Source organism: Deinococcus radiotolerans (genome assembly GCF_014647435.1).
GTDB lineage: Bacteria > Deinococcota > Deinococci > Deinococcales > Deinococcaceae > Deinococcus > Deinococcus radiotolerans.
In genome coordinates this window covers 1-226,268 of the sequence record NZ_BMPE01000002.1, presented here as the reverse complement: position 1 = coordinate 226,268, position 226,268 = coordinate 1, and the positions used below count along the sequence as shown (strand labels likewise).

Annotated in this window: 210 protein-coding genes and 2 tRNA genes; 108 read left to right on the top strand and 104 right to left on the bottom strand. The window is 67.2% G+C overall.

Going from position 1 to position 226,268, the window contains the following annotated elements; translation table 11 throughout:
• Positions 1 to 90: 90 nt before the first annotated feature.
• The 4 genes from lysS to IEY63_RS06975 form a co-directional block, all read right to left on the bottom strand.
• Positions 91 to 1,653 carry a lysine--tRNA ligase gene (gene lysS, locus IEY63_RS06990; RefSeq protein WP_189068282.1) on the bottom strand — a complete coding sequence of 521 codons (1,563 nt, stop codon included), beginning with the start codon at positions 1,651 to 1,653 and terminating at the stop codon, positions 91 to 93.
• A 229-nt stretch (positions 1,654 to 1,882) separates the two neighbouring features.
• A complete protein-coding gene (locus tag IEY63_RS06985; protein ID WP_062159305.1) occupies positions 1,883 to 2,371 on the bottom strand; it encodes a GreA/GreB family elongation factor in 489 nt (162 codons plus the stop codon).
• A gap of 146 nt (positions 2,372 to 2,517) precedes the next feature.
• Positions 2,518 to 3,669, bottom strand: coding sequence for an MFS transporter (locus IEY63_RS06980; RefSeq protein ID WP_229784541.1), 1,152 nt, complete (start codon positions 3,667 to 3,669; stop codon positions 2,518 to 2,520).
• A 67-nt stretch (positions 3,670 to 3,736) separates the two neighbouring features.
• Positions 3,737 to 6,031 carry an endonuclease MutS2 gene (locus IEY63_RS06975; RefSeq protein ID WP_189068281.1) on the bottom strand — a complete coding sequence of 765 codons (2,295 nt, stop codon included), beginning with the start codon at positions 6,029 to 6,031 and terminating at the stop codon, positions 3,737 to 3,739.
• A 112-nt stretch (positions 6,032 to 6,143) separates the two neighbouring features.
• Here IEY63_RS06975 and IEY63_RS06970 point away from each other — a divergent pair, with 112 nt between their 5' ends.
• Positions 6,144 to 6,602, top strand: coding sequence for a DIP1984 family protein (locus IEY63_RS06970; protein ID WP_189068280.1), 459 nt, complete (start codon positions 6,144 to 6,146; stop codon positions 6,600 to 6,602).
• 307 nt (positions 6,603 to 6,909) lie between these two features.
• A complete protein-coding gene (locus IEY63_RS06965) occupies positions 6,910 to 7,362 on the top strand; it encodes a hypothetical protein (RefSeq protein ID WP_189068279.1) in 453 nt (150 codons plus the stop codon).
• Here IEY63_RS06965 and IEY63_RS06960 read toward each other — a convergent pair.
• Together IEY63_RS06960 and IEY63_RS06955 are read right to left on the bottom strand one after the other, a co-directional pair.
• Entirely contained in the window at positions 7,337 to 8,317 is a 981-nt protein-coding gene (locus IEY63_RS06960) for a hypothetical protein (protein ID WP_189068278.1), read from the bottom strand. The two genes, IEY63_RS06965 and IEY63_RS06960, sit on opposite strands and share 26 nt — an antisense overlap.
• An 83-nt stretch (positions 8,318 to 8,400) precedes the next feature.
• Positions 8,401 to 9,687, bottom strand: coding sequence for a replication-associated recombination protein A (locus IEY63_RS06955; RefSeq protein WP_189068277.1), 1,287 nt, complete (start codon positions 9,685 to 9,687; stop codon positions 8,401 to 8,403).
• Between the two features lie 91 nt (positions 9,688 to 9,778).
• On the opposite strand from IEY63_RS06955, the gene IEY63_RS06950 reads away from it, so the two are divergent.
• Positions 9,779 to 10,048, top strand: coding sequence for a hypothetical protein (locus tag IEY63_RS06950; RefSeq protein ID WP_189068276.1), 270 nt, complete (start codon positions 9,779 to 9,781; stop codon positions 10,046 to 10,048).
• Positions 10,049 to 10,057: 9 nt separating this feature from the next.
• On the opposite strand, the gene IEY63_RS06945 is transcribed toward IEY63_RS06950, so the two are convergent.
• Positions 10,058 to 11,317, bottom strand: coding sequence for an MFS transporter (locus IEY63_RS06945; protein WP_229784540.1), 1,260 nt, complete (start codon positions 11,315 to 11,317; stop codon positions 10,058 to 10,060).
• A gap of 50 nt (positions 11,318 to 11,367) precedes the next feature.
• On the opposite strand from IEY63_RS06945, the gene IEY63_RS06940 reads away from it, so the two are divergent.
• From IEY63_RS06940 to IEY63_RS06930, 3 genes are all read left to right on the top strand, one after another.
• On the top strand, positions 11,368 to 12,270 hold the full coding sequence (locus IEY63_RS06940) for an MBL fold metallo-hydrolase (protein ID WP_189068275.1): 903 nt from the start codon (positions 11,368 to 11,370) through the stop codon (positions 12,268 to 12,270).
• 48 nt (positions 12,271 to 12,318) lie between these two features.
• On the top strand, positions 12,319 to 12,936 hold the full coding sequence (locus IEY63_RS06935) for a Dps family protein (RefSeq protein ID WP_189068274.1): 618 nt from the start codon (positions 12,319 to 12,321) through the stop codon (positions 12,934 to 12,936).
• Between the two features lie 95 nt (positions 12,937 to 13,031).
• Positions 13,032 to 13,523 (top strand): DUF4385 domain-containing protein, encoded by a 492-nt coding sequence (locus IEY63_RS06930; protein ID WP_189068273.1) that lies wholly within the window; start codon positions 13,032 to 13,034, stop codon positions 13,521 to 13,523.
• Between the two features lie 6 nt (positions 13,524 to 13,529).
• Here IEY63_RS06930 and mobA read toward each other — a convergent pair whose 3' ends face one another.
• Both mobA and IEY63_RS06920 read right to left on the bottom strand, forming a co-directional pair.
• Positions 13,530 to 14,102, bottom strand: coding sequence for a molybdenum cofactor guanylyltransferase (gene mobA, locus IEY63_RS06925; protein ID WP_189068272.1), 573 nt, complete (start codon positions 14,100 to 14,102; stop codon positions 13,530 to 13,532).
• A complete protein-coding gene (locus IEY63_RS06920) occupies positions 14,099 to 15,544 on the bottom strand; it encodes an aldehyde dehydrogenase family protein (RefSeq protein WP_189068271.1) in 1,446 nt (481 codons plus the stop codon). Before IEY63_RS06920 ends, mobA begins: the two co-directional genes overlap by 4 nt.
• Positions 15,545 to 15,715: 171 nt before the next feature.
• On the opposite strand from IEY63_RS06920, the gene IEY63_RS06915 reads away from it, so the two are divergent.
• Complete coding sequence (locus IEY63_RS06915) at positions 15,716 to 16,153, top strand: superoxide dismutase (RefSeq protein ID WP_189068270.1); 438 nt, start codon at positions 15,716 to 15,718, stop codon at positions 16,151 to 16,153.
• A 94-nt stretch (positions 16,154 to 16,247) separates the two neighbouring features.
• Here the strand turns inward: IEY63_RS06915 and IEY63_RS06910 are convergent, their stop codons facing one another.
• From IEY63_RS06910 to IEY63_RS06895, 4 genes are all read right to left on the bottom strand, one after another.
• A complete protein-coding gene (locus IEY63_RS06910; protein ID WP_189068269.1) occupies positions 16,248 to 17,399 on the bottom strand; it encodes a prepilin peptidase in 1,152 nt (383 codons plus the stop codon).
• 77 nt (positions 17,400 to 17,476) lie between these two features.
• On the bottom strand, positions 17,477 to 17,974 hold the full coding sequence (locus tag IEY63_RS06905; RefSeq protein ID WP_189068268.1) for a hypothetical protein: 498 nt from the start codon (positions 17,972 to 17,974) through the stop codon (positions 17,477 to 17,479).
• Positions 17,975 to 18,066: 92 nt separating this feature from the next.
• Positions 18,067 to 19,557: a 30S ribosomal protein S12 methylthiotransferase RimO gene (rimO, locus tag IEY63_RS06900; protein ID WP_062159878.1), complete on the bottom strand. Its 1,491-nt coding sequence runs from the start codon at positions 19,555 to 19,557 to the stop codon at positions 18,067 to 18,069.
• Positions 19,558 to 19,665: 108 nt separating this feature from the next.
• Positions 19,666 to 21,540, bottom strand: coding sequence for an alpha/beta hydrolase (locus tag IEY63_RS06895; RefSeq protein ID WP_189068267.1), 1,875 nt, complete (start codon positions 21,538 to 21,540; stop codon positions 19,666 to 19,668).
• Positions 21,541 to 21,755: 215 nt separating this feature from the next.
• On the opposite strand from IEY63_RS06895, the gene minD reads away from it, so the two are divergent.
• From minD to IEY63_RS06870, 5 genes are all read left to right on the top strand, one after another.
• Positions 21,756 to 22,556, top strand: a complete 801-nt coding sequence (gene minD / locus IEY63_RS06890; protein ID WP_189068266.1) for a septum site-determining protein MinD — start codon at positions 21,756 to 21,758, stop codon at positions 22,554 to 22,556.
• Position 22,557: 1 nt separating this feature from the next.
• Positions 22,558 to 22,812, top strand: a complete 255-nt coding sequence (gene minE / locus IEY63_RS06885; protein ID WP_189068265.1) for a cell division topological specificity factor MinE — start codon at positions 22,558 to 22,560, stop codon at positions 22,810 to 22,812.
• Positions 22,813 to 23,426: 614 nt separating this feature from the next.
• Positions 23,427 to 24,494, top strand: a complete 1,068-nt coding sequence (locus tag IEY63_RS06880; protein ID WP_189068264.1) for an FtsW/RodA/SpoVE family cell cycle protein — start codon at positions 23,427 to 23,429, stop codon at positions 24,492 to 24,494.
• A gap of 286 nt (positions 24,495 to 24,780) precedes the next feature.
• Entirely contained in the window at positions 24,781 to 25,812 is a 1,032-nt protein-coding gene (locus tag IEY63_RS06875) for a GGDEF domain-containing protein (RefSeq protein ID WP_189068263.1), read from the top strand.
• A gap of 142 nt (positions 25,813 to 25,954) precedes the next feature.
• Positions 25,955 to 26,899 carry an aldo/keto reductase family protein gene (locus tag IEY63_RS06870; RefSeq protein ID WP_189068262.1) on the top strand — a complete coding sequence of 315 codons (945 nt, stop codon included), beginning with the start codon at positions 25,955 to 25,957 and terminating at the stop codon, positions 26,897 to 26,899.
• A 70-nt stretch (positions 26,900 to 26,969) separates the two neighbouring features.
• Here the strand turns inward: IEY63_RS06870 and IEY63_RS06865 are convergent, their stop codons facing one another.
• The 4 genes from IEY63_RS06865 to IEY63_RS06850 form a co-directional block, all read right to left on the bottom strand.
• Positions 26,970 to 28,139, bottom strand: a complete 1,170-nt coding sequence (locus IEY63_RS06865) for a hypothetical protein (RefSeq protein ID WP_189068261.1) — start codon at positions 28,137 to 28,139, stop codon at positions 26,970 to 26,972.
• Positions 28,140 to 28,265: 126 nt separating this feature from the next.
• Complete coding sequence (locus IEY63_RS06860) at positions 28,266 to 29,588, bottom strand: S41 family peptidase (protein ID WP_189068260.1); 1,323 nt, start codon at positions 29,586 to 29,588, stop codon at positions 28,266 to 28,268.
• A gap of 123 nt (positions 29,589 to 29,711) precedes the next feature.
• Complete coding sequence (locus IEY63_RS06855) at positions 29,712 to 30,797, bottom strand: M20/M25/M40 family metallo-hydrolase (protein WP_189068259.1); 1,086 nt, start codon at positions 30,795 to 30,797, stop codon at positions 29,712 to 29,714.
• A 110-nt stretch (positions 30,798 to 30,907) separates the two neighbouring features.
• A complete protein-coding gene (locus tag IEY63_RS06850) occupies positions 30,908 to 31,333 on the bottom strand; it encodes a hypothetical protein (RefSeq protein ID WP_189068258.1) in 426 nt (141 codons plus the stop codon).
• Between the two features lie 103 nt (positions 31,334 to 31,436).
• Between IEY63_RS06850 and IEY63_RS06845 the strand changes: the two genes are divergently transcribed.
• The 6 genes from IEY63_RS06845 (at position 31,437) to purL (ending at position 37,750) form a co-directional block, all read left to right on the top strand.
• Complete coding sequence (locus tag IEY63_RS06845; RefSeq protein WP_268239649.1) at positions 31,437 to 32,900, top strand: CbiX/SirB N-terminal domain-containing protein; 1,464 nt, start codon at positions 31,437 to 31,439, stop codon at positions 32,898 to 32,900.
• A gap of 319 nt (positions 32,901 to 33,219) precedes the next feature.
• Entirely contained in the window at positions 33,220 to 33,939 is a 720-nt protein-coding gene (gene purC, locus IEY63_RS06840) for a phosphoribosylaminoimidazolesuccinocarboxamide synthase (RefSeq protein WP_189068256.1), read from the top strand.
• A 92-nt stretch (positions 33,940 to 34,031) separates the two neighbouring features.
• Entirely contained in the window at positions 34,032 to 34,295 is a 264-nt protein-coding gene (gene purS, locus IEY63_RS06835; RefSeq protein ID WP_046843969.1) for a phosphoribosylformylglycinamidine synthase subunit PurS, read from the top strand.
• Entirely contained in the window at positions 34,292 to 34,963 is a 672-nt protein-coding gene (gene purQ / locus IEY63_RS06830) for a phosphoribosylformylglycinamidine synthase subunit PurQ (protein WP_189068255.1), read from the top strand. Before purS ends, purQ begins: the two co-directional genes overlap by 4 nt.
• Positions 34,960 to 35,451 carry a DinB family protein gene (locus IEY63_RS06825; protein ID WP_189068254.1) on the top strand — a complete coding sequence of 164 codons (492 nt, stop codon included), beginning with the start codon at positions 34,960 to 34,962 and terminating at the stop codon, positions 35,449 to 35,451. The genes purQ and IEY63_RS06825 overlap by 4 nt, the downstream gene beginning before the upstream one ends.
• A 70-nt stretch (positions 35,452 to 35,521) precedes the next feature.
• Entirely contained in the window at positions 35,522 to 37,750 is a 2,229-nt protein-coding gene (gene purL, locus IEY63_RS06820) for a phosphoribosylformylglycinamidine synthase subunit PurL (RefSeq protein WP_189068253.1), read from the top strand.
• 65 nt (positions 37,751 to 37,815) lie between these two features.
• On the opposite strand, the gene IEY63_RS06815 is transcribed toward purL, so the two are convergent.
• Positions 37,816 to 38,172, bottom strand: coding sequence for an endonuclease domain-containing protein (locus tag IEY63_RS06815; protein ID WP_189068252.1), 357 nt, complete (start codon positions 38,170 to 38,172; stop codon positions 37,816 to 37,818).
• An 82-nt stretch (positions 38,173 to 38,254) separates the two neighbouring features.
• On the opposite strand from IEY63_RS06815, the gene purF reads away from it, so the two are divergent.
• A complete protein-coding gene (gene purF, locus IEY63_RS06810; RefSeq protein WP_189068251.1) occupies positions 38,255 to 39,673 on the top strand; it encodes an amidophosphoribosyltransferase in 1,419 nt (472 codons plus the stop codon).
• Between the two features lie 338 nt (positions 39,674 to 40,011).
• The gene (locus IEY63_RS06805; RefSeq protein WP_189068250.1) at positions 40,012 to 40,218 is read left to right on the top strand and encodes a YwbE family protein; all 207 of its coding nucleotides are present in this window, start codon (positions 40,012 to 40,014) and stop codon (positions 40,216 to 40,218) included.
• Here IEY63_RS06805 and IEY63_RS06800 read toward each other — a convergent pair.
• Positions 40,215 to 40,991 (bottom strand): SDR family oxidoreductase, encoded by a 777-nt coding sequence (locus tag IEY63_RS06800; RefSeq protein WP_229784538.1) that lies wholly within the window; start codon positions 40,989 to 40,991, stop codon positions 40,215 to 40,217. The genes IEY63_RS06805 and IEY63_RS06800 overlap by 4 nt on opposite strands.
• Positions 40,992 to 41,306: 315 nt before the next feature.
• Between IEY63_RS06800 and IEY63_RS06795 the strand changes: the two genes are divergently transcribed.
• From IEY63_RS06795 to IEY63_RS06785, 3 genes are all read left to right on the top strand, one after another.
• A complete protein-coding gene (locus IEY63_RS06795) occupies positions 41,307 to 41,498 on the top strand; it encodes a hypothetical protein (protein WP_189068248.1) in 192 nt (63 codons plus the stop codon).
• Positions 41,499 to 41,698: 200 nt separating this feature from the next.
• Positions 41,699 to 42,859, top strand: a complete 1,161-nt coding sequence (locus tag IEY63_RS06790) for a M48 family metalloprotease (protein WP_229784537.1) — start codon at positions 41,699 to 41,701, stop codon at positions 42,857 to 42,859.
• Between the two features lie 100 nt (positions 42,860 to 42,959).
• Positions 42,960 to 43,253: an addiction module toxin RelE gene (locus IEY63_RS06785; protein WP_189068247.1), complete on the top strand. Its 294-nt coding sequence runs from the start codon at positions 42,960 to 42,962 to the stop codon at positions 43,251 to 43,253.
• 7 nt (positions 43,254 to 43,260) lie between these two features.
• Here the strand turns inward: IEY63_RS06785 and IEY63_RS06780 are convergent, their stop codons facing one another.
• The 4 genes from IEY63_RS06780 to IEY63_RS06765 form a co-directional block, all read right to left on the bottom strand.
• On the bottom strand, positions 43,261 to 44,649 hold the full coding sequence (locus IEY63_RS06780; RefSeq protein WP_189068246.1) for a serine hydrolase: 1,389 nt from the start codon (positions 44,647 to 44,649) through the stop codon (positions 43,261 to 43,263).
• 99 nt (positions 44,650 to 44,748) lie between these two features.
• Positions 44,749 to 45,969, bottom strand: a complete 1,221-nt coding sequence (locus IEY63_RS06775) for a hypothetical protein (RefSeq protein WP_189068245.1) — start codon at positions 45,967 to 45,969, stop codon at positions 44,749 to 44,751.
• Positions 45,970 to 46,211: 242 nt separating this feature from the next.
• Positions 46,212 to 46,463, bottom strand: a complete 252-nt coding sequence (locus tag IEY63_RS06770) for a hypothetical protein (protein WP_189068244.1) — start codon at positions 46,461 to 46,463, stop codon at positions 46,212 to 46,214.
• A 76-nt stretch (positions 46,464 to 46,539) separates the two neighbouring features.
• Positions 46,540 to 47,427, bottom strand: a complete 888-nt coding sequence (locus IEY63_RS06765; RefSeq protein ID WP_189068243.1) for an SMP-30/gluconolactonase/LRE family protein — start codon at positions 47,425 to 47,427, stop codon at positions 46,540 to 46,542.
• Positions 47,428 to 47,600: 173 nt separating this feature from the next.
• Between IEY63_RS06765 and IEY63_RS06760 the strand changes: the two genes are divergently transcribed.
• The 3 genes from IEY63_RS06760 to IEY63_RS06750 all read left to right on the top strand — a co-directional run bounded on the left by IEY63_RS06760 (position 47,601) and on the right by IEY63_RS06750 (position 52,479).
• A complete protein-coding gene (locus IEY63_RS06760) occupies positions 47,601 to 50,447 on the top strand; it encodes a 2-oxoglutarate dehydrogenase E1 component (RefSeq protein ID WP_189068242.1) in 2,847 nt (948 codons plus the stop codon).
• A gap of 140 nt (positions 50,448 to 50,587) precedes the next feature.
• Entirely contained in the window at positions 50,588 to 51,847 is a 1,260-nt protein-coding gene (gene odhB, locus IEY63_RS06755; RefSeq protein WP_189068241.1) for a 2-oxoglutarate dehydrogenase complex dihydrolipoyllysine-residue succinyltransferase, read from the top strand.
• Between the two features lie 128 nt (positions 51,848 to 51,975).
• Positions 51,976 to 52,479 (top strand): hypothetical protein, encoded by a 504-nt coding sequence (locus IEY63_RS06750; RefSeq protein ID WP_189068240.1) that lies wholly within the window; start codon positions 51,976 to 51,978, stop codon positions 52,477 to 52,479.
• Positions 52,480 to 52,553: 74 nt separating this feature from the next.
• Here the strand turns inward: IEY63_RS06750 and IEY63_RS06745 are convergent, their stop codons facing one another.
• The 4 genes from IEY63_RS06745 to IEY63_RS06730 form a co-directional block, all read right to left on the bottom strand.
• Positions 52,554 to 53,387 carry an ATP-binding cassette domain-containing protein gene (locus IEY63_RS06745; protein WP_189068239.1) on the bottom strand — a complete coding sequence of 278 codons (834 nt, stop codon included), beginning with the start codon at positions 53,385 to 53,387 and terminating at the stop codon, positions 52,554 to 52,556.
• Positions 53,384 to 54,361, bottom strand: coding sequence for an ABC transporter permease (locus IEY63_RS06740; protein WP_189068238.1), 978 nt, complete (start codon positions 54,359 to 54,361; stop codon positions 53,384 to 53,386). Before IEY63_RS06740 ends, IEY63_RS06745 begins: the two co-directional genes overlap by 4 nt.
• A 116-nt stretch (positions 54,362 to 54,477) precedes the next feature.
• On the bottom strand, positions 54,478 to 55,485 hold the full coding sequence (locus IEY63_RS06735; RefSeq protein ID WP_189068237.1) for a sugar ABC transporter substrate-binding protein: 1,008 nt from the start codon (positions 55,483 to 55,485) through the stop codon (positions 54,478 to 54,480).
• Positions 55,486 to 55,567: 82 nt separating this feature from the next.
• A complete protein-coding gene (locus tag IEY63_RS06730) occupies positions 55,568 to 56,593 on the bottom strand; it encodes a LacI family DNA-binding transcriptional regulator (RefSeq protein ID WP_189068236.1) in 1,026 nt (341 codons plus the stop codon).
• Between the two features lie 310 nt (positions 56,594 to 56,903).
• Between IEY63_RS06730 and IEY63_RS06725 the strand changes: the two genes are divergently transcribed.
• Positions 56,904 to 58,517 (top strand): C1 family peptidase, encoded by a 1,614-nt coding sequence (locus IEY63_RS06725; RefSeq protein ID WP_189068235.1) that lies wholly within the window; start codon positions 56,904 to 56,906, stop codon positions 58,515 to 58,517.
• A 61-nt stretch (positions 58,518 to 58,578) separates the two neighbouring features.
• Here the strand turns inward: IEY63_RS06725 and glmS are convergent, their stop codons facing one another.
• Entirely contained in the window at positions 58,579 to 60,399 is a 1,821-nt protein-coding gene (glmS, locus tag IEY63_RS06720) for a glutamine--fructose-6-phosphate transaminase (isomerizing) (RefSeq protein ID WP_189068234.1), read from the bottom strand.
• A gap of 491 nt (positions 60,400 to 60,890) precedes the next feature.
• Here glmS and IEY63_RS22155 point away from each other — a divergent pair, with 491 nt between their 5' ends.
• From IEY63_RS22155 to IEY63_RS06660, 13 genes are all read left to right on the top strand, one after another.
• Positions 60,891 to 61,082 (top strand): FmdB family zinc ribbon protein, encoded by a 192-nt coding sequence (locus IEY63_RS22155; RefSeq protein WP_229784536.1) that lies wholly within the window; start codon positions 60,891 to 60,893, stop codon positions 61,080 to 61,082.
• Positions 61,079 to 62,179, top strand: coding sequence for a S1C family serine protease (locus IEY63_RS06715; protein WP_229784535.1), 1,101 nt, complete (start codon positions 61,079 to 61,081; stop codon positions 62,177 to 62,179). The genes IEY63_RS22155 and IEY63_RS06715 overlap by 4 nt, the downstream gene beginning before the upstream one ends.
• A gap of 152 nt (positions 62,180 to 62,331) precedes the next feature.
• Positions 62,332 to 63,243, top strand: coding sequence for an SPFH domain-containing protein (locus IEY63_RS06710; protein ID WP_189068232.1), 912 nt, complete (start codon positions 62,332 to 62,334; stop codon positions 63,241 to 63,243).
• A gap of 4 nt (positions 63,244 to 63,247) precedes the next feature.
• Positions 63,248 to 63,421 (top strand): type II toxin-antitoxin system antitoxin, encoded by a 174-nt coding sequence (locus IEY63_RS06705; RefSeq protein ID WP_189068231.1) that lies wholly within the window; start codon positions 63,248 to 63,250, stop codon positions 63,419 to 63,421.
• 94 nt (positions 63,422 to 63,515) lie between these two features.
• Complete coding sequence (locus tag IEY63_RS06700) at positions 63,516 to 64,127, top strand: deoxynucleoside kinase (RefSeq protein ID WP_189068230.1); 612 nt, start codon at positions 63,516 to 63,518, stop codon at positions 64,125 to 64,127.
• On the top strand, positions 64,127 to 64,750 hold the full coding sequence (locus IEY63_RS06695; RefSeq protein ID WP_189068229.1) for a deoxynucleoside kinase: 624 nt from the start codon (positions 64,127 to 64,129) through the stop codon (positions 64,748 to 64,750). Before IEY63_RS06700 ends, IEY63_RS06695 begins: the two co-directional genes overlap by 1 nt.
• Positions 64,751 to 64,820: 70 nt before the next feature.
• A complete protein-coding gene (locus IEY63_RS06690; RefSeq protein ID WP_189068228.1) occupies positions 64,821 to 65,459 on the top strand; it encodes a hypothetical protein in 639 nt (212 codons plus the stop codon).
• A 32-nt stretch (positions 65,460 to 65,491) separates the two neighbouring features.
• Positions 65,492 to 66,961 carry a UDP-N-acetylmuramoyl-L-alanyl-D-glutamate--2,6-diaminopimelate ligase gene (locus tag IEY63_RS06685; protein WP_189068227.1) on the top strand — a complete coding sequence of 490 codons (1,470 nt, stop codon included), beginning with the start codon at positions 65,492 to 65,494 and terminating at the stop codon, positions 66,959 to 66,961.
• 32 nt (positions 66,962 to 66,993) lie between these two features.
• Positions 66,994 to 69,039 carry a DUF3160 domain-containing protein gene (locus IEY63_RS06680; protein WP_189068226.1) on the top strand — a complete coding sequence of 682 codons (2,046 nt, stop codon included), beginning with the start codon at positions 66,994 to 66,996 and terminating at the stop codon, positions 69,037 to 69,039.
• Complete coding sequence (locus IEY63_RS06675; protein ID WP_189068225.1) at positions 69,036 to 69,929, top strand: CapA family protein; 894 nt, start codon at positions 69,036 to 69,038, stop codon at positions 69,927 to 69,929. The genes IEY63_RS06680 and IEY63_RS06675 overlap by 4 nt, the downstream gene beginning before the upstream one ends.
• Entirely contained in the window at positions 69,926 to 70,504 is a 579-nt protein-coding gene (locus tag IEY63_RS06670; protein WP_189068224.1) for a hypothetical protein, read from the top strand. Before IEY63_RS06675 ends, IEY63_RS06670 begins: the two co-directional genes overlap by 4 nt.
• A gap of 24 nt (positions 70,505 to 70,528) precedes the next feature.
• Positions 70,529 to 71,200 (top strand): hypothetical protein, encoded by a 672-nt coding sequence (locus IEY63_RS06665; RefSeq protein WP_189068223.1) that lies wholly within the window; start codon positions 70,529 to 70,531, stop codon positions 71,198 to 71,200.
• A 219-nt stretch (positions 71,201 to 71,419) separates the two neighbouring features.
• Complete coding sequence (locus IEY63_RS06660; protein WP_189068222.1) at positions 71,420 to 72,823, top strand: RtcB family protein; 1,404 nt, start codon at positions 71,420 to 71,422, stop codon at positions 72,821 to 72,823.
• Between the two features lie 564 nt (positions 72,824 to 73,387).
• Here IEY63_RS06660 and IEY63_RS06655 read toward each other — a convergent pair.
• On the bottom strand, positions 73,388 to 74,038 hold the full coding sequence (locus IEY63_RS06655; protein WP_189068221.1) for an HAD family hydrolase: 651 nt from the start codon (positions 74,036 to 74,038) through the stop codon (positions 73,388 to 73,390).
• Positions 74,039 to 74,133: 95 nt separating this feature from the next.
• Between IEY63_RS06655 and IEY63_RS06650 the strand changes: the two genes are divergently transcribed.
• Entirely contained in the window at positions 74,134 to 74,748 is a 615-nt protein-coding gene (locus IEY63_RS06650; RefSeq protein ID WP_189068220.1) for a DedA family protein, read from the top strand.
• Between the two features lie 77 nt (positions 74,749 to 74,825).
• On the opposite strand, the gene IEY63_RS06645 is transcribed toward IEY63_RS06650, so the two are convergent.
• Entirely contained in the window at positions 74,826 to 77,048 is a 2,223-nt protein-coding gene (locus IEY63_RS06645; RefSeq protein WP_189068219.1) for an MMPL family transporter, read from the bottom strand.
• 146 nt (positions 77,049 to 77,194) lie between these two features.
• On the opposite strand from IEY63_RS06645, the gene IEY63_RS06640 reads away from it, so the two are divergent.
• Positions 77,195 to 77,584 (top strand): helix-turn-helix domain-containing protein, encoded by a 390-nt coding sequence (locus IEY63_RS06640; RefSeq protein ID WP_189068218.1) that lies wholly within the window; start codon positions 77,195 to 77,197, stop codon positions 77,582 to 77,584.
• A gap of 36 nt (positions 77,585 to 77,620) precedes the next feature.
• Here IEY63_RS06640 and IEY63_RS06635 read toward each other — a convergent pair whose 3' ends face one another.
• Entirely contained in the window at positions 77,621 to 78,406 is a 786-nt protein-coding gene (locus IEY63_RS06635) for an APH(3') family aminoglycoside O-phosphotransferase (RefSeq protein ID WP_229784534.1), read from the bottom strand.
• A gap of 82 nt (positions 78,407 to 78,488) precedes the next feature.
• On the opposite strand from IEY63_RS06635, the gene IEY63_RS06630 reads away from it, so the two are divergent.
• From IEY63_RS06630 to IEY63_RS06620, 3 genes are read left to right on the top strand one after another with little or no spacing between them, the layout of a single operon-like run.
• Positions 78,489 to 79,193: a YqhA family protein gene (locus tag IEY63_RS06630; RefSeq protein ID WP_189068216.1), complete on the top strand. Its 705-nt coding sequence runs from the start codon at positions 78,489 to 78,491 to the stop codon at positions 79,191 to 79,193.
• A gap of 59 nt (positions 79,194 to 79,252) precedes the next feature.
• The gene (locus tag IEY63_RS06625) at positions 79,253 to 80,149 is read left to right on the top strand and encodes a hypothetical protein (protein ID WP_189068215.1); all 897 of its coding nucleotides are present in this window, start codon (positions 79,253 to 79,255) and stop codon (positions 80,147 to 80,149) included.
• Complete coding sequence (locus IEY63_RS06620; protein WP_189068214.1) at positions 80,146 to 80,505, top strand: hypothetical protein; 360 nt, start codon at positions 80,146 to 80,148, stop codon at positions 80,503 to 80,505. The genes IEY63_RS06625 and IEY63_RS06620 overlap by 4 nt, the downstream gene beginning before the upstream one ends.
• Positions 80,506 to 80,613: 108 nt before the next feature.
• Here the strand turns inward: IEY63_RS06620 and IEY63_RS06615 are convergent, their stop codons facing one another.
• A complete protein-coding gene (locus IEY63_RS06615; protein ID WP_189068475.1) occupies positions 80,614 to 81,288 on the bottom strand; it encodes a DUF2270 domain-containing protein in 675 nt (224 codons plus the stop codon).
• Positions 81,289 to 81,521: 233 nt separating this feature from the next.
• Between IEY63_RS06615 and IEY63_RS06610 the strand changes: the two genes are divergently transcribed.
• Positions 81,522 to 82,850, top strand: coding sequence for a S8 family peptidase (locus IEY63_RS06610; protein WP_189068213.1), 1,329 nt, complete (start codon positions 81,522 to 81,524; stop codon positions 82,848 to 82,850).
• 49 nt (positions 82,851 to 82,899) lie between these two features.
• Here the strand turns inward: IEY63_RS06610 and IEY63_RS06605 are convergent, their stop codons facing one another.
• The 6 genes from IEY63_RS06605 to IEY63_RS06580 are packed head-to-tail and all read right to left on the bottom strand — an operon-like array spanning position 82,900 to position 87,827.
• Complete coding sequence (locus IEY63_RS06605) at positions 82,900 to 83,544, bottom strand: MBL fold metallo-hydrolase (protein WP_189068212.1); 645 nt, start codon at positions 83,542 to 83,544, stop codon at positions 82,900 to 82,902.
• 33 nt (positions 83,545 to 83,577) lie between these two features.
• Positions 83,578 to 84,513: a DNA polymerase III delta subunit-related protein gene (locus tag IEY63_RS06600; protein ID WP_189068211.1), complete on the bottom strand. Its 936-nt coding sequence runs from the start codon at positions 84,511 to 84,513 to the stop codon at positions 83,578 to 83,580.
• 6 nt (positions 84,514 to 84,519) lie between these two features.
• Complete coding sequence (locus IEY63_RS06595) at positions 84,520 to 85,281, bottom strand: metallophosphoesterase family protein (RefSeq protein ID WP_189068474.1); 762 nt, start codon at positions 85,279 to 85,281, stop codon at positions 84,520 to 84,522.
• A gap of 43 nt (positions 85,282 to 85,324) precedes the next feature.
• Positions 85,325 to 86,377: a S66 family peptidase gene (locus IEY63_RS06590; protein ID WP_189068210.1), complete on the bottom strand. Its 1,053-nt coding sequence runs from the start codon at positions 86,375 to 86,377 to the stop codon at positions 85,325 to 85,327.
• Positions 86,371 to 86,871, bottom strand: coding sequence for a GNAT family N-acetyltransferase (locus IEY63_RS06585; protein ID WP_229784571.1), 501 nt, complete (start codon positions 86,869 to 86,871; stop codon positions 86,371 to 86,373). Before IEY63_RS06585 ends, IEY63_RS06590 begins: the two co-directional genes overlap by 7 nt.
• 5 nt (positions 86,872 to 86,876) lie before the next feature.
• Entirely contained in the window at positions 86,877 to 87,827 is a 951-nt protein-coding gene (locus IEY63_RS06580) for a carbon-nitrogen hydrolase family protein (protein ID WP_189068208.1), read from the bottom strand.
• A gap of 111 nt (positions 87,828 to 87,938) precedes the next feature.
• Here IEY63_RS06580 and IEY63_RS06575 point away from each other — a divergent pair, with 111 nt between their 5' ends.
• Genes IEY63_RS06575 through IEY63_RS06565 form a run of 3 tightly spaced genes read left to right on the top strand, consistent with a single transcriptional unit; the run spans position 87,939 to position 90,253 of the window.
• Positions 87,939 to 88,526, top strand: coding sequence for a 5-formyltetrahydrofolate cyclo-ligase (locus tag IEY63_RS06575; protein ID WP_189068207.1), 588 nt, complete (start codon positions 87,939 to 87,941; stop codon positions 88,524 to 88,526).
• Positions 88,527 to 88,543: 17 nt separating this feature from the next.
• Positions 88,544 to 89,149: a DinB family protein gene (locus tag IEY63_RS06570; protein ID WP_189068206.1), complete on the top strand. Its 606-nt coding sequence runs from the start codon at positions 88,544 to 88,546 to the stop codon at positions 89,147 to 89,149.
• 27 nt (positions 89,150 to 89,176) lie between these two features.
• The gene (locus tag IEY63_RS06565; RefSeq protein WP_189068205.1) at positions 89,177 to 90,253 is read left to right on the top strand and encodes a PilT/PilU family type 4a pilus ATPase; all 1,077 of its coding nucleotides are present in this window, start codon (positions 89,177 to 89,179) and stop codon (positions 90,251 to 90,253) included.
• Positions 90,254 to 90,330: 77 nt separating this feature from the next.
• Here the strand turns inward: IEY63_RS06565 and dnaE are convergent, their stop codons facing one another.
• Positions 90,331 to 94,332 carry a DNA polymerase III subunit alpha gene (gene dnaE, locus IEY63_RS06560; protein WP_189068204.1) on the bottom strand — a complete coding sequence of 1,334 codons (4,002 nt, stop codon included), beginning with the start codon at positions 94,330 to 94,332 and terminating at the stop codon, positions 90,331 to 90,333.
• 380 nt (positions 94,333 to 94,712) lie between these two features.
• Here dnaE and IEY63_RS06555 point away from each other — a divergent pair, with 380 nt between their 5' ends.
• Positions 94,713 to 95,303 carry a PAS domain S-box protein gene (locus IEY63_RS06555; RefSeq protein WP_189068203.1) on the top strand — a complete coding sequence of 197 codons (591 nt, stop codon included), beginning with the start codon at positions 94,713 to 94,715 and terminating at the stop codon, positions 95,301 to 95,303.
• Between the two features lie 14 nt (positions 95,304 to 95,317).
• On the opposite strand, the gene panB is transcribed toward IEY63_RS06555, so the two are convergent.
• The 3 genes from panB to IEY63_RS06540 form a co-directional block, all read right to left on the bottom strand.
• Positions 95,318 to 96,139: a 3-methyl-2-oxobutanoate hydroxymethyltransferase gene (gene panB, locus IEY63_RS06550; RefSeq protein WP_189068202.1), complete on the bottom strand. Its 822-nt coding sequence runs from the start codon at positions 96,137 to 96,139 to the stop codon at positions 95,318 to 95,320.
• Between the two features lie 59 nt (positions 96,140 to 96,198).
• Positions 96,199 to 97,440 carry an MFS transporter gene (locus tag IEY63_RS06545; protein WP_229784532.1) on the bottom strand — a complete coding sequence of 414 codons (1,242 nt, stop codon included), beginning with the start codon at positions 97,438 to 97,440 and terminating at the stop codon, positions 96,199 to 96,201.
• A gap of 100 nt (positions 97,441 to 97,540) precedes the next feature.
• Positions 97,541 to 98,020 (bottom strand): DUF420 domain-containing protein, encoded by a 480-nt coding sequence (locus tag IEY63_RS06540; RefSeq protein WP_189068201.1) that lies wholly within the window; start codon positions 98,018 to 98,020, stop codon positions 97,541 to 97,543.
• 175 nt (positions 98,021 to 98,195) lie between these two features.
• Here IEY63_RS06540 and IEY63_RS06535 point away from each other — a divergent pair, with 175 nt between their 5' ends.
• The 8 genes from IEY63_RS06535 (at position 98,196) to IEY63_RS06500 (ending at position 106,857) form a co-directional block, all read left to right on the top strand.
• The gene (locus tag IEY63_RS06535) at positions 98,196 to 99,191 is read left to right on the top strand and encodes a COX15/CtaA family protein (RefSeq protein ID WP_189068200.1); all 996 of its coding nucleotides are present in this window, start codon (positions 98,196 to 98,198) and stop codon (positions 99,189 to 99,191) included.
• Positions 99,188 to 100,120 (top strand): heme o synthase, encoded by a 933-nt coding sequence (locus tag IEY63_RS06530; RefSeq protein ID WP_189068199.1) that lies wholly within the window; start codon positions 99,188 to 99,190, stop codon positions 100,118 to 100,120. Before IEY63_RS06535 ends, IEY63_RS06530 begins: the two co-directional genes overlap by 4 nt.
• 264 nt (positions 100,121 to 100,384) lie before the next feature.
• Positions 100,385 to 101,608 carry a cytochrome c oxidase subunit II gene (gene coxB / locus IEY63_RS06525; protein ID WP_373290896.1) on the top strand — a complete coding sequence of 408 codons (1,224 nt, stop codon included), beginning with the start codon at positions 100,385 to 100,387 and terminating at the stop codon, positions 101,606 to 101,608.
• Complete coding sequence (locus IEY63_RS06520) at positions 101,605 to 104,061, top strand: cbb3-type cytochrome c oxidase subunit I (protein WP_189068197.1); 2,457 nt, start codon at positions 101,605 to 101,607, stop codon at positions 104,059 to 104,061. Before coxB ends, IEY63_RS06520 begins: the two co-directional genes overlap by 4 nt.
• A 169-nt stretch (positions 104,062 to 104,230) precedes the next feature.
• Positions 104,231 to 104,935, top strand: a complete 705-nt coding sequence (locus tag IEY63_RS06515) for an SCO family protein (protein WP_189068196.1) — start codon at positions 104,231 to 104,233, stop codon at positions 104,933 to 104,935.
• Positions 104,936 to 105,005: 70 nt separating this feature from the next.
• Complete coding sequence (ruvB, locus tag IEY63_RS06510; protein WP_189068195.1) at positions 105,006 to 105,998, top strand: Holliday junction branch migration DNA helicase RuvB; 993 nt, start codon at positions 105,006 to 105,008, stop codon at positions 105,996 to 105,998.
• A gap of 89 nt (positions 105,999 to 106,087) precedes the next feature.
• Positions 106,088 to 106,450: an ArsC/Spx/MgsR family protein gene (locus tag IEY63_RS06505; RefSeq protein ID WP_189068194.1), complete on the top strand. Its 363-nt coding sequence runs from the start codon at positions 106,088 to 106,090 to the stop codon at positions 106,448 to 106,450.
• On the top strand, positions 106,447 to 106,857 hold the full coding sequence (locus tag IEY63_RS06500; RefSeq protein ID WP_189068193.1) for a DUF1801 domain-containing protein: 411 nt from the start codon (positions 106,447 to 106,449) through the stop codon (positions 106,855 to 106,857). The genes IEY63_RS06505 and IEY63_RS06500 overlap by 4 nt, the downstream gene beginning before the upstream one ends.
• A gap of 95 nt (positions 106,858 to 106,952) precedes the next feature.
• Here IEY63_RS06500 and IEY63_RS06495 read toward each other — a convergent pair whose 3' ends face one another.
• The 5 genes from IEY63_RS06495 to IEY63_RS06475 all read right to left on the bottom strand — a co-directional run bounded on the left by IEY63_RS06495 (position 106,953) and on the right by IEY63_RS06475 (position 112,551).
• Complete coding sequence (locus tag IEY63_RS06495) at positions 106,953 to 107,495, bottom strand: VUT family protein (RefSeq protein ID WP_189068192.1); 543 nt, start codon at positions 107,493 to 107,495, stop codon at positions 106,953 to 106,955.
• 684 nt (positions 107,496 to 108,179) lie between these two features.
• A complete protein-coding gene (locus IEY63_RS06490) occupies positions 108,180 to 108,923 on the bottom strand; it encodes an SDR family oxidoreductase (protein ID WP_189068191.1) in 744 nt (247 codons plus the stop codon).
• Positions 108,920 to 109,453 carry a dihydrofolate reductase family protein gene (locus IEY63_RS06485; RefSeq protein WP_189068190.1) on the bottom strand — a complete coding sequence of 178 codons (534 nt, stop codon included), beginning with the start codon at positions 109,451 to 109,453 and terminating at the stop codon, positions 108,920 to 108,922. Before IEY63_RS06485 ends, IEY63_RS06490 begins: the two co-directional genes overlap by 4 nt.
• A gap of 9 nt (positions 109,454 to 109,462) precedes the next feature.
• Positions 109,463 to 111,511: a molybdopterin oxidoreductase family protein gene (locus IEY63_RS06480; RefSeq protein WP_189068189.1), complete on the bottom strand. Its 2,049-nt coding sequence runs from the start codon at positions 111,509 to 111,511 to the stop codon at positions 109,463 to 109,465.
• Positions 111,512 to 111,555: 44 nt separating this feature from the next.
• Positions 111,556 to 112,551 (bottom strand): phosphotransferase enzyme family protein, encoded by a 996-nt coding sequence (locus tag IEY63_RS06475; protein WP_189068188.1) that lies wholly within the window; start codon positions 112,549 to 112,551, stop codon positions 111,556 to 111,558.
• A gap of 126 nt (positions 112,552 to 112,677) precedes the next feature.
• Between IEY63_RS06475 and IEY63_RS06470 the strand changes: the two genes are divergently transcribed.
• Together IEY63_RS06470 and IEY63_RS06465 are read left to right on the top strand one after the other, a co-directional pair.
• Positions 112,678 to 114,072 (top strand): TldD/PmbA family protein, encoded by a 1,395-nt coding sequence (locus IEY63_RS06470; protein WP_189068187.1) that lies wholly within the window; start codon positions 112,678 to 112,680, stop codon positions 114,070 to 114,072.
• Entirely contained in the window at positions 114,069 to 115,442 is a 1,374-nt protein-coding gene (locus tag IEY63_RS06465; RefSeq protein WP_229784531.1) for a TldD/PmbA family protein, read from the top strand. Before IEY63_RS06470 ends, IEY63_RS06465 begins: the two co-directional genes overlap by 4 nt.
• Before the next feature lie 24 nt (positions 115,443 to 115,466).
• On the opposite strand, the gene IEY63_RS06460 is transcribed toward IEY63_RS06465, so the two are convergent.
• The 11 genes from IEY63_RS06460 to IEY63_RS06410 all read right to left on the bottom strand — a co-directional run bounded on the left by IEY63_RS06460 (position 115,467) and on the right by IEY63_RS06410 (position 122,574).
• A complete protein-coding gene (locus IEY63_RS06460; protein ID WP_189068186.1) occupies positions 115,467 to 116,132 on the bottom strand; it encodes a Type 1 glutamine amidotransferase-like domain-containing protein in 666 nt (221 codons plus the stop codon).
• On the bottom strand, positions 116,129 to 116,332 hold the full coding sequence (locus IEY63_RS06455) for a helix-hairpin-helix domain-containing protein (RefSeq protein WP_189068185.1): 204 nt from the start codon (positions 116,330 to 116,332) through the stop codon (positions 116,129 to 116,131). Before IEY63_RS06455 ends, IEY63_RS06460 begins: the two co-directional genes overlap by 4 nt.
• A complete protein-coding gene (locus tag IEY63_RS06450; protein ID WP_189068184.1) occupies positions 116,329 to 116,958 on the bottom strand; it encodes a dihydrofolate reductase family protein in 630 nt (209 codons plus the stop codon). The genes IEY63_RS06455 and IEY63_RS06450 overlap by 4 nt, the downstream gene beginning before the upstream one ends.
• A 15-nt stretch (positions 116,959 to 116,973) precedes the next feature.
• Entirely contained in the window at positions 116,974 to 117,384 is a 411-nt protein-coding gene (locus IEY63_RS06445) for a VOC family protein (RefSeq protein ID WP_189068183.1), read from the bottom strand.
• Entirely contained in the window at positions 117,381 to 117,755 is a 375-nt protein-coding gene (locus tag IEY63_RS06440) for a VOC family protein (protein ID WP_189068182.1), read from the bottom strand. The genes IEY63_RS06445 and IEY63_RS06440 overlap by 4 nt, the downstream gene beginning before the upstream one ends.
• The gene (locus IEY63_RS06435) at positions 117,755 to 118,165 is read right to left on the bottom strand and encodes a VOC family protein (protein WP_189068181.1); all 411 of its coding nucleotides are present in this window, start codon (positions 118,163 to 118,165) and stop codon (positions 117,755 to 117,757) included. The genes IEY63_RS06440 and IEY63_RS06435 overlap by 1 nt, the downstream gene beginning before the upstream one ends.
• Positions 118,166 to 118,182: 17 nt before the next feature.
• Positions 118,183 to 118,629, bottom strand: coding sequence for a YdeI/OmpD-associated family protein (locus tag IEY63_RS06430; RefSeq protein WP_189068180.1), 447 nt, complete (start codon positions 118,627 to 118,629; stop codon positions 118,183 to 118,185).
• A gap of 32 nt (positions 118,630 to 118,661) precedes the next feature.
• Positions 118,662 to 120,074, bottom strand: a complete 1,413-nt coding sequence (locus IEY63_RS06425; RefSeq protein WP_189068179.1) for an MDR family MFS transporter — start codon at positions 120,072 to 120,074, stop codon at positions 118,662 to 118,664.
• 279 nt (positions 120,075 to 120,353) lie between these two features.
• Entirely contained in the window at positions 120,354 to 121,424 is a 1,071-nt protein-coding gene (locus IEY63_RS06420; RefSeq protein ID WP_189068178.1) for a M36 family metallopeptidase, read from the bottom strand.
• A 95-nt stretch (positions 121,425 to 121,519) separates the two neighbouring features.
• Positions 121,520 to 122,329 (bottom strand): 2,5-didehydrogluconate reductase DkgB, encoded by an 810-nt coding sequence (dkgB, locus tag IEY63_RS06415; RefSeq protein WP_189068177.1) that lies wholly within the window; start codon positions 122,327 to 122,329, stop codon positions 121,520 to 121,522.
• A gap of 50 nt (positions 122,330 to 122,379) precedes the next feature.
• Complete coding sequence (locus IEY63_RS06410) at positions 122,380 to 122,574, bottom strand: hypothetical protein (protein WP_189068176.1); 195 nt, start codon at positions 122,572 to 122,574, stop codon at positions 122,380 to 122,382.
• 80 nt (positions 122,575 to 122,654) lie between these two features.
• Between IEY63_RS06410 and pnp the strand changes: the two genes are divergently transcribed.
• Complete coding sequence (pnp, locus tag IEY63_RS06405; protein ID WP_189068175.1) at positions 122,655 to 124,826, top strand: polyribonucleotide nucleotidyltransferase; 2,172 nt, start codon at positions 122,655 to 122,657, stop codon at positions 124,824 to 124,826.
• A 94-nt stretch (positions 124,827 to 124,920) separates the two neighbouring features.
• On the opposite strand, the gene IEY63_RS06400 is transcribed toward pnp, so the two are convergent.
• The 3 genes from IEY63_RS06400 to IEY63_RS06390 form a co-directional block, all read right to left on the bottom strand.
• Complete coding sequence (locus IEY63_RS06400) at positions 124,921 to 125,160, bottom strand: hypothetical protein (RefSeq protein WP_189068174.1); 240 nt, start codon at positions 125,158 to 125,160, stop codon at positions 124,921 to 124,923.
• 76 nt (positions 125,161 to 125,236) lie between these two features.
• Positions 125,237 to 127,642, bottom strand: a complete 2,406-nt coding sequence (locus tag IEY63_RS06395; protein ID WP_189068173.1) for a transglycosylase domain-containing protein — start codon at positions 127,640 to 127,642, stop codon at positions 125,237 to 125,239.
• 154 nt (positions 127,643 to 127,796) lie between these two features.
• A complete protein-coding gene (locus tag IEY63_RS06390) occupies positions 127,797 to 128,183 on the bottom strand; it encodes a hypothetical protein (protein WP_189068172.1) in 387 nt (128 codons plus the stop codon).
• Positions 128,184 to 128,307: 124 nt separating this feature from the next.
• Between IEY63_RS06390 and ttcA the strand changes: the two genes are divergently transcribed.
• Together ttcA and IEY63_RS06380 are read left to right on the top strand one after the other, a co-directional pair.
• Entirely contained in the window at positions 128,308 to 129,207 is a 900-nt protein-coding gene (ttcA, locus tag IEY63_RS06385; protein ID WP_189068171.1) for a tRNA 2-thiocytidine(32) synthetase TtcA, read from the top strand.
• 37 nt (positions 129,208 to 129,244) lie between these two features.
• The gene (locus IEY63_RS06380) at positions 129,245 to 129,964 is read left to right on the top strand and encodes an HAD family hydrolase (RefSeq protein ID WP_189068170.1); all 720 of its coding nucleotides are present in this window, start codon (positions 129,245 to 129,247) and stop codon (positions 129,962 to 129,964) included.
• Here the strand turns inward: IEY63_RS06380 and IEY63_RS06375 are convergent.
• The 5 genes from IEY63_RS06375 to IEY63_RS06355 are packed head-to-tail and all read right to left on the bottom strand — an operon-like array spanning position 129,959 to position 137,924.
• The gene (locus IEY63_RS06375; RefSeq protein ID WP_189068169.1) at positions 129,959 to 130,594 is read right to left on the bottom strand and encodes a LysE family translocator; all 636 of its coding nucleotides are present in this window, start codon (positions 130,592 to 130,594) and stop codon (positions 129,959 to 129,961) included. The two genes, IEY63_RS06380 and IEY63_RS06375, sit on opposite strands and share 6 nt — an antisense overlap.
• 38 nt (positions 130,595 to 130,632) lie before the next feature.
• Positions 130,633 to 132,699: a prolyl oligopeptidase family serine peptidase gene (locus IEY63_RS06370; protein WP_229784530.1), complete on the bottom strand. Its 2,067-nt coding sequence runs from the start codon at positions 132,697 to 132,699 to the stop codon at positions 130,633 to 130,635.
• A 37-nt stretch (positions 132,700 to 132,736) separates the two neighbouring features.
• Positions 132,737 to 134,677: an ATP-binding protein gene (locus IEY63_RS06365; RefSeq protein WP_189068168.1), complete on the bottom strand. Its 1,941-nt coding sequence runs from the start codon at positions 134,675 to 134,677 to the stop codon at positions 132,737 to 132,739.
• Positions 134,678 to 134,685: 8 nt separating this feature from the next.
• On the bottom strand, positions 134,686 to 136,656 hold the full coding sequence (locus tag IEY63_RS06360; protein WP_189068167.1) for an ATP-binding protein: 1,971 nt from the start codon (positions 136,654 to 136,656) through the stop codon (positions 134,686 to 134,688).
• Positions 136,657 to 136,694: 38 nt separating this feature from the next.
• On the bottom strand, positions 136,695 to 137,924 hold the full coding sequence (locus IEY63_RS06355; RefSeq protein WP_189068166.1) for an MFS transporter: 1,230 nt from the start codon (positions 137,922 to 137,924) through the stop codon (positions 136,695 to 136,697).
• Between the two features lie 45 nt (positions 137,925 to 137,969).
• Here IEY63_RS06355 and IEY63_RS06350 point away from each other — a divergent pair, with 45 nt between their 5' ends.
• Entirely contained in the window at positions 137,970 to 138,671 is a 702-nt protein-coding gene (locus IEY63_RS06350) for a helix-turn-helix domain-containing protein (protein ID WP_229784529.1), read from the top strand.
• 101 nt (positions 138,672 to 138,772) lie between these two features.
• Here the strand turns inward: IEY63_RS06350 and IEY63_RS06345 are convergent, their stop codons facing one another.
• Entirely contained in the window at positions 138,773 to 138,970 is a 198-nt protein-coding gene (locus IEY63_RS06345) for a hypothetical protein (protein ID WP_189068165.1), read from the bottom strand.
• Positions 138,971 to 139,113: 143 nt separating this feature from the next.
• Here IEY63_RS06345 and IEY63_RS06340 point away from each other — a divergent pair, with 143 nt between their 5' ends.
• Both IEY63_RS06340 and IEY63_RS06335 read left to right on the top strand, forming a co-directional pair.
• Complete coding sequence (locus IEY63_RS06340; RefSeq protein WP_189068164.1) at positions 139,114 to 139,881, top strand: peptidase associated/transthyretin-like domain-containing protein; 768 nt, start codon at positions 139,114 to 139,116, stop codon at positions 139,879 to 139,881.
• Between the two features lie 49 nt (positions 139,882 to 139,930).
• Positions 139,931 to 140,803 carry a hypothetical protein gene (locus IEY63_RS06335; protein WP_189068163.1) on the top strand — a complete coding sequence of 291 codons (873 nt, stop codon included), beginning with the start codon at positions 139,931 to 139,933 and terminating at the stop codon, positions 140,801 to 140,803.
• Positions 140,804 to 140,965: 162 nt separating this feature from the next.
• On the opposite strand, the gene IEY63_RS06330 is transcribed toward IEY63_RS06335, so the two are convergent.
• The 3 genes from IEY63_RS06330 to IEY63_RS06320 form a co-directional block, all read right to left on the bottom strand.
• On the bottom strand, positions 140,966 to 141,919 hold the full coding sequence (locus tag IEY63_RS06330; RefSeq protein WP_189068162.1) for an acetyl-CoA carboxylase carboxyltransferase subunit alpha: 954 nt from the start codon (positions 141,917 to 141,919) through the stop codon (positions 140,966 to 140,968).
• Positions 141,916 to 142,770: an acetyl-CoA carboxylase, carboxyltransferase subunit beta gene (gene accD, locus IEY63_RS06325; protein WP_189068161.1), complete on the bottom strand. Its 855-nt coding sequence runs from the start codon at positions 142,768 to 142,770 to the stop codon at positions 141,916 to 141,918. Before accD ends, IEY63_RS06330 begins: the two co-directional genes overlap by 4 nt.
• 95 nt (positions 142,771 to 142,865) lie before the next feature.
• A complete protein-coding gene (locus IEY63_RS06320; RefSeq protein ID WP_189068160.1) occupies positions 142,866 to 143,309 on the bottom strand; it encodes a LapA family protein in 444 nt (147 codons plus the stop codon).
• Between the two features lie 141 nt (positions 143,310 to 143,450).
• Here IEY63_RS06320 and cutA point away from each other — a divergent pair, with 141 nt between their 5' ends.
• A complete protein-coding gene (cutA, locus tag IEY63_RS06315) occupies positions 143,451 to 143,771 on the top strand; it encodes a divalent-cation tolerance protein CutA (protein WP_189068159.1) in 321 nt (106 codons plus the stop codon).
• A gap of 45 nt (positions 143,772 to 143,816) precedes the next feature.
• On the opposite strand, the gene IEY63_RS06310 is transcribed toward cutA, so the two are convergent.
• Positions 143,817 to 144,452, bottom strand: coding sequence for a hypothetical protein (locus IEY63_RS06310; protein ID WP_189068158.1), 636 nt, complete (start codon positions 144,450 to 144,452; stop codon positions 143,817 to 143,819).
• 798 nt (positions 144,453 to 145,250) lie between these two features.
• Here IEY63_RS06310 and IEY63_RS06305 point away from each other — a divergent pair.
• The 5 genes from IEY63_RS06305 to IEY63_RS06285 all read left to right on the top strand — a co-directional run bounded on the left by IEY63_RS06305 (position 145,251) and on the right by IEY63_RS06285 (position 153,462).
• Positions 145,251 to 146,015 carry an HD domain-containing protein gene (locus IEY63_RS06305; protein ID WP_189068157.1) on the top strand — a complete coding sequence of 255 codons (765 nt, stop codon included), beginning with the start codon at positions 145,251 to 145,253 and terminating at the stop codon, positions 146,013 to 146,015.
• An 807-nt stretch (positions 146,016 to 146,822) separates the two neighbouring features.
• Positions 146,823 to 147,014, top strand: coding sequence for a helix-turn-helix domain-containing protein (locus IEY63_RS06300; protein ID WP_229784528.1), 192 nt, complete (start codon positions 146,823 to 146,825; stop codon positions 147,012 to 147,014).
• A 68-nt stretch (positions 147,015 to 147,082) separates the two neighbouring features.
• Entirely contained in the window at positions 147,083 to 150,310 is a 3,228-nt protein-coding gene (gene hsdR, locus IEY63_RS06295) for a type I restriction-modification system endonuclease (RefSeq protein ID WP_189068155.1), read from the top strand.
• Positions 150,311 to 150,347: 37 nt separating this feature from the next.
• A complete protein-coding gene (locus IEY63_RS06290) occupies positions 150,348 to 152,639 on the top strand; it encodes a dynamin family protein (RefSeq protein WP_189068154.1) in 2,292 nt (763 codons plus the stop codon).
• A 46-nt stretch (positions 152,640 to 152,685) separates the two neighbouring features.
• Positions 152,686 to 153,462, top strand: coding sequence for a hypothetical protein (locus IEY63_RS06285; protein WP_189068153.1), 777 nt, complete (start codon positions 152,686 to 152,688; stop codon positions 153,460 to 153,462).
• Positions 153,463 to 153,488: 26 nt separating this feature from the next.
• Here the strand turns inward: IEY63_RS06285 and IEY63_RS06280 are convergent, their stop codons facing one another.
• Complete coding sequence (locus IEY63_RS06280; protein ID WP_189068152.1) at positions 153,489 to 154,151, bottom strand: hypothetical protein; 663 nt, start codon at positions 154,149 to 154,151, stop codon at positions 153,489 to 153,491.
• A gap of 97 nt (positions 154,152 to 154,248) precedes the next feature.
• On the opposite strand from IEY63_RS06280, the gene IEY63_RS06275 reads away from it, so the two are divergent.
• The 9 genes from IEY63_RS06275 (at position 154,249) to IEY63_RS06235 (ending at position 163,936) form a co-directional block, all read left to right on the top strand.
• Positions 154,249 to 155,742, top strand: coding sequence for a class I SAM-dependent DNA methyltransferase (locus IEY63_RS06275; protein ID WP_189068151.1), 1,494 nt, complete (start codon positions 154,249 to 154,251; stop codon positions 155,740 to 155,742).
• A 119-nt stretch (positions 155,743 to 155,861) separates the two neighbouring features.
• The gene (locus tag IEY63_RS06270) at positions 155,862 to 157,433 is read left to right on the top strand and encodes a restriction endonuclease subunit S (protein WP_189068150.1); all 1,572 of its coding nucleotides are present in this window, start codon (positions 155,862 to 155,864) and stop codon (positions 157,431 to 157,433) included.
• Between the two features lie 200 nt (positions 157,434 to 157,633).
• A complete protein-coding gene (locus IEY63_RS06265) occupies positions 157,634 to 157,873 on the top strand; it encodes a hypothetical protein (RefSeq protein ID WP_189068149.1) in 240 nt (79 codons plus the stop codon).
• The gene (locus IEY63_RS06260) at positions 157,857 to 158,285 is read left to right on the top strand and encodes a hypothetical protein (RefSeq protein ID WP_189068148.1); all 429 of its coding nucleotides are present in this window, start codon (positions 157,857 to 157,859) and stop codon (positions 158,283 to 158,285) included. The genes IEY63_RS06265 and IEY63_RS06260 overlap by 17 nt, the downstream gene beginning before the upstream one ends.
• Before the next feature lie 77 nt (positions 158,286 to 158,362).
• On the top strand, positions 158,363 to 160,993 hold the full coding sequence (locus IEY63_RS06255) for an eCIS core domain-containing protein (protein WP_189068147.1): 2,631 nt from the start codon (positions 158,363 to 158,365) through the stop codon (positions 160,991 to 160,993).
• A 56-nt stretch (positions 160,994 to 161,049) separates the two neighbouring features.
• Positions 161,050 to 161,625 carry a hypothetical protein gene (locus IEY63_RS06250; RefSeq protein WP_189068146.1) on the top strand — a complete coding sequence of 192 codons (576 nt, stop codon included), beginning with the start codon at positions 161,050 to 161,052 and terminating at the stop codon, positions 161,623 to 161,625.
• A 217-nt stretch (positions 161,626 to 161,842) separates the two neighbouring features.
• A complete protein-coding gene (locus tag IEY63_RS06245) occupies positions 161,843 to 162,388 on the top strand; it encodes a hypothetical protein (protein ID WP_189068145.1) in 546 nt (181 codons plus the stop codon).
• A 130-nt stretch (positions 162,389 to 162,518) separates the two neighbouring features.
• Positions 162,519 to 163,286 (top strand): HD domain-containing protein, encoded by a 768-nt coding sequence (locus tag IEY63_RS06240; RefSeq protein WP_189068144.1) that lies wholly within the window; start codon positions 162,519 to 162,521, stop codon positions 163,284 to 163,286.
• Between the two features lie 434 nt (positions 163,287 to 163,720).
• Positions 163,721 to 163,936: a helix-turn-helix domain-containing protein gene (locus tag IEY63_RS06235; protein ID WP_189068143.1), complete on the top strand. Its 216-nt coding sequence runs from the start codon at positions 163,721 to 163,723 to the stop codon at positions 163,934 to 163,936.
• A gap of 746 nt (positions 163,937 to 164,682) precedes the next feature.
• Here IEY63_RS06235 and IEY63_RS22150 read toward each other — a convergent pair.
• Positions 164,683 to 164,892, bottom strand: coding sequence for a hypothetical protein (locus IEY63_RS22150; RefSeq protein ID WP_229784526.1), 210 nt, complete (start codon positions 164,890 to 164,892; stop codon positions 164,683 to 164,685).
• A 527-nt stretch (positions 164,893 to 165,419) separates the two neighbouring features.
• Between IEY63_RS22150 and IEY63_RS06225 the strand changes: the two genes are divergently transcribed.
• The 4 genes from IEY63_RS06225 to IEY63_RS06210 are packed head-to-tail and all read left to right on the top strand — an operon-like array spanning position 165,420 to position 168,427.
• Positions 165,420 to 166,490, top strand: coding sequence for an AAA family ATPase (locus IEY63_RS06225; protein WP_268239646.1), 1,071 nt, complete (start codon positions 165,420 to 165,422; stop codon positions 166,488 to 166,490).
• On the top strand, positions 166,484 to 166,864 hold the full coding sequence (locus IEY63_RS06220) for a TubC N-terminal docking domain-related protein (protein WP_189068140.1): 381 nt from the start codon (positions 166,484 to 166,486) through the stop codon (positions 166,862 to 166,864). The genes IEY63_RS06225 and IEY63_RS06220 overlap by 7 nt, the downstream gene beginning before the upstream one ends.
• Positions 166,865 to 166,919: 55 nt before the next feature.
• Positions 166,920 to 167,132, top strand: coding sequence for a helix-turn-helix domain-containing protein (locus IEY63_RS06215; RefSeq protein ID WP_229784525.1), 213 nt, complete (start codon positions 166,920 to 166,922; stop codon positions 167,130 to 167,132).
• Positions 167,129 to 168,427 (top strand): tyrosine-type recombinase/integrase, encoded by a 1,299-nt coding sequence (locus IEY63_RS06210; RefSeq protein ID WP_189068139.1) that lies wholly within the window; start codon positions 167,129 to 167,131, stop codon positions 168,425 to 168,427. The genes IEY63_RS06215 and IEY63_RS06210 overlap by 4 nt, the downstream gene beginning before the upstream one ends.
• Before the next feature lie 96 nt (positions 168,428 to 168,523).
• Here IEY63_RS06210 and IEY63_RS06205 read toward each other — a convergent pair.
• Positions 168,524 to 168,599: transfer RNA gene (locus tag IEY63_RS06205), tRNA-Trp, on the bottom strand.
• 82 nt (positions 168,600 to 168,681) lie between these two features.
• On the bottom strand, positions 168,682 to 168,903 hold the full coding sequence (locus IEY63_RS06200) for a hypothetical protein (RefSeq protein ID WP_189068138.1): 222 nt from the start codon (positions 168,901 to 168,903) through the stop codon (positions 168,682 to 168,684).
• An 87-nt stretch (positions 168,904 to 168,990) separates the two neighbouring features.
• Here IEY63_RS06200 and nth point away from each other — a divergent pair, with 87 nt between their 5' ends.
• The 3 genes from nth to IEY63_RS06185 all read left to right on the top strand — a co-directional run bounded on the left by nth (position 168,991) and on the right by IEY63_RS06185 (position 171,706).
• Positions 168,991 to 169,659, top strand: coding sequence for an endonuclease III (gene nth / locus IEY63_RS06195; protein ID WP_189068137.1), 669 nt, complete (start codon positions 168,991 to 168,993; stop codon positions 169,657 to 169,659).
• On the top strand, positions 169,656 to 170,912 hold the full coding sequence (locus IEY63_RS06190; RefSeq protein WP_229784524.1) for an MFS transporter: 1,257 nt from the start codon (positions 169,656 to 169,658) through the stop codon (positions 170,910 to 170,912). Before nth ends, IEY63_RS06190 begins: the two co-directional genes overlap by 4 nt.
• A gap of 71 nt (positions 170,913 to 170,983) precedes the next feature.
• Positions 170,984 to 171,706, top strand: a complete 723-nt coding sequence (locus IEY63_RS06185) for a zinc ribbon domain-containing protein (protein ID WP_189068136.1) — start codon at positions 170,984 to 170,986, stop codon at positions 171,704 to 171,706.
• A 62-nt stretch (positions 171,707 to 171,768) separates the two neighbouring features.
• On the opposite strand, the gene IEY63_RS06180 is transcribed toward IEY63_RS06185, so the two are convergent.
• The 3 genes from IEY63_RS06180 to hemC all read right to left on the bottom strand — a co-directional run bounded on the left by IEY63_RS06180 (position 171,769) and on the right by hemC (position 174,065).
• Positions 171,769 to 172,755, bottom strand: coding sequence for an asparaginase (locus IEY63_RS06180; RefSeq protein ID WP_189068135.1), 987 nt, complete (start codon positions 172,753 to 172,755; stop codon positions 171,769 to 171,771).
• Positions 172,756 to 172,950: 195 nt separating this feature from the next.
• The gene (locus IEY63_RS06175; protein WP_189068134.1) at positions 172,951 to 173,133 is read right to left on the bottom strand and encodes a hypothetical protein; all 183 of its coding nucleotides are present in this window, start codon (positions 173,131 to 173,133) and stop codon (positions 172,951 to 172,953) included.
• A 2-nt stretch (positions 173,134 to 173,135) separates the two neighbouring features.
• On the bottom strand, positions 173,136 to 174,065 hold the full coding sequence (hemC, locus tag IEY63_RS06170; RefSeq protein ID WP_189068133.1) for a hydroxymethylbilane synthase: 930 nt from the start codon (positions 174,063 to 174,065) through the stop codon (positions 173,136 to 173,138).
• Between the two features lie 212 nt (positions 174,066 to 174,277).
• Here hemC and IEY63_RS06165 point away from each other — a divergent pair, with 212 nt between their 5' ends.
• The 4 genes from IEY63_RS06165 to IEY63_RS06150 all read left to right on the top strand — a co-directional run bounded on the left by IEY63_RS06165 (position 174,278) and on the right by IEY63_RS06150 (position 179,898).
• Entirely contained in the window at positions 174,278 to 175,597 is a 1,320-nt protein-coding gene (locus tag IEY63_RS06165) for a GH1 family beta-glucosidase (protein WP_189068132.1), read from the top strand.
• A 104-nt stretch (positions 175,598 to 175,701) separates the two neighbouring features.
• Positions 175,702 to 177,504 carry an ABC transporter ATP-binding protein gene (locus IEY63_RS06160; RefSeq protein ID WP_189068131.1) on the top strand — a complete coding sequence of 601 codons (1,803 nt, stop codon included), beginning with the start codon at positions 175,702 to 175,704 and terminating at the stop codon, positions 177,502 to 177,504.
• Positions 177,501 to 179,312, top strand: coding sequence for an ATP-binding cassette domain-containing protein (locus IEY63_RS06155; RefSeq protein ID WP_189068130.1), 1,812 nt, complete (start codon positions 177,501 to 177,503; stop codon positions 179,310 to 179,312). Before IEY63_RS06160 ends, IEY63_RS06155 begins: the two co-directional genes overlap by 4 nt.
• A 34-nt stretch (positions 179,313 to 179,346) precedes the next feature.
• A complete protein-coding gene (locus IEY63_RS06150) occupies positions 179,347 to 179,898 on the top strand; it encodes a hypothetical protein (RefSeq protein ID WP_189068129.1) in 552 nt (183 codons plus the stop codon).
• A 44-nt stretch (positions 179,899 to 179,942) separates the two neighbouring features.
• Here IEY63_RS06150 and IEY63_RS06145 read toward each other — a convergent pair whose 3' ends face one another.
• Genes IEY63_RS06145 through IEY63_RS06135 form a run of 3 tightly spaced genes read right to left on the bottom strand, consistent with a single transcriptional unit; the run spans position 179,943 to position 182,394 of the window.
• On the bottom strand, positions 179,943 to 181,019 hold the full coding sequence (locus tag IEY63_RS06145; protein WP_229784523.1) for a ComEC/Rec2 family competence protein: 1,077 nt from the start codon (positions 181,017 to 181,019) through the stop codon (positions 179,943 to 179,945).
• On the bottom strand, positions 181,016 to 181,342 hold the full coding sequence (locus IEY63_RS06140; RefSeq protein WP_189068128.1) for a DUF3006 domain-containing protein: 327 nt from the start codon (positions 181,340 to 181,342) through the stop codon (positions 181,016 to 181,018). Before IEY63_RS06140 ends, IEY63_RS06145 begins: the two co-directional genes overlap by 4 nt.
• A gap of 41 nt (positions 181,343 to 181,383) precedes the next feature.
• On the bottom strand, positions 181,384 to 182,394 hold the full coding sequence (locus IEY63_RS06135; protein WP_189068127.1) for a GGDEF domain-containing protein: 1,011 nt from the start codon (positions 182,392 to 182,394) through the stop codon (positions 181,384 to 181,386).
• Positions 182,395 to 182,527: 133 nt separating this feature from the next.
• Here IEY63_RS06135 and mqnE point away from each other — a divergent pair, with 133 nt between their 5' ends.
• From mqnE to IEY63_RS06105, 6 genes are all read left to right on the top strand, one after another.
• Positions 182,528 to 183,670 (top strand): aminofutalosine synthase MqnE, encoded by a 1,143-nt coding sequence (mqnE, locus tag IEY63_RS06130; RefSeq protein ID WP_189068126.1) that lies wholly within the window; start codon positions 182,528 to 182,530, stop codon positions 183,668 to 183,670.
• A 1-nt stretch (position 183,671) separates the two neighbouring features.
• Positions 183,672 to 184,007 (top strand): nuclear transport factor 2 family protein, encoded by a 336-nt coding sequence (locus IEY63_RS06125; RefSeq protein ID WP_189068125.1) that lies wholly within the window; start codon positions 183,672 to 183,674, stop codon positions 184,005 to 184,007.
• Positions 184,004 to 184,474 carry a hypothetical protein gene (locus IEY63_RS06120; RefSeq protein ID WP_189068124.1) on the top strand — a complete coding sequence of 157 codons (471 nt, stop codon included), beginning with the start codon at positions 184,004 to 184,006 and terminating at the stop codon, positions 184,472 to 184,474. Before IEY63_RS06125 ends, IEY63_RS06120 begins: the two co-directional genes overlap by 4 nt.
• A 3-nt stretch (positions 184,475 to 184,477) precedes the next feature.
• Positions 184,478 to 185,344, top strand: a complete 867-nt coding sequence (locus IEY63_RS06115) for a menaquinone biosynthetic enzyme MqnA/MqnD family protein (RefSeq protein WP_189068123.1) — start codon at positions 184,478 to 184,480, stop codon at positions 185,342 to 185,344.
• A 391-nt stretch (positions 185,345 to 185,735) separates the two neighbouring features.
• Complete coding sequence (locus IEY63_RS06110) at positions 185,736 to 186,866, top strand: PfkB family carbohydrate kinase (RefSeq protein ID WP_189068122.1); 1,131 nt, start codon at positions 185,736 to 185,738, stop codon at positions 186,864 to 186,866.
• 73 nt (positions 186,867 to 186,939) lie between these two features.
• A complete protein-coding gene (locus tag IEY63_RS06105; protein WP_189068121.1) occupies positions 186,940 to 187,878 on the top strand; it encodes a pseudouridine-5'-phosphate glycosidase in 939 nt (312 codons plus the stop codon).
• A gap of 75 nt (positions 187,879 to 187,953) precedes the next feature.
• Here IEY63_RS06105 and IEY63_RS06100 read toward each other — a convergent pair whose 3' ends face one another.
• A complete protein-coding gene (locus IEY63_RS06100; protein ID WP_189068120.1) occupies positions 187,954 to 188,802 on the bottom strand; it encodes a DUF2167 domain-containing protein in 849 nt (282 codons plus the stop codon).
• Positions 188,803 to 188,944: 142 nt separating this feature from the next.
• Positions 188,945 to 190,273, bottom strand: a complete 1,329-nt coding sequence (locus tag IEY63_RS06095; protein ID WP_189068119.1) for a dicarboxylate/amino acid:cation symporter — start codon at positions 190,271 to 190,273, stop codon at positions 188,945 to 188,947.
• A 294-nt stretch (positions 190,274 to 190,567) separates the two neighbouring features.
• Between IEY63_RS06095 and IEY63_RS06090 the strand changes: the two genes are divergently transcribed.
• The 4 genes from IEY63_RS06090 to IEY63_RS06075 all read left to right on the top strand — a co-directional run bounded on the left by IEY63_RS06090 (position 190,568) and on the right by IEY63_RS06075 (position 194,621).
• Positions 190,568 to 192,187, top strand: coding sequence for an ATP-binding protein (locus IEY63_RS06090; RefSeq protein ID WP_229784522.1), 1,620 nt, complete (start codon positions 190,568 to 190,570; stop codon positions 192,185 to 192,187).
• Between the two features lie 5 nt (positions 192,188 to 192,192).
• Positions 192,193 to 192,858 carry a response regulator gene (locus IEY63_RS06085; RefSeq protein ID WP_229784521.1) on the top strand — a complete coding sequence of 222 codons (666 nt, stop codon included), beginning with the start codon at positions 192,193 to 192,195 and terminating at the stop codon, positions 192,856 to 192,858.
• A 97-nt stretch (positions 192,859 to 192,955) separates the two neighbouring features.
• The gene (gene lpdA, locus IEY63_RS06080) at positions 192,956 to 194,362 is read left to right on the top strand and encodes a dihydrolipoyl dehydrogenase (RefSeq protein ID WP_189068117.1); all 1,407 of its coding nucleotides are present in this window, start codon (positions 192,956 to 192,958) and stop codon (positions 194,360 to 194,362) included.
• A 184-nt stretch (positions 194,363 to 194,546) separates the two neighbouring features.
• Positions 194,547 to 194,621: transfer RNA gene (locus IEY63_RS06075), tRNA-Glu, on the top strand.
• Between the two features lie 118 nt (positions 194,622 to 194,739).
• Here IEY63_RS06075 and IEY63_RS06070 read toward each other — a convergent pair.
• Positions 194,740 to 196,164: a phosphoglucomutase/phosphomannomutase family protein gene (locus tag IEY63_RS06070; RefSeq protein WP_189068116.1), complete on the bottom strand. Its 1,425-nt coding sequence runs from the start codon at positions 196,162 to 196,164 to the stop codon at positions 194,740 to 194,742.
• Positions 196,165 to 196,426: 262 nt separating this feature from the next.
• On the opposite strand from IEY63_RS06070, the gene IEY63_RS06065 reads away from it, so the two are divergent.
• The gene (locus tag IEY63_RS06065; RefSeq protein ID WP_189068115.1) at positions 196,427 to 197,581 is read left to right on the top strand and encodes an O-antigen ligase family protein; all 1,155 of its coding nucleotides are present in this window, start codon (positions 196,427 to 196,429) and stop codon (positions 197,579 to 197,581) included.
• Here IEY63_RS06065 and IEY63_RS06060 read toward each other — a convergent pair.
• Genes IEY63_RS06060 through IEY63_RS05995 form a run of 14 tightly spaced genes read right to left on the bottom strand, consistent with a single transcriptional unit; the run spans position 197,491 to position 212,305 of the window.
• Complete coding sequence (locus IEY63_RS06060) at positions 197,491 to 198,375, bottom strand: hypothetical protein (protein WP_189068114.1); 885 nt, start codon at positions 198,373 to 198,375, stop codon at positions 197,491 to 197,493. The genes IEY63_RS06065 and IEY63_RS06060 overlap by 91 nt on opposite strands.
• A 13-nt stretch (positions 198,376 to 198,388) precedes the next feature.
• Positions 198,389 to 199,117: an SDR family oxidoreductase gene (locus IEY63_RS06055; RefSeq protein WP_189068113.1), complete on the bottom strand. Its 729-nt coding sequence runs from the start codon at positions 199,115 to 199,117 to the stop codon at positions 198,389 to 198,391.
• On the bottom strand, positions 199,114 to 199,662 hold the full coding sequence (locus IEY63_RS06050) for a dTDP-4-dehydrorhamnose 3,5-epimerase family protein (RefSeq protein ID WP_189068112.1): 549 nt from the start codon (positions 199,660 to 199,662) through the stop codon (positions 199,114 to 199,116). Before IEY63_RS06050 ends, IEY63_RS06055 begins: the two co-directional genes overlap by 4 nt.
• Positions 199,655 to 200,554, bottom strand: coding sequence for a glucose-1-phosphate thymidylyltransferase RfbA (gene rfbA / locus IEY63_RS06045; protein ID WP_189068111.1), 900 nt, complete (start codon positions 200,552 to 200,554; stop codon positions 199,655 to 199,657). The genes IEY63_RS06050 and rfbA overlap by 8 nt, the downstream gene beginning before the upstream one ends.
• The gene (gene rfbB / locus IEY63_RS06040) at positions 200,551 to 201,579 is read right to left on the bottom strand and encodes a dTDP-glucose 4,6-dehydratase (protein WP_189068465.1); all 1,029 of its coding nucleotides are present in this window, start codon (positions 201,577 to 201,579) and stop codon (positions 200,551 to 200,553) included. Before rfbB ends, rfbA begins: the two co-directional genes overlap by 4 nt.
• Positions 201,579 to 202,511 carry a glycosyltransferase family 2 protein gene (locus tag IEY63_RS06035; protein ID WP_189068110.1) on the bottom strand — a complete coding sequence of 311 codons (933 nt, stop codon included), beginning with the start codon at positions 202,509 to 202,511 and terminating at the stop codon, positions 201,579 to 201,581. Before IEY63_RS06035 ends, rfbB begins: the two co-directional genes overlap by 1 nt.
• On the bottom strand, positions 202,504 to 203,559 hold the full coding sequence (locus tag IEY63_RS06030) for a glycosyltransferase family 4 protein (RefSeq protein ID WP_189068109.1): 1,056 nt from the start codon (positions 203,557 to 203,559) through the stop codon (positions 202,504 to 202,506). The genes IEY63_RS06035 and IEY63_RS06030 overlap by 8 nt, the downstream gene beginning before the upstream one ends.
• Positions 203,552 to 204,805 carry an O-antigen ligase family protein gene (locus IEY63_RS06025; protein ID WP_189068108.1) on the bottom strand — a complete coding sequence of 418 codons (1,254 nt, stop codon included), beginning with the start codon at positions 204,803 to 204,805 and terminating at the stop codon, positions 203,552 to 203,554. Before IEY63_RS06025 ends, IEY63_RS06030 begins: the two co-directional genes overlap by 8 nt.
• Positions 204,802 to 205,833 (bottom strand): glycosyltransferase family 4 protein, encoded by a 1,032-nt coding sequence (locus tag IEY63_RS06020; protein ID WP_189068107.1) that lies wholly within the window; start codon positions 205,831 to 205,833, stop codon positions 204,802 to 204,804. The genes IEY63_RS06025 and IEY63_RS06020 overlap by 4 nt, the downstream gene beginning before the upstream one ends.
• Before the next feature lie 10 nt (positions 205,834 to 205,843).
• Positions 205,844 to 206,653, bottom strand: coding sequence for a glycosyltransferase family 2 protein (locus IEY63_RS06015; protein WP_189068106.1), 810 nt, complete (start codon positions 206,651 to 206,653; stop codon positions 205,844 to 205,846).
• The gene (locus tag IEY63_RS06010) at positions 206,650 to 208,074 is read right to left on the bottom strand and encodes an oligosaccharide flippase family protein (protein ID WP_189068105.1); all 1,425 of its coding nucleotides are present in this window, start codon (positions 208,072 to 208,074) and stop codon (positions 206,650 to 206,652) included. Before IEY63_RS06010 ends, IEY63_RS06015 begins: the two co-directional genes overlap by 4 nt.
• Before the next feature lie 23 nt (positions 208,075 to 208,097).
• On the bottom strand, positions 208,098 to 209,489 hold the full coding sequence (gene wbaP / locus IEY63_RS06005; protein WP_229784520.1) for an undecaprenyl-phosphate galactose phosphotransferase WbaP: 1,392 nt from the start codon (positions 209,487 to 209,489) through the stop codon (positions 208,098 to 208,100).
• A 48-nt stretch (positions 209,490 to 209,537) separates the two neighbouring features.
• Positions 209,538 to 211,211, bottom strand: a complete 1,674-nt coding sequence (locus tag IEY63_RS06000; protein ID WP_189068103.1) for a tyrosine-protein kinase family protein — start codon at positions 211,209 to 211,211, stop codon at positions 209,538 to 209,540.
• Positions 211,208 to 212,305, bottom strand: a complete 1,098-nt coding sequence (locus IEY63_RS05995) for a mannose-1-phosphate guanylyltransferase (RefSeq protein ID WP_189068102.1) — start codon at positions 212,303 to 212,305, stop codon at positions 211,208 to 211,210. Before IEY63_RS05995 ends, IEY63_RS06000 begins: the two co-directional genes overlap by 4 nt.
• A gap of 185 nt (positions 212,306 to 212,490) precedes the next feature.
• Here IEY63_RS05995 and IEY63_RS05990 point away from each other — a divergent pair, with 185 nt between their 5' ends.
• From IEY63_RS05990 to IEY63_RS05975, 4 genes are all read left to right on the top strand, one after another.
• Complete coding sequence (locus IEY63_RS05990; RefSeq protein WP_189068101.1) at positions 212,491 to 213,549, top strand: glucose-1-phosphate thymidylyltransferase; 1,059 nt, start codon at positions 212,491 to 212,493, stop codon at positions 213,547 to 213,549.
• Positions 213,550 to 213,630: 81 nt separating this feature from the next.
• Positions 213,631 to 214,236 (top strand): DUF177 domain-containing protein, encoded by a 606-nt coding sequence (locus IEY63_RS05985; RefSeq protein WP_189068100.1) that lies wholly within the window; start codon positions 213,631 to 213,633, stop codon positions 214,234 to 214,236.
• Between the two features lies 1 nt (position 214,237).
• On the top strand, positions 214,238 to 214,738 hold the full coding sequence (moaC, locus tag IEY63_RS05980; RefSeq protein ID WP_268239645.1) for a cyclic pyranopterin monophosphate synthase MoaC: 501 nt from the start codon (positions 214,238 to 214,240) through the stop codon (positions 214,736 to 214,738).
• 15 nt (positions 214,739 to 214,753) lie between these two features.
• Positions 214,754 to 216,448, top strand: a complete 1,695-nt coding sequence (locus tag IEY63_RS05975; RefSeq protein ID WP_189068099.1) for a polymer-forming cytoskeletal protein — start codon at positions 214,754 to 214,756, stop codon at positions 216,446 to 216,448.
• 58 nt (positions 216,449 to 216,506) lie between these two features.
• Here IEY63_RS05975 and IEY63_RS05970 read toward each other — a convergent pair whose 3' ends face one another.
• Positions 216,507 to 216,896: a helix-turn-helix domain-containing protein gene (locus tag IEY63_RS05970; protein WP_189068098.1), complete on the bottom strand. Its 390-nt coding sequence runs from the start codon at positions 216,894 to 216,896 to the stop codon at positions 216,507 to 216,509.
• Positions 216,897 to 217,194: 298 nt separating this feature from the next.
• Here IEY63_RS05970 and IEY63_RS05965 point away from each other — a divergent pair, with 298 nt between their 5' ends.
• Positions 217,195 to 217,446: a hypothetical protein gene (locus IEY63_RS05965; RefSeq protein WP_046843587.1), complete on the top strand. Its 252-nt coding sequence runs from the start codon at positions 217,195 to 217,197 to the stop codon at positions 217,444 to 217,446.
• A 59-nt stretch (positions 217,447 to 217,505) separates the two neighbouring features.
• Here IEY63_RS05965 and IEY63_RS05960 read toward each other — a convergent pair whose 3' ends face one another.
• The 5 genes from IEY63_RS05960 to tgt all read right to left on the bottom strand — a co-directional run bounded on the left by IEY63_RS05960 (position 217,506) and on the right by tgt (position 226,075).
• Entirely contained in the window at positions 217,506 to 218,990 is a 1,485-nt protein-coding gene (locus IEY63_RS05960) for a carboxypeptidase M32 (RefSeq protein ID WP_189068097.1), read from the bottom strand.
• A 60-nt stretch (positions 218,991 to 219,050) separates the two neighbouring features.
• Entirely contained in the window at positions 219,051 to 220,319 is a 1,269-nt protein-coding gene (locus IEY63_RS05955) for a bifunctional folylpolyglutamate synthase/dihydrofolate synthase (protein WP_229784518.1), read from the bottom strand.
• Between the two features lie 80 nt (positions 220,320 to 220,399).
• Positions 220,400 to 221,344, bottom strand: coding sequence for a manganese-dependent inorganic pyrophosphatase (locus IEY63_RS05950; RefSeq protein WP_189068096.1), 945 nt, complete (start codon positions 221,342 to 221,344; stop codon positions 220,400 to 220,402).
• 105 nt (positions 221,345 to 221,449) lie between these two features.
• Positions 221,450 to 224,599, bottom strand: coding sequence for an S-layer homology domain-containing protein (locus IEY63_RS05945; protein WP_189068095.1), 3,150 nt, complete (start codon positions 224,597 to 224,599; stop codon positions 221,450 to 221,452).
• A gap of 327 nt (positions 224,600 to 224,926) precedes the next feature.
• A complete protein-coding gene (gene tgt / locus IEY63_RS05940) occupies positions 224,927 to 226,075 on the bottom strand; it encodes a tRNA guanosine(34) transglycosylase Tgt (RefSeq protein WP_189068094.1) in 1,149 nt (382 codons plus the stop codon).
• Positions 226,076 to 226,268: the final 193 nt, after the last annotated feature.

The window sequence follows — 226,268 nt, the reverse complement described above, 5'->3', positions numbered from 1 at the left end:
TCCTGTGAATATCTGTACAAGTGATCTAAATCGTGGCTCAAGGCCAGGGCCCGGATATCTCATACCCGGGCCCTGGCCTTCATGCAGCACTCAACTGACGGTGTCGGCCGCCTCAACCTCTGGGGCGTTCCCAGCGCCTTCCGGACGCAGCAACGGGAACAGCAGCACGTCCCGGATGGAGTCCCGGTCGGTCATCAGCATCGCCAGACGGTCCATGCCCATGCCCATCCCGGCGGTGGGCGGCATACCGTACTCCAGCGCCAGCAGGAAGTCCTCGTCCTGCTCGTGCGCCTCGTCGTCCCCGGCATCCCGGCGGGCCGTCTGCGCCTCGAACCGCTCCCGCTGGTCCAGCGCGTCGTTCAGTTCCGAGTAGATGGGCGCCAGCTCAAAACCCGCCACGTACAGGTCGGCGCGCTCGGCCAGCCCCTCGCGGTCACGGTGCACCTTCACCAGCGGACTGATCGCCAGCGGCATATCCGTTAGGAAGGTCGGGTTCTGCAGCAGTGGCTCGACGTACTCGCCGCCCAGCTTGTCCAGCAGCTTGTAGTCCGGGGTCTTGCGGTGCTCCGGGTGGTGCACGTCACTCCACGCGCGCAGCTTCACGAGATCCAGCGGGTCGAAGTCCAGCCCCGCCTGCTCCTTGAGGGCCGTCACGAAGTCCAGGCGTTTGAACGGCAGCGAGAAGTCCAGTTCGCGCCCCTGGTACGTCAGTTTCGGCTCGCCCTTCAGGTCCACGACCAGGTCGTGAAGCAGCGTCTCCACGAGCACCATCATGTCGTTGTAGTCGCCGTACGCGAAGTACGCTTCCAGCATCGTGAATTCCGGGTTGTGCGTCCGGTCGATGCCCTCGTTGCGGTAGTTGCGGCCGATCTCGTACACCCGCTCGAAGCCGCCCACCAGCAGCCGTTTGAGGTACAGCTCCAGGCTGATGCGCATGCTGAACTCGTGCCCCAGCGCGTTGTGGAACGTCTTGAAGGGCTTCGCCTCGGTCCCGCCGGGGACGACCTGCAACGTGGGGCCCTCGACCTCCATGAAGTCGCGGCTGTCGAGGAAGTTCCGGATGAAGCGCAGCATCCGCGAGCGCGTGCGGTACACCTCGCGGCTCTCGGGGTTGATCATCAGGTCCACGTAGCGGCGCCGCGCGCGGAGTTCCTCGTCCTGCAGGCCGTGGAACTTGCTGGGCAGCGGGTGCAGGCTCTTGACCAGCGGCTGCCAGGACGTCACGCGCAGCGTCAGCTGCCCGGTCTTCGTGACGAACGGGAAGCCCCGCACGCCGATGATGTCGCCCAGGTCGATCTTCTTCGTCGGATCGAAGTTCTCGGTGTCCTGCTTGGAGAAGTGCAGCTGGATCTTGCCATGCTCGTCACTCAGGTCCGCGAAGGCCGCCTTACCCATGTGCCGCATCAGGGTCACGCGCCCAGCCAGCGCGAACGAGGCTTCGGGCCACTCCTGCCCAGGCTCCCACTTCGGCGCGCCGTCCTCACCGTGCGTGTCAGCCGGGTGGGCGGCCAGCACGTCACGGGCGTGATGCGTGCGCGGGTACGTGTACGGGTGCGCCTCGAAACCCGCGGCCACCTGCGCGTCCAGGTTGTTCAGGCGGCTGACGGTCTGCTCGTGCAGACCCTCGCGGCGGTTGGGGGAACCATCAGACATAACCGCCAGTATAGGCCGCGCCCCACACGCCGCGCCCGCCCGACGTCCAGTTCACAGCCTGCCAGAGAACGGGCCGGAGGCAGACCGCACGCGGCGACCTGCCTCCTCAGTGCTGGCTTCCGCCGCTCCGCAGACAGATCGGAACACCACCGATCTGACCACGCCACTCCCGGAGCCCATACTGCTCCCACTCGCTCCGCTCGGGTCCACAGGTGGACCGGAGGTGGGCTCAGTACTCGATGCTCTTGACCTTGTACTTCATCTGCTTGCCGTTGTCGAGGTTGACCACGAAGGTCTCCCCTTTCTTGCGGCCCATGAGTTCCTTCCCGACCGGGCTGTCCTCGCTGACGCGGGGCAGGCTGCCGCCGGTGACGGTCGCCTCGGCGGCGCTGACGACCTGCACCTTCATGTCCTTCTTGGTGGTCTCGTTGGCGAGCACGACGATCGCTCCCAGTTCCACGCGGCCCTCGTTCTCGTGGTCCTCGATGATCGTGGCGCGCGCCAGGGTGTCCTCGAGTTCCTCGATGCGCGCCTCAATGTTCATCTTCTCGCGCTTGGCGTCCTCCAACCCGGTGTCTTCCGTGTCCGAGTTGGTTTCCATCTGCTCCTGCAGGATGCGGGTCGCTTCCGCTAGGCGGTTCATTTCCTGATCGAGCGTCTTCTGGAGCCGTTCAAAGCCTTCCCGCGTGAGCTTCACCTGTCTGGTCGCCTGTGCCACTCTAGAGCCTCCGTTGCGCCGCCGGCCTGGAACCGGCGAGGACTTGAATCGTGGGTTGCTGAGAATTCGCCGCGCATTCTGCCACACACCCCCCCAGCTGACAACGAGGTTTGCTAGAACCCCCCCTCACACGCCCCCGGCGCGCCTCACGCGACCCGGCGCGCCCCCCGCCGGGCCAGGGCCGTGAACGCCACCATCAGGGCCGCCAGCAGCGCCAGCGTCACCGGAATGGCCGCCGCGCCCGAGCGGGCGAACACCTGCCCCAGCAGCCACGGGGACAGCACCCCGCCCAGCGAGCCCGCCACGAGCAGCAGCGGCACCAGCCGCGCGCTCAGCACCTGCGACAGCCACGCCAGGGTCGTGCCGAACACCGGCGCGAGCGTCAGGCCCGCCAGGACCACGGCCGCCGGGGCCAGCGCGGGCACCCTCATCGCCAGCGCCAGCACGATCAGCGCCCCGGCGCAGCCCAGCACCACCCGCTGCGGCGCCAGACGCCCCGCGAACAGCCCGGTCAGCACCCGCCCGACCGTCAGCGCACCCCAGAAGGCACTCAAGGTCAGCGCCGCGCCCGGCAGGCTCAGCTCGCTCAGGTACCGCGCCGCCCACGCACCGAACCCAGCCTCCAGACCGACGTAACACACGATCAGCCCCGCGAACAGGGCCGCCTGCACCGCCGGGCGCGCCGGGACGGGCGCGTCGGCAGCCCGCGCAGGCGCGTGAATGCCCGGCACGCCCCACACGCGCCCCACCGCGAACGTCACCCCGCACAGCGCCGCGACCGTCAGGAACGGCCCGGCCAGGCCGCCCGACGTGCCGTCCGCGCGGCCCAGGCCCACCACCAGCAGCGGCGCGAGCATGCTCCCCATCCCGAACACGGCATTCACGAGATTCACCGCGCGCGCCCCCACGCTCGCGTACGCGGCGTTCAGGCAGGCGCTCACGCCGCCCAGCCCGAACCCACCCAGGAACGCCGACGCGACCGCCAGCGGCCACAGCGGCGCCAGCACCACGCCCGTCACGCCCAGCGCCAGCAGCAGCAGACTCCAGGACACCCCAGCGCGCACACTCACCCGCCGCAGCAGCAGCGCCAGCAGCGGCGGCGCGACCGCCGACCCCAGGAAGTGCGCGCTGGCAATCAGACCCACCGACGCCGTGCTAACCCCGAACCGCGCCTGGAACAGCCCGAACGCCGGGCCGTACATCGCCTGAATCACGCCCAGCGTGAAAAACGCCGCCACGCCCACCGCCAGCAGCGTCCACGAGAGCGGCGGCGGTGGGGCGGCGGTGCGGGCAGTCACGCCGGGAAGGTAGCACCCGGCGGGCCGGGCCGGGCGGCCCCCTGTCCATCCGGCCGGGCTCGTGCGCTCAGCGGCGGATGTTCACGATGGTCACGCCGTGCCCGCCCTGGTTGGGTTCGGCGTCGTGGAAAGACTCGACTTTCTTGTCGTTCTTCAGGTACTCGCGCAGCAGGCGCCTCAGGACGCCCTGCCCCTTGCCGTGCACAACGCGCAACGGGGTTTCCTTCAGCGCGTGCGCTTCAAGGATGGCGGTACGGAGTTCCTCCACGGCCTCCTCGACGCCCAGGCCGCGCAGCTGGAGTTCCTTCAGGGACGCGGTGGGGGCCGTGCCGGTGAAACGCGGGCCGCGCGTCTTGGGGGCGCTGACCTTGGGTTCCTGCTTGAGGCGCACGTCGCGGCGCTTCACGCCGACCTTCATGACGCCCAGCTGCACGACCAGATCGTCGCCGCGCAGTTCGAGCACCTGCCCGCTGGCGTTGTACGCGGGGACGTCCACGCTGCTGCCCACCCGGATGGGATCGCCGCGGTCCTCACGTGGGGCGGGGGCGGGGCGGGTCTTCTGGGCGGCAACACGCAGTTCACGCAGTTCCTGCATGACGCGCGGGCGGGCGCTGTCCTCCTGCGCGCGGGCCCGCAGCGTGCGGACGCGCTCGACGGCGTCGGCGTATAGCGACTCGGCCTTCTGGCTGGCCTCGGCGAGCATCTCATTGCGGCGGGCTTCGAGGGTCTCGCGCTCAACGCGGACGCGGCCCAGTTCGGCCTCGGCGTCGCGCCGGGCGGCGGCGGTGGCGTCGAGCTGGGCGCGCAGGTCGGCCCGTTCGCGTTCCAGGCCCTCCAGCATGCGTTCCATCAGGCCCGCGTCGGGGCCCAGCAGCTCCTCGGCGCGGCCCAGCACGTCCGCCGGGAGCCCCATGCGCTGCGCGATGGCCAGCGCGAACGAGCGGCCCGGCTGCCCCACCTGCAGGGCGTACGTGGGGGCCAGGGTGTCCACGTCGAAGCCCATGCTGGCGTTCTTCAGCCCCGGCGTTTCCAGCGCGAACAGCTTCAGCGGCGAGAGGTGCGAGGTGATCACGCCGCGCGCATCCTGCGTGAGCAGGCACTCGATCAGCGCCTGGGCCAGTGCGGCGCCCTCGTTCGGGTCGGTGCCGCTGCCCAGCTCGTCCACGAGGACCAGCGTGTCCGGAGCGGCGTGGCGCAGCACGTACCGCAGGTGCTTGAGGTGAGACGCGAAGGTGGACAGGCTCGCCTCGATGCTCTGCTCGTCCCCGATGTCCACCAGCACGTCCCGCACGACCGGCAGGCGGGCACTGGCGGCCGCGACGTACATCCCGCACTGGTGCATCAGCACCGCGAGGCCCAGCGTCTTGATCGTCGCGGTCTTGCCGCCCATGTTCGGCCCGGTGATGAGCAGCAGTTTCGTCTCACCCAGCGCGAGGTCGTTCGCCACCGGATTCTCGATCAGGGGGTGGCGCACCTCGCGCAGGTCGTACGAGCCGCCTTCCACCTGCTCTGGGCGGTTCAGGCGCCAGTCGCGGGCCAGCCGCGCCTTCGCGGCGATCAGGTCCAGCTCGCCGATCACCGCCAGCGTCATGGGCACCGCCGAGTCAGAGGCGAGCAGGCCCGACAGTTCCGTCAGGATGCGCCGCACCTCGGCCTCCTCGTCGAGGATCAGGCGGGTCAGTTCGTTGTTCAGCTGCGTGACCGCCGCCGGTTCCACGAAGTACGTCTGCCCGGTCGCGGACGCGTCCACGATGATGCCCTGCACCTGCCCCACGCGGCTGGCCTGCACCGGCAGCACGTAGCGGTCGCGGCGGATCGTGACGATGTGTTCCTGCAGCACGTCCGCCCACTTGTCCAGCGTGGCCGCCAGCCGCTCGCGGATGCGCCCACGCAGCGGCTCGATGCGCTTGCGCAGGTCCCGCAGGCGCGGACTGGCGTCGTCGCGCACGCCGCCGTCGCGGTCCAGGGCGGACAGCACCCGCCGCACCAGTTCACTGTGGTCACCCAGGTCCACCGCGAGTTCCCGCAGCGGCCCGCGTGAATTCGCGTTGATGGCGCGCTTGACGGTCATCGCGCCGTCCAGCGAGTACGCGGCGTTCAGCAGTTCCTGCCCGGCCAGCACGCGACCCTCGCCCGCGCGGGCGTGCAGGTCACGGATGTCCTGAATGCCGCCCAGGCTGAGGCTCACGCCGAACAGCGCGTCCTCGACCTCGTCCAGTTCCCGCGCGATCCGCCCCGCGTCATCCGACGGGCGCAGGGCCCGCGCACGCTCGGCGCCCAGCGTCGTGGCACTCCGCTCCGCCAGGGCAGACAGGACGCGAGGAAAATCAAGGGCGGACAGGGCGCGGGCATCGAACGACATCTCAATGAGGAGCATAGCGGCCCCCGCACGGAATGACCGTGCGCCGAGTGGCTTAGAAAGCCTTATCCCAATTCCCTCTGCACCTCTCCCCATCTACCCTTACCCTGCCCGTATGAAACTCGCTGAGGCCCTGATCACCCGCGCCGACCTCCAGAAACGCGCCGCGCAGCTTGAGGAACGGCTCGTGAAGAACCTCCTCGTGCAGGAGGGCGAGGCGCCCGCCGAGGACCCCCAGGCGCTGCTGCGCGAATTCATGGACGTCACCGCGCAGCTGGAGGCCCTCCTGCCACGCATTCACCGCGCGAACCTCAGCGCCACGCTGCCCGGCGGAGAGACCATCACGGACGCCCTGACCCGCCGCGACCTGCTCGACCTGCGCCTGAAGGTCCTGCGCCGCGCCGCCGCCACCGCCAGCGAACGCCCTACCCGCTACAGCAACAGCGAGGTCCGCATCCTCTCCGCGCTGCCCGCCCGCGACCTGCAGGCGCAGGTGGACACCCTCGCCAAGGCGCGGCGCGAACTGGACACGCAGCTGCAACAGGCCAACTGGTTGACGGACCTGCCCGGGTAGGCCCACACTGCCGCTCGGGGACGGCCGCGCGGGCGGAGACCTACCCCGCAGCGGGGAAAAGGCTGCACCCCTGACGACGCCGGGGCGGCGTCCCCGGATCCATCCGGGCCGCACCACGCATGCCCAGCACGCATCACCGGGCACCCGGCACCGCGCACCCCTCACGACCACGGCCTCGACGCCGGCCCGCCCCCACCCCCCGCCGACCTCCGCACCCCGGAACGGCGGGGAGCTTCTGCTGCCTTCATATCTGCGCGGGAACCCGGCCACTGTCGGCGCGTACCTGGGACAGCCAACAGGAGGCTTCATGACCCAGCGACCCGATCCCACGCCCGTCCGCATCCGCCTGCCCCGCCCGCTCGGGGCGCTGCTGGCTCGCCTGATCGCTGCGCGTACCGTCCAGCCGGGCGCGGTGGTGCCGCCGCCCGCCGCGCTGAACGTCACGCGCCGCACGCTGCTGTCCTTCAAGACCGAGGCCTGCGTGGCGTGCGACACGCTGGACGTGTTCCTGGGGCAGCTGGCCCATGCGCACGGGCTGGACCTGCGCGTGATCGACGCTCGGCGCGGCAACCTGCCACCACACGCCTACGGGGAGGCGCTGCACCTTGACACGGACGGCAGCCTGCGCCGCCCGTACCGCGTGCACGCCTTCCCCACCCTGATCCTGACCGGGCCGGACGGGCGGATTGAGGCGGTCGTGACCAGCGTGCCCGAGCAGGACGCGCAGGCCAGCGTCACGCGGGGGCTGGGGCTGGTCTGATCTCAGCACGCGCGGCGTCCAGCACCGACGTGAGGCCACCCGGGTCATCGACATGCAGACGCACGGCCACCACCTGCGCCGGCGTGCCACCCACACCCAGCAGGGTCGCGGGGCGGCGCAGGACCACGGTCACGTTCGGCTGGACGTTCACGCAGGCGCGCGCGCCCTCATCGTCCGGGCGGGTCGCGCGGCCCTGCGCAATGTCCGCCAGAGGCACCCGGGCGTTCCAGAACAACCCGCAGCGGACCAGCAGGGCGTCCGCCGTGACGGTCGTCACCCGCTCCCGGCACGCGCGCACCTGCCCCACCACCCACAGCAGACCCAGGGCAGTCCCGCACAGGTGCAGGGCCGCCAGCGCCCCCGACCGGCCCGCAAGCAGGAAGTGCACAGGCACAGCTTCCAGGGTGATCAGCGCCCCGATCAGCAGAAACGGGCCGTCCGCGCCGGACGTGGACGGAAACGTCTGCCCAGACGGCAGCGCCCGTCGGCGCAGCGCGCACCCCAGCGTCATGACTTCAAACGCGGCGGCACGCCACCACGGCAGGTGCGGCGCGAACCGCGTCACGCGCGCCAGCTGGGCCTCCAGATCATCCGCAACCGCCGCAATGGGCACCGTCCGCGCCGAGTGCCACAGCGCCCACGCCAGCACGGGCACAAGCAGCAGCCACGCCGGGGACCGCAGCCACGGCCACAGCAGCAGCGCCACCAGCGCACCCCGCACGACCGGCCACACCCAGCGCGCCGCGTGCCCTGAATCCCCACGCGGCCGCGTCTGCCACGCCATCACGCCCGCGCCCACCGTCAGATCGAACGCGGCCAGCCCCACCAGCCAGGGCCGCACCTCGGGCGGCACGCGACCCGCCAGCAGGAACGCCAGCGCCACCGTCACGCCCGGCAGCACCCACGCCGCATTCAGCTGGAACCACGCCCGCCCCACCGCCGGAACTGCCAGCATCACGACCCCCCGGAACCGGGCGCCCACACGCACCTGAAGTACGGCCACCGTACCCGGCACGCGGAGCCGGATTGTCCCGGCGGTCAGTCTGGTACGGCGTCCCCCTCTCCGTGGGCGTCCCTGAGTTTGCGCCAGCGTTCGGCGACGCGGGCTTCCCAGCCTTCACCGGTGGGCTCGTAGAGGCCCAGGTGTACGCCGTCGGGGAGGTAGTTCTGCTGGAAGCTGCCTTCGGGGTCGTCGAAGTAGTACACGTACCCCTTGCCGTAGCCCTGCTGGCGCATGAGGGCGGTGGGGGCGTTGCGCAGGTGCAGCGGGATGGGGAGGCTTTCTCCCTCGCGCACGGCGTTCAGGGCGTTTTTCCAGGCGACGTACACGCTGTTGCTCTTGGGGGCCAGGGCGAGGTACACGACCGCCTGCGCCAGCGCCAGGTCGCCTTCCGGACTGCCGAGGAACTCGACGGTGTCCCGCGCGGCGATGCACAGCCTGAGAGCCTGTGGGTCGGCCAGGCCGATGTCCTCGGCGGCCATGCGGACCACGCGCCGCGCGACGTACAGGGGGTCGGCGCCACCCTCGATCATGCGCGCCAGCCAGTACAGCGCGCCGTCCACGTGGCTGCCGCGCACGCTCTTGTGCAGCGCGCTGATGAGGTTGTAGAAGTCCTCGCCGTTCTTGTCCATCTGCGGCAGGTGCCGCCCGAACGCCTCGGTGATCGCGTCGGGGGTGATGGGGTTGGCCAGCGTGCTGGCGACTTCCAGGGTGCTGAGGGCCCGGCGGGCGTCCCCTTCCGCGAGGCGCGCGAGGAGGTCCAGGGCCTCTGGTTCGGCAGTCACGCCGGTCAGACCGCGGTCGTCCGCGAGGGCGCGGTCCAGCAGCCCACGCACCTCCTCGGGCGTGAGGGCCTCGAGGACCAGCGTGCGGGCGCGGCTGCGCAGGGCGGGGTTCACCTCGAAGCTGGGGTTCTCGGTGGTCGCGCCGATCAGGGTCAGCAGGCCCGACTCGACGTGCGGGAGCAGCGCGTCCTGCTGCGCCTTGTTAAATCGGTGAATCTCGTCGAGGAAGAGGATGGTCTTCTGCCCGCGTCCGCGCAGGCGCTCGGCTTCCGTGACCGCTTCCCGCACGTCCTTGACGCCCGCCGTGACGGCCGAGAGCGGGATGAAGTGCGCGCCCACCTCGCCGGCCAGCAGCCGCGCGAGGGTGGTCTTGCCCACGCCGGGCGGACCCCACAGGATCAGGCTGCCCAGCCGGCCCGACTGGAGAACGCGCGTGAGCGGTTTGCCTGGGCCGAGCAGGTGCGTCTGGCCCACGACCTCCGCGACGGTGCGGGGCCGCAGGCGTTCAGCGAGCGGGGCGGGCGGGTCGAACAGCGTCACGCGTGCAGGATACGGGCGGGCCGCCGCAGGAATTGGGAGGCGGGGCGCGGTCCGGCGGGCCTCATGGCGTCCCCTCCGGCACAATGACCGCATGGACGACACGCTGCGCCACCAGATTGACCTCGCCGCCTTCCCCGCTGACGTGCAGGTCACGCACGTGCCCGGTCCGGGGGTCGTGCTGCGCGCCACGCGGGAGGGCCGGGGGCTGGAGCTTCAGGTGACGGCGGACGCGGAACGCATCTACGGTGAGGGACCGGCCCTGTCTGCCGCGCTCGCGCAGCTCAAGCAGGCCGCTGCGCAGGGCCTGCCCGAAGCGCATGCGGACGGCAGCTTCGAGCGGCTGGTGTTCATCGGGGACTGACCGCCGGGTTCAGGCGAGGTCGTCCAGTGGCGCGCGGTCCAGGCCGCGCAGCGCCCAGCGCAGGCCCAGCGCCGTCAGCACGCCGATGGCGGCCAGGGTGAACCACGGCAGGGCCGGGAAGCCCACCTGGACGCCCGTGTCTACCAGCGCGCCGCCCAGGACGCTGCCCACCGCGCCGCCCACGCCCAGGCTGATCGCGGAAAAGCCGAAGTAACTGCCGATCAGGGCGGGCGGCGCGAAGCGGGCGGTCAGGGTCTGCTGGGTGGGGTACACGGTCATGGTGCCCAGCGAGTACAGCGCCACGCACGCCAGCAGCGCCGGGAAGGTGGTCGCGACGCTCATCAGGCCCAGGCTCAGGCCCACCAGGGCCACCGCCGCCACCAGCGCCGTGCGGGTCGGCAGGTACCGCTCCACGGCGCGCAGCAGAGGGTACTGGAGGATCACCGCCATGCCCGCCGACAGACCGTACAGCGGGCCCGTCGCGCCATTCCCGGCCAGCGCGATGGCTTTCAGGGTCACCGCCACGTTGATCTGCGTGCTCAGGATGAAGTACCCGATCAGGACCAGCGTGAACCGCCGGAACCGCGTGTCGAGCGCTGCGACGCGCAGACCGTCCAGGCTGCGGCCCACGCCGCGCTCGGGGCGCAGGTGCGGCAGCGTCACCGCCATGACCAGCGCCGCGAGCAGGTACACGCTGGCCGCCGCCAGGGCCGCTGAGCGGAAGCCCAGGCCCAGCAGCGCCGCGCCGATCAGCGGGCCGGTCACCATCCCGGCGTTCCCGGACAGGCTGGTCAGGCTGAACATCCGCGTGCGGTGCTCCTCACGCGTCACCTGCGTGATCGCGGCACTCTTGGGCGCGTCGAACAGCCCGCCGCCCACCCCGGCCAGCACCGCCGCCGCGAGCAGCACGCCCAGCGAGTCCGCGAACCCCATCCACGCGAAGCCCGCCGTGCGCAGCAGGCACCCCGCCAGGATGAGCGGTTTCGGGCCCAGCCGGTCCGACCACGCGCCGCCGAACACGGTCAGGCCCTGCTGCGTCAGCTGCCGCAACCCCAGGACCAGCCCCACGCTCGCGGCACTCCAGCCCAGCCCACCCCCTGCCACCGACCCACTGAAGTGCACGGTGACCAGCGGAATCACGGCGAAGAACCCGCCCCACATCAGGAAGTTCGATGCGATCAATCCCGCCTGCGCTGCTGACACGCGGAACGGCACCGGCTCCGGCACGGGCGGCGGCGCAGGCGGGGTCACGGACACGGGCGCACTCACGCCGCGCAGGCTACACCCGCCCTGCGCGGGCCGGGGGTACGCTGTCCCGCATGAGCAGCCTGTCCCTGTTGGCTCCCGGTGTTCACTTTCTGCCGGGCGCGGTGAATTCGCTGGTGCTGGAGGACGGCCGGGGTGGGGCGCTGCTGGTGGATACCGGGCTGGACGACGGGCACGCACGGAAACTGCTGCGCGGCCTGACCGAGCTGAGCCTGACGCCGACCGGAATCCTGAACACGCACAGTCACGCGGATCATCACGGGGGGAACGCGTTCATCCTGAAGAGGTTCCCGGAGGTGAAGGTGTTCGCGCCGCCGCTGGAGGACGCGATCATCACGCACCCGATCCTTGAGCCTATTGGGCTGTTCGGCGCGCGCCCACCGAAGGAATTGCAGAGCAAGTTCCTGCTCGCGCCGCCCAGTCCGGCGCGGCTGGCTCCAGAACCGGGCCTGACGCGGATCGGCGGGGTGAGCCTGGAACTGATTGAGGTGGCGGGGCACGCGAGCCTGATGTACGCGGTGCGGGTGGGCGGCGTGCTGTACGCGGCCGACGCGCTGTTCGGGCCGGAGGCGCTGGCGAAGCATCCGCTGGTGTTCTGCCAGGATTCGGCGTTGCAGAAGGAGGCGGCGGCGCGGCTGGGAACGCTGGAGGGCGTGCAGGTGACCCTGCCGGGCCATGGCGACCCGGCGGAGGATCTGGCGGGTCTGGTCGCGGTGAACCTGGCGGCCCTGGAGCGCGTGACAGACGCCGTGCGTGCGGCCGTGCGCGCGGGCGAGGCGGGGGTGGATGATCTGCTGGCCCGCGTGTGCAGCGCGCTGGGCGTGCAGATGTCGAATGCAGGCGCGGTGGTGCTGAACCGCGCGGTGGTGAGTGCCCACCTGACTGAACTGCTGGAGGCGGGTGAGGTCGGGATGCACGTAAGTGACAACCGGCTGGTGTTCGCCGCTCAACCGTAAAGGTTTCCCGTATGGGCGGGCGTGGGGGCACGGGGGTACGGTGACCGCATGACCAAGAAGAGCAAGGCCGCCCCGAAGAAAGCTGACAGCAAGGCCACCAGTGACGGCAAGGCGTCGTCCGGGAAGGCCAGCGGCGCGGCGAAGGCGGACGCGGCGCACCTGAGCACCACGAACAACGCGCTGGTGGACCACGCCTACCTCTCCGAATCCGAGTTTGGGACGGTGGCGGAGACGCTGCAGCGCAACCTTGCCACGACGATCAGCCTGTACCTGAAGTTCAAGAAGTACCACTGGGACATTCGTGGGCGGTTCTTCCGGGACCTGCACCTCGCGTACGACGAGTTCATTGAGGAGATCTTCCCCGGCATTGACGAGCAGGCCGAGCGTCTGGTCGCGCTGGGGGGCAGCCCCATCGCCGCGCCGAGCGACATCGAGCGCTTCAGCATCGTGAAGGTGCCCACGGAGACGGTCCGCGACGCCCGCACGCAGGTGGCGGATCTGGTGGCGGACCTGAGCCGCGTGGGCAAGGGCTACCGCGACGACAGCCAGACGGTGGACGACGCGAACGACCCGGCCACGAGCGACATGTACAACGGCTACGCGCAGACCATCGACAAGATCCGCTGGATGCTTCAAGCGATGATGGACGACGACCGCATGAACTGACGCCCGCCCGTCAGGGCCGAGCGGAGCGAGCAGCACAGGGGGCCACCGGGCTGATCCGGTGGCCCTTCCCCCATCCCGCATCAGGAGGAGCGCAGGTGCCGAAGTTCGATTACTCACTGAACTACGCCGAGCTGGATCTGCGCGCTCAGCCGGAACTGTACCGGGTGGGCGTGGGGGAGCAGGGCGTGCTGCTGGTGCAGCCGTACAAGTCAGAGATCCTGCCGCACTGGCGTTTTGCCACCCCGGACGCCGCGCGCGAAAGCAGCGAGCACATCTACGGGATGTTCCTGGCGTACCTGGAGGCCGGGGATATCGTGGGGGCGGACATGGCCCGCAAGTTCCTGCAGATGGGCTTCACTCGCGCGCGGCGGTACGCGAACCACAAGGGTGGCAAGAAGTACGAGGGGCCCGTCCCGGAGGGTAAGAAGGGGCAGAGTGGCGCGCATGGCCGCGCCGAGCGGCCGCGTGATCCGGAGGATCCGGTGAAGGCGGAATCCGCGCGGATCTTCAAGGCGAAGTGGAAGGAGGCGGAGGCCAACGAGGTGTACGCCCGCCTGAAGCGGGAGCACAAGAAGCAGTTCGGGTAGCGCGTCTCAGCGCGGGCCGGGCAGGTCAGCGGGGGTGTTGACGTTCCGCAGGCAGTCCGGGTCGGTCACCGGGACGTGCCGGACCCGTGCGGTAGGTGCGGCGAGCCGCAGGCGGCGTTCGCCCTGGTCGAGCAGCCCGGTCAGGTGGGCGCGCAGGCCCGTGTGGTAGAGCGCCGCCAGGGGCTGGGGGCGGTTCAGGTCATCGAGCGCCTGCACGCTGAGGAGTCCGGGCGTCCGCGCGGCGAGCAGCGCCTCCCAGTAGGTGCGGGTCAGGCCGGGAAGGTCCACGCCCGTGAAGGCCACCCAGCCGTCCGGAGCGGCGTTCAGCGCGGCTTCCAGCGCGGCCAGGGGGCCCTCGCCGGGGCGGGTGTCGGGCGTGACGGTCCAGCCGGGCACGTGGTAACGGCCGGCCGGGGCGATCAGCAGCCGGGTGGGGGCCAGGGCCAGGGGGGCGCAGGCGTGCTCCAGCAGCGTGCGGCCCTCCCAGACGGCCAGGGCCTTGTCGCTCCCGAAGCGGCTGGAGCGCCCGCCGGCGGTCACGACGCCGGTCACGTCGGCCCAGGGGCCCGTGGGGGTCATTCGCGCGGGCCGCTCTGCCGCTCCAGCAGGCGCAGCGCCCACGCGACCAGCCGCGGCCCGGGGCGGCCGTAGGGGGGGTACGTGAACCGCACAGGGCTGCGGGTGGGTTCGGTCAGGACGGCGCGTTCGTGGCTGAACGCGCGGAAGCCGTGCTCGCCGTGGTAGCTGCCCATGCCGCTGGGGCCCACGCCACCGAACGGCAGGTGCGGGTTGCTGAGGTGCACGACGGTGCCGTTCACGACCATGCCGCCGCTGGTGGTTTCGCGCTGCACGCGCCGGGTGACCCCGTCGTCGCCGCTGAACAGGTACAGGGCCAGCGGGGCGTCCAGGCGGCGGATGAGGTCCAGGGCGTCGTCCAGCGAGCGGTAGGTCAGGATGGGCAGGACCGGGCCGAACAGTTCCTCCTGCATCAGCGGCATGTCGGGGGTGACGTCGGTCACGACGGTCGGTGAGATGAAGCGCTCGGCGGGACTGAACTCGCCGCCCAGCACGACCCGCGCACCCTGTTCGACGCTCTGGCGGGTCAGGCGTTCCAGGCGCTGCACGCTGGCGGCGTCCACCAGGCGGCCGTAGTCGGGCCCGGCGCGCAGCCAAGCGCGGTCCCCGTAGCGGCGGGCGATGACCTCGTCCAGGCGCAGGACCAGCGCGTCCCGCTGCGCTTCAGGGACGAGCACGTAGTCGGGGGCGACGCAGGTCTGCCCGGCGTTGAGCAGTTTGCCCCACGCCAGGCGCTCGGCGCTCAGGTCGAGGTCGGCGCTGCGGTCGATCAGGGCGGGACTCTTGCCACCCAGTTCCAGCGTGACGCTGGTCAGGTTGGCGCTGGCGGCGCGCATCACGTGGCGGCCCACGGCGGTGCTGCCCGTGAAGAAGATGTGATCGAAGGGCAGGTCGGTCAGCTGCCGGGCGGTGTCCGCGTCGCCCTCGACCACGGCGACCAGGGCCGGGTCGAATGTCGCCTCCAGCAGGTCGCGCAGCGCGCGGGCCACGTTCGGGGCCTTCTCGCTGGGTTTCAGGATCACGGTGTTTCCCGCCGCGAGGCTCGCAACCAGGGGGGCCAGGGCAAGGTTCACGGGGTAGTTCCAGGGGCTGAGAATCAGGGTCACGCCACGCGCCTGCGGGTGCACTTCACTGCGGGCGCCGACCAGCACGGCGGGGGTGTCCACGCGGCGGGGCGCCATCCAGCGGGGCAGGCGGCGGATGGCGTGCTGGATCTCCTCCAGGACGGGGTGCAGTTCGGTGATTTCGGCCTCGGCGCGGCTCTTGCCCAGGTCGGTGCGCAGCGCGTCCGCCAGCGCCACACGGCGGGCACGGATCGCGTCGTGCAGGCGGCGCAGGATCGCCTGCCGCTGCGCCGGGGTGCTCTGGGCGGCCGTCCAGCGGTGGGCGCGCTGACGCCCGAACAGGGCCTGAAGGTCGGTGGAGAGCGGCTGAGTCTGCGTCATGGTCACACCTCAGGAACAGCGGAATGGGCTGGGATTTGAACCCAGTATAAGTCTGCACCGACCCTTCAGGCGCCCTTCAGGCAGCCGTCACAAAGGGAGAACCCTGACACTCTGCGCGCCCGACCCGGGCACAGACTGCCCCGTTCACATCAGTTCCACGGAGGTCACACCATGAAAAAGGTCCTGTTGCTGCCCGCCCTGTCCCTCGCCCTCGGCTCCTGCGCCATGATGTACGCCCCCATGACGTACTCCCTCGCCAAACAGCCCGCAGGCGGCGCGCTGAACTCCAGCGGGAACGTCACCGTGAAGCGCGACGGCATGACCGTCATGACCAGCGCCATGGTCAGTGGCCTCGCCCCGAACACGTACTACGTCGCGCACTACCACAATCAGGGCACCGCCAGCACCGACCCGTGCAGCAGCGGCGGCGCGCCCATCATGAGCAGCAAGATCGTCGGCCAGAGCGACGCCATGGGCATGCTGACCCTCTCGGGCAGCGTCGCCGCCAGTGACGTCATGAGCGCCACGTACTTCAACATCCACACCGCCAGTGACGCCGCCGGCACCCCCGCGGACGCCGGCGTGAGCTGCACCAGCGTCAAGATGTAAATCAGAACAGGGGGGGGCCAGCGGAATCAATGCCGCTGGCCCCCCTGCTCTGGTACCGACCCGCCCCGGGTGAGAGCCTGAGCGGCTCCCGCGCTTACAGGCCCAGCATCTCGCGGTAACTGCTGATCAGCGTGCCGCCCCACAGCAGGGCGACCACGGCGCCCAGCGCCAGGAATGGCCCGAACTTCACGCGGTTCTCGCTGCGCGCCGCGAGCTGCACCACCCCGAAGACCGCCCCGGCGAACACGGCGACCACCAGCGCCAGCAGCAGCCGCTCCCAGCCCAGGAACGCGCCGATCACGGCGGCGAGCTTCACGTCCCCGAACCCCATCGCGCTGGCGTCCACCTGCGTGTCGTCCGCAGCGCCGTCGTCCTCGCGGTGGCGGCGCCAGTGCAGCCACCAGTACATGCCGCACACCAGCGACACGGCCCCGGCGGCCGCCAGGGCGCCCTGCACCATCAGGATCATGCCCGGCCCGTACCCGGCACTGCCCAGCACCACGCTGACCAGCAGTCCCCCCAGCGTCAGGAGTTCCGGTACGCGGATCACGCGGCGGGTCACGGCGTTCAGCAGCGCGGACAGCAGGCCCACGCCCGCCCCCCACCAGGGCCCCAGCCACGCGCCGGCCAGGAGCGCCAGACTGATCTGCTGGTACCCAATCGGGAATTCCGGCCAGGAGCGCTCCCGGAAGCGGCGCAGCACCCACGATCCGAACTGGTTGATTGCCACGACCACCCCGGCGCCCAGCAGCGCGCCCTGCACCGCGCCCGCGAAGTCCGGCAGGCCCTCCACGCCCGCCCGGCCATTCAGGAAGCCGAACAGGGCGCCCAGGGCCACGCCGGGCAGCGTCAGCTCGTCCGGAATGGTGTAGGTGTCCAGGTCAATGGCGCTGCCGACCAGCAGGATCGTGAACAGCACCATCAGGCCCAGGGCGCCCCAGCCGACCGTGAGTGGTGGGAACAGCGCCGCGATGGCCGCGTAGCCAATCCCGGTCAGGAGTTCCACGACCGGGTAGCGCGCCTTGATGGGCGCTTTGCAGTAGCGGCACTTGCCGCCCAGGCTCAGCCAGGAGAAGACCGGCACGAGGTCCTGCACGCCCAGGCGGTGATCGCAGTTCGGGCAGTGGCTGGGCGGGAACGCGATGTTCTCCCCGCGCGGCAGCCGCCAGATCAGCACATTTGAGAACGAGCCCACCAGCAGGCCCAGCAGCCCGGCGAAGATCACGAAAAGGACGTCAGGGGTCACCCCGGCAGTTTAGGAAACATTCATCACATGCGTCTTGCGTCCGGCTCTGGCAGGCCAGCCCACGCCCGGCCGCCCGGTCATACCCCCAGCGTGTGCAGCGCGTCCAGCCACGCCCGCATCGGCAGCGGCACCCAGCTCACCCCGTCCGGCAGCGGGGCCTGCGCGTGCGGGACCCCCAGGCGGACCACCTCGGCTTCCAGGGCGCGCAGGGCCGCGGCGACATCCACGTAGCCCTTCTCCCCTGGCGGAATCAGGGTGGTGCGGGTCACCGCCTGGGCGCGTTCCAGATCAGCCCAGTTCAGGCGGTACACGTCCTCGTAGATGAACGACCGCTGTGGGTCGCCCGGCACGGCGGCCGTGAAGCGCACCGGGGGACGGCAGTCACCGTCCGTGATGCTGACGCGGGCGCCGCAGCTGGAGCACGTGAAGCTGCCCACGTACCCGTAGCGGCTGCCCACGTACCGGAGCGCCTCGTGCGGCACGAAACCGCAGTTCGGGCAGACCGTGAAGATCGGGACGTCCAGCAGCCACGTGGTGGGCTGCCGCCCCGTGCGGTTGAAGTGCAGGCGAAACATACCCGGAGTCTCCCCCATCCCGACGTGAGCTGAGGCCCGGAAACGGTGAAGGGGCGGGCCACCTGAGCAGCCCACCCCCCTGTTCACTGGTTTCAGTGCTTGCCGAAGTGACCCAGTTGCGGCACGTTGGGGCGCCACTCGGGGGTCTCGACGACCTCGCCGTACAGGTCGTACTCGTCGCTGTCCTCGATGCGCACGCGGACGATATCCCCGATCTTCACGGCTCCGGCGAAGTCAGCGGCGTACACGTACACCTGCCCGTCAATGCCGGGCGCGTCGCCCTTCGTGCGGCCGATCAGCTTCGTGCCGGGCTGGTCGTCCTCGTCGTCATTGAACTCGTCGATGATCACGTCCATCACGGTGCCGACCTTCTCGGCGAGCTTCTCGGCACTGATGCGCTGGGCGACCTCCATGAAGCGCGCGAGGCGCTCTTCCTTGACCTCCTGCGGCACCGCGCCGGGCAGCGCGTTCGCGTCCGCTTCCTCGACATCGCTGTACGCGAAGGCCCCCACGCGGTCCAGGCGGGCGTCCTCCAGGAACGTCAGCAGCTCCTGGAAGTCCTCTTCGGTCTCGCCGGGGAAGCCCACGATGAACGTCGAGCGGATCACCAGTTCCGGGCAGATCTCGCGCCAGCGGCGGATGGTGTCCAGCTGCTTACCCGCGCCGGGGCGGCGCATGGCGCGCAGCACCTTCGGACTGGCGTGCTGCAGCGGCACGTCCAGGTACGGGAGGATCTTGCCCTGGGCCATGAGTTCCACGATCTTCTCGACGTGCGGGTAGGGGTACACGTAGTGCATGCGCACCCACGCGCCCATCTCACCCAGCTTCACGGCGAGGTCGGTCAGGTGCGCGCGGACCTGCTCCCCCTGGAATTCGGACTCGCGGTAACGGACGTCCACGCCGTACGCGCTGGTGTCCTGACTGATGATCATGAGTTCCTTCGTGCCGCCCGCGATCAATCGGAATGCCTCGTACAGCACCGCGCCCGCATCGCGCGACACCTGCAGGCCGCGCAGCTTCGGGATGATGCAGAACGAGCAGGTGTGGTTGCAGCCCTCGGCGATCTTCACGTACGCGTAGTGCCGCGGCGTGAGCTTCACGCTGGGCGCGAACACATCCCCGTGGCGGGTGTCCTCACGGGCGGGCTGTTCCGCCCCGGCGCGCGTGCCGGGCGCCGCGACCGGCAGCAAGCCCGTGAAGGCGTCCGTCTCGATGGGCAGCAGGGTCCGCACGTGGCCCATCACGTCATCCACGGCTTCACTGCCAGTGATGGCCGCGACCTTCGGGTGGCGCTCCATGATCTTCTCCGGGCGTTCGCCCAGGCAGCCGGTCACGATGACCTTCCCCGTCGCGTCCAGCGCCTCGCCGATCGCGTTCAGGGATTCCTCCACGGCGGGCGTGATGAACCCGCAGGTGTTCACAATCACGGCGTCGGCGTCCTCGTAACTGGGCGCGACCTCGTAGCCTTCCACGCGCAGCTGCGTCAGGATCCGCTCGCTGTCCACCAGCGCCTTCGGGCACCCCAGGCTGATGAACCCCACCTTTCTTGCGCCCGCGGTGGCGGGCTTCACTGCTTCCGTCATGCTCACTCCTCGCCACGCCACACCCGCTCGGGCGGGGGCACAGCACTTCAGCCCGCCACTCTACCGTGACGGGCCGCAGGGGGTTGGAACTGGATTACAAGCGGACGGTTACTGGCAGCTCTGCACGGTCAGCTTCGCGCGCAGTTCCGGGCTCAGCGCCAGGGTCTTCGGCAGGAAGCGGCCCGCGTTCTGCGTGATGATGTGCCGGGTTTCGTTCCGGGCCGCAATCAGGCGCTGTTCACCCAGGGTCTGGCTGCTGAGAACAGGCTGGGCGATGCAGAGCCCCCCGTTCCTGACGGTCAGCGTCTTGACCGGCACGGCCTTTTCCTCATCCCAGAGCGGCAGAGCCGTGCACGTGCTCAGCTTGTCGCTCGGCAGCTTCCCGGTCAGGAAGTACTCGGTGATGGGGCCGTCCACGCAGGTGGTGCCGTACGGGAACGCGGCGTGCTGGGGCTCATCGTCGATCAGGATCATCTTCGCGCTGGGCGTGCTGTTCAGGGCTTCCAGCGCACCTTCCTGCGGCGTGGCAGGGTCCAGTTCGTTCTGAAGCATCAGGATGGGCGGCATGTTTTTGGGCAGCGCGGGCTGCTTGACGCTGGGGCCACCCTTCCACTGGTAGCAGGGATTGGCGGCGTCGTACCCGCCGATCAGGGGGTACTTCTCGGCGTCCTGCCGACCCTTGGCGCGGGCCTGCTCCAGGGTGCTGGTCCAGGGGGTGTCGTTACAGGTGATGGCCGTGAAGGTCGAGGACGAGGCGTCCAGCTCGACCGGGAAGGGCGCCGGGTTCAGCTGCGACTCGCGGATCATCAGCAGGAACTGAGCGTTCTGCGCGGCGACGGCATTCATCTCAGGATCGTCGAAGTAGGTGGCCTGGGCCGCCAGACTCATCAGTTCGTCCGGGGTGGCGTCCGGGTGGGCCTTGATCAGCGCGTCGAGGACAACGGTGGTCTTGAGCAGTTCGCCTGCGAAGGGGTACGCGTCACGCTGGTAGAGGAACTGCGCGATGATGTTGCCCATGACGCTGCGCAGCGGCTCAGCCAGCCTGTTCTGCGCGGCGTACACCTCGGCGCCCGTGCCGCCCAGCCCGAAGGTGGCGTTCTGACGGGCGAGGTAGGGAGCCAGTGCGTCGCGGAAGTCGCGTTCGAACGCGGCGGGTTGCAGACCGAAGGCGTGCTCCATGGTCGTGTTCCAGGACATGTTGCCGTCCAGGAGCATGCGGCCGGTCTGCTGCGGGAACAGCTTGGCGTACCACGAGCCCAGCCACGTGCCGTACGAGTACCCGATGTAGTTCAGTTTCGCGTCGCCCATCAGCTGCCGCGCGAGGTTCAGGTCGCGGGCGGTGGCGTCGGTGTTGATCAGGGGGGTCAGGGGGTTTTTCTGGCAGGCCAGGGCCAGCAGGCGGCCCTGACGTTTCATGGCCTCGAAGTTCGCGTCGCTCTGGTCGGTGGTGGGCGGGTTGATGGGAGCGGCGAACTCGTTGGTGCCGCAGTTCAGTCGACTGCTGGCGCCCACGCCGCGTGGGGAGAAGCCGATCAGGTCGTACTGCTCGGTCATGGCCTTGAGCTGCTTGGCGTTCTTGGACGGGTTCCATTCACTGGCCCACTGATAGGCGAACAGCGGGGCGAAGATCAGGCCGTCGCCGCCGGGGCCACCAGGGTTGAAGAAGATGGCGCCCTGCCGCTGCTTGGTGTCGCTGGCGGCCACGCGGATCAGGGCGAAGCTGGCGGTTCCAGCAGCGGGGTTGCTCCAGTTGGCGGGCACGCGGACGTCGGCGCAGGTGAGGCGGTCCGCGATGCTGGGGTCGTTCAGGATGCCCTGCACGTCCGGGCTCTGGCTGTCCAAACCCAGGATGGTGGGGTCGCAGGTCGTCCAGTTCAGTTTCTGGCTGGTGAAGGGAGCCAGGGCGTTGTCGGGCGTGGGGGTAGGTTTGCAGGCGACCAGGGTGGTGGTCAGGGTCAGCAGGGCGAGGGCTACTTTCTTCATGGTGGTTCCTCCAGAGCGGCGGGCAGGGTCTTCATGAAACGCAGAGGCGACGCTCACGCTTCATCCCGCGTGGAGCGTAGCAGCCACCCCCGGTCAGGTGCGTCCCGAACTGACTTGACTTTCAGCTGGCCCTGTGGTTCCACCGTGCAGCGGCTCAGCAGGACGTCGGAGGGCAACCCACACCCCCTCATGCACTCGCGCTACACTGCCGGAACATGAATGCCAAGGTGATTGTCGTCACGTCCGGGAAGGGGGGCGTGGGGAAAACCACGACCACCGCGAATATTGGAGCGGCCCTCGCGAAACTCGGCGAGAAGGTTGCTGTCATCGACGTGGACGTGGGTCTGCGCAACCTCGACGTGGTGATGGGCCTGGAATCCCGCGTGGTGTTCGACCTGGTGGACGTGCTGGAAGGCAAGTGCCGCATGAGTCAGGCGCTGATCCGCGACAAGCGCGTGGAGAACCTGTTCCTGCTGCCGGCCAGTCAGACGCGCGACAAGGACGCGCTGGATCCCGAGGTGTTCAAGACGGTCGTGCGCGACCTCGTGGAAAACGAGGGGTTCACGCGGATCCTGATCGACTCCCCGGCGGGGATCGAGTCGGGCTTCAAGACGGCCGCCGCGCCCGCCGAGGGGGCGCTGGTCGTGGTGAACCCCGAGGTGTCGAGCGTGCGTGACGCGGACCGCATCATCGGGCTGCTGGAGGCGCAGCAGGTCAGTGAGATCCGGCTGGTGATCAACCGCCTGCGCCCGAAGATGGTCGCCAGTGGGAACATGCTGTCCGAGGCGGACATTCTGGACATTCTGGGTGTGAAGCCGATCGGGATCATCCCGGAGGACGAGGGGATCATCGTGAGCACGAACGTCGGTGAGCCGGCCGTACTGGGCAAGACGAAGGCGGGAGAGGCGTTCATGGCGACCGCGCGCCGCCTGAAGGGCGAGGACGTGCCGTACCCGAAGTTCGAGGAGGACCGGGGTTTCCTGGCGGCGCTGCGCCGACTGTTCGGGGGGGCGTGACGTGTTCTCCTGGATGAAGCGTGGGCGGACGAAGGAGACGCTGAAAGACCGCCTGGAGCTGGTTCTGGCGTACGACCGGGCGCAGATTCCGCCCGGGAAGGTGGACGCGCTGCGCAACGATCTGCTGGAGGTCGTCAAGCGGTACTTCCCGGCCGGCAACAGCAGCGTGGAGGTTGAGCAGCGGGGCGATATGGTCGTGCTGATGGCGAACATTCCGCTGGATGAGCCGCCCGTCGGTGGTGGCCGAGCCCGCTGAGCGGCGGTTGAGGAAGGGGCAGGTGTCCGCGGGCGCGGCGCCTGCCTTTTGCGCCGTCTGAACGCACCGTTCAGTTGAACCCGAACCTGAAAACTGCCTGCTGGCTTATTTCGTAATTGAGCGGATTCGCTGACGTGAGTGTTCTGCACTGGGCCCGGTGGGTTCCGTGAACTGGCATCTGCGGCGTGCCTCTTCCCCACCCTGCGTGGGCAGGAACCCAACAGGACATGGCGTCGTTCGCACTGCACGCCCGGGGCAGGTGCGTCCTGCTGGCTGAACGTGGCGTCCAGCCCGATTCATCCAGGGCTAGCTGCGTCAGGCGACGCATGAACACGGATCTCAGCGGGAAGATGAGGCTCGTGATTGGCACAAGCCGGGGCGCGGCGCAGGATCCACAGCAGGGGGCGCCACGCTGGTCCTCACCGAACGCACCTGGAGCAGTCGAGTGCCGAGTCGCCGCAGTGCCTGAGGTCGCCCCAGCCGGCACGCGCCGGAAGCTCCTTTCTCGTGCATCCCCTGGTCTGCCGCTGGATGAGGGACGGGCGCGGGATTCTTAGGATTTTCTGGTCACTTGCGCCTACGCTGGAGGGCGTGACCTGCGCCCGGAGTTCTGCATGAAGTACGACCTGCGTTTCCCCATCATTATCGCGCTGCTCCTCGTGGCTGGCCTGATGACCGTGAGTACGGCGGCCCTGTCGCCCCGCGCCTCGGAGGGCATCTTCGTGAAGCAGGTGCTGGGCGTGGTGCTGGCTGCCGTGCCGCTGGGCGTGCTGTGGTGGGCGGGCCGCGACCGCATCTACCGGTTCGCGCCGCACCTGTTCGGGCTGGCGCTGCTGCTTCAGGCGAGCACGTTCGTGATCGGGAAGGAAGTGAACGGGCAGAAGAACTGGATCATGCTGGGCCCGGTGCAGTTTCAGCCGCTGGAACTGATGAAATTGGCCCTGATCCTGATGCTGGCGGTGGTGTTGCGGGAGGGATTCCGGGGTTGGTCCACGTACGCGCGGGCGCTGGCGGTGTTCGCGCCGGCGGCGGCGCTGGTGATCGTGAACGATTTCGGTGGGGCGATGGTGCTGAGCGTGATGTTCGGCGTGATGCTTCTCGCGGCGCGCATGCCGTGGTGGCACGCGGCGCTGGCGATGCTGGCGGTGAGTGTGGCGGTCCCGACCGTGCTGTTCCCGCATCTGGAACCGTACCAGCAGAAGCGGCTGACGATCTTCGTGAATCCGTACGAGGATCCGCGTGGCGCGGGGTATCAGGTGATTCAGAGTGTCATCGCGGTCGGGTCGGGCGGCGTGGAGGGCAAGGGGTACAAGCAGGGCAGCCAGTCGCACAACGGCTTCCTGCCCGAGGCGCACACGGACTTTGCGTTCAGCACCTGGGCGGAGGAGCAGGGGCTGGTGGGCGCGCTGGGTGTGCTGGTGCTGTATGGGGCTCTGTTCTGGGGGCTGGCGGGTATGGCGGCGCAGTCGCCCCGACTTCAGGATCAGGTGCTGTTCGCGGGCATTCTGGGTCAGATCGGCTTTCAGGTGGTGGAGAACATCGGTGCGGCCCTGAGCGTGCTGCCGCTGACTGGGATCACGCTGCCGCTGATCAGTTACGGGCTGAGCAGTCTGGTGTCGACGCTGACGACGCTGGGCGTGGCGTACGTGGTGTACCGCGACCGGTTCGACGGCCAGATCTGACCGGATGAGGCTCGCGCGGCCATCCCTTTGTCCAGCGCGTGAGCCCGCCGGGGTGACGGCCATCGGCCCGGGTCAGGGTGCCGCTTCGCCTTGAAAAGTTGGGGGTATGCCTCCCCCACGGTCCGGCCTGGGGGTGCGGCCCGAACGGCCTCGGGGCGCGCTGCGTGGGCCTTCTTCTGAGTAGCGGGTACCGGTCGCCTGAGTGGCCCGTGGGCGCGCTGGCGTGCGGTCCGTCATGCTGCTGTGAGAGCGCCGGAGGCCCAATGGCAGCATGAGGCCGCAGCCTGTGCCGAATCGTCTGGCGCCGCACCGCGACGCGGTGAAGTTCTGGGTGCTGCTGATGTTCTTTACGGGCGGACTGGTGCTGTCCGTTGTGGGCCTGCTGCTCCCGGCGGGGACCGGGTTCGCTCCGGCGGCCGGGTGGGCGCTGCTGCTGGGGAACGCGGCCGGGAGCGTGCTGGCGCTGGGTCTGCTGGGCGCCAGTCGGCGCGGGCTGCCGCTGAGCCGGGTGGATCTGGTGTTCCTGCTGCTGGCGCAGGCGTGCAGTCTGGGCGGGACGCTTGGGGAGACGTGGCGGTTCGGCACGCAGTTTTCCAGCATGACGCAGCTGTGGGTGACGGTATTCGCCGCGGGGTTCCTGCCCAGACGCCTGGTGTGGGTGCAGCAGGTCGTGGGCGTCGTGTGCATCACGCTGGTGGTCCGGGCGGGCGCGCAATACAGCGGGCACGCGCCGTACCTGTGGCTGGTGGAGGTCCTGGTCACGGTCCTGCCGGTGCTGCTGACCGGGGTGGCCGTGGCGTACTTCCGGGGGGTGGCGGAGCGGGAGGCGCAGGCGCTGGTGCTGGCGGGCCGGACTGATCCCCTGACGGGGCTGGGGAACCGCCGCGCCCTGTTTGATCTGTTCGGCGCGCCGCGTCCGCTTGAGGCCGGGTTCACGGGGCTGGTGATGCTAGACCTGGATCACTTCAAGGCGGTGAATGACCGGTACGGGCACGCGGGAGGCGACCGGGTGCTGCAGGTGCTGGCAGAGGTCCTGCGGGCACAGGCGGCGCCGGGTGATCTGCTGACCCGGCACGGTGGGGAGGAGTTCGTGTGGGTGACGGCCGCACCAGATGAGCAGACGCTGCTGGCGCGGGTAGATGCAGCGCGGCAGGCATTTTCCCGGCGGCCTGATGCGCTGGGGGTGACGGTCAGTGCTGGGGTGGCGCTGGCGTCGTCGCGGGCGCCTGATCCGCTGCCGACGCTGCTGCGCCGCGCAGATGAGGCCCTGTACGCCGCGAAGTCCGCGGGCCGTGACCAGACGCGGCTGGCCTCCTGAATGGGACTGCGGCAGCCTCTGATGACCTCTGGAGGCGTGCCGGGCGCAGGGTTTTCACATCCCAGAGGCACTGTGATGAGGCTTCCTTTATGAAATGTCCATCTGACTTGCCGCGAATGCTTTAAGAGATAAAGTGTCGCGCATGGAATACCGGAACCTCGGCAGGAGTGGTCTGAAGGTCAGCGAAGTCGCCCTGGGCGGCTGGGAGACCTACGGCATCAACCAGGACGCCTCGGCCATGGTGCGCGAGATTGTCACCGCCGCGTACGACGGCGGCGTGAACTTCTTCGATCAGGCGGACATCTACGCCAAGGGCCGCAGCGAAGAACTCATGGGCGCCGCCCTGAAGGAATTCCCGCGCCACACGCTGGTCATCAGCTCCAAGGTCTACTGGCCCATGAGTGACGACGTGAACGACCGTGGCCTGAGCCGCAAGCACGTCCTGCACAGCATTGATGGGAGCCTCAAGCGCCTGGGCACCGATCACCTCGACATCTACTTCGCGCACCGCTACGACCCGGACGTCCCCATGGAGGAAATCGTCATGGCCTTCGATCAGGTCATCCGGGACGGCAAGGCCCTGTACTGGGGCACGAGCATGTGGCCCGCGGCGCGCATCGCGCAGGCGGTCGAGTTCGCCAGGGCCAACGGCCTGCACGCCCCGGTCACCGAGCAGCCCGAGTACTCCATGATCCGCCGCGACCGCGTGGAGCAGGAGATCCTGCCCTACACCGAGAGCGCAGGCGTGGGCCTGGTCGTCTGGAGTCCCCTGGCGATGGGCCTCCTGACCGGCAAGTACGACGCGGGCAAACCCGAAGGCGCGCGCCTGACTGAGAAGGAGAACTGGGGCAAGAACTTCCTGACCGAGGAGAACATCCAGAAGGTCCGTGACCTCAAACCCATCGCGGACGAGCTGGGCATCACCCGCGCGCAGCTGGCCCTGGCGTGGCTTCTGCGTCAGAAGGGCGTGAGCAGCGTCATCACGGGCGCCACGAAAGTGCAGCAGATCGAGGACACCGTCAAGGCGGCGGGCGTGCGCCTGAGCAGCGACGCCGTGGAGCAGATCGAGACCATCCTCAAGCGCTGAATCCGGCCAGGGCGCGGGAGAGGCCACCGCCTCTCCCGCGCCCTGTTGTCTGTTCGGTTGTCTGTTCGCTTCAGGCGCGCAGCTGGCCCGGCGTGACCGGTTCGCGTAGCAGCCGGGCGTAGGCGTCGGCGCCGCCCCGCTCAAGTTCCGCTTCCACGAGGTCCCCGCCGACCGCGTACGTGAAGATGTACGCCCGGAAGTTCGGGTTCTGAATGAACCGCAGGGACTGCGCGGCGCGGGCCTCGCTGGCCAGGGCGTAGGTGCGCAGGAAGTCCAGCACCTCGGCTTCGGGGGCGTGGTCGGCGTGCAGGCGCATGGCGGCCTCGCCGCTCACGCCGGACAGGGCCTTCTTGATGCGGCTGGCGGCCAGGAACGTGCGGATGTCGTCCGGGTCGATGCCGGCCAGCTGGGCGAGGTCCCCGGTGAGCCAGGTTTCCAGTTCCGCTCGGGTCATGACGGCGCGCAGGGCGTTCACGGCGATCCCCTCGGAGACGACGCATTCGGGCGCGTTGATGAGCTGGATGCTGTGCTCCTGCCAGCCGCGGCCGCGCACCAGCCCCGCTTCCTTGGTGGCGTGCTCGGTGTGGTGCCCGGGGTAGCCCTCATGCGCCATCAGGTCGGGCAGGGCGGGCAGCAGGACCGGGAGGTCCGTGTTGATGTCAATGCGGCTCCGGAGGTTGCCCAGCGGCCAGTTGTATCCGCTCCAGGGCTTGTCGGTGACCAGTTCGATGCTGAAATCCTCGCCGTCCGGCAGGCCGAAACGCCCGGCCACGCGCCCCCGCAGTTCACTCAGGATCGGCTGGGCCACGCGCAGGATGTCCTCACGCGGCACGGCCAGCCGGGCGCGCAGGGCCTCCTCCCGCTCGGGCAGCGTGCCGGTGCCGGGCAGCGCGGCGTCCAGTTCGGCCAGCGCGGCGTCCAGGGCCCTCAGGTCGGCGCGGCGCGGCTCGATGTCGTACAGGCCCCGCACCTCCTCGGCGTACGGGAGGGTCTCGCCGGACAGCAGGCGGGTCATGGTGTGCATGGCGCGCACCTGCACGTCCAGCCACGCGCGCCGTTCCGGTTCGGGTACGCCCGCCACGTCGTTCAGGAGGACCTGCGCCTCCTCGCGCAGCGCCTGCGGGTCGCGCTGCTCACGCGCGGCCCACGCCTGCGGGCCGCCGTACCCGTCAATGAAGCCTTCCGAGTGCGCGTCAATGGCGTGGGCCAGCCGCACGTAGCGTTCTGCAATGTCGCTCATGCCCCGGAGGATAGGCCCTGCGCGGGGTCCGGGTGGCGGGGCGCGTCCGGCATCGCGGGGCAGCAGGCCGTGCCCTCAGGGCAACGCGGCCCCGCCGCACCCGGTGGGCCGCGCTGAGCGGACAGGTCAGGGCCGCCCGAAGGGATTCAGGCCCAGGGTGGGCGCGCTGTCCAGGGCCTCGACGCCCGCGCTGAGCAGGTTGTCCTGGCCGCGGATCAGGTCGCGGGTGGCCGCCTCGCCCTGCGCGCGCACGACGTCCGGCGTGACACTCACGGGGTACGGCGTGCCGTCGGGCTTGGCGTAGTTCAGGATCGTCAGTTGCAGCGCGCCCTCGCCCAGCGGGAAGACGCGGGTGGCGGTGTTGCCCACCCCGGCCGTCTGCTCGCCCAGCACCGGGCCACGCCGGGCGTACTGGATCTCGAACGCGAAGAACTCGCTGCACGACGCGCTGCCCTCGTCCACCAGCACCGCGACCGGCCCGGTCCACAGGTTCGGCTGACGGACGCTGCCCGCGATGCGGCCGTCTTCCAGGCGGGTGCCGCGGCTGACGACCGTGCGGGCGTTCCCGTCGGGACTGCGGGCCAGGCGGGTCAGGCTGGGGACGAAGGCACTGACCGAACTGTCGCACTCGGCGAGGCTGCCGCCCGTGTTGCCGCGCAGGTCCACGATCACGCCGCGCGCCCCGCGGTCCTGCGCCTGCCCGACCAGGTCATGCACGCGCTGCGCGACCCCGCCGCCGGACAGGAAGGTGGGGATGCGGATCACGGCGGCCTCGCCGGACGCGGCGGGGACGAAGCTCAGGCGCGGCAGGTCCACGGTGCTGCTCTCCCGCGCGGTGATGGTGAGGGTCAGGGGCTGCTCGAGGCGCGTGGCGCCCAGCGTGATCGTGCGGCCCTGTTCGCGCGCGGCGCGCAGGTTCTCGTAGGTGTAGGGCTGCCCGTCAATGCTGAGCAGCACGTCCCCGCGCCGCAGGCCCGCGTCCTCGGCGGCGCTGCCGGGCACGACCTCGCTGACCACGCGGTTCTGGCCGTCCAGCGCGCTGAGTTTCACGCCGAATTGCAGTCGGCTGCCGCCGGTGGCGCTGGCGCGGAAGTCCCGGTAGTCCTCGGGCGTCTGGAAGAAGGAGTGCTCGTCGCCCAGCGCGGTCAGTTCCGCTTCCAGCACCGGGTACGCCTTCGCCTCGGCGCAGGTGTCCGGGGTGGGCGCGCACACGTTGTCAAGCCGGGTCTGGTACTCGCGGGTCAGGCCGGGGCGGTCCACGCTGGACAGCCCCCCGTACTCGTTCTGGATGAGCTGGTTGGCGCGGTTGAACAGGTCCTGCGCGGGCGACACGACGCCCTGCGCCAGGGCGGGCGCGAACCCGGCGCCCAGCAGCAGCGCCGTGAGGCCCGCCGTGCGCGCGGCGCGAAGGAAGGACAGGGCCGGCAGCGGGCGGTGTTGGGCGTTCATTGGTGCCCTCATTGTGCGCCGCGCGCATGGGAATTTGGTGGGCCGTGATTGCGACAGAAGTCACAGGATTCGCCCGCCAGGACGGCCAAATCCGCGCCCAAGACGCCAGGACTGTGCGGCGGGTCAGCGGACCGGGCGGCGCTGGTAGAGTTCCACGACCCGCCGCAGGAACTTCAGGCCCGGCACGAGGCTGCTGGCCTGCACCCACTCGTCGGTGCGGTGCGCGTTCCCGCCGCGGTACACCCCGGCGGCCAGGGCGGGCAGGCCATGCGGGACGGCGGCGTTCGCGTCGGTGCTGCTGCTCGCCATCCGCAGGTCAATGCGGCCCTCGCGGCTGGCGTCCCGCACGATCTCCAGCAGCGCGTCCCCGTGCAGGTCCCCGCCAGGTCGGTCCCCAACGCGTTCCAGGTGCAGTTTCACGCCCGCCTCGCGCGCCGCCGCGTGCAGGGCGGCCACGGCGCGGCGGTCCAGGTCGGCCAGGACCTCGCCGTCCAGGGACCGCAGGTCAAGGAGCAGGTCGGCCGTCCCGGCAATCGAGTTCACGCTGGTCCCGCCCGTGGCCACGCCGACATTCAGGGTGGTGCGCGGACTGGTGGGCAGGTGCAGCGCGTACAGGGCGCTGATCGCGCGGCCCAGAGCGTGCAGCGCGCTGGGTGCCTGATCCCCCCAGGAGTGCCCGCCCGGCCCGATGAACACCGCGCGGTAACGGCGCACGCCCACCGCGCGGGTCACGGCGATGCCCAGGTACCCGTCCACGGCCAGGAACGCGCCCAGCTGCGCGCGGTGCTGCCCCAGCAGGTGCTTGGCGCCGCGCAGGTCTCCCAGGCCCTCCTCGCCGACGTTCGCGGCGATCCAGAGGGGTCGGCGCAGGGCCAGGGGCCGCTCGCGCAGGTCGCGCAGCAGCGCCGTCATCACGGCCAGGCTGGCGCTGTTGTCCCCCACGCCGGGCCCGACCAGACGGCCGCCCTCCTCGCGGACGGTGACGTCCGTACCCTCGTCGAACACGGTATCCAGGTGCGAGGCGAGCAGCAGCGCCGGGAGGCCCTCGGTGTCGGGGGTGGCGAGGCGCGTCAGGACGTTGCCCACCTCGTCCCGCTCGACCGGGTAGCCCAGGCCAGTCCACAGGTCCGCGATCAGGTCCGCGCGCCGACCCTCATGGAAGGTCGGGGCGGGCGTCTGGGCGATCCGTTTGAGGTACGTCAGGGGCATTGCGCGCCATTGTACGTGCGCGCGCGCGGCCATGCAGCGCAGCCGCGCGCGCACAGCAGACGCCCCCACCGGTGCAGGCGGGGGCGCAGGGCACAGCTGGAGCGCGTGGGTCAGCGGCGCAGCATGCGGCTGCCGATCATGCCGGCCAGGCCCACCAGGCCCGCCTTGACCAGGGGGCTGCTGAGCATCCCGCCAGGCGCGAACGCCGCTTCCAGGGGACTCTTGCCGTCCTGCGCGGGGGCCTGCGCGGTGCGGGTGTAGGCGTCCACGAGGTCGTTGTCGTCGTCGTGACGCACCTGGGTGACGGGGTTGGCGGGGCTGCGCACAATCGCGTCGCCCATCTCGCGGCGCTGGTCGGGGCTCATGCCACCCACGTAATCCCGCAGGATCTGGTTGCGTTCGTCGGGGCTGGCCTGCTGCAGGTAATCCTGAATGTACGCGGCGGCTTCCTGGGGGCTGACCTGCCCGTCGCCGTTCGTGTCGCGCGGGTCGAGTCGGGCCATCTGCTCGTGACGGTCTTTCTGCTGGAAGAACATACGGGGACCTCCGGTTCAGGTGAGGGGCTTGGGGTTGTCGTCCGCCACGCTACGCCCCGCGCCGCCGGGCGGGCGTGAGTGGGGCCTTCAGCGCCGTTCATGGGTGGCCGGGCAGCGCGGGCGCTACAGTTGCAGGGGTATGCGGTCACTGGTCCTCATTGGTCACGGCTCTCACCTGAACAGCGACTCGGCGCGCGCCGTGTTCCGGTACGCGGACCTGCTGCGCGGCGCGGGCCTGTTCGACGAGGTGATCGAGGGCTACTGGAAAGAAGAGCCGTCCCTGCGGCAGGTGCTGCGCACGACCGCCAGCACCGACGTCACCGTGATCCCCATGTTCATCAGCGAGGGGTACTTCACCGAAACCGTGATCCCGCGTGAACTGGGCCTGGGGCACCAGGGCCCCGTGCCGCCCGAGGGGATCGCCCGCGTGATCGGGGGCCGCACAGTGCGGTACACCCTGCCATACGGGGTGCACCCGGCCATGACGGACGTGATCGTGGCCCGCGCCCGCGAGGTGCTCCCCGAACTCGGCGCGGACGGCCCGGCCGACGGCATCGAGACCGCGCTGATCGTGCTGGGGCACGGCACGACCCGTAACGAGAACAGCAGCCGGGTCATTCACGAGAACGCCGCGCGCTTGGCCGGTACGGGCCTGTTCAGCGAGGTGCACGCCCTGTTCCTGGATGAGGAGCCGCGCGTGAACGGCTGGCCGGACCGGGTGCGCGCCCCGCGCGTGGTGATCGTGCCGTTCTTCGCCTCGGAGGGCTGGCACACCCTAGAGACCATCCCGCAGGACCTGGGCCTGACCGGCCAGGTCACGGACTTCCCGGGCAACCCGCACGGGCCGCAGCAGGTGCTCTACGCGCGGCCCGTCGGGACGCACGCGGCCATCGCGGACGTGATCGTGCACCTGGCGGAGGAAGCGCGCGGCACGCTCGGACCCGGCGGGGACGCCGAGCGGGGCCACGAAGCCGCCTGGCAGGCGTTCCTGAGCCGCGCCCGCGCCGGCACCCGCATCGGGGAACTGCTGATCACGCCGGAACTGGGCGTGTTCGAGGTCCGCCACCAGCTGGATGAAGGCCGCCCCGGCGGGGACCTGATGACGCTGGTCACGCCGGAGGGCGTGCGGGACCAGGTGCGCGTCACGGACGGCGGCGAGCACCGACCGGTGCATACGCTGCGTAGCGTGCCGCGCGGCTGGCGGGCCGTGCTGAACGAGGCGGACCTGCGGCGCGCCGTGCACTACGCGTACCCGGCGATGGTCGAGGAAACGTACGCGCACAGCTGCCACGCGCTGCGCCCCACGCCCTGGGCGACCACCGCGCGGCGGCAGACGGGCATCTACGCGAAGGTGCAGCGCGCCGTGCCCGAACAGGTCGAGCGGGTCGCGACCCGCGTGTGCGGCGCCTGCCTGCGCACGCGCCTGTGGGCCGGGGAGCGGCTGACGCACTCGTTCCTGGACGGCGTGCCCGGCGGGATGCCCTGCGCGGAAGCCTGCACGTTCCTGGTGGCCGAGGTGCGCGAGGAAGTCGCGCGGAAGAAGGCGGCCGCTGCCAGCGACGACTGAGCCGCGCCCCGCCCTCCCCCGGTCCGGCCCGCTCGTCCAAGTCCTCTGAACACCTCCGCGTGCAGCTCATGCGGGGGTGTTACGCTGCGCAGCGGTGACCGCTTTCTCGCCCGGTCGGGCGCGGGGCGGGCATACATCTTTTCTTCCACCCGCGTCCCGTGAGACGCCCCGCACCCCCGCACCGGGAGCGGTAAGCCCGTCCGAGAGACGGCGATGGAGGCCTGCACATGCTCAGTTCTGCGACATTTCAGCGTCGCCCCGCCTGCCGGGGGACGCGTTTCCTACATTCCGGGGAGCGCGCGCTCCCCACGGAGGGCGTATGACCGGTAAAGGCGAACTGAAGTACGAGGGGAAAGCCAAGCGCGTCTACGCCACCCCCGACGCGAACGAGTACGTGGTGGAGTACAAGGACGACGCGACCGCCTTCAACGGCGTCAAGAAAGCCCAGATCGGCGGCAAGGGCGCGATCAACAACGCGATCACCGCGCACCTCTTCCCGAAGCTGGAAACGGCGGGCGTGCCCACCCACTTCATCCGGCAGCTGTCGGACACCGAGCAGCTCGTGCGGGCCGTGACGATCATCCCGGTGGAGGTCATCGTGCGCAACGTGGCCGCCGGGTCGTTCAGCAAACGCCTAGGCGTTGAGGAAGGCACCGAACTGTCCCGCCCGGTCGTGGAGTACTGCTACAAGAGCGACGCGCTGGGTGACCCCCTGATCAACACGGACACTGCCGTCGCGCTCGGCTGGGCCACCCCCGAGCAGCTGACGCGCATCCGTGAACTGGCGCTGAACGTGCAGTCGTTCCTCGTGCCGTACTTCGCCGCGCGCGGCGTGCGCCTCATTGACTTCAAGCTGGAATTCGGCACCCTCGCGGACGGCACGGTCGTCCTGGCCGACGAGATCAGCCCCGACACCTGCCGCTTCTGGGACGCCCAGACGAACGAGAAGATGGACAAGGACCGCTTCCGCCGCGACCTCGGCGGCGTGGAAGACGCCTATGCCGAGATGCTCCGGCGCGTGACCGCGCCTGCCCGTTGATGGTCGACAGTTGACAGGTCGCAACGCCGATCCGTCCGCCCTTCCTCTCAACCATCACCCATTAACCACCTGCCCTCCGAAGGAGCCCCACCATGTCCACCTTTAAAGCGAAAGTGTTCGTGACCCTGAAGCCCAGCATTCTCGACCCGCAGGGCCGCACCGTGGAGCGGGCGCTGTCGCACCTCGATCACGGGAACGTGAGTGGCGTGCGCGTCGGGAAGTACATCGAACTGACCCTCTCGGGCAGCCGCGCGGAAGTGGAGGCGCAGCTGAAGGACATCACGGAGAACGTGCTCTCGAACCCCGTGATGGAGGACGCCCGCTGGGAACTGAGCGAGGAGCTGGTCGGGGCGTGAAGACGGCCGTCATCCAGTTTCCCGGCAGCAACTGCGACGGCGACGCGCTGCACGCCGCGCAGCTGCTCCTTGATGAGCGCGCGCAGTTCGTGTGGCACACCGAGGCGGGGCTGCCGCAGGGGACGGAGCTGGTGTTCCTGCCCGGCGGCTTCAGTTACGGCGATCACCTGCGCAGCGGCGCGATTGCCGCGCGCAGCCCGATCATGCAGGCCGTCAAGGCGCACGCCGAACGCGGCGGGTTCGTGCTGGGCGTCTGCAACGGCTTCCAGGTGCTGACCGAGTCCGGCCTGCTGCCCGGCGCGCTGAGTCGCAACCGCGACCTGCACTTCCTGTGCCGCCCCGTTCACCTGCGCGTGGAGAACACCGGCACGGCGTTCACCGGCGCGTACACGAAGGGGCAGGTCATCGAGGTGCCCATCGCGCACGGTGAGGGCAACTACTACGCCGACCCCGAGACGGTCGCGCGGCTGGAGGGCGAGGGGCAGGTCGTGTTCCGCTACGTGGACAACCCCAACGGCAGCCTGAACGACATCGCCGGGATCGTCAGCGAACGCGGGAACGTGCTGGGCATGATGCCCCACCCCGAGCGTGCCGTGGAGGCCCTGCTGGGCAGCGAGGACGGCCGCGGTCTGTTCGACAGCCTGAAGGGCGCGCTGGTGTCCCGGTGACCCCCCCATCGCCCGGCGCGGTGACGGCCTACCTGGCCGAGCAGTTCTGCAGCGAACTGGAGCTGTTCCGCGCCGCGCTGGAGCAGGCGCCGGGCGACGCCTTCCACACGCCCCGGATGGGCCACAGCCCCGCGTGGCACGCCCTGCACATCGCCGAGTGGCTGCGCCTGATGGTCCTGGACGACCGCACGCCGAACTACCACCACCTCGGGTGGGAGGACAACGCCCGCGTGCAGGCGCTGGGCACCCAGCCCGCGCCCGTCGGCGAGAGCGACCCTAAGGGGCGCATCCTGGCCGCGCTGGATGACACCGGCACGCAGGTCGTCGCGTGGCTGGAACAGGCCGACGACAGCGCTCTGGACGGCGAGGTCTTCAGCGCCGCCACGCCCAGCGGCACCCGCCCCCGCCGCCTCGCCCTCGGCATGCAGCTGCGCCACGTCGGCTACCACCGCGGCCAGCTGAACCTGCTCCTCAAACCGCAGGGCTGACCCGCACCTCCTCTTCCCCACTCCCGATCCATCCCCGCCCGGGCCGCGCCCGGGTTTGCAAGGAGCTTCAATGACGCAAGCCGCCACCCTCCGCGACCGTGCGGGCACGTTTGGCCTGTCCACCGAAGAATTCGACCTGCTCGTCACGCGTATCGGCCGCGAGCCGAACTCGCTGGAGGCCGCCATCGTGGGCGCCATGTGGAGCGAGCACTGCGGGTACAAGAACTCGCGCCCGCTGTTCCGTCACTTCCCCACGACCGGGCCGCAGGTGCTTCAGGGTCCCGGTGAGAACGCGGGCGTGGTGGATATCGGGGACGGGTGGGGCGTGGCGTTCAAGATGGAAAGCCACAACCACCCCAGTGCGGTGGAGCCGGTGCAGGGCGCGGCGACGGGCGTGGGCGGCATCCTGCGCGACATCTTCGCGATGGGCGCGCGGCCCTTCGCGGTGCTGGACAGCCTGCGCTTCGGGAACCCGGACAGCCCCCGCACGCGCTTCCTGCTGAATGGCGTGGTGGAGGGCATCGCGCACTACGGCAACGCGATCGGCGTGCCGACGGTGGGCGGCGAGGTGACCTTCCACCCCAGCTACCAGGAGAACCCGCTGGTGAACGTGATGGCGCTGGGTCTGCTGCGTCACGAGGATCTGGCGAAGGGGACAATGGGTGAGGTCGGGAACACCATCGTGTACGTCGGGTCGAAGACCGGCCGGGACGGGCTGGGCGGCGCGGTGTTCGCGTCCGCCGACCTCAGCAACGCGTCTCAGGCTGACCGCCCGGCGGTGCAGGTGGGCGACCCGTTCATGGAGAAACTGCTGCTGGAGGCGACGCTGGAGGCCATCCAGGCCGGCGTCGTGGCAGGCGTGCAGGACATGGGCGCGGCCGGGCTGGTGAGCAGCACCTGCGAGATGGCGTACCGCGCCGGGCTGGGCATCACCATGGACCTGGACCTGGTCCCCACTCGCGAGGAAGGCATGGTGCCCATGGAACTGTGCCTGAGCGAGTCGCAGGAGCGCATGATCCTCGTGCCGGTGCCCGGCAAGGAGCAGGACCTGCTGGACCTGCTTGCCAAGTGGGAACTGGACGTCGTGACCATCGGGCAGGTGGAGGGGCACACGAACTACCGCCTGACGTGGCGCGGCGAAGTCGTCTGCGACCTGCCGGTGGACCTGCTGAACGAGGCGCCCAAGTACACCCGAGAGGGCATCGAATCCGACGAGATCAGGGCCAAGCGCGAGCGTGACCTGAGCGGCGTGCCCGTCCCCGGCGACCTGGGCGCGGTCCTGACCGACCTGCTCAGCCACCCGACGATTGCCAGCAAGCGCCCCATCTACCAGCGCTTCGACCATCAGGTCATGACGAACACCGTTGTCGTGCCCGGCGCGGCCGACGCCGCCGTGATGCGCGTCAAGGGCAGCCCCATGGGTGTGGCCGCGACCAGCGACTGCAACCCACGCTTCGTGTACCTCGACCCGTACGCGGGCGCCGCCGCCGCCGTCGCCGAGGCCGCCCGCAACCTCGCCTGCGTGGGCGCGACGCCACTGGCGATCACGGACAACCTCAACTTCGGCAACCCCCACCGCCCCGAGGTGTACTACCAGCTGGAACGCGCCGTGCACGGCATCGCCGACGCCTGCCGCGCCCTGAACACCCCCGTCACCGGCGGGAACGTCAGCCTGTACAACCAGTACACCGAAGGGGACGAACGCGTCGCCATCCACCCCACCCCCACCATCGGAATGGTCGGCGTGCTGCCCGACGTCACCAAACGCGCCACCATGGACCTCAAGGCCGAAGGCCACACCCTCTACCTGATCGGCGAGCACGCCGACACCATCGGCGCGAGCCAGTACCTCGAAACCGTCCACGGTCTCGAAGCCGGACACGTTCCCACCCTGGACCTGACCCGCGAACAGGCCGTCATCGACGCTGCGCTGCACCTCATCCGCGCGGGCCTGACCGACACCGCGCACGACTGCGCCGAAGGCGGCCTCGCCGTCGCCCTCGCCGAGATGGCCATCGCCGGGAACACCGGTCTGACCGTCACCCTCGACGCGCCCACCACCACCCGCGCCGACGCCCTCCTGTACGGCGAAGCGCACGCCCGCATCCTCATCGCCACCCCCGACGACGCCGGCACCGAAGCGGCTCTCCAGGCCCAGGGGGTCCCCTTTACGCGCCTCGGCACCACCGGCGGGGACACCGTCACCATTGCCCTCCCCACCCACCACATACACTTGAGCGTGACCCTCAGCGCCCTCACCCACGCGTTCACCACCCCCCTCGCGGAGATCCTGGGATGAACAGCGGCGGGAGCGGTGGTCACGCGGCCACCCCCCTCCCAACCTCCCCCACAAGGGGGGAGGAGTTACATCACGCCTGCCAGATGCTCCGCGACGCGCGCCAGCACACCGTCCAGGTTGCCCCGCACTTCGTGGTTCCAGAAGCGCAGCACCGTGAACCCGTCCGCCGTGAGCTTCGCGTCCCGCAGTCGGTCCGACTCGCTGCCCGCATGCTGGCTGCCGTCCAGTTCCACCACCAGCCGCGCCGGATAACACACGAAATCCACCACAAACGGCCCGATCACCTCCTGCCGCCGGAAACTCACGCCCAGCCCTGCCCCGCGCAGCCGCGACCACAGCAGCCGTTCCTCCGGCGTCATGTCATGCCGCAACCGCCGCGCCACCTCGGTACTGACGCTTTCCCTCTGTCGCCTACGCTGCATCCCGCCGATCTTTTCACCCCTCCCCCCTCGTGGGGGAGGCTGGGAGGGGGAGCCAAGCGTGCCCCCGCCTCTGGAGCCTTGCATGATCTTTGATCCGATTCTTGATAAGCCGCAGGATGAATGCGGTGTGTTTGGCATGTTCTCGCCGGAGCCGCAGGACCTGGCGTGGTTCACGTATCTGGGCCTGTTTGCGCTACAGCACCGTGGGCAGGAGGCGGCGGGAATGTGCGTGTCGGACGGGGAGAAGTTCCACGTGGAGAAGGATCTGGGTCTGGTGACGCAGGTGTTCGACGAGCGGCGCCTGGATAGCGTGCGGCTGGCGAACGCGCGGGTGAGTATCGGGCACGTGCGGTACAGCACGACGGGGTCGAACCTGCGCTTCAATGCGCAGCCGCTGACGACCCGAACGAACAAGGGCATCCTGGGGCTCGCGCACAACGGGAACTTCGTGAACGCCCGCGAGGTCCGCAACGACATGCTGATGCAGGGGGCGCTGTTCCAGACGACGAACGACAGCGAGGTCATGCTGAACCTCATTGCCCGCGAGAGCCACATGGACCTCGTGGAGGCCACCGCCGCCGCCATGAAACGCCTGAAAGGCGGGTTCGCGTGCGTGCTGATGAGCCGCACGCAGCTGCTGGGCTTCCGCGACCCGAACGGCGTGCGGCCCTTGGTGATCGGGCAGCGGGACGACCACGCGTACGTGATTGCCAGCGAGCCGTGCGCGCTGTACGCGGTGGGCGCCCGCCTGATCCGTGACGTGCAGCCCGGCGAACTCGTGTGGATTGACCGCACCGGTCTGCACTCCCTGATGGTCGCCCCGAAAAAACCCACCCCCTGCGCGTTCGAGTGGATCTACTTCGCCCGCAGCGACAGCCAGCTCGACGGTGTCGACGCCCATGAAAGCCGCATCCGCATGGGGCACCAGCTCGCAAGGGAACATCCTATTGACGCTGACATCGTCGTGCCCGTTCCGGACAGCGGGATCGGCGCGGCCATCGGGTACGCCCGCGAGAGCGGCATCCCCTTCGACTACGGCCTGTACAAGAACCCCTACGCGGGCCGCACATTCATCGCGCCCACGCAGGAAGCGCGCGAGTTGAAGGTCAAGATGAAACTCTCCCCCACCAGCGCCGTGCGCGGCAAACGCGTCGTACTGGTGGACGACAGCATCGTGCGCGGCACCACCAGCCGCCAGATCGTCAACCTCCTGCGCGAAGCGGGCGCCACCGAAGTGCACTTCCGGGTCAGCAGCCCGCCCATCAAGCACCCGTGCTTCTACGGCATTGACACCGCCGCCCGCAAGGAACTGGTCGCCAGCACGCACAGCATCGAGGAGATCCGCGACCTGATCGGGGCGGACACCCTGACGTTCATCAGCGAGCAGGGCATCCGCGAAGCCGTCAGCGGCCCCGGCCTGTGCCTCGCGTGCTTCAACGGCGAGTACCCCGCCGGAACGCCGCTGCTAAATGACGTGGACAAGCTGGCGCTGGAAGTCTGACCCCAGCCAGCAAGGAGCATCGGCCCCATCTGGAGGCCGATGCTTTTTTGGTGGAGAAGACGGGATTCGAACCCGCATGAATGACGCTGGAACTTTTCAGGAAACGCGCTTCCCTTGCTGCTTTCAACCCACCCCTTGCGGGGCCGCTATAGGTGCATCCGCAACCCGTCCCGGCCTTTCAGTCTGCGCCCAAGACTTCCGCCTTTCCGGCCACTCAACGTTTTTGCCGGTGCCCTTCCTCTTGAGACCACTCCCCCAGGCCCACACAGCATACCCACCCTTGCTGCTGGCCCCATCCGTCAGACGACCTACGCAGAGGTGTGCCGTACCCTGTCCTCATGCCTCCTGTCCGTTCTCAGATTCAGCCCGGCGTGACCGTGGATATCGTTCAGAAGCAGGACCAGCCGACCGGGCGGCTGACGCGGGGAGTGGTGGCGGCGCTCCTGACGCGTTCCCCTTCGCACCCGCATGGGATCAAGGTTCGCCTGACCAGTGGGGAAGTTGGGCGGGTGCAGGCGGTCATCTCTGTACAGCCAAGCATCTAGCGCAGCAGGGACGCGCCGCCGTCCACGTACAGTTCGGTGCCGGACACGTGTCGGCCCAGGTCGGACGCGAGGAACAGGCAGGCGTCGGCGACGTCCACCGGTTCGCCTTCCCCGCCGTGCAGGGCGGGGTTGCCGTCGGGCAGTTCGACCTTGATGCCGATCTGGTCGGTGTGGCGCTGGTTGGTGCGCTCTTGGATGTTCGTGTGGATCAGGCCGGGGCAGATGGCGTTGCAGCGGATGTTGTGCCGGCCGAGTTCCAGCGCGATCATTTTCGTTAAGGCCACCTGTCCGGCTTTGGAGGCGCTGTAGGCGCTGGCGCCCGCGCTGGAGAAGGTGCGGTTGCCGTTGACGCTGCTGGTGATCAGGATGCTGCCGCCGCCCGCGCGTTTCAGGTGCGGCACGGCGTAGTGCACGGTGAGGTACGTGCCGCGCAGGTTGATGTTCAGGGTCCTGTCCCACTCGTCAGGGTGCAGTTCGTCGATGGGGGCCCACACGCCGTTGATGCCGGCATTGGCGAACACGATGTCAAGTCGCCCGTACGCGGCGACGGTTGCCTCGATGGCGTCCCGGACGGACTGCTCGTCACTGACGTCGCAGGGCACGTACAGGGCTTCCCCACCCGCCTGGGTGATCTCGTCACGGACCTTCTCGCCCTCTTCGGGTTGCACGTCGGCCAGCGCGACCCGCGCGCCTTCCTGCGCGAAGCGCCGCGCGGTACCGGCGCCGATCCCGCTGGCGCCCTCGGTGATGAAGGCGACCTTGCCTGTCAGCATGCCCATCTGAACCTCCCTGAGTCGCTCTCCCTGGTCCGCCAGTGGTTGGCTGGACCCTGCCCTCCCGCGTTCAGTCACGTGTGCAGCCCGGGACCGACTGAACCGCACTTCACCGTCCGGCCATGGGGTGGGTGTGAGGGCACGGTTGAGGCTGACTTCAGGGGCACTTGAGGTTCAGATCAGAGGGTCCGAACCCGTACCATCTCGCGCGGCGCGCTGCGGTGAAGTGTGGAGGTCGGTGACCGGGACGGATGCGTTCCGAGTTGGGGTGCGCCGCACGAGTGGCGCGTGGTCTTTCTGCTGGCGGAGGGTTCTATGAAACTGCACAACATCCTGTACCTGGCTGGGTTCGCGTCCGTTCTGCTCAGCGCGTCGCAGTACTTCCAGAATGATTCCTCAGACAAGGAACGGGATGGACTGTTCGTGGGGCACTGGGCGCCCACGTTCTTCATTCTGGGCAAGATTGCCGAGGACAAGGCCCGCCTGAACCGCAGCCTGACCGAGTAACGCCCTGGTAGTCGGCACGGCCCTCCCGGATACGCCCTCCCTGTGGATGAAGCGTCCGGGAGTTCGTTTTGCGTCGCAATCTGCACTGACCTGGGTTGCCCTGTCATGTCTCCTCTGTTTCCTGACCCGTGTGCCCCCGCCGGGGAGTACCCAATGTGCGGCATTCCGCGCCGGGGCAGCGACCTATGTTGGGCTGGTCTATGACGACTCAAGGGGGGCAGGGAGCGCTGGGGCGCGTGTGGCAGGGTGTGGTGACGCGCGAGTCCGCGCGGGTGCGGGACGCGTTCCTGGCGTCGGAATCGCCGCCCGCGTCGGCGCGGGCCGTGTGGGGCCTGGTGGCCGCGTGGCTGGTGGTCCTGGCGTTCGCCGCGTCGGTCCTGTTGGGGGCGTGGTGGCTGCTGATTGCGCTGGGTGTGGGCGGCGCTCCGGACATCACGCGTGGCGTGGTGGGCTTCTTGGGCGTGATGATCCTGCTGTTCGCGTGGCTGGCGTTCCCACGCCCGTACCAGCCGGAGGGCCTGGAGGTGAGCGCGCAGGACGCGCCGGAACTGCACGCGCTGGTGGCGCGCGTCGCGGCGGAGTTGAGCGTACCTGGCCCGGTTCGGGTGGTGCTGGACGGGCAGGTGAACGCGTCCATGGGTCTGGCTGGGTGGCGGCGCGAGCCGGTGCTGGCGCTGGGGGTGCCGCTGTGGTGGTCGCTGTCCCCGCAGGGTCAGGTGGGCCTGATCGCGCACGAACTGGCGCACCTGCGCAACGGTGATCCGGCGCGGGGTGGGGTGGTAGCGCTGGCGTTCTCGGTGCTGGAGCGCCTGGCGCACTCGCTGCTGCCGGACCTAATCAGCCGCTCCAAGGAAGGCCTGATGCCCATGATCACGAACGCCCTGATGACCCTGCTGGCCCTGTTGCCCATGGGTGCGGCGCGCCTGCTGGCGTGGTTGATCGGCGCGGACAGTCAGGCGGCAGAGTTCCGTGCAGACCTGATGGCAGCGCGCGTGGCGGGGTCAGACGCGGTGGCGGTGATGCTGGACCGTATGCACATGGCGCACCTGCTGGACAGTGCGCTGCACAAGCAGCGGCACATGCCAGAGCGGCCACATGTCTTCGCGGAATACGCTCACATGCTCGATACCGTCCCGGAGGAGCAGTGGGCGGCGCAGCGGGCCGCGCTGGGCCGCACCAGCCTGGACGACTCGCACCCCGCAACCATGGACCGCGTTCAGGTGGTGCTGGCGCGCCCGCAGCCCGGCACGGTGCACCTCACGCCGAAAACAGCGGAGTGGATCCGGCTGGAGTTGACGCCGGTTGTGCGGCCCATCGAGGCGAAGGCCCAAGAGTGGCGGCAGTACCTCCTGAACCACTGAGCGCCGCCTCCATACCCGGCCTCTCATGACGCGAGCTTGAGGGCCTTTTCACCGCTGCTCTGCCCGGACCCTCCTAGGCTCGGCGTCTCAGGAGGTGCGTATGCCCAGAGCGTGGAGCGGCAAGGACGAGCGGCAGTACGAGCACGTGAAGGACAGTGAACTGGCGCGCGGTGAGTCCCCCGACCGTGCCGAGGAGATCGCGGCGCGCACGGTGAACAAGCACCGCCGTGAGGAGGGCCGCACACCGAACCGGCGCACGCAGGGCACCGGGAATCCGGACGCGGCGCTGGGCGACCTGACGCGGGATGAACTGTACAACCGGGCCCGCGAGCAGGACGTTGCGGGCTGCAGCCGCATGAGTAAGGCGCAGCTGGTGCAGGCGCTGGGCGGGTAGGTCGGCGTTACGGGGCGCTGCTGGCGAGGCGTTTGGCGTTGTCGAGCACGTACCGGGCAATGTCGGGGAGTTGCTTTTCGATGAGCAGGCTCTCGATGGTGTCCGAACCGTTGTTGAAGTAGGCGTACACGAAGGTCTGCCCGGTGTTCAGGCTGAGCAGGCCGCTGATGGTGACGTTCCGCCAGCCGCTGCCGGCCTTGGAACCCCAGTACGTGACGGTGGGGTCCTTGGTGCGGCAGCATCCTTTGGCCAGGGTGTCGCGCAGGAAGGCGCGGTTGCTGGCGCTGAGGCTGGGGTCGAGGTACATGCGGGTGATCAGCGTGGCCCACTCGCGGGGGGTGCTGCGGTTCTGGATCTGCACCTCGGTCTGCGGGTGGTAGGCGGGGCTGAAGAAGTACCGGTCCAGGTTGTCCAGAACGCGGTCGGCGTTCAGGGTCTGCGCCTGCGTGACGGCGCGGGCGCGCAGCGCGGCTTCCTGGGCTGAAGGGAGGGCGAAGGCCTGCGCCGCGCCGCTGATCAGGTCGGGGCCGTATACGCCGGGAAGCAGGCCCGCCTGCGCCGCCCACCACGCCTTGGTGGTGGTGTTGACGCGGGTGTTGCACGCCCCCTGCGCGGTCACGAGCGCCTGGAGGCGGTCCGGGCCGTAGCGCAGGTGCAGGACGTCGCTGGCGGTGTTCTCGCTGGCCGCGATGGCCTGCGTGGCGAGGTTCTGTACGGTGCGCGTGCCGGGCTGGTAGAACTCGATGCTGCGGTTGGCTTCGGTGACGGTCAGGCGGGTGTTCAGGGTCAGGCGTCCGGCCTGCACGTCGCGCAGGGTGCCCCACAGGACGATCTGCTTGAACGTGCTGGCCAGGGGGTAGAGGCTGTCGGGGTCGTGCGTGATGACGCGCAGCGGCTGGCCGGTCCGGGGGTCAATCTGCGCCAGGTAGAAGCCGAGGGGGCCGCTGGCGAAGCGGGGCGGCTGGTACGGCAGTTCCGGGACCGGGGCGGGCGCGCGGCAGGGCGTGACCGGAACGGGTTCGTAGTCCGTCCAGGCTTCCTCGGGGTACACGTCGATGGCGGTGAAGCGGGCTGGACCTTCCACGCCGGCGCGGACGGGCATCAGGTTCACGCGCAGGGGGCGACCCTGGGTACTGCGGACCTGCACGGTGTGGCCGGTCACGCTGATCTGCAGCTGGTCCTGCGCGGCGGGGACGATGCGGGTCAGCGTGGGCAGCGTGGCGGCGAAGCGCACGTCCGCGCCGGTGCCGTCGGGCGTCCAGCTGATCGTGCCGTCGCGGGCGCTGAGTCCGGTCAGGGTCAGGCGGTAGAACGCGCCGTGCCACGCGCCCTGCACGGTGGGGGCAGCGTGGGCGGTCGTGACGAGCAGCGCGGCGATCAGGGGACGCAGGTTCATGGGTGCGCGCGCATGATGGCACGCGGGGCCCCCCTGGGTACGGCAGAGGCGGCGCCCCTCTGAAATTCAGGGGGCGCCGCCGGGGTGATGCGTCAGGCGTTACTTGCCATTCCCATTGCCAGGAGGCGTACCGGTGGGGCAGCCTTCGGCGGGCGCGGGAATGATGTCGCCGTGACCGGAGTGCGCGTCCAGGGCGTTACGGCTGACCGTGATCAGGTTGTAGGGATTGCTGTCACTGCCGGTCTTATGGCAGATGCCAACCTTGTCGTTGCCGTCACCGGGGGGGGTGGGTTCAGGCTGGCCGGGGGCCGGGGCGGGCTGCACCGGGGCGGGACTGGGTTGCGTGGTGTCCCCGGCCGTGGTGGGGCAACCGACTTCCGGAGCGGGAATGATGTCGCCGTGGCCGGAGTGCGCGTCCAGGGCGTTGCGGCTGACCGAGATCAGGTTGTATGGGTTGGTGTCGCTGGCAGTGCGGTGGCAGATGTTGATCTTGTCGTTGCCGTCGCCCGGGGGGGTGGGTTCCGGTTGACCGGGCGCGGGCTGCACCGGAGCGGGGCTGGGCTGCGTGGTGTCCCCGGCGGTGGTGGGGCAACCCTCGGCAGGGGCCGGGATGATGTCCCCATGGCCGGCGTGGGCGTCCAGGGCGCTACGGCTGACCGTGATCAGGTTGTACGGGTTGGTGTCGCTGCCCGTCCGGTGGCAGATGCTGATGGGGTCCTCCGGAGCGGGGGTGGGTTCAGGCTGCACGGGGGCCGGGGCGGGCTGCACTGGGGCCGGCTGAACGGGCCCGGGTTGAACTGGGGCAGGCTGGACCGGCGCGGGGGCCGGCTGCACGATGGGCGTGGGCTGCACGATCGGGACGGGGGTCACGGGCGCGGGCGCTGGGGTGACGGGCGCGGCGATGGGCCGGGGGGCGGGCTGCGGCGCCTGGATGGGCAGCAGCACGACCGGCGCGACCGGCAGCAGGCGAATGTCACGCACGGGGGTCACGATGCCGGGGCGGACAGGGCTCAGCAGGGTGTAGCGGCGCTGGGTGCCGCCGGTGGTGGCGACGACGGAGGTGGCGGGTTCGCTGCCGATGGCGGTCACGGTCGGGCCGCTGACAGTGCCGGCGATGACGTTGCGGCCGGTAACGAGCGTCAGGGTGGTACCGGCGCGTTGCAGGTCGGACAGCACGGCAGGCGTGGTCATGGGGGCGGCGGCGGTGGCGCCGAAGGGATTGACCGTGGTACCGGCGGGGCGGGCGACACTGGGGCCGCCACCGGCGAGGGCGGCGGAGGCGATCAGGAGGGCAAGGGTGCAGGCGATAGGTGTTTTCATGTGGAGCTCCTTGAGTGGGGCAACTCTCTTTTGAAGTTCCATCAGCGTACGTGATCATTCAGAGATGGTTCTTTAAACAATGGTTACTTTTTATGGAAATCGTGGTTATTCCAGATTTTCTCAAATTACTTTTCATAAATGAGGTTTTCTACATTATCAAGGTCATTTAAATTTTCGAAGTTGTGCAGAAGAAGGATCCCCTGTCAGACGCAGACCGGGGATCATGTGCAGCAGGGCGAATTTCAGTGGGGGTTGGGGGTGCGGGGCAGGCGTTTGGGCATGCCCAGGCCCAGGCCGGTCAGGAAGCCGCCCACGGCAGTCAGGACGGCGGTGATCAGCACGGTGTTCAGGGGGCTGGGGAAGTTGGTGCTGCGATTGGCGTTCGCCACGGCGTGCAGCTGGTTGATGTCGATGACGTCCTTGCCGAGCAGCAGCGCAGCGGCGATCAGGATGATCACGCCAAACGTCAGGGTCACGCGCGACAAGATCTGCATGACCCCAGTGTACGGAGGGCTGCCCCGGCGTTCGGGCGGGCGGCCCTTATGACGTTCTTGGCGAAACGCGCTTCTCTTACAGGTGCAGGGCGCGGGTGGTGGTCGGGACGCGCCAGAAGCCGCTGCTGGCCGTCACGAACAGGGTGGTGCCGTCGGGACCGCCGAAGCAGAGGTTGCTGACCGTCTGCGGGAACAGGATGCGGCCCAGCTCCTGCCCGTCCGGGGTCAGGACGTGCACGCCGTCGGCGGCGCTGCTCCAGATGCGGCCCTGTTCGTCCAGGCGCAGGCCGTCGGTCTTGCCGGGCGTCACGGTGAAGTGCAGGCCATCCAGCGTCGCCTCGCCCTGGGGGGTCACGTGGTAGCGGTACGTGCCGGGGTGCTCGCCCGTGTCGGCCAGCAGCAGCGTGTCCGCACTCGCGAAGGCCAGCCCGTTGGGTTTGTGCCGCTCGCGGATGGGGGCGCTCAGGGTGCCGTCCGGCGCGAGGCGGTACACCCAGCGGCCCGGCACCTCCATCGGCTCGCCGCGCCCACCCTCCTCAGGCTTGTCGAGGCCGTAGGTGGGGTCGGTGAACCACAGGCTCCCGTCGGGGTGCAGGGCCACGTCGTTCGGGGAGTTCAGGCGGCCGCCCTCGAAGCGGTCAGCCAGGGTCGTCCAGGTGCCGTCCTCCTCCTGGCGCAGCAGCGCCCGCCGCCCCTGCGAGCAGGCGATCAGGCGGCCCTGCGCGTCCACGGTGTGGCCGTTCTGGTAGTCGCTGGGGTGCAGTTCCTCGATCAGCTGATCGTCGTCGGTGTAGGCCCAGGTGCGGTTCTGGCGCAGGTCGCTGAAGATCACGCGCCGCCGCGCCGCGACGTAGGTGGGTCCCTCCGTCCAGGCATAGCCGCTGCCCAGCTGCTCGGGCGCCGCGCCGGCCGGGAAGAGGGCGTGGAAGTCCACGTGCGTGACCTGAAAGGCGGGGTGCGTCATGCCTTCATGGTGACGGGTCACGGGCGGGCGCGGGTGGGGGTGGTGTAAGCGGGTGCCCCGGCCCCCCCGGGGCGGGCGCTGGCCGGGGTGGGGGGGTGGTTACGCACGCGGGAACAAATTCCGGGGGGCGCGGATGCCAATGCGCCGCGCGGGGGGCGGTATGCTGAGGCGTTATGACGCAGTCGCAGACGATCATGTCCGGCGGGAACGCGGCCTTCATCGAGGGCTTGTACGAGGCGTACCTGGCGGACCCCCAGAGTGTCGATCCGCAGTGGCGGGCCTACTTCGACGAGTTGCGCGGCGGCGCGCACGAGACGCCGCACTCGAAGGTTCAGGAGGCGTTCTACCAGCTGGGCACGCAGCGCCGCGGCGGGGCCGTGGTGCCCGCGCCGCAGGGCGTGAGCGGCGCGCAGCAGGCGGCGGGCGCGCTGATCACGGCGTTCCGGGTGTACGGGCACATCAGCGCCCACACCAACCCCCTGAAGATGCGCGGCCTGCCCGTGGTGCCCGAGCTGACGCCCGAGTACTACGGCCTGTCGGCGGCGGACCTGAACGAGCAGGTGCAGGACGGCCCGTTCAGCGGGCCGCTGCGGGACGTGATCGCGCAGCTGCACGACACGTACTGCGGCCCGATCGGCTTCGAGTTCAACTACCTGCCCGCCAATGAGCGCGCGTGGTTCCAGGAGCGCGTGGAGGCCCACCGGGGCCGGGGCGTGTTCAGCCGTGACGAGCGGCGCCGCCTGATGAGCAAACTGAACGCCGCCGAGGGCCTGGAACTGTACCTGAAGAACAAGTACCCGGGCGTGAAGCGCTTCGGTCTGGAGGGCGGCGAGTCCTTCATTCCGCTGCTCGACCGGATCATCCAGCAGGCCGGGGCGGTCGGCGTGAAGGAGGTCGTGCTGGGCATGGCCCACCGTGGCCGCCTGAACACCCTGGTGAACATCTTCGGCAAGCCCAGCAGCGTGCTGTTCGACGAGTTCGACGGCAAGAAGAAGCTCAGCGACAACCCGGACGTGGCGGGCGACGTGAAGTACCACATGGGGTACTCCAGTGACGTGCGCACGCCCGGCGGACCGATGCACCTCGCGCTGGCGTTCAACCCCAGCCACCTGGAGATCGTCTCCCCCGTCGTGCACGGCAGCGTCCGCGCCCGTCAGGACCGCCGCGGCGACGAGAGCCGCCGCAGCGTGCTGCCCATCACCGTGCACGGCGACGCCGCCGTGAGCGGGCAGGGCGTGGTCATGGAGACCCTGAACCTGTCGCGCCTGCGTGGCTTCGCGACCGGCGGGGCCGTGCGCATCGTGATCAACAACCAGGTGGGCTTCACGATCAGCGACCCGCGCGACACCCGCTCCAGCCGCTACTGCACGGACGTGGCGAAGATCGCCAACGCGCCCGTGCTGCACGTGAACGGTGACGATCCCGAGGCGGTGGCGTTCTGCGGGGATCTGGCGCTGGCGTACCGGCAGGAGTTCGGCAAGGACGTGTTCATCGACCTGATCTGCTTCCGCCGCAACGGGCACAACGAGGGCGACGAGCCGCGCATGACCCAGCCGATCATGTACCGCGAGATCGACCAGCACCCCGGCACCCGCGCGCTGTACGCGAAGCGGCTGGAGGCCGAGGGCATCCTGGCCGCCGGTGAGGGTGACGCGCTCGTCAACCGCTTCCGTGATCAGCTGGATGCCGGTGAGGCCGTGGTCGAGGAGATGGAGAACGCCGCGCAGAGCAAACTGGCCGTGGACTGGAGCGAGTACACCGGCACCCACTGGCGCGACGAGGTGAGTACCGCCGTCCCGCAGGAGAAACTCACCGCGCTGGGCCTGCAACTCACCGAGGTGCCCGACGGCTTCAAGGTGCACCGCACCATCGAACGCACCGTCATCAAGCCCCGTCAGGCCATGGCCAAGGGCGAGCAGCCGCTCGACTGGGGCATGGGCGAGATGCTCGCGTACGCCAGCCTGCTCGACGAGGGCTTCGGCGTGCGACTGGTCGGCCAGGACTCCGGGCGCGGCACCTTCGTGCACCGCCACGCCGTGCTGCACGACCAGAACGCGCAGGACCCCCTGAACGAGGAGTACATGGCCCTGGCGCACCTGCGCGACGGGCAGGGCCGCGTGGAGGTCATCGACTCCACCCTGTCCGAGGAGGCCGTCATGGCCTTCGAGTACGGGTACTCCACGAGTGAACCCAAGGCTCTGATCGCCTGGGAAGCGCAGTTCGGCGACTTCGCCAACGGCGCGCAGGCCGTCATCGACCAGTTCCTGAGCGCCGGCGAGAGCAAGTGGCAGCGCCTGTCGGGCCTGACCCTGCTCCTCCCCCACGGGTACGAGGGCGCGGGCCCCGAGCACTCCAGCGCCCGCCTGGAACGCTACCTGCAGCTGTGCGCGCAGAAGAACATGCAGGTCGTGGTGCCTAGTAGCGCCGCGCAGATCTTCCACCTGCTGCGCCGTCAGGTGCTGCGCCCCTACCGCAAGCCCCTGATCGTCATGACGCCCAAGAGCCTGCTGCGCAACAAGGCCGCCATGAGCCCCCTGTCCGACCTGACCGACGGACGCTTCTGCGAGGTCATCGGGGACCCCGAGGTCACGGGCGCCCGCCGCGTGGTCATCAGCAGCGGCAAACTGCACTGGGAACTCGTGGACGCCCGCAACGCCGACCGGGACGGGTACGCCGGCACCGCATTGATCCGCCTGGAGCAGCTGTACCCCTTCCCCGCCGAGGCGCTGGCCTCTGAGCTCGCCAAGCACCCCGGCGCGCAGGTCGTGTGGGCGCAGGAAGAACCCGAGAACCAGGGCGCATGGCTGATGATCTGGGAGGACCTGGAGCAGGTCCTGGCCCCCGGGCAGACCCTCAAGAGCTCCACCCGGCCGCGCAGCGCCAGCACCGCCGCCGGGTACGCCAGCGTGCACGCCAAGGAGCAGGCCAAGGTCATCGCCGACGCGCTGGGCGAGAAGATCAGCGGCGAGGTCGTCGCCGAGCAGAAGGAACTCGCCCAGACCGCCAAGCAGCAGGGCTGAGACCGCTCCTGTGGAAGGCCGCCCCCATAACCTGTGGGGGCGGCCTTCACGCAGCGCCGCCGGCCGTCCAGCTTTTCGTGTGTTGTGTTCGGGCGTCCCCGGCGCAGTCACAGTGCCGGGGGGGTATAACTGAGGGCGTTATGGCGGACATCAAAGTTCCTGTTTTTTCCGAGTCGGTGAGCGAGGGTACCTTGCTGGCGTGGCATAAGAAACCCGGCGACGCCGTCAAGCGCGGCGAGGTCCTGGCCGAGATCGAGACGGACAAGGTGGTGCTGGAAGTCACGGCCCTGCAGGACGGCGTGCTGGTCAGCACCGCGAAGAACGAGGGGGACACGGTGCTCAGCGAGGAAGTGCTGGGCGTCGTGGGTGACGCGGGCAGCGCGCCCGCCCCGGCCGCCACGCAGGAGGCCGTCAGCGGTCCGATCGCGAACGAGGCCAGCGCGGGCGGCACCGCCACGCAGCCCGACAGCGCCGGTGCAGGTGCGGGCAACGAGGCGACCCGCCGTGACGACCTCTCCCCCGCCGTGCGCAAGGTGGTCGTGGAGAACGGCCTGAACCCCGCGCAGATTCCCGCGACGGGTCCCAAGGGCAACATCACGAAGGCCGACGCGCTGGGCGCCGTGGGGCAGCAGGCCGCGCCCGCCCAGACTCAGGCTCCGGCGCAGCCCGTGACGCCCGCCGCCGTGATCCCCGCCGGGGCGCGCCCCGAGCAGCGCGTGCCCATGACCCGCATCCGTCAGCGCATCAGCGAGCGCCTGAAGGAGGTGCAGAACACGGCGGCCCTGCTGACCACCTTCAACGAGGTGAACATGCAGCCCGCCATGGACCTGCGCAAGAAGTACCAGGATCAGTTCGTGGCGAAGCACGGCGTGAAACTGGGCTTCATGAGTCTGTTCGTGCGCGCCGCGACCGAAGCGCTGAAGGCCTTCCCGGTCGTCAACGCCAGCGTCGAGGGCAAGGACATCATCTACCACGGCTTCTACGACATCGGCATCGCGGTCGCCAGTGAGCGCGGCCTGGTCGTGCCGATCCTGCGCGACACCGACCAGATGAGCCTCGCCGGGATCGAGAAGGCCATCGGCGGCTACGCCCAGAAGGCCAAGGCCGGCAAGCTGACGCTGGAAGACATGAGCGGCGGCACGTTCAGCATCACGAACGGCGGCACGTTCGGCAGCATGATGAGCACCCCGATCATCAACGCCCCGCAAAGCGCCATCCTGGGCATGCACAACATCATCGAGCGCCCGATCGCGCAGAACGGGCAGGTCGTGATCGCCCCCATGATGTACATCGCCCTGAGCTACGACCACCGCATCATCGACGGAAAGGAAGCCGTGCAGTTCCTCGTCATGATCAAGAACCTGCTGGAAGACCCGGCGCGCATGCTGCTGGAACTGTAAACAGCGTCCATGGTTGAAAGTTGATGGTTGATGGAAGGGAGGCCCCCTCTATCAACCATCAACTTTCAACTGTTCACGCCTCTTCCCAGTGAGGCTTCTGCCAGAGTGCGTCCGCTACGCTGGGCGGCATGACGGGAGTAGCTCAGCAGGAGGCCCTGACGGGCCGGTTCGGTGGCGTGTCGGACGGCGTGAACCTGCACGCCACCTGGGACGGGGAGCGCCTGAGCGCCCGCGTGGGGGGCTTCACGGACGGCACCGACGTGCACGTGTGGCTGGAGGGCGGCGAACTCGTGGGCCGCGTGGGGGGCTTCACGAACGGAATGGACATCCGGGCGGGCATCGCGGCGGGCGTCATGACGGTCCGGCTGGGCGGCTTCACGCAGGGGGTGGACGCGCGGCTGGACTTCACGCCGGATCAGGTGACGGGCCGCTACGGCAGCTTCACGGACGGCCTGGACGTCTCCCTGCGCCACTACGCGGGCGAAGTCCGGGGTCGCGTGGGCAGCTTCACGCGCGGCGTGAACGTCCAGCTGGATCTGGGCGCTGTACCGTTCCCGCTGGGGGCGCTGCTGCTCGTGTGCGGCCTGAATCTCTGGCTCACGCAGGGGCGCGCCCTGACGCCCAGCCGGTAAGGGCAGCAGGACATGGAGGCGTGTGGCTTCGTTGCCCCCGCCTCCATGTCCTGGAGATCACACCCTGAGTGCGTTCAGTGCGCCAGGACGTCCGCGCTGAGTTCCTCGGGTTTGATGGCGCCGGTCATGACGGACACGGTGTCGGCCATGCTGATCTTCTGCGGGTTCAGCAGTGCGGCGCGGCGGCCCATGCGGTGCACGTGGATGCGGTCGGCAATCTCGAACACGTGGGGCATGTTGTGGCTGATCAGGATGACCGGCAGGCCTCGGTCGCGCACCTTGCGGATCAGGTCGAGGACCATGTTGCCCTCGCGCACGCCCAGGGCGGCGGTGGGTTCGTCCATGATGACCACGTGCTGCGCGAACGCGGCGGCGCGGGCCACGGCAACCCCCTGCCGCTGACCGCCGCTCAGCGTCTCGACCGGCTGGTTCATGCTCTTGATGGCAAACTGCAGGCCCTTCATGTGCTCGGTCGCTTCGGTCAGCATGCGGGAGCGGTCGATGAGTTTCAGGGCGCGGCCCAGTGCGCCGCCCCGGTACAGTTCGCGGCCCAGGAACAGGTTCTCCGCGATGGTCATGGCTGGGGCGACGGCGAGGTCCTGGTACACGGTCTCGATCCCGGCGCGGCGGGCGTCGCTGGGCGTGCGGAAGTGCACGGCCTGCCCGTCCAGGAGGATCTCGCCCTCGTCGGGGACGAGCGCGCCGGACAGCGCCTTGATGAGGCTGCTCTTGCCCGCGCCGTTGTCGCCGATGACGGCCATGATCTCGCCGGGACGCAGTTCGAAGTCTGCGCCGCCGATGGCGGTGACGTGCCCGTAGCGCTTGACGAGGCCGCGCGCTTCCATGATCAGGGGCCGGGCGGGCTGCGGGGTGGGCGGGGTGACGGGCAGGGGCGCGGCGGCGGTCATGCTTTCCTCCGGGAGAACTGGTCGGTGGCGACGGCCAGGATGATCAGGATGCCGGTGATCAGGTTCTGGTACACGCTGTCCAGGCCCATGAACGTCAGGCCGGAGCGGAATACGCCGACGATCAGCACGCCGATCAGGGTGCCCAGCACGTTGCCGCGCCCGCCGAAGAGGCTGGTGCCGCCGATCACGACGGCGGTGATGCTCTCGAGGTTCTCGGTGGTGCCCGCCTCGGGGGACGCGCCGCCGATGCGTTCCAGCAGCAGCAGGGCGGCCACGCCGTACAGCATCCCGGCGAAGGTGTACACGCTGAGCAGCAGGCGGCTGGTGTTGATGCCGCTCAGGCGCACCGCTTCCGGGTTGTTGCCCAGGGCGTAGATGTGCCGGCCCGGAGCGGTGTAGTTCAGGAACAGCCACGTCAGGATGAACAGCGCGACCATCAGCAGGCTGCCGTATGTGAAGGGCGTGCCGAACACCGTGAAGCGCTGCGCGAGGAAGGTCAGGCCGTCGGCGGGCATGGGCACGCTGGTCGCCTTGGAGTAGATCTTCACGGCGGCGAACACGATGGAGTACATGCCGAGCGTCACGATGAACGGCGGGAGTTTCCAGCGGGTGATCAGCTGACCGTTCAGCCAGCCGACGAACGCGCCGACCGCGAAGCCCGCCAGGATCGCCAGTGGGACGGGCACGCCCTGCTCCACGGCGAGTTTGCCGATGACCATGCTGGCCAGCGCCATGATCATCCCGCAGCTCAGGTCAATGCCGGCGGTCAGGATGATCAGCGTCTGCGCGATGGCGATGACGCCCACGAACGACGCCTGCTGCAGGATCAGGCTGAAGGTCCCCAGGGTCAGGAACCGGTCGGACTGGAAGGTGAAGAACAGGCAGGCGATCAGCAGGGCGATCAGGGGGCCCAGGGTGCTGAGGTTCGGCAGCTGGAAGCGCCGCCCGGGCGTGGTGGTGGTGGGTTGCGTCATGCTCATGGGTCTCCCCGGTGAAGTGGGTGTTGCCACGGCGCGCGGCGCGGGCCGTGGCAACTTGGAGGTGAGGGTCAGGGGCGGGCCGGGTCAGCCGCGCCGCTCATGGCCTGGGCTTACTGGCCCCAGCAGTTGGCGAGGCCGAACTTGCCGTTCTGGCTCTTGACGCCGCTCATGGCCTTGTTGGTGATGAGGGTGACGCCGGTGTCGGTGTAGCCGCTGACCTTCTTGCCGGTCTTGGCGTAGGTCACGCCCGCCGCGACGCCCATGGCGGCCATCTTCAGGGGGTACTGCTGGCTGGTGGCGCCGATCACGCCGCCCTCGACGTTGCGCACGCCGGCGCAGCCGCCGTCGACGGAGACGATCAGGACGTTCTTTTCCTTCCCGGCGGCTTTCAGCGCCTGGTACGCGCCGGCAGCGGCGGGTTCATTGATGGTGTACACGATGTTGATGTCCGGGTTCTTCTGGAGGCAGTTTTCCATGGCGGTCTGGCCCTTGGTCTGGTCCCCGAAGGAGTCCTGCGCGCAGGCGACGCCGGTGTTCACAAGGGCGGTCGTGCTGGCGGTGATGCCCTTGGTGCCGAAGCCGGCCAGGAAGCCGTTGTGGCGGGCGATGCCGACGGGGTGGCCGGGGAACAGGTCCAGGGTGGCGATGACGGGTTTCTTGCTGCCCATGGCTTTCTTGGCCCACTGGCCGATCAAGATGCCGGCCTGGTAGTTGTTCGTGGCGAACAGGGCGTCCACGGCGCTGGCGGGTTCGGTGGGGCTGTCCAGGGCGATGACCATGACGCCAGCGGCGCGGGCCTTGGCGATGGCAGGCACAATGGCTTTGGAGTCGCTGGGCGTGATCAGGATGGTCCTGGCGCCCGCGGCGACCATGTTCTCGATGGCGGCGACCTGCCCGGCGTTGTCCCCGTCGGCTTTCCCGGCGGCGGTCAGGAGTTTGGCGCCCAGGCGGGTGGCTTCCTTCTGCGCACCTTCTTTCATCTTCACGAAGAAGGGGTTGGTGTCGGTCTTGGTGATCAGACCAATGATCGGCTGGGCGCTGCTCTGGGCCTGCACGACTCCCAGGCTGAGGCTGGCGGCGAGGGCGGTCAGGGCGGCACTGGTCATCACTTTACGCATGGTGGTTCCTCCGGGGGCGCCGCTGGTGATGCTGATCAACCGGGCGGGCGAATGGGGCTGGGCAGGGGGCTGGAGCGGCGGGTCAGTGGTGGGTGAGGGCGGGCGTGCGGGGCGGGCTGGTGGAGTGCCGGACGATCAGGGTGGTGGACAGCTGGATGTGCAGCGGGGGCCCGTCGCGGGGGCGGCGCAGTTGCTGGATGAGTTGCTCAGCGGCCTGGGTGCCCAGGTCGTAGGTGGGCTGCGCGACGACCGTCAGGGGCGGGGTCATGGTCTGGGCCCAGCGGCTGTCGTCGAAGCCGACGATGCTGAGGTCCGTGGGGATGCTGAGGTTCAGGGCGCGGGCGGCCAGGACGGCGCCGACGGTCATCTCGTTGTTGCCGATGAACAGCGCGGTGGGGCGGCGGCCCTCGGGCAGGGTCAGCAGGCGCGTGGCGGCGCGGTGCCCGTCGTCCTCGCGGTGGTTGCCGGGCAGGACCAGGGCGGGGTCGTAGGTGAGCCCGGCGTCTTCCAGCGCGCTGCGGTAGGCGTCGTGGCGCTGGGTGGCGGTGCTGATGTCCTGCTGCCCGACGATCATGCCGATGCGGGTGTGACCCAGGCTGATCAGGTGGCGGGTGGCGGCAGCGGCCCCAGCGGCGTTGTCGGCGGTGACGGTGGTGACGGCCGGGGTGCCGGTCACGCGGTCAAGTTCGACGATGGGCACGCCGCTCAGGGCGGCGAGGTTCTCGCGGGCGCCGCTGGTGGGCACGATGATCAGGCCCTGGGGCAGGTGGCCGCGCAGGGTCTCGATGGCGCGGCGTTCCTTGGCGGGGTCCTCGTCGCTGTTGAACAGGAAGGCGGTGTAGCCGTGGCGGTCAGCGGCGTCCTGGATGCCCTTGGCCAGCTGGGCGTGGAAGGGGTTGAGGATGTCCGTGACGATCACGCCGATGGTGCGGGTCTCGCCCTGGCGGAGGCTGCGGGCGATGACGTTGGGCTGGTAGCCGAGCTGGCGGGCGGCGTGCAGGACGCGGTCGCGGGTGGTGGTGGCGACCATGTCCGGACGGGACAGTGCGCGGGAGGCGGTGGCGGTGGAGACCTGGGCGAGTCGGGCGACATCCTGAATACTGGCCATTGAAATCGATTACACCTCCCCGACACGGTTGCGGGATCATCAGCTGAATTTCGGTTTCCCAGACGCGGAAACCTGTTTGCAAACGATTACATTGAAGTGCTGTCAGTGTGCGCGCTGTCCCCCGGACTGTCAATCCCCCACACCAGACGTTTCACCCGGTTCAACAATCCGGGCCCTCCCACCACCCCGCCGTGATCATGGCCCGATCACGCCTCCCCTGCTGAAGTGAGCCCAGCACCGCGCGCCCCACCGCGCAACGCCACTGCAACGCCCCACCCGGTTCAATACCCACATCACAGGAGGTTCCACCATGAACGCACGCACCCTGATCAGCACCGCGCTCCTCGCCACCCTGACCGCCGCCCACGCGCAGAACACCGTCAACCTCCAGAACCTGCAACTGCAGCCCATCCAGATCTCGAACCTCAACCTGAACGTCCTGCGCGTCCCGCAGGCCCAGTTCCAGCAGGTGCTCCAGAGCCCGGGCGCCCTGCAACTCAACCTTCAGGACCTTCCCGCGCGCGTCCAGGCCCGCAACGCCGAGATCACCCGCAGCGTCAGCCTCGTGCAGAACCTCCAGGGCGCCGCCGACCTGCGCGCCGACGTCGCCCGCGCCACCCTGGCCCTCCCGCGCGGCCTGACCGTCCCCGCCAGCGTCAAACTCCGCACCGGGGAAGTTAAGCCCGTGCTGCTGTACGGTCAGGACACCGTCGCCCTGAGTGTCGCGCAGGCCGAGGCGGCCGCCGCCAGCAACCGCGCCGCCATCCTGCAATCCTTCGGCCTGAGCGAGCAGAACCCCGTCCCGCGCGAATTCCTGGCCCCCGAATCCATTCGCGCCCTGAACGTCGCCCCGAACGTCCGCATCACCACGCCCATCCTGAACATCATCAACAAGACCACGCCCCCCACACCCTCCCAGCCGCAGGATGAACTGGGCGGCGGGTTCGTGAACAACCCCGCCGACGGCGCGTGCCGGTTCACGCCCACCAACGCGCTGTTCAGTCAGATGCGCGGCAACGCCATCAACCAGATCACCACCATCAAGGATCAGGGTGGCCGCGGCACCTGCATGGCCTTCGCGTACGTCTCGGCCCTCGAAAGCCTGATCGCCCGCCGCACCAAGAGTGCCTTCAACCTCTCCGAGCAGTACGCGTACTACTGGCTGCGCGGCGATGACGGCGTGCTGGGCGACGGCGCCGGCTGGGGTGACTTCAACGACATCATCGGGCAGAAACGCATGATCCCCACCGAGGTCCGCTGGAAGTACAACCCCTCCCGAAGCCGCGTCCGCATTCCCGCCGACGACACCAAACCCATCACGGAATTCAAGAACTCCTGCCTGAACTACGCGAATCAGGCGTGCAGTGACACCACCGCGCAGGCCCAGCTGGTCTGCCAGGGCGGCACGAACACCTGCGCCTGGAAACCCGAATGGGACATCGCCCCGAACGCCGCGTTCAACTTCCGCGCCACCCAGGGCAACGAGGTCTGGGTGGCCCTGGCGAACAACTTCCTGGGCAGCGGCGACGCCGCCCGCGCCTACCGCCGCGCCCTGATGCGCCATATGATCGACCGCGGCGACCAGCTCATCCTAGGCTTCAACGTCGACCCCGCCTTCGACGCCATCGGCGCCAACGGCCTGCCCAACCTGGGCCTGATGGGCGGCAAGGTCCGCGGCGGACACGCCGTTCACGTGGTCGGGTACGTCACGACCGGCATGCAGACCTACGACGCGAAAATCGGCGGCCTCGTGAACGTGAAGCTGTCCCTGCCCACCGGGTACTTCGTGATCAAGAACTCCTGGAGCTGCGGCTTCGGCGACGGCGGCTACGCCTACCTGCCCGACAGCTTCATGGACAAGGAGGTGTACGGCGTGTACAACATCCCCGCGAACGCCGTCGCCAGCGACATGGCCGGATTCTGAACGCAGGCACAAAAGGGGGGCCGCAGCGCAACTGGCTGCGGCCCCTTCCCCTGGGCTGGTGTTACTCGACCGTGACGCTCTTGGCGAGGTTGCGGGGTTTGTCCACGTCCTTGCCCAGCGCGGTGGCCGTGAAGTACGCCAGGAGCTGCATGGCGATGGCGTTCACGACGGGGCTGACCATCTCGTGCGCGCGGGGGACGTAGATGACGTCGTCGCCGTGGCGGGCGTTCTCGGTGTCGCCGTCACTGAGGAACAGGATGACCTTCCCGGCGCGGGCGCGGACTTCCTGCACGTTGCTGATGGTCTTTTCCAGCAGGCGGCTTTCGGTGGCGATCACGGCGACGGGGAGGTGCTCGTCGATCAGGGCGATGGGGCCGTGCTTCATCTCGCCCGCGGCGTACGCTTCGGCGTGGATGTAGCTGATCTCCTTGAGTTTCAGCGCGCCTTCGTACGCGGTGGGGCTGTTCACGCCGCGCCCGAGGAACAGGTAGTCGCGGGCCATGGCGTACTTCTCGGCGACTTCCTTGATGCGCTGCACGCGTTCGGGGCTCAGGGCGTCCTCGACGAGGCGGGGCAGTTCGCGCGCGGCGTGCAGGAGGTCGGCGCCCTGCTCGGCGCTGAGCGTGCCGCGGGCGCGGCCGAGCCACAGGGCGAGCATCAGGAACGCACTGACCATGCTCGTGTACGCCTTGGTGCTGGCCACGCCGATCTCGGGTCCGGCGTGGATGTATAGCGTGTCGTCCAGTTCGCGGGTCATGGAGGAGCCTTTGGCGTTGATCACGCCGAGGGTCTTCGCGCCGAACTTCTTCGCCTCGCGCAGCGCTTCGAGCGTGTCGATGGTCTCGCCGCTCTGGGAGACGACGATGGCCAGGGTGTGCTCGCTGACGAGGGGGTCGCGGTAGCGGTACTCGCTGGCCACGTCGACTTCCACGGGGATGCGGGCGAGCTGCTCGATGAGGTACTCGCCGACCAGTCCGGCGTAGTACGCGGTGCCGCAGGCGATGACGCTGATGCGCTTGAAGCTGCCGGGGTCGAGGTTGATGTCGAGGTTCACCTCGCCGGTCTCGTCATGCAGGCGGCCGATCAGGGTGTTCGTGAGGGCCTGGGGCTGCTCGTAGATCTCCTTGAGCATGTACGTGTCGTACCCGCCCTTCTCGGCGGCCTCGGCGTCCCACTCGATGTACTCGATGGCGCGCTTCTGGGGGGTGCCCGCGAGGTCCATGACGCGGTACCCGTCGTCGTTCAGGACGACCATGTCGCCGTCGTGCAGGAAGACCATGTTGCGGGTGTAGGCCAGCAGGGCGGGCACGTCGCTGGCCAGGAACATCTCGCCCTCGCCGACGCCCATTACGAGGGGGCTGACGGTGCGGGCCGCGACGATCTCGCGGTGGTCGACGTGCGTGACGACAATGCCGTACGCGCCGCGCACCTGACTCAGGGCCGCGCGGACGGCCTCTTCGAGGTTGCCGCTGTACGCTTCCTCGATCAGGTGGGCCAGGACCTCGCTGTCGGTTTCGCTCTTGAACTCGTGCCCGCGGCTCATCAGGCCTTCTTTGAGGGGCAGGTAGTTCTCGATGATGCCGTTGTGGATGATCACGATGCGCCCGTCCTCGGTGGCGTGCGGGTGGGCGTTCGTGTCGTTCGGCAGGCCGTGCGTGGCCCAGCGGGTGTGCCCAATGCCCAGCGAGCCGCTCATGGGCTGGCCCTCGAGGAGGGTGCCGAGGTTGGCGAGTTTCCCGGCCTTCTTCTTCACCTCGATTTGCGCGCCGTCATGAACGGCGATACCCGCACTGTCGTAGCCGCGGTATTCCAGCTTGGAGAGGCCGGAGATGAGAACGTCCTGCGCTTGCCGGGGGCCGATGTATCCAACGATGCCGCACATGGTGCTCCTTGCAGGGACGCGCCAGGGATCGCGGCCTGGGAAACTGTGAGTTCCCGCCGCGCCTGCGCTGCGTTCCTGTCGCTGGTGTCTGTGAATTGGGTGCATGTGTTCCGGGCTTTATGGCCGTGTTGCCACGGGGGTTATGGCCGGGATTCACGCCGGTGGTCCGGCGTCGGGTAGGCCCTGCATGCTGGCCTGGAAGCATCCGCAGAAACTCGCTGACTTCCACCTCGTCTCCCCACCACGTGTGGGTGGGGCCTTGCGCTGCCCTGTTTGGTGTGAGCCGGACACCAAGTCGGCCCACGCGGGCAGCATAGCACCCGCGCGCGGCCTCACATGAGTACGCCACTCATGGCGCGTGCGGGGACGGCAGACCCGCCACACTTAAGGAAACGCCTCAGCGACCTTACACCTGTCCCGGACACCAGTTGCTAGGATGAGCGCCGCGCCCCAAGCTCCACGCGCGGGCGTTTCACGCGAGGTCGAGATCCATGCCCACCTACCTGTACAAGAACCTGGAAACTGGCGAAATCTACGAGTTGCAGCAGAGCATGCGCGACGAACCCTTCACCACGCACCCCCAGACCGGCGTGCCGGTCAAACGCGTGCTGGCGCGGCCCGGCATTGCGTTCAAGGGCAGCGGATTCTACGCCAACGATTCCCGACCCAAGAGCAGCGAGTGAAGTTCCCGCGCGCGCTGGGGCTCACGCTGCTGCTGTGCGCCGGGCTCGGCGGCGCGTACCTGACCGGGCGCGTCACCGCCGAGCGCACCCTGGTCACCCCTGACGAGATCAACACTGTCGAGGTCACGCAGAAGGCCCTTCAGGCCGTCGTGCGGGTGGACACGCGCCTGCAACGCGAGCAGCTGCAACCCGGGGACGATCCCATCGAGACGGGCACCGGGTTCTTCTACAAGAAGGACCTGATCGTCACGAACTACCACGTGGTGCAGTTCCAGGAGTCGATCACGGTCACGCTGTTCAACGGGCGGCGCGTCACGGCCCGCCTGGAGGGCGTGGACCCCGGCATTGACATTGCGATTCTGCGCGTGACCGGCGTCACGGCGCCCGCCACGCTGGCCTTCGGGTCGAGCGCCCGGCTGATCCCGGGGCAGAAACTGCTGACCATCGGCACGCCGCTGCGCATCCCGAACTTCGTGGCGACCGGTGTGTTCAGCGTGGCCGTCAGCGCCCGCGACATTCCCCGCACGGACGGCTTCGCCAGCGAGGTCGGGCAGTACGTCGCCACGACCGCCAGCATCCAGCAGGGCAACAGCGGCGGCCCGGTGCTGGACTCGCGCGGGCTGGTGGTGGCCGTGTCAGACGCGAGTGCCGCGCCGAACAGCCTGATTCCCGGCATCATCGGGCTGGCCCTGCCGGGCGACCTGGTCAAGCAGAGCCTGGAGGACCTGGAAAAGATCGGGGTGCCGCAGCGCGGGACGCTGGGCGCGACCCTGGTGGACCTGGACAGCCTGGACCCGGCGCTGCGGCAGCTGGCGGGCCTGAGCAGCAACCAGGGCGCGCTGGTGGATCAGGTGCCGGCAGGCAGCGCCGCGGCCCGCGCGGGCCTGCGCGGCAGCCTGCGCAACAGCAAGGATCAGCTGCTCGCGCCGCTGGGCGACATCATCGTGGCGGTGGACGGTCAGGGCGTGCGCGACGCGTTCGACGTGACGCGCCTGGTGGCCGCCAAGCGCCCGGGGCAGACGGTCACGCTGGATGTGTGGCGCAACAAGAAGCGCGTGCAGGTCAAGGTCACGCTGCTCAAACGCACCCTGCAATAAGGGGCTGCGGGAAGCGGGGTGGACGGGAGCGGGGCTCCGGGTCCACCTCTTTTCTGGTGATGGGCGCGCCGGGGGGCCGCGAACCTCATGCAATGTGCCATCAAAAGTGATATCACTTTGATAGGCATTCAAGATCACCCGGAGGTATCCATATGAGTGAACTGCAGCAGGCTCCCACCCCCGCCCCGCAGGGCGGCGTCTCCACCCGCAGCGGCGTCGCCAGTACCGAACGCCCCGCCTTCGGTCTGCCCGGCGTGCCCGTCTTCCTGGCGTGGCTGCTGGGCGTCATCGGGGCCGGCGCGCTCCTGCTCAGCGGGCAGATCGCGGTCGCCTTCGGGCTGGGCCTGATCCTCCTGTTCATCCTGATCGGCTTTTTCATCGTGCAGCCCAACCAGGCAACCAACCTCACGCTGTTCGGCCGGTACGTGGGCACCGAGCGCCGCAACGGACTGTACTGGACCAACCCGCTGACCGTCCGCAAGAGCGTCAGCCTGCGCATCCGGAACTTCAACAGTGAGCGCCTGAAGGTGAACGACGCGGCCGGCAGCCCCATCGAGATTGCCGCCGTGATCGTCTGGCGGGTCGTGGATACCGCCCGCGCCGTGTTCGACGTCGAGGACTACGCCGAGTTCGTGGCCATCCAGAGTGAGACGGCGCTGCGCCACCTGGCCAGCCAGTACCCCTACGACGAGTACGACGGCCACGGCATGAGCCTGCGCGGCAACGCCGACGAGGTCGCCGAGGCGCTGGGCCGCGAACTCGCCGCCCGCCTCCAGCATGCGGGCGTGGAGGTCCTTGAGGCGCGCCTGTCGCACCTGGCGTACTCCCCCGAGATTGCCGGGGCGATGCTGCAGCGCCAGCAGGCCAGCGCGATCATCGCCGCCCGGTCGCAGATCGTGCAGGGCGCCGTGGGCATGGTCGAGATGGCCCTGCGGGAACTGAGCGAGCAGGGCATCGTGCAGCTGGACGAGGAACGCAAGGCGCAGATGGTCAGCAACCTACTGGTCGTCCTGACCAGCGAGCGCGGCACGCAGCCGGTCGTGAACGCCGGCAGCCTGTACTGACCGTATGGCCCCGCGCAAGAACTTCCCCCTGCGCATCAGCCCGGAGCTGTACGCCGCGCTGGAACGCTGGGCCGCGGACGACCTGCGCAGCGTGAACGCCCAGATCGAGTACCTCCTGACCCGCGCCGCGAAGGAAGCCGGACGGCTGAAAGACAAGAAGAAAGAGGACGGCGAGTAGCGGCTCTCCCTGACCCCGTTCCCCTCCCCCCCGCGGGTGTCAAGGCGTTCATCCACCCTTGAGACTCGCGGGGGGCGCTATGCTCAGGGCTGTCATGTACGTTGTCGTCGAAGGGCCCATCGGGGTCGGGAAAACAAGCCTCGCCCGGCGCCTCGCCGCGCGGCACGGCGCCGAACTGAACCTGGAGATCGTCGAGGAAAATCCCTTCCTGGCGAACTTCTACCGCCAGCCGGACGCCTACGCCTTTCAGGTGCAGGCGTTCTTCCTGCTGTCGCGCTTCAAGCAGCTCTCGGCGCTGTGGCAGCCGGGCCTGTACGCGGGCAGCGTCGTCAGCGACTACCTGTTCGACAAGGACTTCATCTTCGCGTCCATGAACCTGCGCGACGCGGAGTTCGCGCTGTACGAGGACCTGTACTCGCACCTGTCCCCGCGCCTGCCCACCCCGGACCTCGTGGTGTACCTGCGCGCCGACACGGATGAACTGCTGCGCCGCATCGCGCTGCGCGGGCGGCCCTTCGAGCAGGACATGCAGGCCGCGTACCTCGCGGACCTCACGCAGCGCTACGACGAGTACTTCCGCACGTACCCGCACCCGCACCTGATCATTGACGCCGCCGGTATCGACTTCGTGAACAACGCCGAGCACGAGCAGCAGATCCTCAGCCGCGTGGACGAGGCCCTGCGCGCCGGTCAGGCTGCCGACTGATGTACCTCGCGATCTCCGGGAACATCGGCAGCGGCAAGAGCACCCTGACGCGCATGCTCGCCGGGCGCTACAGCCTGCGCCCCGTGTACGAACCCTACGCGGACAACCCGTACCTGGAGGACTTTTACCAGGACATGCGCCGCTACTCCTTCCACTCGCAGGTCTACTTCCTGTCGCGGCGGCTGGAGCAGCACCTGAATCTCGTGACCGGCGCGCGCTACGTCATTCAGGACCGCACGGTGTTCGAGGACGCCAACATCTTCGCCCGGAACCTCTACGAGAGCGGCCAGATGGAAGCGCGCGACTGGGCCACGTACTGCAGCCTGTACGAGGGCGTGCTGCCCGCCCTGCGCGTCCCGGACCTGCTGATCCACATTGACGCGAGCCTGCCCACCCTGAAAAAACGCATCGCGCAGCGGGGCCGCGCGTACGAGCAGGACATCCCCGACGCGTACCTGGGCGGCCTGAACCGCCTGTACGACAGCTGGGTCGCAGGCTTCGATGCCTGCCCGGTGGTACGGGTGCCCGGCGATCAGCTGGACTTCGTGGCGGACCCGCAGGCCTTCGAGTGGGTGTGCCAGCGCGTGCAGGCCAACGGTTACGGCCTGCCGCTGCTGCGCTGAACTCCCGCGCCAGATCGGCGCCCGGTCAGATGAGGCAGCGCGCGGCGCGGCCACTCGTTAGCCTGCCCGCATGTGCCTTCCCCTGCGTGCCCCCGCGTTCCTGGCCCTTGTCATCGGCGCTGCCCTGAGCAGTGCTGGCCACGCCCAGACGGCCCCCACCCCCGACCTGCTGATGGGCTGCCCCGAGTGGCGCACCCTGAACCCGGCGGACCTGCGCGCCGCGCGCGTGACGGTCAGCCGAGCCGTGTTCACCGACGTGACCGGCAAACCCGGCCGGGCGTACGTGGTCAAGGATGACCTGCTGCTTCAGGGCCCCGCCGTGAACGGGCGACGCTGCAGCTACTTCGTGAAGGGCGGCGCGCCCACCGGGGTGGGCGGTTACCTGAACACCATGCTGATGCGGAACCTGCCCACCAGCCCCGCCCTGAGCGGCACCTGGGCGGCCGAGCGCGCTCAGCTGAACGTCACGAAAACGGCCGCCGGAGCGTGGACCGTGAGCGGCAACGCCACGGCCCCCACCGCGGGCGGCAGCGTGAACACCGGTGAACTGGGCGGTCCGGTGGCCCGCCAGGGTGACGCGTGGCGGTACGCGGTGGACGGCTGCACGCTGAGCCTGTGGCCGGTCGGGCCGTGGCTGGTCGCGCAGGACAACGGCGCGTGCGGCGGCCTGAACGTCACCTTCGGCGGTCTGTACACCCGGCAGCGCTGAAGGGCCCGGCGGGGGGCCGCTATGATCCCCGCATGCGCCTTGCCGAGCTGGCCGACCACCTGAATGCCCACCTGACGCCCATTGGCCCGGACCTGAATCCGGAGGTCTCGGGCGTCACGCACAACGCCGACTGGGTGCAGCCGGACTTCGCGTTCGTGGCGATCCGCGGCGCGCGGTTCGACGGGCACAGCTTCCTGGCGAAGGTGGCGGCGGCGGGCGCCGTGGCCGTGATCGGCGAGGGCCTGCCGGACGGGGTGACCAGTCCGCTGCCGTACCTGCGCGTCCCGAATGCCCGCGCGGCCCTGGCGGATGCGGCGGCCGCGCTGGCCGGGCACCCCAGCCGCCAGCTGCGGGTGGTGGGCGTGACGGGCACGGATGGGAAGACCACGACCAGCTGGCTGGCGCGGCACCTGCTGCGCGCCGCCGGGCAGCGCACCGGCCTGCTCAGCACGGTGGGCTACGAACTGCCGGACGGAGAACTGCGGCACTTCCCGGCGCACTTTACGACGCCCGAGGCGCCGCAGGTGCAGGCCACCCTGGCCGAGATGGTGCAGGCCGGCGCGGACGCGGCGGTGCTGGAGGCCAGCAGTCACGCCCTGGCACTGGACCGCGTGCGGAGCGTGGCGTGGGACGTGGCCGTCTGGACGCACCTGAGCAGCGAACACCTGGACTTCCACGGCACGCTGGAGAATTACTTCGCGGACAAGCGCCGGCTGGTGGAGGCCGCGCCGTTCGCGGTCCTGAACGTGGACGACCCCTGGACCGCGCAGCTGCGCGGCGTGGCCCCCGCCGAGACGACCTATTCCGCCGAGGGCCAGCACGCCGACTGGCGCGCGGGGAGCATCGAGGAGCGCAGCACGGGCCTGCACTTCCACGTGGTCAGCCCACTGGGCGAATTCGACGCGCACCTCCCGATGATCGGGCGCTTCAACGTGGCCAACGCCCTGGCGGCCATGGCCGCCGCCGCGCACCTGGGGGCGGGCTGGGAGGCGCTGGTGTCGGGCCTCGCGTCGTTCCGGGGCGTGCCGGGCCGCATGGAACTCGTGCCGGACACCCGCGGACGCCGCGTCGTGGTGGACTTCGCGCACACGCCCCCAAGCCTCGAAAAGGCGCTGGGCACCCTGCGGACCACCACCACCGGCCGCCTGATCGTGGTGCTCGGCTCGGCGGGCGGGCCGCGCGATCCGGGCAAACGCGCCCCGCTGGGCGAGGTCGCCACCCGCCTCGCCGACCACGCGGTCTTCACCGAGGAGGACTGCCGCGACACCCCGCTGGCGGACATCCTCCGCGAGATGGCACGCGGCGCCCGCGAGGCCGGACGCACCAACTATGAGCTGGTGCCCGACCGCCGGGCCGCCATCCGCGCCGCCATTGCCTTGGCGCAGCCGGGCGACACGGTCCTGCTGGCCGGGAAGGGCCCCGAGGACACCCTGGAACGCGCCCTGGAAACGCTCCCCTGGAATGAGACGCAGGAGGCGCTGGACGCGCTGCACCTGAGCTGACCGGGCGGGCAGCGGCGTGGTATCACGGCAACATGCGCCCGTCCCTCTGCGTCCTGACCCTGGCCCTGCTGGGCCACGCCCTGGCCGCCCCCACGCCGTACTCGCTGCCCGTGAACCTGAGCTCCCTGAAGTCCCCGCTGGTGACCGGGAGCGCCGAGCTGGACCTGCATGCGCTGAACGCCGCGCAGCGCTCAGCGCTGTCCCGCAACGGGTTCGTGATCACGCCCGCGCCGTGGCGGCAGTTCGACGCGGTGTACGAGGCGACCCGCTACGCGAACCAGCCGGTGTTCGTCACGTCGGACGCCACGCTGCACGTGTACCACCTGATCTTCGACAAGCTGCTGCGCGACCTGGAACGCGAGTCCCTGGCGCCCGCCGCGCGCCGCCTGACCGCGCTGCTGGTCGCGGACTCGCGGCGGCAGCTCGCAGCGCTGAAGGGCACGCCGCTGGAAGCCGACGCGCGGCGGGCGCTGGCGTACCTGGCCGTCGCGCAGACACTCGCCGACCCGGTCGTGAAGCCACCCGCCGAGGTGGCGGGTCTGGTGGCGGCGGAACTGAAACTGATCGACGCGCACCAGGGCATCGCTGCGTCCCCCATCTTCAGCAGCACCGAGCTGATGGAGGACTACTCGCAGTACGTGCCGCGCGGGCACTACACAAAGAGTGAGGCGCTGAGACGCTACTTCCGGACCATGATGTGGCTGGGCCGCATGAACCTGCGCGTGGACAAGGACAGCGAGACGCGCGTGGCGGGCCTGCTGACCTCGCTGATGGGCGCGAACGCCGAGGCGCAGAAGCTGTGGGCGCGCGTGTACGACCCGACCGCGCTGCTGGTCGGGCGCAGCGACGACCTGAACTACCGGCAGTACGCGGACGCGCTGAAGGTCGCGGCGGGCGGGCAGGTGCGCCGCCTGGCGGACCCGGCCACCCTGAAGGCCTTCCAGGCCCAGCTGCGCCGCCTGCCGCCCCCGCAGGTGAACAGCGCCGTGGTCGTCGCCCAGCCCGGTGAGGGCCGCGAGGCGCGTGAGGCGCAGACCCTGGGTTTCCGCCTGATGGGGCAGCGCTTTACGCTGGACGGCGCGGCCTTCCAGCGCCTCGTGCACCGCGAGGTCGGCACCGACCAGCAGCCGCGCCTGCTGCCCAGCGGCCTGGACCTGCTGGCCGTGCTGGGCAGTGACGCTGCCCTGAACGAACTGCGCCGCAGCGGGCAGGGCCGGTACGCGAACTACGAGACGAACATGGGCAGACTCCGCACGAACTTCGCCGCGCTGAAACCCGCCGACTGGACCGCGAACGTCTACTCCGGCTGGCTGTACGCCCTGCAGGCCCTCGCGAAACCCGACCCGCGCGACGCGCGCTACCCGGCGTTCATGCGCACGCCCGCCTGGACCCGCAAGGAGATGCTCACCGCACTGGGCTCCTGGACGGAACTGCGCCACGACACCATCCTGTACGCCAAGCAGACCATGGCCGAACTGGGCGGCGGGGAGGAACCGCAGGCGCCACGCGGGTACGTGGAAACCAACCCGGCCCTCTGGGCGCGCCTTCAGACGCTGGAGGCCCTGACCCGCCGTGGCCTGAAGGACCAGGGGGTGCTGTCCGAGCGCACCGCTACGAACCTCGACTCGCTGCGCGACATGCTGAGCCTCCTGAGCCGCGCCACCACCAAGGAACTGGCCGGGACGCCCCTGACCCCCGAGGAATACGATCAGATCCACTACTTCGGCGGGTGGCTGGAGCAGATAAAGATGGCCAGCGCCGACCCCGAGAACGGCGAGAACCCCAGCCAGTTCGACGAGGACGCCATGGCCGCCGTCGTCGCGGACGTCGCCACGGCCGTTGACACCACCGGCACCCTCGTGGCGCTGGAGGAGGGCACGGGCTTCATTCACGAGCTGTACGCGGTCGTGCCCGACGGCCGCGGCGGCCTGCAGGTCGCGCGGGGCGGCGTGTACTCGCAGTACGAGTTCACGGTGCCGGCCCCGGGCCGCCTGACGGACGAGGCGTGGCGCGCGCAGCTGCGCCAGGGGAAACTGCCGCCCGCGCACCCCTGGCTGGACGGCGTGCTGGTGAAGTGAGGCAGACCCTGGGCGCCCTGCTGGCGGGCCTGCTGCTCACCTCGGGCGGGCGGGAGGCCCCCGTGCACCGGGGTCCCGTGACCCTGGCGCTGGGCGGCGACCTGAGTCTCGCCCGGGGCGTGGCGCAGGCACACGCGGCCGACTGGCCCGCCACCCTGCGAGCCCTGGCGCCTCTGCTGCGCGCGGACCTCGCCGTGGCCAACCTGGAATCGCCCCTGACGGACGCGCCGCGCGTCACGGCGGGCATCGACCTGCGCGCCCCGACCCGCGCGGTGGCCGCCCTGTCCTCCCTGACGCACCTGGGCGTGGTGAACAACCACAGCCTGGACGCCGGCACACGTGGCCAGGCTCAGTCGCAGGCGGCGCTGACCCGCGCGGGCCTCACACCCGTCACGGCCTCATCCAGCTTCACCGAGGTCCGGGGCATCCGGGTCGCGCTGCTCGCGTGGCTGGACGACGGCCGCACGCCCCTTCCCCTGGCCGTGGTGCGCGCAGCGGCGCGGCAGGCGGACGCCGTGATCATCCTGGCCCACTGGGGCGAGGAGTACGGCCTGACCACCGCCCGGCAGCGCACCCAGGCCCGCGCCCTGGTGGTGGCCGGAGCCACCGTGATCGCCGGGAGTGGCCCGCACGTCCTCCAGGGCCACGAGGTCCTGGCAGGCCCGCGCGGCCCGGCCCTGGTGCTGTACAGCCTGGGGAACCTGCTGTTCGACCAGCCGTTCCCGGCGGCGCAGCTGGGCGCGGTGGTGCGCGTGCCCCTGCCGGACATGGCGGGCGCCTGCGCGGCCCCCACCCGCACCCGCGCGGGCCACGTGACCCCGGCGACGGGCCCCCTGCGATCCCAGGCACTGGCCCGCCTGGGCCTCCCCGCCTGCCCGGAGGCCCCGTGAAACGCCTGATCGTGCCGTTCCTGCTGGGCGGCGCTCTGGCGGGCGGCGGCGCCCTGCCCTGGCGCAGCCTCACCCCGGCGGGCGCGTGGACGCCCAGCCCCGCCCTGCACGCCCCGCCCCCCTGCCCCGCCCTGAGCCTGCCCCCGACCTGGCAGGTGCGCAGCAGCGTCCTGGCGGACGTGACCGGCGACGGCACCCCCGAGTGCGTGCTGGCCGTGTGGCGCCCCTGGCGGGACTGGCGCACCGCCCAGTGGAACGCGCGCCCCACGCCCATCCAGGGCAACCGCGACGCGCGCGGCCGCAGCAGCCACGTGGCCGTGCTGCGCCCCCTGGGCGGCGGCCGGTACCGGGAGGTCTGGGTGGGCAGCGCCCTGTTCCAGCCGGTCACGGCGCTGACCGTGCTGCCCGGCCGCACGCTCGCCACGCTGGAAACCACGTACGCCACCCCCGGCGCGCCCGCCCACGCCCTGAGCCTGTGGCACTGGACCGGCTTCGGCTTCCGCCTCGACCGCCGCGTGCCCACCACCGCCCGCACCGTGCAGCCCGACGCGCAGGGCCGCGCCGCCGTCCGCTGAGCCGCGGACCCGGCATGATGAGGCATGCGCCGCTGCTGTCCGCTGCTCGCCACCCTGCTCCTGCTGCCCGCGCAGGCCGCCCAGGTGCCCGTCCCCACGCCCACGGGCGGCAAGCCTGCCGGAACGGTCATCGCGCGGCACGTGAGCCCGGACGTGACCCTGCGCACCCTGAGCGCCGTGACCACCCAGGATTTCCAGGGGCTGCGCGTCACCGCCGGACCGGTCACGCGCACCTTCCCGGCATGGCGGAGCATCAGCAACCCCACCTTCTGGCCCGGCCTGACCGTCACGGACCTCAGCGGCGACCGACACCCAGAAGTTCTCGTGACCCTAATGACCGACGAGGGCACCGGCGTGGCCGTGTTCGACGCCCACGTGCTGAGCCTGCCCGACCTGCGCGAGTGGCCGGTCACGCCGCCCGTGCCCTACCTGCGCGCCCACGTCCGCCTCAGCACGCACAGCCTGACCCTGCCGGACCGCAGCGTGAAACTCCCCGCGCTCCCCGGCGTTCCCCACACCGAACCCGCCCGCATCGGCCATCAGGTGCGCTGGACGGTGCAGGACGGCCACCTGACCGCCCTGGTCGAGGTGCAGCGCGCCTGGGCGTTCACCGGCCGGCTCGTCCTGACGTACCGCGCGCAGGGCAGGCAGCTGATCCCCGACCACATCCGATTCGACCCGGGCCCGCTGGAGTAGGCACTGGCCTACGCCACTGCGCGGATGCCCGCACCCACACCCGCAGGTCAGACTCACCACGACCCACGCAGGGAAAGGAGGCGACCATGCCCGCAGGTACCCCCAGCTCAGCCCCCACCACACCCAGCACGCCCGACGCCCCAGACGGCAATCCCGGCGACCGGACACCCACCGCCCGAGGCTCAGTCGCCTCCCCACCCCCCTGAAGAGAGAGACCCCATGAACGGCAAACACCTCGTGAAACTCGGCCTGGAAAAGAAAGCCATCGCCCTCGCCCAGACCGCCGCCGCCACCCGTGAAACCGCCGGCCTGAGCCGCGACGACATCCTCAGCGAACTGCGCGCCGTGCAGCAGAGCCCCGCCGCGTACGCCGCGGGCGGCGTGTACGCCCCACTCGCCGCCGAACTCCTCGCGCAGCAGGCCATCCTCGACGCCCGCAAAGGCAGCGAACTGCGCGCCCAGCCCCTCCCCTACCCCACCTGGGGCGCAGACCTGATCGACCCCGGCGCGCACCGCCAGATGGACGTCGCCATGCGCCTCCCCATCAGCCGCGCCGGAGCCCTCATGCCCGACGCGCACGTCGGCTACGGCCTCCCCATCGGCGGTGTCCTCGCCACCGAGAATGCTGTCATCCCCTACGGCGTCGGCGTGGACATCGGCTGCTCCATGATGCTCTCCGTCCTCCCCATCCAGGCGAACGCGCTGCGCACCGACGAGGCCACCACCCTCCTGCTCAAGCACACCCGCTTCGGCGCGGGCGTCGCCTTCGACAAACGCGACCGCCAGGACCACGACGTCCTCCACGAAGACACCTGGCGCGACCAGCCCATCCTCCGCCACCTGTTCGACAAGGCCGCCACGCAGATCGGCACGAGCGGCAGCGGCAACCACTTCGTCGAATTCGGCACCCTCACCTTCCCCCACGCCGACCTCGGCCTGGACCCCGGCGAGTACCTCGCCGTCCTCTCCCACAGCGGCAGCCGCGGCTTCGGCGCGCAGGTCGCCGGGCACTTCACCGCCCTCGCCGAACGCCACCACCCCACCCTCGCCCCCGAAGCGAAAAAACTCGCGTGGCTCCCCCTCGACCACGAGGACGGACAGGCGTACTGGCAGGCCATGACCCTCGCCGGCCGCTACGCCCTCGCCAACCACGACCTCATCCACGCCCGCCTCGCCCGCGCCCTGAACGTCACCCCCCTCGTGCAGGTCAGCAACAGCCACAACCTCGCCTGGAAACAACAGGTCGGCGATCAGGAACTCATCGTGCACCGCAAAGGCGCCACCCCAGCCGCCCAGGGCCAACTCGGCCTCATCCCCGGCAGCATGGCCGACCCCGGCTACGTCATCCGCGGCCTCGGCCACCCCGGCGCCCTCGCCAGCGCCAGCCACGGCGCCGGCCGCCAACTCGGCCGCAAAGCCGCCATCGGCAGCCTCAACAAGAAAGACGTCCAGGCGTACCTCACCACCCGCGGCGTCACCCTCATCGGCGGCGGCATCGACGAAGCCCCCCAGGCCTACAAACGCATTCAGGACGTCATCGCCCGCCAGGACGACCTCGTGAACGTCATCGCCAGCTTCCAGCCGCGCGTGGTCCGCATGGACACCGGGAGTGAGGACATCTGACGGACTGATCGGCTATTTCAATCAGAAATTGAACGGAATGTGGGCGCCTGCGGCGGGCTGCCCCACCCCCCAGCCCCCTCCCCCAGAGGGGCAGGGGGGGCTTACGTTGCACTGGGCAGGTATTTCGCTGAGGTGGTCAGCGGGCATGCGGCGGGGACGGCCACTGATGGGGCTGCATGCCTCTGGGGTCGCGGCGGGCGCCCCGCGCGCTGCGCGCACGACGGGCTCGGCTGCCACGACGGCTTTGGGGCCACACAACTGGATGCGTGCCGGAAGGTTCTACTTTTTTCAGCTTCTGCAACAGCGGTCTTTTGAAAGTCGATCAGCAGATCGCTTCAGGTTGCCCTGCCACCGAACGCAGACCACCACCGGCCGTCGTGCGCGCAGCGCGCGGGCCAACGTGGGGGGCGGAGGATGGCGTCGAAGCCAGACACGTCGGCGCCCGATACAAACACGCCGCGCCAGTCAAAACTCTTGCCCAGTGCCAACGCCTGCTCCCCCTGCCTCTCTGGGGTAGGGGGCTGGGGGGTGGGGCCGCCCGCCGCCAGGCGCACCCCCGATGCGTCAGTCCCGAACGGTCGCCAGCAGGGCTTCCAGCCCCCCTTCGTACCCGTCCACGCGGCCCCATTCGGGCAGGAACGGCTGGGTGCGGGTGACGTCGTTGGGGACGACGACGACGTGGAGTCCGGCGGCGGCGGCGGCGGTGGCGCCGTTGAGGCTGTCTTCGACGGCGAGGCACTCGTGGGGTTTGAGACCGAGGGTGTGGACGGCGAGGGTGTAGAGCTCGGGGTCGGGTTTGACGCGGGTGACGTCGTCGCGGGTGGCGAGCGTTTCGAAGTGGTCGTACAGGCTGTGCTGTTGGAGCCAGCGGGTGACCCAGGCGCGGTCGCTGCTGGTGGCGAGGGCGAGGCGCAGCCCGGCGGGTCGGATGGCGTCGAGGACGGCGCGGACGCCGGGGCGCAGGTCGCTGTGTTCGATGGCTTGGTGGATGTCGGTGCGCAGGCGCTCGTGGGTGGCGTGGCGGTCCTGCTGGACGCTGTCGGGGAGGCCGAGCCAGGGGTCGAAGGCGTCCCAGGTGCCGATGCCGCGTTGCCAGTCTTGGAGGTTTAGTTCACGGTTGTGGCTGCGGTAGAGGGCTTGCCAGTGGGTGAATTCTGGGGTTTCGGTGTCGAGGATGGTGCCGTCGAAGTCGAAGATTACGGCGTGGATGGTCATGCGCTGAGTGTAGGGGTGGGGTTTGGGGTGTGCGTGAAGTGGGCTTCACTTTGGGTGGACGCTTGCGCTGTGGGGGGCCCGGTAGGCTCGGGGGTATGGCCGAGTGGGTGCAGAGTTTGATGGACAGCATGGGGTATGTGGGGATCCTGCTGTTGATGGTGTTGGAGAACGTGTTTCCGCCGATTCCGAGTGAGTTGATCATGCCGTCGGCGGGGTTCGCGGCGTCGCGTGGGGATTTGAATCTGGTGCTGGTGATCCTGATGGGGACGCTGGGGAGTGTGATTGGGACGCTGCCGCTGTATTACGTGGGGCGGGCGTTCGGTGAGGACCGGCTGGTGGCGTGGGCGGATAAGCACGGGAAGTGGTTGACGCTGAGCGGGAAGGACATCAAGAAGGCGGATGACTGGTTTGACCGGCATGGGTCGAAGGCGGTGCTGTTCGGGCGGATGGTGCCGGGGATCCGGAGTCTGCTGAGTCTGCCGGCGGGCATGAGTGAGATGCCGATGCCGAAGTTCCTGCTGTTCAGCGCGATCGGGTCGGCGTTGTGGGCGTCGGTGCTGGCGGGGGCGGGGTTCCTGCTGGGTGAGCATTACGACCGGGTAGAGGAGTACGTGGGTCCGGCGAGCAAGATCATTCTGGGGGTGCTGGTGGTGGCGGCCGCAGCGTGGTTCATTCGTCGCAAGCGCGAGCAGGAGCACGCCGAGACGTAAGCGCGGGTAGAAGGAGGGGCGACCTGCACATGCGGTCGCCCCTCCTCTCTTGTGTTCCCACTCCACACGACCCCTGTTCAGTGTTCGAGGCGGATGTGCGGCAGGCGCTTGTCGAGCCAGGCGGGGAGCCACCAGTTCCACTTCCCGGCGAGTTTGAGGAAGGCGGGCACGAGAACGAGGCGGACGAGGGTGGCGTCGAGGGCGACGGCGATGGCGAGGCCCAGGCCGATGCTCTTGCTGGCGACGACGCGACCGAAGATGAACGCGCTGAAGACGATGAACATGATGATGGCGGCCGAGGTGATGATGCGGGCGGTGTGCCCGACGGCGCGGACGACGGCTTCGTCGTTGGGGTGCCCGGCGAGGTATTCCTCCTGCACGCGGGACAGCAGGAAGATCTCGTAGTCCATACTGAGGCCGAACATCACGGCGAACAGCAGCACTGGTAGGCTGGCGTCGAGCACGCCGACGTCGCCGGGTATGCCGAGGGGCGCGGCCAGGACGCCTTCCTGCACGATCAGGGTAACGAGGCCGATGGCGGCCCCGACGGTCAGGCCGTTCATGAGGATGCTCTTGAGGGGGATCAGGAGGCTGCGGAACGCGACCATCAGCAGCAGGAACGTGCCCGCGAAGACGGCGAGGACGACGGTGGGCAGTGAGTTGGTGATGGCGCGGCTGAATTCTTCGCCGCCGACGGGTGCGCCGCCGAGCAGGTAGGCGTAGCCGCTGGCCTGGATGGTGTCCCGGATCTGCCGCTCAAAAGCGGGAATGTCGCGGGCTGGGAGGGTCCGGTCGGGGATGACGGTGACGCGCAGCAGGGTGCGGTCGCGGCTGAAGGAGCGGGTGGTGAGGGCGCTGAGTGCCGCGAGCTGGTCGGTGCTGCCCCCATCCGTGCCCGCCAGATCGCTGGGGGTCAGGAAGGGGCTGAGGACGCCCTTCACGCCGGGCAGGGCCCGCAGGTCCGTTACGAGCGCCTGGAATGTCGCGCGGCCCTCTGGGGTGTAACGCTGGCCTTTCAGGTCGAGGATCACCTCGAACTGGCTGAGGAGGCCACCTGCGCCGAGTGCCTCGACATCTTTCAGGGTGTCGCGGCTTTCCACGCCGGGCGTGAGGCCCCACGCCCCGGCGTACCCGGTGCGGATGTTCAGGGCGGGTGAGGCGAGCAGCAGCAGGAAGGCGGTGCTGGTCAGCACGGCGATCCAGGGGCGGGCGGTGACGCGCCGCGCGAAGGTCGTCCACGCGCCGGACGCCGCACCGCTCTGCGCCCAGCTCAGGCGGGTGAAGCGCGGGTGGTTTACGCGGTCACCCAGCAGCGCCAGCAGGGCCGGGAGCGCGGTGAGGCTGGCGAGGACCGTCAGCAGCACGGCCAGCACCCCGCCGATCCCGATGGACCGCACGAACGCAATGGGCGGGAGGATCAGGCCGGCCATGGCGATGGCGACGGTCAGGCCGCTGAAGGCAACGCTGCGTCCGGCGGTCTGCACGGTGCGTTCGGCAGCGCGGCGGGAGTCAGGCGTGCGGTTTAACTCTTCCCGGAAGCGGTTGACCATCAGCAGGGCGTAGTCGATGCCGGCGCCCAAGCCGAGCATGGTGATGACGCTCTGCGCGAAGGTGCTGACGTCCATGACGTGCGTCAGGCCGTACAGGGCAGCCATGGCGACGCTGATGCTGAGCATCCCGACGGCCAGCGGGAGGCCGGTGGCGACGAGCGCGCCGAACACGATGAGCAGCAGCGCTCCGATCAGGGGCAGGGCGACGAGTTCGCTGCGTTTGGTGTCGCTCTCGGCGAAGTGGGTGAAGTCGTCGGCAATGGCCTGCCCGCCGGTCACGCGGATGTCCAGCGCGGCGCTCTCGGTGCGGCCGGTGTAGGCACGCACGCGGCGCAGGGTCTCGCTTGCGCCGTCGAGCAGCGGAATCTGCGCGAGGGTCAGGGCCAGGGTGCCGTCCTCGGAGCGGGTGCGGTAGGGGCCGCCGCCCTGCGCGGCGGTGACGCGGGTGACACCGGGCACGTCCTCCAAGCCGTTCAGGAAGCGCTGGTAGGTGGCGTCGCCCTGTGGGGTGCCCAGGGGCGGGGTGCTGCGGGTGACGAGGACGACGGTGTTCGTGTCGCGTTCCCCGAAGCGGTCGCGCAGCAGGTCGGTGACGCGGGTGGCCTCGGAGTCCTTCAGGCCTCCGGCGGGGTCGGCGGTGAGGGCGGCGGGGGCGCGCGCGGCGAAGGGGAGGCTCAGGGCGGCGGCGAGGAGCCACGCGAGCAGCACCGCCCAGGGGTGCCGGGAGACGAGTCGGCCGAGGGTGCGCATGCGCCTGAGTAGAGCATGGGCCGGTCAGGTGGACGGGGGGCGGGCCGACGAAGTTCACCTGCGACCAAGCGGTATCATCTGACACTATCTCTTGACACTAAGCATTAGATAGAGCAAGATAACCCCACCTGACAGGAGGTGCCGGTATGAACGAAGGAGCGACCCCTACGGATGAGGTCCTGACCCTGGAGGAACTGGCCGCCTACCTGAAGGTCAGCGAGACCACCGCGTACGCCTTGGTGCGGAGCGGTGAGATCCCGGGCCGCAAGGTGGGCCGGGAGTGGCGTTTCCTGAAAGCCCGCGTGATCCACTGGCTGATGCAGGCCGGTACGGAGGAAAACATGGACAAGACTGGATTCGTGCAGCGGGATGAGCTGGGTGGGGAATTCAAGCAGGAAGGCGGCCAGGAGTATGTGGCCCTGTGGCTGCCCCTCACCCGCGAGGAGAAAGCCGCGCAGATCGAGAAAGCCACTCGCGACGGCGTGAACGTCAGCGAACTGGTGGCTGACTACCTGCGCAACTGGGTCAGAGCGTAAGAGGCGCGGGTGTGGGACGCTCTTGGCCCACACTCCTCAGAACAGTTCGTCGTGCAGGCGGTAGTAAGCGAGCTTCGAGTCGTCCACGAGGGCGCGGCCGTACAGGTCGAGGAACATCCCGGCGTAACGTTCGCCCAGTTCACTGCGAACGCTGCGCCAGGCGAGGGCCAGGTCGGCGTGTCGGTCGGCAATCCCGAGTCGGCCCACGTCAATGAGGCCCTCGACAAACTCCCCGTTCAGGATGATGTTGTCCAGCGTGGCGTCCCCGTGCGTCACGACCAGGTCGTCCTGCGCGGGGCGGGTGCGGGCCAGTTCGTTGAAGACACTGACGGGGCTGCGGCCAGCGCGGTCATCGTCGAAGTCGCTACCGTCGATCAGGCCGGCCTGCACGCGCTCGCGGGCCAGCGGCAGAGTGACGTCCAGCGTCTGCCGGAACGGGCAGTCCCGCAGGGGCAGGGCGTGCAGTTCCCGTAGTGCGCGCGCGAGCAGGTTCACGACCCGTTCGGGGTGCAGCCGCGCGTCCGGGTGGCTCATGGGTATGCCGTTCAGGCGGGTCATCGCCAGGAATTCCTGGTTCTCTTCGACCTCGAAGGCCACGACCTGCGGCGCGGGGATGCGCCCGGCCAGCCAGCGCAGCCGCTCGCGTTCCTGTTGCAGGGTGCTGACCGGGTGCGGGGTGCGGGGCTGCACCTTCAGCACGTAGCGGGTGGATCGCCAGACCTGCGCGCCGCTCTGGCCGCCACTCACGCGTTCCCAGCGGGCGGCAGGCAACACGCGTTTCAGGGCGTCAGGGAGGGTGGGGCGGTCAGGCGCGTCAGTCACGCCGGGCAGTCTGGCAGCGGCCCTGACCTTCAGGCAAGCGTGAAGCTCCGCCCGGTCCGCGCGCGCCGCGCCGCCCGGCATCATGGGAAGCGTGACCCGGTCTCCCTCTGGCCCACCCCGGCCCCCCACGCCTGAACCGTCGAAGCGCGAGTGGTTCAGCGAAGTGATCGGCCGCACGCGCTTCGTGGTGCTGATCGCCGTGGTGGCCGTGCTGCTCGTGTCGTTCAGCCTGTTCCTTCAGGGGACGCTGCTGGCGCTGCACACCATCTACGATTCGTGGCACGACACGTTCACGCAGGGGATCGCCAGTCAGCAGGGGCGGCTGGCCGTGGAGTTCCTGGAGATCGTGAGCACCATGCTCAAGGCGGTGGTGTTCTACCTGATTGGGGTGGGGCTGTATTCGCTGTTCATCACGCCGCTGAACCTGACCTCGGCGCTGGGCGTGGAGAGCCTCGCGGATCTGGAGCAGAAGGTCGTGTCGGTGATCATCGTGATTCTAGGCGTGACCTTCCTGGAGCACTTCGTGCGCTGGGACAAGCCGCTGGACACGCTGTACTTCGCGGGTGCGCTGGCGCTGGCGGGGGGGGCGCTGGTGTTCTTTCAGCGGGTGCACCGCGGCAGTGGCGGCGACCTGGGGCAGCCGCAGTCGAAGCTGCGCGCCCGGCAGGAACTGTTTGAACATCACACCGAGCAGCGGCACATCGATGATCACGACGTGGAAGTCGCGGAGAAGGCCACGCAGGCCAAGCAGGAAGGCAAGGTGGAGGCGGAGGAAGGCAGCGGCTGAGCCGCGGGCGGCGGGGCGGCGGACACCTGCCCCCGCCCGGCGCGGGTACACTGTTCAGAATGAGGGTTGGTCTGCTTGAAACTCACGCCGCGCGCCTCCCGGGCTACTGGGCGGCGTTCCTGAAGGAACTGGGCTCAGAGCCCGTCCTGCCCGCCCTGGACGACACGGAGGCCCTGACGCTGGGCCGCGAAAGCCTGCCGAACGAACCGCTGGGCGTGCAGCTCGCACTGGGCCGCATCCTGTCGATGGGCCGCGTGGACGCCGTGCTGGTCCCGCAGTGGCCGGCCGTGACCGGCGACGCCTGGAGTGAGGCGCTGCCCGACCTGCTGGCGCGCCGCATCAGCGGCCTGCCGGCCCTGATTGGCGTGCCCGACGGCCCCGACGGCCTGGAGGGCGCCGCGACCGAGCTGGGCCTGCGGGTGTCGCAAAACGCCGGGCGGGTGCGGCTCGCGCTGGAGAAGGTGCGGCCCATGGCGCAGGACCCACGCGCCGCGCAGCCCGCCCTGACCCGCGCGAGCCGCACGACGGTCGCCGTGATCGGCCCGCGCGCCCTGCTGAGCGAGCCGCTGGTCGCCACTCCGCTGCGCGCGGCGCTGGATGAGCTGGGCCTGTACGGTGTGTTCAGCCACGAACTGCCGGTCGCGGACGTCCTGAAGCGCGCCGAGCGCATGGAGCAGCCCCGCGCGACCACCGGGGACCGTGAACTGTTCGGCGCGGTGTCACTGCTGGGCGGCAAGGGCGCCGTGAAGGGCTTCCTGTTCGTCAGTGGCGCGCGGGACGGCTCGACCGCCACCGCGGTCAGCCGCCTTGCCGAGCGGCAGCACAAGCCCACGCTGCTGCTGAACGTGGACGGGCAGACGGACTTCCCGGAACTCACCGCGTTCCGGGACCGCGTGACCCTGGGCGGCGTGACGCGCGCACCGAGTCCGGCCGACAGCGTGGAGGACGGCGCGTGAACCTCTGGCGCTGGCTGACCACGCCGGACCCCGCGCCGGGCTTCACGGCCGGCAAGATGCTGAAACTGACCGTGCGGGTCGTGCTGTTCGCCCTGATCGCCACGCTCCTGAGCGGCCTGCTGCAACTCACGCCCCTCAAGGACACCCTGAATACGTGGTGGGGCAGCCTGCTGTTCGTGCTGCTGCTGTACATCCCGGCCGCGCGCTTCCTGACCCTGGACACCTTCGCGCCCCGCCGCGCGCCGACCGCCGCGCCCGGTAAACCCGGACAGGGCAGCAGCGCGCAGCGCCGCAAGGAACGCAACCGCTACGCCGGGGTCCGCAAGGGCGCACCCAAGTACGGCGGACGCCGCTGATTCACCCGGCAGGCCACGGGTGTGGGCAGGCGGCGGTCCGGGACAGTGTCCCAGCCGCCGCCTCTCTACTGAGTTGAACTGACACTTCTGCCGCTGACCGGGCGCGGCTCAGCCTTCCTCGAGGGGGTAGGTGCGGGCGGCGCGGGCGGCCAGGGCAATCAGGTACAGGTAGAACAGGCCCACGCCCGTGAACACCAGCCAGCCGGGAAAGCTGCCGATATCGGCCAGTTCGAACGCGGCGGGGAACTCCAGCACCCAGCCCTTGGGCTGACCCAGGTCCAGTTTGGCGAACCAGGCGGCCAGCACCGCCGCGTAGATCCACAGGTAGTTGCGGTTCAGCCGCCAGCCCAGCGCGTCCGAACGGCTCATGGGGCTGCGCGGCTTACTCAGTTCAGCCAGCAGCAGCTGGTGCCAGCCGGGATCGACCTTGTCGCCCAGCATGGCCGGGTAGAAGAAGCGCTCCATGATCCGCACGCGGTGGTGCGCGATCTCGTACGTGCGGAACCGCCGCGCTTCGAGGCGCAGGAAGAAGTAGTTCATGAACATCGCGAACAGGAACGTCGCGTGGCTGTTGTTCACGTCACCCAGCGCGAAGGACGCCAGGCCCGCCGTGGTCACGACCGACCAGTTGGTGGTCATGTCCAGCCGCTGGCGGTAGGCGGTCATCTTGCCGACCTCGGCCCGGTACAGGTGAATCAGGGCGTTGGCCGTGTTGGTGCTGTAACTCACGTCAGTGAGGCCCGCAGGCGCCTGCGCGCCCGGCCCCAGGCCCGTTCCTGGCATCACGCCCCGCATTGTTGCATGCGCCAGAGGCGATCAGGGGTCTGCCCTACCCACTGGCCCGCCCGCCTGCTGCACCACAGCCGCTCTGCCCTCTGCGCTACCCCCAGATGGCGGGGAAAGTAATGGAATTCGTTTCACAAATGACCGATTGCGCAGCGGCCTATGGTTTGCAGACCGTTCCATCCGTTCCACTCACCGTGACGGGCCCCGCGCCCCATCACGCCGGAGGCTGCATGAACCGTACCCGTCTGTTTGGCCTGCTCACCCTTTCCGTTCTCCTTGCCGCCTGCGGACAGACCCCCGCGCAGATCACGCCCGACGCCGCGCAGGCCGCCGCGCCCGCCTTCGTGGACGGGGAACTGCTCGTGCAACTCAAGAGTGGGGTCAGCAGCCAGGCGCTGACCAGCCTCAGCGCGCTGGGCGTGCAGTCCGTCGAGACGCTGTCCACCGTGAACGGCGCGGCGCTGCTGCGCGCCCGCATCACCGACGGGCAGGGCGTGCTGGCCAAAGCGCAGCAGCTTCAGGCCAGCGGCCTCGTGCGCTTCGCGGAACCCAACTGGACGTACCAGACCCAGGCACTGCCCACCGACAGCTACTACACCAACGGCACGCTGTGGGGCATGAAAGGCAACTTCGGCTCGGGCGCCGAGACCGCTTGGGCCGCCGGGCACACCGGCAGCAAGGGCGTGTACGTGGGCATCATCGACGAGGGGTACCAGTTCGACCACCCGGACCTCAAGGGCAACGCGTGGCTGAACCCCTTCGACCCGGCCGACGGGAAGGACAACGACGGCAACGGGTACATTGACGACACGCGCGGCTGGGACTTCGCGAACAACGACAACACCGTCTATGACGGCGGCACGCGCGGCAGCCTGGACGCGCACGGCACGCACGTGGCCGGCACGATCGGCGGCACCGCGAACGACGGCGGCGTGGTCGGCGTGAACCACAACGTGACGTTCATCAGCGGGAAGTTCCTGGGGCGCCGCGGTGGCAACAGCGCCGACGCGATCAAGGCCATCAACTACTTCGTGGACCTCAAGAACCGCCACGGCCTGAACATCGTCGCGCTGAACAACAGCTGGGGCGGCGGCGGGTTCTCGCAGGCGCTGCTGGACTCCATCGTGGGCGCCGCCAAGGCAGACATCCTGTTCATCGCGGCGGCCGGGAACAGCGGCACGGACAACGACGCGACCGCCAGTTACCCCAGCAACTACGACACGAAGGCCGGGGCCGGGTACGACAGCGTGATCGCTGTGGCTGCCATCGACAAGAACGGCGCGCTGGCCTCGTTCAGCCAGTACGGGAAGACCACCGTGGACATCGGCGCGCCCGGCGTGGCCATCACCAGCAGCGTGCCGTACAACACGTACAGCAGCTACAACGGCACCAGCATGGCCACCCCGCACGTGACGGGCGGCGTGGCCCTGTACGCCAGCACCCACGCGGGCGCGACGGCCGCCCAGATCCGCGCGGCGGTGCTGAGCAGCGCCACCCCCACCGCCAGCCTCAGCGGCAAGACCGTCACCGGCGGCCGCCTGAACGTCAGCGGCTTCTAAGCCCCGACACCCGGCGCCGCGCCCCACTAAACGGGGCGCGGCGCCCGCGTCATTGCAGGAAGGGGTTCATCTGCGCTTCCGCCGCGATGGTGGTGCGCGGCCCGTGCCCGGGGTACACCGCCGTGTCGCCCGGCAGGGTCAGCAGTTGCTCCCGGATGCCCGACAGGAGCTGCGGGTGGTTCCCGCCCGGCAGGTCCGTGCGGCCAATCCCGCCCCGGAACAGGGTGTCGCCGGCGACCACGAGGCCCGGCGCGGTGAACACCACGTGCCCCGGCGCGTGCCCGGGCAGGAAGCGCGCCGTGAGGGTCAGGTCGCCTGCCGTGAAGGTCTGCCCTGGCGTGATCTCGTGGTCGGGGTCGGCAGGCTGCATGAACGGGAGGTTCCAGCGGGCGGCACTCTGCGCGCCCGCGTGGTACAGAGGCAGGTCCGCCGGGTGCAGCCACACCGGGACGTTCAGCGCCTCACGCAGCGGCTGCACGGCCCCGATGTGATCGAAGTGCGCGTGCGTGAGCAGGATGCCGCGGACCGTCACGCCGGATCCACGCACCAGCGTCAGCAGGCGCTCGGCGTCATCGCCCGGATCGATCAGGAAGCCCTCGTTCTGGGCCCCGGCGATCAGAATGGCGTTTTCCTGGATGGGGCCGGTCGGCACCGACCAGAGGCGCACCGCGCCATGCGTGAAAGGAGCACTCATGCCCGGCAGTCTACGCCGGGGGCCGGAGCCGGTTCAGGCGTGCCCGAACGCGTCCCGCAGGGCCAGCGCGAACACTTGGAAGCTCAGGCTGGGACTGGCGTACGCCTCCAACGCCTCCTGAAGGGCGGTCAGGGCGGCGTCGGCACGCGCCCGGACGTGCGGGGGCTGGTCCCGCCACGTGAAGCGCAGCGTCTCGGGATGCCAGGCGGGGTTGAAGCGTTTCTCCAGCGCCTCGGCGGCCTCCAGCGCGCCCAGCAGACTCTCACCCAGCGCGTTCGTGAGTTCACGGGCGTCCTGAAGGGCGGCCCGCACGGGCTCCGGGTCACCCAGGACACCGGCGCGTCCGGCGGCGAACGCCACGAGTTCCGCGTCGGGCTCCTGTCCGGCGCGCAGCAGGGCGCGTTCCAGTGCCGGGTCACTGACCGGGGTGACGTTCAGGCGGGCGCTGCGGCTCACGATGGTGGGCAGCACGGCGCGCAGGTCCTCCGCCAGGAACACGAACAGCGCGCCGTGCGGGGGTTCCTCCACCAGTTTCAGCAGGGCGTTCGCCGCTTCCGGGCCCAGGTACTCGGCGCCCTGCACGATCACCACGCGCCGCGCGAAGGTGGGCCGCACCTCCAGGAACTCGAACACGTGCGTTTCGTACTCGCGGGCCTTATCGCGCGCGCTGAGGACCGCACCGATGGGAATCAGCTTGCGGCGCGCGGCCTTGCCGGTCGAGGTGGTGGCGCGCGGCTCGACGAGCAGCACGTCCGGGTGCGCGCCGGCCGCCAGCGCCCTACACGACGCGCACTGCCCGCACGCCTCGCCGTACATTCCCCTCTCTCCGGTGCAGTTGTGCTGCGCGGCCACGGCGCGCGCCACGTCCAGCTTCCCCACGCGGGCCGGGCCGGTCAGCAGCAGCGCGTTGCCACGGAAGGCGCCCGTCTGCTCCAGCAGCGGCCCGTGCAGGTCAGCGGCAGCGGTCACGCGCGCCTACTTCCCTATGGCCAGCCGCGCGGCCAGCACCGGCGGCAGCCCGGCCTCCAGCGCCGCCTCCTGCGCCCGCCCGACGTCGTAGGCCACGCGGAACACTTCGAAGTACCCGCGCGCCGAATCGTAGATGGCGTAACTGGCCTTCGGGTTCCCGTCCCGCGGCTGCCCCACGCTGCCGGGATTCAGGATCACGCGCGTGCTGGGCGGCACCATGTAACTCCCGCCGTCCGGGAACGTCTGCACCTTCACCCAGTCGCCCACCGGGCTGTTCAGCGTGGCGTACACGGCCGGGATGTGCGTGTGCCCCACGAAGCCCAGGCGGCCCTGCCACTGCGCGAAGGCCTCGCGGGCCGCCGGGACGGAATCCGTGTAGTGATCCAGGCTGACGGGCGTGCCGTGCCGGTAGCGCGCCCCGACGTCCGGATCATCAATGCCGTCGCGCCACGAGCGCACCCAGGCCACGTCCCGCTCGGCGAGGCGCTTGAGCTGCCACGTGAGGGCCTGACTGACAATCGAGTCCTTCGCCTCCCGCCGACCATCGGCGTACTGAAGGAGCATGTCGTCGTGATTGCCGAGCACGCAGGTGGCGTCCAGGTCCCGCAGCGCGTCCAGCACCTCGCGCGGGTGCGGGCCGTACCCCAAGGCGTCGCCCAGGTGAATGACCTGATCGTACCGGCGCGCGGCGGCGTCGGTCAGAACCGCCTGCAGGGCGGTGTAATTCGCGTGGGTATCAGACAGCAGCAGCAGCCGCACAGCGCCGATGATAGCGCGCTCCAGCCCGGCAGGTCGTGTGAATCGACCCGCCTCAGGGCCACACCGTCACGCGGCCGCTCAGCGGATCAAGACGGACCGCCGCCCCCAGCGGCAGCGTCAGCTGCGGGCTGGTGTGCCCGAAATCCACGTTCGCCACGACCGGCAGGTCCGCACGGTCAGCCTCCGCGAGCACGCGCCTCACCCAGCCGTACAGGTCCCCCACCATCTCCGGCGTGTACCCGCGCGGGCGGGCCAGCAGCAGCCCGGCCAAGCCGCCCAGGATGCCCTGCGCGGCGAGGTTGCGCAGCCAGTAGCCCACCTGCCGGGGCAGCGGGACGTCCTCGCTGGTTTCCAGGGCCAGCACCGCGCCGCGCCACAGGTCCGGGCCGGGCCAGCCGGGCGTGCCGTTCAGCATGTCCAGCACCTCGGCGCAGCCGCCCAGCAGGTGCCCCTGCGCGGGCGCGTCGCCCTGCACCCACACCCAGCCGTCACCAGCATCAAAGGTCCGGGGACGCTCCTGCGCGGCCTCGTCGGACCAGTCCGGGCTGACCTGCGTCCAGCCGGGCGCGGGGGCCAGATCGAACGGTGCGGGCGGATCGATCAGTGCGCGGCGCACGCCCCGCACCACGAACGGGTGCATCCCGCCGTTCTCGGCCAGGTCGGTCAGCAGGGCCGGACCATGGTATGCCATCACGCCCGCCCGCACGAACTGCGTCAGGGTCACGGTGGTATCACTGAAGCCCAGCAGCGCCTTCGGGTACGCGCGGATCAGGTCCGGACGCAGGAACGGCAGCAGCCGCACGCTGTCATCCCCGCCGATGACGCTGACCATCCCGTGAATGTCCGGCGCCTGAAGCGCCCAGTGCAGGTCGTCCGCGCGGGCCTGCGGGTTCGCCGCCAGGAACGCCGGGCCGCGCAGGGCGTTCGGCGCGGCCACCACCTCCCACCCGAACTCCTGCGCCACCTGCCGCACCCCGGCGCGGTACCGGTTCATCACCTCCGTGACAAAGCCGCTCGACAGGCTCAGCGCCGCCACCCGCGAGCCCGGCCCCAGCCGCGGCGGACGCACGAAGGTCAGTGGCTCCGGTCCCGCACCCCTCAGCATGCCAGCACCATCCAGTGCTCGGCGTGCACCCGCCCGTCCCGGCGCACCGCGTCCGGCTGGATGCCCCACACGCGGAACCCGCAGCGTTCATACAGACGCCGCGCGGCCTCCTGCGAGTCCATCACCGCGAGGTGCAGGGACGTCACGCCCGCCCACGAGCGCGCCAGGTCCACCCCGGCCCGCACGAGCGCCTCGCCGAGCCCCTGTCCGCGCGCCTGCGGGGTGACGGACACGCCGTACACGTTCACGCGGTGCGCCAGAGGCGGCGCGGTGTCCCGCACCAGCGTGAGCAGGCCCAGCAGTTCCCCGTCCACGAAGGCGCCCAGCGTGACGCCCGCCGCGTCCGGCGCGAGGCGGGCCGCCAGCGCGTCGTCCGTCAGGGCCGCGAACTCGTGCGCGTTCGTCAGGAACGCCGCCGGGTCCGCCTGGAGGGCCGCCCGCCGCGCCACGCGGTACGCCGGGGCGTCCTGCGGAGTCAGGCGGCGGACCGTCACGGCAGTCAAGCGCGCTCCGGCACGCCGCCCAGACTCACGACCTGCGCCGGCGTGGGACGCGACGCACCCACCACGCGGTCCCGCCAGTTCAGGACATGCCCGTCCACGCGGACGTTCCGGGTCAGCCGCAGGTCCAGGTCCGTGATCAGCCAGCCCGGCTCATTCCAGCCCAGCTGCGCCACGATGCCGTCCTCCGGCAGGCCGTTGTCCGACGGGGCGTACACGCTAGCGGCGCCGTGCGCGTCCTCTACGGCGTACGTCCAGGGAGCGTCCGCGATCAGCGGGGCGTGCAGCGCGTACAGCTGATTCTCCAGCGCGCGGGCCATGCTGCCCACCCGCACCCGCGTGAAGCCCGCGCGGCTCCCGGTGAAGGACGGCACGACCAGCAGCTCCGCGCCGCCCTCGGCGAGCACCCGCGCCAGGGCCGGGAATTCACTGTCGTAACAGATGGCGATCCCGAAGCGCAGCACCCCGCCGCCCAGCGGCAGGTCGAACACCTGCACGCCCTCACCCGGCGCGATGTGCCACTCCTCGGCCTCGAAGCGGGTCATCAGCAGCTTGTCCTGATAGGCGTACCCGCCGTCCGGACCGAACACGAACGCCCGGTTCACGAACCCAGAGGCGTGCGCCACCGGGTAGCTCCCGGCCACGATGCCCACGCGGTGCTCGCGGGCCAGCCAGGCGTGCAGCGCCACGAAGTCCGCCACAAAGGCCTGGAGGGCGGGGCGCATACCGATCACGTCATGGTGCAGTTCCGTGGGCAGCAGGCTGATCAGTTCCAGAGGGGCGTACTCCGGGAACACCAGCAGTTCCGCCCCCTGTCCCGCCGCGTCCGCCACCCAGCGCGACAGCTTCGCCTCGTATGCCGCCCAGTCGGTCAGGAACTCCACTGGGTACGCCGCCGCCGCCACCCGCACCGTTTCACCCTGCACCGCCGCCAGCTGTCCGTCCGTCATGCGCCCGAGTGTAGCCGCCCCGCCCGCAGCGCGCCGCCGCCAGATGACCTATCCGGAAGGTGGGGCGCCGCGCGTCCTCCCTCTCTGCCCGTGCTCTGGTAGCGTGCGCGCATGACCACGGCCGGTGCCGTCCGCGAACAGGTGTGGGACGACCTGATGGGCAGGGGCGCCTGCGCCTACCCCCTGCCCCCGCACGGGCACTGCCCGAACTTCACGCACGCCAAAAAAGCCGCCACGCAGTTGCTCGCGCACCCCGAGCTTCAGGCACACCGCACCCTGATCGTCGGCCCCGAACGCGCGCTGCTCCCGCTGCGCCAGCAGGCGCTGAAGGCCGGGAAGACCCTGTACGTCCCGCACCAGAAGAAAGAAGGCTGGTACTGGCGGGTCACCGACCCGCGCGGCGCGCGCCTGAGCACCCTGCCTGAGTACGGCGAACCCACCCTGACCCCAGACGGCGCGCAGGCCGCCGTCCTGGCCTGCGTCAGCGTGGACCCGCAGGGCGCCCGACTTGGGAAGGGCTTCGGGTGGGGCGCGCGCGGCCTGCACCTGAACCTCCCCGAGTACACCCTCGCGCACCCCCTGATGCTGAGCGCCGCCCTCCCCTGCCCCGCCGACTCGCACGTCACCCTGATCGGCATGCCCGACCAGGTCCTGACCTGCCCCCCACCCCCCCCGCCAGACGGAACCGAGCGCCCCTAAAGCGCGTACCATGCGGCATGAGCCAGCGACGCCCCAGCCCCGCCGTGCCCGCCCTGATCACGGTCGCCACCGTCGGCGTGGCCGCCGGCGCCGCGTACCTCGCCCGCGCCCGCCAGCGTGAAATCAAGGGCGCCGTCGTCAACCGCGTCCTCGAACGCCCCGCCGGACGCAGCTCCTACCAGGAACTCGCGCACAGCCTGGAAAGCAGCGGCACGCACCTCACCGGCCGCGCCGCCCGCGCCGCGGACACGCACGCCAACCGCGAACTCCTCGCGCACATCATCGGCATTGAACGCTGGGGCCAGCACCGCCTGAGCGCCGCGCTCGGCAAGCACCCCGACCAGACCGGGCCCTACCACGGGCACCGCCCCCCCCAGGACACCACCCTCGCGGACCTGCAGGCCCTGATCACCAGCACCCGCGCCCACACCGTCGACCTCGCCCGGCGCCTGCACACCCGCCCGCCCAGCGACGACCTGACCATCCAGCACAACAGCCTCGGCCCGCTGACCGCGAAGGCGTGGCTGCGGTACCTGATTCACCACGCCGATCTGGAAAGCCGCAAGTTGCGCGGCGCCCCCCAGACCGAAACGTCATCGGCGGCACCCGCAACGAAACTGTAAGACCATACCCCCTACCCTGAGGACACTATGAGTGTCCTGAACAGCGTACTGACCGCCATTGTCAACGAGGGAGCCAGTGACATCCACCTGCGCACCGGCAGCGCCCCCGCCGGCCGCATCAACGGCGACATCAGACGCTTCGGCGACACCCGCCTCGGACACGAACACGTCGAAGCCTTCACCCGCGAAATGATGACCCCCGGCATGTGGGACGACTTCGTCAGCCGCCGCGAAGCCGACTTCGCCTACGGCATCCCCGGCCTCGCCCGCTTCCGCGTCAACGCCTACTGGCAGCGCGGCAGCATCGGCCTGATCATGCGCGTCATCGAGGACAAACCCATCCCCAGCTTCCAGCAGCTCGGCCTGCCCGTCGAGACCTTCGAGCAGCTCGCGCAGCACGAACGCGGCCTGATCCTCGTCACCGGCCCGACCGGATCTGGCAAGACCACCACTCTCGCCAGTCTCCTCGACCACATCAACGCCACCCAGCCCGTCAACATCGTCACCCTCGAAGACCCCATCGAGGTGCTCCACAAAGACCGCGTCGCCATGATCAGCCAGCGCGAACTCGGCATGGACACCATGAGCTTCGCCAACGGCCTGCGCGCCAGCATGCGCCAGGACCCCGACGTCATCCTCATCGGCGAGATGCGCGACAAAGAAACCGTCGAAGCGGCCCTGTCCGCCGCCCAGACCGGCCACCTCGTCTTCAGCACCCTGCACACCCAGGACGCCATTCGCAGCGTCAACCGCATCATTGACTTCTTCGCCCCGCACGAACGCGACCAGATCCGCCAGGGCCTCTCCGAGAGCATCGTCGGCATCGTCAGCCAGCGCCTCCTGCCCAAAGTCGGCGGCGGCCGCGTCCTCGGCCTCGAAATCATGCTCGGCACCCCCACCGTCCGCGAATGCATCAAGGACCCCGAACGCATCGAGGAAATCAAACAGGCGCTCCAGGAAGGCGGCTCCCGCGGCATGCACACCTTCGACCAGCACCTCGCCCATCTCGTCCAGGAAGGCCTGATGCACGAAGACGACGCCCTGCAGAGCGCCACCAGCCCCCACGAACTCAAGATCATGATGATGCGCGCCAAATACGCGTAACAGAAACGCAGGTGAATGCCCATCAGTCGATTCAAGGACTGATGGGCATTCACCTGTTGAACTCCAGGTGCCCGCTCTTAAGCTCGCATGCCTCCGCCCTGTTTGTTCATCCATGCGGGGGGTTTGGGGGCGAAGCGGCCGAGGATGGTCTGCTGGTCGTACGCGAGGTACGCGTCGGCCCAGGGGAAGGTGTGATTCAGGACGCGGATGGCCTCGCTGCTGCCCATGCCGTGGTCGAGCTGGTACAGGACGAACTGCTCGGGGGTCTCTAAGCGGAGGTAGGTGGGCATGCTGCCCGCGTGTTCGTCGAGGAGGCTCTGGAATTCGCCGAGAGCGTCTGGAGTGGCGTTTTCCAGGTCGATGGTGACGTACATGACCTTGGGAACCTCGCCGAGTTGTTCGACGCTGACGACTTCCTCGGCGATGGCGCGCAGGCCGCCGTCCTCGCTTTCGAGTTCAACGATGACGAGGGCGGGGGTGTCGTTGACCAGTTTGTCCTGGATGCGGTCGTAGGCGCGGCTGAAGGCGACGAGTTCGGTCTGGCCGCTTTCGTCGGCGAGGATGAAGCGGGCCATCATGCCGCCGGATTTGGTGGGTTTCTTGACGACGCTCTCGATCATGCCGGCAAGGACGGCCTTGATGCGTTTGCCGGGGGCGACGTTCTGCGTCTGGAACCACGTGTCGAGGTCGGAGATGCGGCAGCTGGCCGCTTCGCGCAGACCCTCGTGCTCCTCAAGGGGGTGGCCGCTGATGTAGAGGCCCAGGGCTTCTTTCTCGATGCTGAGGCGTTCCAGGTCGGTGTAGGGGGTGATCCCATTGCGGAGCGGGCGTTCCTTTTTGACTTCTTCCAGGCCGAACATCATGCTCATGCCCGTCTGGGCTTTGGCGTTGATGTCGGCGGCGCCCGCGGCGTCTTCGAGGGCGTCTTCGAGGCTGTGCATGAGCTGGTTGCGCTCGCCGAACTGGTCGAAGGCGCCGCTCTTGATGAGGCTTTCCAGGGCTTTGCGGTTGCAGACCTTGTTGCCCAGGCGGGAGCAGAAGTCCGCGAGGGACTTGAAGGCGCCGGCGCGTTCGCGTTCCTCCAGGATCTTCAGCACGGCGCTCTCGCCGAGGCCCTTGATGGCGTACAGGCCGAAGAGGATGTCCTGTCCGACGACCGCGAAGTCGGGCGCGGACTTGTTGATGTCGGGCGGGAGGACGTGGACATCCATCTTGCGGGCGTCGCTGACGTACTCGGCGACCTTGTCGCTGTCCTTGCGTTCGACGGTCAGGAGGGCGGCCATGAACTGCACGGGGTAGTTCGCCTTGAGCCACGCGGTCTGGTACGTGATGACGCCGTACGCGGCGGAGTGGCTCTTGTTGAAGCCGTAGTTGGCGAACGCGTCGAGCAGGTCGAAGAGTTTGTTCCCCTCGTCCTTGGGCACGCCGTTGCCCTGGGCACCCTCGACGAAGATCTGCCGCTGGCGTTTCATCTCCTCGGCGTCTTTCTTGCCCATCGCGCGGCGCAGCAGGTCGGCGCCGCCCAGGCTGAATCCGGCGACCTCGGAGGCGATCTGCATGATCTGCTCCTGGTACACGGGAATGCCGTACGTTTCGGCGAGGATCTTCTGGAGGTACTGGGCGCTGTTGGGGAAGCCGTCGCGGACGTAGTCCACCTGTTCGATGCCGTGGTGGCGGCGGACGTAGGTGGGGATGTTCTCCATCGGGCCGGGGCGGTACAGTGCCGAGAGGGCGATGATGTCCGCGAGGCGGCGCGGTTTGAGGCGCCGGGAGGCGTCGGCGATTCCGGCCCCTTCGAGCTGGAAGACGCCCTTGGTGTCCCCGCGGCTGAGGAGTTCGTAGGTGCGGGCGTCATCGAAGGGAATGTCGTCGAAGGTGCCGTAGCGGTCCTCGAAGTCAGTGCCGGATTCCTTGAGGATGCGTTTGGCTTCGTCCAGGAAGGACAGGGTGCGCAGGCCCAGGAAGTCCATCTTGATCAGGCCGATGTCCTCGACGGCCTTCATGTCGTACTGGCAGACCATGCCCGCGCCCGACGTGTCGCGCATGACGGGCACGAGGTCGGTCAGTTGCGTCTTGCCGATGACGACCCCGGCGGCGTGGACGCTGGCGTGGCGGGTGAGCCCTTCGAGTTTCTGCGCGAACTCGTACGCCTCTTTCAGCTGGGCGTCCTCGTTCAGCATCTGCTGGATGTCCGGCACGGCCTCGCGCGCCTGCTCGAGGCTGTAGCTCTTGCCGAACTTGATCGGAATGAGCTTGCTGACCTTGTCGACCTTGGCGTACTCCAGGCCCATGACGCGCGCCACGTCCTTCAGGCACGCCTTGGACGCCATGGTCCCGAAGGTGGCGATCTGCGCGACCTTGTCCTCGCCGTACTTGTCCTGCACGTACTGGATGACTTCCGTGCGGCGCGCGTCGTTGAAGTCGATGTCGAAGTCCGGCATGGAGATACGGTCCGGGTTCAGGAAGCGCTCGAACAGCAGCTCGAATTCGAGGGGGTCGAGGTTCGTGATGCGCATCGCGTACGCCACCAGCGAGCCTGCGCCCGACCCACGCCCAGGCCCGACGCTGATGTCCTGATCCTTCGCCCAGTTGATGTAGTCCGCGACGATCAGGAAGTAGTCGGGGAAGCCCATGTTGTTGATCACGCTCAGTTCGTACTCGGCGCGGCGCAGGATGACCAGCGCGTGCCGGTGGTGGGCGCGGGTGGTCTCCTCGCCGTGCTCGCCGTCCAGGGCGATGCTGGTGTCGCTGTCCTTCTGCGCGGCGCGGCGGCAGTCCTCGTGCGCGTAGGCGGGCAGCGGCCCGGAGTCCACCTCGACCTCCATGAGTTCCAGCGCGGGGTACTTGGTGTACTTCTCGCCCGCCGCCTTGCCGCGCGCCTCCCACTCGCTGCCCGCGAAGGCCAGCAGGGTGTACAGCGTCTCCAGGTCGCAGCTCTGCGGATCACAGCCGCCCGCGCGCTCCAGCACCTTCGGCGCGTCGGCGCCCAGCGCGGCCAGGGTGCGGGTCGCGTAGTCGCGCAGCAGCCCTTCCGTCGCGTGCGCCGGGTAGCGTTTCACGGTCCCGCGGTACGTCTGCACGCGCAGTTCCTCGGGCATGGTGCGGCCCTCGGGGATGGGCAGGGCGGGCATCTGGTACACGCGCTTCTTGCCCACCGGCAGGTCCACGTTGCACATCTCGGCGATCATCGCGGTGTTGTCGAAGGGTTCCTCGCCCCACTCGCTGACCGGCAGGGACGCCTGCATCTCCTCGAGGTTCTTCACGTAGAACTCGTCGCAGGGGAACTTGAAGCGGTTCTCGTCCGCCAGGGTCGCCTTCGTCTGAATGGCCAGCAGCGTCTCGTGCGCGGTGGCGTCGCTCTTCTTGACGTAGTGCCCGTCGTTCGTGGCGACCATCCCGATCCCGAGTTCCTGCGCCCAGGCCCGCAGGATGGGATTGTTACGCTTCTGCTCGGGCAGCCCATGGTCCTGGATCTCGATGAAGTAGTTCTCGCCGAACAGTTCGCGGTACCACATCAGGCGTTTCTTGGCGTCGTCCTCGCGGCCCTGCAGGAGCAATTGCTGCACCTCGCTGCCCAGGCACCCGGAAAAGGCGATGACGCCCTTGTGATGCTCCTGCAGCAGTTCGTGATCGATGCGCGGTTTGTAGTAGTAGCCTTCCGTGTACCCGCGACTGCTCAGGCGGCAGAGGTTCTGGTACCCCTCGAAATCACGCGCGAGCAGCGTCAGGTGGAAGATGCCCTTCTCGCCGTCCTGCGCGCGCGTCCGGTCGCGGCGGGTGCCCTCACCCGGCACCACGTACGCCTCGTACCCGATGATCGGCTTGACGCCCATTCCGGTCGCGTAGTTGTAGAAATGCACCGCGCCGTGCATGTTCCCGTGGTCGGTCATGGCCAGCGCCGGGGTCTGCCCCTCGGGCGTGACCTCCTTGGCCCACTTGAGCAGGTCCTTGAGTTTCGCCGCGCCGTCCAGCAGCGAGTACTGCGTGTGCTGGTGCAGGTGCGCGAACTTCTTCGGGGTGCAGCACGAGCCGTCCGGAACGTGAATATGAGGCTTCGCGGAATCGGCAGACGCGGTCATTGAATCAGGATAGAGCCCCCCCGGTCACGGCGCTGTGACACCGGGACTTGACGCGCCCGGCGTCACGATCAGCACCGAATGGAAGGCCTGACCCCGCAACCAGGAAGCCAGTTCCGGCAGCAGAGCCGCACCTGATCCGGCGACCCTTTCGTGCCGGGAGACGGCCGTCAGGGTGAACGGACAGCCGGCGTGCCTAGTGTTGTGCCACCGATCACCACCCGCCCGGCACGCCCATCTGTGACGCCGTCCACCTGTGCCGTCGTGAGTTCATCTCCTGGCAGGGTACCTGCCCGGATGCCTGGACGTGTGCGCAGATGCCACGCCGTTCAGGGCGCGTGGGCGTAAGAACGCTGCAAGGGCAGGCGGGTCAGGCTGTGCGCATGAGACCGGGGCAGCTGGAGTTGCGGGTGGCGTACGCGCTGTTCGCCCTGCTGATTCTAGAGTCGTTCCTGGTGGCGTGGCTGGTGCCGCGCCCGCAGGTGTTCACGTTGATGCTGCCGGTGCTGGCCACGCTGGGCGTGGCGGCGTGGATGGCGCCGCGCGTGGTGGGGCTGCTGCGGGGGCACCGTGAGCTGAAGGAGGCGTACGCGCAGGAGCTGGGGTTCGCGCGGCAGGTGATGGAGTCCGTGGAGCACGGCCTGACCGTCACGGACGAGGATGGCCGGTTCGTGTTCGTGAACCGGGCGTACGCGCGGATGCTGGGCGTGACGCCGGAGCGGGTGCTGGGCCGCACGCCGTTCGAGTTCACGGTGCCGGAGGATCACGCGGCGCTGAGTGAGGCGCGCACGCAGCGGGATCTGGGGGCCACGAGCACGTACCGCACGCGTCTGCGCCGCCCGGACGGGTCGCTGCTGGAGGTGGCGGTGACGGGTTCGCCCCGCTGGCATGCGGGGCGGATCGTGGGGAACGTGGCGGCGGTGGTGCCACTTCGGGAGCTGCGCGAGGCGGACGTGAACGGCCTGGCCCGGTAGGGGTCCGGGCCGGGTCAGTACAGTTTGTCGAGCACGTCGTCTTTCATGACGAAGGCGTTCTCGCGGGTGGGGAATTCGCGGGCGCGGACCTCAGCGGCGTACGTGGCGATGGCCTCGCGGGCGGCGCGGCCGAGTTCGGCGTAGCGTTTGGCGATCTTCTTCTCCTCGCCTTCGTAGATGCCGAGGAGGTCGTGCGTGACGAGCACCTGCCCGTCGCAGCCGACGCCCGCGCCAATGCCGATGGTGGGGACGGTCAGGCGTTCACTGATGAGTTTCGCCAGCCGGGCGGGAATGGCTTCCAGCACGACGCTGAAGGCCCCGGCCTGTTCCAGCGCGAGCGCGCCGTCGAGGGTGGCGCGGGCGCCGGCGTCGTCCTTGCCCTGCACGCGCAGGCCACCTTGGGCGGTGGCGGTCTGCGGCATGAGGCCCACGTGCCCCATGACGGGAATGCCATTGCGGGTGAGGGTCTGCACGACCTGGAGGATCTCGGGGCTGGAGCCTTCCATCTTGATGGCGTCCGCGCCGGTCTCCTGGATGACGCGCACGGCGTTGCGCATGGCGTCCTGCACGCCGGTGTGGTACGTGCCGAACGGCAGGTCCACGACCATGAACGTGTCGGGCGCGCCGCGGCGCACGGCGCGGGCGTGGTGGATCATGTCGCCCAGCGTGACGGGCGCGGTGCTGTCGTAGCCCAGGACGACGTTGCCCAGGCTGTCGCCGACCAGGATCAGGTCCACGCCGGCGGCCTGCGCGTGCTTCCCGCCGGGGTAGTCGTATGCGGTCACCATGACCAGCGGCTGCGCGGAGTGCTGTAACTCCGGAATGCTGCGTTTCATGCCCGGAGCGTACCAGGGCTGGGCGGGCGCCACTGGGGGGTGCGGGGTTCCGTGTGCGGTCAGTCCTCGATGTCGGCGAGGTTCATGGCGCGCAGTTCGGGCGCCAGGGCGGCGGTGGCGGCCACGACGATCAGGGTGACGATGCCGCCCAGCCAGACGCTGCGGGCGGTGCCGAGCAGCCGGGCGGCGATCCCGCTCTCGAAGGCGCCGAGTTCGTTGCTGGCGCCGATGAACATGCCGCTGACGGCGTTCACGCGGCCGCGCATGTGGTCGGGCGTGTTCAGTTGCAGGGTGGCGCTGCGGATGACCATGCTGATCCCGTCGAACACGCCGGCGGCCACCAGGGCGACCACGCTCAGGGCGAGGTTGTGCGACAGCCCGAAGACGATCATGCTGACGCCAAAACCAGCCACGGCCAGCAGCAGTGTGCGGCCCGCACCCTGACCGGGGGGGCGGCGGGTGGCGAGCAGCATCACGGCGAGCGCCCCGACGCTGGGCGCGGCGACGAGCAGGCCCAGCCCGGTGGGCCCGACCCGCAGGATGTCGCTGGCGAACACGGGCAGCAGCGCGATGGCCCCGCCGAACAGCACGCTGAACAGGTCCAGGGCCATGCTGCCGACCAGCACCTGCCGCTGGAGCACGAACGCGAGGCCAGCCTTGATGCTCTGGCCGAGCGGCTCGCCGGGCGTGAAGGCGGGGCGGCCCTTGCTTTTCACGTACAGCACGCAGCCCAGCGAGATCAGGAACAGCGCGAAGGCGAAGGCGTACGCGCCCTGCGGGCCGCGCCAGGCGTACAGCGCGCCGCCCAGGGCGGGCCCGATGATCGCGGCGGCCTGCCACGCGCTGGACCGCCAGGCGCTGGCGCGCAGCAGCAGGTCGCGCGGCACGACCTGCGCCTGGAAGGCCGGGAGGGCCGGGTCGGAGAAGCCGCGGGCGATGCCCAGCGCAAAGATCAGGGCCAGCAGCGGCCAGATGCCCCTGGCCGTCGCGTGCGGGGCGTACAGCGCGAACAGCGCCGCGCACAGCACCTCCACGCTGATGGTCAGCAGCAGGATGCGGCGGCGGTCGGTCCGGTCGGCCACGACGCCGCCCAGCAGCGCGAGGCTCAGGGCGGGAATGGCTTCCACGAGGCCCAGCAGGCCCAGCGTGAGGGGGTCTTTCGTGAGCTGGTACATCTGGTACGCGACGGTCAGGGCGACGGCGCGTGAGGCGAGGGTGCTGGTGACGGCGGCGATCAGCATGGCCCGGAATTCCGGGTAGGCCAGCACGTCACGCGCGGCCGGTGTGGTGGGGGCGGTCACCGCGTGAGTGTAGGCGTGCGCGCGGGGGCGGGCGTGACGCGGGTCACACAGGTCAGGGGCGGCCGCACAGGTCGGGCCGCCCCTGACGCGCGCGGCGCCCTCAGCTCTTGATGACCTCGCCGTAGCTGTGCAGCACGAGGTAGATGATCCAGCCGGTCACGGCGACGTACAGCCAGACCGGGACCGTCCAGCGGACCCAGGCGCGGTGCTTGTTGAAGTAGCCGCGCGCGGCGGGCAGGTCAATGTTGTCCAGGGTGCGGGCGGCCTTCAGGCCGCGGTAGGCATTCCACAGGGCGCCCAGCGCCAGGGGCAGGTTCGCGGCCGCCAGGATGATGTGGCTGATCAGCAGCACGAAGTACGCCGTGCGCCACGCCTCGGGTCCGGCGTATTTCTTCTCGTAGCCCAGGCCCAGGCGGGTCAGGTACAGCACGAGGAAGATGGTGGCCAGGGTGCTGGCGACGATCATGGCGCGCATGTGGGCCTCACGCAGGCCACGTTTGATCAGGTACACGCCCACGCACAGGGCCAGGCCGCTCAGGACGATCGTGATGACCGCCCACTGGTTGATGGTTTCCGCCATAGTCCCGCCCAGTGTACGGGCCGCGGCGCAGGTCAGGTGTCCGCCCCCGCGCGTGGGGCCGCCGGGGGGGGCGGGGGACAATCTTCAGCGGGGGCAGGCAGGTAGAATGCCTGCCGAAGAGACCCCCGCCCTGGCCGCCCCTGGCCGGGCCTGTCGGGCGGCGAGGATGGTGACGATGAGTGGAACGCTGACAGTTCCGCGCGCCCGCGCGGGCGTGTGGCTCCCCCGGCTGGCCTGGGCGGCGCTGATCTATAACGTGCTGGTGATCCTGTGGGGCGCGGTGGTGCGCCTCACGGGGGCCGGGGCGGGGTGCGGGGATCACTGGCCGCTGTGTAACGGCGTGGTGGTGCCGCAGAGCCCCACCCTGCATACCGTGATTGAGTTCAGCCACCGCCTGACCAGCGGCGCCAGTGGCCTGCTGGCCATTGCCCTGGTGGCGCTGGCGTTCCGGGTGACGCCCAGGGGGCACCCGGCGCGGCTGGGCGCGGTGCTGTCCTTCGCGCTGATCCTGCTGGAGGGTCTGGTGGGGGGCGTACAGGTGCTGCTGGGCCTCACGGCGGACAGCACCGATCCGGCGCGCGGCTTCGTGCAGGGCATTCACCTGGCGAACACCTTTGCGCTGCTGGCGGCGCTGCTGCTCACGGCCCTGTGGGCGGGCGGCGCGCCGCGGCTGAGGCTGCGCGGTCAGGGCCTGGTGGGCGGCTGGAGTTACGTGGGCCTGGGGCTGATGCTGGTGCTGGGCATGGCGGGCGCCGTGACGGCGCTGGGGGACCTGCTGTTCCTCCCGGCGGACGGCAGCACGCCCATCGACACGGTCAAGCGGGACTTCGCGGTGACCGCCAGCGTCATCGAGAACCTGCGCGTGGTGCATCCGATGCTGGCGGTGCTCACGAGTGCTTTCCTGGTGTGGCTGGGCGTGTTCCTGCGCCGCGAGCGCCCGGAGGCCGAGGTGCGCCGCTGGAGCGGGGTGATGTGGGCGCTGCTGGGCGCGCAGATGATCGCGGGCTTCGTGAACGTCACGCTCAAGGCGCCCGGATGGATGCAACTGACGCACCTGCTGCTGGCCCTGGGGCTGTGGCTGACGCTGGTGATGCTGGTGTTCCGCGCCCTGACGGCCCTGGGGGTCCAGGGTGCGCCCGGCGCGCGCGCTAGGGTGAGGGGAAACGTATGACGACTTCTGAGCCTGTCCCCGCTGACACGGCGCCCGCCCGGGCGACGTGGCGGGATTACCTGTCGCTGACCAAACCGAAGGTCATCAGCCTGCTGCTCTGGACGACCATCACGGCCATGTTCATGGCGGCGCGGGGCGTCCCCGACCTGTGGCTGCTGGTCGTCGTGAGCCTCGCGGGGTACATGTCGGCCGGGTCGGCGGGCGTGTTCAACATGATCATTGACCGCGACATTGACCTGAAGATGGCGCGCACCGCCCAGCGCCCCACCACGAGTGGCCTGATCAGCACGCGGGATGCTGCCGCGTTCGGCGGGGCGCTTCAGATCCTGTCGTTCGTCATGCTGTGGGTGTGGGCCACGCCGCTGGCCGCGTGGATGAGCCTCGCGGGCTTCGTCACGTACGTGGTGGTGTACACGCAGCTGCTCAAGCGCAACACCTGGCACAACATCGTGCTGGGCGGCGCGGCCGGGTGCTTCCCGCCGCTGGTGGGCTGGGCGGCGGTGACGGGGGACCTGAACCTGTTCGCGTGGTTCCTGTTCGCGATCATCTTCTTCTGGACACCCGTGCACTTCTGGGCCCTGGCGCTGATGATCAAGGAGGAGTACCGCGAGGTCGGGATTCCCATGCTGCCCGTTGTGCACGGGGACCGACTGACGGTCGCGCAGATCGGCCTGTACGCCATCTACACGGTGGTGCTGTCGGTCATGCCGGTGTTCTTCCGTGAGGTCGGGGCGATCTACTTCGTCACGGCCGCGGCGCTGGGCGCGTGGCTGCTGGTGCTGTCCTGGCGGCTGTACCGGCACGTGATGGCCGGAAAGGCGGTCGAGCGCAAGGTGGCGGTGCCGCTGTACCTGTACTCGATGCTGTACTTGGCGCTGCTGTTCGTGGCGGCGGCCGCCGACCGCATGATCTTCGCGGCGCTGGGCTGACCGGCGCGGGCGCGGCCCCTGGACCTCGGGTGTCTGGGGGCCGCGCGGCGTTTCCCACCTTCGGGGAACCGGAATGGCGCATGATGGGCATTGACTGGAGAAAGGTCAGGACACTTGCCCGAGGCTCATCTGTTCTCATGGGGGGTATGCCTGACCGGTCGGTAGAATGTGGGCGGAAGCTTGAGTGCTGACCGCGAGCGGCGGCTCACGCGTTCCACGCGCCCGCGTGACGCTTTAGACTGCAAGCAGAGGAAAGGAGTGACGTTGAATACCACCACACACCGCCACAGCGGCACACGGAGGCGAGTCCGGCAGGCCCTGCCCACCTTAGCGATCCTGGGTGCGACTCTACTGACCGGCTGCCAGCAGGTGAACCAGTCCCTGAGCATCGGGGACATGTCATCCGCTTACAACCGGGAAATCTTCTGGATGAGCATCTGGGCGATTGCCCTGTCGATCATCATCTTTATCGGCGTGTCGTACGCGCTGTTCTACACGGTGCAGAAGTTCCGTGAAGACCGCCACGACGCGCCCCCCGCGCAGTTCCACGGGAACAACAAGCTCGAGACCATCCTGGTCGCCGTGCCGGTCGTGATCGTGATCCTGCTGAGCGTCCTGACCGTCAAGAGCATGGCGGTCCTGAACCCCACGCCCAACCAGGCCACCAAGGTGGACGTCCTGGCCCGGCAGTTCTGGTGGAACTTCGCCTACCCGGAAGTCACCAGTGACGCGGGCGGCGTGGTCACGAACGGCAACGAACTGATCATGCCCACCAAGGAAGCCGTGGCGCTCACCGTGACCAGCGGCGACGTCATTCACGGCTTCTGGGCGCCGAACATCGGCGGTCAGCGCGCCGCAATGCCCAGCGTGAAGAAGACCTGGCAGGTCGACACCGACCGCGCCGGCGTGTACCAGGGCAACTGTTCGCAGCTGTGCGGGGCCAGCCACGCCAACATGCGCTACAAGGTCGTCGCGCTGGACCAAGACCGCTACAACTCCACCCTGGCTGCCATGAAGGCCTACCGCGCTCCTGAGCCCGCCCCCGGCAGCACCGAGGCGCGCGGCTTCGCGCTGTTCATGCAGGGCAAGGCCAGCACCGGCGCCATCGCGTGCGCCAGCTGCCACCGCGTGCAGGGCACGCCCGCCGCGGGCGCCGCCGGCCCGGACCTGAGCTTCTTCGGCACGCGCCGCACGCTGGGCGCCGGCATGTGGGAAGCCATGACCGACGCGCAGTGGACCGACGCCAAGGCCGCCGAGGAACTGCACGCCTGGCTCAAGCACAGCCCCGTCGTGAAACCCGGCAGCCTGATGCCCCGCTATGACGGCGGCGAGTACATGGTGCAGGGCAAGATGACCAAGGGCGGCACGCTGACCGATGAGGAAATCGATGACATCGCCGCCTACCTGCGCAGCCTCAAGCTGCCCGAGGAAGCGGACTACTGGAAGGGCACGCCCGTGAACGGCGCACCCAACGGAGGCACCCAGTGACCGTTCAGCATGCCCCCGTTCAGGAGTCCGGGGCCCGCCCGGGCCTCTGGGCCGTCCTGAAGGACTACATGATGACGACCGATCACAAGAAGATCGGGACGCTCTACATCTCCACCAGCATCTTCGGGTTTGCCCTGGCGGGCATCCTGGCGGTCCTGATCCGCCTGCAGCTGGCCGTGCCGGACAACACCTTCCTGGTGGGCAACACCTACAACCAGGTGCTGACCATGCACGCCGCGCTGATGATCTTCTTCTTCCTGATTCCGATTGGTCTGTTCGGCTTCGGGAACTGGTTCCTGCCGCTGCAGCTGGGTGTGCGCGACGTGGCGCTGCCCCGCGTGAACACCTTCGCGGTGTGGCTGTTCATCTTCAGCCTGATCCTGGTCGTGCTGGGCCTCGCCAACGGCGGCGCGCCCGGCGTCGGCTGGACCTTCTACTACCCCCTGAGCGTTGACGCGAACCAGACCGGCGTGGCCGTGCTGATGGTCGCCCTGACCCTGAACGGCATCGCGTCCCTGCTGGGCAGCGCGAACTTTGCCGCCACTGTCGTGAACATGCGCGCCCCGGGCATGAGCCTGTGGCAGATGCCAGTGTTTGCCTGGAGTATCTTCGCGACCTCCATGCTGCAGCTGGTGTCGCTGGGCGGCCTGACTGCCGCCGCGCTGGTCACCTTCCTGGAACTGAAGCTGGGCATCAGCCTCTTCAACCCCGGCATTGGCGGCGTGCCCGTCATGTTCCAGCAGTTCTTCTGGTTCTACTCGCACCCGGCGGTGTACGTGATGCTGCTCCCCTACCTGGGGATCGGCGCCGAGATCGCCAGCACCATGGCCCGCAAGCCGCTGTTCGGGTACCGCGTGATGATCTACTCGATCCTGGGGATCGTGCTGGTCAGCCTGCTGGTGTGGGTCCACCACATGTTCGCCGTGGGCCTGCCCGAGGCGTGGCAGATCGCGTTCATGATCGCCACCCTGATCGTGGCCGTCCCGACCGGCGTGAAGATCTTCAACCTGATCGGCACGCTGTGGGGCGGGCGGATCATCATGAAGTCCCCCACGTACTGGCTGGTGGGCTTCATCTTCAACTTCCTGATCGGCGGGATCACCGGCGTGTCGTTGGGCATGATTCCCTTCGACTACCAGGTCACGATGTCGTACTACGTGGTGGCGCACTTCCACAACGTGATGATGTTCGGCACCGCGTTCCTGGCCATGGGCGGCCTGTACTACTGGTGGCCGAAGATGACCGGCCGCTTCCTGAACGAGAAGCTGGGCCTGGCGCACTTCTGGCTGTTCATGATCGGCTCCTGGATGACCTTCCTGCCCCAGTACATCCTGGGTCTGCTGGGCATGCCGCGCCGCTATTACACGTACCCCGAAGGCAACTTCGCGTGGACGGAACTGAACTTCATCTCCACCCTGGGCGCGCTGACGCTGCTGGCCGGCGGCATCGTGTGGGTGTGGAACATGCTCCAGAGCTTCCGTCAGCCCATCACGGCTTCCCCCAACCCCTGGGGCGGCTTCACGCTGGAATGGACGGCGGACAGCCCCCCCAAGCCCTACAACTTCGCGCATGACTTCCCCACCACCTTCCCCACCGAGCGGCCCCTGTACGACTGGGAGCAGAGCGGGCAGACCCTGATCCCTGTGGACCCCAAGAGCATTCACCTGCCGCAGGACAGCATCTGGCCGTTCATGACCGCGGTGGGCATGCTGCTGATGGGCTACGGCCTGAGCTTCGGCTGGTTCACGAACTACCACCCCGCCACGGGCCTGCAGCCCTTCGCGGACGCGAGCTTCGCGTTCAAGCTGGCCACGGTCGTCCTGTACCTGAGCCTGCCGGTGTTCCTGTACAGCCTGTTCAAGTGGGCAGGCACCCGCGAGTACGCCGTGCCGGTCGCGCACCATCACCTGACGAAGTACGACAACGGCTTCATGGGCATGGCGTGGTTCATCGTGAGTGAAGTGGGCCTGTTCGGCGTGCTGATCGCCGGGTACGTGTACCTGCGCGTGTCAGGCCTGGCCGAGCCGCCCGCGCTGCGCCCGAACATCTGGCTGGCCGCGCTGAACACCCTGATCCTGGTCAGCTCCTCGTTCGTGATTCACCGCGCCGAGCAGGACAACCACCACGGCAAGCTCACCCGTTTCCGGATCGGCCTGTTCGTCACGCTGCTGCTGGGCGCGCTGTTCATGCTGTTCCAGGTGTACGAGTTCAGCCTGTTCGGCGTGGAAAGCGACTGGAAGCAGAACCTCTGGCAGGCGTGCTTCTTCACCATCGTCGGCCTCCACGGTCTGCACATCCTGATCGGCGGCACCGGCGTCGCCCTGCCCTTCTACCAGTCCATGACCGGCAAGATGGACAAGTACAACCACGGCTCCATCACCCCCGCCAGCCTGTACTGGCACCTGGTGGACGTGGTGTGGCTGCTGATCGTCGCGATCTTCTACGCCTGGTAAACCCACACGTGAAGACCGGAGGGACGCCCTGAGTGGCGTCCCTTTCGCGTTGACGGGATGAGGTGCGGCGCCTGGATGGACCAGTTCGGCTCAGGTGCGCGGGGCCGCGCCGAGCTTCCCCTCATCACCGGGGACACGTCACCCGGTGCCTCTCCCCTACCCTGCGGGCATGACAGGTGTTTCAAGGTGGGTGACGGCGGCGCTGCTGGTGGTCGCGGCGGTGCTGGGCGGGCTCCTGGTGATGCGGCGGGCCGCGCCAGGCGTGACGGCGGGTGAGGCGCTGGACGCCCCGAAGACGCTCCCGGCGCTGGCACTGGTGAACGACCGGGGGCAGGCCACGGCCCTGAACGCAGCGGACGGACGGATGCGGCTGGTGTTCTACGGGTTCGTGCGCTGCCCGGACGTGTGCCCGGCGACCCTGGCGAGCCTGAAGAATATGTACGCGGCGCTCAGTGCGGAGCAGCGCTCGCGGGTGCAGGTGCAGTTCATCACGGTGGACCCGGGGCATGACACGCCGGGCGTGGTGCGCGAGTACCTGAACCGTTTCGATCCGGCGTTCACGGGTCTGACGGGCCGGGCGCAGACCATTGACGCGGCGGCGCGGGAGATGTTCGTGGCGAATGTGGCACCGATGCCCGCGGAGGATCACAGCGCCCACATGACCATGCCGCAGAGCGGGAAGACGTCCAGCGGCGCGGCGAATGCGGCGCAGGTGGGCGCGGCGGCGTCCGAGGCGGCGCGGATTCACGGGGATCAGGTGAGCGTCGTGGACGGCCAGGGGCGCTTCGTGCGGGTGTACGGCAATCAGGACGTGGTGAGTGGCGCCCTGGAACGGGACCTGCCGGGGTTGATCCGTCAGTACGCGAAGAGCTGAGGCTCAGGTCAGTCGCTGAAAGACACCGGGCGTATTCCGCTCAGAGCGAACTTGCGCTAGACTCTCTGTTATGACTGAACCGCTCGACGCGGCCCTGCGGCCCAAGACCCTGACGGAATACGTCGGGCAGGTGCGACTGAAGGAGAAACTCGGCGTGTACCTCCAGGCCGCGCGCGGCCGCAAGGAAGCGCTCGACCACACCCTGCTGTTCGGCCCGCCCGGCCTGGGCAAGACCACCCTGGCGCACATCATCGCGCACGAACTGGGCGTGAACATCCGCGTCACCTCCGGCCCCGCCATCGAGAAACCCGGCGACCTCGCCGCGATCCTCACCAACAGCCTCGAAGAGGGCGACGTGCTGTTCATCGACGAGATCCACCGCCTGGGCCGCGTTGCGGAAGAGCACCTGTACCCCGCCATGGAGGACTTCAAGCTCGACATCGTGCTGGGCCAGGGCCCCGCCGCGCGCACCATTGAGCTGCCCCTGCCGCGCTTCACGCTGGTCGGCGCCACCACCCGCCCCGGCCTGATCACCGCGCCCATGCGCAGCCGCTTCGGGATCATCGAGCACCTCGAGTACTACACGCCCGACGAGATCGGTGTGAACCTCATGCGCGACGCCCGCCTGCTGGGCTTCGGCCTGGAGGAAGACGCCGCCGTCGAGATCGGCGCCCGGGCGCGCGGCACCATGCGCATCGCCAAACGTCTGCTGCGCCGCGTGCGCGACTACGCCGAGGTGGCCGGCGAGACCACCATCGGCCTGCCCCGCGCGCAGGATGCCCTGGACCGGCTGGGCCTGGACAGCGCCGGCCTGGACGACCGCGACAAGAAGTACCTGGAGACCCTGATTCACCGCTTCGCGGGCGGCCCGGTCGGCGTGGACACCCTGGCCACCGCGATCAGCGAGGACAGCCTGACCCTGGAAGACGTGTACGAGCCGTACCTGATCCAGCTGGGCTTCATCAAGCGCACCCCCCGCGGCCGCGTGGCCACCGCGCACGCCTACGACCACCTGGGCCTGCCCGTCAGCGGCGACCACGACCTGGGCTTCTACACCAACTGAACCCGGCCGCCCACTGGCCCCCGCCTGTGCTGGACGGGGGCCAGCGCGTTCATTCCAGCGCCCTGCACCCACACGCTTACACTTGAGCCATGAGTGACCTTCAGGTGCAGGTGTTCGGCACGCGCAAAAGCAAGGAGACGCGCGCCGCTGAACGCTTCTTCAAGGAGCGCAAGATCAAGATTCACTTCGTGGACCTGAAAGAACGCCCCATCGCCAAGGGCGAACTGGCCCGCTTCGTGCAGAAATTCGGCCTGAACGCCCTGCTGGACCTGAACGGCAAGGCGTACGAACGCAGCAACCTCGCCTACCTGCGCACCACCGAGGACGGCGTGATCGCCAAGGTCATCGACGACCCCGAACTGCTGCGCCTGCCGCTGGTGCGCGCCGGGAAGCACCTGATCGTCGGCGAGGACATGGACGGCTGGAAGGCCCTGGTGGAGGCCCACGCATGACGAACGCCGACCCGGTGACCGAGCGGCTGGCCGCCCTGACCGACTGGCGCAGCGACACCCTGCGGCGCGTGCGCGCCCTGATTCACGAGGCGCTGCCGGGCGTGCAGGAGACCGTGAAGTGGGCCAAGGCCACGTCGCCCGGCGTGCCCGTGTGGGAGCACAGGGGCATCCTGTGCACCGGCGAGACGTACCAGCGGGCCGTGAAGCTCACGTTTCCACGCGGCGCCAGCCTGCCCGACCCGGCAGGGCTGTTCAACGCCAGTCTGGACGGGGGCACCCGCCGCGCCATTGATCTGCCCGAGGGCGGTCCGCTGGACGAGGTGGCCTTCCGGGAGCTGATCCAGGCCGCGGCCGCCGCGAATGAAAGGGCACAGTCAACGAGGAAAGGCGGCCGCCGGGAGAACTGACAGCCGCTTGCGGGTGCAGGCAGGCGCCCTGCACAGGGGCCTTGCAATTGAGAGCATGGGCCCAGCCCACGCCTTTAGGGCAGCTGTGGAGCGGTTCAGGCGAGGCGGGCCGCGTGCCGGACGCGGAAGGCGAACAGCGCCGCGATCAGGTACTTCGCGAGAATGTCCGCGAAGATGATCTGCGTGATCTGCCCGGACGGCATGTCACCCCAGAAGGCCAGCAGGTTGAACAGCACGCTGTCCAGCGGGACGCTCACGGCGTTGCTGGCCAGCACCCGCGTCCACCAGCTGCGCTGAATGAGGCTCTGATACACGGCAGTGTCGGCCAGTTCCCCGGCCAGGATCGCCAGGAAGCTGGCGCCCACGAACCGCCACGGCGTGCCGGTGATCAGGGCCACCACCGTGTTCACGATGAGCGCGGCAGCAATGGCGACGTACACGGCGTTCAGGCCGCCCGCGCGGTGAATGCGGTCCCGCAGGGTGAAGACGGCCGCGAAGAAGATCGTGCCGACGCTCAGCAGGCCGTACACGGGCAGCGGAATGAACGTGTTCAGGGTCAGGTTCGCCAGCAGGATGCTCAGGGCGTACAGGGCGATCAGCAGCAGCGGCAGCGCCGCCCGGGGGGCAGGGATGGTCATGGGAACCTCGGGCCGGAATCGACAGGACAGGTCGAGCGGCAGAGCCGGCGCGCAGTGAAGCGCCGGAAAGGAGCGGATGGGGTGGTCGTCAGGGCGCGTCAGGTCGGCGGATCTGCCGGAGGGAGGCGCCGCCGCGCACCCCGCAGGATACCCCGGACGGCCCAGTTCCCGCACGCGCCGCGTCCGCCGCTGACGGCCCCGCCGGGCGTGATACGGTAAGTGCACGTAGGGACGCGGTCCGCTCAGCCTCTGGAGTTCCCTCTTCAAGACCGAACCGAGTGACGTAGACAACAGAGCTGATGTGTCGCGGCTTCTGACCGCCGAACCTCCACGTCTTTTCCGGGCTGCAGCCGAATCACGCCCGCTCCAAGGCTGCTCACCATGTACCGATGTGACCTCTGCCAGCAGGTTCAGCCTGCCGGTGAACCGTGCTTCATGCTGTCCGTTCAGACGCGCGCCGTCCAGTACCCGCCCCGCAGGAGGGTGTATCCGCCCCTGCCGGATCCACGCCAGCGCCAGATCAAAGCCCGGAAGGGAGAGTGGCGGGATGATCCGGGGGGCCAGGGCACGGAATGTGTCCGCGAGATCCGCTGTTGCCCGCAGTGTGCCGCACGGCAGCGGCGGCCCTGAAGCTCAGGTAGGGAATGGGCGCCGACCATGCACTCCGGGCGGACGTGACGTCCCTCAGCGGCCGCCGCTGACGTCCAGCAGGGTGCCCGTCACGTAGGACGCCGCCGGGGACAGCAGCCAGAGGATCGCCTGGGCGACCTCCTCGGGCGTGCCGCCCCGGCCCAGCGGGACGCTGCCCGCGAGCCGCGCCACGCGCCCCGGTTCGCCGCCCAGCGCGTGAATGTCCGTCTCGATCAGGCCGGGGCGCACGCCGCACACGCGGATGCCCTCGGCCGCCACCTCGCGGGCCAGCCCAACAGTCAGGGTGTCCACAGCGCCCTTCGAGGCGGCGTAATCCACGTACTCGCCGCCCGAGCCGAGCACGGCTGCGCGCGAGGAGACGTTCACGATCACGCCGCCCGGCCCGCCGTGCCGGGTGGAGAGTCGCCGCACGGCGGCGCCCGCGCAGAGGAACGCACCGATCACGTTCGTGGTCAGGACCCGCTGGAGCCGCGCCGTGTCCAGTTCATCCACGCGCGCCTGCCGTTCCAGCGTCCCGGCATTGTTCACCAGGCCGTGCAAGCTCCCCAGTTCGGTCTGCACGGTGTCGAAGAGGCGCTCCACGTCCCCAGCGTCGCCCACGTCGGCCTGGACTGCCAGCGCGCGGCCTCCGGCGGCCTCGATCTCCTGGACGATCCCAGCAGCCGCGGCGGCGTCCTGGCGATACCCCAGCCCCACCGCGTACCCGGCCTGCGCGGCGAGGCGGGCGGTGGCCGCGCCGATGCCCCGGCTGCCGCCCGTGATCAGAACGGTCTTCATGGGCGCGCCGGGCCGTACGTGAGCAGCAGCACGCCCGAGCCCAGCTCCCGCGTGCCCAGCAGCGTCAGGGGCAGGTGCTCCAGCGTGTCGAACAGGCGCTTGCCGCGGCCCAGGACGAGCGGGAAGACCATCAGGCGCAGCTCGTCCACCAGCCCGTGCCGCAGCAGCGTCCGCGCGAGGGTGCCGCTGCCGTACACCAGCAGCGGACCGCCCGGCTGCGCCTTGAGGGCCTGCACCTCCGAGACCACGTCGGGACCCAGGGCGGTGGCGTTCCAGGCGAGTGGGCCGGGGCGGGTGGTGGCCACGTACTTGGGCAGGGCGTTCATGCACTCCGCGAAGCTGCCGGTCGCCGTGGGCCAGTACGCCGCGAACTCATCGAAGGTGGTGCGGCCCAGCAGCAGCGCGCTGCTGACGAACAATTCCTCACGCTTGAAGGGCCCGTCGTCCGGGTCGTACGGCGCGCGCCACGGCGAGTGTTCCTCATACACGCCGTCCAGGGACACGAATTCGGTGACGATCAGTGCTCGCATACGTTCTCCTTACGGCTGAACAGGGTCGATGCGGATGCGGGTGTTGTGAAAGGTGCTGCCGCCCCCCAGGTCGGTGAGGGTCTGCGCGGTGAGCTCGTTGATGCTCCGGCCGTCCGGCGCACTGAGGCCCCACCACGTGCCCTCCAGGATGGCCGCGCCGGGCTGCGCGGCGTCCGTGACCTTCACGCGGCGCTGCACGCTGCCGATCTCGCTGGTCAGGGTGGCGAGCCCCCCGTCGGTCACGCCGGACGCCTGCGCGTCGTGCGGGTGCAGCAGCAGGTGCGGTTCACCCCCCTCAGCGCGGTTGAGGTTCGGCAGGTTCCCGTACGTGCTGTTCAGGAAGTGATGCGCGGGCGGCGTGAGCAGCCGGATGGGGTACTCGGCGCTCAGCTGCGCCAGGGGTTCGCGGTGCGCGGGCGCGGGGCTGAGCTGCACCTTCCCGCTGGGCGTTTCCGCGCCGTGCGCGTACGGCAGGAAGCCCTCGGGGAGGTTCAGGCGGACGCTGCCCTCGGCCTTCAGGCGCTCCGGCGTGATGCCCGCCAGGAGCGGGTGATCGGTGGCCAGCACCTCGTCAAGCAGGTCGTCCACGCTCCAGTACACGCCGGGTTCCGTCACGCCCAGGCGCCGCGCGAGTTCCTGGAAGACCCAGGAGTTCGGCCGCGCCTCACCGGGGGCCTCCAGGGTGGCGGGGTTATAGCCCAGGTAGTGGTGGCCGTAGCTGGTGTACACGTCGGCGTGCTCGGCGAAGGTGGTGGCAGGCAGCACATAGTCGGCCAGCCGCGCGGTGTCGGTCATGGCCTGTTCCAGCACGACCACCAGCAGGTCGTCCCGCTGGAGGCCCGCGCGGACCCGCCCGGCGTCCGGCGCGACGACCGCCGGGTTGCAGTTGTAGATGAACGTCGCGCCCAGGCCACGTTCGGGTCGCAGGGCGGCGGCGTACTCGTTCATGTTCACGCGCGGCGTGCCGGGCCGGATCAGGTGCGCGGCGCCCAGGCGCGCGCGGTTGAGTTTGAATGCGCCGCTGGTGCTCAGGGTGCAGCCGCCGCCCCGATGCCGCCAGTCGCCGGTCAGGGCGGGAATCAGGGTCACGGCCCGCAGGTTCGTGCCGCCGTGCTCGTGGCGGGTCATGCCGTACCCCACCCGGATGTACGTAGGGCGCGTCGTGCCGACCGCGCGGGCGAACGCACGGATCACGTCCGCGTCCAGGCCGGTGACCTCCGCGGTGCGGTCGGGCGTCCACTCGCGCGCCGCCTCGCGCAGTTCCCCCACGCCGGTCGTCGCCTCGGCGATGTAGGTCTCGTCCGTCCAGCCGTGAGCGAACAGTTCGTGCATGACGCCCAGGGCCAGCGCGGCGTCCGTGCCGGGGCGGATCTTCAGGTGCTCGTCCGCGAAGGCCGCCGTGCGGTTGCGGTACGGGTCCACGCACACGATCCGCGCCCCGGCCTTGCGGGCCGCCGTCAGGTGCGGCGTCAGGTGACTGTTCGTACTCAGGGAATTGATGCCCCACAGCACGATCAGGCGCGCGTGCGCCACGTCCGCCGGGTCCACCCCGAAGCGCGTGCCGTAGCCCAGGCTCCAGGCCTCGGTGCCGGCCGTGGCGCAGATCGTCTCCTCCAGTTCCGGGGCGCCCAGCGCGCGGAAGAAGGCGTGCACGTGCGTGCCCTCCATCAGGCCCATGGTGCCCGCGTAGTTGTAGCGCAGGATGCTGCCCGGCCCGCGCGCGTCCAGCAGCGTCCGCAGGCGCGCGGCGATGTCGTCCAGTGCGGCCTCCCAGGTCACGCGCTCCCAGACGGGTTCGGCGTCCGTCTTCGCGTTCACGCGCCGCAGCGGGTACAGGGGCCGATCCGGGTGGTTGGCGCGGGCCGGGTAGTGCACGGTCTTGGCGCACGCGAAGCCCTTCGTGATCGGGTGCGTGGCGTCCCCCGTGACCTTCAGGAGCCGCTCTGGCGCGCCCGGCGCGTCACGGCCCACCGTGACCTTCAGGCGGCAGGCGTCCGGGCAGTCCAGCGGGCAGGTGAGCAGCACATCACGCGAGGGCGGCACGGGCAGGGCGGTCATGCCCGGAGGATACGCGCCCCCGGCCCCGCGCGGGGAGGGCCGGTTCACTCAGGCGCGCCCGCCCGAGTGGCGGTCAGCCGCTCCTCCCAGCGCCCGATGAAGTCCAGCTGCGAGCGGAAGAACCGGGGGCTGACCATCTGACGGCCCCAGGTGTCCGACAGGTCGGCATAGAGCCCCATGAACCACAGGGTGCGGGCCACGCCGAATGAACCCAGGGCCGCCTCGTCCGCGTCCGTCAGGGGTCTCGCGGCGCGGTAGGCGTCCAGGCACGCGGCCCAGAGCGTCCAGGGCGTGTCATCGTCGGGGGCACTGTTCAGCGCGTGATCCCAGCCGTACACCGCGAGGTCATACGCGGCGAAGCCCGGGCCGCCACAGTCGAAATCGAACAGCTGGAGCGCTCCGGCAGAGTCCACCAGGGCGTTCCCGCCGTGCAGGTCCCCGTGACAGGCCGCGCGGGTGAGCTGGGCCTCCAGACCCTCCAGCGCGGCGCGGGTCCGCGCGGCCACGACCTGAAGCTCGTGGGCCAGCGCCGGTTCGTCTGCCAGCAGCGGCAGCACCCGCGCCACGGGACTGCCGATCAGGTGCGTCAGGTCCAGCGGGAAGCGCCCGGCGTCCGGCAGGCCTTCGCCCGCCGCGTGCAGCGCCGCCGCCGCGCGGCCAAAGCGGGCGGCGTCCTCCGGGGTGGCGTCCGGCTCGCGGCCTTCCACCCAGTCGAACAGCGCGGCCAGCCTCGGCCCCTCCGGCGCGTCCAGGGTCAGCAGGCGCGTGCCGTCCGGGAAGGGGATGACCTGCGCGGCCCCCACGCCCGCCGCGGCGGCCCGGCGGATGAACGCGTCTTCCCAGGCCACGTCCGCAGGCGTACGCCACCTCAGGCGGTACACCCGCAGAGCCGCGCTGCCCACCGGCAGGCCGTCCACGCGGTACGTGTCGTTCAGACCGCGCCGCAGGAACGTCACCCGGGGCGCGCCGCCGAACGAGGCGGCCAGCCGGCCGGCCAGGGCCGCCGGATCGAGCACGGACGACAGGATGGGAAAGCTCATGCCCGCAGCGTAGGGGCGCTCCGGGCCGGGTAGGCCAAATGGCGTGGTGCACCCTGGGCGACTGGGCACCGGCGCGGACGGGCCGCTATGGTGACCTTCCAAGACACAGTCCAAGGAGGCGGGTTCATGCTGGATGAAGCGTTGGTGGCGCAGGTGCTGGGCGCGGCGCAGCGGGGCGGGGCGGATTTCGCGGAGCTGTTCGTGGAAGACCGCGTGAGCACCACCCTGCGGCTGCATCAGGGGGAACTGAGGGACGCGCGGGACGGGAACCTGTTCGGGGCGGGCGTGCGGCTGCTGTACGGCACGCAGGTCGTGTACGCCTACACGAACGACGTGACGGCCAGTGGACTGCTGGACCTGGCGCGGCAGGTGGCGCAGGCGCGCGGCGCGGCGGGCGTCACGGACGAGGGCGGCGCGGGCGGCCTGGATTTCACGCGGGTGAACGTGACGCCCATGCAGGTGGCGCGCGAGCATCCGCTGCACGCCGCGAAGGCCCGCAAGCTGGCCCTGATGCGCCGCGCGCACGGGGCGGCCGCCGGGGTGGGCGCGGTGCGGACGGTGGACGTCACGTACCTGGACATGGTGCAGCGCGTGCTGATCGCGAACTCCGAGGGCCTGTGGGCGGAGGACGAGCGGCTGAGCACCCGGATTGCCTGCACCGCTATTGCACAGGACGGCACCGACCGTGCCACGGGGTCCTCGAACCCCGGTGCGGGGCGCGGCCTGGAATTCTTCGAGGAGCGCCCGCCCGAGGAGATCGGCGCGGAGGCCGCGCGGATCGCGAACGCCATGCTGGGCGCGGCGTACGCCCCGGCGGGCAAGCTTCCCGTGGTGATCGGCAACGCCTTTGGCGGCGTGATCTTCCACGAGGCGTGCGGGCACATTCTGGAGACGACGGCGGTGGAGAAGAACGCCAGCGTGTTCGCCGGGAAGATGGGGCAGCGCATCGCGCACGACTGCGTGACCGCCATTGACGACGGCACGATTCCCGGTGCGTGGGGCGCGCTGGGCGTGGATGACGAGGGCATGGCTCCGCAGCGCACGACCCTGATCGAGCGGGGTGTGCTGCGCTCGTACATGGTGGACCGCGTGGGGCACCTCAAGACTGGCGAGGCCCGCACGGGCAGTGGCCGCCGCGCGAACTACCGCTACGCGCCCGCAAGCCGCATGCGCAGCACGTTCATTGCCCCCGGGGACCGCACGCCCGATGACCTGATCCGGGGCGTGGAGCACGGCATCTACGCCCGCACGATGGGCGGGGGGAGCGTCACGCCGGGCACCGGGGATTACAACTTCGCGGTGAACGAGGCGTACATGATCCGTGGGGGCGAGGTGGCCGAACCGCTGCGGGGCGCGGCGCTCGTCGGGAACGGCGCGCAGGACCTGATGAACATCGTGGGGGTCGCCGGGGACCTGCGGCTGGGGCAGGGCATGTGCGGCAGCGTGTCTGGCAGCCTGCCAACCGACGTGGGGCAGCCGCACATCCTGATCTCGGAGATCACCGTGGGGGGCCGCGCGTGACGGGCAAGAAACTGAACCGCACGGCGGACACGCAGCTGTCCCTGGCCGAGGCGCAGGCATTCCTGCTGGAGCGCGCCCGGTCGCGGGGCGTGCAGCTGGAGGTGTTCGCGCAGCGCGAGCAGCACACAGGGGTGCGTGCCCTCAAGGGCGAGGTCACCAGCTTCCAGCTGTCCACGCAGCAGGGCGTGGCGCTGCGCGTGCTGCGGGGCGGCGCGTGGGGCGAGAGCTTCACGGAGAACCTGAGCGAAGCGGCCCTGGAACGCGCCCTGGACCGCGCGGCGGAGAACGCCGAGCTGACAGCCCCCGAGGCGGGCGCGGCGCTGGTGGACTGGCCGCCGCCCCCCGCCCTGGACCTGTCCGGCGAGGGCCTGAGTGGCGTGACGGTCGCGCAGAAGGTCGCCGCGGCGCTGGACCTGGACCGCGTGGCGAGTGGCGCGGACCCGCGCGTGATCAGCGTGCCGTACGGCGGGTATGACGACAGCGTGCGGGACTGGCAGGTGGCGAACACCAGCGGCCTGCAGCGGGGCGCGCAGGCGCTGGAGGCGACGCTGGCCGTGTACCCGCTGCTGTCGGAAAACGGGCAGAGCAAGATGGACGGCGAGTGGCAGTTCACGCGGGAGTTCACGCAGCTGGACCCCACCCGCACCGCCCTGACGGCCGTGGAGCGCTCGGCGGCGCTGCTGGGCGCCCGGCCCGCCCCGAGTGGCGCGTTCCCGGTGTGGCTGAGCGGGCGGGCCATGGCGGAGTTGCTGGGCCTGTTCGCGCCGATGTTCAGTGGCCGCATGATCGAGGAAGGCAAAAGCCCCCTGGCCGGGCGGCTGGAGCAGCTGGTGGCGGCCCAGAGCGTGACGCTCGTGGACGACGCGACCCTGCCCACCGGGCAGCGCTCGCGGCCCTTTGATGCGGAGGGCTGCCCCAGCGCGCCCCTGACGCTGATCGAACGGGGCGTGCTGCGCGCCGTGATGCACAACCAGGGCACCGCCGCGCGTGCGGGCGTGGGCAGCACCGGGCACGCCAGCCGCTTCGGCCTGAGCGGCGCGGTGAGCGTGGGTCACAGCAACCTGTTCCTTCAGCCGCAGGCGGACCAGGCGGAAGCCCCGACCGGGTCGTTCAGTGGCATTCAGCTGCTGGGCGTCAGTGGCGGGCACGCGGGGGCGCACCCGGTCACGGGGGAGTTCAGTCTGGAGGCCAGCGGGTTCCTGTTCGAGCGTGGCGAGCAGCAGCACGCGCTGGACGTGTTCACGGTCGCTGGGAACATCCTGGATCTGCTGCGGGACGTGCAGTGGATCGGGCCCGAACTGCACTGGACACCTATGGGCACCGGGGCGCCGGACGTGCTCGTGGGCGCCCTGTCCATCGCGGGGCAGTAGGCGCGGGGCGGTGGGGGGCGCCCGTCACGGGAAGGCCCGCCACTCGCCTTCCGAGATGACCTGTGCGGCGCCGTCCACGACGCGGATGGCACTCTGGTCGTCGAGGGCGTAGCCGGGCCCGCCGATCTCGGTGGCCCACGCCTCGGCGTTGGCCATGCGGTTGGACGGGAAATCCGGGTAGTTCAGGTGCGGGAAGATGGAGAAGTCCACGAGGCCCAGCGTGGCGTCGTTGCCGTCCGCGCCGGGCCAGGAGACGAACTGGGCCCCGATGCGGGGCGTGAGGACCATGCTGCCGGCGCTCACGCCGACCCACACGGTGTCCGTCAGGGTGGGGAGCAGGTCGGCCAGTCCGGTCTGCCGCAGCCAGTGGGCCAGGAAGGTCGCGTCGCCGCCGTCCACGAGGAGCACGTCCGCGGCGCGCACCCACGCCTCCCACTGCTCACGGGGCCGGTGGGGCAGCGCCAGGAGTTCCAGCAGGCCCACGCTCTGCCAGCCCAGGTCGACCATCGGGGCGGGGCTGCGCCCGGCAACGAACCGCCACGCGGTGTCGGGTGTGCACCAGGGGTGCCCGTGCTGCGCGGTGGGAATGCACAGCGCGCGGCACTCGGCGATGGGTTTACCCAGCAGGTCGAGCAGCGCGGCGTGAATGCTGGCGTTCGTGACGCCGCCGGAGGTGAGGAGCAGCTTCATGGGATCTCCCGGTCGGGTGGGGCGAGGCTGAGCCCCCGGGCGGCCAGCACGTCACGCAGCGCGGCCAGGGCGTTCGGGCCGAGGCCGTGCAGGGCCAGCAGGTCCCGCTCGGTGTGGCGGCTGAGCCCGGCGAGGGTGGTGATACCCGCGCGGCTCAGGGCGCGGCGGGCGGGGGCGGACAGACGCGGCAGGTCGGTCATGGCGCCCGCGTGGCCAGGCGGGTGACGTCGTAGACGTTCAGGACGTTGCCGGAGCCGGGGAAGGTCTGCGAGCGCAGCAGCCGGAACTGCACCGGGGGACGGCCGGTGAGCAGGGGCGTGCCGCCGGGCCCGGCCAGCAGCGGGAAGGTCACAAGGTGCAGTTCGTCCACCAGGCCGCGCGTGAGCAGGTCGTTCCAGAGCAGGCGGCTGAGGAGGAGCAGCAGCGGCCCGCCCGGCCGGGCTTTCAGGGCACGGACGGTGTCGGGCGCGTCGGCCACGCGGACGGCGCGGGCGTTCGGGAAGGCGGTCAGGTCGTCCGGGGTCAGGTGGTCGGACATGACCACCACCTCGGTCTGCGCGAGCTGCCGCGCGAAGGCCCGGCGCACGTCGGTCGCGGTGGGGTCGTCCTGCACGGCCTGCCAGTAGCGCAGGTTGTTCAGCGCGGACTCGCGCCCGGCCAGCAGCAGTGTGCCGGCGTCTCGGAGCAGACTCAGGGTCAGGTGGTCGAACTGGTCGTCCCCGCGGTAGTCGGGGTGCTGGTGCTCGAACAGCGGCGCGAGGGTGCGGGTGGCGTCCTCGTAGCAGCCGTCCAGCGTGACGAAGTTGCAGACGATCAGGGGGCGCATGCGGGGCCTCCGGGGTCAGGGTCGGGCGGTGATCTGCTGGACGCTCCAGCCGTTGCCGTCGGGGTCCTGGAAGGACAGGAAACCCACGTGGTTCAGGTCGTCGTCGGGTGTGGCGGGGCGGGGCGTGGGGCCGCCGAGCACGCGGATGTCGGACACGGGCACGCCCCGCGCGAGGAGTTCGGCGTGCGCGGCGCGCAGGTCGTTCACGACCAGCTGCATGCCCCGCAGGGTGCCGGGCGGCATGGGGCGCAGCGCGGAGCCGATCACGACGCTGCACCCGGAGCCGCGCGGCGTGAACTGGATGAGGCGCTGCCTGCCGCGCACGGTGTCGTGGTCCACGTGAAAGCCCAGGGCGTCGGCGTAGAAGGCGCGGGCGCGGTCGACGTCCGTGACGGGCACCACGATGACTTCCAGGGTCCAGTTCATGCGGGGAGGTTCACCTGCCAGGACACGCCGTGCGGGTCGTTCAGCCACGCGAAACGGGCGCTGAAGCCGTACTCGCCGGGCGGCATGAGGTACGTGCCGCCCGCGCCGAGCAGGGCGCACACCTCGTCGAATTCCCCCTGGGTGTCGCAGTCGAGGAACAGCGACATGGACGGCGTGAACGTGAAGGCGTGCGGGATGGGTGAGTCGGTGACGCGCACCCGCTGCCCACTCAGGTCCAGTTCGGCCATCTGCACGCGGCCTTCGGGGGTGTCCTGGCGGTGCAGGAGGCGGGCGCCGGGCAGACGCAGGTACAGGTCCAGGGCGGCCCCCGCCTGCCCCTGGAACATCAGGAAGGGCGTGACGGCCCGCATCAGCTGGGCCGCGGGATGACGTTCATCATCCAGTGGTGCCCGTAGCGGTCGGTCAGCTGCCCGAACATGCCCTCCCAGAACGAGGGGCTCAGCGGGTGCGTGACCGCGCCGCCCTGCGCGAGCGCGCTGAAGACCTGCTGGGCGTGCTCCAGGTCGTCGCTGGCCAGGGCCAGGGTCACGCTGTGCGTGCGGCCCACGTCCTCAGTCATGTCCGAGGCGTTCAGGACCAGCGGGCCGCTGGTGAGGCTGCCGTGCAGGATGTGCCCCTGCATGTGCGCGGGGATCTGCGCGGCGACCGGGGAGTCCGCGACGGTCATGAGCTCCAGGGTGCCGCCCAGGCACGACTGGTAGAACTCGAGGGCCTCGCGGGCCTGGCCGTTGAAACCAAGGTAGGGGTGCAGGGTGAGCATGGGTGGACCTCCGGGGGTCAGGGCAGGGTGAGGGCGGCCAGGATGGTCTGGACGCGGCGGGCGCGGGTGGCTTCGGCCTTGGCGGTCTCGACGGCGCGGGCGTGTTCGCGCCGCTGGCTGGGGGGCAGCTGATCAAAGGCGGCGCGCGCGGCGGGCTGGGCGTCCAGCGCGGCCTGCAGGGCAGGTGGCAGGGTCACCTCGCGCGGGGCCACGTCGGGGGTCAGGGTGACGGTCACGGGGTCGCCCGCCTGCAGGCCGGCCGCGGCGCGGTGCTCGGCGCTGACGGGCAGCAGGGACTGCCCACCCATGACGCCCACAGTGGACTGGTACGTGTACGTGCCGTTCAGCGTGACGTGCACGGGCGGGCGTTTCCCGAGGTTCAGTTCAGCGATGACGGTCTCGGGCACCGTGAGGCCGGTGGCGGTCTTGCCGTGCAGGGTCAGCGGGGCGGTGAAGGTCGGCATGGGGCTCCTGTCGGGCGTGAGTGAGGGCGGGTCTAGTGGGCGGGGACGGCAGAGGCCGGGCCAGGCGCGGGGCGGGGCATCAGGGTGGTGAGCAGCACGGCAAGCACGGCGATGGCGCCGCTGACAGTGAAGGCCAGGTGCAGGCCGCTGACCTGCGCGGTCACGGTGGGCGTGCCGGCGGCGGTCAGGGTGGCGGCGCGGCCGGTCATCAGGGCGATCAGAAGGGCGGTGCCGGCGGCGCCCGCGACCTGTTGCAGGGTGCTGAGGATGGCGCTGCCGTGCGAGTACAGGTGCGGGGGCAGCGGTGAGAGGCTGCTGGTGAACAGCGGCGTGAACAGCAGGGCCAGTCCGGCGCTGAGGGTCACGTGCCACGCGAGCAGGAGCCACAGGGGTGTGGCCGCGTCGATACGGGCCAGGGCGAACAGCACGCCGGTCATCAGCAGGGCGCCGGGCAGCGCGAGCGGGCGGGGGCCCACGCGGTCGTACAGGCGGCCCACGGGGGGGGCGAGCAGGCCCATGACCAGCCCGCCGGGCAGCAGCAGTAGGCCGGTCTGCAGGGTGCTCAGGCCGCGCAGGTTCTGCAGGTACAGCGGGAGCAGGATCGCGCCGCCGAACAGGGCCATCATGGCGATCACCATCACGCTCAGGCCCAGCGTGAAGGCCGGGAAGCGGAAGGCGCGCAGGTCCAGCAGTGGCGTGCCGCGCCGCATCAGGGTCCGCTGCCGCCACAGGAACGCCCCCAGGCTGAGCAGGCCCACCGTCAGGGGCAGCAGGGTGCCGGGGGTACCCAGCTGGCTCAGGGCGTACACCAGGCCGCCGAAGCCCAGGGCGCAGAGGGGCACGCTGGGCAGGTCGAGGGGCGCGTGGCTGCGTTCACCCACGTTGCGCAGGGTGCGCGCGCCGAGCAGCAGGACGGCCAGGGCGACGGGCAGCACGAACAGGAACATGAAGCGCCACGAGAGGCTGTTCAGGATCAGCCCGGAGAGGGTGGGGCCGATGGCCGGCGCGACCGAGATCACGATGCTGAGGTTGCCCATGACGGCGCCCCGCTGGCGTTCGGGCACCAGGGTCAGGACGGTGGTCATCAGGAGGGGCAGCATGATGGCGGTGCCGCTGGCCTGCACGACCCGCGCCACGAGCAGCGCGGTGAAGCCGGGGGCCAGCGCGGCCAGCAGGGTGCCGGTGCTGAACAGGCCCAGGGCCAGGAAGAACACCTGGCGGGTGCTGAGGCGCTGGAGCAGGAAGCCGGTGGTGGGGATCACGACGGCCATGGTGAGCATGAAGGCCGTGGAGAGCCACTGGGCGCGGCTGGCGGTGACGTGCAGGTCGGTCATCAGCCGGGGCAGGGCGACGTTCATGATCGTCTCGTTCAGGATGACCACGAAGGTCGCCACGAGCAGGATCAGGATGACGGTGCGGTCACGGGCGGGGAGTGGCGGGGACATGGGACCTCCTGCGCGGGTTGGGGGGCAGCACCGGAGGCTCCGGTCGGCTCCTGGCGGGTGCAGGGGGCAGGCCGGGCGGAGGTCCGCCGGGACGGGAGTGGATACGCCGTACGCGCACCCACCGAACAAATGCAACTGATTTAGTTTATAACAGAACGCGGACCAATTGCAAGTTATCTTCCCATTCACCCCGCAGCAGCTCCGCCAGACGAACGCCGGTGCCCGGCCCCAAGAAGGGCACCGGACACCGGCGAACCGGACGACTTCCTGACGGATGTCCTACTGAAGGATGCCGCGCGCCACGAACGCCGCCCTGACCGTGCCCGCCGCCTTCGCGCCGTACATGGCCTGCGCGGCGTTCACGGTCGCCTGCGCCGCCGCCGCGAACGACGTATCCGGCGCGAAGTTGAACTGAGCATTGATGATCACGCGGTCCGCCACGTACACCCCCAGCCCCTGCCGGAGGTCCCACAGCGCCCGCGACCAGATTTCCCCGTCGGCGTGCACCTCGCCGCGCACGTCCTCGGGGTAGTGCTTGTTCGTGTCCGTGCGGCGCAGGCAGTGCGGCGCCGCGCTGGTGTAGCTCACGCTGTCCCAGTCAGCAATGCAGGGCAGGTCCGTGCGGATCGGCGCGCCGTTCGCCTTCGCCACGGCCTGCCCGACCGTCAGCGCCAGGTAATCCCCGAAGGCCTCCCCGATACTCCCGGCTTCCAGGCTGGTCCCGAAGCCCGGCACCTGCGCGGCGTGCACGGCGTGCCCGTACTCGTGCACGATCACCTCGCCGTCCTCAGCGTCATCCACGCCGCCCTTGCCCAGGCGGATGATGTCCGGCTGGTCGTTCTGGTACGAGTTGTCCACGCCGTACTGGCTGACCTTCACCTGCTGCTGGTCGCTGTTCACGGCGCGCAGTTCACTGCCGAAACCCAGCGACTGGATGTACTTCTGCGCCTCGGTGACCCAGTAGTACGCCATGACCTGCTCGAACTGATCCTGATCCCGCGTGAAGTTGAACGGCCCCGCCCCGTACACCGGCGTGCCCGTCTCGCTGACCACCCGGGCGTACCGGCCGCTCAGGTACCCGCTGCCGTCCAGGTCGGTCAGGGTCACGTTGAAGTACGCGCTGGCCGGCACCGCCGAGGCGCTGTCCTTCTGGTCCGTTAGGGTCTGGTCCCCGGTGGTCTGCACGGGGTTGGGCACGAACGCGCGCGCCGCGACCGAACTCAGGCCCGTGGCGGGCTTGCCTGCGCCGCCCTGCGCGCTCAGCGTGCCGCCCGCCGGCGTCTGCCCGCACGCCACGAGCAGCGAAAGACCAAGGAGTCCCGTCAGGGCCGACCGAGCATTGAATTTCATCGTGCGCGCAGTCTACTCCACCCGGCGGGGGCACACGAAAACCCCACACCCTCCCCCCAGACAGGTGGGCAGAATGTGGGGTTGGCCGCGCCGGCTCAGTCCCAGACGGGCCGCGCACTCTCCGGACTGGCGATGCGGGCGGCCTCGCCCACGTCCAGCGCCGCGATGCGGTCCAGGTCATCCGCGGTCAGCGTCAGCTCCTGCGCGCGGAGGTTCCCGGCGAGGTTCTCCCGCCTGGTGCTGCTGGGAATCACGCTGAAGCCCTGCGCCAGGGCCCACGCCAGCGCCACCTGCGCGGGGTTCGCGCCGTGCGCCCCGGCAATGTCGCGCAGCACCGGGTCGTCCATGACCTTCCCGACCGCCAGCGTCATGTACGACGTGAGGTGCAGGCCCTCCCCACGCGCAAACTCGACCAGTTTCCGGTTCTGGAGGTACGGGTGGATCTCCACCTGATTCGTCGCCAGCGGCACGCCGCCCAGAATCTCGCGCGCCCGGCGCAGCCCGGCCATGTTGAAGTTCGACACGCCGATCTCGCGCGTCAGGCCCTGCTCGCGCGCCTCGGCCAGTGCCGACAGGTACTCCTCGGGGCGCACCTCGCCGTTCGGGACCGGCCAGTGAATCAGCGTGAGGTCCACCTGCGCCACGCGCAGTTTCTCTAGGCTGACGCGCAGGCTGTCCAGCAGCGCGTCCCGGCGGTAATTCGCGGGCTTGATCTTCGTGGTCAGGTACACGTCCGCGCGCGGCACGCCACTCGCGGCGAGCACCTCACCGATCTCGCCCTCGTTCTCGTAACCCTGCGCCGTGTCGATGGCGCGGTAACCCAGCTCCAGCGCGTCCGCGACCACCCGGCGGACCACGTCATCCTTCAGGCGGAACGTTCCCAATCCGAACTTCGGTACGGTCATGATGAAACCTCCAAGACCGCACTCTGCCACGCCGGGCACCCCAGCCGAATTCAGCGGACCTTCAGGGAGACCAGCAGAGTCAGGATGGCCAGCAGACCCAGCCACCCGCCGCCCGTGCCGCCCAGCAGGGCCGCGCCGCCCACGCACAGCACGGCCAGCCAGCGCAGCGTCCAGCGCCGCGAGGACAGCCCGGCTTCGAGCACCTGCGCGGCGGCGTGCAGCGTCAACTCCAGAACGTGGGTCATGCCCCCGGTACGGGCCGGGCGGCGCAGAGGTTGCCGCGCGTCACGGCGCGGCCCTGTGCGGGCGGGATAGACTGCCTGTCATGATCGGAAAGACTTATAAGACGATGCTCGGGGAGCGCGAACTGAGCATCGAGACGGGCAAGCTTGCCAAACTGGTGAGCGGCTCCGTGACCCTGCGCTACGGCGATACGGTCGTGCTGGTGACCGCGCAGGCCCGTGAAGAGAAGAGCACCCTGGACTTCCTGCCGCTGACGGTGGAGTTCGAGGAGCGTCACTACGCCGTCGGGAAGATTCCCGGCAGCTTCCACCGCCGCGAGGGCCGCCCCGGCGAGAAGGCGATCCTGTCGGCGCGCATCACCGACCGCCAGATCCGCCCGCTGTTCCCCAAAGGCTACCGCCACGAGACGCAGGTCATCATCACGGTTCTCAGCGCCGACCAGCAGAACATGCCGGACGTGCTGGGCCCCATCGGCGCGTCCGCAGCGCTGAGCATCAGTGACATCCCCTGGAACGGCCCGACCGCGTGCGTGCGCGTGGGCCAGATTGACGGGCAATTCGTGCTGAACCCCACCGCCGACCAGCTGGAACGCAGCCGCATGGACCTCGTCGTGGCGGGCACCCGCGACGCCGTGATGATGGTCGAGGCCGGCGCGCAGAACGTCGCCGAGGAAGACCTGGTGGCCGCGATCGAGTTCGCGCACGCCGGGATGCAGGGCGTCCTGACGCTGATCGAGCAGATGCGCGCCGAACTGGGCCAGGAGAAGTTCAACTTCCTGGCCGACGGCGACCTCAGCACGGACCTCGTGCCGGAACTGGCCGAGGCGGCCCGCGCCGCGGGCCTGCGCGACGCGCTGCTGACCGCGAAGAAGAAGGACCGCTCGGCGGCCATCAAGGCGCTGCGCGACCGCCTGATCCAGGCGCGCATCCCCGAGGGCGAGGTCGAGGGGGCCGAGGAACGCCTCGTGGCCCTGAAGGCCGCCTTCGGGAAGGTGGAGAAGCAGGAACTGCGCCGCCTGATCCTCGAAGACGACCTGCGCGCCGACGGCCGCAACAGCAAGACCGTGCGGCCCATCTGGATCGAGACGCGGGCGCTGCCCCGCGCGCACGGCAGCGCGATCTTCACGCGCGGCGAGACGCAGGTGCTCGGCGTGGCGACCCTGGGCACCGAACGCGACGAGATCCTCGTGGACGACCTGACCACCGAGACCGGCGACAAGTTCCTGCTGCACTACAACTTCCCCCCCTACAGCACGGGCGAGGTCAAGCGCATGGGCGGCCAGTCCCGCCGCGAGATCGGGCACGGCAACCTCGCCAAGCGCGCCATCCGCGCCGTGCTGCCCACCTTCGAGGAGTTCCCCTACGTCATCCGCCTCGTGGGCGAGGTGCTGGAATCCAACGGGTCGTCCTCCATGGCGACCGTCTGCTCCGGCACGCTGGCTCTCATGGACGCGGGCGTGCCCATCAAGGCCCCCGTGGCGGGTGTCGCGATGGGCTTGGTCATGGAAGGTGACCGGTACCGCGTCCTGACCGACATCCTGGGCCTGGAAGACGCGCTGGGCGACATGGACTTCAAGGTGTGCGGCACCGCCGACGGCATCACCGCCCTGCAGATGGACATCAAGGTGGGCGGCATCACCCCGCAGGTCATGCGGGAAGCGCTGGCGCAGGCCCGCGAGGGTCGCCTGCACATCCTGGGCAAGATGGCCGAGGTGCTCGCCGCGCCCCGCGCCGAACTGAGCCCCACCGCGCCCCGCATCGTGAGCCTCAAGATCAACCCCGAACTGATCGGCAAGGTCATCGGGCCCGGCGGCAAGCAGATCCGCGAACTGGAAGCCATGGGCGCTCAGGTGACCGTGGAAGAGGACGGCACGATCCGCATCTTCAGCGCGGACGGCGCCGCCGCCGAGGCTGTCAAGGCACGCATCGAGGGCATCACGCGTGAAGCGAAGGTCGGCGAGGAATTTGACGGCACCGTCGTCAAGACTGCCCCCTTCGGCGCGTTCATCAACCTGTTCGCCGGGCAGGACGGCATGCTGCACATCAGCCAGATGAGCGAGGAACGCATCAACGCCGTCGAGGACGTCCTGAACGTCGGCGACAAGCTGCGCGTGAAGATCGCCAACATCGACGACCGCGGCAAGATCGACCTGATCCGCCCCGAACTCGAAGGCAAGATCGCCCCGCGCGAACCCCGCCCCGCCCGCAGCGGCGACCGCGGGGACCGGGGCGGCCGCCCACCCCGCCGCGACTGAGGGTGATGGTCGCAGGTTGAAAGTTGAAAGAGGGGGCGTGCGATTGATCCGCACGCCCCCTCCTTTTGCCCTTCCCACAGCCCACACCCCTCCCCTACCGGTTCAGCAGCCGGTACAGGCCCACGGCGGTGCCGATCAGTCCGGCCAGCAGGGCGGGCAGCAGGGTCGCCAGAGGCGCGCCCAGCAGCAGAAGGGCGCCCAGCAGCGCGAACGTCAGGACCTCACCCACGATGCCCGGCACGGACACGCGCGGCAGATCCCGGGTGAGCAGGGTCACGCTGCCCAGCGCCAGGGCGGCAGCCAGCAGCGCCATCAGCCAGAACAGGACCGTCATGCGCGCAGTGTAGAGCGGCCGTCCGGTCCTGTGAGGGTCGGCGAGAGGACGGGCGCCGCTCTGATCCTGCTGCGACTCAGTTCACGGGTGGAATCTCGTTGATAGGGTCCGTGGTGTCCTGCCCGTCCAGGGTGGTCGGGTCCGGCAGGGGCTCGGCCTGATCGCCGGGGTTCTGATCCGGGATGGCGTTCGGGTCCGGTTCGGTGGGCAGCGGCTCGGGCGGATTCTGCACTGGGACGTCGGGGGCAGGGGTGGGGGTGGGGTCCGGTGTGGGCTCGGCAGCCGGGTCGGGCGTTTCCGGCGTGACGGGCGTGGCGGGCACGGGGTCCACCGGGACCGGTTCGGGGGTGGGTGCCGTGGGTTCCGGTGCGGGCGCCGCGGTTTCCTCGGTGACGGCGGGCGTGGGGGTGGGGTCGGGGCTGGGCTGCACGGTCGGGGCGGGCTGGCGGCGCCGGCCGAAGAAGCCGGTGGTGCTGCCGCTGCCGTCGCGGGCGACGGGTTCGTTGTCGGCGTCCTCGGTGCGGAAGGCCATGTTCACGTTCCGCACGACGCGGTACGTGACGCCGTCCGGCTGCCGGAAGTCCGTTTCGGGCTGCCCGGCCAGCGTGCCCGCGACGGCCTGCTGCCAGATGGGCGTGGGGATCTCGCCGCTGTACGCCCAGCCGGGCAGGGCGCCGCCCTCCTGCTTGCCGACCCAGACGGCTCCGGCGACGGTGGGGGTGACGCCCGCGAACCACAGGTCCTTGACGTCGTTGGTGGTGCCGGTCTTCCCGCCGACCGGCCAGCCTGGGATCAGGGCGCGCGTGGCGAGGCCCCCCTGGGACGCCGAGAGGTCGTTCACGACGCCGCGCAGCATGTCCAGGCCCAGCCACGCGGTGCGGGCGTCCCACACGCGTTTCGGGGTGGGGGCGGCGCGGGTGTAGATGACCTTGCCGCGCGCGTCCTCGACCTTGCGGACCAGGGTGGGTGCGTAGTACAGGCCGCCGTTGGCGAAGGTGGCGTACGCGGACGCCATCTGCAGCGGGCTGGCTTCCAGCGTGCCGATGGTCAGGGACAGCCCGGCGTTCGCGGGGGGCGTGAGGCCCAGGTCGCGCAGTTTCGCCTCGAAGGTGGGGATGCCGAGTTCCTGCCCGATCCGCACGGTGGGGAGGTTCAGGCTGTGATCCAGCGAGTAGCGCAGGGTGACGTACCGGCCGGTCCAGCGGCGGTTGTAGTTCATGGGCTGGTAGTCCCCCCGGATGGGCGCGTCGAGAACGGTGTCGCTCTGCTTCCAGCCTTTCTCGAGCGCCAGGGCGTACAGCAGAGGCTTGACGCTGCTGCCCACCTGCCGCCGGGCCTGCGTGGCGTTGTTCCAGTCGCTGGGGCGGGCGTCCGTGAGTTTCTGCCCGACCAGGGCCAGCACCTCGCCGCTGTCCGGGCGGACCAGCGCCGCGCCCAGGGTGGCGCCGTCAGGTAGGCGGGCACCCCGGCTGGCCTCCTCGGCGGCCGATTGCGCCTGGGCGCTCATGCCGGTGTAGATCTTCCCGCCGCCGTACAGGGCCTTGCGGCCGATCAGGGGCAGCAGCTCCTTTTCCACCGCCTGCAGGTAGTAGAAGTTCGGGTACCGTCGGGCGCCCTCGGTGCGCTGGAGGTTCTCGCCCAGGCGGTCCGGGCGTTCCAGGTTCGCGCTGCGCAGCGTGCCGTCCGCGTTCCAGCCCAGGCGCCACCCGGCCGGGTAGATCGGGGTTTTCCACGCGGCGTCCGCCTCGGCCTGCGTGACCTGGCCGTCCTCGACCATGCGGGTCAGGAGGCTTTTCATCAGGGGGCGGTAGGACTTGAATTCCTTGTAGCGGCGGTTGGGTGCGGGGATGATCGTGGCGAGGTACACGCTCTCGGCGAGGTTGAGGGCCCGGGCGTCCTTGCCGAAGTACGCGTGCGCGGCGCCGCCCGCGCCGATGATGTCGCTGCTGCCCCCGTCGCCCCAGTAGATGACGTTCAGGTACGCGTTCAGGATCTGCTTCTTGTCGAAGTTGCGTTCCAGCTGGTACGCCAGCACCGCCTCCTTGAACTTGCGTTCCGGGGTGCGGGCGCCGTGCAGGTCGGCCAGCAGGGTGTTCTTCACGACCTGCTGCGTGATGCTGCTACCGCCCTCCAAGTCGTTTTGCAGGACGCCCTTGATGAGGCCGCGCGCGATGCCGATCACGTCCACGCCGCCATGCTGGTAGAAGCGGCGGTCCTCGCTGGTCACCACGGCCTTCTGAAGCCACGGGCTGATCTCCCCGGCCTTGAGGAGGTCGCGGTTCACGCTGCCGCCGCTGCTGAGGCTGGGGGTCAGGGTGCCCACCAGCGTCCCGGCGCGGTCGTACACGCGGGTCTGTCCGCTGAACTCCAGCACGTCCAGGTCGGACACGCTGGGCAGGTCGCGGCCCCACGCGGCCCACAGGCCGCCGGCGCCCACCGCGGCTGCGAGCAGCGCGCCGCCCAGGATGTTCAAGGCTCTCATCGGGGCCACTCTACCGGGTGCGGCTCAGGCGCATCTGGCCTCAGGTCACGCTGGCGGTGGGGGGCGCGGGGCGGGGCGGCGGGGGCCGTCATGGCAGGCAGTCTGCCACGCCCGGCCGGGCGCGCCGTCCGCAGAAAGCATGAGCGGATCAGGATCAGTGGTAGGTGGCCGCGTCAGTCCACTGGCCCAGCGGCGCGCGGGCCTGCACGGTCAGGCCGTCCAGAACGTTCACGCGCAGCCCGGCTGGCGGGAGCAGCACGCCCTGCTCGCCGGTCAGGCGGCACCCGCCGGGGCAGCCGGTCAGGCGCATGAACGTCGTGCCGGTGGGGTCGGTCGCCTCGATGATCAGCACCTCGCCCTGCGTGGTAACCCGCACGAGGTGGTCATCCAGGACGTGCAGGGCCGGACCGGTCGGGTCGGGCTGGGTGGGCGCGGAGACGGGCGGAAGCACCCCAATCTGAGCGGCCGTGGGAGCGGGGGCGGCGCCGCAGGCCGCGAGCAGCGCGGCGCTCAGGGCGAGCACGATGGTCTGTCTGAACACACTTCTGAATACCCGCCGTTCATGAGGGCGCCTTGACCGGCCATTCATGAGGTGCGGCGGGGCTGCGCGACTCAGGGAACACTTGCCCCGCCCCGCAGCGCGTACCATGACCCGCTAGCGCGCCATGACCCAGACTGCCCCTTCCCACCTGACGGCCCCCGGCCCCACCACCGACCCCCGCCTCTTCCAGACGATCGTGAAGGGGGTGGGGCAGGCCATCGGCGACTACCGCATGATCGAAGGCGGCGACCGCGTGATGGTCTGCCTGTCCGGCGGGAAGGACAGCTACACGCTGCTGGACGTGCTGCTGCACCTCCAGAAGAAAGCCCCGATTGACTTCGAGATCATCGCGGTGAACCTCGACCAGGGCCAGCCGGGCTTCCCGAAGGACGTCCTGCCCCGCTACCTGCAAGGGCTGGGCGTGCGCTTTGACATCCTGACCGAGGACACGTACAGCGTCGTCAAGCAGAAGACGCCGGAGGGCAAAACCACCTGCGCGCTGTGCAGCCGCCTGCGCCGCGGCATCCTGTACGCCCACGCCCGCAAGATCGGCGCGACGAAGATCGCGCTGGGCCACCACCGCGACGACATCCTGGAAACGCTGTTCATGAACCTGTTCTTCGGCGCGCGCCTGAAAGCCATGCCACCCAAACTCCAGAGTGACGACGGCACGAACGTCGTGATCCGCCCCCTGGCGTACGTCGCGGAGGCCGACATCATCCGCTACGCGCAGGCACGCGAATTCCCGATCATTCCCTGCAACCTCTGCGGCAGCCAGGAGAACCTCCAGCGCAGGGTGGTCGGCGAGATGCTCGAAGGCTGGGAACGGGAACACCCAGGCCGCCTGACGAACATCGCGCGCGCCCTGACCCGCGTCACGCCCAGCCACCTGATGGACCGCGACCTGTTCGACTTCGCATCCCTGAGCGTCACGCCCGCCGAGGGCGACCGCGGCTTCGACCCGGACGAGTACCCGCAGCGCGAGTTCCTGAGCGGCGTGCAGGAACTGGACATGCTGGGCTGAGGGATTCCCCTGAAGCAGGGGCGGGTAGGCTGCCGGGGTGCGTCCCCACCTGCCCGCCCCGCTGCGGTTCCTGGCCTTCGATTTCGACGGCACGCTGACGGATTTCGTCGCGGCGGATATTCACGCGCTGGACACGCTGCGGCACGCGGCCTGCCCGGACGTGCCGCAGGCGGCGTTCGAGGAATGGGCAGTGGACGAGATCATGGCCTTCCACGCGCGGGTGGAGGCTGGGGTGGCCGCCCCGCTGCGGCAGGATGCCGAGCGGCTGGAGCGCACGCTTGCGGCGTACGGGGTGGCTCTGACCGGCGCGCACCTGGGCCTCTACACGCGGGCGCTGGTGGACGCGACCCGGCCCGTGCCTGGCGCGGCGGACCTGCTGCGGGACCTGCGGGCGGCCGGGGTGCGGCTGGCGCTGCTGTCGAACGCGTACGACGGCCCGGCCCAGCGGGCGCGGGTGCGGGCCTGCTTCCCGGATGACCCCTTTGAGGTGGTGATCATCGCCGGTGAGGTGGGGGCGCTGAAACCCGATCCTCTCCCCTTCCGGGTGCTGCTGGACGCCCTGGACCTCCCGGCCCATTCCGGCGCGTACGTGGGGGACAGTCCGGAGCATGACGTGTGCGGGGCGGTCGCGGCGGGCCTCCGCGCGTGGCATGTCCACCCGCACCCGCGCGTGCGGGCACGGGCGCTGGCGGGCGGGGCGGCGCTCAGCGTGGCGACGCTGGCTGAGTTGCCCTGTGCTGCTGCTGCGCCGTCATGAGCCGTGGGGGATCAGGGCGGTGCCCACCCCCAGCGCGAGGTACACCCCGCCGGAGACCTTCTGTTGCCGCCGGGCGAACAACCGGCTCCCCTGCCACCGCCGCCCCAGGCTGCCCGCCAGCAGCGCGTAGCTGCCGTCACTGAGCGTGGCGAGCGCCAGGAACACCAGGCCCAGCGTGAGGGTCTGCGCCCACACGGGCCCGTGCCCGGGGTGCACGAACTGCGGCAGGAACGCCAGGAAGAACAGCGCGGTCTTGGGGTTCAGGGCGTTCACGACCGCGCCCTGCCGGAAGATCTGCCCCAGCGGCTGCGCGGGCGGCGTGGTCACCGTCAGGGTGGCCGGCGCTGGGGCGCGCAGGGTTCGCAGGCCCAGCACGATCAGGTACGCGGCGCCCACCCACTTCAGGACGCTGAACAGCAGCGCCGAGGACAGCACCAGTGCAGACACACCCAGCGTGGCGGCCAGCACATGGACCAGCCCGCCGGTCTGCACGCCCAGCGCGGACACCAGCCCGGCGCGCCGCCCCTGGTGCAGGCTGCGCGCCACGATGTACAGCACGCTGGGTCCGGGAATCAGGATCAGGGCCAGCGCGGCGGCACTGAAGGCCAGCAGGGTGGGCAGGTCAGGCATGACCGAGCATACCCGGGCGGGCTGCCCCCACCCGCGCGTTACGGAGCCGCGTGCCGCAGGTGCGCCTCCAGGAAGGCGTACAGGTCCGCCTGCTCCTCGATGATCAGGTCCGTGGGTTTCCCCGCGCCGTGCCCCGCCTGCGTCTGAATGCGCAGCAGGATCGGGGCCGGACCCCCCTGCGCGTGCTGCAACGCCGCGCCGAACTTGAAGGAGTGCGCGGGCACCACGCGGTCGTCGTGGTCGCCGGTGGTGATCAGGGTGGGCGGGTACGCGGTGCCGGGGCGCAGAGTGTGCAGCGGCGAGTACGCCAGCAGGGTGGGCAGCAGCTGCGGGTCGTCGCTGCGGCCGTAATCGCTGGCCCACGCCCACCCGATCGTGAACTGGTGGTAGCGCAGCATGTCCAGCACGCCCACCTGCGGCACGGCCGCGCCGAACAGGTCCGGGCGCTGCGTGAGGCACGCGCCGACCAGCAGGCCGCCGTTGCTGCCGCCCTGGATGCCCAGGTGCGTCGGGGACGTCCAGCCCTGCGCGATCAGGTGCTCGGCGCACGCGATGAAGTCGTCGAACACGTTCTGTTTGCGGTGCAGGGTGCCCGCCTGGTGCCACGCCTGGCCGTACTCGCCGCCGCCGCGCAGGTTCGCCTGCACGTAGATCCCGCCGCGTTCCAGCCACGCGACCCGCCCGGCGTTGAAGGCGGGCGTGAGGCTGATGTTGAAGCCGCCGTACCCGTACAGCAGGGTCGGGTGCGTACCAGTGCGGGGCAGGCCGCGCCGGGCCACGATGAACAGGGGCACGCGCGTGCCGTCGCGGCTGACGGCGAAGTCCTGCGTGACCTCGAAGTCCTCCGGGTTGAAGGTCAGGGCCTCCGCGGCCAGCGGTTCGGGCGTCCCGCCGGGCAGCTGCACCCGGTACGGCTGGTTGGGGTGCAGGAACGACGTGAACCCGTAGAACACCTCCGGGGAGGAGGCGTGCGTGCTGAGGCTCAGGGTGCCCAGGGTGGGCAGCGGCACCTCGCGCTGCGGCGTGCCGTCCCGGCCGTGCAGGTGCAGGCGGTGACTGGCGTCTTTCAGGGTCAGGGTCAGCAGCCCGCCTGGGACGACGTGCACCTCCTCCAGCTTGTCGGGGCCTTCGGGGATCACGGTGCGGCGGTCGCCGCCCAGCGTCCACGCGATCACCTGTCCGCGCGGAGCGTCCTCGTCGGTGTGGACGAACAGCGTGTCGCCGTCGCTGCCGCTGACGCTGTACATGGCGCGGAACTCGGCAACCAGTTCCGTGAACGCGCCCGCCTCGTCCAGCGGGCGGATCCACAGCAGGTTGCGCGGGTCGGTGCCGTTCCAGACCTGCACGATCAGGAAGCGGGCGTCCTCGGTCACGCGCGCGTGGTAGCCCCAGGTCGGCTGATCCGGCCGGACGATCACCGGCTCGTCCTGCGCCTGCGGCTCACCCAGGCGGTGGAACATCAGCCGCTGGTGACTGTTCGCGGCCGTCAGGGCCCCGCCGGGCGCAGGCGCGTCGTAGGCGCTGTAGTAGAAACCGTGGCCGTCCGGATGCCAGGCGGCGCTGCTGAACTTGCTCCAGTGCAGCTCATCCGGCCGGTCCTGGCGCGACGCAATGTCCCGCACCCGCCAGGTCAGCCAGTCGCTGCCGCCACTCTGCGTGGCGTACGCCAGGTGCTGCCCGTCCCGGCTGACGCTGACCTCGGCCATGGCGACCGTGCCGTCCGCACTCAGGGCGTTCGGGTCCAGCAGGGTCTCCCACGGGCCGTGCGGGTCCGGCGCGACCTGCAGCAGCGGCTGGTTCAGCAGGCCCGGGTTGAACATCCGGAAGTACCGTTCGCCGCGCGCCCACGGCACGCCGGGCCGCACGTGGTTCCAAAGCGACGACAGCCGCTCATGGTACGCGTCCCGGGCGGGCAGGGCGCCCAGATGCGCCTGCGCGTGGGCGCTCTGCGCCTGCACCCACGCGCGGGTGTCGGGGTGGTCGGGGTCCTCCAGCCAGCGGTACGGGTCGGCCACGACCACGGCCTCTCCCTGCGCGTTCAGGTACGTGTCGGTCTGGGCGTCCCGGCGGGTCACCGGGACGGACGGCGGGGCAGTGTGGGTCACACGGGCATTGTGCCGCACCGGCCCGGGCCCATGCGGGCTACCCGGCCTGCGCGTAGGCGTGCTCGGCCTCGCGGGTGTACTCGTCGGCTTCCGCGTGGCGGTACGCGGCGCGGGCGTGCTGGGCGGCCTGTTCGAACTGCGGCGCGGCCTCGCGCGCGGCCCCGCCGGCCTGCCAGTGCCGCGCGATCCGCGCGGGCGGCGCGCCGTGCCGGGTCAGGGTGCGGGCCGCGGCGCGGTGCAGCAGGCGCCGCACCGCGCCGGGTGTGGCGGCCAGCACGGCGTCCGCGACCAGGTCATGCTCGAAGGCCGCGCCGCGCATCACCTGCGCCGCCTGGAGTTCCTCCCAGGCGTCCAGCGTGGCCAGCAGCGGCGCGCCCAGCACCTGCGCGACCAGGTCCACGTCAAAGTCGCTGCGCAGCACGGCGGCCGCGCGGGCCGCGTGCAGCGCCGCCGGGGACAGCCGCGCCAGGCGGGTCTCGGTGACCCGGCCCGCCGATTCCGGCAGGGGCAGCGGGCCGGGCAGGCTGGGCGCGGCGTGCAGGCTGCGGGCCGTTTCCAGCAGCAGCAGCGGATTCCCACCGGTGTAACGGCCCAGCTCGCTCGCCAGGGTGCCGGTGGCGTCGGGCAGGTCCAGAGCGCCCACCAGGGCCTGCACCGCCTCGCCGGGCAGCGGACCCAGCGGAATGATGCGGATCAGGCCGCTGTCCACCATGGCCTGCATGACCGCCTGCTGCTGGGCGCCCAGCTGCGCGGGGCGGGCGCAGTGAATGGTGCGGTAGGGCGCGCTGGGCTGTCCCCAGCCCAGCTGCGCGAACACGAACGCGCCCGCCTCGATGCTGGCGTCATCCATGAACTGCACGTCATCGAACACGAGGTGGCGCAGGCCCGCCTCGCGGATCGCCAGGCCCAGCGCCTCTGCCTTTGCCTGCCAGAAGCGGACTTTGCGCGCCTCGTCCGTGATGGGCTCGGGCGCGCCGCCCAGGGACGGCATGATCCGGGTCAGCTCGGCGCGCACCCAGTCGGGCAGCGGCAGGTCCGGGAAGGCACTCAGCACCTGCCGGTACGTGCGGGCGTGCGTGGCGTACGGCAGGCCCGCGTCCCCCAGGCAGCCCTGGAAGCGCATGCCGCCCCCGTGCGCGTCCAGGAAGTCCAGGGCCAGGCGGGTCTTGCCCACCCCGGCTTCCCCCAGCAGCACGACGCCCTGCCCGGCGTTCCAGGCGTCCTGCATCTGCGCCCATTCAGCCTCGCGGCCCACCAGGGGTGGGCGGGCCATGCCGCTGGGCAGGTCCGCGCCGGGCGCGGGGGACGCCTGGGCGGCGCTGAGCGTCCCGCGCGTGATGTCGCGCGCCAGCGCCTGCGTCTCGGGCAGGGGCGCCTGGTTCAGCGTGGCCTGCAACTGCGCCCGGCCGGTCTCGAAGACCTCCAGGGCGCGCGCGGCGTGGCCCAGCAGGTAGTGCAGGCGCATCTCGCGCCGCAGGGCGTCCTCGGACAGGGGGTCCAGGGCGCGCAGCTGTGCGACGGTGTCCAGCGCGGCCGTCCAGTCGCCCGCGTCCTCCTGCCGCTGCGCCTGCTCGCGCCAGCGGGCGGCGCGTTCCGCGTCGAGGCGACTTCGGCGGGCCAGCAGCCAGTCGTGCAGTTCCGGCAGCTCCGGCCAGTCCACGCCGCCCAGCAGCTCGCCCTGATCGGTCAGGTCCACGCGCAGCTGCGCGCTCAGGCTCAGAACGTCCCCGGCCTGCACGAGGTCCGCGCCGTACGCGGCCTGCATGCGCCGCAGCTGATGCACCAGGTTGTTGCGGGCCGTGCTCTCCTGCGTGTCGGGCCACAGCAGGCCCGCCAGTTCACTGCGGGCGGTGGGGCCGTCCAGGGCCAGGAAGGCCAGGATCGCCAGGGACTTGCCCGAGCAGCGCTGGGGCGCGCCGGACGGGTCGCGCAGGACCGGCGGGCCGGTCAGGGTCAGCTGCCACGCGTCGCTTTGCACGCCTCATGCTACGGCAGGTCCGGTGCGGGAGGTCCCTCAAGCTGCGCGGCCAGCCGGGCCGCGGCCCGGGCCTCGTCAGGTCGCCCTGCGGCCTCGGCGTGCGCGGCGGCCCGGCGCCACCACCCGGCCGCCTGCGCCGCGTCCCCGGCGGCCTGCCAGTGTCGCGCGACGCGCTCCGGGTGCGCGCCGTGCCGGGCGAGGGTGCGGGCGCAGGCGCGGTGCAGCGGGCCGCGCGCCGCGTCCGGCAGGTCCGCCAGGACCGCCTCGCGCAGCAGGTCGTGACTGAAGGCCTCCCCCACCATGATCTGTGCGCGCTCCAGTTCCTCCCAGGCGTCCGCCAGGTCCGGCAGGGTCAGGCCCAGCACTTCCGAGAGGAGTTCCAGCGTGAACTGGTCCCCCAGCGCCGCCGCGCCGCGCGCCACCTGCGCCGCGCCGGGCGACAGCCGCGCCAGCCGACCGGCCAGCAGGCGGTCCAGGCCCACAGGTGCCACGGGGTCAGGCGTGAACTGACCGCCCTGGAACGCGGCCCGCAGCGCTTCCAGCAGGAACTGAAGGTTTCCGCCCGTGCGGGCGTGCAGCGCCCCGGCCAGTTCCGGCGGGGCGTCCAGCGAGCTCAGGAGGGCGTGCGTGCCCGCCAGGTCCAGCCCGTCCAGGTCGACCCGGGCGGCCAGTCCGGCCTGCACCAGCCCGTCAATGCGGGCCTGCGCGTGCGCGCTGAGACTGCCGCGCCGGTACGTGATCAGGTGACGCGGCACCTCGCCCGGGTCCCCGGCCGGGGCCTGCGTCAGGAAGAACGTGCCGAGTTCCACGGTCGCCGGGTCGTAGTACTGCACGTCGTCCGTGATCACGGCCGCGTAGCCGGGCGCGGTCAGCCGCACCAGTTCCAGGTGCGCCAGGTAGTACTGGAGCCGCGCGGCTTCCGACTGGATGGGCGGTGGGGGCGGACCGGCCCACAGTTCGGGCAGCAGGCGTGACAGTTCCCGCCGCACCCAGTCGGGTAGCGGCACGCCGGGGTTCGCCGCGAGGCGCGCGCGGGCATTGTGGGTGGCGGCGGCGAACGGCACGTCCTGCGCGCCCGCACGGCCCGGCAGGAACAGCGCCCGGCCCTTGCTGGCCGCGAATTCCTGCGCGAGGCGGGTCTTGCCCACCCCCGCCTCGCCGGTCAGGTAGATGGTGCGCCGCGCCGCCCACGCGGACTCCAGATGCGCCCACGCGGCCTCCCGGCCCACCAGCACCGGGGGGCGCAGCACGCCCAGCGGGAGCGCCCCCGCAGCGGGCGCCTGACCGGGCAGCGGCTCGCCGCGCCGGATCTGCCCAGCCAGCGCCAGCGTCGCCGTGTCGGGCGGCAGGTTCAGTTCCCGGCGCAGCTGCTCCCGGACCCGCGTGAACACCGCCAGCGCGGCCGGACGGTCCCCGCTGAGGTAGTGCAGGCGCATCACCTGCCGCGCCGCCTCGCCGGACAGCGGATCGAGGTCCAGCCAGGCCAGCGCGGCCCGCAGCGCGCCGGGCAGGTCGCCCGCGTGCTCCGCGCGCTGCGCGGCGGCTGTCAGGCGGGCCAGGCGCAGCGCGTCCAGCGTCCCTCGCTGCGCGCCCAGCCAGTCGTCCAGGTCCGGCAGGTCGTCGAGTGCCACCCCGGCCAGCAGCTCGCCGGGCGGCACCGGTGCGTCTGGGCGCAGCGCGTCGCGGGCGTCCACCGGCAGCGCTTCATGCAGGCTGAGGGTCTCCTGCCCGGTGATCAGGCCGGGCTGCGCGTGGCGGGCCAGGCGGCGCAGCAGGTGCACCAGGTTGTTGCGGGCGCTGCTGCCCGGCGTGCCCGGCCATAGCAGGTGCACCAGCCGGGCGCGGCTGGTGGGGCCCTCCAGGCTCAGGTACGCCAGCAGCGCCGCCGTCTTGCGTTCCGGCCGCACGGTCACGCCGCCGGGCCCGTGCAGGGCGGGCGGGCCGAGCAGCGTCAGGGCCCAGGGGAGCACCTCGGTCATGGGTGCACCGAGTCTACCAGGGCTCCCCTGGGCGGGCTTCAGTCGCCGGCGGGCGCCACCTGTTCCGTGCGGCTGGGCAGACGGGTCGCCACCACACCCGCCAGGAGGGTCAGGCTGCCTGCCACCGTCAGCAGCGCGACCGGCCCCACCCGGGCGCCCACCAGGGCCGCGCCGCCCGCAGCGATCACGCCGACCAGGGCGTTCGTGGTACCCAGCGCCCCGTACACCCGGCCCCGGTACGCGTCCGGCGTGGCCAGCTGCACCAGCGTGGAGGTCGCCACGTTCGCCACGACCATGGGCAGGCCCATGAGCGCCACGCCCACGAACATCAGCGGCAGGGACGCCTGGGTGTACGTCAACAGCATCAGCGCGCCGACCAGGACGGTGCCGCCCACGATCAGCCGCCGCAGCGGGAAGCGCTCGACCGCCCACGCGGCGCTCAGGCCGCCCAGCAGGGTGCTGGCGCCCATCACGCTGCTCAGTAGCCCCACCTGGGTCGCGTCGGCGCGCAGCACGCCCTGCACGAAGGGCATGTACGCCGGGTCGACCAGCGTGCCGCCCAGACTGGTCAGGCCCAGCACGGCCATCAGGCTCAGGATGACCGGGTGGCCGGCGATCACGCGCAGGCCCGCGCGCCACTCGGCCGCCAGGGCGCGCCACGAGCCCAGCAGCGAGTCCGGCGGGCCGTCCGGACGCGGCGCCGCGGTGGGGACCGGGCGGGGCAGGCGCGTGAAGCACAGGGCCGCCAGGACGAAGCTGAGAGCGTCAAACACCACCACACCCGCCACGCCCGACCGGGCGACCAGCAGGCCCCCCAGCGGCGGGCCCAGCAGGCGCGCGACCGTCGTGCCGACCGACAGGGTGGCGTTGGCGCGCCCCAGGCGGCCCGCGCCCACCAGGGTGGGCAGCAGCGCCGCCCCGGCGGGCAGGGCCAGCAGGCTGAGGGTCAGTTCGGTGAACATCACGGCGTACGCCACCCACAGCCACCCGGGCCGCGTGGCGAGCAGCAGGGCCAGCACCACCACGCCCTGCAGCAGCTGACTGATGATCAGCACCCGCCGCCGGTCCCAGCGGTCCGCGAGCACCCCCGCGAACGACCCGAACAGCAGGCCCGGCAGGTACCCGGACAGCGCCAGCAGCGCCGTGGCGGTCACCGAGCCGGTCTCACGGAACACGTAATAGCCCAGCGCGAGGCCTAGGGCGCGGTCCCCGACCTGCGTGATCACCTGGCCCAGCCACAGGGGAACGAAGGCGGGAGCGTTCAGCATGTGCGCTTCTCCATGCCGGGCAGCGTGGCCCTTACCCTGGTGAACATGACACCGTCCGATTCACCCAGCTCCGGCGGGTGGCAGCGGCTGGAGGACCCGGCCGCGGCGCGGGTCCTGGCCGACGCGTACACCCGGCAGTTCTTCGAGCCGTTCATCTACCGCGAGCGGCGCGTCTCGGACGTCGCGCGGGACCTGGGCGTGTCCACGAACGCCATGCTGTACCGCGTGCGGCAGTTCCAGCGGCTGGGCCTGCTGGAGGTGACGCGCACCGAACCCCGCGCGGGCCGCGCTGTGCACCACTACCGCGCGACCTCCCCGCGGTACTTCGTGCCGTTCGCGGTGACGGACGCCGCGTCCGTGCAGGCGCTGTACGAGGCGTCGCTGGACAACACGCGCCGCTCGGTGCTGGACGCCCTGACCCGCGCCTGGAGTGAACTGGCCGACGATCCCCGCTGGTTCGGGCTGTACACCTCCGGCACCGAGCGCGGCCTGGACACGCACGTGCTGCTGCCGTTCCCGCCCGGACAGCCGCAGGCCAGCGGGTCCGGCGGGCTGCTCGACGCCCTGCTGGGCGACCCGTACCCCGCCATCTGGGACAACACCACCACCCTGACCCTGCGCCCCGAGGACGCCAAGGCGCTGCAACGGGAACTGCGTGACCTGCACGCCCGCTACCGCGCCCGCAGCACCCCGGACGGCGCCGCCCACCTGCTGCGCCTGACCCTGATCCCCACCCGGCCGGAGTGACGCAGATCACCTGAGGCTCGCGGCCTGGCGCTGGACCGGGCCAGCCACCCAGGTGATCCTAAAGCCCGTCCCGCCCGGCATGGCTGGCGGGTGACACCCCTTCAGAGCGGGCGCAGGGCGCGCCGCACGCCGAGCAGCGCGGACACCAGTGCCAGCGCGCCCAGCGCGGCGGACACGGGCGGCGGCCAGCCACTGCCCACGCCGTACAGCGCGCCGAGCAGCAGGAGCAGCGTGCGCGGCAGCGGGTGAAGCAGCGCCAGGAGCAGCGCGCGTACGGTCAGGTCAATCAGGGCGTCCATGCCCGCACGCTAGGCGCGGGGGCGTGATCCGCGCGTGACAGTCCAGGCCGGGCTCGCCGGTCCGCGCGCCATCCGTCAGCCACGCTTCCCCGGGCAGGATGACGGCACGTTCGCCCCACGCTGGGGCACCCGGAGGTCCTCTCATGAACCGATCCCTGCCTGTCACCACCCTGCTCGCCCTGAGTCTGCTGCTGGGCGCCTGTTCCTCCACCCAGGCTGGCTCCACGCCGCCCAGCCAGGGCGGGGGCGGTCCGGTCAGCCAGACCCCCTACACCATGACCGGCGTCGTGCGCAACGCCGCCGGGCAGCCGGTCCCCGGCGCGGAGGTCTGGGCGGACAACACGCTGTACTACAACATGAACGCGCTGGGCACCACCGACGCGCAGGGCCGCTACAGCGTCCCGCTGCCCAGGGACACGCCGGGCACGTGGCGCGCCGGGGGACATTTCAAGGTGAAGTACGCCGGCGACTGGTACAACCTGACGCTGGAACCCGACAGTGACGCGGCCTTCGCCACTGACACCGGCGCGGTGCGGAACTTCACGCTGAAGATCTCCGGTGAGGTGCCGGGCGGCGGCGAGTACGGCGGCAAGCTGTACCCGTACTTCGGCGGGGAGACCGACTTCGACATGAGTCAGGTCGAGTTCACGCTGACGCCCGACGGGCCGCTCATCGACGGCAGTGCTGGGCAGGTCCTGACCCGCCACCTGACTGACGAGACCATGGTGCGGGACATTCCCCTGGGTCGGTACGTCATGACGGCCCGGTACGTGCCGCAGGGCGGTCCGGCCCAGCCCATGCAGCTGATGGGCCGCGCCGAGAGCACCTACGCCACGAGCACCACCATCACGTTCCACGAGACCCCCTCGTACGGCCTGTTCGCGGACCTCACCGTCCGCCTGGCGCCCTGAACCGGGCGGCCGCGCCTTCAGTCCCTCTGTCATTCCCAGGAGTCCACCCATGAACGTTCAGCTGTCCACGCTTGCTTCCGCTGCCCTGCTTGTCCTCGTCACCGCCTGCGGCGGACCGCAGCCCGCTCCTCAGCCCTCGCCCTCGCCGGACCCGGCGCCGGGCGGCAGCGTGCCCGCGCAGGTGCAGGGCGAGTGGCAGGCCGGTGAGGCCTCCCCGATCGGCTACTACGATCCCTCGACCGGCGCGTGGCAGGGCGCGACCGGCAGCAGCTTCATCATGAAGGTCTACGCAAACGGCACGTACGCCTACACGGGCCTGCTGGCCGTGGGCAGCGGCTCCTGCCAGAGCCGGATCCTGAGCACCGAGCGGGGCACTGCCGCCTTCAGCGGGGACCTCATGACGTTCACGCCGCTGGAGGGGGAGGTGCAGTCCACCGTCTGCGGCGGCCCCGTCCAGCACGCCCCGGTGACGCCCACCGTGCGCCGCTGGGCGCTGAGCGTCGACGACTACGGCAAGGAGGCCCTGTTCACGCAGTTGCAGGACACGCCGGGCACCACGGCCTTCTACCGCACGGACCGCCCGGGTCAGACCTTCCCGAAAATCGGGATCAGTGGCCGCGTGAACGCACCGGAGGGCCGCAGCGCCGCGGGCACGCTGGTGGTCGCCTGCTACGCCGAGGACCCGAACTGCGCGAGCCCCGCCACGAAGATCCAGCCGGTCACGGTCAGCGGCACCTTCAGCTTCCCGGCGCTGGAGGACCGCCCGTACACGCTGAACGCCATTCAGGACACTAACGGGAACGGCAAGGTGGACAGTGGCGATCTGGTGGACGTCTACAGCACCACCGACGCCCCCGGTCCGCGCCCCAGCATTCGGCCCCCCACGCAGAACGTCAGCGTGGACCTCGTGAACGTGAACTGAGCACCTGAAGGCTGGTGCAGCCAGCCGACCGGTCCCGCATGGCAGGCATGCACGGGTCCTGACACCCGCATGAAGCCTCTGAATCAGCCGTTCAGCCAGACACCAGAGCCAGAGCAGACCGCCGGACCCCTCTGTGAGGTCCGGCGGTCTGCTCGTCAGTGGTCAGGGCGTCTCGGTGTACGCCCCCAGGCGGCGGAAGCGGGCGGCCCGGTCGGTTTTCAGGGTCGTGGCGTCCTGCGCGGCCAGTTCGCGCAGGTGCCGGGTCACGGCCTCGCCAACCGCGCGGGCGGCCTCGTCGGTGTTCAGGTGGGCGCCGCCGGCGGGTTCGGGAATGACTTCCTCCACGATGCCCAGCGCGAGCAGGTCAGGGGCGGTCAGGCGCAGCGCCTCGGCCGCCAGGGGCGCCTTGCTGGCGTCCTTCCAGATGATGCTCGCGGCGCCCTCGGGGGAGATCACGGAGTACCAGGCGTTCTCCTGGATCAGCACGCGGTTGCCCACCCCGATAGCGAGCGCGCCGCCCGAGCCGCCCTCGCCGATCACGACGTTCACGACCGGCACGCGCAGGTTCAGCATGCGGCGGATGCTCTCGGCAATCGCCCAGCCCTGCCCGCGCTCCTCGGCTTCCAGGCCCGGGTACGCGCCCTGGGTGTCCACGAGGGCCACGACGGGCAGACCGAACTTCTCGGCCAGGTCCATCAGGCGCACAGCCTTGCGGTAGCCCTCGGGGTTGGCGCTGCCGAAGCGGCGTTTGATCTTGCTTTTCGTGTCACGGCCCTTTTGCTGCAGCAGCAGCATGACGGGCACACCCTGCCAGCGGGCGGGCCCGCCGATCAGGGCGGGGTCGTCGCCGTAGCGGCGGTCGCCGTGCAGTTCGGTGAATTCGGTGCAGAGGCGGTCCACGTAGTCCAGCGCGGTGGGGCGGCCCTGCGCGCGGGCCAGTTGCACGCGCTCCCAGCGGCTGGGGGCGGCCTTGGGCTGCTGGGCGCGCAGGCGCTCGACCTCGGCGCGCAGGGGGTTCAGGGCCGCGTCGAGGTTCTGCCCGGTCTTCTGCGCGGTGACTTCCAGGTCGTGCACGCGCGCCTCGAGTTCTTTCAGGGTGTCGATGCTGGCGGTCAAGCGCTTTCCTCCCGGTGGGTCAGCAGGCCCAGCAGGGACGCCAGGTACGCGCGCTGCTCGCGGCGGTCCACGACGGCGTCCACCATGCCGTGCTCCAGCAGGAACTCGGCGCGCTGGAAGCCTTCGGGCAGGCTCTGGCGGATGGTCTGCTGGATGACGCGCGGACCTGCGAAGCCGATCAGCGCGCCGGGCTCGGCGACGATCACGTCGGCGATGGTGGCGAAGCTGGCGGTCACGCCCCCGGTGGTGGGGTCAGTCAGGACGCTCACGTACGGTAGCCCCCGGTCCGCGAGGGTTTCGAGCGCGACGGTGGTCTTGGCCATCTGCATCAGGGACAGCGCACTTTCCTGCATGCGGGCGCCGCCACTGGCGGTCACGATGACCAGGGGCGTGCCGTGCTCGGCAGCGTGCTCGGCGGCGCGGGCGATCTCCTCACCCACGACGCTGCCCATGCTGCCGCCACTGAACGCGAAGTCCATGACGGCCAGTGTGACCGGCACATCCAGGATGGTGCCGGTGCCGGTCAGGATCGCGTCGGGACGCCCGGTTTTCTTCTGGGCGCGGCGCAGGCGGTCGGTGTAGGCCTCGGTGTCCTGGAAGTTCAGGGCGTCGGTGGGCTGCACGCGGCCTGACAGCTGCCGGAAGCTGCCTTCGTCCAGCAGGACCTGCACGCGTTGCGCGGCGTCCAGCCGGATGTGATGCCCGCACTTGGGGCACACGTAGGCGTTCGCTTCCAGGTCGCGGTTGTACACCCCTTCCTTGCAGGCGGGGCACTGGGTCCACAGGTCTGGCACGTCCGCGCCCGGCTGCAGCTGCGGGCGGCGACGGCGGAAAAAACGGTCAAGGGCCATGCGGTGTACTCCTCCGACCGGCATTCTAGGGGGCGCGGCCTGCCTGAGTTGCACCGGGTGCAACGAGTGTCCAGCGGCGCCTGCCCCGGCCCGGCTCAACCCAGCTTACGTTTCAGGTAGTCGTCCAGCTGCGCCAGCTGCACGTTCAGGTCCCGCTGCATGGCGTCCACGCGCGCGTGCAGGGCCGCCACCTCCGCCCCGTCCGTACCCTGACCCAGCACCCGGAAGCGCTCGTCCAGATGCGTCTGAAGCTGCGCGAAGCGGCTGCCCTCCTGCTGGTCGAGGCTCAGGCGCAGGGCCTCCATGTCACGCAGCAGCTTCGCGCTGTCCGCCTGAGCACGCAGGCCCGTCAGACCCGCCCAGAAGTAGAACAGAAGCGCCAGCAGGGCCGCCACGATCAGCAGGATCAGCCCCATGGGCACACCCGAGTACGTCACGAAGCCCAGGCTCAGGGTGTGGGGGAACATCAGCGCGTTGGTGTTCAGCACTGCGAACAGGCCCAGCAGCACCAGCACCACGATCAGCACGACGGTTCTCATCCGTTTAGGGTACCCGGGCCCGGCGCGCAGCCGTCTTAGGGGAACGTTGACGCTGCGGGCGGAGCTGACCCCGGCGGGCGCACCCTCACGCTCCGGGGGGACCCCCTCGTGCGCCCCCCACGCAGGCCGTATGCTGGACGCGTGTCACTTGTCGTCATGGTCACCCTCCCCCCTGAGCGGGCCCTTGACCTGGCCCGCACCCTGGTCGCCGAGCACCTTGCCGGGTGCGTGAACATCATTCCGGGTCTGCAAAGCGTGTACCGCTGGCAGGGCGAAGTCGCCGAGGATCCCGAGAGCCTGCTGCTGATCAAGACCAGCGGTGAGCAGTACCCGGACCTCGAGGCTCGAATCAAGGCCGTGCACCCCTACGAGGTGCCCGAGATCATCGCCCTACAGTACGACCGCGCCCTGCCGGAATTCCAGGCGTGGCTGCGCGACGCCCTCACCCCACCCCAGCGCTGAACACAGCCGCCCCTCCACATGGAAGGGGCGGCTGCGGTGACGACCTTACTGGAACTTGCTCAGGGTGACGCTCACGTCCTTGAGGATGAAGCCCATGGTGCAGCCGGCAAGGCCGTTGTCGCTGGCACTGATGGTCGCCGTGACGCTGACAGTGTTCTTGCCGCCCGTGGTGAGGATCGAGAAGAACTTCTTGGCGGTCTCCACGTCCGCACTCACATTCAGTTTCGTGTCGGACACGCCGTACGCGGCTTTCCCGGCACTTTCAGACGACTTGGTCAGCGTGAACTGCGCTGCCGCGTTCGCGGTGAAGCTCGCGCTGGCCGCCGCGTCACTGGCGTCCACCTTCACGTCGCGGACCGTCACGGTGAAGGTCTGCGGTTTCACGCAGGCCCCAGTCACGTCGATCTGGCTGAAGCCAGTCTTGAAGTCCAGGCCGCCGGGCTTGATGCCAAACGGCAGGTCCGGAATCTGGATGTCGTCGAAGGGGGCGCCGGCCGTGCTGTAACTGACCGTGCCGCGCACCGACTCGATCATCAGAGGAGACGACGCCACGAGCTGCTTGCCTTCCAGCCCGGCCGGGTTACTGATGGTCTGGGTGGGAATGGCCGCGCCCACGATCTTGCTGCAGCTGGCGAGGAACACGCTCAGGGCAACGAGGGACAACGTAGTGAACTTCTTCATGGGACTCCTTAACTCTCGTGAGGGAATGACCGAGAGTCTATAAAGGCCCGCCGGAGACGGCTGGGGTGAAGTTCACAGCGAGGCTTCATACCGGCGCCTGTGCATGTACCGTCAGAGTTGTAACGTGCGCCGCAAAATACCGACACGGCGAAACACCCCGGACCAACATGCAGGGTGTCACGTGGTGGGCCCTGTAAGACTCGAACCCACGACCTGCGCTTCTGAAGGTTGGCCCGCCACGCGGCGAGCCACCGGCAGGAGTACGTCGTGAAGTGGCCGACGAGGGCGCGCCGTGAATGGAGTTCGAGCAGCTGACCGCGCCGTACCGGGTCGTGCGGTTTCCGGCGTGGGGCAGGAGATGCACGCGCAGGACGGGTGCAGAGGCATGAGCAGGCAGAGCAGTCGTAGGGGGTGATCACCGCGAGCGGGACGCCCTACGGATGAGCGTCATGCTCCGCAATCACCTGACGTGCGGAGCATCGGAGGCGCTGGAAGCCGGTGAAGTGAACTAGTCGCTGCGGAAGTAGACAGACCCTGCCAAAAGGAGAGGGGGACACCCATTCGGATGATGAACGCTGTCCCGGACGCGCTTTGACGAGGGTGGTCACTTTAACCCACCGGCGGGTCAGCTGCGAGATAACCTGCCGGTCATGTCAGAACGCGTTCAGCTGCTTCAGCGGGAAGCCAGCCGGGTGCGCGTAGCTCCAGGGATGACCTCCAGAATCTGATGCTTTCGGCAAGACAGATGGCTGATGGGCGCTGCGCTCCGAAGAGAGCAGTGATCAGTAGGATGACCGCATGAGCGACTTTCCCCTGACGGATCGTTTCCTGCACGCCCTGGAACGGGCGCACCGCTGGCATGCCGGGCAGTACCGCAAGGTGCCGATGGGCGAGACGGCGACCGTCCCTTATCTCTCGCACCTGCTGGGCGTTGCGTCCGTCGCCCTGGAATTTGGCGCGTCCGAGGATGAGGCCATCGCGGCACTGCTGCATGACGCGTTGGAGGACGGGCCAGAGAACATCCAGGCTGACGTGGCGCGCCGTGCGGAGACCCGGGAGGAACTCCGCCGCGTGATCCGGCAGGAGTTCGGTGAACAGGTTGAGGCGCTGGTGTCCGGCGCGACCGAGGAGACGGGGCTGATCGCGGGGAAGAAGGCACCCTGGTCTGAACGGAAAATGGCGTACCTGCGGAAACTGATTCGCACTGAAAAGCCTGAAAGTGCCGCTTCATTGCTGGTGAGTGCGTCTGACAAGCTGCACAATGCCCGCGCGATCCTCGCGGATGTCCTGGCGTTCGGGGACAGCCCAGAGAGTCGCGTGGCGTTCTTTGATCGCTTCAACGCCGAGCAGGAGGGCACGTTGCAGTACTACCGCCTGCTCGTCTGGGCGTACAACCGCGCGCCGGGGGGACACGGGCAGGTGCGGCTGCACGCCCTGTTTACCGAACTCGACCGGACTGTCACTGCGTTGGAGTTCGCCTGCGGCGTACATCAACGAGACGTGCTGAACTACAGGCCCCTCCGAGAGTTCAGCAGGCGCCACCTGGGTCCTGGCGAGTCCTGAGTGACCTGTACTGAAGCCGCAGTGGGGGCGCTGTTGGTGAATCACGACGCGGCGCTCACGGACAGGCCCGCAGCGCTGAAGGGCACGTCTCTCAGGGCTCGCCGTAATGAAGCGCCTCCTGGTGTGGAGAGTGCAGCAAAAAAAAGACCCCCTCATGCGGAGGGGGTTTTTCGTGGCGGGCCCTGTAGGACTTGAACCCACGACCTACGGTTTTGGAGGGCGCAGCGGCATCTCTAAGCGCTCCTGGACACAACTACACAGTTTTATTCGATGCCCGCCAGGACGCCGAAAAACTCCTTCCCGCGACTGGGTGCCCCTACCGGGTTCTGAGTGGTTTTTCAGCCCTACTACACTGCTACTACACCGGAACAGAACCCCGATAATCCCCTGCCAGTCAATGAAAAATGACGGTCCCACGAAATTTTTTACTCACAGGCCACCCCCTCTCTTTTCCGCCCGTTACGCAGCAGATCCATCGTGAGTGCCCCTCACTCTCATCCCCAACCGCCGCGCATTCTCCCAGACGTCAAAAATCCAGCCACAGCTGTAGCGGGGATGACCCCCTGACCTCATCCCCGTGGGGATGACTATGGCTTTCCTCCTTCGTACCTCTTCCAGAGCACCCTGCTGAAGGGCATCACCCCTTCTGACCATGACGCAAACGGGCTTCGCTGGGCCACTCACCCCGCGCCGGTTCCTACGCTGCGGCGTATGGAGCTTCCCCCACGCCACACCATTCCACAGCCCCAGAATCAGATCACAACGCCGCCACCGCCCGGACACGTGATCTGCTGCCTGAGCGAGCTCATGGGACGGCACCGCCTGACACAGACTGCACTGGCTCAGGCCAGTGGCCTCCGCCCTGCCACCATCAGCGCCCTGTACCACGACCGCACAGACGCAATCGCGAAGGGCACCCTGACGCGCCTCCTGGCTGGACTGCACCACCTGACGGGTGTGCCCTACCAGGTGGGGGACATCCTGCAAATTCGGCAGTGAATCAGAAGGCAGTGCGGTAGGTTGACATCAACTGATTCCTCCCTCTCGTTGATGCACCTGGAGTTCGCATGCCCAGCAGTCCACCTTCCAACTTCGAAGATCTCAGCCGAGTTGAACCACTGCTGGCTCAGCTCGGCACGCTGGCAGAACGGTATGCGGTCCAGGATCCCAACACCGCCCTCCTGAAATTGCGCCAGTACGGCGAGCTACTGGCGCGGGTTATAGCCGCGCGGTCCGGTCATCTGCTCGACGAGGACGAGACCCAGGTGGCTCGTCTGGCCCGACTGCAGCGGGAAGGCGTGCTGCCCCGCGAGGTGTGGCAACTCCTGACCGAACTTCGCCGGGCGGGAAACGAAGCCAACCACGCCTTCACGGGCGAGAAGCAGCAGGCACTGAGCCACCTGAAATTTGGCTGGATTGTCGGGGTATGGCTGATCCGGACCTTCCACGACGCCACCTACACGTGCGGCGATTTCATTGATCCGCCGCAACGCGAGGATGCGGAACGCCTGCGCACCCTGCTGGCTGAAGCTGAGCAAGCGCGGGCCGATGCCGAGCGCCGACTGAAGGACGCGCAGTCGCAGGCGCCGAAAGACACGTCTGGGATTGCCACCGCTGCCAATCAGGCCGCGGCGCGCATTCATCTCAGCGAGGAAGAAACCCGAGAGCTGATCGACGCGCAGCTTCGCGCCGCCGGCTGGGAAACAGACAGCGTGCAGTTGCGGTACGCCAAGGGCACCCGCCCAACGAAGGGGCGGAATCTGGCCATCGCCGAGTGGCCGGTCGGAGACAAGGAGCGAGCGGATTACGCCCTGTTCGCCGGGCTGACGCTTGTGGCCGTCGTCGAGGCCAAACACAAAAAAAAGAGTGTGATGAGCAGTCTGGAGCAGGCGGCGCGCTATAGCCGTCACTTCAACCTGGCCAGCGTCCCCGATCTCGATTACCCGCATGGACCGTGGGGCGAATACCGGGTGCCCTTCCTGTTCGCGACGAACGGCCGCCCCTACCTGGCGCAGCTGAGAACCGAGAGTGGCATCTGGTTCCGGGATGCGCGCCGCCCCGTGAATCCGTCCCATCCGCTGCCCGGCTGGCATACCCCACAGGATCTGCTGGCCCTGCTGCATCAGGACACCGCCGCCGCCGATGAACGCCTGAAGTCCGAGCCGATGGAGTACGAGTTGAGCCTGCGGCTCTACCAGAAGACCGCGATTCAGGCGGTCGAAGCTGGGATTGCCGCCGGTCAGCGTGAACTGCTGCTGGCCATGGCTACTGGCACTGGTAAGACCAAGACGGCCATCGCCCTGATTTACCGCCTGTTGAAAGCAGGTCGGTTCCGGCGCGTGCTGTTCCTCGTGGACCGCGAGACGCTGGGCGAGCAGGCCAGCAACGACTTCAAGACCACCCGCCTGGAAGGCACGCGCACATTCGCCGAGACGTTCGGCCTGACCGCGATGGGCGACGGAGACATTGACACGGACACGAACGTGCATGTCACGACCGTCCAGGGGCTCGTGCGGCGCGTCACGGGTGACGCCCCACCGGCAGTGGGGACGTACGACCTGATCGTGGTGGACGAGGCGCACCGTGGCTACACGCTGGACCGTGAACTGGCCGACGCCGAACTCGGCTGGCGCAACGAGAACGAGTACGTCAGCAAGTACCGGCAGGTGATCGAGTACTTCGACGCAGTCAAGGTTGCCCTGACCGCCACGCCCGCTCTACACACCACCGAGATTTTCGGCAAGCCCGTGTACGCCTACACGTACCGGCAGGCAGTACTGGACGGCGTGTTGATCGATCACGAGCCTCCGACGCTGATCGAGACGGAACTGTCCATGACGGGCATTCGCTTCAAACAGGGCGAGCAGATCCCCACGTACACGCCCGGCGCGGATGAAGTCGTGCTGTTCGAAGCTCCTGACGACGTGGGCCTGGAGATTGAGGACTTCAACCGGCGGGTGATCGCCAAGGGCTTCAACCAGGCCGTGTGCGCCTTCCTGGCCGAGCACCTGAATCCCTTCGGACCGGACAAGACCCTGGTGTTCTGCGTGAACGACCGCCACGCCGACGAGGTCGTCGATCTTCTCCGGGAAGCTCTGCGGGCGAAGTACGGGGAACTGGACGACGGAGCGGTCATGAAGATCACGGGCGCGAGCGATCAGCCCCTGCAGCTCACGCGGCGATTCCGGAACGAGTCGAGTCCAGCGATTGCCGTCACCGTGGACCTGCTGACCACCGGCGTGGACGTCCCGGCGATCAGCACGCTGGTGTTCCTGCGTCGCGTCAGCAGCCGCATCCTGTTCGAGCAGATGCTGGGCCGCGCCACGCGCCGCTGCGACGAGATCGACAAGACCGTGTTCCGCATCTACGACGCCGTCCGCGCCTACGAGGCCATTCAGGACTTCATCACGATGCCCGCCGTCGTGCAGCAGCCCAAACGCAGCTTCGTGAGCCTCGGGGAGGATCTCCAGGCCGCCCCGACCACCGAGGCCCGCGCCCTGCTCCGGGATGAACTGGTCGCGAAACTCCAGCGGGTCAAAGGACGCCTGACCGACGCCGCCCGCGACACCTTCGAAGGAGAGACCGGCCACAAGCCCGAAGCGTTCATTCAGGTGCTCCGGCAGGCCACACCCGACGAGGCCGCCGACCTGATCACGCAGCACGCCCCCATGCTGACGCTGCTGGACACCGGCCGCACCAGCGGCGGGCAGCCCATCTACATCAGCGAGCATGCCGACCAGGTGATGTACGTGCAGTCCGAATTCCCCGGTGGTCGTCGCGCCGAGGACTACCTGAGTGCCTTCGAGCAGCTGGTGCAGAAAAACCAGGATCTGCTGCCCGCGCTGAGCACCGTCCTGACGAGACCCGCCGACCTGACCCGCACCGACCTGTTGGACCTGAAACGGCAACTGGACGCGCAGGGCTTCAGCGAAGTGAACCTGCAACGCGCCTACGCCAACGTGAAGAACGTCGACGCTGCCGCCAGCATCATCGGATTCATCCGGGCCGCCGCGCTGAACGAATCGCCGCAACCCTTCGACGCGCGGGTGGACGCCGCACTCGCCCGGCTGCTCGGCACGAAAACTTGGACGCCCCCGCAACAGAAGTGGCTGCAGCGCCTCGCCGCGCAACTCAAAGCGAACGGGTACCTGGACCGTGACCTGCTCGACCAGCCCACCAACCCAGTCCGCAAGGAACTGGGCGGATTCGACCGCCTCAGCACAGCTGTGTTCGGCGGGCAGCTACCTGACCTGCTGACCGAGTTCCAGCAGGACGTCTGGACCGCCTCCGCCTGAGCCTCACTCCCTGTTCGTGCACCTCCGGAGTTCCTGAATGACGACCCGCACTACTCTGCCCGACCCGCACCTCAACCCTATTCAGGATCTCCGCGCACAGCGGAACCACGCCGCGTACATTCTCGACACCCTCACGGATTTCCAAGCGCAGCTGCCCACACCAGACCCGTTCATCACGCGGCAGATCGCGGCCCTGGAAGCCAGCCTGGACCGTACCAGCCTGCCTGAACACTACCGGGTGGCCGTCGTCGGATCCTTCAAAGTCGGGAAATCCAGTTTCATCAACAAGGTCTGCGACCTGGGCAACCTCGCGAGTGTCAGCACCAATCCGGAAACGGCGACCATCACCAGCTTCCGCTATGACACCGCGGCCCGCGCCGAAGTGCACTTCCTCTCCCGCGCCACCTGGACTCGCATGGCGGCCATTCACAGCGAGGACCCCAGTGATCCGCAGGCACGGCGGTATCAGCGCTTCTACGAGAAAGTCGTCTCTCAGCATCAGCGAGACGAGGTGGCGCGAGAGGCAGGAAAGGAAGTTCAGGAGCGTGATCATGACGCTCTGCTAGCCGAGTACGTCACGGACGAGAATCGGCCTATCGTCTTGCGCTGTGACGACTGGAATGACCGGAAGCAGCGCAAAGCCTTCGCTGCGCAGGTGAAAAAGTACGTGTCCAGCCGTGACCCACTGCACTGCCTGGTCGAACGGGTCGAGATCTTCGCCCCAATTCCACTGATCAGCGAAGGCATTGAACTGATCGACACGCCTGGCCTGGACGACACGGACGCCTACCGCGTGCAGGCCACGGAACGGGAAGTCAACGACGTGGACGCCATCCTGTTCCTCACGCACAGTGGCCGCTCGTACTCCCAGAGCGACAAGGACTTCATCATCACGCAGGTCCGCAAACGACGGCTGCGCAGCCTCAAGATGGCCATCACGAAGATCGACGTCACCTACGACGCGGCCGTGCGGCAGGCGCAGGAAGATGACGAAGACATTCCTACCCTGGCAGAACACAAGCAGGAAGAGCTGGAACGCATTCGCAGCGCCCTGAACGAGACGCTGGATGAAATCCTGCGGAAATCTGAACTGACGCCCGAAGAGTCGCAGTACTTCACTCGCATGCTGGGCGACGTGGACATCTTCTTCACGTCGTCGCACTGGCATGACCTCGGCACGGAAGTCGACGAGAAAATCCGTAACCGCCAGCGCTCCGGCATTCCGGAACTGCAGCAGGTGCTCGCGAAGATGTTCCAGAACGCCGACATCGTGCAGGAGGCCCGCGCGTCTATTGGTGACGCCATCTCACTGCTGCTGAAACAGATCGAGGCGTACATTCAGCAGCAGCGCAGCCTGGAACAGGATCTGGAGCAGGAAAAAAAGGTCGAGAGCGAGCTGATTCACACGCAGCAACTCGTGACAGCTCGCCTGAAAACCTTCGCCCGCAAAATCGACCTGCGCCTTGAGAACAGCCGCATGCTGGACCAGCTGGACCAGGACTTCGTGAACACCCGCATCCGGCAGATTTCGGTCTACGTGCAGGACATCATCAATCAGTTCGAGCAGGAAGACCTGATCCGTCACTGGCGTGAACGCCGGGAAGGCGGATGGCTGTACCTGAGCCGCTTCTCGCAGCTGGTGGCCAACCGCACGTTTGCCGCATTCGAGAGCCTGATCCAGCGCTTCCAGGAACCCATGCTGAAGGCGGCGCAGACCACCGAACGGCACGTGGATGCCTTTGTGGAGGATCTCGCCACCCTCAGCAAAGAGCACGAGCTGTTCCGGCACGACACCATCGAACTGGTCGACGCCATCCGCTCGCGCCTGCGCGTGGATCGTAGTGTCCTGCGGGAAATCATCGAGTCCGAACAGCAACGCATCAGCGAACGCATCGAGGACTTCATGGACGACCGCATGCAGCAGCGGATCGACGAAGCCCGGCAGTCCGTGACCCTGGCGTCCGGCCGGGGCACCACCGTCATGCAGAACGACGAAGTGCGCCGCTTCTACGACGAATTCGCCGACATTGTCCGCCCCGGATTTGAGAAATACCTGCACGGCCAGTTCCAGCACTACCTGGATATCGTCGCCGAACGCCTCAGCGGCGTGTACAAGAGCCTCAACCAGGAAATCGAGATTCGCCTAGACGAGCAGCGCAGCCTCGTGTCCGAAATCCTGAGCAACCAGGAACGCGGAAACGGGCTGGCCATGCGCACCGCCATCAACGCACTGGAACTTCGCCTGGCAGAACACCCACCCCTGCTTGCCCCGGCTGCCCCCACCCCAGCTGCTGCCACGCTGAACCGGCCTCACCGCGTCCGCGCCTGAACAACTCCCCTACCTCACCTTGCGGCACCTGCGGCATCCTGCGCAGGTGCCGCTGCCTATGCTGAAACGCATGCGCCCCAAGCTGCTGTCCCGGATCCTGCTGACCCTGACCCTTCTGACTGCCGGGCAGGCCCTGGCACAAGAACGGGTTCTGTACGACTCGCGTCTTCCATTCCCGGAACCTCGACTGACAGAGAGCGAACGGGGCCGCGTCCAGTACTTCGCCCGACAAGCGCTGGCCCTGAACGCCTGGGGGGCAGACAATGCCGAGTACTGCACGGACGACTTCCGAATCGAAGGCGCCGCTCCCGGATCATTCACCGCAAAAGGCCGGCCGCAGATGGCCTACCTGTACACGCAGTGCTACCAACGCCCCGGCAACCTACAGGGTCTCGTGATCCTGGAAGGCCTAAACGTCGCAGCGCACTATGTCTTCGTCAACCACTACTCGTCGATGTACACCCTGAAGGACATCAACCGCAACGGATTCACGGAACTCGCGCTGGACGGCGGGTTTACCGGGCAGGGCTACACCGAAGGATGGCTGGACATTGCAGAACTTGGCCCGGTGCGCCGTATGCTCGGCCAACTGAATTACGAGCGCCTGCCCCAGCCCTACCAGGACAACTGCGGTGCCGTGGAGTCCGGAGGCCGCTGGACGAGCGCCCTAATCCGCGTCACTCCCGGACCTACGCCCAAGTACACCTGGCAGGAACTGACCGGCAACTGCGGCAACGAGCGGGTCGCCACGAAGATCGGGCCCGTCAAACCCCTCAAGTTGACCCCCGCCCCCACCGGTTGGGACAAGGGCCCACTGAAATAACAGCGCCCCACCGAACAGGTGACTGGTCAGCCCAGCCCCTCCAGGAAGAAAACCATGTCGAGCAGTTTCGCCTGCGGGTACCGCCGCCCCGTGAACGCCCCGGTCAGGAAGTCGCGGGTGTAGACCGGCTGCGCCAGCGCCCCCGCGTGTCGCGTGTGGAAGTCTCGCAGGTCCGACACGGCCCGCGCCGACAGGACGCGCAGGCCGGAACCCGCGCAGAAGTTCGTGTCGAACGCCGGGACGTTCCCGAACACCCCCAGCATGACCTTCGTGGACAGCGTCTGCGTCGCCTCCCGCGTGCCACCCAGCGCGCGGCGGATCTGCTCCTCCAGTGCCAGGAGCCGCGCCCCGGCCTCCGGGGTGTAGTTCGGGACGTCCAGCGTCCACAGGTCATCCGGCGTGGCGGCGATCACCTCCAGCACCGGCACGAGGTGACGCAGGCTGCGCTGCAGCAGCTCCGACGAGCCGCGCATCATGCCCCAGCTGGCCAGGTAGAAGCCCAGGTGCAGGCAACCCAGCTCCAGGACCTCCGGGGATGCCAGTCGCGCCGCCTCGCCCCGCTCCCGGAACGCCTGGAAGTGATTGAAGCAGTAATCGAACGACGACACCCGGTCCTGTTCCGCCGGGACAGGCACCTGAAAGTAAGCTCCCAGGTGCTCCCGAATCCGGTCATCCGTCAGGTCACGCATGCGTCAGCGTACCCCCCACCCGCCCCGGACGCCGCCGCACCTGCGCCGCAGACCATCATCCGCGCGGCCCCCACGTGCGGCACAATCTGGGGTATTCATGACCCGCACTGTCGACATCGTCCAGAAACTCTGGAACCTCTGCAACGACCTGCGTGACGACGGCGTCACGTTCCACCAGTACGTCACCGAACTGACCTACCTGCTGTTCCTGAAGATGGCCAAGGAAACCGGGCAGGAAGAAGGCCGCGACGGCGGCATCAACATCCCCCCGCAGAACCGCTGGGACACCCTGAAGGCCGCCTCCGCACCCGACCGGCTGGACCACTACCGGCAGACGCTGCTGGACCTCGGCAAGAGCCCCGCGCCCCTCGTGCGGATGATCTACGCCGACGCCAGCTCCTTCATCCGCAAACCCGCCACCCTCAGCAAACTCGTCACGGACATCGACGCGCTCGACTGGTACTCCGCGAAGGAAGAAGGGCTGGGCGACCTGTACGAAGGGCTGCTCGCCAAGAACGCCAACGAGAAGAAATCAGGGGCCGGGCAGTACTTCACGCCCCGCCCACTGATCGACAGCATCGTCACCGTCATGCAACCCACCAGCGACGACATCATCCAGGACCCCGCCGCAGGCACCGGCGGCTTCCTGATCGCCGCACACCACCACATCACCACCCACGAAGACGAATACTCCTGGCCCGAAACCAAACAACGGGCGTACTACGAGAACGCCTTCCACGGCATGGAACTCGTCCCCGACACGCAACGCCTCGCGCTGATGAACCTCATGCTGCACGGCCTCGCCAACGACCCCGAACGCAGCGGCATCCGCCTGGGCGACACCCTGAGCAGCGACCACCAGAAACTCCCCAAAGCCACCCTGATCCTCAGCAACCCCCCGTTCGGCACCAAAAAGGGCGGCGGCACCCCCACCCGCGACGACCTGACTTTCGTCACCAGCAACAAACAATTCGCGTTCCTGCAACACATCTACCGCGCCCTGAAAACCTACGGCCGCGCCGCCGTCATCCTCCCCGACAACGTCCTGTTCGAAAGCGGCATCGGCAAACAGATCCGCGCGGACCTGATGGACAAATGCACCCTGCACACCATCCTGCGCCTCCCCACCGGGATCTTCTACGCGCAGGGCGTCAAAACCAACGTCCTGTTCTTCACGCGCGGCACCAGCGACAAAGGCAACACCAAAGAAGTCTGGGTGTACGACCTGCGCGCCAACATGCCCCAGTTCGGCAAACGCACCCCCTTCACCCGCGAGTACTTCACCGACTTCGAAACCGCCTTCGGCCCCGACCCCTACGGCGGCCCCGACGCCCTGGCCGCCCGCGTGGACACGGGCCCCGAAGGCCGCTTCCGCCGCTTCACCCGCGAACAGATCGCCGAACGCGGCAACAGCCTGGACATCAGCTGGCTGAAAGACGACAGCGCCGAGCAGGGCGACCTGCCCGAACCCGCCCAGCTGGCCGAGGAAACCCTGACGGAACTGGCAGGCGCAATGGAAGAACTCCGCGCCATCCTGCTGGAACTGGGCGAAGACGAAAAATTGCTGGAAGAGGCTGGGGTGCTGGCGTGATTGGGGAGGACATAGAAGCGGCGGCAGCCGGTTGGATAGAAACGACACTCAATGATTGCTGCGCTCTCGTTACGGATGGGACCCACTTCTCGCCCACGAACGGTCCACAGGGCGACTTCATGTACGTCACCGCCAAGAACATTCGCAGGTGGGGTCTTGACTTAGACAATGTCACGTATGTGACAGCTGATGTACATCGTGAAATCTACGCACGCTGCCCGGTTGAACTTGGCGATGTTCTTTACATCAAGGATGGTGCAACCACCGGAATTGCGGTGAACAATTCTACATCCGAGCCATTTTCGCTGCTCTCCAGCGTTGCGCTGATCAAACCAATCCACAACGTCCTCGATCCTCGATTCTTGAAGCACTGGCTGAACAGTCCGGCAACGTTTCGCAGGCTAACGGGCGACATGACTGGAACAGCAATCAAACGTCTCGTCCTGAAGCAGCTTCGGGCTGTTGAGCTTCCTCTACCACCGCTTCCCGAACAAGTCCGCATTGCCGATAAGCTTGATGCTCTGCTGGCGCGTGTGGAGTCGGGGCGGGAGCGGCTGGAGCGCGTACCGAAGCTCCTGAAACGCTTCCGCCAGAGCGTCCTCAGCGCCGCAGTGAGCGGGGAGTTGACGCGGGAATGGCGGGGAGGCGGAGACGCAGAGTGGGAGAAGGCTACAGGGCATGATGTCTTTAGTTTTATTACCAGTGGTTCAAGAGGATGGGCTGAATACTATTCAGAATCAGGCAGCATTTTTCTACGCATTGGGAATCTCGAACACCATAACATAGCCCTTGATTTACGTAACATCCAACATGTAAAACCTCCCCGCGGAGCAGAGGGATTACGCACACGAGTTCAAGTAGACGACATTCTGATTTCAATTACGGCAGACGTGGGAATGATCGCCCATATCGATCACGACATTGGCGAGGCGTATATTAACCAGCATATCTGTATGGCTCGACCGAAGCCAGAAAACAATGCACGATATTTGGCATACTTTTTGACAGCGCCAAATGGTGGCTTGGCTCATCTAAAGAACATTCAGCGAGGAGCTACGAAAGTTGGCCTCACTTTGGGCGACATCAGAGGAACAGTTTTTCAGCTTCCTCCTCTTGCTGAGCAAGCTGAAATCGTCCGTCGTGTCGAATCTCTCTTTGCTATCGCGGATCGTATTGAGGCGAAGTACGCGGCGGCCCTGTCGTCCTTCGACCGCATGACGCCGGCGCTGCTGGCCAAGGCGTTCCGGGGGGAACTGGTGCCGCAGGACCCGAACGACGAGCCCGCATCGGTGCTGCTGGAGCGCATCCGCGCCGCGCGGGAAGCGGAAGGCGGGAAGCGTGGTCGGGGTCGCCCCGCAAAAACCGCAGCGGGCATCGGGGACGGAGCGGAGGTGAAACGCCGGGGACGCCCACCCGGAGCGAACGCGCAGGCGGGTGCGGAAGGCGCGGAACCGAAGCGGCGCGGTCGCCCACCCAAAGTGCGCGAGGCGGTCAGTGAACCGGCGGGCCAGCCCGCAGCGGTGCCTGAAGCGGTGGAGGCCAGCGCAGCCCCCAGGGGTCGGGGTCGCCCGCCCGGAGTGGGCATCCCGCAGGCCAGCAGTTTCGAGGACGCCCTGCGGCAACTGGAAGAGCAGAAGCTGACGCGGGCGCAGGGTGCGCGGCAGGTCGGCCTGTTCGACGACGCGGAGTAAGGCAAATTGGGAGTCGCGCGGTGCCCCCGTCGGGCGGGGACGCGCGGCTTTTTTCACGCGTGCGGGCAGGTGCGCGTGCGCCTGATCGGTGTGCCCGTTAGGGTGCAGGGCCAGGGAGGTTCACCGTGGGGTATCAGAAGGAACACAACTGCCCGCAGTGCGGGTATCAGGCGGTCGTGGCAGGCGGGCCTGACGCGGGCATGCGTCGGGCTTACACGCTGACGATCAGTTGCGTGACCTGCCAGGAGTTGCACGACGTGGAGTGGCTGGAGCCGAAGTACACGTCCAGGGGTGATGGCGTGGCGTTCAGCTGGCGGCAGCGGAAGCTGCGCTGCCCGGAAAGTCCCGATCACGAGTGGGAGCCGTTCGAGGGGCGCTGCCCGGTCTGCTCGGGTGACCTGAGTGTGAATGAGGAGGGTGCCGGTGTCCTCTGGGACTAACGTGATCCTGCCGGTGGACGCCGCGATGCGCGCGTACGAGGGTTATCGGGCGGAGGTTCGACGTGCGGGCAACAGTCGGGTGCAGGCCATTGGGCAGGCTCAGTGGATGATGTTCGAGCACCTGACCGCACCGTACCGGGTCGTGCGGCTCACTTCGTACGGGCAGGAGGTTCACCCGCACTACGTGGTGTACCTGGTGCGTGGGCATGGGCTGGAGGAAGAGGCGTGGTACTTCCGCGGTGATCACCGCGAGCGGGACGCCGTGCGGATGAGCGTCATGCTGCGCAACCACCTGATGTTCGTACAGACCGAAGCGCTGGAAGCCGGTGACGTGGACTGGTCCCTGCGGCGCTGCCTGCCGAACGTGCAGGCCCTGACAGGAGAACAAGGGAGCAACCAGCAGGCGGAGTAACGCCGTGCTGGACGCCGGCGGGCGGGGATGGTCACTTTTGCTCACCGGCGGGTCAGCTGCGGGGTAACCTGCCGGTCATGTCCGAACGCGTTCATCTGCTTCAGCGGAAGGCCAGCCGGGTGCGCGCGGCCCAGGAGGCGTTGCACCGCCCAGCTCAGGAGTCCTCCGGGCAGGCGTTGTCGGTGCAGCGCCTCTTGAGCACGCCCACGCGTGCCCAGGGGCAGGCGGTTCAGCCGGTGCTGCGCGCGGCGACGTTGCAGCGGCAGGAGGAGGCCCGCCTCTCCAGTGCCCGCGACGTGGTGCAGCGGCAGGTGGCCGCCCTGAGTGAGGCGCCGGGCGTTCAGCGGGAAGTTATGGCTCCGGTTCCCGCGCGGCCCGTCACGCCGTCCGACTGGGTGACCGTCATGCGCGCCCGCGCCGAGACCGTGGCAGGTCAGCGGCTGGATACCCGCACCTTCGGGGAGTTCCAGACCCTGCAACGCCAGGTCGCCCAGTCCCTGGGGCAGGGGTTCCGCATGGATCGGGGCGAACCAGCGGCCCGGTACGCCACGTACGGGGAGCACCTCGCCACGCTGCAACGCCACGCGCTGAGCGCCCCGGTGTCTCGCGTGGTGCTCGGCATGGTCTCTCCCGCCGAGCGCATGCCCCTCCAACGGGCAACAGACGAAGCGTTGCAACGTCAGATGGCGCAGGAGCAGGCAGCCCTGAACTTCGATGCGTTGACCTCGCTACAACGCCAGCTGGCCGAGCTGGACGCCGAAGCGACCCAGCCCGTGTTGCAGCGCATCCAGGCCCGGAGGGGCGCAGGGAATCCCCTCCCGGAGGGGATCCAGCGGCACCTGGAGCAGGGACTGAATCACGACCTGAGCCGCGTGCGGATTCACGACGACACCGAGGCGGACCGGCTGGCCCAGGGCGTGAATGCGGTGGCGTTCACGACAGGGACGGACATCTTTTTCCGGGCAGGGCGATTCAACCCAAACACGCAGACTGGACTGGAGTTGCTGGCGCATGAGGTGACGCACACGGTCCAGCAGAGCCAGGGCCGTGTCGGGCGGGGCATCGACCCCGACGCCGGACTGGAAAGCGAAGCCAGGAACATGGGTGCCCGACTCAGCCGCACCCTGCCCAGGTCCTCAGGCTCAGCACCCGCACGGCTCCAGACTTCTCTCAGCAGGACAACACCCAACGTCGTGCAACGAAAGGCTGCGGCGCCTGCCACTGCCAGCAAATGGCGGCAGAGTGGCAAGCTGCGCGGCCATCCTCCCGTTCGCGACGAGGCCAATCCCCCAAACCCCAACGTGGTGGAGGACGAGCAGAAGTACCGCGTGTTACTTGCAGGTGCCCGCCAATTGCTGACCGGACAACGGCAACGGGCCGCTACCATGCTCAAGCCAGATAGAACCGGAGTGCGGGATTATCGGTACTGGTTTGCGCGCGTGTATAGTCACGTCACGGAGAACGAAATTCTGTTCGCTGAGCAGAAAACGTATGACTACCCGTCGTACGTCATGCAGTGCGTGCTGTACTTCGACAAGCTCTACGCCGACAATCTGACGGCGATCAAGAACAAGGTTGAGCCTCACTGGAAAGCGTCCTTCGATACCGCACTGCGGATGCAGGGCGCAAACCAGGTGACCCAACTGCCCAATTCTGTCTTTTCTCTGGTGTCAGCCATGCTCGCCCACATCCGGTTCGATCTTCCGCGCGCGGAGTCATGGGTCGCCCAGAGCTACCAGAAGGCGTATGGCGCCCAACCATCCGACTTCCGCGCAGATTTTTTCCGCATGGGCGGTGTATTCGACAATGCCTCTCGAAGCATGTTTGCAGACATGAAAAAGCTCCTCCCAGACAAAGTGGGCGGCGCAGCGAAGGCCATAGACGCGATGTCCTATCTCAACTGGACTTCAGGGGCCATGCGGCACCTGCTGGGCGCGGACATGTCGGCAGAGCGACTGGAGACTTGGCGACGCATGGAAATGATGGTCGCTCAGGGGAAGGTGCCGCCAAACCCGTACACACTGCGGGATGGTCGATTGGTCGGCAACGTGGCAGGGAATGTCCCTGGGCAGAACATCGCGCCCCTGAGCCAGATTCAGCCGGCGAGGATGCGACCCAGCATGGAGGGCATCAACGCCACCTGGGGGAACCGTATTGTGCGCGGCGCAGAGGGGGCCATTGGCAGTCAACTGGACACTTTTGAAAGTCAGGTCGCCCAGTGGCAGAAGACGTTCAACAATCCAGCGGCTGCCGCTAAAACTTCCGTATACGACCGGGCCGAGATTCTCCTGACACTGATCAAGAATCCAGCAATGCGGATACAGCCCATGCCAGTGCCAGTCATAGGTGCCATCCCTGTGGCTTCCGGGAAAGACGACGTTCTCATCGTCAGCATTCTCAGGGCCTCTTTCGCAAAAGGCGATCTGCACCTGTTGGTCAATATGGTGGATGCACAGACACTCATCAGCACTTTGGAAGACAAAAATCAGCGTTTACGCGCAGAGACCATGCTGATTAACGGCAATTATTACGAGACTCTCGGGGTTATGAACGCCACCAACCAGATTGAGAAGTGGTACGAGGCCGGGGACAATGACCTCAACCGCAGAAGCGCTCAGAGAATTTACGCCTCGCTGCCCGACTCGGTGAAGGAGCAGGTTTCCACCCTTCTCAAACGCAAGAACGTGCCGGCGGCGATGTATCGATGAAACGGGCAGCCACCTTAATCCCCGCAACTGCCCTGATTCTGGCAGCAGGAGCTTACATGGGAATTGCGATGAATGGCCGGGAAGCCGTGTTAAAACCAGCTACGGTGGTAGACAATTTTATCACGGCAACCATTGAAGAAGACGTCAATGCTATGGGTCGCCTTCTTGGACTGAATTCCGAGAATGGAACGCCTATGAGTCAGGTGTTCGGAAAGTTGCTGGGCGACCAGTTGCAACAGTACTGGCAGGGACAGGCGCAGCAGTTAACTGACTATCGATGGAACACCCTGGAAACAGACACCACCGACAATGGCGTCAACATTCAAGTTGACCTCTACCGCCCCAACTACAGTGCCATTGCGCACCGCACGGATGAACTGTTGGGCTTCACGACGGACGCTGCTGGAATGCTCGTCGCTCCTGAAGAACCAAAGATGGACGTTGATGAAGCTGAACGGCGGGCCAGAGAAGATCCCAATATCAAGCCGTTCCATTACAGACTCTCTGTGCGAACCGTTCAGCAGGATGGCCGATGGATTCTGGACCCACAAGATCCCAAGACGGTGGCCCTTGTGGGGGTGATTCGTCGAGGTGACCTCCTGGATGCCAATGAGACCTATCTGGTCAGGTAGGACCGCCTCTTGATCACCACGAGTGCCGACCGAATGAATCCGGGAAGCTCATTCGCCATTCGCAGTATTCAGGGAACACTGCCCGCTTCGACCCGCCAGCAGGTGAACGTGGCATTGAGCAGGAGGCCCTGAGATGCGCCTCGGAGTCCTGCTGCCTTGCGCCCTCGTGCTGAGTCTATGCGGGGCACTGGCGTTCTATTCGAGCGGGAGGACAGGGATGCATCAGCCTGCACAGGTGGCCCAGCAGTACGCGCAGGCGCTCATCGCCAACGACATCAATACCATCGGCCGGTTGGGGGGCATGGACTCCAGCCGCGGCTCACCTCTGGAAACATTCTGGGGGAAGATGAATGCAGCGGCTGCCGCCGCACTGGCCCAGAGCCACGCCTACGATCCCGAGAACTACCAGTTCCAGGTCGAGACGCTTGAGCAGACGGCCACGGCGGCCACCGTTCAACTGGACATTCGGGTCAAGGACATTGACGCCGTGGTGGATCAGGCGATGCTGCTGATGGGTTACAGCTACAGCGCAGACGGTCGCCTGCTCCCACCGGAGCACGATCAGATGCTCTTGAGTGAGGCCATGCAACGCGTTGAAGCCGACCACCCGATTCCTCAACTGCAGTACCGTGTCGGGCTGCACCTGGATCAACGTCAAGGTCAATGGCTCATCCGGTACGACCGTGATTCGTCGTCCCTGATCTCCCTCCTGAGATTGACCACACTCTCAGAGGCACACGAGCGTTATCTGGTGCGGCCTTGATTGATGGTGCCAAGTGATGGACTGGGCACGCTTCAGGGCTGACAACCAGAATCTGCCGCTGTCTGTGAATGGAATGCAGGCTGATGGGCTCTATGGCTTAAGAAGACTCAGCGATCTGTAGGATGGCCGCATGAGCGACTTCCCCCTGACCGGCCGTTTCCTGCACGCCCTGGAGCGGGCGCACCACTGGCATGCCGGGCAGTACCGCAAGGTACCGAAAGACGAGACGGCCACCGTGCCGTACCTCTCCCACCTGCTGGGCGTCGCGTCCATCGCCCTGGAATTTGGTGCGTCTGAGGATGAGGCCATCGCTGCGCTGTTACATGACGCGCTGGAGGACGGCCCGGAGAACATCCAGACCGACGTGGCAAGGCGCGGGGAGACCAGAGAGGAATTACGCCGCGTGATCCGGCAGGAGTTCGGTGAACAGGTCGAGAAATTGGTGTCCGGCGCGACCGAGGAAACGGCACTGGTCGAAGGGAAGAAGGCGCCTTGGTCAGAACGCAAGATTGCGTATCTCCGCAGGTTGATTGACACCGAGCATGTCGAGGGTGCGGCGTCGCTGCTGGTGAGTGCGTCGGACAAGCTACACAATGCCCGCGCGATCCTCGCGGACGTCCTGGCGTTTGGGGACAGTCCAGAGAGCCGCGTGGCATTCTTTGAACGCTTCAGTGCAGGGCAGGAGGGAACTTTGCAGTACTACCGCCTGCTCGTTAGCGCGTATCGCCACGCACCCGGCGCACAGGGGCGACCGCGTCTTCAGGCACTCTTCGCAGAACTTGACCGAACCGTCACAGCGCTTGAGCAAGCTTGCGGCGCCCACGAAGAGAAAGTGATTGCCGCCGCACCACTGAAGGAATTTAACCAGAATCACTTGACCCCGACAAAATTCAACTGACATGCAGTGTCTTTACTAATCCTGCACCAATCATTCAGTTCCGACTGTCACTTCCACGTGACAAAAATACAGGATAGCCTAGATTACGTTAGTATTTCATAGCATCGCCAGACATAAGTTATTTAATTTTTGTCACCCCAGCGTGACAGATCGATTTGACTAAAAGAACCCCTGTCACCTCCACGTGACAGGGGTATTGAGTAGAAGTTTGGCAGCTCTCATGTCATGATCCCGATCAGTGCGATGGAGGGCACGGAGAAGCGAGAAAGAGGATCAAAACGCAAGGAAGGGTCGACGCGACGCCAATCATGTGCGACCCCTCCTTTTGACCGCCTGCACCAGAAGACACAGGGGATCTGCAGCTTAGCAGTCCTCTTCTTCTGGCAGGCCTTCACCAAACCGACCCAGCCCGCAGGCTGGGAGGAGGGCTCACTATGCCCAGAAGAAAACAGGACTCGAGTCCTAAAATTGCCCCGCTCGTGTACACCGTGCAGGAGGTCATGACCTCGCTGAATCTATCCAGAAACAGCGTGATCAAGCTCCTGACAACCGGAGAGCTGGCGTCACAGAAGTTTGGCCGTAAGTGGCTGGTTCCCAGAGAGGCAGTGCAGAGCTTCCTTCACCGGCAGGCGGGGGGGCAGGATGAGTAGCGAGTTGCTGTCCATTGGTGATCTGCGCTCGGAGTACGGGTTGGGGCGTGACCTGGCCACCCGGCTCGTTCGCCTCCTGCCGCATGTCCAGGTGGGACGCCGTGGTCGGGGCGCCTACCTGTTGGTCCGTCGCGCAGACTTCGATTTCCTCGTCAACCGCGCGACAGTTGAGCGGGTCGATCTGTGGCACATAGCGCGGAAGCACACGCCGGAGAGCTTGCAGCTGTGGTTACAGGGCCAACCGCATCTGAGGTTGAACTGATGTGGGGACACACCAAAGCGCCGGAGGTTCAGGGATGAGCCTGCCCGACCTGTTGAACGTGGTGCATCTACCCACGTTGATCGCCTCCCTCTGTGGACCAGATGCAATAAGGGGCTTGAACGCGGACCGAGGAGGCGTGATCTGTGACCCGCGGCCAGGGTATGAGGAAAGGCATCCGAGCTTCAGCGTGTACCGCCAGACCGGGGGACGCTGGCGGTGGAAACGCCATAGCGGAGATGCCGCGGGAGGAGACGCGTACGCGCTGCTGCTGGCCTTCGGTCTCCCTCCACAAGAGGCCTTCTCTTTGCTGGCACAGGCTGCCAGCATGTCATCGCCCTTCCCCGCGCCGCGGCCATCTTCAACGTCTGCGACGAAGCCCCCAGAACATGTGAGCAACCGACTGCACCCCCTGAGTCCGACGGAGCTGCGGCGTGCTACTGCGCTGCTGGCACCTCTGACCAGCGAATCACCCGCGGCACAAGAATTAGACCGGCGTGGATTGCTGGGCTGGCCTGATCTTCAGGTCGGTCAGTTGCGCCGCGACTACTGGATGGCCGACGGTCGCCCGCTTGCTCGCGAGGGTGCCCTGGCGTTCTTCCTGAATGGCCCAGACGGCCGCCCATGGGGACTCAAGGTCCGCAACCTGCTGGAACTGCCTGGCCTCGGGCGGTACGTCTACCGTTTGAGTGGACATGGTGCTCCCGCCTGGTGCTCACCTCAGTACGGCACAGCGAAACGGATCCTGATCGTTGAGGGTGAATTGAACGCAGCAGTCGCTGCGCGCGCCTTGAGCGAGTCAGGGAGCCGCCTGGACGTTCAGGGACTGGCGGGCGCTAATGGTCTCCCCCATCTGGAAGGTTGTGCTGGGCGTGACGTCTACCTGTACGCGGATGCGGATGACGCGGGGCGCGCATGTGTGGCACGGCTTGCCCGTCTGATGACCGCTGCTGGGGCGCGGCAAGTGTGGATCTTGCCGCACCTCCAATCCGGCGATTTCTGCGACTTGGCTGGAATGGGTGGCCTGGGGCACCTTCGCACTCAGTTACGGCACCTGCTGCAGGCAGCAGTCCTGTACAGCCCGTCGACAGCGGATGAGATGCATCCGCCTCGCGGTACACCACCACACCACGGCCAGGGGTTTGACGTGGTGGGGCCGCACGAGTTGGCGATCTCTGCCTGGCAGAAGTACCAGGCGAAGCTCCGGCGTGCTGGGAGGCGCAGGTGACTTTAAAGCGCGAACCCCGGAGTCTTCCCCTCTTCGACTTCAGTACATCGCTCCCTGTGCAACCTGTGGAGTGGCTGGTGGAGAGGTTCTTAGCACGTGGCGCAGGCACCATCCTGTTCGGGCAACCAGGGGTCAGTAAGACTGCCCACGCAGCGCACTTGGCCGCTTGTCTGGTTGCGGGTGTGCCTTTCGCAGAGCTGCCCACCATTGAGCGCGGTTTACGTGTCCTGTACTTGGATTTCGACGGCTCCATAGAGTGGAACATGGACCTGTTCAAAGCCGCATTTCGCGGTATTGGCCGGGAGGACCTGCACTCACAGCTCAAGTGCTATAGCCCCAACACGGAGGCGTGCATCTTGCCTGGGGAGGACACTCTGCAATCCCTGGAGGCACTCGGGCCTGACATCGCCTGTACGGTCAGAGAGCACAGCATTGACCTCGTAATCTGCGACTCCTTAGGGCAGATGATGATGGGGGACACGAACAGTGGTCAGGATGTCGCACTCGCCCTCCGGGCAGGATTGAATCCTGCCCGAACTGCAGGTGCCGCTGTCCTGGTTATTGACCATGCCACCAAAGCCGCCGCAACAGGCAATGGGGTTCCAACGCCGATAGGTAGTCAGCAGAAGCGGGCCTGGGCGCGCGTCTCGGTAGCTTTGGAAAGCGAGTCATACGAAGACCATGTCGTGACGCGCTGGAGTGTCGACAAAAGCAATGCGGCTCCATTCAGGCCATTTCGCACTAGGCTGGATTTCCAGACTGCTGGAGGCCGGCTGCATCAACTGACGCTCACCGCTCTAGGAGAGGCTGGCGCACGGATACGACCAGATCAAAAGGAGGGACTCGACCGGACGGGTCAGGCGCGACAGGCCATCCTTGGCGCCCTGCAGTCAGGTGCTCGGTCACGTCATGAGCTGGGATCGGGAAGCACAGTTGACCGCGCCCTGAAATTCCTGGTGGAGTCTGGGCAGATTCAGCGACTGAGCCATGGCCTCTACGGACTGTCACAGAGCGGCAACGAGGTTGAGCCGAGCGGTCGTCCGGACATTGAGTCCCAGACGTGGTAGCGCGCGAACTGCTGCTGGAACTCAACCAGCGGGGGATCACCCTGACGGTTTTAGGCGACCAGCTCCATGCGGAATTCCCGGCTGGGAGCATGACGCCGGAGTTGTCCCAGCGCATCGGAGCACTGAAAGGGGAACTTCTGAGCGAACTTCGACGCCAAGCCACCTCCACGTGTTGCAACCTGCCGCCACCCTTACACCGCATTGTGCGGGCTGCGGTAGCCAATCAGCTCAGTCGACCCGGCTTCCTACCTTCTGGCATGGTGTCTGATCTGGGTCAGTTTGTTCTGGCCTGCGCTGCTCTACACGCCATCGGTGTGGAGCCACAGCGGCAGGTTCGAGATCTGGAGGCGGCTCAGTCGGGCTGGGCACAGTGATGTCACGATAGGTGTGCTCAATCCCGATAGTATCAATTAGTGATACCCTTGATGGGTGAATGATCATATACGCCAGCAAGTCCGGGACATCATGAAAGAGCGAGGCATCACGCAGCAGCAGCTGGCCGATCTCACGGGCCTCCAGCGCCCCAATGTCACTCGCCTCCTGAGCGGCACGAGCGGGCAGGTTCCCGACAACTGGCAGCGCATCCTCGACGCCCTACAACTCGACCTGATCACCAGCTCAACAACGGAGGATCAACGATGACGGCACCCAGGAAGACCAAGGGACGTGGCAACGGCCAGGGCACCGTCTGGAAGGACGGGGACGGATACCGGTGGCAGGTCACGCTGGGCTACCGCACCGACGGCAGCCGCATCACTCGCTCTGGCCGGGCAGCGACCAAGAAAGCGGCGCATGATGCCATGAACAAGGCCCAGGCCGATTTCTCACGAGGCCTGATTGGTGCCCCGGAAAAAGTGACGGTCGCCGAATACGCCGAACGCTGGAAGAACCGGCAACTGGAGGTCAGCCCACGGACCGCCAAACGATACGGGGAGGAACTGGACTACGCCCTGGAGCACATCGGCAGCATGCGGCTTCAGGACGTCCGGCCGCACCACCTGAAAGACCTGACGGTCCGCCTCTCCCGCAGAGAGATGCGCCGCGGCAACACCATGTCGACGCGCACCCAGGCGCATGTCCTGACCCGGCTCCGATCAGTATTCCGGGAGGCGGTCACGGACCAGATCATCTACGTCAATCCCCTAGAAGGCGTGAAGCGCGTCAAGGCGCCCAGACATGAATCAGCCGGCGAGCCCCTGGACTTCGATCAGGCCGCCCGGCTGCACACGGTGGGTACCGCGCTGCACGCTGCCGGGATGTGCCGCCTGTGGCCCGCTGTCTTCACGGCCGTCAGTGTGGGTCTCCGGCGAGGTGAAGTCATGGGGCTCACCTGGGATGACGTGGATCTCGAACGGAGCGTCCTCCGGATCCGGCAAGCACGGGTGATGGGCATCAGTGGGATCGAGACAGGCAGTCCGAAAACCATCAACTCCCGCCGCGATGTCCACCTGCCACCTTCACTGGTCACCGTCCTACGGGACCATCAACTCGCACAGGCCGTCGCACGGCGTGAAGCAGGGACAGCGTGGATGAACACCGGCGCCGTCTTCGCCACGGCATTGGGTGACTGGACCCATCCGGACAACCTCAAGAGGGCGGTGGAAAGCGTGGTCCTGTGGTCTGACCCTGCCCGCCTGGAAGGCGACGTGTGGAGGGGCGTCCCACGAGTGAAGAGGCAAGCCCTAGTCGCTGCAGTTCAGGGTGGACAGAAGCTCCCTGACATCTCACCGCATGACCTGCGCCACACCTATGCCACGCTGGCCCTGCGTCGGGGCGTCCCGGCAGAAGTGGTGTCTAAAGTGCTGGGTCACGCGCGGGTGTCGATCACGCTTGATGTGTACCGTCATGTGCTGGACAACGAGCGGCGAGCGACCGTGGTGGATCTCTTCGACACCGTACCGCCAGCGCCGCCCGCGGCGTCTTTCGCGCTGAACTGACGCGCTACTACACCGCTACTACACCGGCGACGTCAAACTGGACGAATCGCCAGGTAACTCATATGCAAAACCCCCGCGCTGGGCGGGGGTTTTTCGTGGCGGGCCCTGTAGGACTTGAACCCACGACCTACGGTTTTGGAGACCGCCGCTCTACCAACTGAGCTAAGGACCCGTTCTCGCGCTGTTCACGCGGGCCTGTGCAGAGTAGCACCCACCCCGGGATCGTGCAAGGGTGAAGGGGTGGGGGAATTGGCTTACAGGACGCCGCCGCCCAGGAACAGGCGCAGTGCGGCGAGGGCGAGCACGGCGACGTTCAGGGTGGTCGCGCCCCGGTCTCTGGCGATGACGGCGAGGATCAGGCCGAGCACGGCGGGGGGCAGGACGATCAGCCAGTTCAGCCAGCCCAGCAGCGGGAGCAGGCCCAGCAGCAGGCCGATGGCGGCGAGGATGCCCAGAAGAATCGCGACGAGTCTCATGTGTCCAGGTACGCGGGTTGCCGGGTGGGGGTTGCCGGTGTCCCAGGCGCGCGGACGTGCCGCGTGAGGGGGGTGTAGCGTGGCGTGGTGACGGAGAAGAAGAAGAGTGGGGCGCGGTTGCCCCCGGGCGCGCGGGTGCGGGCGCCGCAGGTCCTTCAGGCGCTGGAGGCGCTGTATCCGGACGCGCGGACGGAACTGGAGTTCCGCACGCCGTTCGAGTTGCTGGTGGCGACGGTGCTGAGCGCCCAGGCGACGGACGTGAGCGTGAACGCCGCGACGCCCGCGCTGTTCGAGGCGTACCCGGACGCGCACGCCATGAGCCGCGCGGAGGCGGAGGACATCGAGCCGCTGATCCGCCGGATCGGGTTGTACCGCGCCAAGGCCCGCAACCTGGCGGCGCTGGCGCGTCTGCTGGTCGAGCGGCACGCGGGGGAAGTGCCGAACGACTTTGAGGCGGTGGTGGCGCTGTCCGGCGCGGGCCGCAAGACGGCAAACGTGGTCCTGTCGAACGCGTTCGGGTACCCGGCGATTGCGGTGGACACCCACGTGGGGCGGCTGGCGCGCCGCCTGGGTCTGAGTACCCAGACGAACCCCGACAAGGTCGAGGTGGACCTTCAGCGGCTGTTTCCGCGTGAACGGTGGGTGTTCCTGCATCACGCGCTGATCCTGCATGGCCGGCGGGTCTGCGCAGCCCGGCGGCCCGCGTGTGAGGCGTGCGTCATGGCGACTTTCTGCCCGAAAGTGGGCGTGGTGTGAGCGGCGGTGACCTGAGGCCGCAGCGGGGGCAGACGTGGCGGTTCTCGCGGCAGGTGTGGCTGTACCTGTCGTCGGTGTTCACGTTCGGGCTGTCGCAGGCGTTCACGGCACTGTTCCTCAACTTCTACCTGCGCGCGCTGGGCCTGGGTGCCGAGTGGCAGGGCGTCCTGAACGCGCTGCCCGCCATCACCCTGGCATGCCTGAGCCTCCCGGCGGTGGCGGTCGCGCGGCGCATCAGCAACGCGCACGCCCTGAAGGTCGGCGCGGCGCTAAACCTTCTGGGCCTGGGTCTGCTGGTCCTGGCGGGCGGCCCGCTGCTGGTCATCGTGGGCGCGGTCATCCAGGGGGCGGGCGGGGCGCTGAGCATGGTGGCCGCGTCGCCGTTCATGGCGAACAACAGTGATGAGCGCAGCCGCGTCACGCTGTTCAGCGTGCAGAACGCCCTGATGACCGGCGCGGGCTTCCTGGGGAACCTGCTGGGCGGCCAGATCCCCACCCTGTACGCCCAGAGTACCGGCACTACCCCGGACGCCCTGGGGGCGCTGCGGGCCGCGCTGCTGGTCGCCGCCGCACTGCAACTCGTCGGCCTGCTGCCCGTCCTGTGGCTCAGACCCACGGGCAAGACGAAACCCACCGGGCGCAGCTTCCACGTCCGCGACCGCGCCACGATGGCCCGGCTGGTCCTGCCGAACATCCTGGTGGGTCTGGGCGCGGGCGCGACCATCCCGTTCCTGAACGTGTTCATTGAGGGGAAATTCAGCGTGTCGTACGCGGGCCTGGGCACCCTGTTCGCCTGGACCAGCCTGGCGACCGCCGCCACGGCGCTGCTACAGCCCCTGCTGGTGCGCCGCATGGGCCAGCTTCAGGCGGTGCTGGTCGTTCAGGCGTGCAGCCTGCCGTTCCTGGCGGCGCTGGGCTTCGCGCCGCAGCTGTGGATGGTCACGGCCGCCCTGTTCACGCGCGGCGCGCTGATGAACGCCGCCGGACCCGTGTACAGCGCCTACGCCATGACCGCCCTGCCCGAGGAGGACCGGCCCATGTACTCCGCGGTGAACCTCATCGCGTGGGACCTGGGCTGGGCGATCAGCAGCGTCCTGTCCGGCGTGGTGCGCGGCGCGCTGCCCTTCACCACGGCCTTCAACGCGCTGTTCGCGTGGACGCTGCTGATGTACGGCGCGAGCGTCCTGGCCATCTACCTGGGCCTGTACCGCCGCGCCCAGCGCACGTCCACACCCGCCCCGGTCGCCCCGTGAGCGCCGCGCCGCACAGCGAAATGAATACTCAGTTGACCTCCGAACTCATGAACGGGGGTAGACTGCCAGTGATGAGTGACACCTCCCCCCTTCGCCGCCTGCACCGCGTTCAGGAACTCGACCTGAACCTCGACCGCCTGCGCGACGAGGAAGGCAACATTTCTCCTGAACTGCGTGACGCCCGCGCGGAGCAGGAACGCCTGAACAACGCCCTCGAGGACACCGAGATCACCCTGGAAGGCGTCGAGAAGAACATCCGCCGCACCGAACTCGACCTGTCCAGCATCCGTGAGCAGGTCGGCCGCGCGCGCGAGGAGCAGGAGAAGAACGCCTTCGACGCCCGCGCGCAGTCACAGTACGGCAGCCGCATCCAGATGCTCAGCGAACGCGCCGACGAGCTCGAAGAGGACCTCGCCCCGCTGCGTGAGCAGCAGCAGACCCTCCAGGCCCGCGCGAGCGACCTGCGCGGCCAGCACCGCGCCCTGCGCCCCTCCTTGGGCGCGCTGGAAGAGCAGGACGAGGCGCGCGTGCAGGGCCTGCGCGACCAGGGCGAAGCGGACCGTCAGGAACGCGCTCAGCTCGCCGGGAACCTCGACGCGCGCACCATCCGCGAGTACGACATGATCCGCCGCGCCAAGAAGGGCCTCGGCGTCGTGGAGATCAAGGCGGGACGCTGCAGCGGCTGCAACGTGAACCTCCCCGTGAACGTCCAGCAGAAGGCCGCGCAGGGCAAGCTGCCCCCCGTGAAGTGCCCCAGCTGCGGCCGCTTCCTGATCCGCCTCGACCTCGCGTAAACCGCAGGGAAAAACCCCACCCCAGGCCAGCAAGGCGGGGTGGGGTTTCGCTTGGATGCCCGTCAGAATTCGTCGCGTTCGAACACCGTCTGGATCTGCTCGCGCGTGAGGCCCTGGCCGAGCAGGATCAGCAGCAGCAGCCGGGCCTTGTGGGCGTTCAGGAAACTGGCGGGAATCGCGCCCGCCTCGACCAGGGTGGCGCCGCCGCCCGCGTAGCCGTACACGGGCAGGACCGGTCCGGCGTGGGTGCGGGTGGCGATCACGACGGGCTTGGCGGTGCCCTGGATGAGCGGGAGGAGTTCGGCGGGGAGGTTCCCGGTGCCGAGCGCGGCGATGACCAGTCCGTCGGCCCGCGCGGCGGCCTCGGCGTAGCCCTCGCCGGTCCAGCCGGCGTAGGCGTAGAGGATCTCCACGCGCGCTTGCAGGTGCGCGGGGTGGTACGTGGCGCGCGGTTCGGGCATGGCGAAGTAGTGCAGGCGCGGCGTGTGCCCCTCGCGGTCGATGCGGCCGATGGGGCCGGGGTACCCACCGAAGGCGTCCACGGCGGTCGTGTGGATCTTCGTGACGGTCCGCGCGTCGAAGATGTCCCCGCCGATCACGACGAGCGGCCCGCGTCCGGGGCTGTGGGGGTGCAGGGCGACGTGCGCGGCGTCCAGTAGGTTGGCGGGGCCGTCCCAGCTGATCTCCTCGGCGTGGCGCATGCTGCCGGTCAGGACGACCGGGACCTTCACGTCCAGCATGAGGTGCAGCGCGAACGCCGTTTCCTCCAGGGTGTCGGTGCCGTGCGTGACGACCACGCCGTCGTGCGTGGGGGCCAGTTCCCGGATCAGGGCCGCCAGCTGCCCCATGTGCGCCGGGGTCATGTGCGGGCTGGGGAGGCTGAAGGGCTGCGCCTCGGTCACCTGCACCTCTTCCAGGCCGGGCAGCGCTGGGGGCGTCTGGGGGGTCAGGCCGCGCCCGTCGGGGCTGGGGCGGCTGGCGATCGTGCCGCCCGTGTGGATCAGTGCCAGTCGGGGCGCGCGGGCGGGCGGGGTGGCGTCACTGGGCATCACTGGCATGGTAGTCGCGGCGGCGGGGGGCCGTGCCAGCGGGTCCAGGGTCTGAGGGTTTGAGGGCGAGGGTGGCCCGCTGAGCCGGACGACCTGCCAGGGAAGTGGCTGCCGTTCTCTGACACCCAGCGCTTTGATCGCGCGCAACGACAGCTCCCGCCAGCACCGGAGTCTGGCGGGTTGCAGGTGGGGCGTTCAGCGGCGGCGCAGGCGCTGCCAGACGAGGGCAATGGCGAAGACCGCAGCCGTGAGAGGCAGCTCGGCCAGTAGCGCAGCCTGAATGGGCGTGCCCGCCTGGGTGCGCTGCCACAGGCCGATGCCCATCCAGAGCAGCGCGGCGGCCAGCGCGACCAGCAGCGTGCGCGTCAGGGGATTCACTGTCAGCTGTGCGCCGCGTCAATCAGGGCCTGCGCGCCCCGGTCAAGCATGTCGGTGGCCAGTTCGGCGCCCAGGTCGGCGCATTCGCTGGGGTCGCCCTGCGTGGTGGCGCGGATGACGTGCCCGCCGTCCAGGGCGCCCACCCAGCCTTCGAGGGTCAGCAGGCCGCCCTTGACGGTGGCGTGCGCGCCGACCGGGGCCATGCACCCGGCCCCGAGGCCCGCGAGGAATTCGCGTTCGGCGGTGATGCGGTCGTCGGTGGTGTGGTCGTGGATGGCGTACGCGACCTCGATGGTCAGGTCGTCGTCCGCGCGGGTTTCCAGGGCCAGGGCGCCCTGGCCGGGGGCGGGGAGCATGATGTCGGGTTCGACGAACTCGTCGATGCGGTGGCGCATCTCGGTGCGGATCAGTCCGGCGGCGGCCAGGATGATCGCGTCGTACTCGTTCCCGGCGAGCGCGGCGAGGCGCGTGTCGATGTTGCCGCGCAGGTCGATGACCTGCAGGTCCGGGCGGTAGGCGCGCAGGAACGCCTTGCGGCGCACGCTGCTGGTGCCCACGCGGGCGCCCTGCGGGAGGTCCGCGAGGCGTTTCATGCCTTCCTTGCCGATCAGCACGTCGCGCGCGTCCACGCGGCGGGGAATGGAGCTGACCTCCAGGCCCTCGGGCTGCTCGGTGGGCAGGTCCTTCAGGGAGTGCACCGCGATGTCGATCCGCTTGGCGAGCAGGGCGTCCTCGATCTCCTTGACCCAGAAGCCCTTGTCGCCCTTCTGCGCCATGGCCTCCAGGCTGCCGCGGTTGCGGTCGCCCTTCGTGCTGATGGTCTGAATGCGGAAGTCCGTGTCCGGCCATTCCTCTTTCAGGCGAGCCACCACCCACTGGGTCTGTGCAAGCGCAAGAGTGCTGCCGCGCGTTCCTACCGTCACCATCCGCATAACCCGCGCATTATACGCGCCGCACCCGGGGCGCGCACGTGCGCGCTCGGAACGCGGGTCAGAATGTGAAGGATCATGATACGGATTCCGTCTGTTCCGTTCACCCCCCGGACAGGACACCGGGCGGCTCACTGCACGCCCGGAACCCGCTCGACTCCTGCTCGCTTCGCTCGGGTGGATGTGGCGCTACGCCCCACGCCACCGGAGGCTGGATGACAGGCTTTCCGGACGGGTTCGTATGGGGTGTGGCGACATCGGCGTACCAGATCGAGGGTGCGGCGCGTGAGGACGGGCGCGGCGTGAGCGTGTGGGACACGTTCAGCCACGCGCCGGGGCGGGTGCGGGGCGGCGCGACCGGCGACGTGACCTGTGACCACTACCACCGCTGGCCAGGGGACGTGGCGCTGCTGCGCGAACTGGGCGTGGGCGCGTACCGCTTCAGTGTGGCGTGGCCGCGCGTGCAGCCCGGCGGACGCGGGCGGGCGAACGCGGCGGGACTGGCCTTCTACGACCGGCTGGTGGACGAGTTGCTGGGCGCGGGCGTGCAGCCGTGGGTGACGCTGCACCACTGGGACCTACCGCAGGAGCTGGAGGACGCGGGCGGGTGGCTGAATCGCGACACGGCGCACCGGTTCGAGGAGTACGCGTTCCTGGTCGGGGAGCGGCTGGCGGACCGCGCGGCGGCGTTCATGACGCTGAACGGGCCGTCCGTGGTGATGCTGCGGGGGTACGCGCACGGCACGCACGCGCCGGGTCGGACGCTGGGCCTGGGGGCGTTCCCGACCGCGCACCATCAGCTGCTGGCGCATGGGCTGGCGGCGCGGGCGCTCCGGGAGGCGGACGCGCGGCAGGTGGGCATCGCCAATCAGTACGCTCCGGCGTGGCCCGCCACAGACCGTGATGCGGACGTGCAGGCGGCCGGCCTGCTGGACGCGCTGCGCACCCACCTGTTCACCGATCCCCTGCTGCGCGCCGCGTACCCCGCGCCCGTGCTGGACCTGCTGCGCGAGCACGCCCCGCAGGTGCTGGAGGCCGTGCGCCCCGGCGACCTGGACGTGATCGCCGCGCCGCTGGATGTCCTGGGCGTGAACGACGCCCAGCCGGACTGGGTGCGGGCCGATCCGCGCCGTCCCTTCGGCGTGGCGCCGGAACCCGCCCCGACGGGGGCGACCGGGCCCGAGGGCCTTACCCGGACGCTGACGGACCTGAAGGAACGCTACGGGGACGCCTGCCCGCCGCTGGTCGTCACGGGCAGCGGCTGCGCCCTGCCCGACGTACCGGACGCCGACGGGCGGGTGCGGGACGTGGCGCGCATTCACTCCCTGGAGGCGCACATCGAGGCCACCCGATTGGCGGTCCAGCAAGGAGCGCCGGTGACCGGGTATCTGGCCTGGACGCTCCTGGACCATTTCGAGTGGGCGGCAGGCTTCGAGCAGCGCTCCGGGCTGGTGCACGTGGACTTCGCCACGCAGGTGCGGACCCGCAAGGACAGCTTTTCCTGGTATGAGGCGTGGCTGCGGGACCAGGGGTGAATCTGGCCTCGTGCAGGTCAGCCGCAGCGTGACGTCGGGTGTCCGCCCGCGTCATGCGCCACTCGGCGGATGCGCTTCCAGCGTGCGGTGGCTAGCCTGGGAGGATGTCGTCCTCTGCCGCTGTGTCTCCCTCCGTGCCACCTGACGCTCCACCGCGGAGTGCGCTGGGGGTGCTGGGCACGTACCTAGGGCCGCTGAAGTGGCAGGTGGCGGCGCTGGCGGCGCTGCTGCTGACCGGGACGGGCCTGAACCTGCTGCTGCCGCAGCTGCTGCAACAGTTCGTGGACAACGCCAAGCAGGGCGCGGGCGCGGACGTCGCGGGACTGGTGCGCCTGGCGGGCCTGTACATCCTGCTCGCGGTGGGCGTGCAGCTCATGACGGCCGGGGCGACGTACGTAGGCGCGCGGGTCGGCTGGACCGCCACGAACCGCCTGCGAGCCGACCTGATGGCGCACCTGCTGTCCCTGGACATGCGCGAGCACAAGGAGCGCACGCCGGGCGAGATGATCGAACGGATTGACGGGGACGTGACGGCCCTGAGCAACTTCTTCTCGCAGTTCGCGGTGCGGGTGTTCGGCGCGGCGCTGCTGCTGACCGGCGCGCTGGTCATGTTCTTCCGCGAGGACTGGCGGATCGGGCTGGGCGTGACCGTGTTCACCGCCATCACGCTGACCGCCATGAACCGCGTGCGGAAACTGGGCGTGGAACCCACCCGCCTGGAACGCGAGGCGAGCGCGCGGCTGTTCGGCTTCGTCGAGGAGCGCCTCGCGGGCCTGGAGGACGTGCGCAGCTTGGGCGCCGGCGGACACCACCTGCGGCGCTTCTTGGACGTGCAGCGCAATTTCTTCACTCGCTCGATCAACTCGTGGCGGCGGCGCAGCGTCGTGTGGCAGCTGAGCATGGCACTGTTCGCGGTCGGGTACGTGGGCGTGCTGGGCGCGGCGGTGGGCCTGTACGCCAGCGGCGCGATCACGCTGGGCACGGCGTTCCTGCTGTACCAGTACATGACGCTGGTGGAGGAACCCATCGACCAGCTCACGCAGCAGCTTCAGGACCTCCAGAAGGCCGGGGCGAGCCTGGGGCGCGTGTCGGAACTGCTCGCGCTGCGCAGCGCCGTGCGCGGCGGCGAGACGCCCCTCCCGGCGGGGCCGCTGCCGCTGGCGTTCCGGGACGTGACCTTCAGCTACGCCCCGGAAGACCCGCAGGCACGCGGCGTGCTGCGCGGCGTGAGCTTCGAGCTGCCCGCCGGGCAGACCGTGGGCCTGCTGGGCCGCACGGGCAGCGGCAAGACCACCCTGACCCGCCTGATCTCCAGGCTGTACGACGCGACGCAGGGCGAGATCCTGCTGGGCGGCGTGAACGTGCAGGCCACGCCCCTGCACGACCTGCGCTCCCGCGTGGCGGTCGTCACGCAGGACGTGCAGCTGTTCCAGGCGAGCGTGCGCGATAACCTCAGCTTCTTCGACCCGCACGTCACCGACGCGCAGGTGGAGGCCGCGCTGCACGAGGTCGGCCTGAGCGCGTGGCTGGCCCGCCTGCCCGAGGGCGTGCGCACGCCGCTGCCCACCGGGAGCCTGTCCGCCGGGGAGGCGCAGCTCCTAGCGTTCGCGCGCGTCATGCTGCGCGACCCCAGCCTGATCATCCTGGATGAACCCAGCAGCCGCCTCGACCCCGCCACCGAGGCCCTGCTGACGGCCGCCATGACCCGCCTGCTGTCGGGCCGCACCGCGATCATCATCGCGCACCGCCTCGACACCGTCGCCCGCGCCGACCGGATCCTCGTCCTCGGCGACGGCGAGGTGCTGGAAGACGGCCGACGCGACGACCTCGCCCGCAACCCACGCAGTCACTACGCGGCCCTGCTGCGCGCCGGACAACTGAACGAACACGAAGGAGTGCTCGCATGACCACCTCTCCCCTCCCCCAGTCACCGGCGCCCGCGAAGGAACGGACCTTCCCGCTGTCCAGGGAACTGTTCCGCTACAAGCCCGGCCTGTTTGCGTTCAACCTGTTCATGTGGAGCATGGTGCACGCCAGTCCCGCCCTGCTGACCCTGGCGGTCAGTGGCGTGTTCCGCGCGCTGGAGCAGGCGGACGGTCTGAAGACCGCGGGCCAGCCGATCAATCCAGCCATTGCCGCGGCGTGGGTGTCGGTGGCGTGGTTCGCGTTCGTGCGCCTGAGCCGCTTCGGGATCTTCTACGGCGCGTTCCGCGCGTGGATCGAGCTGTGGTACACCCTGGACGCCCTGGTGCGCCGCAACCTCCTGAGCTACCTGCTCACCGCCCGCCGCTCCCGGCGCCTGCCCGACACGCCCGCCGAGGCGGTCAGCCGCTTCCGCGACGACGTGGACGACGTCGCCGGGTACACCGAGGTGTGGGTGGACGGCGCGGGCTTCGTGCTGTACTCCGTCGTGGCGATCACGCTGATGGCCCGCGTGGACCCGCTGATCACGGCGCTGGTGTGCACGCCGCTGCTGCTGATGGTGGTGTTCGTGCAGCGCCTGTCGCCCACCATCCGCACGTACCGCCGCCGCATGCGCGAGGCGACTGCCCGCGTCACGGACTTCATCGGCGAGACCTTCGGCGCCGTGAGCGCCGTGAAACTCGCCGCGCGCGAGGACGGCATGGTCACGCACCTGCGATCCTTAGGCGAGACGCGCCGCCACGCGGCCCTGCGGGACGTGCTGCTGACCGAACTGATCCGCGGGGTGAACACGAACATGGTGAACCTCGCCGTGGGCCTCGTGCTGCTGCTCGGCGCGAACAAGGTGCGCGGCGGCACGCTGGACGTCGCGGACTTCGTGCTGTTCATCGGCCTGCTGCCCCGCCTGACCGGCAGCATGGGCTTCTTCGGCGACGCCATCGCCCGCCACCGCCGCACCGGCGTCAGCTACGACCGCATGACCCGCCTCCTGCAGGACGCGCCGGACACCACCATCGTCGAGCACCACGACGTGTACCTGAACCGCGAGGCGCCCGCCGCGCCCCCCGCCCCCACCGCCATCCCCCTGCGCGAACTGCGCGTGGACGGCCTGACCGCCCTGCACCCCAGCGGCCTGGGCGTCCACGACGCGAGCTTCAGCGTGGCACGCGGCGAGTTCGTGGTGATCACCGGCCGCATCGGCAGCGGCAAGAGCACCCTGCTGCGCGCCGTGCTGGGCCTCATCCCCATCCAGTCCGGCACCGTCGCCTGGAACGGCGAAACCCAGGACGACCCCGCCTCGTTCCTCGTCCCGCCCCGCAGCGCGTACACGGCGCAACTCCCGAACCTCTTCAGCGACACCCTGCGCGAGAACATCACCAGCGGCGCGGATGAGGCGCACCTGAACCGCGCCGTGCAGCTCGCCGTTCTGGAACCCGACCTGCACGCCCTGAGCGGCGGCCTCGACACCCCCGTCGGGGCGCGCGGCGTGAAACTCAGCGGCGGGCAGATCCAGCGCGCCGCCGTCGCCCGCATGCTCGCCCGCCCCGCCGACCTCCTCGTCTTCGATGACGTCAGCAGCGCTCTGGACGCCCGCACCGAGGCGCAACTCTGGCAGGGTCTCGCCCAGACTGACGCCACCTGCCTCGTCGTCAGCCACCGCCGCGCCGCCCTGCTGCGCGCCGACCGCATCCTCCTGATGGAAGGCGGCCGCATCACCGATGGAGGCACGCTCCCCGACCTGCTCGAACGCAGCGACGAGATGCGCGCCCTCTGGGCCGAACAGGACGCGTAACGGAGATATGGGTTGTGGGCTGCAGGGTGTGGGCATGAGTGCCGCAGATGACCTGCTGGACGCGTTCCAGGGCCTGTGTGCTGGGTGGGGCTTTCAGGTCGCTGAACCCGGTGAAGCGGTACGCGACATCTCGCACGGACGCCAGCGGCTTCACCTGAGGGTACAGCCCCGTCAGTCCTTCTGGCGGGTGGGCCTGATCGCCCGCACCTCGTTTCTTGTCGAGCCGGACGCGGAGGAATACGTCTGCTCCTTCAAAACATCCCCGCACTTCCTGAATCCGTCCTGGCCCCTCGACTGGACGCTGACCGGCCCGGCCTCACTGCCACGCGTGCGCGAGGGAATACAGCGCGCCTACGCGGAGGAACTCGGCTCGTTTCTGGAGCAGACCCGCACGCCGGACGGCCTGCTGCGCTGGCTGCGACAGGAGTATGACCCTCTGCGTCTGGTTTCACCGTCCGCGACCCAGCCGCTCTGGCGGGGCCTGTGGCTGACCGACCACCTCTCCGTCCATGACCGCGCGGCGGTGAGACATGACCTGCGGGAAAAGATCATCCTGATCCGACAGGTGATGGACCGCAACAGCTGACGTGGGCCTCCCGGTCATCCAGGGGCCCACGCTGACCTCCGCGCTCAGCGGTCGGTGGCGATGGTGTACGTGCCGTCGCCGCTGCCCTGGACGGTGACGGTGCCCTGGCGGTCGGTGCGGTACACGCGCGCTCCGGCCTGCTTGTAGAGGTCGAGGGCCTTTTTCGTGGGGTGCCCATAGGAGTTGGGCGTGCCGACGCTGATGACGACGTTCTCGGGGCGGACGTACGCGAGCCACGCGGCGCTGTCGCCGTTCGCGGCGCCGTGGTGGATGCTCTTGTACACCTGGAAGGGGCCCCTCAGGTCGTCGCGTTCCTGCGCGAGCCAGCCTTCGGTTTCCGGGGTTTCGCTGTCGCCGGTCATCAGGGCGCGGAAGGACCCGAACTGCACGGCGACGCCGACGCTGTTCTCGTTCTGCCCGTCGCCCATGCCGGGGGGTGGGGCGATCACGCGGAGTTTCACGCTGCCGAGGTTCACGGTCTGGTTGCTGGCCTTCGTGAAGGTGCTCCCGGCGTCCTGGAGGTTCTTCACGAGGCGGTCCCAGGTCTGGGTGGTGCCGCCCAGGCCGTTGTTGATGAACACGCGCGGCTTCAGGGTGGCGGCGGGGACGAGACCTGCGATGTGGTCGGCGTCGGCGTGCGTGGCGACCATCAGGTCGAGTTTGTCGAGGTTCAGGTCCTTAATGTACTCACGCAGGCGGTCCCCGCTACGGCCCCCGTCGATCAGGGCAGTCTTGCCCTCGGGGCTCTGGATCAGGATGGCGTCGCCCTGCCCGATGTCGAGGAAGCGGATGGTGACCTGCCCGGCGGGTCCTCCCGTGGGCTTGGTCTCTGCGCCGTCCTGGCCGCCCTGTTTCATCCAACCGCACGCGGCGAGGCTGGCGGTGCCGATCAGGACGAGGACGCCCAGCAGGTCGGAGGGGCTGGGGCCGCGGCGGGCAGCGGGTTTCCGGGCCGCTCGGCCTTTGGGGGTTCTGGGGTCAGGGCGGGGGGCTTTCGGGGCGGAGCTGGGCTTGCGCGCCGCGCCCTTGTCTGGGGCGTCTTTCTTTGCCGCGTCCTTCCTGTCCGGGGCGGCTTTTTTCGGCGTGCTGGTCTTCCTGGGTGGGCGTTTGGGGCCGGTCACAGGTCGATCTCTCCCTGGTCGTTGGTGGGGGGGCTCTGGCGGGTGTTCAGGGCGTCCAGCTGGGCCTGGGCCTGCTCGCGGCGCGCCTGCGTCTCCTGCGGGAGCGGCTGGAAGCGGACGCCGTCAGGCCCGTCCTGCACGGCCAGCAGGTCGCCCTCGCGCACGCCGTCCGGGAGGTGCCGCAGAGCCACGTCGACCGTGTGGCCGTCCGGGCGTTCAAGTCGGGCGACCGGTCCGTGCGGGGTGTCTTCGAGGGCGTCCACCGTCCAGCGTTCCGGCCGCTCGCGCTGTTCTGCCGGTGCACGAAACTCTTCTCGGGTCATGTCTTCAGCGTAGCGCTTCGGGGGTGGGTCGAGGTGGTCCGTCATGGCGTGTCCTCCGGCGTGGGGCGCAGGTGAACGCGTCCCTGCTTGGCCGCGTACATGCGGGCGTCCGCGCGGCGCAGCCAGTCGTGCGCCGTGTCCTGCGGCCAGCAGGCCGCCAGGCCGACATTCAGGAAGGGGCGCGCGGGCAGCGTCAGGTGCGCCACCCGGTCCAGCAGCACCTGCACCTGCTGCGCGGCCTCGTCCACGCCGGTCGGGAGCAGCAGGGCGAACTCGTCGCCGCCCAGCCGGAACGCCTGTCCGCGCGTGGCGGTCAGCGCCAGCATCGCCTCGGCCACGCCGCGCAGCACGGCGTCACCTGCCGCGTGGCCCAGTTCGTCGTTGATGCGCTTGAATTTCTGCACGTCCATGACGGCCAGCGTGGCCGGGCCCGGCACGCTGAGGGCCGCCGTCACCTGCGCCACGAACTGCCGGCGGTTGAGCAGCCCGGTCAGCGGGTCGGTGTTCGCCTCGCGCTGCAGCTGTTCGTGCAGCGCGGCGTTCTCCATCACGATGCCCAGCTGCACGCCCAGCAGTTCCAGGAACTCCAGGTCCTCGGGCGTGAAGGCGTCCAGGGCGTAACTCTGCACGGACAGGACGCCCAGCACCTCATCCGCGGCGCGCAGCGGCACGCCCATCCAGGACATCGTGTGCGGCAGGTCCGCGCGGTAGTGGACGCGCACGACCGTCAGGCCCTCGCGGTGCAGGTACGCGGGCAGGTCGTTTTCCAGTCGCATGCGGTCCGTGACGACCCGTTCCAGCAGGCCGTCCCGGCGCGGCCCGAGCCGCTGCTCGGAGAACGAGTCGCTTTCCAGTGTCTGAACGGCCCACCCGCCGTCCGCGGTGGGGCGCGCCAGGAGCGTCACGGGGGACGCGAACAGCGCCTGCACCTGCCGGTGCATGGCGCGCAGCAGTTCCTCGGTCCGCACGTGCCGGGACAGCGCGGCGATCACCTGCACCAGGGAGCGGTACCGGGCGATCTGCCTGTGCGTGTCGGTGGCTGCGGCGTTCACCTTGCCAGAAATTGTGCCACGTTGAGTCTTTCGCGCCCGTCACAGCCGCCTGCTCGCCCCCGGCGTCCGTGGACGCGCGGTGAAGTGAGGATCGGGGACATTCCCGCGTGGGGGCCGGGCGTATGCTGCCCGTATGAACTGGCTCTCCGACCCGGCGCTCGCGCCCATCGCCCGGAAGGTCGAAGCGGGGCAGCGCCTGAACTTCGAAGAAGGCATGCAGCTGTTCAGAACCCGCGACCTGAACACCCTGATGCGCCTCGCGAACCTCCGCAAGACGGCGCTGCACGGCGACAAGGTGTACTTCGTGCACTCCATGCGCCTGGAATTCACGAACATCTGCTACGTGGGCTGCACGTTCTGCGCGTTCGCCGCGCACAAGAACGAGGCCCGCGCCTGGGATTACAGCCCAGAGGAAGTCGCCGCGCAGGTGGGCCGCCGCTACCTGCCCGGCATCACCGAACTGCACATGAGCAGCGGGCACCACCCGAACCACAAGTGGGAGTACTACCCCGCCATGGTCCGCGCGCTGCGCGAAGCGTACCCGGAGTTGCAGGTGAAGGCCTTCACCGCCGCCGAGATCGAGCACCTGAGCAAGATCAGCAAGAAACCCACCCTGGACGTCCTGCGGGAACTCCAGGCGGCGGGCCTGAGCGCCATGCCGGGCGGCGGCGCTGAGATCTTCGCCGACCGCGTGCGCAAACAGGTCGCGAAGAACAAGGTGAAAGCGGAGAAGTGGCTCCAGATTCACAGTGAGGCCCACTCCCTGGGCATGCGCACGAACGCCACCATGCTGTACGGCCATATCGAGACGCTGGAGGAACGCCTGGATCACATGCACCGCCTGCGCGAGTTGCAGGACGACTCCATGGCCCGCTTCGGCGGGGGCTTCCACGCGTTCATTCCGCTGGCGTTCCAGCCGCTGGGGAACACCCTGGCGCAGAACCTCGGGAAGACCGAGTACACCACCGGCCTGGACGACCTGCGTAACCTCGCCGTGGCGCGCATCTACCTGGATAACTTCCCGCACATCAAGGGCTATTGGGTGATGATCGGCTCTGAACTCACGCAGGTGAGCCTCGACTGGGGCGTGTCGGACATCGACGGCACCATCCAGGAGGAACACATCGCGCACGCCGCCGGGGCGACCAGCCCCATGAAACTGAGCGAGCAGGGCATGATCCGCATGATCCAGCACGCCGGACGTCTCCCCGTGCTGCGAGACGCGTACTACAACGAGCTGGAAACCTTCCCCGCGCAGCACGAGGCCGCCGACTGACATGCCGGACCTGGACGCCCTGCTGGCCCTGGACGACCGCTGGAACGCCGCGTACCACCACGGCGACCCCACCGCCCTGGATGGCGTCCTGGCCGCCGAGTGGCTGGGCTTCCTCCCGGACGGCACCAACATCAGCCGCGCGGACCTGATCGCGCACTTCCCCACTGACCCCGCCCCCACCCTGATGATCGAACGGCACGCCGCGCGCCTTCACGGCGACACGGCCGTCACCCGCCTGACCCTCTACGAGGGCCCCACCCGCCTCCAGGCTGTGCTGCGCGTCTACAGCCGCGTGGACGGCCACTGGCAGGCAATCAGCGCGCAGGTCGTCCCGTGAAGTACGGGCGGCGTGAATTGATCCAGTCGCATCTGGACGCCCGGCGATACACCAACGCCGCTGAGCCTCTGAGACTCGACGCGGCGTCGTTCACGCGCGCCCTGCAACGGGCGTTCAGCGTCGACTTTGAGGAACTTTCAAACACGCCCCTCTCGTCGGACGCCTGGGCACCCGCCTATCTGTTCAGTCTGGCTAGAGAAGCCTTCCTCGCCCAAGACAGCGGTCTGCTCGAAAGTAGTCTGCTGGTCAAGAAGCTGGAAGAGCAAGGCCCGTCTGGCCACAGCCTGCTGGAATCGTTCGGGGAGCTATACCGAAGGCAGGCAGCCGTCACGGAGCAGGCCACTTTACTGCTGCTGGACATTACAACAACCCTCTGGCCAGACAGTCCCACCCAGGTGACGTCCGACGATCTGCTCCGGCACGGGTTCGACGACCGAAATCGACCCGATCCGATGGAGTACTGGTGATTCATGAGCTATAAGGCTGGTTGGATTCATTTCACGAATGTCGCCCCGATCCTGGATTCGCTGGTGCTGCCGCCGGGCGTGACGGCGATTACAGGCGTACCGACGCAGATGAACGCGGCCCTGCTATCGGGTCAGGTGGACATCGCGAACATCAGTGCGGTGGAGTTCATCCGGAATGCGGACGTGCTCGAAGCCCTGCCAGATTTCAGCGTGGCGGTGCTGGGGCCGGTGTACTCCGTGAACCTGTTCCACACGCGTCCGCTGGAGGACCTGCGGCGGGTGGCCCTGACGGCGCAGTCCGCGATGAGCGTGGCGCTGCTGGAGGTGCTGCTGCGCGAGCGCGGCCTGAATCCTGTGCTGGAGCGCGCCGAGGGTGAAGCCGAGGCGCTCCTCGCGCAGGGCTTTGACGGGGTGCTGCGGATCGGGGACAGCGCCCTGCGCGAGTGGTACGGCGTGGTGGGCCCCCTGACGCCCGAGACGACCATGACCGGCCTCCCGCATGCGGCGCGGGACATCACGGTGACGGATCTGGCGGAGGAGTGGTTCCGCCTGACCGGGCACCCGTTCACGTTCGCGGTGTGGGCGTACCGCAAGGACAACCCCCCGCCACCCGAGCTGGTGCAGGCCATGCGTGAGGCGCGGCGTGACGGCATTGGCCACCTGGCGGACGTGGCGGAGCGGCACGCGCGCAAACTGGGCCTGCCGGAACGCGTAGTGCAGCACTACCTGTGGAACTTCCGGTACCACCTCGAAGCGCCGGACCGCCTAGGCCTGCACGAGTTCGCGGCGAAAGCCGTGCCCGGTCACGCGCCGTTGACCTTCGGCCCTCGCCCCGGTGAGGAACGCACGAGAAGCACCGCAGCGGACTGAGCCGGGGATTGGGGAGTGGGCTCTGAGCTGTGAGGGACGGGCGCGGCCCGTTCACCCTTACCCGGCCTCCCCCACTCAAGGGCGAGGAGTATAGGCAGCGAGAAGAAAGTCGATCAGCGGTGCGAAGCGTTCCACCCGTCACTGGACCGCTGACGGCCACGAGCCGTCGTGCGTGCAGCGCGCGGGCCAACGCGGGGGCGGAGGATGGCGTCGAAGCCGGACCCGTCACCGCCCGACACAAACACGCTGCGCCGAAAGAAACTCTTGCCCAGTGCAACGCCGCTCCCCCTACCCCAGAGGGGCTGGGGGGTGGGGAGGCCCGCGGCAGGCGCCCACCTTCCAGACACCCAACTTGATTAATCATAGAAAGTTTCTTTACTATAGAAAGCAGATGCCCCTGACCGACACCGAATCCGCCCTCCTCGCCCTGATCCGCGAGACGCCCCTGGCCACGCCGGAGGAACTGGCGCGCCGCCTGGGGTCCACGCGGGCGTCCGTGAACGTGCACGTGAGCAACTTGGTCAAGAAGGGCGCGCTGCTGGGCCGGGGTTATGTCCTGCCGGCGGAATCCGGTCCGGGCCGCGTGGTGGTGGTGGGCGGCGCGAACGTGGACGTGAAGGCGCGCACGCTGGCGGCGGCAGTGCCCGGGACGAGTAATCCGGGCGTGACGGCGCAGGCGCCGGGGGGCGTGGCGCGGAATGTCGCGGAGAACCTGGCGCGGCTGGGCGTGCCCGCGTCGCTGGTGAGTGTGGTGGGCCGGGACGCGCTGGGCGACTGGCTGCTGCGCGAGACGGAGGCGGCGGGCGTGGACGTGCGGGCGGTGCTGCGCGCGCCGGACGTGTCGACGGGAACGTACACGGCGGTGCTGGACGCCAGTGGGGAGCTGCTGGTGGCGGTGGCGGCGATGGCGGCGGTGGAGGCCCTGACTCCGGCAGCGTTGCAGGAGCGGCGTGGAGTGCTGCGGGGCGCGGCTTGGGTGGTGGCGGACGGGAACCTGCCGGAGGCGTCGCTGGCGCATCTGCTGTCCCTGGCGGCCGAGGCGGGGGTACCGGTGGTGTTTGAGCCGGTGAGCGTGCCGAAGGCGGCGCGGTTGCGCCCGGCGCTGGCCGCGGGGCTGAGCCCGCAGGCGGTGACGCCGAACGTGCCGGAACTGAGCGCCCTGCTGGGCCGCGCGGTACCCGACGAGCCGGAGGCGTTGCGGGCTGCCGCTGCCGAACTGCACGCGCAGGGGGTGCGGCTGGTGTGGGTGCGCCGGGGCGTGGCGGGCAGTCTGCTGTCCACGCCGGAGGGGGTCACCGAACTGGCCGCCCTGCCCGCCGAGGTGCGGGACGTGACCGGCGCGGGCGACGCGATGCTCGCGGCGTTCCTCGCGGCGCTTGCGGCGGGCCTGGCCCCGGCAGACGCGGCGCGGCACGGGCACGCGGCGGCGGCCCTGACCGTGGAGAGCGACCACGCGGTCTCCCCCACCCTCACCCCGGCGGCCATCCAGGCCCGCCTGACGGGGGCCGCCACGACCAGCTAGCCGCACCGCCCCCGCACCGTTTCACCCTCTCATTCCCCATCACTCCGGGCCCACGGCCCCAGCGAGGTTTCCCATGACTCACGACATCAACCCGACCGTTGCCGCCTACCTGGACATTCACCCCGAAGTGGCCGCCGCGCTGGCCGAGGGCCGCGCGGTGGTCGCGCTGGAGAGCACGATCATCAGTCACGGCATGCCGTTCCCGCAGAACGTGGAGATGGCGCGCGGCGTGGAGGACGTGGTGCGCGAGCACGGCGCGGTGCCCGCGACCATCGCGGTGCTGGGCGGCCGCCTGAAGGTGGGCCTCACGCCCGAGGAACTGCACCTCCTGGCGACCGACAAGGGCGTGGAGAAGATCAGCACGCGCGACCTGCCGGTGACGGTGGCGCTGGGCAAGCATGGCGCGACGACCGTGGCGAGCACCATGCGCGTGGCGGCGCTGGCGGGCATCCGCGTGTTCGCCACGGGCGGCACCGGGGGCGTGCACCGCGGCGCCGAGCGCAGCATGGACGTCAGCGCCGACCTGCTGGAACTGGCGCAGACGGACGTGTGCGTGGTCAGCGCGGGCGTGAAGAGCATCCTGGACATCGGCCTGACGCTGGAGGTGCTCGAAACGCACGGCATTCCGGCCCTGACGCTCGGCAGCGAGGAGTTCCCGGCGTTCTACTCCCGCCAGAGCGGCTTCAAGGCGCCTTTGACGGTCGCCACGCCCGACGAGGCGGCGCGGGTCCTGAAGGCGAAGTGGGATCTGGGCGTGTCGGGCGGCGTGATGCTCGCCAACCCCATCCCCGAGGACGCCGAGATTCCCGCCGGGGAGATCACCCCGCAGATCGAGCAGGCGCTGCGCGACATGGACGCCCTGGGCCTGAAGGGCAAGGACACCACGCCGTACCTGCTGGGCCGCATGGTCGAGATCACCGGGGGCCGCAGCCTCGCCGCGAACATCGCCCTGGTGCGCCACAACGCCATGGTGGCCGCGCAGGTGGCGGTCGCCTACGCGCAGCTGAGTTGATAGTGAAAGGTTGATAGTTGATGGACGGGGCGTTCCCCCACTCCATCAACTATCAACTTTTGACCATTGACCCGATCAGGCCTTGGCGCGCCTGCCCCCGAAGAGGCGGCGCAGGGCTGCAAAGGCCGCGATCAGGACGATCCAGCCTTTCTTGAGCAGCAGCGGCAGCAGCGCCAGCAGCCCGAGTTTCTTCGCGGCGACCACGCCGACGAGCCCGGCGATGCCGTAGGTGGCGACCTTGTCGGTGCTGCCGTTGAAGTCCTCGTAGCGTGAGCCGGGGTTGAACGTGACCTGCGAGAGGACGGCGGCCATGTCGCGTTTGATCTGCGGAAGCTGGGTCATGCCGGCGACGGCGTTCAGTTCGAGGACGTTGTCGCGGCCGAGGACACGCACGGCGTAGTTCAGGGCGTGGGCGTCGTCGTGGTCGAAGGACAGTTCCTTGGCCCAGTACATCTTGTGGGTGGCCGCGTCGTAGCGGGGCTGGTCGGCCCAGCCGATCAGGTCGAGGGTGGGGTAGCCGGCCTGCTCGCGTTCGGTGTTCTCGTCCTGCACGCCGAGCTGCATGTCCTTCAGGAGCTGGTCGTAGTTGATCTTCGCGGCGTCGCTGTCGCTGACGTGTCCGTCCTTGCTCTCGGTGATGACGACGCCCCACCCGGCCTGGGTCATGGGATCGGTCCCGGCGGGGACGATCATGCCGAGCACGTCGCTGGCGGCGTCCTCGGGGTTGCCCCAGCCGTCCACGATGACCTGCCGGGCCCCGTCGGCGTTCAGGTAGCGCAGGCTGGGGCCGGTGGTCAGGGTGGCCTTGCCGTTCAGCAGCGGGATGCTCCCGGTCTGGTACTTCAGGTTCAGAGGGGCGGGCGTGGTGGCCAGGGCGCTGCTGGCCGCGAGGGCCAGGGCGAGCGTGAAGCATTTTTTCATCATGCTCTCAGGTAGAAGGGGACGCCCCGGCCCGCTGCCTCAGGTGAGCCGCTGCCGCCGGGGGTACGGTGGGGGGCAAAAGGGGTGATGGTTGATGGAGTGGGGAGCGCCCCGTCCATCAACCCTCACCCTTCTGCTTTCAGGTTCACGCGCGCTGGGCGCTCCCCAGCTTGCGGCCTTCGCCGTGTTCCTCGGCCTGCACGTCGGCGTTCACGGGTGGGAGCTGCTCGCCGTTCAGGACGCGGGTGAGGCGGTTCATGTCCAGCGCCTTCTCGCTGCGGGCGACGACCAGGGTGGCGACGCCGTTGCCGATGATGTTGGTGATGGCCCGGCCCTCGCTCATGAAGCGGTCGATGCCGAGGATCAGGGCGAGGCCCGCGACGGGCACGCTGCCCAGTGCGGCCAGGGTGCCGGCCAGGACGACGAAGCCGCTGCCGGTGACGCCCGCGGCGCCCTTGCTGGTGAGCAGGAGGATGGCCAGCAGGGCGAGTTCCTGCGCGAAGCTCAGGTCGGTGTTGGTGGCCTGGGCGATGAACACGGCGGCCATGGTCAGGTAGATGCTGGTGCCGTCGAGGTTGAAGGAGTACCCGGTGGGGACGACCAGCCCGACGACGCTCTTGTTCGCGCCGGCGTGTTCGAGTTTGGTCATCAGGCGCGGCAGGGCGCTCTCGCTGCTGCTGGTGCCCAGCACGAGCAGCAGTTCTTCCTTGATGTAGCGCAGGAACTTCAGGAGGCTGAAGCCGGCCAGCTTGGCGATGACGTTCAGGATGACGAACACGAACAGCGCGCAGGTGACGTAGAAGGTGCCCATCAGGGCGGCGAGCTGCTGGAGGCTGCCGACGCCGTACTTGCCGATGGTGAAGGCCATCGCGCCGAACGCGCCGATCGGGGCGAGTTTCATGATGAAGCCCAGGATCTGGAACACCAGGACGCTGACGGCGTCGACGCCTTTCAGGATGCGGGCCCCCAGGTCGCCCATGCGGATCAGGGCGAAGCCGCTGAGCAGCGCGATGAGCAGCACCTGCAGCAGGTCCCCCTCCGTGAACGCGCTGACGAAGGTGGTGGGGATGATGTGCAGCACGAAGTCCGCGACGGTCTGTTCGCCGGCGGCGTCGGTGTACTTGGTGATGGCGCTGGTGTCGAGGGTGGCGGGGTTGATGTTCATGCCGCGCCCGGGCCCGACGAGGTTCACGACGAACAGGCCGATCAGGAGGGCGGCGGTGGTGACGACCTCGAAGTACAGCAGGGCCTTGCCGCCCACCCGGCCGATCTTCTTGGTGTCGCGCATGCTGGCGACGCCGCTGACGACCGTGCAGAAGATGATGGGGCCAATGACGACCTTGATCAGCTTGATGAAGCCGTCCCCAAGGGGTTTGAGGCCCTCACCGAATTTAGGGAAGAAGTGGCCGACGAGCACGCCGATGACGATGGCGGTCAGCACCTGCACGTAGAGGCTGCGGAAAATTTTGGGCATGGGGTTCCTCCGGTGCGCCACGGGGGACGCGGGTAGGGGCGCGCGGGCCGGGGCGCGCCGTGAGGTGGGGGTGACCTGCGCGGGTGCAGGGTGGAGCGGGAGTGTGGTGCCGCCCAGCATGCGCGCCTGACGGGACGCCTGTCCCCAGCGCCAGGTGGGGACCACCGGTGGCCGTGGGGCTGCATGCCGTTCCAGTGGACGCAGAGGGCGGCGTCAGGCCGCGCCGGGATTCGTGCATGCCGTGAACACAAGGCACAGAAACGTGTGGGGCAGGCGGCCTACACTGGGGGCACCGTGGCGCTGCGCCTGCCCCTTCCGTCCCGCGTGCCGTCCCTGGCGCGCGAGGTGGCGCTGCCGCACACGCCCCGCCTGTTGCGGGTGGGCCCGCGGCTGTTCCTGACGACGCTGGGGGCGTTTCTGGTGCTGGGCCTGCCGGTGGCGGGGCTGGTCAGTCAGGGCGTCTACGACGGGATTCACCGCTCGTTCGCGGAGCGGTCGCTGCGTGAGTCGCGGCTGGTGGCGACCCTGCCGCCCGTGGTGGCGGCCCTGTCAGGGAACGCGGCCGAGCGGGCGAACCTGAACGCCCTGATGAACCGGTACCGGGATCAGCTGGGCGCGGACTACGTGGTGGTCACCGACCGGGACGCACGGCGCCTGACGCACCCGAACCCGGCGCAGGTGGGGCAGCGCATGCAGGGCGGGGACTTCACGGCGTTCCTGCGGGGCCGGAGCGTCACAGAGACGGTGCAGGGCACGCTGGGCCGCTCGGTGCGGTCGAAGGTGCCCATCGTGGACGGCGCGGGGCGGGTGCTGGGGCTGGCGAGCGTGGGCTTCCTGCTGCCCCGCCTGCGGGACGTGTTCCTGGACGTGCTGCGCGCGGGCCTGCCCTGGTACCTGCTGGCGCTGGCCCTGGCGCTGGCCCTGGCGCTGGGCGTGGCGCGGCGCGTGAAGACCGAGATGCTGGGCCTGGAACCCGAGCAGATCGCCGGGGGCCTGCGGCAGTACCGGGCGGTGCTGAACACCCTGGAAGAAGGGGTGCTGGTGGCCCGCGCGGGGCAGGTGTTCGTGATGAATCCCCAGGCGCGCGCGCTGCTGGGCACCCCCGACGCCGCGCTGCCGCTGCCGTGGCCGCCGGGCCTCCCGCTGCCCGTGCCGGGGGCGGGGCCGGTCACGGCGGAGGTGGCGGGCCGCCCGGTGCTGCTGGCCGCGCAGGAGGCCGGCGAGGGCGCCGTGGTGGTCACGCTGCGGGACCTGGCGCGGGTGCGGGCCCTGGCGGACGAGCTGACCCAGTCGCAGCGCTACGCGGAACTGCTGCGGGCGCAGACGCACGAGTTCACGAACCGCCTGCACACCCTGGCGGGCCTGCTGCACCTAGGCGAGACGCGCGAGGCCCTGGCCCTCATCCATGCGCAGTCGGCCCGGCACGAGGCGCACCTGCAGGCGGTGGGGGCGCTGCGGCACGTGCGGCTCTCGGCGCTGCTGCTGGGCAAGTTCGACCGCGCGGCGGAACGGGGCGTGACACTCACCCTCGATCCGCTGTCGGCCCTGCCGGGCACGCTGCCGCCCGGCGTGCTGGACCTGCTGGAGCTCGCGGCAGGGAACCTGATCGAGAACGCCCTGGAGGCGGCGAGCGGCACGCCGGACGCCGAGGTGTGCGTGCTGATCGCCACCGACCCGGAAGGCCTGATTCTGGAGGTGCGCGACACTGGGCCCGGCGTGCCCCCGGCGTTGGCGGACACCCTGACCGTGCGGGGCGTGAGCAGCAAGGGTACGGGGCGTGGCGTGGGGCTGGCCCTGGTGTCAGACCGCGCGCAGGCGCTCGGCGCGGCCCTCTCGCACGACCGCGTGAGTGCGCACGGGCGGGACTGGACGCGCTTCACACTGGACGTCCCCCTCCCCGAGGCCGAAGAATGAAGGGCGTGACCTCTCCCCCACCGCTGTGCGTGCTGATCGTCGAGGACGACCCGCAGATCGCGGCGCTGCACTGGCGGCTGCTGGAGCGCGCCGGGGGCTTCACGGTGCTGGGGCAGGCGGAATCGCTGCGGGTGGCGCGGGCCATGCTGCGCACCCTGCACCCGGACCTGCTACTGCTGGACGTGCACCTGCCCGACGGGCGCGGCCTGGACCTGCTGCGCGAGGCGCGCATGAGTGGCGCGCGGGTGGACGCGATCCTGGTCACGGCCGCCAGCGACGCGCCCAGCGTGCAGGACGCGCTGCTGCACGGCGCGGCGGATTACCTCGTGAAGCCCGTGACGCCCGAGCGCTTCACGCTGGCGCTGGAGCGCGCCCGAGAACGCGCCGCGCTGTGGGCGCAGGGGGACGTGCGCCAGGGGCACCTGGACGCCCTGTTCGCCCCGCCCGCCGCCCCGGACGCCGCGGGGCTGGACGGGGACACGCTGCGCCGCGTGCGGGCCGCCCTGCGCGACCTGGGCGAGGCGAGTGCCGCCGAGCTGGGCACCCGCGTGGGCCTCAGCCGCGTGACCGCGTGGCGGTACCTGGAGCACCTCGTCGAGACCGGCGAGGCCAGCGTGGGCACCGACGTCCGCACCGGGGGCCGCCCCGCAAAACGCTACCGCCGGGTGTAGCGGGGACTTGCGTGCATTGCGTGCCCGGCGCGGCTGTCCCTGACCGGGGAACGTGTCACGCTGGGCGTTTCGGGGCGGTGGTACGCTCAGAGACGCTATGGATTCTTACGACGTTCTGGTGATTGGTGGCGGCCCCGCGGGGTACGTGGCGGCGATTCGCGCGGCGCAGCTGGGCTTCAAGACGGCCTGCGTGGACGCCTTTGAGCGGAATGGCAAGGCGTCCCTGGGGGGCACGTGCCTGAACGTGGGCTGCATTCCCAGCAAGGCGATGCTGGACAGCAGCGAGAAGTTCGAGATGCTCCAGCATGACTTCGCCGAGCACGGCATCAACGTACAGGGCGCGTCCGTGGACGTCGCGCAGATGCTGAAGCGTCAGAGCGGCGTGGTGGACAAGCTGACGGGCGGCGTGGCGTTCCTGTTCCGCAAGAACAAGATCACCAGCATTCACGGCCTGGGCCGCCTCGTGCGCCAGGACGGCGACGCCTGGATCGTGGACGTGGCGGGTACTGAGGTGAAGGCCAAGCACGTGATCGTCGCGACGGGTAGCAGCCCCCGCGCGCTGCCCCTAGCACCCTTCGGCGGGCACGTGGTGGAGAACAGCGGCGCGCTGAGCTTCACCGAAGTGCCCGGCAAGCTGGGCGTGATCGGCGCGGGCGTGATCGGCCTGGAACTGGGCAGCGTGTGGCGCCGCCTGGGCGCGCAGGTCACCGTTCTGGAGGCCCTGCCGGGCTTCCTGATGGCCGCCGATGACGCGATTGCCAAGGAAGGCCTGAAGCTGTTCCAGAAGCAGGGCCTGGACTTCCACTTCGGCGTGAACATCACCTCTGTCGAGCAGGACGAGACCGGCGTGAGCGTGACCTACACCGAGAAGGAGCAGGAGGTCACGGCGCGCTTCGACAAGCTGATCGTCTCCATCGGCCGCGTGCCCCACACCCAGGGCCTGGGTGCCGACGCGGTGGGTCTGGCGCTGGATGAGCGCGGCTTCGTGAAGGTGGACCACCACTACCGCACCAACCTCCCCGGCGTGTACGCCATCGGCGACGTGATCGGCGGCGCCATGCTGGCCCACAAGGCCGAGGAGGAGGGCGTGGCCCTCGCCGAGATGCTGGCCGGGCAGGCCGGGCACGTGAACTACGACGTGATCCCCTGGGTGATCTACACCAGCCCCGAGATCGCCTGGGCCGGCCTGACCGAGAAGCAGGCAAAAGAGAAGGGCCTGAGCATCAAGACCGGGCAGTTCCCGTTCAGCGCGAACGGCCGCGCCCTGGGCCACGGCGACACGCGCGGCTTCGTGAAGATCATCGCCGACGCGCAGACCGACAAGCTGCTGGGCGTGCACATGATCGGCGGCGGCGTCAGCGAGCTGATCGGCGAGGTCGTGGCGATCATGGAGTTCGGCGGCAGCAGTGAGGACCTCGCCCGCACCGTCCACGCCCACCCCACCCTGTCCGAGGTCGTCAAGGAGGCCGCCCTGGCCACCGACAAACGCGCGCTGCACATGTAAAAACCGCACTTCAGGCGGGGCGTGACCGCGGCGGTCCGCCCCGCCTCTCTCTGGCCCCGCAGGGCACCCGTCCACACCGCTTGACGAAACTGAGGAAACCCTGTATCTTTCTGTGCGTGCCGGAAACGGCGCCCCTTGAAAGGCAGGAAGCGAAGGCGCAAGCCGACGACAACTGAAGTGGTGTGGCCCCATCGTCTAACGGTTAGGACACTACCCTTTCAAGGTAGCGATACGGGTTCGAATCCCGTTGGGGTCACCACGAACGCTCGCCTCTGCTCACGCGGAGGCGAGCGCTTTTTGATCCCCCGCAGGCCCGGCGCATGAGCCAGCACTGGGAGGGGGCATGGGCTGTCCCCTCCCAGTGCTGGCCGCCAGGATCAGTGCGCGCCGGGGTCAAGTGCCAGGACGCGCCGGGTGGCCTCCGCCAGAATGGTCTGGACGGCCTCCTCGCTCTGGGCCTCCACGTACACCCGCACCACCGGCTCCGTCCCGGACGCGCGGAACATGGCCGACGCCCCTCCGTCCAGCAGCAGCTTCACGCCGTCGCGGGTATTCACGCCCTGCACGGCGTGCCCGGCCACCTCGGCGTACGCCGGTGCGGCACTCAGCAGCGCGGCCTTATCGAACGCGGCGCTCAGGTGCAGATCGTTGCGGTCGTAGAAGTGCCGGAATCCCACCTCCTGCTCGATCTGGGCGAACAGGTCGTCCAGGCTCAGGCCACTGGCGGCCACGGCCTCGATCATCAGCAGACTGTTCAGCAGCCCGTCACGCTCGGGAATGTGCCCACGGGAGGACAGGCCGCCGGACTCCTCGCCGCCCATCAGCACGGCCAGCCGCTCGTCCGCCTGACCTTCCAGGAAGGCGTCCGTGATGTACTTGAAGCCCACCGGCGTCTCCAGCACGTCCAGACCCAGCCGCCCGGCCAGCAGCTCGATCACGCGGCTGCCCGACACGGTCTTTACCACGCGGCCCCTCAGGCCACGCCCGTACAGGTGCCGCAGCAGCACGGCGAAGATCTGATGGCTGTTGAAGAAACGGCCACCTGCCGTGACGGCCCCCACCCGGTCGGCGTCCCCGTCCGTGATGACGCCCAGGGCCGTCCCGGTCTCCCCGGCCAGTCGCGTGATCAGGTCACCCAGGTTCTGCGGAATCGGCTCGGGGTTCACGCCATAGAACATCGGGTCCGGCCGGCCGTGCAGTTCCTCGAAGTGCAGCGGCAACCCCCGGCTGATCACGTAGTCGGCCAGCCACCCGCAGGCCGCGCCACCCATGGCGTCGTGCACCACCAGGCCACGGTAGGACCGCAGCGTCTCCAAGTTCAGCTGCCGGTCCAGCTGCGCGTAGTAGGCCTCGCGGATGTCCAGAGGCTGAACTGTCCCCCGCGCGCCCTCGTACCGGCTGGGGTGACTGAGCGCCCACTCGATCTGCGCGACGGTCGAGGGTGTGGCGCTGCCACCGTAGGCTCCCTTGATCTTGTACCCGTTGTAGGGCGGCGGGTTGTGCGATGCCGTGATCATGACGCCGCCCGCCGCCCCGTGATGCACGACAGCAAACGACAGCGCCGGCGTGGGGAGGAACTCTGGGGCCAGCAGCACGTCCAGACCCTGCTCAGCCATGACATCCGCCACGACCCGCGCGAACCCGCTCCCCTGGAAGCGGGTATCTAACCCCACCACGACCAACCGGCCTCCCTCCTCCCGTAGCACCTGCGCGTGGGCGCGCGCCACGATCCGCAAGTTGTTGTAGGTGAAGTCCTCAGCGATGATATCCCGCCAGCCATCTGTTCCGAATGTAATCGGCATATGGATCTCAGTGTAATCGCACAGCGCACTATCGCGGCATCTCAGGTCGCCTGCCTTGAAAATTATAAGAAACCAGCCACAGAAAATAATCTATTGTGGAAAAATTTTTGATTATATAAATCAAATTAATTTATTAAAATCCACTTTGAATAAAATAATGCAGCAGTATATATTAAAAGCGCTATTTTAGATTGGCCTCACGGTTAATAGAAGGAGCGAACATTATAGCCAACCAACGCTTGAGTGTCATATACTTACACGTATGACGACCCAACAAGATGAAACCAGCGCAAGCCCCCCCCCTCAGTGGGTGAGCTGGCTGATCGCTCTCGTCCCTGTTCTTCCTCCTCTTTATCTTGCTTCTTTCTCCAGGCTAAGGGACCTTGCAAGCATTCCGCAGTCGGCTAAGTATTTGATTGGCGGATTCCTTTTGACACAACTTATATCAACCGCTTTTACAGATAATCCTGTTTTGTCTTTGCTTCTAATAGGTCTCCACTCATTTCTTATCTTATCACTTATAGCAGTCGGATTATATTTAAAAAGCAGCATATACGTTTTCCCCATCATATATGGGCAGGTTTTTATTATTATTTCGTCATGGATATTCACAATATTAGAAAATGTAAATCTTTTGAATAGATTAAGTGGGCCCTATTATCATTCAGTATCGTTAGGTTTTACAGCAGCTCTATTTGTTTGGCTCGTATATTACTCTGACAAGGGTCTAATTTTTAAAATCTCAATGATAATTATCGCATTGATTACCCTTCTGGCAACAGGGAGCCGTGGAGCTGCTCTAGCGCTGATCACAGGTTTTATAGGGGCAATTTTAAAAAGAAATCTTCGATTTATATTCTTTGCATTTCTCTGCATTCTATTGCTGCTACCAGTCATGTCGAGGGGTAACTCAGTTATTTTCGATCACATCTCTGGAAGAGGCCTCAGCCATAGAGACGTCGTGTGGGCTGAAGCCCTTAGCTCGTGGAAGAAGAATCCGATAGGGGGGGTAGGTCTGTATCAAGCAGGACCGCACATAACTCAACTTATGGTGGGAGGCTGCTCACTAACTCAGGCAGCAGAAATAGCTGGGGCCTCCTGTCCAAAATCTTTGGAAGCTTTTATTAGTGCCAATCTCACAGCGCACAATCTCGTTATTAATCAGGGTTTGTCCACAGGGATTATCGGCCTTTTGGGATTTTTGGTACTATTTATATATTTTGCTAGACAGATAATACTGACGGACTCACCATTACCCAACGCAATATTATTTGGGTATACATTTATGAATATATTTGATGTAACAGTTATATTACCTACATTGCATTATGGAGAGTTGTTCTGGGTTTTCTGTGGCTTCACCTTTCTAATTAGGAGTAAAAAAAATAATAAAAATATAGCGAATATGGCAGCATAATTTATCGCCACACGATAATTCATTGAAACCGTATCTGCTAGAGCTAGACCGAGTTGTTCGACTTTAACACAGGCATACCCACCGTCATTACATTTAAATATTAATTTAATATCTGAATCGGTGGTAACACTTGATAGGTCAAATACCCCGTGTGCAGAGTTGACTTGGTCACCATGTATTTGTCCAAGAATTCGTCCTAAATTCTTCAACTCAACCGAGAATCCTGAACTTCCAGCCACAGTTAAGACAAGATGCAGCGGTCTAAGACCCTCATCAAGATGCAGTGAGACATCTCTAGTGGTCAATTGACGGTAAAATCTGCCATTCTCAAACAAGAGGTCGGCTAGGCCTTGAACACGAACAGGAAAACTTTGTGAATTATATTGATAAAGAGTGGCGTTTAATCCTACAGTGTGGGATGTATCTGGATAGTTGACGACACTAATCTGACTGTCGTATTGTCGAATCTGGGAAATATCACAAGGATTTGGAGTACAGCTGTAATTAATTCTTAAGTTGAATTTTCCCTTCGAATTAAATGAAAATCTTTTATCAAAAAAATTAGCTTTATAGAATTTATCTGTCCTTAATAAAGTATTGTCTATATATATTTTAGTATTGATATCTGATTTTCTAGAATATAATTGATACTTAAATACCACAAGTTTATCAGCAGGTAAATCAAGCGTTAGTAGTACAGGGTTTTTTTCGACTGCTCTGAAGTCTGAATTACCATCAGACATAACTTCAGACAGTCCATCAATTTTAGCGATAAAGTTTTTTAAATTGTCCATAGTTGATTTAATTTCAAATTATCGGAAGTAAAGAATGCTTAATATCTTCCCATCTGTCACAGTTCAAGCTAACGTCTCCAGGTAAAGGAACACCGGCTTGAGCCTTAAGACCTGAGGTCACTTTAGTATTACGCCTTCGAGCCAATTCGTAAACGCTTTTACGCTCAGTAGCAATGTGAAGAATAGAGGGTGTTATTCTTGAGCTTAAATTAATGGCTAGTGCTATGTCTGGAGCAATTACGTCTACATAATCCTGACTTGTATAAACGTCACTAAATGCAATAGGGTACTGAAATTCTCGCGGCCTGAAACTAGTCCGGACTATAATATATTTCTCGGCACATCTGACTGCCTCTTCGGCTATGAGTTTTGTTAGTGCATAATAGTTGACAGTGGGACCGGGCGTATCCGATTCCTTATATCCCCCCAGCTCTCCACTAAAAACATAATCCGTACTTATATGGAACAGGATCGCACCTACTTCATTAGCCGCCTGAACCATATTGCGAGTACCTTCCACGTTCACAGACCAACATTCCGTCCGCTTAGTTTCAGCCAGCTTGACATCTGTGAATGCGGCAGCATGAACGATGATATCTGGCTTTTCAAATTTTACAACGGACATTACTTGAGAAATATCTGTAATGTTCATTGTTGCTGATGGCGGTGCCACAACACCCGGCAACAAGGTACGGAGTTCCGTACCTAACCGACCGCCGCCTCCAGTGAGGAGAACTTTCATCCCATGTCCTCAGCCCACAACTCATCACCGAAGAAGTTCCAGGGCAAGCGTCCCTCGTTGGGATCAGTGATATCAAACTGCGCGTCCATGGTGTAGAGCAATGTGGCTCCCTGTTCACTGGCCTGATACCCGTGCGCAACGCCACTGGGGATGTGAACCATCATTGGTTGCTCTCCGCTAAAAACCAGTTTGCGCTTGACGCCCACGGTGGGACTGTGCTTGCGGCAGTCAACCAACCAGATCACCAGTTGGCCCTGCAACACACACCAGATTTCATTCTGTTCCTGCTTGATGTGGATGTGGAAGGCGTTGATGCGCTTCGGCGCTGCCCACGAAACGCTGATCTGTCTGGGTTTAAGCTGACCTGGCAGGCCCTGTACACCCTCCACATCCATACGGACATACTCCATAAAGGCACCATTTTCGCTCCGATTCTTTTTCAACGCGTGAATCCACACGCCATGAATCTGCGGCGCAACTGGGTATGTCTCAAATGTCAGTTCCTGCGCGTATTGGGGCGCAAGCATGATGGCGTGCTCAGACATGCCATTTCTCCTTACTTAGTTTCAAAAGGTATTTTCCATACCCGTTCTTGGAAAGCTTCTGGGCGTGGGCGAGCAGCGTTTCGGTAGTGATCCAACCATTCCGCCACGCGACTTCCTCGGGGGAAGCGATTTTCAGGCCTTGGCGGTGTTCGATCGCTTGCACAAACAAGCTGGCTTCCAACATACTCTCGTGTGTACCCGTATCCAGCCACGCAAAGCCCCGGCGCATTAGTTGTACATCCAGAAGCCCGCTGTGCAGGTAGGTACTATTTACGTCCGTAATTTCCAACTCGCCACGCGACGAAGGCCTGATGCTGCGGGCAATCTCTACTACGTGCTTATCGTAGAAATATAGCCCAGTGACCGCATAATCCGACTTAGGCTCAGACGGCTTTTCCTCAATGGACAGTGCCTTGCCAGTCTGATCGAAATCCACCACACCGTACCGCTCAGGATCGCTCACCTGATACGCGAAGACCGTGGCGCCCTGCGTGCGACTGTTCGCCGCCTGCATCAGATGGGATAGGTCGTTGCCATAAAAGATGTTATCGCCCAGCACCAGAGCGCTGGGTTGGCCGGCGATGAACTCCTCACCTATCAGGAAAGCCTGCGCTAATCCCTCAGGCCTGGGCTGCACTGCGTATTCCAGGCGGACTCCCCACTGAGACCCGTCTCCCAGCAGCTGTCGGAAGCGCGGGGTGTCTTCGGGCGTGCTGATGATCAGGATGTCCTGCATGCCGCCCAGCATCAGGGTCGTCAGCGGGTAATAGATCATCGGCTTATCATAGATGGGGAGCAGTTGCTTGCTGACGGCAATGGTCGCCGGATATAAGCGAGTACCGGATCCGCCAGCCAGGATGATGCCCCGGCGCGAAGTGGCGAATGCAGTCATGTGGTCTGGGTACCCGCGAGGCGTTCGGCGTACTGGCGGTTGTAATACTCTCGGAACTCACTATTGCGAATGGGCTCCCACCACCAGCGGTTCTCTGCGTACCAGCGCGCAGCTTCTGCGACGGCCTGCCGGGGATCGTATTTTGGCTCCCAGCCGAGACTCCGTAATTTATCCACGTTCATGGAGTAGCGACGGTCATGCCCTGGGCGGTCAGCGACATGTCTCACCAAGCTGTGATCCTGGCCGAGAGTGTCGAGCACAATATCCACCATCTCCAAGTTGGTCATCTCGCGGCCGGTCCCGACGTTGTATACCGCACCAATCTCACCCCTGAGCAGCACGGCCTCAATCCCTGTGCAGTGATCGTAGACGTGAGCGTAATCGCGCATTTGCAGGCCATCTCCGTAGACAGGGATAACCTCACCGAGGATGGCATTGGTGCTGAACAGAGGCACAGCCTTCTCAGGGTATTGGTAGGGGCCGACATTGTTTGCGCCACGAGTGATGGTCACCGGTATACCGTACGTGACCGCGTATGCCTGGACTAGTTGATCTGCTGCGGCTTTGCTGGCAGCGTATGGGCTGCGGGGTGCCAGCTCGTCTGTTTCTAAACTCTGATGCTCATCCTTGATATGGCCATAGACTTCGTCAGTGCTGATGTGGTGTAAGCGGATACCCAGTTCGCGCGCTACTTCCAGGAGTACATGCGTGCCTCGCACATTCGTGTCAGTAAAGACCAGAGGCCCCAGAATACTTTGATCTACGTGCGTCTCTGCTGCGAAATTAACAATCAGGTTGATACTTTCATCCGTGCATGTCTTTCGCACAAGCTCCTGATCTCCGATGTCTCCCACCACAAGTGAAATATTGGCTGAATCCCATAGATCGAGCAGGTTTTCTCTACGACCAGCGTAAGTTAACTTGTCATATATCACTATGCGACTCTCAGGGTGTTGCGCTAACCAGTAGCGTACAAAATTACTGCCAATGAATCCACAGCCACCAGTTATCAGTAGTCTCTCCATCATAGACTCCTCCGCGCATTTAGCCAATAGCCTTTATGCATACTGAACTTTTTAGAAATTTTCTTGCCCAGGAGGCGATGATTTTTACCGAGGTAATAGCCCATATAACGAGCAAAAGAGTGCAGAATAAATCTCGGAATCAATGGTTTTTTATTTATGTATAAATTACTTAAAATAAACTTTACATATTTTAATCCTTCCCCCTCAGAGTTAAGATTTTTGAGCGCACTTATATCGGAATGAGACACTCCTATATCAAAGCTCCTAGAAAAATCTTTCTTGATAGTGTATTCATGAGAATGGATAACTTTTGCACTACTACTGTAGCCCACTCGATAACCCTGATCCATCATTCGCTTACATATGACTACATCTTCATTCAGAATAATCCCCTCTTCAAAGCCACCAACTGCTTTGAAAGCTTCCACTCTGTATGCTGAACACACATTGGAGAAGAAATATTTTCTAGCACCATTACTGCTAGAACCAGTATGCTTTAAAGCAAACTTTTGATTCTCTTGGGCGGGATAATTATACGACCTGGTGAGGCTCTCAATGTAAGAAGCATCAGGCCGTGCAAGCTGACGTGCATAAAGTGCGTCAGCTTGTCTGGAAATAATAGGCTCGACAAGATTCCGAAGTGTTTCCGCGTTCTCAGGGACAGCGTCTTGAGTCATAAAGATTAGAATATCGCAATCCATTGCCATTCGCGCACCCAGATTACGCGAAGCCCCATGATCAAAATCCGATTTACTTATACTAATTACGTCAAAACCAGCATCCTTCCAAAGTTCACACGATCCATCCTCAGATGAGGAATCAATAATCACCACTTTGCTGACCATTAAATCCTGGTCACGAATTGCATTTATCATTGAAATAGCATGACTTCCAGGATTATACGTTGGAATTACAATAGCTATTTTATGCATATTCCGAAATCTCCTTAAATGTTCCCTCTGATATTGCTTCCCAACTATACTTTTTTCTAAGTCTTTGAGACATATCCTCAGTAATGCTGCATATTGAAGGATTAGCGAGAATATCATTCAATTTATCTTTTATATCGTTAACATCATATGGGTCAACAAGACATGCGTACTCCTGAGCATGCTCAAGAATCCCAGTATTATTCGATGTTATAACTCTGGTCCCGCAAGCAGCCGCTTCGAGCGGCGGGATTCCAAAACCTTCTGCAAGAGGCGCGTATATGAATGCTGAAGCACCCGAATAAAGCGCAGGCAAATCAGCTTCTTCAACATATCCTATGAATTTTGCCGTATCACCTAGATCGATAGATTCTCCAAAAACCTTTTTACTACCTAGTCCACCAGCCACAACCATCTGATATTTTTCATTTTTTATACTAGCCCAAGCTTCAAGTATCCTGGATAAATTTTTTCTTTTTTCTATAGAACTAAGAGTAAGAATATAATCTTTCTCTAAATTATATTTTATACGAACTCTTTTTATTTCCTCCGAATCTCTTCGATAAAAATTCTCAGAGACTCCATTTCCCAAAACTTTTATCTTTGATTCATCTATCTTAAGCGTTTCAATGATGCGCATTTTTGAATATTCAGATACTGTAATAATTTTTCTACTTCTCTGAGCCAGTATGGGTAAGATAAATTTATACCATCTATGAAAGTTACTTGAAACCCATTCAGGATTTTCAATAGAAAAAACATCATGTATAGTGACAATTTGATTTCTTGACATCACGGGTCCCATATTACAAGGAGACCATAATACTTTTTTATTTGCCGAAGTCACAGGAAGCGAGACCTGCTCCCATAAATATCCACTTCCAAATCCGACCCCAATACCCGCAACTCCCTGATAATCTGTTTGAAGCGTAGCATTCTTAGGATACAAGAGCTTGTAGGATTGACGTTCAAAACGTGATACGATTTCGTAAGCATATCTCTGAACACCAGTCATTTTTTGAGTCATAAATCTGCCGTTAATCTCAATCATTTTTATTTCCCCTTTGCGTATTGACATAGAAAATTCCTGACACAAACCAGAACCAGTAAGCGAATCTCGAGAAGTAAAATGCATCAACGATAAAAGCCACGATCATAATAGCCATAACTGCAAATGGAACTGCATATTTCAGGCTATTATTAAGATATATGCGTCCAAATATATTATATAAGAGAATTAAAAATAACATCAATCCCAAAGGACCATTTTCAGCCAACATTCTGATATAGAATCCATCAATAGATGGACCGAAGTAACCTGGTCCGAATCCTAACGGTCCCTGCTTAATCTTTTCCCATAAATATCGCCATTTCGATAATCTAATGAAGAGGGATGGGTCAGAGTTACTTGAAAGACGATCTAACTTAACGAAGTTAACATCGCTATTAATTATTTGACCGCCATTTCTTAAATCTTTAGCTAGAGATGCGATTGAATTCGATTTGAAAACACTTGTTATACGCTCGTTTTTGGATAAAGAATAACCTGATATCGCAAAAAATACAATTATTATTAGCAAGCTTATATATTTATTCTTAGACGACTTAATATATGATAATCCGACAATCAGTACTCCCACAATCATTGCAGCGCGAGATTGCGTCATAAACAGTGTTGTGCAAGCCATAATAATTAGTATATATGCTATTTTCTTCGTAGACTTTTTAACAGACGACATCATGTATATTAAAAAGGGAATCTGAAAAAGAACCAGAAGCGCAAGCTCAATTGGGTTTGCAGTTTGAGCAACTGTTCGATATATGTGGCCAGTTCGCCAAACTCCGTCTTGAGAACCACCTAAGATACCCAAGAACTGTAGAATTGACCAAATAAATTCAATCAATACAGCAAAGGCAGATAGATTAACTATAGCATTGAATGACTTTTTCAAATTACGTTGAGCAAGCATATATCCTATAAAGAAAATAGATATATACATTGTGTATCTCAAAAGGTATGGCAATGCCGAAGTGCCGAAATTAGATAAAAGTATCTGTACTATATTTAATATAGTTATAACTAAAAATATTGCCAATATCTTTCTAGGAATTTTCTTATCAAAATAAAACATACCTATAGATATAATAAGAAGCAAAAAATATAATATATCATCTGGTTTTATGCCCACAGCTGTAGAATTTAAACCAATTAAATTTATCTTCGGGATAAATATAAAAAACAAAAGACTAAAATAAATAACATGATATGGCCTTAGACTTATTCGCATATCCATCATAATTCTAGAATCTGTCGATATACTTCGATCGTTTTCATGCCAGCAGTTTCCCAAGAATAATTTTCACTAATAAACTCAGACTGACTTAAAAAGTTTCTAGGTAAGGTAACAGCTTTCTCTATAGCATAATCTACATCTTGAGGGTCTTCAGGATTAACAATAAAAGCAATATCATTGAAATAATCCTCAACTGGTGCGCAACGAGATACCACCAGATTAGCTCCATTCAGACCCGCCTCTAAGCTCACTAACCCTGGTGTTTCCAATTTACTCAAAAGAACATGAGCGGAGCATGCTGCATAAGCACTAGCTAACATAGGTCCACCTTGCGGCAATCCATTGATATGTAAAAAACCCGTCTTTTTTCTCATAGATAAATTTTTAAAGTGGTGCGCATATTGCTTTTCAGTGTCTGTAAATCTACCAATAAAAACTACCGGTATGTCGAGCCTATGCGCCGATTCTAATAGTTTTATACTATTTTTTCTACCCTCTATCCTACCAACTGAAAGAATAAATTCCGACTCACCGAATATTTTCCTAATATGAGAATCTCTAAAATTTTGTCCCCCATCTCCAATAAAATCTCTGTCAATACCATTATTTACGACAGTAAATTTGTTGCTGTCAAAACCATACATGTATGTGAGTCTTGAGATCTCGCTTATCGAATTTGGTAGAATTCGCTGGCTTCTTTCAAGGACTTTTTTACGGTGCCAGAATTGCGTTCGCAAAACCCTAGAAGCGAATTTATTAGCTAGGATCCCGGAACCTACTGGGTAAAATATGGAGGAAACTACGTAGGGAATTCCTGCAGCTACCAGCATCTCCGATAATTGACCAAAAATATAATCACTACCGAAAAAGTGTACAATATCAGCTTTTTTTATTTGGTCTAAGCTTGTCATATTTAGAAATTCAACAGTATGACCAAGATCTTCCAATTGTTCTTTTGTTTTGAGTGCCTGCACCTCTGATCCACCAAAAACTAGAGACATAGGACGAGGTATTATAAAAACAATCTTCATTATAAGCTCCTCAAAATAAAGCCTTTTCTTTAATTGACTGGTACCAATTACGATTTTCTGCAAGAGTCTTTCCGTGCTTTCGATCATATTTTTTTGAAAAAACTAAATATTTATATACTGTCATTAAGAGAGCAATATCGAAGCCAACTTTACCATCACGCCAGCCCGATTTTCTCAAAAATCTATTGGGAAACTCTAAAATAATAGAAATGAATTCCTTAATTGAATTTTCGCGATTTTCTTTCAAAGATTCAAGATTAGTATAGCGATCTATTTTAGAAATAAAATGTGAAAGGTCATCATAGCTAAAGTGCATTATACAAACCCCATCACTAGATTTTATTCTGCCCACTATAGCATTAGCTTTTGGCTGAAAGAATTTATGCACTTCACCTGAAACATGCATAGCGTCTTTTTTAAACAACCTAATATGATAATCTTGTTCTGGGCCCCAGCCAGAAGCAGTAATCTTACGCCCCATCATATAATTTTGATAGGGCAGCTCAATAACATCGTATCTATACGAACTAATGGTATGCAAAATTTCAATTCCAAGTAGTGGACTTACAACTTCATCAGCGTCCAAAATCAGAACCCACTCCGAATATGATTTGCTAATGGCATACTCTCTAGCGGGGTCTGCATATCCGTAATCCTTCACACTATAAACTCTTGCACCCATTTTCGCACAGACTTCAATAGTACCGTCAACACTCTGCATATCTACTACGATAACATCACTACTTATAGCTAAAGCTGACTTCAAACATGATTCAATCCGCTCTGCCTCATTTTTAGCGATTATAACAACAGATATCATTGCTTACCCCTGAGAAGATTGAGAACTTTACGTATTCTAGTCCTACAGGTAAAAGTTATAAATATAACATGGGTAATTAATAAAATAAAGAGTATCAACAATAAGGGCACTAATTCCAATGAGGAGAAGCAAAAATTAAGTATCACAGCGAAGGCAAGCAGAGGAACCGCAGTTAGCCAAGCAGAGCCTATTGTTCTAAAGAAATTGCCGCGAATTTTACCTCGTACTATAAGGAATAGGAATATGTTTGTTAGCTGGATAACTAAGTTCGTTATTGCAAAACCGATTGGTCCCATATATTGTATTAGAATTAGACCTACGACCCAGCTCAAGATAGCCCATAAAACAGCGAACTTGATTTGAAGTTCATCACGTCCACTGGCCATGAGATAAGACATGCAAGGTACTGATGATGCTATGAACAAATTAGCCACCCAAAAGATATAAAAGGCATTCATTGATGCCAGCCACTGATCACCAAAGATATTTAAGACAATACTCTTTGAGAAAACAAGTAAGATTAGAGAAATCGGAGCAATAATAATATTGTTAAGCCATAGAATCTCTCTAAAGTTATGAGATTTATCATGCTCATCATTCATAGAACTAAAAATAGGAAAATAATACCTCTGCAAGATCGCCATGAACATTGCCGGATAAGTCGCAGCAGTTTGTGCCCAACTCATCTGTCCGTACATAGAAGAACCAAACCTACTGCCTATTATTATAGGCATCAAACTATCTTTTGAAATAGAAATTAATTGAGACGACTGATTTCTTATCCCAAAATAGAATAATCCCCATAATTTACGATCTAATCTTGAAATCCTAGGCAACGAGGGGTAGATAAATTGAGATACCAAGGCGCCCAAAATCGATCTTATCAAGAGAGAAAGGGGAAGATAAATCTCCAATTTATTAATTACCAATAGAATAGCGGTCGCAGCAAAAACCAAAGCTTGCAAAATCTCAATAATGGCGATGTTACTAAATTGTATACTTTTTTCCATTAATGCGGTAGGGACTGCCTGGAAAGAACCAATATAGATAGACAATATTCCAATAATTATTATAAATAATATTCTCTCATCAAATCTAAATATTAAAAATGAAATGGTCAGCATAATGGCCACTAAAGCTGCAATCGATATAACAATTAAATGATTGAAACTCGCAAATGAGCGGTAGTCAAATTTACTATCTGTTTTTATTATACCTGACACCAAATAGCTTCCAGAAAAAATCACACACAAAGATAATGTAAACAAAATCGCCACATAATAACCATATTCACTCACATTTAAGCTTCGTGCCATAAAAATTGTCATAAAAATATTTAATAATTGAATAATTCCCTGTCTAAAAATCATAAGGAATATTGGGTTAGAAATTTGCTTATAGTAAAGCATGGCATTTCTCATAATTCCTCAATTGTACGCAGCATCTAATAAGCGCCTTTGCCAGCTATAACCACTTTAACTGTTTGAATCAAAACTACGATATCCAACCAGGGCGTCCAATTAGTGATATAAAAATTATCCATACCTACCCTTTCATCGTAACTCGTATCACTCCTTCCATTAGCCTGCCAGTAACCAGTCATACCAGGTCGAATTTGTTTATACACGGCATAAATGTCACCGTACTTAGAAACTTCTCCCTGTACTATTGGCCTTGGCCCGACAAGACTCATCGTTCCAAGAAAGACATTCGCCAGCTGTGGAAGCTCGTCGAGGCTCGTTTTACGTAAAAATGCACCGACACGTGTAACCCGCGGATCATTTCTAAGTTTATGGGTTGCTTCAAACTCAGACCTTAGATTTGGATTTTCTTCTAATACAATCTTTAACTTATCCTCTGCATCACGATGCATACTACGGAATTTAAAACAGTCAAACATTTTACCATTTCTTCCAATTCGACGAGCACGATACACAGCTGGACCGGGACTATCAATCTTAATAGCAAGCGCAATAATCATCAATAAGGGCAAAACCATCAGACCACCGAAGATCGATCCAAAAAGGTCAATAGTTCGCTTTACAAATCTCGCCTGAACGCTACGTAGATTATTGCGCACCTCTAGGGTAGCAACGCTCCCGATGTTGTGAGGCTGTAGAGCCTGATTCGGAATGCCAAATAAATCAGGAATCACCCAAGTATGTGGAAAAGCCGCATAAGTACCATTAATAATTCTCTGTTGCGTTTCTGCGCGCGCTCCAGGAATAGAAACCAATGCCTGTTCTGTACGGGGATCAGTAATGGCCTGCTCAATCGATCCCACAATTGGAACGCCAAAAAGCGCCGTACCGTGTAATGTTTCGTTATCGTCGTAAGCAACAACAGGGTTAAGTCCGTAAGCAGGATGAGTGCGTAAGTGATGAATGGCAACTAATGCAGTTTGTCCGGCACCGATCACACTAATGGGCCGACCATATTGTCCAGCACGTATCAGTAATGCTCGAAATCCGTATCGTACGAACAAACTGAGGATAAGTAGTAGCGTCCAAATTAAAATGATGGCACCTATATTTGGCATCAGTCTCTGCAAGGCCAGACTCGCCGCAAGCTGCACAGCAACAACCTGAATCGTCCCTACGACATGTAAGCGCAACTCTTTTTGAGGAGATCTGCCATAGCCAGGATAAAGACCTTGATACGCACGCCAGGAAATCCATAGAGCACCCCAGACCAATGTAGCACGGGGCCCCTGTCCCAGAAAAAACTGCTCGGATAATAAGATTCGCAGAGACTCATATATAAAAAGCAGACTTACGGCATCACCGACAATCAATGCGATGCCTTGCGGCAAACCACTTAACGTCGGCAGTAACATAGCGGCCTTCCCTCTAAGACCCGATGGTGGATTCAGCACACCCATGTATCAAGCTCCTCTTTTTCGAGGACCGTATGAGTAACCGTACCCGTATCCCTGCGACTCCTGCGAGCTTGCAGAAACTTTATTCAAGATGAAACCTAAGATTGGCAGATTGGCATTCCGAGCGCGGCGGAGAGTCTGCTTCACTGCATTCAGGCTCGTCCGACCCTCTTCCACTACAATCAGCACTTGATCCACATGACGCCCTAAGACCAAACCGTCAGCTAGGGCTAGAAGGGGCGGACTATCGATCAGCATAAGATCGTAATTCTGACTCCAGCTCTTGAACACATCAGCCAAAGGTGCACGATTAAGCAGTCCCATGCTGTCTTGTATGCCAGGACCAGCCGGAAGAACGTGGACGCCAGGCTCAGCTTCAATGACCTGTACATTTTCCGGCGCTTTCAGAGCGTCTTGCAAAGTGCGGGCCCCACCCTCACCAACCAACTGCTTCCAAGTTCGACCGGTTTCGTATTTCTCCCAGACATCCTGCTGAGTTCCTCTACGCATGTCAGCGTCAATGATGAGGACTCGAAGCCCACTACTGGCCAAAGTATCGGCCAGGGTAGCGGTTAGGCTGCTCTTACCTTCACCTGGAGCCGTGGAGGAAATCATGACCCTCTGTCCGCTAGGCGCACCTAGACGGGTCAGGAGATTCACCCGCAGAAAGCCGAGCGCCTCATAGAGTCCAGCTTGACGGGCAGCACGGACAATTCCACCGAATACGACGTCGCGGCGGCGAATCTTGGGCACACTACCAAGAGTCGGCAAACCGAAGTTCAGGAGGTCGTCCTCCGTGCGGGCTGTCCGGTCCGTCAAAGTCCGTAGAGCTGCAACGCTAACGCCCAGCAAGAGCGTCAATAATCCAGTGAGGATGGCGTTCCGTGTGGGTTTCGGCGCCACACGTTCAAGGGGCTCAACCGCAGGCGACACCAGCTCCAAAGAGCCGGTTGCGCCTTTAGCCTGAATATCTGCTTGCGCCAAGGCCCGCTGGAGGCTGGAGCGGGAAGCCACCAATGTTTGTCGCTCTAGATCACTCTGCCCACCCTCTGACAGCTGGCGATCAATTTCAACAAGCTGAGCTTCCAGACTCTGCATAGCCCGGTCTATGCCACTCAGCGCACGCCCTCGGTCCCATTCCAACAGACTGCTCGCCGTCAAGTCGGCCAAGTACTTGGCAGCAGCTGGCGTTCCGGCGCGCGCCATAATGGAGTAAATTCCATTGCCGTTAAAGTCCAATTGGTTTTGGAGCTGGAGTGTTTTGACACTTCGGAGCTGCAACTCGCGCTGCAGAGTATCAGCCAGTTGAGATCTCAGCTCATTTGGTAATGTATCCTTCGCGCGCAGCTCAGCAATAATTCTCTCAAGAACAATCGGCCCATTGAGCGCCTCTTGTAGAGCACCTTCCGGGAGAGGAGGCGCAGTTACAACGTTGTCTCGCAGTCCACCTGCACTCATGTTGTTCCCAGTTGTAACCAGACTGGAGGACGCTTCAAATACGTCTGATTGTGAGCGTGACCAGAGAAACGCAGCAGCTGACACAGCTGCGGAACTTAGGAGGATCATGGGTAGCCGTCTACGCACTCCGCTCCAGAGGGCCGCAAGCTCTATCTCTTGTTCACCCTTTCCAATATGCTCTTGCGGCGGACGCTGTTGTTCCAGTGAAGGATAATTGGTCATGCGAATCGCTCCAGTTCGGGTTGGCTCTTCAATTGTTGTACAACTTTCTTGATGTCTTGCGTGCGGTCCTTACGAACCACAAGAGTCACTTCCCCTGCGCGGACCACCACGACGTCCTCCAGTCCAATAGTGGCAATCAGATCATCGCCGCTCGTCGTATAGAGTATGGCCCCACCCGTATCAAGACCGACATGACGGCCCACAGCCACATTTTCGCCTTCACCCTTGAGAAGACGTTCCAATGCGTTCCAGTCACCAAGATCATCCCAACCGAACTCAGCCGGGATAACGACTACATTGTCAGCTTTTTCCAAGATGGCGTAATCGATACTCGTCTTCGGCAGCGTAGGAAAAATCTGAGCAAGCTGGGCGTTGAAGGGACCGTGAGTCTGGAGTGCTGCAGTCAGTCGCTGGTATAACTCTGGCTGATATTGCTCAAATGCTTTCAGGATAGCGCTGACACCCCATACGAATATTCCACTATTCCAGCTGTAGAGACCGGTGTTTAGAAAAGCCTGTGCCGTTTCCGCATCTGGCTTTTCGGTGAAGCGTGTGACTCGGTAAGCCGGCAACCCTGCAGAGTTTTCGAGTGCAGCCCCCCGCTGTATATACCCGTAGCCTGTGGCGGGAAAATTGGGGGTAATACCAATAGTGACCAGATGCTGCGCCTCCTGCGCAAGGCGCACGGCTTGCCCAATCACTTCTGTAAATGTCCGGGTGTCAGCCACTCTATGGTCCGCGGGGAAGACACCCATGACGGCGTCCGGGCTTACCGCAGCGATTCTCAAAGCCGCGTACAGGATCGCTGCGGCCGTATCACGCGGAGCCGGTTCAATCAGGAGGTTTTCAAGCGCCAGCTCAGGCAACTGCTCCAGTACCTGCAACCGATGGTCATGTCCAGTAACGACCATCACCTGCGCATGGTCTGTGCATGCTGCCAGCCGATCCGCCGTTGCCTGCAGTAAGCTTCTACCCGAGTCATCCAAGTGCAGGAACTGCTTTGGCCGGTGCTTACGTGAAAGAGGCCAGAACCGTTCACCACTCCCCCCAGCGAGAATCACCGGAACGAAAACGTGTTGCTCTAAAGTAGTCATCGGCGCAGAAAACCTGTGGCTCTAGGGTGCGCCACTCCCTCATTGCTTAGGCGAGAACGGGCAGGGTGCAGCATCAGCTGATGATAAAGCAAGCCGTACAACTCAGCACGTGTTGTCCGCATGGCCGCTGACAGCTAAAGGTGAAGTCAGGTAGATGAGAGTATGTTCCCGCATACACTGATTGCGTGAAAGCAATTATTCCTGCGGCCGGGCTCGGCACGCGCCTGCGTCCCCTGACGTATACACGCCCCAAGCCAGTCCTGCGTGTGGCGGGGAGGCCAATCATCGGGCACGCAATCCAAACGCTGGTGCAGGCAGGTATTACAGAGATTGGCATTGTGGTGTCGGACATCACACGCTCGGAGATTCAGCATGCAATAGAGGGCACGCCTGGGGCGTCGGTTACCTTGATCAACCAGCATGAGCAGCTGGGGCTGGGGCACGCGGTGCTCACGGCGCGGGACTGGGTAGGGCAGGATGATTTCTGCGTGTACCTGGGAGATAACCTCTTCGAGCACGGCGCGGCCCCATTCATCCGGGCGTTCCTGCATGATCGTCCCAGTGCCCTGATTGCGCTTGTGGAGGTTCCTGACCCTACTGCCTTCGGTGTGGCGCAACTTGATGGCACCCGCATCACCCGCCTCATCGAGAAACCCAAGGATCCGTCCAGCAATCTGGCGGTGGCGGGCCTGTACTGTTTCACGCCTGACATCTTCGACATGCTGGACGGCATGCCGCCCTCCGCGCGTGGGGAGTATGAGATCACAGACGGTATCCAGCGGCTGATTGACGCGGGCTTACACGTTCAGGGGCAGGCTGTGCAGGGCTGGTGGAAGGACACGGGTCGTCCGGCCGACCTGCTGGATGCCAACCGGCTGCTGCTGGAGCAGCTGGAGGAAGACATTCAGGGGGAGGTCACCGAGTCGCATCTGTCCGGGCGGGTCGTCATTCCAGCGTCTGCCCGGGTCGTGCGCAGCAAGATCGTTGGTCCGGTCATGCTCGGCGAGGGCGTGCTGATTGAGGATGCCTATATCGGGCCGTTCACGAGTATCGGTGCGAATTCGGTGGTGCGTGGCGCTGAGGTGGAGCACAGCGTGGTGGACGAGGGGGCGCAGATCGAGCAGGTCAGTACTCGCCTTCAGGACTGCCTGATCGGCGTGCGGGCCCAGGTACGCGGAGGACGCACTCTGCCTCGTACGCACAAACTCACGATCAGTGACGCAAGCCTCGTGGAACTGGCCTGACCCTCGTGCACTGGCTGCCCTGCCAGGCGTTTTGCGGTGCGGGGCAGGGTTCTGTCAGCCGGGCGGGCCTATGATGGGGGCATGACGGATTCACCTCGGATTCACCTGGGTGCGCTGATGCGGTCCACGCTGGATGACGCGCAGGCAGAAGGGCACCTTGATCACCTCCAGTACGAGCAGGGCGGGCAGCTGCACACCCTGCGCTTTGCCTCCCCGGCGCCCTTCGAGGTGTCGGTGAACACGCTGGGCGGCTCGGAGATGTATCTACAGGGCTCCTTCGAGCCGGTGCTGATCATGGAGTGCGCCCGCTGCCTGCGCGACGTGGAGGTGCCTGTAGACGTGCAGTTAGGTACGCTGATGCGCTACGAGCCCTCGGCGGCCGAGCCGTACCTGGAGGAGGCCGATACCGGTGAGGAGGTGCTGGTGTTCGGCGATCCAAACCTGGACCTGAGTGCGTACCTGGCGGAGACGACGCTGCTGAGCGCGCCGCTGAGCGTGCTGCATGACGAGGCCTGTAAGGGGCTGTGTCAGGTGTGTGGTCATGACCTGAACGAGGGGCCGTGCGAGCACATGGCGCAGGTGCCGGTCGAGGAGATCGACGATGAGCTGGGCACCCCGGCGGGTTCGCTGCATGCGAAGCAGAATCCGTTCGCGTCGCTGGCGGACCTGAAGCTTCCGGAGGACTGACGTGCCGGAGCTCACGCACTTCCGGGACGGTCTGCCGCGCATGGTGGACGTTTCGGAGAAGGCCAGCACGGCCCGGGAGGCCACGGCGGAAGCCTGGGTGCTGCTGCCCCCGGAGGCCCGAGCGGCGCTGGAGGCGGGTACGAATCCGAAGGGTGATCCGCTGACGGTGGCGCGACTGGCGGGACTGGCGGGCTGCAAGCGCACGGCGGACCTGGTCACGCTGTGTCATCCGGTTCCGGTGTCGGGCGCGGAGGTGCGCGTGACGGTGGAGACCGCGGGCGTGTACGTGTGGGCGCGGGTGCGGACGACCGCGCCGACTGGCGTGGAGATGGAGGCCCTGACGGCCGTGACGGTGGCGGCGCTGAACGTGTACGACATGCTCAAGGCGGCCAGCAAGGCCATTGAGGTGACGGGCATTCGCCTGCTGGGGAAGTCTGGTGGGAAGAGCGGGGACTACACGGCGGATGACCGCGTGGCCCCGGGAACTTCTGGCGAAGGTTGACCGTAGAGAGACCGTATGGGCGTGGAGACTCTTCAACCAGGGGATGGGCGGGCGTGGCTGGAGCTGCTGCACCGCGAGGCGGACGGTGAACTGACCCCTGCCGAGGCCGAGCGGCTGCGCGCCCTGCCGCCGCAGGAGGTGCAGTGGCAGCGGGCGCGGCTGGCGCGGGTGCCGCTGGCCCTGCGCGCGGCGCCGGGTCCGCCGGGCAGTGTGGCGGCGGCCGTGGCGCGCGAGGTGTTCATCTCGGCCCGGCTGGTCTCCCCTGCCCTGCCGGGCTCGGTGGCGGCGGCCGTGGCGGCTGAGGTCGCGCTGGACACGCAGCTGGCCGGGTCAGCGGCCTTCCTCCCTTCGTCCCCGCCCCGCAGCGTGGCGGCGGCCGTCGTGCGGGACGTGCGCCTCGATCAGGCCCTGGCCCGGATGCCCGAGCTGCCCCGGAGCGTGGCGGCCGCCACCGCGCGTGAGGTCCGCCTGGGGGCGCAGCTGACGGCGCCGCCCCTGCCGCGCAGCGTGGCGGCGGCTGTCGTGCAGGACCTGCGCCTGCAGGAGGCTCTGGCACAGGGCGCGCCGCCCACGCCCAAACTGCCCGGCAGCGTCGCGGCTGCGGTGGCGAGCCGGGTGCGGCACACGCCGCCGGATCTGCTGTCGCCCGCCCCGGCCGCGGCGGCAGCGCTGATTGGCAACCGGCCGCGCAATCCGGCGCCCCTGATCATGGTGGTGTCCCTGCTTGTCGCGCTGACGGTGCTGGCTGTGTCCAGCGCCTGGCCAAACCTCGCGGCGGGCGCGCTGGTCCTGCAGACCCTGCTCGCGCAGGTGTCGCCCCTGGCGGGCGTGGGCCTGCTGCTGCTGCTGCTGACCAGTGCGGCCGTCACCTGGCGGCCCGCACCGGTGGCCCAGCGGTTCGGGGGGCTGGCGTTTGCCGTGAGTGCCGCGCTGACCCTGCCGGCGCTGTACGGGGTGGTCACGCACGGCAGTGTCACCTTCGGACGGGACGTGGTTGTGCACGGCACGGTGCCCGGCAACGTAATCGCGGCGGGTGGGAATGTGCGGCTGGCCTCCGACGCCCGGGTTCAGGGTGAGGTCGTGACGCTGCTGGGCGACATCCGCCGTGAGGCGGGCGCGACGGTAGGTGGGAATGTCACGGCGCTGCTGGGGCAGGTGCCTGGTGACGGCGCGGCGAGGCAGATTCAGGCACCCAGTGGCCTGGGTGCGGTGACCGCAGCGGCCTTCCGCCCAGTGCTGGGCTGGCTGGGCGGCGCGGCGTGGCCGCAGGTGTTTGTCGGGCTGACTGGTGGGGCGCTGCTGCTGCTGTTCGTGTCGGGGCTCGCGCCGCTGCTGGCGCGGCGGCAGCGCCACGCGCCGGTGCGGACGCTGGCGCTGGGGGTCCTGTCGCTGGCGGCGCTGCTGGGTCCGGCGGGTGGGTTGGCGCTGGCGGGGCTGCTGGGTCCAGCCCTGCTGGCGGCGGCGCTGGCGGTTCTGCTGATTGCTGTGGGCCTCAGTGTCAGTGCCTATGACGCGGGGCGCACGCTGGCGTACCGCGCGCACCTGCCGGTGCCGGACGCGGTGGGCGCCCTGGTGGGCCTAAGTGCCGTGGCGGCCAGTCTGAGTCTGCCGCCCCTGGCGTTTGCTCTGGCGCTGGTGGGCGGCACCTGGGGGGCGGGTACGCTGCTGCTGAGCCGCTCCGCGGGGAGTCCGGAGCTTCAGACCGCCTAAGAGATGAATGGAACAAGAAGCCCCCACCGTCACTGGTGGGGGTTATTGGCACTGAACGTCAGTTCAGGATGCGTTTGAGGTGCAGGTAGATCTCGTACCAGTCCTGCTTGTCGCGGGGACGTTTACCGCGCAGTTCGATGCGGGACAGGGTGCGGACCCAGTCGGGCGTGATCTGCGGGCCCAGGGTGGCGTCGGCGACTAAGTCGGCGAGGCCTTTGGGGAGCGCGCCCTCGGTGGACGCACCGTAGAACTCGACCCCTTCGAGCAGGTCGTGAACGGTGATGGCGTACGCGCCGGCCAGGGTCTGGAGGGTTTCCAGGCTGGGGTTGGTGCGGCCGCGTTCGAGGTCACTGAGGTACGGGACGCTGATCCCGGCGGTCTCGGCGACGTCTTTGAGCCGCAGCCCGCGTTCGCTGCGCAGTTCGCGGAGTCTTTCGTGCAGTTTCATGTTTCACCTCCTCGGCTGCGGCGTGGCCTCACGCCGGGTCCAGCCCGTATGGGGGCTGGGGGCGCGTGCCGCCTGGGGCTGGGTGTTCCTGCCGCAGGGTTTGCCTGTGGGCAGAATACGGGAGCCTTGGTTGGAGTGTAACACCGCCCCCCGCTACGGTCAAGACAGAATAAGGATTAACCCTTCTTGCCCTTCACGATCCCCTCTGCTAAGATCGTAATCACAAGAAGGATTCGCCCACAGCAGAATTTCACCCTGCTCGCCTCGCCGCCCACCGTGGGCGGGAAGGAGTCCCCCCATGCGCGCCCTGGACACCATCGCTGAAAGCATCCGCGTCGGCTACGCCCACCCCACCACCCTCCTGAACACCCTGATCGAGGTCGAGAACGAGGGCGGCCTGGGCGCCGTCCGCCGCGTCGAGCGCCAGCTGAACCTCAGTGTCCAGGCCCTGCGCGAACGCCAGCACCCCCACAGTGACCTCGCGCAGACCTGGCTGAACTCCGCCCGCGCGTACCTGGTCACGAACGCCCAGCGCCGCCAAGCCGTATAGGACACGTCAGACGAGAAGCGCCCCGACCTTCTGCTGGCCGGGGCGCTTCCGTTGCTGCCTCAACCCAGGTTGTAGATCTCGCCGTACTTGCGGGTCAGGTACGCCACGTACGGGTCGGCGCTCAGGGGCCGCCCGGTGGCCTGGACAGTCAGCTCGGCCGGGGTGAGGCTGCGGCCATGCTGGTGCACCCGCTCGACGAGCCACGCGCGTAGGGGACCATATTCAGCACGGTCAATCCCCGAGGCGACGTCGGCATCCTGTCGGGCGGCCTCCAGCAGCTGCACGCTCAGGAGATTCCCCAGCGTGTACGTCGGGAAGTACCCGATCAGACCCGCCGACCAGTGAATGTCCTGAAGCACACCCGACGCGTCGTCCGGCGGCGTGAGGCCCAGGTACGCCTGCATCTTCTCGTTCCAGGCCTCTGGCAGGTCGCGCACGCTGAGGCTCCCTTCCAGCAGCGCGAGTTCCAGTTCAAAGCGCAGCATCACGTGGAAGTTGTACGTGACTTCGTCGGCCTCCACGCGAATCAGGCTGGGCTGTACGCGGTTCACGGCGCGGTACAGCCCGGCAGCGTCCAGACCCGCCGTGACCTGCGGCGCGGCCTCCTGTAGCTGCGGGAAGTAGCGCTGCCAGAACGGCAGGCTGCGGCCCAGGAGGTTCTCGAACATCCGCGACTGGCTCTCGTGCACGCCCAGGCTCGCCCCGGCGGACACCGGGGTGCGCTCCCAGCGTTGGTGCACGCCGCGCTCGTACATGGCGTGCCCGGCCTCATGCCATGTGCCGAACAGGCACGCGGGCCAGTAGTCCTCCACACGGGTCGTGATGCGGATGTCGCTGCGGCTGAAGTTCGACTGGAACGGGTGCGCGCTCTCGTCCTGCCGGGCGAAGTCGCCGGTCAGGCCGAACGCCTCGCCCGCCACGCGCCACGCGAAGGCCTTCTGCGCCTCAGCGGGGAATGGGCGGGTCAGGACGCTGTAGTCCGCAGCGTCCCCGGCCGCACGGATCCGGTCCAGCAGCGGCAGCGTCCGGTCGCGCAGGTCCGCGAATACGGCCCTGACCTGAGTGGCGCGCATGCCGGGCTCGTAGTCATCAATCAGGGCGTCATAGGGATGATCATCAAAGCCCCGCAGGTCCGCCTGACGCCGCGCGAGGTCCATCATGCGCTCCAGGTACGGCGCGAAGCTGGCGAAGTCGCTGTGCTCGCGGGCGTGCACCCAGGCGTGGTGCGCCTCGTTCTGCGCGCGGGTGTGTTCCTCCACGAACGCCACGGGCAGGCGCGTGGCTTTCGCGTAATCGCGCCGCGCGACCCGCACGATGGCCGACTGCGTCTCGCCCTCAGGCTGAACGCCGTCCAGGAGTGCGCCGGTCTCGGGTGCGGTGAACAGGTCGTGCGCGAGACCGGCCAGGGTCGCCAGTTGCAGGCCACGCACGCGGGCTGCCTCTGGCGGCATGAAGGTTTCCTGCTCCCAGGACAGCAGGCCCGCGGCGGCACCCAGGTCATTGACCTGCCCCAGGCGGCGGCTCAGTTCAGTGAAGGTGGTCATCGACCCCAGGGTAATGTGCCCTGAGGGCAGATGCGCCATCTGGCGGAGGCGCGGGAGCCGTCACTGCCAGCGTTCGCGGTCCTCAGCCGACTCGCCCAGCAGCAGGGGCCGCACCTCGCCCAGCAGATACAGGCTGCCGCACACCAGGGCCTGCGGCGCGCGCAGGGCAGCCAGGGCATCCAGTGCCGCCTGGGGATTCTCCGTGACGGTCAGCGGCACCCCGGGGAAGAGGTCAGCCAGGTCAGCCGGATCGGCGGCGCGGGGGCTCAGCACCGCCCGAGTGAGGACCACCGCCGACGCCAGCGGGCGCAGGGCCGCCGCGACGCCCGCGAGGTCCTTGTCGCCCGCGCCACCGAACACCACGGGCAATCCCTCTACACCCAGAGCCCGCAGGGCCGCCGCAACCGCCTGCGCGCCTTCCGGATTGTGCGCGCCGTCCAGCAGCATGCGCGTGCCCCGCCAGGGAATGACCTCAAACCGACCGGGCCACTGCACGGCCCGCGCACCGGCCTGCACCGCCGCTGGACTCAGGCCCAGGCGCAGGGCTGCCAGCGCCGCCAGCCCCGCGTTCGCAGCCCCATGCGCACCCAGTAGCGGCGTGTGAACCGTCACGGTGCCGGATGGGCTGGCGACGGTCACCTCCGACCCGTCCCAGCCAAGCCCCTGCACGCGCAGTTCAGCTTCCTGGCCCAGTGCCCACAGGTCCGCCCCCTCAGCGCGCAGGATGGGCAGGAGGTCCAGGGCCACGCCCGTCACCGCCGGACGCCCGGCCCGCAGGATGCCGGCCTTCTCCCGCGCGATGGCCTCATGGGTATCCCCCAGCACCTCGGTGTGATCCAGGCCCACGTTCGTCAGGACGCTCAGGACCGGATCGAGGGCGTTCGTGGCGTCCAGCCGTCCCCCCAGGCCGACCTCCATCACGGCCACCTGCACCCCCGCCCGCCGGAATAGCAGTGCGCCAAGTGCCGTGATCACCTCGAAAAACGACGCGCCCACCTCCTCTGCCAGCGGCCTCATCTGCGCCAACGCGGCCGTGACCTCCGCCTCGGGCAGCTCTGCGCCGTCCACCACGAACCGCTCGGTGAACCGCGTCAGGTGCGGACTGGTAAACAGACCCGCCCGCACACCCCCCGCGCGGAGCATCGCCGCCAGGGACGCTGCCGTGGACCCCTTCCCGTTCGTACCGCCCACCAGGACCGTGCGGAACGCCCGCTGCGGCTCGCCCAGGCGTGACAGCAGCGCCTCAACCCGTCCCAGCCCAGGATGCATGCCAAACCGCTGCCGCGCGAATACCCACGCCAGATCACCCGATACGCCCGCATCGCTCATCCGCCCCAGCATAGGGCCAGAACGGCGCAGGTCAGAGGCCCGCTTCCACCTGGGACAGCGGGCCTCCAGCAACGCGGTGTTCAGCCCTGAGGCGCGAAGTACCCTTCTAGGGTCGGCACGATCTGCTTCTTCCGGCTGATTCGCCCACCCAGGTTCGCCACCTGGCCGTCCACGGCCGCACCGAAGGCCTCACGCAGTACCTTCTCCTCCGTGGCGCTCAGCACCAGCGTGCGGTTCGTCTCGTTCAGGATGTCCACCACGCTCAGCAGCACGCCGCTCAGGCCGTCCTGCGCCTTGGCCTGATCCATCGCCGCGAGCAGTTCCGCCTGACGCCCGAGCACGTACCCGGGGTTGGTGGTCTCGATCACGCCAATGCCCCAGCTGTGCGGGGCCACCGGGTCACCGAACGGGAACACCTTGTAATCCATGCGCAGCAGCGTGTCAGCCGGCGTATCCCCCAGGTCGCTCTTCGCGGCGAACATGGCCAGCGCGTACGCCTCCACATCCTCAATACCAGCTGCGGGCGCCAGGAACGCCACGGCGTCCCGGTCCTCCTGGGTGGTGGTAGGACTACGGAAATGCAGGGTGTCACTCAGGATCGCGCTGAGCATCAGCCGGGCGTCCAGCGGCTCCACGCTCAGCCCCGCCTCGCGGTGCAGCTTCAGCAGGATCGTCCCCGTGCATCCCACCGGCTCGAAGCGCAGGTACGGCGGCTGCGCCGTCGTCAGGTCGCCCAGCTTGTGGTGATCCACGACGCGCGTCACCATCAGCTCCGCGAGATTCGGCACGGACTGCGCACTCTCGTTGTGATCCACAAGCGCCACTGCCGACCCGGCAGGCAGTTCAGGTAGCAGCGCAGGCGCCTCCATGCCTGCCTCACGCAGCACGAACGCCGTCTCAAAGTTCAGGTTCCCCAGGCGGTACGCGGTCGCGTCCACACCCTGCCGCGTGAGCAAACGGGCGTACACCAGCGCGGCCGTGATGGCATCAGTATCGGGATTCAGGTGGCCGAAAACAGCAAGCATGAGTCGATTCTAACCACTCAACGCTTCAGGAGGCCCGACCTGAACGCACAAGGAGTAAAGAAGAACCCCCCGCACAGGGCGGGGAGTTCATTCAGCTGGTGAACTTTAGAAGTTGACCTTGTAGTTGATCTTGAAGACGGAGCCCTTGGCGCTCTGGGCAGCGTCAGCACCGGTCGTCGCGCCGTTGATGGCGCTCAGGCCCATCGTGCCGTAGCCGTAGCCGAAGCTGAGGTCGTAGTAGTTCGCTTCGACGTACACCAGGTTCTGGCTGATGGTCGAGCCCGTATTGGCGTCGCTGAAGCCGCCAGCGGTACCGCCCACGAAGTGCTTGTACACGCGGTTGGTGCCGGTGTAGCCCGCGTAGTACACGGCCAGTTTGGTGTTGGGGAGCAGGAACTCGTTCAGCTTGACGCCCACGCGGTAGGTGACGTCAGAAGCAGTGTAGTTGCTGGCAGCCGTGGTGGAGTCGTAGCTCTTGCTGTAGGCCTTCACGTAGGCCTCGAAGCTGGGCTTGAACACGGTGTTCAAGGTATCGGTCTTCACGTCGACCGTACCGTTGAACCTCGTGGTGTTGGGCACGCCAGCGTTGCGGTCATTCGTGCCGAAGTTGCTGGTCTCGAAGCCGCCGCTGACCTTGACGTTGGCAACGCCCACCTTGGTGTTGTACGCCGCGTTGCCGTAGATCACTTGGTTGGTGTAGCCGGTGTCAGCGGTACGGTAGCGGGCAGCGTAGCCCAGGGTCAGGTCGAGGTTAGGGACCAGCGCGTCGGCAGCCTTGCCGTCGTGCTTGACCTCGACGCCGAACTGGGTGTAGCAGGTGCTGTCGCCGCAGCTGGCAGTGTCGAGCTCGTTGGTGTTCAGGCCGAACACGTTGCTGTCATGGTACAGACCGTTGGAGAACAGGCCACTGTCGCTGTTGGCGATCGCACCGTTGATGGCCACGTGGTCGTAGTACGCACCGACGCTGAAGCCGCGGGGCAGGCTGACGTCGCCGCGGACGTTGTAGCGCACGCCGTTCAGGCCACGGTATGCAGCAGCAACAGGCGCCGTGGTTCCGGCCAGGTACTCGTAGTAGCCGCCGCGCACAGTGACCAAGTTGAACAGGCTGAGTTTGCCAGTCACGCCACGGTCCACGATGGCGCTGGTTTCGTTGGCAGTGTTCAGGGGGCTGGCGCCGTAGTTAACGCCGTTGTCCCAGTAGCCGCCCACAGAAACAGGCCCCAGGGTAGTCTTGGCCTTGACGCCAAAGCCCGTGCGACCATTGACATAGGGAGCGGTGCTGCCGTTGGTGGTGTCGGTGGGATTGGCTTCCATGATGCCAGCGGTGGCGTCGTAGCCCGCGCTAACGGAGCGGTAGTTGAGGGTATACACCTTGACAGGGCCCAGGGTGCCACTGGTCTTGGCATAGAAAGCAGATTCCTGCCTCGTGCCGTTGGCTGTGACGGTAGGCGCAGAGCCTGCAGTCGCACCGGGGGTGTACGTGGTGCTCGTGACGCGGCTGGTCGCGTATTCGCTGTCCAACTGCCAGCCAGCCACAGTGCCGTGCAGATCCGCACCGAAGGCCGTAACGTCGTTGTTCACCGTGTTGGCGACGCCAGCAACAGCCTCATTTACGGCGGTGCTGGGGTTATCAGCAACGCCAGTGGCAATTTGGGTAGCCACGGCGCCAGCGTAAGCGTCCGCCCCTTCCTGCAGGACGTGGATGCCGGCTTTCAGGGTGCCCACGGGGGTGATCGTTGCACGGATGCCGCGGTAGTACAGGCCGTCGCCGTTGGCACCGCCTTTGCTGCCGTACACGCCGGTCAGGGTGGGCTTGTAGGCGCCCAGCACGGGCAGGTTGCTGCCGTCGACATTGACGATGTATCCATCGCCGCGGCCGTTGAGGTCGTTGTCACCGATGTAATCGGCGAATTTGAACTTCAGGTTCTTGCCGAAGGTGACGGTTACGGGGGTGTTGCCAACCGTGAAGCTGGTGGTGGCGTTGTTGAAGTAGAAGAACAGGGGGGTGTAGACGTTGCCGTCGGTCCCGGTCACGCTGGGGTACTTGGCCAGATCGCCAGCACTCACGGTGCCGTCAGTGGGAAGACCAGCGCGGATGCCGAAGTTAATGTCAACAGCGTTGACGTTCAGGCCGCCAGGGCCGGGCACGTAGGCGCCGGTGCTGGCGCTGGTGGTCGCGCCGAGCTTGCTGCTGTTGCCGAAGGTGATACCGAAGTTAATGCTGGTGTTCCCTTCGCGGTACACGGCGCCGCTGGGCAGGTTGCCTGCGCCGCTGAAGCCGTAGTAGTTAGAACGAGCAGCAGCAATAGTAGTGGCATCCGTCGTATTGACGTCGCCAACCAGAATGCGACCGCCAGTCATGTCGAGCCAATCAACAGCGGTGTCAGCCGTATCGGGGTCGCCGTCAACGCCAGTGCTGAACACGGTACCGGGGATCAGGCGGTCAAAGTCCATGTTGCGCTCGCTGCGTGCCACGTAGTAGGTCGCGCTGAGGGTGGGCTTGATGCTGAAGGCATACTTCTCGAGCTGGGCCACGCGGTTGTCGAGGTTGGTGACCTTGGTTTCCACGGTGGTGACGCGGCCGTTCAGGGCGTCGAAGTCGGCGCGGGCGACCAGGTCGGCCTGGGCGGCTTCGACGGCGCTGACGCGGTCCTGGAGGTTCAGGATGTCCTGGTTCAGGAGGACGGTCAGGTCGTTCAGAGCGGCGATCTGGCTGGCGTTGTCGTCAACGTCGGCACGCAGGGTGTCGTAGTCGTCGGCGCGGGCGGTCAGGTCGTCGATCTGGCTGGTGAGGCCGGCGAGGGCTTCGGCGTCGCCGCTGGCGGCGGCGAGCATCTCGACGCGCTCTTCAAGGCGGGCGAAGTCGTCCTGGCTGACGGCGTTCTCTTCGAGGTCGCTGACGCGGACGCCGAGGGCGGCGAGGTCGGCGGCGAGTTCCTGGATCGCGTTCTGCAGCGCGGTCAGGGTCTCTTCGTCGATGTTGGTGGTGCTGACTTCACCGACGTTGATCTGGTCGAGGAGGCGGGCGATAATGACGGCCGCTTCGTAGCGGGTCAGGTTCTGCGTGCCGCGGAAGGTGCCATCGGGGTAGCCGAGGAGGATGCCCTTGGAGACCAGCAAGTCGATGGCGTCCTTGGCCCAGTGACCGGCGGGGACGTCGGTCAGCGCGGGCACCTGGGGTGCGGCGGGTGCCGTCTGAGCGGCAGCGACGCCGAAGGACAGCGCGGCGGTGAGAACGAGCAGGCTTTTCTTCATATGAACCCCCAAAAGGTCGTCGCGCGGCGGAGCACGTTCTCGGCTCTTAAGGTGACGGTGGGGCGAGTTGCCGGGTTTCCTCTCCCAGTGCTGTTCGCCGTTCCGGTGTCCTTCGCGCAACCTGACATTCTTTGCCTATCGGTTCAGACGTGTCAGATCAGGCGGATGATACAGGGATGAAAGAGAGCGGGTCAACCCTGAGAATGGCCTAAAAGCGCGATTTTATCGTACATGACGCTTGTCTGATGGGACCATAAAGATTCCGCGAAGACCGCTCAGTTTGCTTTTCCTCCGCAGAGCACGTCAAAATCGGGCTTTTCGGACTGGTTATTGCCGTCCCAGCGCCAAGCTGCGCTCGAACCATGCCGGCACCGTACCGCGGAAGTACCGTTGGGCCCACTCAGACGCCCACTCGGCGAATGTCCCGGCCTCAATGGCTGTGCGGGCGCGTTCCATGAGGCGGTGCAGGTAGCGCAGGTTGTGCAAGGACAACATGCGCGGCCCCAGCATCTCCTCAGCGCGTACAAGGTGCGCCAGGTACGCCCGCGTGTAGTTTCGGCATGCGTAACAATCGCAGCTGAAGTCCAGCGGCTCCAGGGACTTACGGGGCGCGCTGGAGTTCATGTTTAGGCGTCCATCATCCGTAAGGGCGTACCCGAATCGGCCCGTACGTGTGGGATACACACAATCGAACATGTCCACACCCAGAGCCACGCCCGCCACCAGATCCTCCGGGTGGCCCACGCCCATCAGGTACCGCGGCTTGCCCTCGGGAAGACGCTCCGCTGTGAAGGCCACCGCTGGATACATCTCCTCCTTCGGCTCGCCCACTGCCAGGCCGCCTAGTGCGAAGCCGGGCGTTTCGTAAGGCAAGGTCAACTCGAGGCTGCGCTGCCTCAGGTCTTCATGCACGCCGCCCTGCACAATTGCAAAGAGTGCCTGCTCTGGCTTCGATTTCACAGCAAGGCAGCGCGCCAACCAGCGCTCGGTGCGTTCCAGGCTGCGCAGAATGTAATCCCGCTCGGCCGGGTATGGCGGGCACTCGTCAAAGGCCATGATGATGTCGGCCCCCAGTGCCTCCTGAACCTGAATACTGCGCTCGGGCGTGAGATCCACCAGACTGCCATCAAGGTGGCTCTTGAACACTACGCCCTCCTCTGTGATCTTGCGCATATGCCCCAAGCTCATGACCTGGAAGCCGCCTGAGTCCGTCAGGAAGGGACCAGGATAGGCTGTGAAGCCTGGTAGGCCACCGTGAGCAGCAACCATGGCTTCTCCTGGTCTCAGCATCAGGTGGTAGGTGTTCCCTAGGATCATCTGCGAACCGATGTCCAGCAGTTCCTGAGGGCTGATCCCCTTGACAGTACCCTGGGTCCCCACTGGCATGAACATGGGCGTCGTGACTGTCCCACGTGGCGTGTGAAACTGAGCTACACGGGCCCGACCGTCACGGTGTTGAATCTCGAACTCAAACATCCCTCTATTGTGCAGTAGAGAGTTCCACAAACGTGGGCGAAGAGACCGAGATATGGATGGCCTTAAAGGTACTGAAGATGAGCATCTGTAGCGATACCTTGACACCACTACCTTGTATCTAAGGCCAAAAAAAGCCCCCACCTGTAGGGTGGGGGCCATACATGGAGCGGGAGACGAGATTCGAACTCGCGAC

Excerpts from the sequence above, each read along its gene's own strand:
- IEY63_RS06695 (WP_189068229.1), top strand. The coding sequence starts at position 64,127 with ATGTACCTCGCGATCTCCGGGAACATCGGCAGCGGCAAGAGCACCCTG.
- IEY63_RS06250 (WP_189068146.1), top strand. The coding sequence starts at position 161,050 with ATGGGAATTGCGATGAATGGCCGGGAAGCCGTGTTAAAACCAGCTACG.
- IEY63_RS22150 (WP_229784526.1), bottom strand. The coding sequence starts at position 164,892 with ATGTCCACTCAAACGGTAGACGTACCGCCCGAGGCCAGGCAGTTCCAG.
- odhB (WP_189068241.1), top strand. The coding sequence starts at position 50,588 with ATGGCGGACATCAAAGTTCCTGTTTTTTCCGAGTCGGTGAGCGAGGGT.
- IEY63_RS06805 (WP_189068250.1), top strand. The coding sequence starts at position 40,012 with ATGCCTCCTGTCCGTTCTCAGATTCAGCCCGGCGTGACCGTGGATATC.
- IEY63_RS22155 (WP_229784536.1), top strand. The coding sequence starts at position 60,891 with ATGCCCACCTACCTGTACAAGAACCTGGAAACTGGCGAAATCTACGAG.
- IEY63_RS06970 (WP_189068280.1), top strand. The coding sequence starts at position 6,144 with ATGAAACTCGCTGAGGCCCTGATCACCCGCGCCGACCTCCAGAAACGC.
- IEY63_RS06505 (WP_189068194.1), top strand. The coding sequence starts at position 106,088 with ATGAGTGACCTTCAGGTGCAGGTGTTCGGCACGCGCAAAAGCAAGGAG.
- IEY63_RS06035 (WP_189068110.1), bottom strand. The coding sequence starts at position 202,511 with ATGCATAAAATAGCTATTGTAATTCCAACGTATAATCCTGGAAGTCAT.
- IEY63_RS06360 (WP_189068167.1), bottom strand. The coding sequence starts at position 136,656 with ATGACCGAGGTGCTCCCCTGGGCCCTGACGCTGCTCGGCCCGCCCGCC.
- IEY63_RS06515 (WP_189068196.1), top strand. The coding sequence starts at position 104,231 with ATGACAGGTGTTTCAAGGTGGGTGACGGCGGCGCTGCTGGTGGTCGCG.
- IEY63_RS06420 (WP_189068178.1), bottom strand. The coding sequence starts at position 121,424 with ATGAAATTCAATGCTCGGTCGGCCCTGACGGGACTCCTTGGTCTTTCG.
- IEY63_RS06410 (WP_189068176.1), bottom strand. The coding sequence starts at position 122,574 with ATGACCCACGTTCTGGAGTTGACGCTGCACGCCGCCGCGCAGGTGCTC.
- IEY63_RS06475 (WP_189068188.1), bottom strand. The coding sequence starts at position 112,551 with ATGAGCTTTCCCATCCTGTCGTCCGTGCTCGATCCGGCGGCCCTGGCC.
- IEY63_RS06500 (WP_189068193.1), top strand. The coding sequence starts at position 106,447 with ATGACGAACGCCGACCCGGTGACCGAGCGGCTGGCCGCCCTGACCGAC.
- IEY63_RS06270 (WP_189068150.1), top strand. The coding sequence starts at position 155,862 with ATGTACGTCACCGCCAAGAACATTCGCAGGTGGGGTCTTGACTTAGAC.
- IEY63_RS06630 (WP_189068216.1), top strand. The coding sequence starts at position 78,489 with ATGGGAAGCGTGACCCGGTCTCCCTCTGGCCCACCCCGGCCCCCCACG.
- IEY63_RS06865 (WP_189068261.1), bottom strand. The coding sequence starts at position 28,139 with ATGAGCGACATTGCAGAACGCTACGTGCGGCTGGCCCACGCCATTGAC.
- accD (WP_189068161.1), bottom strand. The coding sequence starts at position 142,770 with ATGGCCCTTGACCGTTTTTTCCGCCGTCGCCGCCCGCAGCTGCAGCCG.
- IEY63_RS06485 (WP_189068190.1), bottom strand. The coding sequence starts at position 109,453 with ATGCGAGCACTGATCGTCACCGAATTCGTGTCCCTGGACGGCGTGTAT.
- IEY63_RS06870 (WP_189068262.1), top strand. The coding sequence starts at position 25,955 with ATGGAATACCGGAACCTCGGCAGGAGTGGTCTGAAGGTCAGCGAAGTC.
- mobA (WP_189068272.1), bottom strand. The coding sequence starts at position 14,102 with ATGACCCCCACGGGCCCCTGGGCCGACGTGACCGGCGTCGTGACCGCC.
- IEY63_RS06625 (WP_189068215.1), top strand. The coding sequence starts at position 79,253 with ATGAGGGTTGGTCTGCTTGAAACTCACGCCGCGCGCCTCCCGGGCTAC.
- IEY63_RS06690 (WP_189068228.1), top strand. The coding sequence starts at position 64,821 with ATGTGCCTTCCCCTGCGTGCCCCCGCGTTCCTGGCCCTTGTCATCGGC.
- IEY63_RS06110 (WP_189068122.1), top strand. The coding sequence starts at position 185,736 with ATGCCCCTGACCGACACCGAATCCGCCCTCCTCGCCCTGATCCGCGAG.
- dnaE (WP_189068204.1), bottom strand. The coding sequence starts at position 94,332 with ATGACCGCGTCTGCCGATTCCGCGAAGCCTCATATTCACGTTCCGGAC.
- IEY63_RS06115 (WP_189068123.1), top strand. The coding sequence starts at position 184,478 with ATGAGCTATAAGGCTGGTTGGATTCATTTCACGAATGTCGCCCCGATC.
- mqnE (WP_189068126.1), top strand. The coding sequence starts at position 182,528 with ATGAACTGGCTCTCCGACCCGGCGCTCGCGCCCATCGCCCGGAAGGTC.
- IEY63_RS06375 (WP_189068169.1), bottom strand. The coding sequence starts at position 130,594 with ATGCCTGACCTGCCCACCCTGCTGGCCTTCAGTGCCGCCGCGCTGGCC.
- IEY63_RS06700 (WP_189068230.1), top strand. The coding sequence starts at position 63,516 with ATGTACGTTGTCGTCGAAGGGCCCATCGGGGTCGGGAAAACAAGCCTC.
- purS (WP_046843969.1), top strand. The coding sequence starts at position 34,032 with ATGTCCACCTTTAAAGCGAAAGTGTTCGTGACCCTGAAGCCCAGCATT.
- IEY63_RS06530 (WP_189068199.1), top strand. The coding sequence starts at position 99,188 with ATGACGACTTCTGAGCCTGTCCCCGCTGACACGGCGCCCGCCCGGGCG.
- IEY63_RS06245 (WP_189068145.1), top strand. The coding sequence starts at position 161,843 with ATGCATCAGCCTGCACAGGTGGCCCAGCAGTACGCGCAGGCGCTCATC.
- IEY63_RS06030 (WP_189068109.1), bottom strand. The coding sequence starts at position 203,559 with ATGATTGAGATTAACGGCAGATTTATGACTCAAAAAATGACTGGTGTT.
- IEY63_RS06665 (WP_189068223.1), top strand. The coding sequence starts at position 70,529 with ATGCGCCGCTGCTGTCCGCTGCTCGCCACCCTGCTCCTGCTGCCCGCG.
- IEY63_RS06180 (WP_189068135.1), bottom strand. The coding sequence starts at position 172,755 with ATGCCCAGTGACGCCACCCCGCCCGCCCGCGCGCCCCGACTGGCACTG.
- IEY63_RS06320 (WP_189068160.1), bottom strand. The coding sequence starts at position 143,309 with ATGAGAACCGTCGTGCTGATCGTGGTGCTGGTGCTGCTGGGCCTGTTC.
- IEY63_RS06565 (WP_189068205.1), top strand. The coding sequence starts at position 89,177 with ATGAGTGTCCTGAACAGCGTACTGACCGCCATTGTCAACGAGGGAGCC.
- IEY63_RS06265 (WP_189068149.1), top strand. The coding sequence starts at position 157,634 with ATGCGTCGGGCTTACACGCTGACGATCAGTTGCGTGACCTGCCAGGAG.
- IEY63_RS06255 (WP_189068147.1), top strand. The coding sequence starts at position 158,363 with ATGTCCGAACGCGTTCATCTGCTTCAGCGGAAGGCCAGCCGGGTGCGC.
- purF (WP_189068251.1), top strand. The coding sequence starts at position 38,255 with ATGATCTTTGATCCGATTCTTGATAAGCCGCAGGATGAATGCGGTGTG.
- IEY63_RS05960 (WP_189068097.1), bottom strand. The coding sequence starts at position 218,990 with ATGACCACCTTCACTGAACTGAGCCGCCGCCTGGGGCAGGTCAATGAC.
- IEY63_RS06570 (WP_189068206.1), top strand. The coding sequence starts at position 88,544 with ATGAGCCAGCGACGCCCCAGCCCCGCCGTGCCCGCCCTGATCACGGTC.
- IEY63_RS06105 (WP_189068121.1), top strand. The coding sequence starts at position 186,940 with ATGACTCACGACATCAACCCGACCGTTGCCGCCTACCTGGACATTCAC.
- IEY63_RS06535 (WP_189068200.1), top strand. The coding sequence starts at position 98,196 with ATGAGTGGAACGCTGACAGTTCCGCGCGCCCGCGCGGGCGTGTGGCTC.
- IEY63_RS06290 (WP_189068154.1), top strand. The coding sequence starts at position 150,348 with ATGACGACCCGCACTACTCTGCCCGACCCGCACCTCAACCCTATTCAG.
- IEY63_RS06605 (WP_189068212.1), bottom strand. The coding sequence starts at position 83,544 with ATGAGTGCTCCTTTCACGCATGGCGCGGTGCGCCTCTGGTCGGTGCCG.
- IEY63_RS06745 (WP_189068239.1), bottom strand. The coding sequence starts at position 53,387 with ATGACCGCCGCCGCGCCCCTGCCCGTCACCCCGCCCACCCCGCAGCCC.
- rfbA (WP_189068111.1), bottom strand. The coding sequence starts at position 200,554 with ATGACTGCATTCGCCACTTCGCGCCGGGGCATCATCCTGGCTGGCGGA.
- IEY63_RS06855 (WP_189068259.1), bottom strand. The coding sequence starts at position 30,797 with ATGCCCCTGACGTACCTCAAACGGATCGCCCAGACGCCCGCCCCGACC.
- ruvB (WP_189068195.1), top strand. The coding sequence starts at position 105,006 with ATGACTGAACCGCTCGACGCGGCCCTGCGGCCCAAGACCCTGACGGAA.
- dkgB (WP_189068177.1), bottom strand. The coding sequence starts at position 122,329 with ATGACCGTACCGAAGTTCGGATTGGGAACGTTCCGCCTGAAGGATGAC.
- IEY63_RS06310 (WP_189068158.1), bottom strand. The coding sequence starts at position 144,452 with ATGAAGAAGTTCACTACGTTGTCCCTCGTTGCCCTGAGCGTGTTCCTC.
- tgt (WP_189068094.1), bottom strand. The coding sequence starts at position 226,075 with ATGTTTGAGTTCGAGATTCAACACCGTGACGGTCGGGCCCGTGTAGCT.
- IEY63_RS06100 (WP_189068120.1), bottom strand. The coding sequence starts at position 188,802 with ATGATGAAAAAATGCTTCACGCTCGCCCTGGCCCTCGCGGCCAGCAGC.
- IEY63_RS06060 (WP_189068114.1), bottom strand. The coding sequence starts at position 198,375 with ATGGACAATTTAAAAAACTTTATCGCTAAAATTGATGGACTGTCTGAA.
- IEY63_RS06160 (WP_189068131.1), top strand. The coding sequence starts at position 175,702 with ATGTCGTCCTCTGCCGCTGTGTCTCCCTCCGTGCCACCTGACGCTCCA.
- IEY63_RS06065 (WP_189068115.1), top strand. The coding sequence starts at position 196,427 with ATGACGACCCAACAAGATGAAACCAGCGCAAGCCCCCCCCCTCAGTGG.
- IEY63_RS06950 (WP_189068276.1), top strand. The coding sequence starts at position 9,779 with ATGGACGACACGCTGCGCCACCAGATTGACCTCGCCGCCTTCCCCGCT.
- IEY63_RS06345 (WP_189068165.1), bottom strand. The coding sequence starts at position 138,970 with ATGGACGCCCTGATTGACCTGACCGTACGCGCGCTGCTCCTGGCGCTG.
- IEY63_RS06430 (WP_189068180.1), bottom strand. The coding sequence starts at position 118,629 with ATGCCGACCTTCACCGCCCCGCTGACCCTGCACGGCAAGACCGCCACC.
- IEY63_RS06880 (WP_189068264.1), top strand. The coding sequence starts at position 23,427 with ATGAAGTACGACCTGCGTTTCCCCATCATTATCGCGCTGCTCCTCGTG.
- IEY63_RS06660 (WP_189068222.1), top strand. The coding sequence starts at position 71,420 with ATGAACGGCAAACACCTCGTGAAACTCGGCCTGGAAAAGAAAGCCATC.
- IEY63_RS06645 (WP_189068219.1), bottom strand. The coding sequence starts at position 77,048 with ATGCGCACCCTCGGCCGACTCGTCTCCCGGCACCCCTGGGCGGTGCTG.
- wbaP (WP_229784520.1), bottom strand. The coding sequence starts at position 209,489 with ATGTTACTGCCGACGTTAAGTGGTTTGCCGCAAGGCATCGCATTGATT.
- IEY63_RS06440 (WP_189068182.1), bottom strand. The coding sequence starts at position 117,755 with ATGCGGGCCGTCACGCCCTTCCTGATGTTCCAGGGGCAGGCGGGGGCC.
- IEY63_RS05995 (WP_189068102.1), bottom strand. The coding sequence starts at position 212,305 with ATGACTACTTTAGAGCAACACGTTTTCGTTCCGGTGATTCTCGCTGGG.
- IEY63_RS06425 (WP_189068179.1), bottom strand. The coding sequence starts at position 120,074 with ATGTCCCCGCCACTCCCCGCCCGTGACCGCACCGTCATCCTGATCCTG.
- IEY63_RS06640 (WP_189068218.1), top strand. The coding sequence starts at position 77,195 with ATGAACGAAGGAGCGACCCCTACGGATGAGGTCCTGACCCTGGAGGAA.
- IEY63_RS06975 (WP_189068281.1), bottom strand. The coding sequence starts at position 6,031 with ATGTCGTTCGATGCCCGCGCCCTGTCCGCCCTTGATTTTCCTCGCGTC.
- IEY63_RS05950 (WP_189068096.1), bottom strand. The coding sequence starts at position 221,344 with ATGCTTGCTGTTTTCGGCCACCTGAATCCCGATACTGATGCCATCACG.
- purL (WP_189068253.1), top strand. The coding sequence starts at position 35,522 with ATGACGCAAGCCGCCACCCTCCGCGACCGTGCGGGCACGTTTGGCCTG.
- IEY63_RS06480 (WP_189068189.1), bottom strand. The coding sequence starts at position 111,511 with ATGACCGCCCTGCCCGTGCCGCCCTCGCGTGATGTGCTGCTCACCTGC.
- IEY63_RS05965 (WP_046843587.1), top strand. The coding sequence starts at position 217,195 with ATGCGCGCCCTGGACACCATCGCTGAAAGCATCCGCGTCGGCTACGCC.
- IEY63_RS06350 (WP_229784529.1), top strand. The coding sequence starts at position 137,970 with ATGACACCGTCCGATTCACCCAGCTCCGGCGGGTGGCAGCGGCTGGAG.
- IEY63_RS06460 (WP_189068186.1), bottom strand. The coding sequence starts at position 116,132 with ATGAAGCTGCTCCTCACCTCCGGCGGCGTCACGAACGCCAGCATTCAC.
- minD (WP_189068266.1), top strand. The coding sequence starts at position 21,756 with ATGAATGCCAAGGTGATTGTCGTCACGTCCGGGAAGGGGGGCGTGGGG.
- IEY63_RS05945 (WP_189068095.1), bottom strand. The coding sequence starts at position 224,599 with ATGAAGAAAAGCCTGCTCGTTCTCACCGCCGCGCTGTCCTTCGGCGTC.
- purC (WP_189068256.1), top strand. The coding sequence starts at position 33,220 with ATGACCGGTAAAGGCGAACTGAAGTACGAGGGGAAAGCCAAGCGCGTC.
- IEY63_RS06765 (WP_189068243.1), bottom strand. The coding sequence starts at position 47,427 with ATGACGCACCCCGCCTTTCAGGTCACGCACGTGGACTTCCACGCCCTC.
- IEY63_RS06010 (WP_189068105.1), bottom strand. The coding sequence starts at position 208,074 with ATGAGAAATGCCATGCTTTACTATAAGCAAATTTCTAACCCAATATTC.
- IEY63_RS06185 (WP_189068136.1), top strand. The coding sequence starts at position 170,984 with ATGAGTGACACCTCCCCCCTTCGCCGCCTGCACCGCGTTCAGGAACTC.
- IEY63_RS06305 (WP_189068157.1), top strand. The coding sequence starts at position 145,251 with ATGAGCGACTTTCCCCTGACGGATCGTTTCCTGCACGCCCTGGAACGG.
- IEY63_RS06710 (WP_189068232.1), top strand. The coding sequence starts at position 62,332 with ATGAGTGAACTGCAGCAGGCTCCCACCCCCGCCCCGCAGGGCGGCGTC.
- IEY63_RS06785 (WP_189068247.1), top strand. The coding sequence starts at position 42,960 with ATGCCCAGAGCGTGGAGCGGCAAGGACGAGCGGCAGTACGAGCACGTG.
- IEY63_RS06555 (WP_189068203.1), top strand. The coding sequence starts at position 94,713 with ATGAGACCGGGGCAGCTGGAGTTGCGGGTGGCGTACGCGCTGTTCGCC.
- IEY63_RS06240 (WP_189068144.1), top strand. The coding sequence starts at position 162,519 with ATGAGCGACTTCCCCCTGACCGGCCGTTTCCTGCACGCCCTGGAGCGG.
- IEY63_RS06960 (WP_189068278.1), bottom strand. The coding sequence starts at position 8,317 with ATGCTGGCAGTTCCGGCGGTGGGGCGGGCGTGGTTCCAGCTGAATGCG.
- IEY63_RS06155 (WP_189068130.1), top strand. The coding sequence starts at position 177,501 with ATGACCACCTCTCCCCTCCCCCAGTCACCGGCGCCCGCGAAGGAACGG.
- IEY63_RS06445 (WP_189068183.1), bottom strand. The coding sequence starts at position 117,384 with ATGAACTGGACCCTGGAAGTCATCGTGGTGCCCGTCACGGACGTCGAC.
- IEY63_RS06355 (WP_189068166.1), bottom strand. The coding sequence starts at position 137,924 with ATGCTGAACGCTCCCGCCTTCGTTCCCCTGTGGCTGGGCCAGGTGATC.
- IEY63_RS06615 (WP_189068475.1), bottom strand. The coding sequence starts at position 81,288 with ATGCCAGGAACGGGCCTGGGGCCGGGCGCGCAGGCGCCTGCGGGCCTC.
- IEY63_RS06850 (WP_189068258.1), bottom strand. The coding sequence starts at position 31,333 with ATGTTCTTCCAGCAGAAAGACCGTCACGAGCAGATGGCCCGACTCGAC.
- IEY63_RS05955 (WP_229784518.1), bottom strand. The coding sequence starts at position 220,319 with ATGAGCGATGCGGGCGTATCGGGTGATCTGGCGTGGGTATTCGCGCGG.
- IEY63_RS06655 (WP_189068221.1), bottom strand. The coding sequence starts at position 74,038 with ATGACCATCCACGCCGTAATCTTCGACTTCGACGGCACCATCCTCGAC.
- IEY63_RS06580 (WP_189068208.1), bottom strand. The coding sequence starts at position 87,827 with ATGACGGACGGACAGCTGGCGGCGGTGCAGGGTGAAACGGTGCGGGTG.
- IEY63_RS06895 (WP_189068267.1), bottom strand. The coding sequence starts at position 21,540 with ATGAAGAAAGTAGCCCTCGCCCTGCTGACCCTGACCACCACCCTGGTC.
- pnp (WP_189068175.1), top strand. The coding sequence starts at position 122,655 with ATGATCGGAAAGACTTATAAGACGATGCTCGGGGAGCGCGAACTGAGC.
- lysS (WP_189068282.1), bottom strand. The coding sequence starts at position 1,653 with ATGTCTGATGGTTCCCCCAACCGCCGCGAGGGTCTGCACGAGCAGACC.
- IEY63_RS06770 (WP_189068244.1), bottom strand. The coding sequence starts at position 46,463 with ATGCAGATCTTGTCGCGCGTGACCCTGACGTTTGGCGTGATCATCCTG.
- IEY63_RS06795 (WP_189068248.1), top strand. The coding sequence starts at position 41,307 with ATGAAACTGCACAACATCCTGTACCTGGCTGGGTTCGCGTCCGTTCTG.
- IEY63_RS06070 (WP_189068116.1), bottom strand. The coding sequence starts at position 196,164 with ATGCCGATTACATTCGGAACAGATGGCTGGCGGGATATCATCGCTGAG.
- IEY63_RS06300 (WP_229784528.1), top strand. The coding sequence starts at position 146,823 with ATGGGACGGCACCGCCTGACACAGACTGCACTGGCTCAGGCCAGTGGC.
- IEY63_RS06965 (WP_189068279.1), top strand. The coding sequence starts at position 6,910 with ATGACCCAGCGACCCGATCCCACGCCCGTCCGCATCCGCCTGCCCCGC.
- IEY63_RS06470 (WP_189068187.1), top strand. The coding sequence starts at position 112,678 with ATGCTGGATGAAGCGTTGGTGGCGCAGGTGCTGGGCGCGGCGCAGCGG.
- IEY63_RS06920 (WP_189068271.1), bottom strand. The coding sequence starts at position 15,544 with ATGACGCAGACTCAGCCGCTCTCCACCGACCTTCAGGCCCTGTTCGGG.
- IEY63_RS06590 (WP_189068210.1), bottom strand. The coding sequence starts at position 86,377 with ATGCTGAGGGGTGCGGGACCGGAGCCACTGACCTTCGTGCGTCCGCCG.
- IEY63_RS06905 (WP_189068268.1), bottom strand. The coding sequence starts at position 17,974 with ATGTTTCGCCTGCACTTCAACCGCACGGGGCGGCAGCCCACCACGTGG.
- IEY63_RS06340 (WP_189068164.1), top strand. The coding sequence starts at position 139,114 with ATGAACCGATCCCTGCCTGTCACCACCCTGCTCGCCCTGAGTCTGCTG.
- IEY63_RS06940 (WP_189068275.1), top strand. The coding sequence starts at position 11,368 with ATGAGCAGCCTGTCCCTGTTGGCTCCCGGTGTTCACTTTCTGCCGGGC.
- IEY63_RS06790 (WP_229784537.1), top strand. The coding sequence starts at position 41,699 with ATGACGACTCAAGGGGGGCAGGGAGCGCTGGGGCGCGTGTGGCAGGGT.
- IEY63_RS06490 (WP_189068191.1), bottom strand. The coding sequence starts at position 108,923 with ATGAAGACCGTTCTGATCACGGGCGGCAGCCGGGGCATCGGCGCGGCC.
- lpdA (WP_189068117.1), top strand. The coding sequence starts at position 192,956 with ATGGATTCTTACGACGTTCTGGTGATTGGTGGCGGCCCCGCGGGGTAC.
- IEY63_RS06000 (WP_189068103.1), bottom strand. The coding sequence starts at position 211,211 with ATGACCAATTATCCTTCACTGGAACAACAGCGTCCGCCGCAAGAGCAT.
- ttcA (WP_189068171.1), top strand. The coding sequence starts at position 128,308 with ATGACCCAGACTGCCCCTTCCCACCTGACGGCCCCCGGCCCCACCACC.
- IEY63_RS06095 (WP_189068119.1), bottom strand. The coding sequence starts at position 190,273 with ATGCCCAAAATTTTCCGCAGCCTCTACGTGCAGGTGCTGACCGCCATC.
- IEY63_RS06775 (WP_189068245.1), bottom strand. The coding sequence starts at position 45,969 with ATGAAAACACCTATCGCCTGCACCCTTGCCCTCCTGATCGCCTCCGCC.
- IEY63_RS05975 (WP_189068099.1), top strand. The coding sequence starts at position 214,754 with ATGGGCGTGGAGACTCTTCAACCAGGGGATGGGCGGGCGTGGCTGGAG.
- IEY63_RS06740 (WP_189068238.1), bottom strand. The coding sequence starts at position 54,361 with ATGACGCAACCCACCACCACCACGCCCGGGCGGCGCTTCCAGCTGCCG.
- IEY63_RS06935 (WP_189068274.1), top strand. The coding sequence starts at position 12,319 with ATGACCAAGAAGAGCAAGGCCGCCCCGAAGAAAGCTGACAGCAAGGCC.
- IEY63_RS06395 (WP_189068173.1), bottom strand. The coding sequence starts at position 127,642 with ATGAGAGCCTTGAACATCCTGGGCGGCGCGCTGCTCGCAGCCGCGGTG.
- IEY63_RS06780 (WP_189068246.1), bottom strand. The coding sequence starts at position 44,649 with ATGAACCTGCGTCCCCTGATCGCCGCGCTGCTCGTCACGACCGCCCAC.
- IEY63_RS06705 (WP_189068231.1), top strand. The coding sequence starts at position 63,248 with ATGGCCCCGCGCAAGAACTTCCCCCTGCGCATCAGCCCGGAGCTGTAC.
- IEY63_RS06760 (WP_189068242.1), top strand. The coding sequence starts at position 47,601 with ATGACGCAGTCGCAGACGATCATGTCCGGCGGGAACGCGGCCTTCATC.
- IEY63_RS05985 (WP_189068100.1), top strand. The coding sequence starts at position 213,631 with ATGACGGATTCACCTCGGATTCACCTGGGTGCGCTGATGCGGTCCACG.
- IEY63_RS06685 (WP_189068227.1), top strand. The coding sequence starts at position 65,492 with ATGCGCCTTGCCGAGCTGGCCGACCACCTGAATGCCCACCTGACGCCC.
- IEY63_RS06125 (WP_189068125.1), top strand. The coding sequence starts at position 183,672 with ATGCCGGACCTGGACGCCCTGCTGGCCCTGGACGACCGCTGGAACGCC.
- IEY63_RS06725 (WP_189068235.1), top strand. The coding sequence starts at position 56,904 with ATGAACGCACGCACCCTGATCAGCACCGCGCTCCTCGCCACCCTGACC.
- IEY63_RS06335 (WP_189068163.1), top strand. The coding sequence starts at position 139,931 with ATGAACGTTCAGCTGTCCACGCTTGCTTCCGCTGCCCTGCTTGTCCTC.
- IEY63_RS06915 (WP_189068270.1), top strand. The coding sequence starts at position 15,716 with ATGAAAAAGGTCCTGTTGCTGCCCGCCCTGTCCCTCGCCCTCGGCTCC.
- IEY63_RS06815 (WP_189068252.1), bottom strand. The coding sequence starts at position 38,172 with ATGCAGCGTAGGCGACAGAGGGAAAGCGTCAGTACCGAGGTGGCGCGG.
- IEY63_RS06015 (WP_189068106.1), bottom strand. The coding sequence starts at position 206,653 with ATGATATCTGTTGTTATAATCGCTAAAAATGAGGCAGAGCGGATTGAA.
- IEY63_RS06055 (WP_189068113.1), bottom strand. The coding sequence starts at position 199,117 with ATGAAAGTTCTCCTCACTGGAGGCGGCGGTCGGTTAGGTACGGAACTC.
- IEY63_RS06650 (WP_189068220.1), top strand. The coding sequence starts at position 74,134 with ATGGCCGAGTGGGTGCAGAGTTTGATGGACAGCATGGGGTATGTGGGG.
- hsdR (WP_189068155.1), top strand. The coding sequence starts at position 147,083 with ATGCCCAGCAGTCCACCTTCCAACTTCGAAGATCTCAGCCGAGTTGAA.
- IEY63_RS06575 (WP_189068207.1), top strand. The coding sequence starts at position 87,939 with ATGACCACGGCCGGTGCCGTCCGCGAACAGGTGTGGGACGACCTGATG.
- IEY63_RS06165 (WP_189068132.1), top strand. The coding sequence starts at position 174,278 with ATGACAGGCTTTCCGGACGGGTTCGTATGGGGTGTGGCGACATCGGCG.
- IEY63_RS06280 (WP_189068152.1), bottom strand. The coding sequence starts at position 154,151 with ATGCGTGACCTGACGGATGACCGGATTCGGGAGCACCTGGGAGCTTAC.
- IEY63_RS06680 (WP_189068226.1), top strand. The coding sequence starts at position 66,994 with ATGCGCCCGTCCCTCTGCGTCCTGACCCTGGCCCTGCTGGGCCACGCC.
- IEY63_RS06435 (WP_189068181.1), bottom strand. The coding sequence starts at position 118,165 with ATGCTCACCCTGCACCCCTACCTTGGTTTCAACGGCCAGGCCCGCGAG.
- IEY63_RS06610 (WP_189068213.1), top strand. The coding sequence starts at position 81,522 with ATGAACCGTACCCGTCTGTTTGGCCTGCTCACCCTTTCCGTTCTCCTT.
- IEY63_RS06540 (WP_189068201.1), bottom strand. The coding sequence starts at position 98,020 with ATGGCGGAAACCATCAACCAGTGGGCGGTCATCACGATCGTCCTGAGC.
- IEY63_RS06730 (WP_189068236.1), bottom strand. The coding sequence starts at position 56,593 with ATGGCCAGTATTCAGGATGTCGCCCGACTCGCCCAGGTCTCCACCGCC.
- IEY63_RS06800 (WP_229784538.1), bottom strand. The coding sequence starts at position 40,991 with ATGCTGACAGGCAAGGTCGCCTTCATCACCGAGGGCGCCAGCGGGATC.
- IEY63_RS06025 (WP_189068108.1), bottom strand. The coding sequence starts at position 204,805 with ATGATGGATATGCGAATAAGTCTAAGGCCATATCATGTTATTTATTTT.
- rimO (WP_062159878.1), bottom strand. The coding sequence starts at position 19,557 with ATGACGGAAGCAGTGAAGCCCGCCACCGCGGGCGCAAGAAAGGTGGGG.
- hemC (WP_189068133.1), bottom strand. The coding sequence starts at position 174,065 with ATGCGGATGGTGACGGTAGGAACGCGCGGCAGCACTCTTGCGCTTGCA.
- IEY63_RS05970 (WP_189068098.1), bottom strand. The coding sequence starts at position 216,896 with ATGAAACTGCACGAAAGACTCCGCGAACTGCGCAGCGAACGCGGGCTG.
- rfbB (WP_189068465.1), bottom strand. The coding sequence starts at position 201,579 with ATGGAGAGACTACTGATAACTGGTGGCTGTGGATTCATTGGCAGTAAT.
- IEY63_RS06455 (WP_189068185.1), bottom strand. The coding sequence starts at position 116,332 with ATGACCGACCTGCCGCGTCTGTCCGCCCCCGCCCGCCGCGCCCTGAGC.
- IEY63_RS06140 (WP_189068128.1), bottom strand. The coding sequence starts at position 181,342 with ATGACCCGAGAAGAGTTTCGTGCACCGGCAGAACAGCGCGAGCGGCCG.
- IEY63_RS06735 (WP_189068237.1), bottom strand. The coding sequence starts at position 55,485 with ATGCGTAAAGTGATGACCAGTGCCGCCCTGACCGCCCTCGCCGCCAGC.
- IEY63_RS06150 (WP_189068129.1), top strand. The coding sequence starts at position 179,347 with ATGAGTGCCGCAGATGACCTGCTGGACGCGTTCCAGGGCCTGTGTGCT.
- IEY63_RS06235 (WP_189068143.1), top strand. The coding sequence starts at position 163,721 with ATGCCCAGAAGAAAACAGGACTCGAGTCCTAAAATTGCCCCGCTCGTG.
- IEY63_RS06020 (WP_189068107.1), bottom strand. The coding sequence starts at position 205,833 with ATGAAGATTGTTTTTATAATACCTCGTCCTATGTCTCTAGTTTTTGGT.
- IEY63_RS06400 (WP_189068174.1), bottom strand. The coding sequence starts at position 125,160 with ATGACGGTCCTGTTCTGGCTGATGGCGCTGCTGGCTGCCGCCCTGGCG.
- IEY63_RS06750 (WP_189068240.1), top strand. The coding sequence starts at position 51,976 with ATGACGGGAGTAGCTCAGCAGGAGGCCCTGACGGGCCGGTTCGGTGGC.
- IEY63_RS06495 (WP_189068192.1), bottom strand. The coding sequence starts at position 107,495 with ATGACCATCCCTGCCCCCCGGGCGGCGCTGCCGCTGCTGCTGATCGCC.
- IEY63_RS06860 (WP_189068260.1), bottom strand. The coding sequence starts at position 29,588 with ATGAACGCCCAACACCGCCCGCTGCCGGCCCTGTCCTTCCTTCGCGCC.
- IEY63_RS06275 (WP_189068151.1), top strand. The coding sequence starts at position 154,249 with ATGACCCGCACTGTCGACATCGTCCAGAAACTCTGGAACCTCTGCAAC.
- IEY63_RS06050 (WP_189068112.1), bottom strand. The coding sequence starts at position 199,662 with ATGTCTGAGCACGCCATCATGCTTGCGCCCCAATACGCGCAGGAACTG.
- IEY63_RS06210 (WP_189068139.1), top strand. The coding sequence starts at position 167,129 with ATGACGGCACCCAGGAAGACCAAGGGACGTGGCAACGGCCAGGGCACC.
- IEY63_RS06450 (WP_189068184.1), bottom strand. The coding sequence starts at position 116,958 with ATGCGCCCCCTGATCGTCTGCAACTTCGTCACGCTGGACGGCTGCTAC.
- IEY63_RS06200 (WP_189068138.1), bottom strand. The coding sequence starts at position 168,903 with ATGAGACTCGTCGCGATTCTTCTGGGCATCCTCGCCGCCATCGGCCTG.
- panB (WP_189068202.1), bottom strand. The coding sequence starts at position 96,139 with ATGAAACGCAGCATTCCGGAGTTACAGCACTCCGCGCAGCCGCTGGTC.
- glmS (WP_189068234.1), bottom strand. The coding sequence starts at position 60,399 with ATGTGCGGCATCGTTGGATACATCGGCCCCCGGCAAGCGCAGGACGTT.